Annotated in this window: 232 protein-coding genes and 6 pseudogenes (1 of these 238 cut by a window edge); 125 read left to right on the top strand and 113 right to left on the bottom strand. The window is 64.0% G+C overall.

Annotation, left to right across the window (positions count from 1 at the left end; all coding sequences use genetic code 11):
- Positions 1-99 precede the first annotated feature (99 nt).
- From ACNJX8_RS24240 to amrS, 4 genes are all read right to left on the bottom strand, one after another.
- A complete protein-coding gene (locus ACNJX8_RS24240; RefSeq protein WP_439357021.1) occupies positions 100-276 on the bottom strand; it encodes a hypothetical protein in 177 nt (58 codons plus the stop codon).
- 94 nt (positions 277-370) lie between these two features.
- Positions 371-1,228 carry an aldo/keto reductase gene (locus ACNJX8_RS24235; RefSeq protein ID WP_091898245.1) on the bottom strand — a complete coding sequence of 286 codons (858 nt, stop codon included), beginning with the start codon at positions 1,226-1,228 and terminating at the stop codon, positions 371-373.
- A 203-nt stretch (positions 1,229-1,431) separates the two neighbouring features.
- Positions 1,432-1,863 carry an Mth938-like domain-containing protein gene (locus tag ACNJX8_RS24230; protein ID WP_249761166.1) on the bottom strand — a complete coding sequence of 144 codons (432 nt, stop codon included), beginning with the start codon at positions 1,861-1,863 and terminating at the stop codon, positions 1,432-1,434.
- Positions 1,860-2,960 carry an AmmeMemoRadiSam system radical SAM enzyme gene (amrS, locus tag ACNJX8_RS24225; RefSeq protein ID WP_439357020.1) on the bottom strand — a complete coding sequence of 367 codons (1,101 nt, stop codon included), beginning with the start codon at positions 2,958-2,960 and terminating at the stop codon, positions 1,860-1,862. The genes ACNJX8_RS24230 and amrS overlap by 4 nt, the downstream gene beginning before the upstream one ends.
- Before the next feature lie 824 nt (positions 2,961-3,784).
- Here amrS and ACNJX8_RS24220 point away from each other — a divergent pair.
- The 4 genes and pseudogenes from ACNJX8_RS24220 to ACNJX8_RS24205 form a co-directional block, all read left to right on the top strand.
- Positions 3,785-3,928 (top strand): annotated as a pseudogene (locus ACNJX8_RS24220) (6-aminohexanoate hydrolase); the annotation flags it as partial.
- Positions 3,929-4,135: 207 nt separating this feature from the next.
- Positions 4,136-5,017 carry an AraC family transcriptional regulator gene (locus ACNJX8_RS24215; RefSeq protein WP_439357019.1) on the top strand — a complete coding sequence of 294 codons (882 nt, stop codon included), beginning with the start codon at positions 4,136-4,138 and terminating at the stop codon, positions 5,015-5,017.
- 131 nt (positions 5,018-5,148) lie between these two features.
- Positions 5,149-5,811, top strand: a complete 663-nt coding sequence (locus ACNJX8_RS24210; protein ID WP_128946760.1) for an SRPBCC family protein — start codon at positions 5,149-5,151, stop codon at positions 5,809-5,811.
- Positions 5,811-6,173 carry an ArsR/SmtB family transcription factor gene (locus ACNJX8_RS24205; RefSeq protein WP_091894923.1) on the top strand — a complete coding sequence of 121 codons (363 nt, stop codon included), beginning with the start codon at positions 5,811-5,813 and terminating at the stop codon, positions 6,171-6,173. The genes ACNJX8_RS24210 and ACNJX8_RS24205 overlap by 1 nt, the downstream gene beginning before the upstream one ends.
- A gap of 32 nt (positions 6,174-6,205) precedes the next feature.
- Here ACNJX8_RS24205 and ACNJX8_RS24200 read toward each other — a convergent pair whose 3' ends face one another.
- Positions 6,206-6,703 (bottom strand): peptide deformylase, encoded by a 498-nt coding sequence (locus ACNJX8_RS24200; RefSeq protein ID WP_439357018.1) that lies wholly within the window; start codon positions 6,701-6,703, stop codon positions 6,206-6,208.
- Between the two features lie 75 nt (positions 6,704-6,778).
- Between ACNJX8_RS24200 and ACNJX8_RS24195 the strand changes: the two genes are divergently transcribed.
- Together ACNJX8_RS24195 and ACNJX8_RS24190 are read left to right on the top strand one after the other, a co-directional pair.
- The gene (locus tag ACNJX8_RS24195) at positions 6,779-7,363 is read left to right on the top strand and encodes a TetR/AcrR family transcriptional regulator (protein WP_439357017.1); all 585 of its coding nucleotides are present in this window, start codon (positions 6,779-6,781) and stop codon (positions 7,361-7,363) included.
- Positions 7,364-7,455: 92 nt separating this feature from the next.
- Complete coding sequence (locus ACNJX8_RS24190) at positions 7,456-8,034, top strand: DUF308 domain-containing protein (RefSeq protein ID WP_439357016.1); 579 nt, start codon at positions 7,456-7,458, stop codon at positions 8,032-8,034.
- A gap of 16 nt (positions 8,035-8,050) precedes the next feature.
- Here the strand turns inward: ACNJX8_RS24190 and ACNJX8_RS24185 are convergent.
- Positions 8,051-8,170 (bottom strand): annotated as a pseudogene (locus tag ACNJX8_RS24185) (cupin domain-containing protein); the annotation flags it as partial.
- Positions 8,171-8,307: 137 nt separating this feature from the next.
- On the opposite strand from ACNJX8_RS24185, the gene ACNJX8_RS24180 reads away from it, so the two are divergent.
- The 3 genes from ACNJX8_RS24180 (at position 8,308) to ACNJX8_RS24170 (ending at position 11,586) form a co-directional block, all read left to right on the top strand.
- On the top strand, positions 8,308-9,324 hold the full coding sequence (locus tag ACNJX8_RS24180; protein WP_439357015.1) for an esterase: 1,017 nt from the start codon (positions 8,308-8,310) through the stop codon (positions 9,322-9,324).
- 202 nt (positions 9,325-9,526) lie between these two features.
- Complete coding sequence (locus ACNJX8_RS24175; protein WP_439361964.1) at positions 9,527-10,555, top strand: putative zinc-binding metallopeptidase; 1,029 nt, start codon at positions 9,527-9,529, stop codon at positions 10,553-10,555.
- Positions 10,552-11,586 (top strand): D-alanine--D-alanine ligase family protein, encoded by a 1,035-nt coding sequence (locus tag ACNJX8_RS24170; RefSeq protein ID WP_439357014.1) that lies wholly within the window; start codon positions 10,552-10,554, stop codon positions 11,584-11,586. The genes ACNJX8_RS24175 and ACNJX8_RS24170 overlap by 4 nt, the downstream gene beginning before the upstream one ends.
- A 76-nt stretch (positions 11,587-11,662) precedes the next feature.
- Here the strand turns inward: ACNJX8_RS24170 and ACNJX8_RS24165 are convergent.
- Positions 11,663-12,144 (bottom strand): annotated as a pseudogene (locus tag ACNJX8_RS24165) (cupin domain-containing protein).
- A 40-nt stretch (positions 12,145-12,184) separates the two neighbouring features.
- Here ACNJX8_RS24165 and ACNJX8_RS24160 point away from each other — a divergent pair.
- The 3 genes from ACNJX8_RS24160 to ACNJX8_RS24150 all read left to right on the top strand — a co-directional run bounded on the left by ACNJX8_RS24160 (position 12,185) and on the right by ACNJX8_RS24150 (position 14,408).
- Positions 12,185-12,472, top strand: a complete 288-nt coding sequence (locus ACNJX8_RS24160; protein ID WP_128934333.1) for a hypothetical protein — start codon at positions 12,185-12,187, stop codon at positions 12,470-12,472.
- On the top strand, positions 12,469-12,897 hold the full coding sequence (locus ACNJX8_RS24155) for a PIN domain-containing protein (RefSeq protein WP_439357013.1): 429 nt from the start codon (positions 12,469-12,471) through the stop codon (positions 12,895-12,897). Before ACNJX8_RS24160 ends, ACNJX8_RS24155 begins: the two co-directional genes overlap by 4 nt.
- A 290-nt stretch (positions 12,898-13,187) precedes the next feature.
- Positions 13,188-14,408 (top strand): MFS transporter, encoded by a 1,221-nt coding sequence (locus ACNJX8_RS24150; protein ID WP_439357012.1) that lies wholly within the window; start codon positions 13,188-13,190, stop codon positions 14,406-14,408.
- Between the two features lie 21 nt (positions 14,409-14,429).
- On the opposite strand, the gene ACNJX8_RS24145 is transcribed toward ACNJX8_RS24150, so the two are convergent.
- From ACNJX8_RS24145 to ACNJX8_RS24120, 6 genes are all read right to left on the bottom strand, one after another.
- On the bottom strand, positions 14,430-14,816 hold the full coding sequence (locus ACNJX8_RS24145; protein WP_439357011.1) for an ester cyclase: 387 nt from the start codon (positions 14,814-14,816) through the stop codon (positions 14,430-14,432).
- Between the two features lie 56 nt (positions 14,817-14,872).
- Positions 14,873-15,745, bottom strand: a complete 873-nt coding sequence (locus ACNJX8_RS24140; protein WP_091894945.1) for a bifunctional helix-turn-helix transcriptional regulator/GNAT family N-acetyltransferase — start codon at positions 15,743-15,745, stop codon at positions 14,873-14,875.
- Positions 15,746-15,814: 69 nt separating this feature from the next.
- Complete coding sequence (locus ACNJX8_RS24135) at positions 15,815-16,759, bottom strand: hypothetical protein (RefSeq protein ID WP_439357010.1); 945 nt, start codon at positions 16,757-16,759, stop codon at positions 15,815-15,817.
- 15 nt (positions 16,760-16,774) lie between these two features.
- Positions 16,775-18,100, bottom strand: coding sequence for an HlyD family type I secretion periplasmic adaptor subunit (locus ACNJX8_RS24130; RefSeq protein WP_439357009.1), 1,326 nt, complete (start codon positions 18,098-18,100; stop codon positions 16,775-16,777).
- Positions 18,097-19,839 (bottom strand): type I secretion system permease/ATPase, encoded by a 1,743-nt coding sequence (locus tag ACNJX8_RS24125; RefSeq protein ID WP_439357008.1) that lies wholly within the window; start codon positions 19,837-19,839, stop codon positions 18,097-18,099. The genes ACNJX8_RS24130 and ACNJX8_RS24125 overlap by 4 nt, the downstream gene beginning before the upstream one ends.
- A gap of 127 nt (positions 19,840-19,966) precedes the next feature.
- Complete coding sequence (locus ACNJX8_RS24120) at positions 19,967-20,269, bottom strand: hypothetical protein (protein WP_249761180.1); 303 nt, start codon at positions 20,267-20,269, stop codon at positions 19,967-19,969.
- A 591-nt stretch (positions 20,270-20,860) separates the two neighbouring features.
- Here ACNJX8_RS24120 and ACNJX8_RS24115 point away from each other — a divergent pair.
- The 6 genes from ACNJX8_RS24115 (at position 20,861) to ACNJX8_RS24090 (ending at position 25,850) form a co-directional block, all read left to right on the top strand.
- Complete coding sequence (locus tag ACNJX8_RS24115) at positions 20,861-22,525, top strand: acetolactate synthase large subunit (protein ID WP_249761181.1); 1,665 nt, start codon at positions 20,861-20,863, stop codon at positions 22,523-22,525.
- 202 nt (positions 22,526-22,727) lie between these two features.
- Positions 22,728-23,075: a Lin0512 family protein gene (locus ACNJX8_RS24110; RefSeq protein WP_128934323.1), complete on the top strand. Its 348-nt coding sequence runs from the start codon at positions 22,728-22,730 to the stop codon at positions 23,073-23,075.
- A gap of 4 nt (positions 23,076-23,079) precedes the next feature.
- The gene (locus ACNJX8_RS24105; RefSeq protein WP_439357007.1) at positions 23,080-23,772 is read left to right on the top strand and encodes a GNAT family N-acetyltransferase; all 693 of its coding nucleotides are present in this window, start codon (positions 23,080-23,082) and stop codon (positions 23,770-23,772) included.
- 71 nt (positions 23,773-23,843) lie between these two features.
- Positions 23,844-25,028, top strand: coding sequence for a serine hydrolase domain-containing protein (locus tag ACNJX8_RS24100; RefSeq protein ID WP_439357005.1), 1,185 nt, complete (start codon positions 23,844-23,846; stop codon positions 25,026-25,028).
- Positions 25,029-25,107: 79 nt separating this feature from the next.
- Complete coding sequence (locus tag ACNJX8_RS24095) at positions 25,108-25,332, top strand: YgaP family membrane protein (protein WP_439357003.1); 225 nt, start codon at positions 25,108-25,110, stop codon at positions 25,330-25,332.
- Positions 25,329-25,850 (top strand): RNA polymerase sigma factor, encoded by a 522-nt coding sequence (locus tag ACNJX8_RS24090; RefSeq protein ID WP_439357001.1) that lies wholly within the window; start codon positions 25,329-25,331, stop codon positions 25,848-25,850. Before ACNJX8_RS24095 ends, ACNJX8_RS24090 begins: the two co-directional genes overlap by 4 nt.
- An 87-nt stretch (positions 25,851-25,937) precedes the next feature.
- Here ACNJX8_RS24090 and ACNJX8_RS24085 read toward each other — a convergent pair whose 3' ends face one another.
- The gene (locus ACNJX8_RS24085; protein WP_439356999.1) at positions 25,938-27,278 is read right to left on the bottom strand and encodes an RtcB family protein; all 1,341 of its coding nucleotides are present in this window, start codon (positions 27,276-27,278) and stop codon (positions 25,938-25,940) included.
- Between the two features lie 506 nt (positions 27,279-27,784).
- Between ACNJX8_RS24085 and ACNJX8_RS24080 the strand changes: the two genes are divergently transcribed.
- The 3 genes from ACNJX8_RS24080 to ACNJX8_RS24070 all read left to right on the top strand — a co-directional run bounded on the left by ACNJX8_RS24080 (position 27,785) and on the right by ACNJX8_RS24070 (position 29,774).
- Complete coding sequence (locus tag ACNJX8_RS24080) at positions 27,785-28,450, top strand: DUF429 domain-containing protein (protein ID WP_439356998.1); 666 nt, start codon at positions 27,785-27,787, stop codon at positions 28,448-28,450.
- Between the two features lie 383 nt (positions 28,451-28,833).
- A complete protein-coding gene (locus ACNJX8_RS24075; RefSeq protein WP_164939681.1) occupies positions 28,834-28,980 on the top strand; it encodes a hypothetical protein in 147 nt (48 codons plus the stop codon).
- Between the two features lie 89 nt (positions 28,981-29,069).
- Positions 29,070-29,774, top strand: coding sequence for a glutathione S-transferase family protein (locus ACNJX8_RS24070; RefSeq protein WP_439356997.1), 705 nt, complete (start codon positions 29,070-29,072; stop codon positions 29,772-29,774).
- Between the two features lie 2 nt (positions 29,775-29,776).
- Here ACNJX8_RS24070 and ACNJX8_RS24065 read toward each other — a convergent pair whose 3' ends face one another.
- From ACNJX8_RS24065 to ACNJX8_RS24055, 3 genes are all read right to left on the bottom strand, one after another.
- Complete coding sequence (locus ACNJX8_RS24065; protein WP_439356995.1) at positions 29,777-30,559, bottom strand: sulfite exporter TauE/SafE family protein; 783 nt, start codon at positions 30,557-30,559, stop codon at positions 29,777-29,779.
- A 3-nt stretch (positions 30,560-30,562) separates the two neighbouring features.
- The gene (locus ACNJX8_RS24060) at positions 30,563-31,195 is read right to left on the bottom strand and encodes a TetR/AcrR family transcriptional regulator (protein ID WP_439356993.1); all 633 of its coding nucleotides are present in this window, start codon (positions 31,193-31,195) and stop codon (positions 30,563-30,565) included.
- A 213-nt stretch (positions 31,196-31,408) separates the two neighbouring features.
- Positions 31,409-31,780, bottom strand: coding sequence for a tRNA-binding protein (locus ACNJX8_RS24055; protein ID WP_091894975.1), 372 nt, complete (start codon positions 31,778-31,780; stop codon positions 31,409-31,411).
- A 102-nt stretch (positions 31,781-31,882) separates the two neighbouring features.
- Here ACNJX8_RS24055 and ACNJX8_RS24050 point away from each other — a divergent pair, with 102 nt between their 5' ends.
- On the top strand, positions 31,883-32,257 hold the full coding sequence (locus ACNJX8_RS24050; protein ID WP_249761190.1) for an ArsC family reductase: 375 nt from the start codon (positions 31,883-31,885) through the stop codon (positions 32,255-32,257).
- Here the strand turns inward: ACNJX8_RS24050 and ACNJX8_RS24045 are convergent.
- Positions 32,254-32,901 carry a hypothetical protein gene (locus tag ACNJX8_RS24045; RefSeq protein ID WP_439356992.1) on the bottom strand — a complete coding sequence of 216 codons (648 nt, stop codon included), beginning with the start codon at positions 32,899-32,901 and terminating at the stop codon, positions 32,254-32,256. The two genes, ACNJX8_RS24050 and ACNJX8_RS24045, sit on opposite strands and share 4 nt — an antisense overlap.
- Before the next feature lie 352 nt (positions 32,902-33,253).
- Between ACNJX8_RS24045 and ACNJX8_RS24040 the strand changes: the two genes are divergently transcribed.
- From ACNJX8_RS24040 to ACNJX8_RS24010, 7 genes are all read left to right on the top strand, one after another.
- A complete protein-coding gene (locus tag ACNJX8_RS24040; protein WP_008551999.1) occupies positions 33,254-34,009 on the top strand; it encodes an ABC transporter ATP-binding protein in 756 nt (251 codons plus the stop codon).
- Entirely contained in the window at positions 34,002-34,748 is a 747-nt protein-coding gene (locus ACNJX8_RS24035; RefSeq protein ID WP_091894981.1) for an ABC transporter ATP-binding protein, read from the top strand. The genes ACNJX8_RS24040 and ACNJX8_RS24035 overlap by 8 nt, the downstream gene beginning before the upstream one ends.
- A 50-nt stretch (positions 34,749-34,798) precedes the next feature.
- The gene (locus ACNJX8_RS24030; protein WP_091894983.1) at positions 34,799-36,022 is read left to right on the top strand and encodes an ABC transporter substrate-binding protein; all 1,224 of its coding nucleotides are present in this window, start codon (positions 34,799-34,801) and stop codon (positions 36,020-36,022) included.
- Positions 36,023-36,086: 64 nt separating this feature from the next.
- Positions 36,087-36,950 (top strand): branched-chain amino acid ABC transporter permease, encoded by an 864-nt coding sequence (locus ACNJX8_RS24025; RefSeq protein WP_025035788.1) that lies wholly within the window; start codon positions 36,087-36,089, stop codon positions 36,948-36,950.
- A 1-nt stretch (position 36,951) separates the two neighbouring features.
- Positions 36,952-37,920: a branched-chain amino acid ABC transporter permease gene (locus ACNJX8_RS24020; RefSeq protein WP_128934310.1), complete on the top strand. Its 969-nt coding sequence runs from the start codon at positions 36,952-36,954 to the stop codon at positions 37,918-37,920.
- 156 nt (positions 37,921-38,076) lie between these two features.
- Positions 38,077-38,721 carry a DUF47 domain-containing protein gene (locus ACNJX8_RS24015; RefSeq protein ID WP_091894987.1) on the top strand — a complete coding sequence of 215 codons (645 nt, stop codon included), beginning with the start codon at positions 38,077-38,079 and terminating at the stop codon, positions 38,719-38,721.
- 72 nt (positions 38,722-38,793) lie between these two features.
- The gene (locus tag ACNJX8_RS24010) at positions 38,794-39,798 is read left to right on the top strand and encodes an inorganic phosphate transporter (RefSeq protein WP_128942515.1); all 1,005 of its coding nucleotides are present in this window, start codon (positions 38,794-38,796) and stop codon (positions 39,796-39,798) included.
- On the opposite strand, the gene sugE is transcribed toward ACNJX8_RS24010, so the two are convergent.
- Positions 39,791-40,105, bottom strand: a complete 315-nt coding sequence (gene sugE, locus ACNJX8_RS24005) for a quaternary ammonium compound efflux SMR transporter SugE (RefSeq protein WP_439356988.1) — start codon at positions 40,103-40,105, stop codon at positions 39,791-39,793. The genes ACNJX8_RS24010 and sugE overlap by 8 nt on opposite strands.
- Positions 40,106-40,263: 158 nt before the next feature.
- Here sugE and ACNJX8_RS24000 point away from each other — a divergent pair, with 158 nt between their 5' ends.
- The 8 genes from ACNJX8_RS24000 (at position 40,264) to ACNJX8_RS23965 (ending at position 49,143) form a co-directional block, all read left to right on the top strand.
- The gene (locus ACNJX8_RS24000; protein WP_128934307.1) at positions 40,264-41,886 is read left to right on the top strand and encodes a peptide chain release factor 3; all 1,623 of its coding nucleotides are present in this window, start codon (positions 40,264-40,266) and stop codon (positions 41,884-41,886) included.
- Between the two features lie 274 nt (positions 41,887-42,160).
- Entirely contained in the window at positions 42,161-42,739 is a 579-nt protein-coding gene (locus tag ACNJX8_RS23995) for a hypothetical protein (RefSeq protein WP_439356986.1), read from the top strand.
- A gap of 69 nt (positions 42,740-42,808) precedes the next feature.
- Positions 42,809-43,393 (top strand): NnrU family protein, encoded by a 585-nt coding sequence (locus ACNJX8_RS23990; RefSeq protein WP_091894996.1) that lies wholly within the window; start codon positions 42,809-42,811, stop codon positions 43,391-43,393.
- A gap of 72 nt (positions 43,394-43,465) precedes the next feature.
- Positions 43,466-45,058 (top strand): class I adenylate-forming enzyme family protein, encoded by a 1,593-nt coding sequence (locus ACNJX8_RS23985; RefSeq protein ID WP_439356984.1) that lies wholly within the window; start codon positions 43,466-43,468, stop codon positions 45,056-45,058.
- Between the two features lie 165 nt (positions 45,059-45,223).
- Complete coding sequence (locus ACNJX8_RS23980) at positions 45,224-45,877, top strand: tetratricopeptide repeat protein (RefSeq protein WP_128946734.1); 654 nt, start codon at positions 45,224-45,226, stop codon at positions 45,875-45,877.
- A gap of 31 nt (positions 45,878-45,908) precedes the next feature.
- Positions 45,909-46,457 (top strand): hypothetical protein, encoded by a 549-nt coding sequence (locus tag ACNJX8_RS23975; protein ID WP_128934302.1) that lies wholly within the window; start codon positions 45,909-45,911, stop codon positions 46,455-46,457.
- Positions 46,458-46,507: 50 nt separating this feature from the next.
- Positions 46,508-47,890, top strand: coding sequence for a ribosome biogenesis GTPase Der (gene der / locus ACNJX8_RS23970; RefSeq protein ID WP_439356982.1), 1,383 nt, complete (start codon positions 46,508-46,510; stop codon positions 47,888-47,890).
- On the top strand, positions 47,887-49,143 hold the full coding sequence (locus ACNJX8_RS23965) for a TCR/Tet family MFS transporter (protein ID WP_439356980.1): 1,257 nt from the start codon (positions 47,887-47,889) through the stop codon (positions 49,141-49,143). Before der ends, ACNJX8_RS23965 begins: the two co-directional genes overlap by 4 nt.
- A 96-nt stretch (positions 49,144-49,239) precedes the next feature.
- Here ACNJX8_RS23965 and ACNJX8_RS23960 read toward each other — a convergent pair whose 3' ends face one another.
- The 14 genes from ACNJX8_RS23960 to ACNJX8_RS23895 form a co-directional block, all read right to left on the bottom strand.
- On the bottom strand, positions 49,240-50,466 hold the full coding sequence (locus tag ACNJX8_RS23960; RefSeq protein ID WP_128934300.1) for an ABC transporter substrate-binding protein: 1,227 nt from the start codon (positions 50,464-50,466) through the stop codon (positions 49,240-49,242).
- Positions 50,467-50,753: 287 nt separating this feature from the next.
- Complete coding sequence (locus ACNJX8_RS23955; RefSeq protein WP_439356978.1) at positions 50,754-51,494, bottom strand: SDR family NAD(P)-dependent oxidoreductase; 741 nt, start codon at positions 51,492-51,494, stop codon at positions 50,754-50,756.
- Between the two features lie 142 nt (positions 51,495-51,636).
- Complete coding sequence (gene purF, locus ACNJX8_RS23950; RefSeq protein WP_091895062.1) at positions 51,637-53,160, bottom strand: amidophosphoribosyltransferase; 1,524 nt, start codon at positions 53,158-53,160, stop codon at positions 51,637-51,639.
- Between the two features lie 27 nt (positions 53,161-53,187).
- Positions 53,188-53,817, bottom strand: coding sequence for a CvpA family protein (locus tag ACNJX8_RS23945; protein WP_091895012.1), 630 nt, complete (start codon positions 53,815-53,817; stop codon positions 53,188-53,190).
- Positions 53,818-53,984: 167 nt separating this feature from the next.
- Positions 53,985-55,430 (bottom strand): DNA repair protein RadA, encoded by a 1,446-nt coding sequence (radA, locus tag ACNJX8_RS23940; protein WP_439356976.1) that lies wholly within the window; start codon positions 55,428-55,430, stop codon positions 53,985-53,987.
- A 19-nt stretch (positions 55,431-55,449) separates the two neighbouring features.
- Positions 55,450-56,178 carry a sulfite exporter TauE/SafE family protein gene (locus ACNJX8_RS23935; RefSeq protein ID WP_439356974.1) on the bottom strand — a complete coding sequence of 243 codons (729 nt, stop codon included), beginning with the start codon at positions 56,176-56,178 and terminating at the stop codon, positions 55,450-55,452.
- Between the two features lie 57 nt (positions 56,179-56,235).
- Positions 56,236-57,153 (bottom strand): ribokinase, encoded by a 918-nt coding sequence (locus ACNJX8_RS23930; protein WP_439356973.1) that lies wholly within the window; start codon positions 57,151-57,153, stop codon positions 56,236-56,238.
- 10 nt (positions 57,154-57,163) lie between these two features.
- Complete coding sequence (gene rpiB, locus ACNJX8_RS23925) at positions 57,164-57,610, bottom strand: ribose 5-phosphate isomerase B (RefSeq protein ID WP_439356971.1); 447 nt, start codon at positions 57,608-57,610, stop codon at positions 57,164-57,166.
- A 66-nt stretch (positions 57,611-57,676) separates the two neighbouring features.
- Positions 57,677-58,471, bottom strand: coding sequence for a transporter substrate-binding domain-containing protein (locus tag ACNJX8_RS23920; protein WP_439356969.1), 795 nt, complete (start codon positions 58,469-58,471; stop codon positions 57,677-57,679).
- A gap of 19 nt (positions 58,472-58,490) precedes the next feature.
- Positions 58,491-59,249, bottom strand: coding sequence for an amino acid ABC transporter ATP-binding protein (locus ACNJX8_RS23915; RefSeq protein WP_439356967.1), 759 nt, complete (start codon positions 59,247-59,249; stop codon positions 58,491-58,493).
- 1 nt (position 59,250) lies between these two features.
- A complete protein-coding gene (locus tag ACNJX8_RS23910) occupies positions 59,251-59,919 on the bottom strand; it encodes an amino acid ABC transporter permease (RefSeq protein ID WP_249761204.1) in 669 nt (222 codons plus the stop codon).
- Between the two features lie 7 nt (positions 59,920-59,926).
- On the bottom strand, positions 59,927-60,610 hold the full coding sequence (locus ACNJX8_RS23905; protein WP_439356966.1) for an amino acid ABC transporter permease: 684 nt from the start codon (positions 60,608-60,610) through the stop codon (positions 59,927-59,929).
- A gap of 10 nt (positions 60,611-60,620) precedes the next feature.
- Complete coding sequence (locus tag ACNJX8_RS23900) at positions 60,621-61,541, bottom strand: NAD(P)-dependent oxidoreductase (protein ID WP_439361962.1); 921 nt, start codon at positions 61,539-61,541, stop codon at positions 60,621-60,623.
- 32 nt (positions 61,542-61,573) lie between these two features.
- Positions 61,574-62,314 (bottom strand): FadR/GntR family transcriptional regulator, encoded by a 741-nt coding sequence (locus ACNJX8_RS23895; RefSeq protein ID WP_439356964.1) that lies wholly within the window; start codon positions 62,312-62,314, stop codon positions 61,574-61,576.
- 526 nt (positions 62,315-62,840) lie between these two features.
- Here ACNJX8_RS23895 and ACNJX8_RS23890 point away from each other — a divergent pair.
- A complete protein-coding gene (locus ACNJX8_RS23890) occupies positions 62,841-63,209 on the top strand; it encodes a GFA family protein (RefSeq protein WP_439356963.1) in 369 nt (122 codons plus the stop codon).
- Between the two features lie 124 nt (positions 63,210-63,333).
- Here ACNJX8_RS23890 and ACNJX8_RS23885 read toward each other — a convergent pair whose 3' ends face one another.
- Positions 63,334-64,104, bottom strand: a complete 771-nt coding sequence (locus ACNJX8_RS23885; protein WP_439356961.1) for an exodeoxyribonuclease III — start codon at positions 64,102-64,104, stop codon at positions 63,334-63,336.
- A gap of 39 nt (positions 64,105-64,143) precedes the next feature.
- On the opposite strand from ACNJX8_RS23885, the gene ACNJX8_RS23880 reads away from it, so the two are divergent.
- The gene (locus tag ACNJX8_RS23880) at positions 64,144-64,362 is read left to right on the top strand and encodes a cysteine rich repeat-containing protein (protein WP_128934286.1); all 219 of its coding nucleotides are present in this window, start codon (positions 64,144-64,146) and stop codon (positions 64,360-64,362) included.
- A gap of 159 nt (positions 64,363-64,521) precedes the next feature.
- Here ACNJX8_RS23880 and alr read toward each other — a convergent pair whose 3' ends face one another.
- Complete coding sequence (alr, locus tag ACNJX8_RS23875) at positions 64,522-65,784, bottom strand: alanine racemase (protein ID WP_439361961.1); 1,263 nt, start codon at positions 65,782-65,784, stop codon at positions 64,522-64,524.
- A gap of 72 nt (positions 65,785-65,856) precedes the next feature.
- Positions 65,857-67,362 carry a replicative DNA helicase gene (locus ACNJX8_RS23870; protein ID WP_091895028.1) on the bottom strand — a complete coding sequence of 502 codons (1,506 nt, stop codon included), beginning with the start codon at positions 67,360-67,362 and terminating at the stop codon, positions 65,857-65,859.
- 550 nt (positions 67,363-67,912) lie between these two features.
- Between ACNJX8_RS23870 and ACNJX8_RS23865 the strand changes: the two genes are divergently transcribed.
- Positions 67,913-68,119 (top strand): transcriptional regulator, encoded by a 207-nt coding sequence (locus ACNJX8_RS23865; protein ID WP_128934284.1) that lies wholly within the window; start codon positions 67,913-67,915, stop codon positions 68,117-68,119.
- Positions 68,120-68,224: 105 nt separating this feature from the next.
- Here ACNJX8_RS23865 and ACNJX8_RS23860 read toward each other — a convergent pair whose 3' ends face one another.
- Positions 68,225-69,475 carry an SAM-dependent methyltransferase gene (locus ACNJX8_RS23860; protein WP_164940273.1) on the bottom strand — a complete coding sequence of 417 codons (1,251 nt, stop codon included), beginning with the start codon at positions 69,473-69,475 and terminating at the stop codon, positions 68,225-68,227.
- A 280-nt stretch (positions 69,476-69,755) separates the two neighbouring features.
- On the opposite strand from ACNJX8_RS23860, the gene ACNJX8_RS23855 reads away from it, so the two are divergent.
- From ACNJX8_RS23855 to ACNJX8_RS23845, 3 genes are all read left to right on the top strand, one after another.
- Entirely contained in the window at positions 69,756-70,757 is a 1,002-nt protein-coding gene (locus ACNJX8_RS23855) for a hypothetical protein (RefSeq protein WP_439356958.1), read from the top strand.
- 109 nt (positions 70,758-70,866) lie between these two features.
- Complete coding sequence (locus ACNJX8_RS23850; protein ID WP_439356956.1) at positions 70,867-71,463, top strand: TetR/AcrR family transcriptional regulator; 597 nt, start codon at positions 70,867-70,869, stop codon at positions 71,461-71,463.
- Positions 71,464-71,474: 11 nt separating this feature from the next.
- A complete protein-coding gene (locus ACNJX8_RS23845) occupies positions 71,475-71,942 on the top strand; it encodes a PaaI family thioesterase (protein ID WP_438108868.1) in 468 nt (155 codons plus the stop codon).
- Positions 71,943-72,067: 125 nt separating this feature from the next.
- Here ACNJX8_RS23845 and rplI read toward each other — a convergent pair whose 3' ends face one another.
- From rplI to rpsF, 4 genes are all read right to left on the bottom strand, one after another.
- The gene (rplI, locus tag ACNJX8_RS23840) at positions 72,068-72,667 is read right to left on the bottom strand and encodes a 50S ribosomal protein L9 (RefSeq protein WP_128934279.1); all 600 of its coding nucleotides are present in this window, start codon (positions 72,665-72,667) and stop codon (positions 72,068-72,070) included.
- Positions 72,668-72,715: 48 nt separating this feature from the next.
- Positions 72,716-73,696: a DUF2232 domain-containing protein gene (locus ACNJX8_RS23835; RefSeq protein WP_128942990.1), complete on the bottom strand. Its 981-nt coding sequence runs from the start codon at positions 73,694-73,696 to the stop codon at positions 72,716-72,718.
- A gap of 135 nt (positions 73,697-73,831) precedes the next feature.
- Complete coding sequence (rpsR, locus tag ACNJX8_RS23830) at positions 73,832-74,071, bottom strand: 30S ribosomal protein S18 (RefSeq protein ID WP_007592020.1); 240 nt, start codon at positions 74,069-74,071, stop codon at positions 73,832-73,834.
- 5 nt (positions 74,072-74,076) lie between these two features.
- The gene (gene rpsF, locus ACNJX8_RS23825) at positions 74,077-74,547 is read right to left on the bottom strand and encodes a 30S ribosomal protein S6 (protein ID WP_438108860.1); all 471 of its coding nucleotides are present in this window, start codon (positions 74,545-74,547) and stop codon (positions 74,077-74,079) included.
- Between the two features lie 332 nt (positions 74,548-74,879).
- On the opposite strand from rpsF, the gene ACNJX8_RS23820 reads away from it, so the two are divergent.
- The 9 genes from ACNJX8_RS23820 to gmk all read left to right on the top strand — a co-directional run bounded on the left by ACNJX8_RS23820 (position 74,880) and on the right by gmk (position 83,487).
- The gene (locus ACNJX8_RS23820; protein WP_439356952.1) at positions 74,880-75,587 is read left to right on the top strand and encodes a TetR/AcrR family transcriptional regulator C-terminal domain-containing protein; all 708 of its coding nucleotides are present in this window, start codon (positions 74,880-74,882) and stop codon (positions 75,585-75,587) included.
- A gap of 3 nt (positions 75,588-75,590) precedes the next feature.
- Positions 75,591-76,616, top strand: coding sequence for a fatty acid desaturase family protein (locus ACNJX8_RS23815; RefSeq protein ID WP_439356950.1), 1,026 nt, complete (start codon positions 75,591-75,593; stop codon positions 76,614-76,616).
- 172 nt (positions 76,617-76,788) lie between these two features.
- Positions 76,789-77,748, top strand: a complete 960-nt coding sequence (gene fabD, locus ACNJX8_RS23810; RefSeq protein WP_128934274.1) for an ACP S-malonyltransferase — start codon at positions 76,789-76,791, stop codon at positions 77,746-77,748.
- 11 nt (positions 77,749-77,759) lie between these two features.
- Complete coding sequence (gene fabG, locus ACNJX8_RS23805; RefSeq protein ID WP_091895051.1) at positions 77,760-78,497, top strand: 3-oxoacyl-[acyl-carrier-protein] reductase; 738 nt, start codon at positions 77,760-77,762, stop codon at positions 78,495-78,497.
- 313 nt (positions 78,498-78,810) lie between these two features.
- Positions 78,811-79,050 carry an acyl carrier protein gene (locus ACNJX8_RS23800; protein WP_008551805.1) on the top strand — a complete coding sequence of 80 codons (240 nt, stop codon included), beginning with the start codon at positions 78,811-78,813 and terminating at the stop codon, positions 79,048-79,050.
- A gap of 108 nt (positions 79,051-79,158) precedes the next feature.
- Positions 79,159-80,424, top strand: coding sequence for a beta-ketoacyl-ACP synthase II (fabF, locus tag ACNJX8_RS23795; RefSeq protein ID WP_439356948.1), 1,266 nt, complete (start codon positions 79,159-79,161; stop codon positions 80,422-80,424).
- Between the two features lie 125 nt (positions 80,425-80,549).
- Positions 80,550-81,821 (top strand): endolytic transglycosylase MltG, encoded by a 1,272-nt coding sequence (gene mltG / locus ACNJX8_RS23790; protein WP_439356947.1) that lies wholly within the window; start codon positions 80,550-80,552, stop codon positions 81,819-81,821.
- Between the two features lie 115 nt (positions 81,822-81,936).
- Positions 81,937-82,824 carry a YicC/YloC family endoribonuclease gene (locus ACNJX8_RS23785; RefSeq protein ID WP_128941851.1) on the top strand — a complete coding sequence of 296 codons (888 nt, stop codon included), beginning with the start codon at positions 81,937-81,939 and terminating at the stop codon, positions 82,822-82,824.
- Positions 82,825-82,827: 3 nt separating this feature from the next.
- Entirely contained in the window at positions 82,828-83,487 is a 660-nt protein-coding gene (gene gmk / locus ACNJX8_RS23780; protein WP_091895057.1) for a guanylate kinase, read from the top strand.
- Here the strand turns inward: gmk and ACNJX8_RS23775 are convergent.
- The 4 genes from ACNJX8_RS23775 to ACNJX8_RS23760 all read right to left on the bottom strand — a co-directional run bounded on the left by ACNJX8_RS23775 (position 83,420) and on the right by ACNJX8_RS23760 (position 88,962).
- Positions 83,420-84,643 carry a hypothetical protein gene (locus ACNJX8_RS23775; protein ID WP_439356945.1) on the bottom strand — a complete coding sequence of 408 codons (1,224 nt, stop codon included), beginning with the start codon at positions 84,641-84,643 and terminating at the stop codon, positions 83,420-83,422. The genes gmk and ACNJX8_RS23775 overlap by 68 nt on opposite strands.
- Positions 84,644-84,795: 152 nt before the next feature.
- Complete coding sequence (locus tag ACNJX8_RS23770) at positions 84,796-85,299, bottom strand: hypothetical protein (protein ID WP_439356943.1); 504 nt, start codon at positions 85,297-85,299, stop codon at positions 84,796-84,798.
- 27 nt (positions 85,300-85,326) lie between these two features.
- The gene (locus tag ACNJX8_RS23765) at positions 85,327-86,676 is read right to left on the bottom strand and encodes a caspase family protein (RefSeq protein WP_439356941.1); all 1,350 of its coding nucleotides are present in this window, start codon (positions 86,674-86,676) and stop codon (positions 85,327-85,329) included.
- Positions 86,677-87,576: 900 nt separating this feature from the next.
- Entirely contained in the window at positions 87,577-88,962 is a 1,386-nt protein-coding gene (locus tag ACNJX8_RS23760) for an FAD-binding oxidoreductase (RefSeq protein ID WP_439356940.1), read from the bottom strand.
- Between the two features lie 264 nt (positions 88,963-89,226).
- Between ACNJX8_RS23760 and ACNJX8_RS23755 the strand changes: the two genes are divergently transcribed.
- Positions 89,227-89,631 carry an MAPEG family protein gene (locus tag ACNJX8_RS23755; protein ID WP_128934268.1) on the top strand — a complete coding sequence of 135 codons (405 nt, stop codon included), beginning with the start codon at positions 89,227-89,229 and terminating at the stop codon, positions 89,629-89,631.
- 157 nt (positions 89,632-89,788) lie between these two features.
- A complete protein-coding gene (locus tag ACNJX8_RS23750; protein ID WP_439356937.1) occupies positions 89,789-90,763 on the top strand; it encodes an ABC transporter substrate-binding protein in 975 nt (324 codons plus the stop codon).
- A gap of 424 nt (positions 90,764-91,187) precedes the next feature.
- On the opposite strand, the gene ACNJX8_RS23745 is transcribed toward ACNJX8_RS23750, so the two are convergent.
- Entirely contained in the window at positions 91,188-91,793 is a 606-nt protein-coding gene (locus tag ACNJX8_RS23745) for a YdeI/OmpD-associated family protein (RefSeq protein ID WP_439356935.1), read from the bottom strand.
- Positions 91,794-92,172: 379 nt separating this feature from the next.
- Here ACNJX8_RS23745 and ACNJX8_RS23740 point away from each other — a divergent pair.
- Positions 92,173-93,161, top strand: a pseudogene (locus tag ACNJX8_RS23740) (ABC transporter substrate-binding protein).
- 358 nt (positions 93,162-93,519) lie between these two features.
- On the opposite strand, the gene ACNJX8_RS23735 reads toward ACNJX8_RS23740, so the two are convergent.
- Positions 93,520-93,753, bottom strand: coding sequence for a hypothetical protein (locus ACNJX8_RS23735; protein ID WP_439356934.1), 234 nt, complete (start codon positions 93,751-93,753; stop codon positions 93,520-93,522).
- A 158-nt stretch (positions 93,754-93,911) separates the two neighbouring features.
- Here ACNJX8_RS23735 and ACNJX8_RS23730 point away from each other — a divergent pair, with 158 nt between their 5' ends.
- Together ACNJX8_RS23730 and ACNJX8_RS23725 are read left to right on the top strand one after the other, a co-directional pair.
- On the top strand, positions 93,912-94,643 hold the full coding sequence (locus ACNJX8_RS23730; RefSeq protein WP_439356932.1) for a Crp/Fnr family transcriptional regulator: 732 nt from the start codon (positions 93,912-93,914) through the stop codon (positions 94,641-94,643).
- A gap of 85 nt (positions 94,644-94,728) precedes the next feature.
- Positions 94,729-94,956: a hypothetical protein gene (locus tag ACNJX8_RS23725; protein ID WP_439356931.1), complete on the top strand. Its 228-nt coding sequence runs from the start codon at positions 94,729-94,731 to the stop codon at positions 94,954-94,956.
- Positions 94,957-95,011: 55 nt separating this feature from the next.
- Here the strand turns inward: ACNJX8_RS23725 and ACNJX8_RS23720 are convergent, their stop codons facing one another.
- The 10 genes from ACNJX8_RS23720 to lptF all read right to left on the bottom strand — a co-directional run bounded on the left by ACNJX8_RS23720 (position 95,012) and on the right by lptF (position 104,801).
- Positions 95,012-95,200 carry a hypothetical protein gene (locus tag ACNJX8_RS23720; RefSeq protein WP_091892838.1) on the bottom strand — a complete coding sequence of 63 codons (189 nt, stop codon included), beginning with the start codon at positions 95,198-95,200 and terminating at the stop codon, positions 95,012-95,014.
- Between the two features lie 3 nt (positions 95,201-95,203).
- Positions 95,204-95,395, bottom strand: a complete 192-nt coding sequence (locus tag ACNJX8_RS23715) for a hypothetical protein (RefSeq protein ID WP_439356930.1) — start codon at positions 95,393-95,395, stop codon at positions 95,204-95,206.
- 235 nt (positions 95,396-95,630) lie between these two features.
- Entirely contained in the window at positions 95,631-95,867 is a 237-nt protein-coding gene (locus ACNJX8_RS23710; protein WP_439356928.1) for a hypothetical protein, read from the bottom strand.
- A 155-nt stretch (positions 95,868-96,022) separates the two neighbouring features.
- Positions 96,023-97,081 (bottom strand): alcohol dehydrogenase, encoded by a 1,059-nt coding sequence (locus tag ACNJX8_RS23705; protein WP_439356927.1) that lies wholly within the window; start codon positions 97,079-97,081, stop codon positions 96,023-96,025.
- A 93-nt stretch (positions 97,082-97,174) separates the two neighbouring features.
- Positions 97,175-98,032, bottom strand: a complete 858-nt coding sequence (rsmA, locus tag ACNJX8_RS23700) for a 16S rRNA (adenine(1518)-N(6)/adenine(1519)-N(6))-dimethyltransferase RsmA (RefSeq protein WP_439356925.1) — start codon at positions 98,030-98,032, stop codon at positions 97,175-97,177.
- Positions 98,032-99,057 (bottom strand): 4-hydroxythreonine-4-phosphate dehydrogenase PdxA, encoded by a 1,026-nt coding sequence (gene pdxA / locus ACNJX8_RS23695; protein ID WP_439356924.1) that lies wholly within the window; start codon positions 99,055-99,057, stop codon positions 98,032-98,034. The genes rsmA and pdxA overlap by 1 nt, the downstream gene beginning before the upstream one ends.
- On the bottom strand, positions 99,057-99,983 hold the full coding sequence (locus ACNJX8_RS23690) for a SurA N-terminal domain-containing protein (protein ID WP_164935059.1): 927 nt from the start codon (positions 99,981-99,983) through the stop codon (positions 99,057-99,059). Before ACNJX8_RS23690 ends, pdxA begins: the two co-directional genes overlap by 1 nt.
- Positions 99,984-100,051: 68 nt before the next feature.
- Positions 100,052-102,538, bottom strand: coding sequence for an LPS-assembly protein LptD (locus ACNJX8_RS23685; RefSeq protein WP_439356922.1), 2,487 nt, complete (start codon positions 102,536-102,538; stop codon positions 100,052-100,054).
- Positions 102,538-103,635 carry an LPS export ABC transporter permease LptG gene (gene lptG / locus ACNJX8_RS23680; RefSeq protein WP_439356920.1) on the bottom strand — a complete coding sequence of 366 codons (1,098 nt, stop codon included), beginning with the start codon at positions 103,633-103,635 and terminating at the stop codon, positions 102,538-102,540. The genes ACNJX8_RS23685 and lptG overlap by 1 nt, the downstream gene beginning before the upstream one ends.
- The gene (gene lptF, locus ACNJX8_RS23675; RefSeq protein WP_128934253.1) at positions 103,632-104,801 is read right to left on the bottom strand and encodes an LPS export ABC transporter permease LptF; all 1,170 of its coding nucleotides are present in this window, start codon (positions 104,799-104,801) and stop codon (positions 103,632-103,634) included. Before lptF ends, lptG begins: the two co-directional genes overlap by 4 nt.
- Before the next feature lie 337 nt (positions 104,802-105,138).
- Between lptF and ACNJX8_RS23670 the strand changes: the two genes are divergently transcribed.
- The 3 genes from ACNJX8_RS23670 (at position 105,139) to ACNJX8_RS23660 (ending at position 107,743) form a co-directional block, all read left to right on the top strand.
- Positions 105,139-106,638: a leucyl aminopeptidase gene (locus ACNJX8_RS23670; RefSeq protein ID WP_439356919.1), complete on the top strand. Its 1,500-nt coding sequence runs from the start codon at positions 105,139-105,141 to the stop codon at positions 106,636-106,638.
- Positions 106,635-107,087 carry a DNA polymerase III subunit chi gene (locus ACNJX8_RS23665; protein ID WP_128934251.1) on the top strand — a complete coding sequence of 151 codons (453 nt, stop codon included), beginning with the start codon at positions 106,635-106,637 and terminating at the stop codon, positions 107,085-107,087. Before ACNJX8_RS23670 ends, ACNJX8_RS23665 begins: the two co-directional genes overlap by 4 nt.
- 164 nt (positions 107,088-107,251) lie before the next feature.
- Positions 107,252-107,743: a hypothetical protein gene (locus ACNJX8_RS23660; protein WP_164935075.1), complete on the top strand. Its 492-nt coding sequence runs from the start codon at positions 107,252-107,254 to the stop codon at positions 107,741-107,743.
- Positions 107,744-107,954: 211 nt separating this feature from the next.
- Here ACNJX8_RS23660 and ACNJX8_RS23655 read toward each other — a convergent pair whose 3' ends face one another.
- The gene (locus ACNJX8_RS23655) at positions 107,955-108,875 is read right to left on the bottom strand and encodes a LysR family transcriptional regulator (protein ID WP_128934249.1); all 921 of its coding nucleotides are present in this window, start codon (positions 108,873-108,875) and stop codon (positions 107,955-107,957) included.
- Positions 108,876-109,001: 126 nt separating this feature from the next.
- On the opposite strand from ACNJX8_RS23655, the gene leuC reads away from it, so the two are divergent.
- The 4 genes from leuC to ACNJX8_RS23635 all read left to right on the top strand — a co-directional run bounded on the left by leuC (position 109,002) and on the right by ACNJX8_RS23635 (position 113,506).
- Positions 109,002-110,426 (top strand): 3-isopropylmalate dehydratase large subunit, encoded by a 1,425-nt coding sequence (leuC, locus tag ACNJX8_RS23650; RefSeq protein ID WP_439356917.1) that lies wholly within the window; start codon positions 109,002-109,004, stop codon positions 110,424-110,426.
- Positions 110,423-111,031: a 3-isopropylmalate dehydratase small subunit gene (gene leuD, locus ACNJX8_RS23645; RefSeq protein ID WP_091892866.1), complete on the top strand. Its 609-nt coding sequence runs from the start codon at positions 110,423-110,425 to the stop codon at positions 111,029-111,031. Before leuC ends, leuD begins: the two co-directional genes overlap by 4 nt.
- Positions 111,032-111,097: 66 nt before the next feature.
- A complete protein-coding gene (locus tag ACNJX8_RS23640; RefSeq protein ID WP_439356916.1) occupies positions 111,098-112,420 on the top strand; it encodes a 2-hydroxycarboxylate transporter family protein in 1,323 nt (440 codons plus the stop codon).
- 48 nt (positions 112,421-112,468) lie between these two features.
- Positions 112,469-113,506 carry an alpha/beta fold hydrolase gene (locus ACNJX8_RS23635; protein ID WP_439356915.1) on the top strand — a complete coding sequence of 346 codons (1,038 nt, stop codon included), beginning with the start codon at positions 112,469-112,471 and terminating at the stop codon, positions 113,504-113,506.
- 309 nt (positions 113,507-113,815) lie between these two features.
- On the opposite strand, the gene ACNJX8_RS23630 is transcribed toward ACNJX8_RS23635, so the two are convergent.
- The 3 genes from ACNJX8_RS23630 to ACNJX8_RS23620 form a co-directional block, all read right to left on the bottom strand.
- The gene (locus ACNJX8_RS23630; RefSeq protein ID WP_439356914.1) at positions 113,816-115,675 is read right to left on the bottom strand and encodes an ABC-F family ATP-binding cassette domain-containing protein; all 1,860 of its coding nucleotides are present in this window, start codon (positions 115,673-115,675) and stop codon (positions 113,816-113,818) included.
- Between the two features lie 110 nt (positions 115,676-115,785).
- Positions 115,786-115,959, bottom strand: coding sequence for a hypothetical protein (locus ACNJX8_RS23625; protein WP_164939730.1), 174 nt, complete (start codon positions 115,957-115,959; stop codon positions 115,786-115,788).
- 229 nt (positions 115,960-116,188) lie between these two features.
- Positions 116,189-116,446, bottom strand: a complete 258-nt coding sequence (locus ACNJX8_RS23620) for a sulfur globule protein precursor (RefSeq protein WP_091893003.1) — start codon at positions 116,444-116,446, stop codon at positions 116,189-116,191.
- A 311-nt stretch (positions 116,447-116,757) separates the two neighbouring features.
- Here ACNJX8_RS23620 and ndk point away from each other — a divergent pair, with 311 nt between their 5' ends.
- The 4 genes and pseudogenes from ndk (at position 116,758) to ACNJX8_RS23600 (ending at position 120,719) form a co-directional block, all read left to right on the top strand.
- Positions 116,758-117,180 (top strand): nucleoside-diphosphate kinase, encoded by a 423-nt coding sequence (gene ndk, locus ACNJX8_RS23615; RefSeq protein WP_128934245.1) that lies wholly within the window; start codon positions 116,758-116,760, stop codon positions 117,178-117,180.
- Between the two features lie 44 nt (positions 117,181-117,224).
- The gene (locus ACNJX8_RS23610; RefSeq protein ID WP_091892872.1) at positions 117,225-118,085 is read left to right on the top strand and encodes a TerC family protein; all 861 of its coding nucleotides are present in this window, start codon (positions 117,225-117,227) and stop codon (positions 118,083-118,085) included.
- A 292-nt stretch (positions 118,086-118,377) separates the two neighbouring features.
- Positions 118,378-120,075, top strand: a pseudogene (locus ACNJX8_RS23605) (TonB-dependent receptor); the annotation flags it as partial.
- A gap of 107 nt (positions 120,076-120,182) precedes the next feature.
- Entirely contained in the window at positions 120,183-120,719 is a 537-nt protein-coding gene (locus tag ACNJX8_RS23600) for a TonB-dependent receptor domain-containing protein (RefSeq protein WP_439356913.1), read from the top strand.
- Positions 120,720-120,726: 7 nt separating this feature from the next.
- Here ACNJX8_RS23600 and ACNJX8_RS23595 read toward each other — a convergent pair whose 3' ends face one another.
- Genes ACNJX8_RS23595 through ACNJX8_RS23585 form a run of 3 tightly spaced genes read right to left on the bottom strand, consistent with a single transcriptional unit; the run spans position 120,727 to position 125,240 of the window.
- Entirely contained in the window at positions 120,727-121,038 is a 312-nt protein-coding gene (locus tag ACNJX8_RS23595; RefSeq protein ID WP_439356912.1) for a DUF3240 family protein, read from the bottom strand.
- Positions 121,035-124,106 (bottom strand): efflux RND transporter permease subunit, encoded by a 3,072-nt coding sequence (locus ACNJX8_RS23590; RefSeq protein ID WP_439356911.1) that lies wholly within the window; start codon positions 124,104-124,106, stop codon positions 121,035-121,037. Before ACNJX8_RS23590 ends, ACNJX8_RS23595 begins: the two co-directional genes overlap by 4 nt.
- A complete protein-coding gene (locus ACNJX8_RS23585) occupies positions 124,107-125,240 on the bottom strand; it encodes an efflux RND transporter periplasmic adaptor subunit (protein WP_439356910.1) in 1,134 nt (377 codons plus the stop codon).
- A 65-nt stretch (positions 125,241-125,305) separates the two neighbouring features.
- On the opposite strand from ACNJX8_RS23585, the gene ACNJX8_RS23580 reads away from it, so the two are divergent.
- Complete coding sequence (locus ACNJX8_RS23580; protein ID WP_439356909.1) at positions 125,306-125,863, top strand: hypothetical protein; 558 nt, start codon at positions 125,306-125,308, stop codon at positions 125,861-125,863.
- A gap of 45 nt (positions 125,864-125,908) precedes the next feature.
- Here ACNJX8_RS23580 and ppx read toward each other — a convergent pair whose 3' ends face one another.
- The 4 genes from ppx to ACNJX8_RS23560 form a co-directional block, all read right to left on the bottom strand.
- Positions 125,909-127,411 (bottom strand): exopolyphosphatase, encoded by a 1,503-nt coding sequence (gene ppx / locus ACNJX8_RS23575; RefSeq protein ID WP_128934243.1) that lies wholly within the window; start codon positions 127,409-127,411, stop codon positions 125,909-125,911.
- A 15-nt stretch (positions 127,412-127,426) separates the two neighbouring features.
- Entirely contained in the window at positions 127,427-129,619 is a 2,193-nt protein-coding gene (locus tag ACNJX8_RS23570) for an RNA degradosome polyphosphate kinase (RefSeq protein ID WP_164935063.1), read from the bottom strand.
- A 145-nt stretch (positions 129,620-129,764) separates the two neighbouring features.
- Positions 129,765-130,442 (bottom strand): DnaA ATPase domain-containing protein, encoded by a 678-nt coding sequence (locus ACNJX8_RS23565; protein ID WP_128941876.1) that lies wholly within the window; start codon positions 130,440-130,442, stop codon positions 129,765-129,767.
- Positions 130,443-130,535: 93 nt separating this feature from the next.
- Positions 130,536-131,078, bottom strand: coding sequence for a CDP-alcohol phosphatidyltransferase family protein (locus ACNJX8_RS23560; RefSeq protein ID WP_128934241.1), 543 nt, complete (start codon positions 131,076-131,078; stop codon positions 130,536-130,538).
- Positions 131,079-131,232: 154 nt separating this feature from the next.
- Between ACNJX8_RS23560 and purM the strand changes: the two genes are divergently transcribed.
- Together purM and purN are read left to right on the top strand one after the other, a co-directional pair.
- The gene (gene purM, locus ACNJX8_RS23555) at positions 131,233-132,306 is read left to right on the top strand and encodes a phosphoribosylformylglycinamidine cyclo-ligase (RefSeq protein WP_249761244.1); all 1,074 of its coding nucleotides are present in this window, start codon (positions 131,233-131,235) and stop codon (positions 132,304-132,306) included.
- Positions 132,306-132,959, top strand: a complete 654-nt coding sequence (gene purN / locus ACNJX8_RS23550) for a phosphoribosylglycinamide formyltransferase (protein WP_164939733.1) — start codon at positions 132,306-132,308, stop codon at positions 132,957-132,959. The genes purM and purN overlap by 1 nt, the downstream gene beginning before the upstream one ends.
- 88 nt (positions 132,960-133,047) lie before the next feature.
- Here the strand turns inward: purN and ACNJX8_RS23545 are convergent, their stop codons facing one another.
- Positions 133,048-133,254 carry a cold-shock protein gene (locus tag ACNJX8_RS23545; protein WP_008551638.1) on the bottom strand — a complete coding sequence of 69 codons (207 nt, stop codon included), beginning with the start codon at positions 133,252-133,254 and terminating at the stop codon, positions 133,048-133,050.
- A gap of 380 nt (positions 133,255-133,634) precedes the next feature.
- On the opposite strand from ACNJX8_RS23545, the gene ACNJX8_RS23540 reads away from it, so the two are divergent.
- On the top strand, positions 133,635-134,813 hold the full coding sequence (locus ACNJX8_RS23540) for an autotransporter outer membrane beta-barrel domain-containing protein (RefSeq protein WP_439356908.1): 1,179 nt from the start codon (positions 133,635-133,637) through the stop codon (positions 134,811-134,813).
- 8 nt (positions 134,814-134,821) lie between these two features.
- Here the strand turns inward: ACNJX8_RS23540 and ACNJX8_RS23535 are convergent, their stop codons facing one another.
- Complete coding sequence (locus tag ACNJX8_RS23535; RefSeq protein ID WP_128941880.1) at positions 134,822-135,862, bottom strand: LysR family transcriptional regulator; 1,041 nt, start codon at positions 135,860-135,862, stop codon at positions 134,822-134,824.
- Between the two features lie 77 nt (positions 135,863-135,939).
- Between ACNJX8_RS23535 and ACNJX8_RS23530 the strand changes: the two genes are divergently transcribed.
- From ACNJX8_RS23530 to ACNJX8_RS23510, 5 genes are all read left to right on the top strand, one after another.
- Positions 135,940-136,551, top strand: coding sequence for a hypothetical protein (locus tag ACNJX8_RS23530; protein WP_091892888.1), 612 nt, complete (start codon positions 135,940-135,942; stop codon positions 136,549-136,551).
- Complete coding sequence (locus tag ACNJX8_RS23525; protein ID WP_091892890.1) at positions 136,538-137,158, top strand: GNAT family N-acetyltransferase; 621 nt, start codon at positions 136,538-136,540, stop codon at positions 137,156-137,158. Before ACNJX8_RS23530 ends, ACNJX8_RS23525 begins: the two co-directional genes overlap by 14 nt.
- Positions 137,159-137,183: 25 nt before the next feature.
- Entirely contained in the window at positions 137,184-137,747 is a 564-nt protein-coding gene (locus tag ACNJX8_RS23520; RefSeq protein WP_128934234.1) for an isochorismatase family protein, read from the top strand.
- Positions 137,748-137,779: 32 nt separating this feature from the next.
- A complete protein-coding gene (locus ACNJX8_RS23515; RefSeq protein WP_164940438.1) occupies positions 137,780-137,947 on the top strand; it encodes a hypothetical protein in 168 nt (55 codons plus the stop codon).
- 165 nt (positions 137,948-138,112) lie between these two features.
- On the top strand, positions 138,113-139,495 hold the full coding sequence (locus ACNJX8_RS23510) for an aspartate aminotransferase family protein (RefSeq protein WP_439356907.1): 1,383 nt from the start codon (positions 138,113-138,115) through the stop codon (positions 139,493-139,495).
- A 213-nt stretch (positions 139,496-139,708) separates the two neighbouring features.
- On the opposite strand, the gene rnd is transcribed toward ACNJX8_RS23510, so the two are convergent.
- The 6 genes from rnd to ACNJX8_RS23480 form a co-directional block, all read right to left on the bottom strand.
- A complete protein-coding gene (gene rnd / locus ACNJX8_RS23505; protein WP_439356906.1) occupies positions 139,709-140,857 on the bottom strand; it encodes a ribonuclease D in 1,149 nt (382 codons plus the stop codon).
- A gap of 415 nt (positions 140,858-141,272) precedes the next feature.
- Positions 141,273-142,607 carry an ABC transporter substrate-binding protein gene (locus ACNJX8_RS23500; RefSeq protein WP_439356905.1) on the bottom strand — a complete coding sequence of 445 codons (1,335 nt, stop codon included), beginning with the start codon at positions 142,605-142,607 and terminating at the stop codon, positions 141,273-141,275.
- 11 nt (positions 142,608-142,618) lie between these two features.
- A complete protein-coding gene (locus ACNJX8_RS23495; RefSeq protein WP_128934231.1) occupies positions 142,619-143,488 on the bottom strand; it encodes a carbohydrate ABC transporter permease in 870 nt (289 codons plus the stop codon).
- On the bottom strand, positions 143,485-144,435 hold the full coding sequence (locus ACNJX8_RS23490; protein ID WP_164935066.1) for a carbohydrate ABC transporter permease: 951 nt from the start codon (positions 144,433-144,435) through the stop codon (positions 143,485-143,487). The genes ACNJX8_RS23495 and ACNJX8_RS23490 overlap by 4 nt, the downstream gene beginning before the upstream one ends.
- A 1-nt stretch (position 144,436) precedes the next feature.
- Positions 144,437-145,285 (bottom strand): phosphodiesterase, encoded by an 849-nt coding sequence (locus tag ACNJX8_RS23485; RefSeq protein ID WP_439356904.1) that lies wholly within the window; start codon positions 145,283-145,285, stop codon positions 144,437-144,439.
- Positions 145,286-145,572: 287 nt separating this feature from the next.
- Complete coding sequence (locus ACNJX8_RS23480; protein WP_439356903.1) at positions 145,573-147,051, bottom strand: protein adenylyltransferase SelO; 1,479 nt, start codon at positions 147,049-147,051, stop codon at positions 145,573-145,575.
- Between the two features lie 188 nt (positions 147,052-147,239).
- Between ACNJX8_RS23480 and aspS the strand changes: the two genes are divergently transcribed.
- Positions 147,240-149,012: an aspartate--tRNA ligase gene (gene aspS / locus ACNJX8_RS23475; RefSeq protein WP_439356902.1), complete on the top strand. Its 1,773-nt coding sequence runs from the start codon at positions 147,240-147,242 to the stop codon at positions 149,010-149,012.
- 247 nt (positions 149,013-149,259) lie between these two features.
- Here aspS and ACNJX8_RS23470 read toward each other — a convergent pair.
- A pseudogene (locus ACNJX8_RS23470) lies at positions 149,260-149,655 on the bottom strand (hypothetical protein); the annotation flags it as partial.
- Positions 149,656-150,106: 451 nt separating this feature from the next.
- Between ACNJX8_RS23470 and ACNJX8_RS23465 the strand changes: the two are divergent.
- Positions 150,107-152,419, top strand: coding sequence for an NADP-dependent malic enzyme (locus ACNJX8_RS23465; RefSeq protein ID WP_128941889.1), 2,313 nt, complete (start codon positions 150,107-150,109; stop codon positions 152,417-152,419).
- A gap of 301 nt (positions 152,420-152,720) precedes the next feature.
- Complete coding sequence (locus tag ACNJX8_RS23460; RefSeq protein WP_128934225.1) at positions 152,721-153,173, top strand: DoxX family protein; 453 nt, start codon at positions 152,721-152,723, stop codon at positions 153,171-153,173.
- 2 nt (positions 153,174-153,175) lie between these two features.
- Here the strand turns inward: ACNJX8_RS23460 and ACNJX8_RS23455 are convergent, their stop codons facing one another.
- The 4 genes from ACNJX8_RS23455 to ACNJX8_RS23440 all read right to left on the bottom strand — a co-directional run bounded on the left by ACNJX8_RS23455 (position 153,176) and on the right by ACNJX8_RS23440 (position 157,185).
- Positions 153,176-153,727, bottom strand: a complete 552-nt coding sequence (locus ACNJX8_RS23455; protein ID WP_164935067.1) for a dihydrofolate reductase — start codon at positions 153,725-153,727, stop codon at positions 153,176-153,178.
- 7 nt (positions 153,728-153,734) lie between these two features.
- Positions 153,735-154,745, bottom strand: coding sequence for a polysaccharide deacetylase family protein (locus ACNJX8_RS23450; RefSeq protein ID WP_439356901.1), 1,011 nt, complete (start codon positions 154,743-154,745; stop codon positions 153,735-153,737).
- A 165-nt stretch (positions 154,746-154,910) separates the two neighbouring features.
- Positions 154,911-155,480, bottom strand: coding sequence for a glutathione peroxidase (locus ACNJX8_RS23445; RefSeq protein ID WP_439356900.1), 570 nt, complete (start codon positions 155,478-155,480; stop codon positions 154,911-154,913).
- A 91-nt stretch (positions 155,481-155,571) separates the two neighbouring features.
- Positions 155,572-157,185 (bottom strand): L,D-transpeptidase, encoded by a 1,614-nt coding sequence (locus ACNJX8_RS23440; protein WP_439356899.1) that lies wholly within the window; start codon positions 157,183-157,185, stop codon positions 155,572-155,574.
- 208 nt (positions 157,186-157,393) lie between these two features.
- Between ACNJX8_RS23440 and ACNJX8_RS23435 the strand changes: the two genes are divergently transcribed.
- From ACNJX8_RS23435 to ACNJX8_RS23425, 3 genes are all read left to right on the top strand, one after another.
- A complete protein-coding gene (locus tag ACNJX8_RS23435) occupies positions 157,394-157,942 on the top strand; it encodes a CreA family protein (RefSeq protein ID WP_439356898.1) in 549 nt (182 codons plus the stop codon).
- Positions 157,943-158,223: 281 nt separating this feature from the next.
- Positions 158,224-158,670: a hypothetical protein gene (locus tag ACNJX8_RS23430; RefSeq protein ID WP_439356896.1), complete on the top strand. Its 447-nt coding sequence runs from the start codon at positions 158,224-158,226 to the stop codon at positions 158,668-158,670.
- Positions 158,671-158,704: 34 nt separating this feature from the next.
- Entirely contained in the window at positions 158,705-159,076 is a 372-nt protein-coding gene (locus ACNJX8_RS23425) for a hypothetical protein (RefSeq protein ID WP_439356895.1), read from the top strand.
- Positions 159,077-159,080: 4 nt separating this feature from the next.
- On the opposite strand, the gene ACNJX8_RS23420 is transcribed toward ACNJX8_RS23425, so the two are convergent.
- Together ACNJX8_RS23420 and ACNJX8_RS23415 are read right to left on the bottom strand one after the other, a co-directional pair.
- The gene (locus ACNJX8_RS23420) at positions 159,081-159,326 is read right to left on the bottom strand and encodes a DUF6719 family protein (protein ID WP_128934218.1); all 246 of its coding nucleotides are present in this window, start codon (positions 159,324-159,326) and stop codon (positions 159,081-159,083) included.
- A 67-nt stretch (positions 159,327-159,393) separates the two neighbouring features.
- Entirely contained in the window at positions 159,394-160,860 is a 1,467-nt protein-coding gene (locus ACNJX8_RS23415; RefSeq protein WP_439356894.1) for a PLP-dependent aminotransferase family protein, read from the bottom strand.
- 73 nt (positions 160,861-160,933) lie between these two features.
- On the opposite strand from ACNJX8_RS23415, the gene ACNJX8_RS23410 reads away from it, so the two are divergent.
- The 5 genes from ACNJX8_RS23410 (at position 160,934) to kynU (ending at position 166,241) form a co-directional block, all read left to right on the top strand.
- Positions 160,934-161,659 carry a pyridoxamine 5'-phosphate oxidase family protein gene (locus ACNJX8_RS23410; protein ID WP_439356893.1) on the top strand — a complete coding sequence of 242 codons (726 nt, stop codon included), beginning with the start codon at positions 160,934-160,936 and terminating at the stop codon, positions 161,657-161,659.
- A 54-nt stretch (positions 161,660-161,713) separates the two neighbouring features.
- Positions 161,714-162,991: an ArgE/DapE family deacylase gene (locus ACNJX8_RS23405; protein WP_439356892.1), complete on the top strand. Its 1,278-nt coding sequence runs from the start codon at positions 161,714-161,716 to the stop codon at positions 162,989-162,991.
- 355 nt (positions 162,992-163,346) lie between these two features.
- The gene (locus ACNJX8_RS23400; protein ID WP_439356891.1) at positions 163,347-164,156 is read left to right on the top strand and encodes an alpha/beta hydrolase; all 810 of its coding nucleotides are present in this window, start codon (positions 163,347-163,349) and stop codon (positions 164,154-164,156) included.
- 34 nt (positions 164,157-164,190) lie between these two features.
- Positions 164,191-165,030 (top strand): tryptophan 2,3-dioxygenase, encoded by an 840-nt coding sequence (gene kynA / locus ACNJX8_RS23395; RefSeq protein WP_439356890.1) that lies wholly within the window; start codon positions 164,191-164,193, stop codon positions 165,028-165,030.
- 8 nt (positions 165,031-165,038) lie between these two features.
- The gene (kynU, locus tag ACNJX8_RS23390) at positions 165,039-166,241 is read left to right on the top strand and encodes a kynureninase (protein WP_439356889.1); all 1,203 of its coding nucleotides are present in this window, start codon (positions 165,039-165,041) and stop codon (positions 166,239-166,241) included.
- 159 nt (positions 166,242-166,400) lie between these two features.
- Here the strand turns inward: kynU and ACNJX8_RS23385 are convergent, their stop codons facing one another.
- On the bottom strand, positions 166,401-167,189 hold the full coding sequence (locus ACNJX8_RS23385) for a cobalamin-binding protein (RefSeq protein WP_439356888.1): 789 nt from the start codon (positions 167,187-167,189) through the stop codon (positions 166,401-166,403).
- 118 nt (positions 167,190-167,307) lie between these two features.
- On the opposite strand from ACNJX8_RS23385, the gene ACNJX8_RS23380 reads away from it, so the two are divergent.
- Complete coding sequence (locus tag ACNJX8_RS23380) at positions 167,308-167,709, top strand: PaaI family thioesterase (RefSeq protein WP_439410284.1); 402 nt, start codon at positions 167,308-167,310, stop codon at positions 167,707-167,709.
- Between the two features lie 151 nt (positions 167,710-167,860).
- Positions 167,861-168,466, top strand: a complete 606-nt coding sequence (locus tag ACNJX8_RS23375) for a GNAT family N-acetyltransferase (RefSeq protein WP_128941904.1) — start codon at positions 167,861-167,863, stop codon at positions 168,464-168,466.
- 61 nt (positions 168,467-168,527) lie between these two features.
- Here ACNJX8_RS23375 and ACNJX8_RS23370 read toward each other — a convergent pair whose 3' ends face one another.
- From ACNJX8_RS23370 to ACNJX8_RS23360, 3 genes are all read right to left on the bottom strand, one after another.
- On the bottom strand, positions 168,528-168,833 hold the full coding sequence (locus ACNJX8_RS23370; protein WP_015686575.1) for a hypothetical protein: 306 nt from the start codon (positions 168,831-168,833) through the stop codon (positions 168,528-168,530).
- Between the two features lie 95 nt (positions 168,834-168,928).
- Positions 168,929-169,615 (bottom strand): DUF2161 domain-containing phosphodiesterase, encoded by a 687-nt coding sequence (locus ACNJX8_RS23365; RefSeq protein WP_439356886.1) that lies wholly within the window; start codon positions 169,613-169,615, stop codon positions 168,929-168,931.
- Positions 169,616-169,725: 110 nt separating this feature from the next.
- Positions 169,726-170,406, bottom strand: coding sequence for an SDR family oxidoreductase (locus ACNJX8_RS23360; RefSeq protein ID WP_439356885.1), 681 nt, complete (start codon positions 170,404-170,406; stop codon positions 169,726-169,728).
- Between the two features lie 119 nt (positions 170,407-170,525).
- Between ACNJX8_RS23360 and ACNJX8_RS23355 the strand changes: the two genes are divergently transcribed.
- Entirely contained in the window at positions 170,526-171,245 is a 720-nt protein-coding gene (locus tag ACNJX8_RS23355; RefSeq protein ID WP_128934206.1) for an SGNH/GDSL hydrolase family protein, read from the top strand.
- Positions 171,246-171,260: 15 nt separating this feature from the next.
- Here the strand turns inward: ACNJX8_RS23355 and ACNJX8_RS23350 are convergent, their stop codons facing one another.
- Positions 171,261-172,004 (bottom strand): tyrosine-protein phosphatase, encoded by a 744-nt coding sequence (locus tag ACNJX8_RS23350; protein ID WP_128934205.1) that lies wholly within the window; start codon positions 172,002-172,004, stop codon positions 171,261-171,263.
- Positions 172,005-172,075: 71 nt separating this feature from the next.
- Between ACNJX8_RS23350 and ACNJX8_RS23345 the strand changes: the two genes are divergently transcribed.
- Positions 172,076-172,387, top strand: coding sequence for an MliC family protein (locus tag ACNJX8_RS23345; protein ID WP_370985360.1), 312 nt, complete (start codon positions 172,076-172,078; stop codon positions 172,385-172,387).
- A gap of 109 nt (positions 172,388-172,496) precedes the next feature.
- Here ACNJX8_RS23345 and ACNJX8_RS23340 read toward each other — a convergent pair whose 3' ends face one another.
- Positions 172,497-172,700, bottom strand: a complete 204-nt coding sequence (locus tag ACNJX8_RS23340) for a DUF2735 domain-containing protein (protein WP_439356884.1) — start codon at positions 172,698-172,700, stop codon at positions 172,497-172,499.
- 26 nt (positions 172,701-172,726) lie between these two features.
- Between ACNJX8_RS23340 and ACNJX8_RS23335 the strand changes: the two genes are divergently transcribed.
- From ACNJX8_RS23335 to ACNJX8_RS23300, 8 genes are all read left to right on the top strand, one after another.
- The gene (locus ACNJX8_RS23335) at positions 172,727-173,059 is read left to right on the top strand and encodes a hypothetical protein (RefSeq protein WP_439410283.1); all 333 of its coding nucleotides are present in this window, start codon (positions 172,727-172,729) and stop codon (positions 173,057-173,059) included.
- A 180-nt stretch (positions 173,060-173,239) separates the two neighbouring features.
- Positions 173,240-174,274 carry a glutamine synthetase beta-grasp domain-containing protein gene (locus ACNJX8_RS23330; RefSeq protein ID WP_091892958.1) on the top strand — a complete coding sequence of 345 codons (1,035 nt, stop codon included), beginning with the start codon at positions 173,240-173,242 and terminating at the stop codon, positions 174,272-174,274.
- A 196-nt stretch (positions 174,275-174,470) separates the two neighbouring features.
- The gene (locus tag ACNJX8_RS23325) at positions 174,471-175,172 is read left to right on the top strand and encodes a GrlR family regulatory protein (protein ID WP_439361960.1); all 702 of its coding nucleotides are present in this window, start codon (positions 174,471-174,473) and stop codon (positions 175,170-175,172) included.
- 18 nt (positions 175,173-175,190) lie between these two features.
- Complete coding sequence (locus ACNJX8_RS23320) at positions 175,191-175,874, top strand: substrate-binding domain-containing protein (RefSeq protein ID WP_439356882.1); 684 nt, start codon at positions 175,191-175,193, stop codon at positions 175,872-175,874.
- A gap of 32 nt (positions 175,875-175,906) precedes the next feature.
- The gene (locus tag ACNJX8_RS23315) at positions 175,907-176,728 is read left to right on the top strand and encodes a tetratricopeptide repeat protein (protein WP_439356881.1); all 822 of its coding nucleotides are present in this window, start codon (positions 175,907-175,909) and stop codon (positions 176,726-176,728) included.
- A gap of 65 nt (positions 176,729-176,793) precedes the next feature.
- Complete coding sequence (locus tag ACNJX8_RS23310; protein WP_007609497.1) at positions 176,794-176,943, top strand: hypothetical protein; 150 nt, start codon at positions 176,794-176,796, stop codon at positions 176,941-176,943.
- 257 nt (positions 176,944-177,200) lie between these two features.
- Positions 177,201-177,905, top strand: a complete 705-nt coding sequence (locus ACNJX8_RS23305; RefSeq protein ID WP_439356880.1) for a GrlR family regulatory protein — start codon at positions 177,201-177,203, stop codon at positions 177,903-177,905.
- A 316-nt stretch (positions 177,906-178,221) separates the two neighbouring features.
- Positions 178,222-178,512, top strand: coding sequence for a YciI family protein (locus ACNJX8_RS23300; protein ID WP_439356879.1), 291 nt, complete (start codon positions 178,222-178,224; stop codon positions 178,510-178,512).
- Between the two features lie 27 nt (positions 178,513-178,539).
- On the opposite strand, the gene ACNJX8_RS23295 is transcribed toward ACNJX8_RS23300, so the two are convergent.
- Positions 178,540-179,319 carry an AraC family transcriptional regulator gene (locus ACNJX8_RS23295; RefSeq protein WP_439356878.1) on the bottom strand — a complete coding sequence of 260 codons (780 nt, stop codon included), beginning with the start codon at positions 179,317-179,319 and terminating at the stop codon, positions 178,540-178,542.
- Between the two features lie 109 nt (positions 179,320-179,428).
- On the opposite strand from ACNJX8_RS23295, the gene ACNJX8_RS23290 reads away from it, so the two are divergent.
- The 3 genes from ACNJX8_RS23290 (at position 179,429) to ACNJX8_RS23280 (ending at position 182,024) form a co-directional block, all read left to right on the top strand.
- Positions 179,429-179,965 (top strand): peroxiredoxin-like family protein, encoded by a 537-nt coding sequence (locus ACNJX8_RS23290; protein ID WP_439356877.1) that lies wholly within the window; start codon positions 179,429-179,431, stop codon positions 179,963-179,965.
- Positions 179,966-180,650: 685 nt separating this feature from the next.
- Positions 180,651-180,956: a hypothetical protein gene (locus ACNJX8_RS23285; protein WP_439356876.1), complete on the top strand. Its 306-nt coding sequence runs from the start codon at positions 180,651-180,653 to the stop codon at positions 180,954-180,956.
- A gap of 168 nt (positions 180,957-181,124) precedes the next feature.
- On the top strand, positions 181,125-182,024 hold the full coding sequence (locus ACNJX8_RS23280) for a vanadium-dependent haloperoxidase (RefSeq protein ID WP_439356875.1): 900 nt from the start codon (positions 181,125-181,127) through the stop codon (positions 182,022-182,024).
- Between the two features lie 385 nt (positions 182,025-182,409).
- Here ACNJX8_RS23280 and ACNJX8_RS23275 read toward each other — a convergent pair whose 3' ends face one another.
- From ACNJX8_RS23275 to ACNJX8_RS23265, 3 genes are read right to left on the bottom strand one after another with little or no spacing between them, the layout of a single operon-like run.
- A complete protein-coding gene (locus ACNJX8_RS23275; protein WP_439356874.1) occupies positions 182,410-182,790 on the bottom strand; it encodes a GFA family protein in 381 nt (126 codons plus the stop codon).
- A complete protein-coding gene (locus tag ACNJX8_RS23270) occupies positions 182,787-184,046 on the bottom strand; it encodes an MFS transporter (RefSeq protein ID WP_439356873.1) in 1,260 nt (419 codons plus the stop codon). Before ACNJX8_RS23270 ends, ACNJX8_RS23275 begins: the two co-directional genes overlap by 4 nt.
- A 4-nt stretch (positions 184,047-184,050) precedes the next feature.
- Positions 184,051-184,791, bottom strand: a complete 741-nt coding sequence (locus ACNJX8_RS23265; RefSeq protein ID WP_439356872.1) for an MBL fold metallo-hydrolase — start codon at positions 184,789-184,791, stop codon at positions 184,051-184,053.
- Positions 184,792-184,863: 72 nt separating this feature from the next.
- Between ACNJX8_RS23265 and ACNJX8_RS23260 the strand changes: the two genes are divergently transcribed.
- From ACNJX8_RS23260 to ACNJX8_RS23245, 4 genes are all read left to right on the top strand, one after another.
- Positions 184,864-185,532, top strand: coding sequence for an ArsR/SmtB family transcription factor (locus ACNJX8_RS23260; protein WP_128934193.1), 669 nt, complete (start codon positions 184,864-184,866; stop codon positions 185,530-185,532).
- A gap of 141 nt (positions 185,533-185,673) precedes the next feature.
- Entirely contained in the window at positions 185,674-186,393 is a 720-nt protein-coding gene (locus ACNJX8_RS23255) for a nucleoside phosphorylase (protein ID WP_439356871.1), read from the top strand.
- Positions 186,394-186,407: 14 nt separating this feature from the next.
- On the top strand, positions 186,408-186,611 hold the full coding sequence (locus ACNJX8_RS23250) for a GDCCVxC domain-containing (seleno)protein (protein ID WP_439356870.1): 204 nt from the start codon (positions 186,408-186,410) through the stop codon (positions 186,609-186,611).
- 674 nt (positions 186,612-187,285) lie between these two features.
- A complete protein-coding gene (locus ACNJX8_RS23245; protein ID WP_439356869.1) occupies positions 187,286-188,071 on the top strand; it encodes a hypothetical protein in 786 nt (261 codons plus the stop codon).
- 117 nt (positions 188,072-188,188) lie between these two features.
- On the opposite strand, the gene ACNJX8_RS23240 is transcribed toward ACNJX8_RS23245, so the two are convergent.
- A complete protein-coding gene (locus ACNJX8_RS23240; RefSeq protein WP_439356868.1) occupies positions 188,189-190,087 on the bottom strand; it encodes an adenylate/guanylate cyclase domain-containing protein in 1,899 nt (632 codons plus the stop codon).
- 213 nt (positions 190,088-190,300) lie between these two features.
- On the opposite strand from ACNJX8_RS23240, the gene ACNJX8_RS23235 reads away from it, so the two are divergent.
- Positions 190,301-190,705, top strand: a complete 405-nt coding sequence (locus ACNJX8_RS23235; RefSeq protein WP_091892982.1) for a VOC family protein — start codon at positions 190,301-190,303, stop codon at positions 190,703-190,705.
- Positions 190,706-190,987: 282 nt separating this feature from the next.
- Entirely contained in the window at positions 190,988-191,218 is a 231-nt protein-coding gene (locus ACNJX8_RS23230; RefSeq protein ID WP_128934188.1) for a hypothetical protein, read from the top strand.
- Between the two features lie 160 nt (positions 191,219-191,378).
- On the opposite strand, the gene ACNJX8_RS23225 is transcribed toward ACNJX8_RS23230, so the two are convergent.
- The 3 genes from ACNJX8_RS23225 to ACNJX8_RS23215 form a co-directional block, all read right to left on the bottom strand.
- Positions 191,379-191,975 (bottom strand): phasin family protein, encoded by a 597-nt coding sequence (locus tag ACNJX8_RS23225; RefSeq protein ID WP_128934187.1) that lies wholly within the window; start codon positions 191,973-191,975, stop codon positions 191,379-191,381.
- Positions 191,976-192,213: 238 nt separating this feature from the next.
- On the bottom strand, positions 192,214-192,738 hold the full coding sequence (locus ACNJX8_RS23220; protein ID WP_128941920.1) for a DUF992 domain-containing protein: 525 nt from the start codon (positions 192,736-192,738) through the stop codon (positions 192,214-192,216).
- A gap of 385 nt (positions 192,739-193,123) precedes the next feature.
- Positions 193,124-193,444, bottom strand: a complete 321-nt coding sequence (locus ACNJX8_RS23215; protein WP_439356867.1) for a hypothetical protein — start codon at positions 193,442-193,444, stop codon at positions 193,124-193,126.
- A gap of 225 nt (positions 193,445-193,669) precedes the next feature.
- Between ACNJX8_RS23215 and ACNJX8_RS23210 the strand changes: the two genes are divergently transcribed.
- Positions 193,670-195,292 carry an ABC-F family ATP-binding cassette domain-containing protein gene (locus tag ACNJX8_RS23210; protein ID WP_128947741.1) on the top strand — a complete coding sequence of 541 codons (1,623 nt, stop codon included), beginning with the start codon at positions 193,670-193,672 and terminating at the stop codon, positions 195,290-195,292.
- Between the two features lie 151 nt (positions 195,293-195,443).
- Here ACNJX8_RS23210 and ACNJX8_RS23205 read toward each other — a convergent pair whose 3' ends face one another.
- On the bottom strand, positions 195,444-195,965 hold the full coding sequence (locus ACNJX8_RS23205; RefSeq protein WP_439356866.1) for an REP-associated tyrosine transposase: 522 nt from the start codon (positions 195,963-195,965) through the stop codon (positions 195,444-195,446).
- Positions 195,966-196,097: 132 nt separating this feature from the next.
- Here ACNJX8_RS23205 and ACNJX8_RS23200 point away from each other — a divergent pair, with 132 nt between their 5' ends.
- Positions 196,098-196,973: an MBL fold metallo-hydrolase gene (locus ACNJX8_RS23200; RefSeq protein ID WP_249761285.1), complete on the top strand. Its 876-nt coding sequence runs from the start codon at positions 196,098-196,100 to the stop codon at positions 196,971-196,973.
- A 176-nt stretch (positions 196,974-197,149) separates the two neighbouring features.
- On the opposite strand, the gene ACNJX8_RS23195 is transcribed toward ACNJX8_RS23200, so the two are convergent.
- On the bottom strand, positions 197,150-197,398 hold the full coding sequence (locus ACNJX8_RS23195; protein WP_091892990.1) for a hypothetical protein: 249 nt from the start codon (positions 197,396-197,398) through the stop codon (positions 197,150-197,152).
- Between the two features lie 203 nt (positions 197,399-197,601).
- Between ACNJX8_RS23195 and ACNJX8_RS23190 the strand changes: the two genes are divergently transcribed.
- Positions 197,602-198,066 carry a cupin domain-containing protein gene (locus ACNJX8_RS23190; RefSeq protein WP_128941924.1) on the top strand — a complete coding sequence of 155 codons (465 nt, stop codon included), beginning with the start codon at positions 197,602-197,604 and terminating at the stop codon, positions 198,064-198,066.
- 5 nt (positions 198,067-198,071) lie between these two features.
- On the opposite strand, the gene ACNJX8_RS23185 is transcribed toward ACNJX8_RS23190, so the two are convergent.
- Positions 198,072-199,034 (bottom strand): alpha/beta hydrolase, encoded by a 963-nt coding sequence (locus tag ACNJX8_RS23185; RefSeq protein WP_439356865.1) that lies wholly within the window; start codon positions 199,032-199,034, stop codon positions 198,072-198,074.
- Between the two features lie 115 nt (positions 199,035-199,149).
- Here ACNJX8_RS23185 and ACNJX8_RS23180 point away from each other — a divergent pair, with 115 nt between their 5' ends.
- On the top strand, positions 199,150-199,827 hold the full coding sequence (locus tag ACNJX8_RS23180; protein WP_439356864.1) for a nitroreductase: 678 nt from the start codon (positions 199,150-199,152) through the stop codon (positions 199,825-199,827).
- 134 nt (positions 199,828-199,961) lie between these two features.
- On the top strand, positions 199,962-200,165 hold the full coding sequence (locus ACNJX8_RS23175) for a hypothetical protein (protein ID WP_128934178.1): 204 nt from the start codon (positions 199,962-199,964) through the stop codon (positions 200,163-200,165).
- A gap of 25 nt (positions 200,166-200,190) precedes the next feature.
- Here the strand turns inward: ACNJX8_RS23175 and ACNJX8_RS23170 are convergent, their stop codons facing one another.
- From ACNJX8_RS23170 to ACNJX8_RS23160, 3 genes are read right to left on the bottom strand one after another with little or no spacing between them, the layout of a single operon-like run.
- Positions 200,191-201,306, bottom strand: coding sequence for an HD-GYP domain-containing protein (locus ACNJX8_RS23170; RefSeq protein WP_128941927.1), 1,116 nt, complete (start codon positions 201,304-201,306; stop codon positions 200,191-200,193).
- A 59-nt stretch (positions 201,307-201,365) separates the two neighbouring features.
- Positions 201,366-201,689, bottom strand: coding sequence for a PilZ domain-containing protein (locus tag ACNJX8_RS23165; RefSeq protein WP_439356863.1), 324 nt, complete (start codon positions 201,687-201,689; stop codon positions 201,366-201,368).
- A complete protein-coding gene (locus ACNJX8_RS23160; protein ID WP_439356862.1) occupies positions 201,686-202,810 on the bottom strand; it encodes a DUF2336 domain-containing protein in 1,125 nt (374 codons plus the stop codon). The genes ACNJX8_RS23165 and ACNJX8_RS23160 overlap by 4 nt, the downstream gene beginning before the upstream one ends.
- Before the next feature lie 292 nt (positions 202,811-203,102).
- Here ACNJX8_RS23160 and ACNJX8_RS23155 point away from each other — a divergent pair, with 292 nt between their 5' ends.
- Positions 203,103-204,050 carry a helix-turn-helix domain-containing protein gene (locus ACNJX8_RS23155; protein WP_439356861.1) on the top strand — a complete coding sequence of 316 codons (948 nt, stop codon included), beginning with the start codon at positions 203,103-203,105 and terminating at the stop codon, positions 204,048-204,050.
- Between the two features lie 50 nt (positions 204,051-204,100).
- Complete coding sequence (locus ACNJX8_RS23150; RefSeq protein WP_439356860.1) at positions 204,101-204,691, top strand: NADPH-dependent FMN reductase; 591 nt, start codon at positions 204,101-204,103, stop codon at positions 204,689-204,691.
- Between the two features lie 6 nt (positions 204,692-204,697).
- Here ACNJX8_RS23150 and ACNJX8_RS23145 read toward each other — a convergent pair whose 3' ends face one another.
- Complete coding sequence (locus ACNJX8_RS23145; protein WP_439356859.1) at positions 204,698-206,779, bottom strand: methyl-accepting chemotaxis protein; 2,082 nt, start codon at positions 206,777-206,779, stop codon at positions 204,698-204,700.
- An 81-nt stretch (positions 206,780-206,860) separates the two neighbouring features.
- Positions 206,861-207,301 (bottom strand): DUF1810 domain-containing protein, encoded by a 441-nt coding sequence (locus ACNJX8_RS23140; RefSeq protein WP_439356858.1) that lies wholly within the window; start codon positions 207,299-207,301, stop codon positions 206,861-206,863.
- Positions 207,302-207,502: 201 nt separating this feature from the next.
- On the opposite strand from ACNJX8_RS23140, the gene ACNJX8_RS23135 reads away from it, so the two are divergent.
- The 3 genes from ACNJX8_RS23135 (at position 207,503) to ACNJX8_RS23125 (ending at position 210,065) form a co-directional block, all read left to right on the top strand.
- Positions 207,503-208,453, top strand: a complete 951-nt coding sequence (locus ACNJX8_RS23135; protein WP_128937430.1) for a DUF2778 domain-containing protein — start codon at positions 207,503-207,505, stop codon at positions 208,451-208,453.
- A gap of 66 nt (positions 208,454-208,519) precedes the next feature.
- The gene (locus ACNJX8_RS23130; protein ID WP_018322933.1) at positions 208,520-208,777 is read left to right on the top strand and encodes a hypothetical protein; all 258 of its coding nucleotides are present in this window, start codon (positions 208,520-208,522) and stop codon (positions 208,775-208,777) included.
- A 199-nt stretch (positions 208,778-208,976) separates the two neighbouring features.
- Positions 208,977-210,065, top strand: a complete 1,089-nt coding sequence (locus tag ACNJX8_RS23125) for a TRAP transporter substrate-binding protein (protein WP_128941934.1) — start codon at positions 208,977-208,979, stop codon at positions 210,063-210,065.
- Between the two features lie 144 nt (positions 210,066-210,209).
- Here ACNJX8_RS23125 and ACNJX8_RS23120 read toward each other — a convergent pair whose 3' ends face one another.
- The 6 genes from ACNJX8_RS23120 to ACNJX8_RS23095 all read right to left on the bottom strand — a co-directional run bounded on the left by ACNJX8_RS23120 (position 210,210) and on the right by ACNJX8_RS23095 (position 215,401).
- Positions 210,210-210,992 (bottom strand): ABC transporter ATP-binding protein, encoded by a 783-nt coding sequence (locus tag ACNJX8_RS23120; RefSeq protein ID WP_128934169.1) that lies wholly within the window; start codon positions 210,990-210,992, stop codon positions 210,210-210,212.
- Positions 210,980-212,035, bottom strand: a complete 1,056-nt coding sequence (locus tag ACNJX8_RS23115; protein WP_128941936.1) for a dihydrodipicolinate synthase family protein — start codon at positions 212,033-212,035, stop codon at positions 210,980-210,982. Before ACNJX8_RS23115 ends, ACNJX8_RS23120 begins: the two co-directional genes overlap by 13 nt.
- A gap of 6 nt (positions 212,036-212,041) precedes the next feature.
- On the bottom strand, positions 212,042-212,863 hold the full coding sequence (locus ACNJX8_RS23110; protein ID WP_439356857.1) for a GNAT family N-acetyltransferase: 822 nt from the start codon (positions 212,861-212,863) through the stop codon (positions 212,042-212,044).
- A complete protein-coding gene (locus ACNJX8_RS23105; RefSeq protein ID WP_439356856.1) occupies positions 212,850-213,887 on the bottom strand; it encodes an NAD-dependent epimerase/dehydratase family protein in 1,038 nt (345 codons plus the stop codon). Before ACNJX8_RS23105 ends, ACNJX8_RS23110 begins: the two co-directional genes overlap by 14 nt.
- Before the next feature lie 17 nt (positions 213,888-213,904).
- Positions 213,905-214,672: an ABC transporter permease gene (locus tag ACNJX8_RS23100; RefSeq protein WP_439356855.1), complete on the bottom strand. Its 768-nt coding sequence runs from the start codon at positions 214,670-214,672 to the stop codon at positions 213,905-213,907.
- Between the two features lie 81 nt (positions 214,673-214,753).
- Positions 214,754-215,401, bottom strand: a complete 648-nt coding sequence (locus ACNJX8_RS23095) for a TetR/AcrR family transcriptional regulator (RefSeq protein WP_128934164.1) — start codon at positions 215,399-215,401, stop codon at positions 214,754-214,756.
- Between the two features lie 101 nt (positions 215,402-215,502).
- On the opposite strand from ACNJX8_RS23095, the gene ACNJX8_RS23090 reads away from it, so the two are divergent.
- From ACNJX8_RS23090 to ACNJX8_RS23070, 5 genes are all read left to right on the top strand, one after another.
- Positions 215,503-216,519, top strand: coding sequence for an ABC transporter substrate-binding protein (locus ACNJX8_RS23090; RefSeq protein ID WP_128934163.1), 1,017 nt, complete (start codon positions 215,503-215,505; stop codon positions 216,517-216,519).
- A 322-nt stretch (positions 216,520-216,841) separates the two neighbouring features.
- Positions 216,842-217,537 (top strand): septum site-determining protein MinC, encoded by a 696-nt coding sequence (gene minC, locus ACNJX8_RS23085; protein ID WP_130220786.1) that lies wholly within the window; start codon positions 216,842-216,844, stop codon positions 217,535-217,537.
- Positions 217,538-217,558: 21 nt separating this feature from the next.
- Positions 217,559-218,374 (top strand): septum site-determining protein MinD, encoded by an 816-nt coding sequence (gene minD / locus ACNJX8_RS23080; RefSeq protein WP_439356854.1) that lies wholly within the window; start codon positions 217,559-217,561, stop codon positions 218,372-218,374.
- Positions 218,371-218,652, top strand: coding sequence for a cell division topological specificity factor MinE (gene minE, locus ACNJX8_RS23075; RefSeq protein ID WP_091888131.1), 282 nt, complete (start codon positions 218,371-218,373; stop codon positions 218,650-218,652). Before minD ends, minE begins: the two co-directional genes overlap by 4 nt.
- A 174-nt stretch (positions 218,653-218,826) precedes the next feature.
- A complete protein-coding gene (locus ACNJX8_RS23070; protein ID WP_027572193.1) occupies positions 218,827-219,012 on the top strand; it encodes a hypothetical protein in 186 nt (61 codons plus the stop codon).
- A 21-nt stretch (positions 219,013-219,033) separates the two neighbouring features.
- On the opposite strand, the gene ACNJX8_RS23065 is transcribed toward ACNJX8_RS23070, so the two are convergent.
- Both ACNJX8_RS23065 and ACNJX8_RS23060 read right to left on the bottom strand, forming a co-directional pair.
- Entirely contained in the window at positions 219,034-219,282 is a 249-nt protein-coding gene (locus tag ACNJX8_RS23065) for a hypothetical protein (RefSeq protein ID WP_128934161.1), read from the bottom strand.
- Positions 219,283-219,392: 110 nt separating this feature from the next.
- Entirely contained in the window at positions 219,393-219,785 is a 393-nt protein-coding gene (locus ACNJX8_RS23060) for a hypothetical protein (protein ID WP_439356853.1), read from the bottom strand.
- Between the two features lie 127 nt (positions 219,786-219,912).
- Between ACNJX8_RS23060 and ACNJX8_RS23055 the strand changes: the two genes are divergently transcribed.
- Positions 219,913-220,487: the 5' portion of an SDR family NAD(P)-dependent oxidoreductase gene (locus ACNJX8_RS23055; protein ID WP_439356852.1), read on the top strand. The gene runs 208 nt beyond the window's last position; 575 of the gene's 783 nt are visible here — the first part of the coding sequence; the start codon lies at positions 219,913-219,915; its stop codon lies beyond the right edge, outside the window.

The following is a 220,487-nucleotide window of genomic DNA, read 5'->3' as shown; positions in this document are numbered from 1 at the left end:
CAACGAGTATAGCGGCCCGGATGCTGTTCTCCCATCAGCGGCAGTTGTTGATAGGGTCGGCCGTATATGCGCGGCGACACATGAGGCAGCGCAAGCTTGTCAATTCGTCGGCCCGTCGCCGCGAATGTCGAACGTGGTGGCCTTCAGCTTGGTCATGCCGAACTTGTCGAACAGCTTGTCATAGGTGCCGTCGGCGCGGATCGCGGTGAGGGCATCGGCGACGGCCTGTGCTAAAGCCGTCCACCGCCAGCGTGATCTTGTGCGCGGTATGGCCACTTCCGGACATCCAAGAGCCAGGCGAGCGGGGCACCGATCGCGCCGCTTCAAGCGGCGGGTCATCGCTAAGGTGGAGGGACGAAAGGCGCCGGATTCATGTTCCACGCTTTGCTGCGGCTCGGTCGATTGCATCGAACTCGGCCTCACTCAAGCGCCAACCGAGTGCATCGAGATTGGCCCTGGCGTGATGAGGCTTGGTCGCGCCGGGGATGGGAATCACGTGACTGTCGCGCGCCAACAGCCAGTTCAGGGCGACCTGGCTGATGCTGGCGTCGTGCGCGCCGGCAATATCGGCGAGACACGTCAGCAGCGCTTTCGTGTCCATGCTGTCCGACGGCTGCGTGAGGCGGCCAGACGCAAGCGGAAAATACGCGACGAGTGCCACATCGAGCTCACGGCAGGCTTCGAGCACGCCATTTGTTTCCGCTGCGCGTCGGAGCAGGCTGTAGTTGACCTGATTGGCGGCGAGCGGAACGCCTGCCCTTGCGAGGTGATCGGCGATGCGTCGCATCTGGTCCGCATTGAAATTTGCCACGCCGACCGCGCGTGCCTTGCCGGACTTCACCGCTTCGACCAAACCTTCGGCGAACACTCCCACGTCGATCAAGGGCAGCGGATAGTGAACATAGTAGAGATCGATTGTCTCGAGGCCCAGGCGCGCGAGTGAACCGTCAAGCGCGCTCATCAGGCGGCGCGGAGAGGTTCGGCCCGGAAAGGGAAGGAATTTCGATGCTATCACCGCGCGGGTGGGACCAGCGCGCAAGCAGTCCCCCACAACGCGCTCCGAGAAATAGATCTCAGCCGTGTCGATCATGCACGGGCCGGCATCATGAATGGTCCTGTATGTTTCCAATACGGCCCCACGATCGGCACGCCGCCATTTGTTCGTGCCGATGCCCAAGGGCAGCACATCGATGCCGGTTCGACCCAAAGGGCGCGTGCCATGGCGCATATCATGATCTGCCGGCATCGCTGGACCTCTCACAGAGCGACAGCGCCGTTGGCTGGCTCTAGTGTGATGACGCGGGCGTTTCAAGGCACGCCGTAGCGACTACGGCCGCATCGTCTTCCGCGGCTACGTCCGTATCAGGACGACGCAAGCCGGATCAGGCTGGTCTGCCACTATCAACGGAACAGCTTGACCGAGCATTTCTTTCAACAGGTTACATGAAAGAGTCCGATTCTCTTTGCGCGTGAGCGGTTGAACATCCGGATTGCCTCGGGTGTCGGCTTCAACACGACCTCGCAGCCCTTTCTTTCGAAATAGGCTTCAGCTTCCGGTGATAGGTGTACGTTGCCCATCTGACCCGAGCCGATGACGACCTGGTCGCAGCCCTTCTCGAAGAGAAATTTTGCCTCATCTTTTGAAAGCACGTGCGATGTACCATACAGCTTCTTTGATAGCTTCTTTTTCCGCTTCACAATTTCGCCGGAAAGGCGAACGACGACGTCGTGCTCATAAGTCTTTCCATCAATCGTGATCGCGCCAAATACGGTGTTGTCAATCTTCATCGTGGCCTCCTGATCAGAATCCTGCTCCAACACGCAGTACTGAGGCGCCTCGACGCCGGCATCATCCTCACTCAAGAACGTTCCAGTCTGCCGATCCGGATCGGGACGCGCCGCTGCCCCCAGCTGCCGGGGCGTGCCTCGAACAAGCCGGGGATTGCGGTGGAACAAACACCGCAGCGGCCGTCGCCTGTGAGCCGCCAAGTCGTGATGTCATACCAATCTCGGCCGATGACCCGCTCACCACAGCTCGGACAGTACGTGCTTTGGCCCCTCTCGTCATGGACATTCCCGGTGTAGACGAAATGCAGTCCCACCTTGCGCGCGACATCGCGAGCGGTCGTCAGCGTGAAGGCCGGCGTACAGGGCAGATCCAGCATCGTGTGGTCAGGGTGGAAGGCGGTGAAATGTAAAGGCACGTCAGGTCCCAGCCTTGTCATCACCCATTCGCTCAGCTTCTTCACCTCCTCCGGGCTGTCATTGTGACCCGGGATCAGCAGCGTTGTGATTTCGAACCAGACATTCGTCCCGTACTTCAGATACTCGAGCGTCTCGAGGACGGCGCCGAGATGGCCGGTGCACAGCCGCTTGTAGAACGCCTCAGTGAACGCCTTGAGGTCGACATTGGCGGCGTCCATGAAAGTGTAAAGCTCCTCCCGCGCCGCCGCGTCAATGTAGCCCGCTGTGACCGCCACGTTCTTGATCCCGCGCCGGCGCGCCTCCCTTGCAACGTCCACGGCATATTCGAGGAAGACGACGGGGTCGTTATAGGTGTAGGCGATGGAGCGTGAGCCCGTGGCAATCGCGGCCTCGACAATATCTTCCGGCGAGGCTGCGTCCTGGAGCCGGTCGAGCTCTCGCGCTTTGGAGATGTCCCAGTTCTGGCAGAATTTGCACGTCAGGTTGCACCCGGCAGTACCAAACGACAACACGGGAGTTCCGGGCAGATAGTGGTTCAGTGGCTTCTTCTCTATTGGATCGACACAGAAACCCGAGGAGCGGCCGTAGGTCGTGAGCACGATCCGGTCATCCTGCCGGCCACGCACGAAGCACAGGCCGCGCTGGCCTTCGTTGAGCCTGCAATAGCGCGGGCAGATGTCGCACTGGATGCGCCCGTCTTCGAGCCGGTGCCAGTAGCGGCCAGGAACGCCATCCAAACGCTCGGGTTCGGTCACAGCATTCGTCCTGTGGATCGCTGAGCAAACCTCAGATCTTTGCCAACGGGCGTCCGAGCTGCCACGATGTCTGGCCAGGCACGAACGCTCGCGGACGTCGGCTCATTTTATGCCTGATGGGCGGAGATGGTAAGCCGAACCGTTGCGGCGCGCCAAAAATACGGCGCCGATGTCGCAGTTGGGTCACTAGCGCCGTTTGAGCGGCCGCCGATCACTTCTGGTCTTCCGCGGTAAGCGGACAGATCAAACGGCCGCCTGGTGCGAAAAGCCCACTCCCGCCGGTATCGATCGGGGATTCCCAAATCGTGGCTTCTGGGACTGGCTGCCGGCGTTCATAAGGTAGTCAGCGCGTGCCGGCACGATCCCTACAAGCAATGATATCCCGGGGAGATTTTCGACCGGCTCCCTCCGGCGCTGAGAACACCGCCAGGTATTCGTCCGCCCCCTGCGAGCTTATATGCGGCGACCGGGCGATAGCCCACGGCGGTCAATTCGCAGCGCAAGAACTCAATTGGCGTGCCATGCTTCGACGTCGGAAGCTCAAGGTCGACAATTCCGACCCGCGCGCCCGGCTTCAAGGCGGGCGCGAGATTGTAGAGGAAGGCATAGGGTTGGGCTATCTCGTGATACAGGTGCACGAGGATCGCGGCATCCAGCGAGGAAGCGGGCAGGCGCGGGTCGTGTGGTTCGCCGAGCGCGAATTTGACGTTCGTCAACTTCAGAAGTTCTGTTCGCCTGGCGAGCTCGATGAGGTAATCCCGCGTGACGTCCTGGGCAACGACAGAGCCGGCGGGTCCGACGAGGTGAACGCGTTTCCGTATCGTGGCCAGGGCATCTATATCGATCCCAGGGCCGAGATGGTGATCGCGCGCTACGCCTCGCATCCCATGGCGGGCAACGCCGCCAACGAACCCGTGACGCTGCCGGCCTACATGGCGCTGGCGAAGGCGCTGATGGCGGGCGGGTAGGTACGTCGGGGCGCCGGTCCTCGTAGCCCGGATGGAGCGGAAAGCGTAATCCGGGACTGGCCAGCCGCATCGCGCAGCTGCCTCTGTGGCAAGAATCCCGGATTGCGCTGCGCTCCATCCGGGCTACGGATCTTTGCCAAACCGCAAGATCGGTCGAGCACGCCACGGCCGTCAGCGACTAGATGAAGCCGCCACGGAGGAGGGACGATGAAGGCGGCGCTGCAAAACTATCGGGACCGGATGCGACGGGTGTTGGACCATATCGACCGGCATCTCGACGATGATCTGGACCTGGAAACCCTGAGCGGTGTTGCGGCCTTCTCGAAATTTCATTTCCACCGGCAGTTCACGGCGACCTTCGGTCTATCCGTGCATCGCTACGTCCAGCTGGCCCGCATGAAGCGCGCTTCGCATCAGCTCGCCTACATGGATGCCCTTGATGTCACTGACATCGCGATGGATGCCGGCTACGACGCACCGGATGCCTTCGCCCGCGCCTTTCGGCAACGGTTCGGGCAATCGCCGTCGTCGTTCCGGAAATCTCCCGACTGGGAGCCGTGGCTTGCGGCCTTCGGGCCTCTCGACAACGCCAGGAGCAAGCTCATGCAGACGACTTTTACCAATGACGACGTGACGATCCGCGATGTGCCCACCACCAAGGTGGCGATCATGGAGCACCGGGGCGACCCGGCGATGCTTCCTGCCACCATCCAGCGCTTCATCGCTTGGCGCAAGGCAGCGGGCCTGCATCCCAGGACGAATCCGACCTTCAATATCTGGCGCTCCGAGCGGCGGCCTGCCTCGCCTTCCGATTACAGCATCGACCTTTGCGTCGGCACCGACCGGCCGGTCGACGCCAATGGCGACGACATCAAAGCCGGCGAAATCCCCGGCGGACGCTGCGCCGTGCTGCGCGTCGTCGGCTACACCGACAATCTGGAGCCCGCCGCGCTCTATCTCTATCGCGACTGGCTCCCGGTCAGCGGCGAGGAAGCGCGCGACTTCCCGATCTATTGCCAGCGGCTGAGCTTCTTCCCGGAGGTGCCGGAGCATGAGACGGTCGCGGAACTATTCCTGCCGCTGAAATAGGATCTGTTGGCGGCGGCCTGTCCTGTCGCAAGAAGCGGGGCAGGCCGCAATCTATGAGTGCAATATAAGCCTTGACTTATATTAGTGCGGATTGATATTCCTCTTTGCGCAAAGCGATAAGGAGGAACGCAATGGAGATCGACGTCGCCAGGGTCTTGGGGCTTGTCACGCGTTCAGTGCGCAATTTTGAGAAAGACGGAAAACCGGCGAGCGCGGTGACTCTCACGCGGCTTTACGACACGAGCGTCGACGATCTCTGGGACGCCGTGACCAGCAGCGAGCGCATTCCGCGCTGGTTCCTGCCGGTCGAGGGAGACCTCGAGCTCGGCGGACGGTACCAACTTAGGGGCAATGCGGGCGGTACCATCACGGCGTGCACGCCGCCGACACATTTCGCCGCGACGTGGGAATTTGCAGGCGCGGTAAGCTGGATCGATGTCAAGCTGGCAGCAGAACGAAGTCAGGCGCGTTTGACGCTCGAGCACACTGCGATCATCGAGGATCATTGGAATCAGTTCGGCCCAGGTGCGGTGGGCATCGGTTGGGATCTCGCTCTTGCGGGACTTGAGCGCTATCTTGCGACCGGGGCATCGGTCGATCACGAGACGGCCGAGGCATGGATGGGCTCGCCTGAGGGCAAGGACTTCATGACGACAAGCGGCGAGTTTTGGCGCGCAGCGCATGTCGCAAGCGGGGTCGATCCTGCCTCCGCAAAGGAGCGCTCGGACCGCACCATTGCGTTCTATCGCGGCGAGATGCCGCCCGACATCGCGCATCCCGGCACGGGAAGCTGATGCACGTCTTCGAGGTCCTCGCCGATCCCGTGCGCCGTCGCATTCTCGAACTGCTGGCGCTTCAGGAAATGGCGTCCGGCGAGGTCGTCGACGTGATCGGGGCCGAATTCGGAATCACGCAGGCGGCGGTCTCGCAGCACCTCAAGGTGCTGCGAGAGAGCGGCTTTGCAAGCGTTCGGGCGGAGGCGCAAAGGCGGCTCTATTCAGTCGACGTTGCCGGGCTTCGCGCGGTCGATGCGTGGATCGGCCAGTTCAGGAATTTCTGGGAGCCGAAGCTGGACGCGCTGGCAACCGAGATCGCGCGCGGCAAACGCGAGCGGCGCAACGCGCCAATGACCAAGCGGAGCGGGAAGAGGGCTTGAGGACGTGGCGATGGGCGGAAGCCGCCATCACGTCACTCTCGCGATATCTTCTCGAACCGCTTCACCAGCCGCTCCCGCTTCAGCCGCGACAGCCGCTGGATCCAGAACATCCCGTCGAGTTGGTCGATCTCGTGCTGGTGGCACACGGCGCGCAAGCCGTCGGACTCCTCGCTTTGCATGTTGCCCTCGACATCCTGATAGCTGATCCGCACGCGGGCGTGGCGCTGCACCTCATCGTTGACTCCAGGCATCGAGACGCTGCCCTCCCGGTGCAGGATCATCTCGGGCGAGGCCCATGTGATCTCCGGATTGACATAGGTCTGCGGGCCGTCTTTCGAGTCGAGCTCGAGCACCACGACCCGCAGGGGCACGCCGATATGCGGCGCGGTGATGCCGATGCCGGGCGCGGCGCGCATCGTGTCGAGCAGGTCCTGCGCGAGTTCGCGCAAGCCGTCGTCGAAGACGGTCACGGGGCGGGCAGGGCTCGCGAGCCGGCGGTCGGGATAGCGGATGATCGGGCGGATGGTCATGCAGGCTCCTACCACTCACGGATCATTGAAGCACCCCTTCTTGATTGTCTACCAACTGGAAGGTAGATAGCCGACATGAGCAATACTTCATCCACGGCCGACGACATTCTCGCCTGCGCGCGCACGCTGATCATCGCAGGCGGCTATAACGGCTTCAGCTACGCCGACGTCGCCGAAATCGTCGGCATCCGCAAGCCCAGCATCCACCACCATTTCGCCAGCAAGGTCGATCTGGTCCGCACCCTCGTGTCGCGCTATCGCGAGGAGGCCCAGGCGGGACTGTCGGCGCTCGAACGCAACATCCCGGACCCCGGCGAGCAGCTCAAAAGCTACGTTGCGTACTGGGAAACGTGCATCAAGGACGCGACGGCTCCGTTCTGCGTGTGTGCGCTCCTTGCCAGCGAGCTTCCGATCCTGCCCGAGGACGTGGCAGTCGAGGTCCGGGCTCATTTCCGCGCACTGGCCTCGTGGCTGACTTTGGTGATGGAGCGCGGCAAACGGCAGGGGCGGCTCCAGCTCTCCAGCACCGCGCGGGTCGAGGCGGAAGGATTCATGGCGACCGTTCACGGCGCGATGCTGTCGGCGCGCGCCTATGGCGATCCCAAGATGTTTGGGACCATTACCCGGCCACTGCTGGACCGGCTTTCCCTCAGGCACTGACGACGAGGTCGATACAGGCTGCAAAGCATCGCAGCGGCGCGGCGATTCGGCTTCACTAGCTAATCTACCAACTAGTAGGTAAGGAGCAGGCAATGAGTGATCGCGAGATGGTTTTGGATACGGCCGACCATGTGCAATGGCTGAAGCACTATTATTTCCTGCGTGCGGCGTTTTCCGTCGCCTGGGTCATCGCGGCCTTTGCGATCGCGCCGTCGTCTGCGGTGAGCGCAGCGACGTTGCTCGTCGTCTATCCGGCATGGGATGCCGCGGCCAATTATCTCGACGCGCTCTGCAGCGGCGGGTTGGCCCAAAACCGCACGCAGGTCCTGAACGTGCTGGTCAGCCTGGCCACCACCATCGCGGTCATCCTGGCCTTGCAGGTGAGCATGAATTGGGTGCTCGGAATCTTCGGGGCCTGGGCGATACTGTCCGGATTGCTTCTGCTCGGCACGGCCGTGCGGCGCTGGAAGCGTTTCGGCGCGCAGTGGGCCATGGTGCTCAGCGGTGGCCAGTCGGCTCTGGCGGGCGGCTTCTTCATCTTGCAAGCCTCGATGCCTGCAATCCCGTCGATCGCGAACGTCGCGGGCTATGCTGCGATCGGCGCGCTCTACTTCCTGGTCTCGGCGGTCTGGCTCACCGTCAGCACGTGGCGCGGCAGCGCAGCCATGTGAAGCTGCGCTGCTGACGTCACACCGGATACGGCGTGCCGTCCTTGTGCAGGAAGCGGCCGTCGGATGCCGGGCTCATCATGTCGATATCGGAGCAGGTGATGAGGTCGTCTTGCGAACGCGAGCCGACTTCGAGATAAATCACTGAGAACGCAGGGGCGGCTACTGCACATGGGGATTCTCGAATTTTTGTTGGCGCGGCCGAATTTGCCCTGCATCGGCGCTTCGCATAACAATGCTGCCAACAAGAAACATCGAGAACGGAGGAAGCACCTCATGCGCAGGACCCTGATCGCCCTGGCAACAGCCATCGCATCAGCAACGCCGGCCGCGGCCGACTATCTCGTCAAGGAGGTCGGCAGCTTCCACATCGGTGGGCGCACCGAGACGCTGAGCGGGCTTGCCTCGAAGGAGATCGTGTTCTCGCCCGGCGCGCCGCCGATCAAGGTCGATCCGAACGGCGAGTTCGAGGTCGAGCAGATGTATGTCCAGTTCGTCAAGCTCGCGCAGCCGAAGTCGAAACTGCCGCTGCTGCTCTGGCATGGCGGCGGCCTCTCCGGCGCGACCTGGGAGACCAAGCCCGACGGTAAGCCGGGCTGGCAGCAGTTCTTCCTCAATGCTGGTTATGACGTCTACGTCTCGGATGCGGTCGAGCGCGGCCGCGCTTCCTGGGCGCGCTACCCTGAAATCTTCAAGAGCGAGCCGTTCTTCCGGCCGAAGAAGGAGGCATGGGAGCTGTTCCGGATCGGGCCGAGCTACGAAGTCGGCGGCAAGCGCGAGGCGTTCGAGGGCGAGCAGTTCCCGATCGAGGCGTTCGACCAGTTCGCCAAGCAGGGTATTCCGCGCTGGGCCACGAACGACGCTGCCACGCAAAAAGCCTATGACGCGCTGGTGCAGAAGGTGTGCCCCTGCATCATCGTAGTGCACAGCCAGGGCGGCAATTTCGGCTTTGCTGCCGCGCTCAATGCGCCCCACAAAGTCAAGGCGCTGATCGCCGTCGAACCGTCAGGCGCGCCTGATCCCGCCAAGGCCGATGCCGCAAAACTCAAGGGCGTGCCGCATCTCATCGTGTGGGGCGATTTCCTGGACAAGGTCCCGGTGTGGTCGAAGCTCGTGGTCAATCCGACGAGATGGGGACAGGCGATCGCGGCGACCGGCGGCAAGGTCGATACGTTCGAGCTGCCCAAGATCGGGATCAAGGGCAATACCCACATGATGATGATGGACCGCAACTCCGACGACATCGCCAGGCTGGTCAACGATTGGATCGGAAAGCAGGGCCTCGCCAACTAGGGCATGTGCTCACAAGCGTTGGGCTTCCGAGCCCAACCCGGAACTCGTCCCGCCTGGACGTTAACGGCGGCCGATGACCCCAAGCCCATGCGGGCCGCTGAACAACGGCACGTTGCCGGCGCGTTGCGAAGGGTCGAGTTGTTGTCAGCAGCATCCTATGACATCATCTAGCTACCGGGTTGTTAGGACTTCCAGATCCGCTATGCCACGCCGGAAATATCGTTGGGAACGGCTGTCGGATGATCAGTTGCTCAAGCAACGGCTCAGCAGCCTGGGGGTTGCGGTCGAAGGCACTTGGCTCGAGGATTGTGTCAGCACTCTCCACGAAGAGCTCGAAGAGCGGGGCATCCGGCTGCGGCCACATACATGGATCTCGAGCGAATGGTTTAGTCCGGCGGGTGTTCCCGGCATTGCCATCCCATTTTATCTCGCCCATCCCCGCTTGATGAAGCTCGAGAAGAAGATGATGTTCGATGTCGAGGGTGGAACTTGGCACGAGTGCATGGCCATCCTTCGTCACGAGGCGGGCCATGCCATGCAGCACGGCTACCAATTGCAGCGCCGCCGGCGCTGGCAGCAGCTGTTCGGCCCGTCATCGAAACACTACCCGCGCTACTACCGGCCCAATCCGGCCAGCCGGCGCTATGTCCAACATCTGCGCCTCTGGTACGCGCAGAGCCATCCCGACGAAGACTTCGCCGAAACTTTTGCAGTGTGGCTGCGGCCGCGTTCGAACTGGCGGACGCGATATGCCGGTTGGCCAGCGCTGAAGAAACTCGAATATGTCGACGAGCTGATGGGCGAGATTGCGGGAAAGCGACCGCTGATCACCACGCGAGAGCGTGTCGACCCGCTGCGCCAGCTCAGCGAAACACTCGAAGACCATTACAAGAAGAAGCAGGCGTTCTACGCCTTCACGCCGCCGAAGACCTACGACCGCGACCTCTCCAGGCTCTTTTCCGCCGACCCACGGCATAAACGTGGAAAACCGGCTTCGGTCTTGATCAGGCGACACCGCGCCCAAATCAGGCAATTGGTCGCGCGGTGGACGGGCGAGAACCAGCTCACGCTTGATGCCGTGCTTGACGACATGATCTCCCGCTGCCGCGAGCTCGATCTGCGTGCCGTCGGACCGGAGCAGAAGCTCGTCCTCGACTTCACCGTCCTCGTGACCGCCAAGACCATGCACGCGCTATTCGGCCCATCGCGCCGCAAATGGATCGCACTATGAGACGGCTTCGCATTCTGGTGCTCATGCATCCGGACTTCATGCCACCGGACTCGACCGACGGATACACCGCGCAACAGATCAACGAATGGAAAACAGAATATGACGTGGTGAGCACCTTGCGCGCGGCCGGCCATGAGGTTCGCCCCCTCGGCGCGCAGGAGGAAATCAGGCCGGTGCGCGACGAGATCGAGAGCTTCAAGCCGCACGTGGCCTTCACGTTGCTGGAAGAGTTCCACTATAACGTTGCCTATGACCAGCACATCGCGAGCTATCTCGAGCTGATGAAGGTCCCGTATACGGGCTGCAACCCGCGTGGTCTGATGCTGGCGCGCGGCAAGGACCTGTCTAAGACGCTGGTGCATCATCGCCGGATCGCGGTTCCGGCCTTCGCCGTCTTCCCGATGCGCCGCAAGGTCAAGCGACCTGCACATCTCGCGCTGCCGCTGATCGTCAAGAGCCTGAACCTGGATGGATCCTTCGGCATCTCGCAGGCATCCATCGTCGATACGGACGAGAAGCTCGCAGAGCGGGTCGCGTTCATCCACGACCGGAGCGAAACCGCCGCCATCGCCGAGCAGTTTATCGAGGGGCGCGAGCTTTATGTCGGCGTGCTCGGCAATAATCGGCTGCGAGTTCTGCCCATTTGGGAGCTAAAGTTCGGCAGCATGGGCGGGCGCAGGTCACGGCAGATCGCCACCGAAAAAGCCAAGCACGATACCGATTATCAGGAGCGTGTCGGGATAGTCGACGGACCGGCGACGGACCTCGCACCCGAAGTCACCGCTCGCATTCAGCGCACCGCAAAGCGCATCTACCGGGCGCTTGGGCTCGATGGATACGCGCGCATCGATTTTCGCCTCACAGCCGATGGCACGCCGTATTTCATTGAGGCGAACCCCAATCCCGAGATCGCAAAGAGCCAAGAGTTCGCTACGGCGGCTCGGCATGACGGACTTAACTACCCGGACCTGCTGCATCGCATTCTGGCTCTCGGAATTAGCCGGGCAAAGGCGGGCGTATCCGTAGGCTGAGAGGCAACGCGAGACGGGCAGCATGTCGTTGCATCTCCCGACCCAGATGGCCCGCTGCGCGGGCTCATGAGTCCACCTAGTCCGGATACGGCGTGCCGTCCTTGTGCAGGAACCGGCCGTCGGATGCCGGGCTCATCATGTCGATGTCGGAGCAGGTGATGAGGTCGTCTTGCGAGCGCGAGCCGACTTCGAGATAGACGTCCGTCGTGTTCGACCTGTTGATCATGTGATGGCCGTTGCCGCTTGTCTTTGGGAAAGCCGCGCAGTCGCCCGCGCGCAACACGGTTTCGCCGTCGTCCTCGATCAGCGTCACTTCGCCTTCGAGGATGTAGACGAATTCGTCCTCGCGCGAATGCCAGTGCGCTGGCTCGACCAATTGCCCGGCGGCAGGCGCATCAGGTTGATGCCGAAGTCCTCGAGGCCTCCGGCATTGCCGAGCCGCTGCCGGATGCGGTCGGCGCATGGGGCGCTGAAGGGCGCGGGATAGCCGGAGCCCTTGCGAGCATGCCGAGATTCCGATCGTTGGTTGCCGGGACGGGCGCGTTCGGCGCAAAGCATCTTGCCGTTTGTTACATATGGGCGTATGTAAGTCAGCATCATGGCTCATATCAGCATCCGCGATCTACAGAAGATTTCCGGTGAAGCCATCGGTGCGTTGCCCGGCCCGACGGCCGTGAAATCGGGTGAGCGGACGGTCGGGCTTCTGATCCCGCTCAAGGCGACCGATCCGGAGCGCTTGGCGGCCGTTCTGGCGCGTGCGGAACGACTGGCCAAAGGCCGCGACGCGGCTGCGGACGATGCGGCGCTCGCCGGCTTCGGCGAGGTCGATCCCGTCGACTGGTCGGTTGCGGCCGTGAAGGCCCTGACGCGCAAGCGGAAAGCGTGAGACGGCCGACGACTGTCGTCATCGATGCGGCCATTCTGGTCGCCGCGGTTCGCGGCCGAAGTTCGGGCGCGCTTTTGGCCGCCGCCGGAAAGGTGATCCTCGTGACGACGGATCGTGTCGTTCAGGAGGCGCGTCGGCGCATCGCGCTCGGCTTGCAGCGCCCCGAACTGCTCGATGTGCTGGATGATCTATCGGAGTTGTTGACGATCGTTCCCGTTGCATCGTTGGAGCCGGTCATCGCCCGGTGCGAGGGGACTCTTCGCGATGCCGTGCCGAGCCGCAATGGATCGGTGCGCGATGCCTATGTGCTCGCGTTGGCGTGGAGCGTCGAGGCCGATGTCTGGACCACCGACCGCGACTTCGCCGGAACCGGCGTCGCAACATGGTCGACGCCCAATTTCATGCGAGCGCTAAGCGAGATCTGAGCATCGAACCGGGCAGGATACGTGGCGCACCGAGGATGGCGAAGTTCGATCGCAATGAGATCAAGTTCAGCGGGATGATGCCATTGTGCCGGTGTTTTGCCCGACGCGTCAAATCGCGGTCGCAACGCCGTAAGTCATTGATCCGGCAGGGGCCGGCTACTGTGCATGGGGTTGTTTTTCGCAAATTTTATTGGCAGGTCACAAAAGCGTGCGGCAAAAACGACGTTGCGCTGTCGGCCGGCGCTGTTCCCGTTCGTCTTCCACCCAGACAGATCTGACGGGAGACCAAAATGACTCAATCCCCCTACCGCTGGGTGATCGTCGCCGCCGGCGGCCTGCTTGGCTGCGTCGCGATCGGCGGCATGTTTTCGCTGCCGGTGTTCTTGCAGCCGATCACGAAGGACACCGGCTGGTCGGTGACCGGCATCTCCAGCGCGATGACCATCGGCTTTCTGGCCATGGCCTTCACCAGCATGGTCTGGGGCACGCTGACGGATAGATTCGGGCCGCGGCCGGTGGTGCTGACGGGATCGACGGTGCTGGCGCTGAGCCTGTTCGCCGCGAGCCATGCGGCCTCGCTGATCGTATTCCAGTTCGTGTTCGGCCTCCTGGTCGGAGCGGCCTGCGCGGCGATCTTCGCGCCGATGATGGCGACCGTGACCGGCTGGTTCGAGACCCAACGCAGCCTCGCTGTGTCGCTGGTCTCGGCCGGCATGGGCATGGCGCCGATGACGATGGCACCGTTTGCGGCCTGGCTCGTCTCCGGCCACGATTGGCGCACCTCGATGCAGATCGTCGCGCTGGTGGTCGGCGCCATCATGATCCCGGTCTCGTTCCTGGTGCGCCGTCCGCCGGCGCTCGCGCATGCTGCCGCTGCACCAAAGGGCGAGGGCGCGGAGCAGGGCGAGTTGTCAATGGGCGAGGCGCTGCGCTCGCCGCAATTCTTGATCCTGCTCGCCACCAACTTCTTCTGCTGCGCCACCCATTCCGGCCCGATCATCCACACCGTCAGCTATGCGGTGAGCTGCGGCATTCCGCTGGTCGCGGCGGTGACGATCTACAGCATCGAGGGTTTTGCCGGCCTGGGCGGCCGCATCGCCTTCGGCGTGCTCGGCGACCGCTTCGGTGCCAAGCGGGTGCTGGTCACGGGTCTCCTGCTCCAGGCATTCGGCGCGCTCGCCTATGTCTTCGCGCATCAGCTCGCCACGTTCTACGCGGTCGGCGCCGTCTTCGGCTTCATCTATGCCGGCACCATGCCGCTCTACGCCGTCCTCATTCGCGAGAACTTTCCGCTCAAGATGATGGGCACGGTGATCGGCGGCTCCGCGATGGCCGGCAGCCTCGGCATGGCAACCGGCCCGCTCGCAGGCGGCCTGATCTACGACGCGTTCTCGAGTTATGCTTGGCTCTATATCGCCTCCTGGGCGATGGGCCTCGGCGCCTTCCTGATGGCGATGACGTTCCGCCCATTCGCAAAGCCGCAAGGCGAGGCCGCACCAGCGCCGGCGTAAGTTCGAGATCGAGGCGCAGCGTCAGAGCTGCGCCTCGATCGCCGCCTTGTCGATCACCGACCAGACCTGCCGGATCTTTCCATCGTGAAACGCGTAGAAGACGTGCTCGCAAAAGGACACGCGCTTGCCGTTCACGTCGAGGCCCAGGAATTTTCCGGCCGGCGTGCAGTCGAATGTCAGCCTGCAGGCTATGGTGGGCGGATCCGAGGTCAACAGCGCGATGTTGAAGCGTAGGTCCGGAATCTCGCGGAAATCCTGCTCCAGCATCGCGCGATAGCCGGACAGGCCGAGCGGCCGGCCGTTGTGAACGACATCGTCATGCACGAACCGGCCGAGGGCCGGCCAGTCCTGCCGGTTCAGGCAGGCGATGTAGCTGCGATAGGTCTCGGCGAGATCGGCGCTGTTCATCGTGAAGCTCCCATGCTGCAAGCACGACGCAGCAGAGGCGAATTCGCCTCGCGGCGTCACAGTTGCTTTTCGAAGAACAGATCGGGGTAGGGATCGTCATTGAAGCGCGGAATCTCGCGCCAGCCGGTGCTGCGGTAGAGCTGGCCGGCCTCGGGCAGCGCGCTGTTGGTGTCGAGCCGCAGCAGCGTGATGCCGAGCTCGCGCGCAGCATCCTCGGTCGCGTCCATCAGGCGGCGGCCGAGCCGCAACCCGCGCGCGGCGGGCGCCACCCACAGCCGCTTGATCTCGGCATAGCCGTGATCGGTGCCCTTCAATCCGACGCAGCCGATCGGCAGCGTGTCCGAGATCGCAACGATGAACGTGCCGCGCGGCCGGCGCATGTCCTTGGCATCGGGATCGCGCGAGCGCGAGACGTCAAAGCCCTGCTTGAAGCGGCGTCCGAGCTCGGCATAGTACTCGCCGAGGCAATGGCGGGCCTCCGCGCTTTGCGGGTCCATCTCGTCCAGCGTGACACGCTCGCGCGTCAGCGCGGAGGCGATCAGGTCCATCGCCGCCAGCAGCGCCTCGGCTTGCGAGTGTTGCGCCAGAATGCCATCGGCCTGCGCGTTCGACAGCGCCTCATAGGCCGCGAACTCGCGCCGGCCCGCGCGCGTGAGCTTTGCCATCCGCCGGCGCGCATCGTCCTCGCGCGCGTTGGTCTCGATCAGCCCTTCGTCCTCGAGGCTGCGGAGCAGCCGGCTCATCAGCCCGGAATCGAGGCCGAGATAGTCGCGGATCTCCGCCACGTCCGAGCGTCCGTGCCCGATCGCGTTGAGCACCCGCGCCGCGCCGAGCGGCCGGCCACGCCCCAGGAACGAGGTGTCGAGCGCACCGACGGCAGAGGTGACGGCGCGGTTGAAGCGGCGGACGCGGGAGACAGGGTCGAGCATAATGTCTGACTTTAGTCAGATATGTCCGGCTGTCAACGCGAACTGCCCCCGGCGTCGATTTGGAATGCCCTAGAAATGATGCACGCCGAGCGCCGAGAACGCGCCGTCGTGGATATCGTGGCTGTCGCTCGGCTGGCCAAGAAAGCCGAGATGCATCGTCAGCGGTGGCAGCGTCGCCATCGGCACCGCGCCGGCTGTGTCGAGACCGCTGATATCGGCATGGTGCGTCGTGGCGCCGTCATGGTGCGAGGCCGGCGGCGTGCTCACGATATCCGTGACCAGCGCGTTGAACAGGTCGGGGGCGGACGCGTCATGTATGTCGCCACCGACCGAATGCAGCAAGCCGCCGACGAGGCCAGTGACGCTGTCGGTGAGCTGGCTAATCGTTCCAGTTACGGCCGACGTCAACTGGGTCACTGTCGTGCTCAGACTGTCCAGCGTGTGCGACACCGCCGCCAGCGAGGTGTCGACAAGGTTCGTGATCGTGCTGCCGAGCTCGTGCAGTGACGACGCCGGATCGATGGAGACGGAGGTCGCGACATCGGCGTGCGTGGAGCTGGTGCTGATTCCTCCAGAATGATCGGATGCGACGGGAGCGATGGGAGCCGCGGCGTGACTGTCAGCGGGAGCCGTCGCGCTGACCGGGATGTCCCGGGTGGCAGCGACTTCGACGCCCCCATCGGCATGCGACACAGCGACATCCGCGACGTCCATATGAAGCGCTGTTGACGTTGCGTCCGCCGGCGGTGCGCTCGCATCGGCATGTTGATCGCCAGAGATCGGTTGGTGGTCGCCCGGCATCGTCTCCGCCGGCGTCGGATCGCCAAGGTGCGCGGGGGTGGACGGCAGATCCAGCGTCCGTTGAGCATCGCTGCTGCCATGATGTCCGGCGGCCTCGGCCTCCTTCAGGAAGGCGACCAGAGCGGTCATGAATGCGACCGTCTCTTCCGTCGTGATGTTGCGGGCAATCTCGGCCTTTTCGGCGCGGCGGTTGTTCTGCTCGGATGCAGCCATCGGCCTTGCTCCTGGTCAGCGTTCGCGGAAGGCGCGGGTCAGCTCGTCACGCAGCGGCCCGAACAGATATTCGAACAGCGTGCGCGGCCGCGTCGGCACGATCACCTCGGCCGGCATGCCCGATTGCAATTCGATGCGCGACTTCTTGACGTCCTCCGGCTCCAGCGAGACCTCGACGGCGTAATAGCCAGGGCCGCCGGACTTGTCGTTGGTAACGCGGTCGGCCGAGACCGTTCGCACGGTGCCGTAAAGGCGGGGCCGCTCGACATAGTTGACGCCGGTCAGCCGGATTTCGGCGCGGCGGCCGACCGTGACGTCGTTGATGTCGGACAGCTTGAGTTGCGCATCCGCGATCAGCGGATTGTCCGATGGCACGATGTCCATGAGCTTTGCGCCGGGCTGGATCACGCCGCCTTCGGTGAACACGTCGAGCCCGACCACGGATCCGGTCGCAGGCGCGCGGATTTGCGTACGGGTGACGACGTCGGTCGCGGCGTCGATCTTCGGGGCGAGCTCGGCGAGCTTGTTTTCGGTCGAGCGGAGCTGATCGGTGATCTCGCTCATCCGGGCACGCTCGGCCTTGGCGATCTCGGCCTCGTTCTGCGCGATCTGCTGCTGCATGCCGGCAATGCTGGCGCGCTGCGCGCCTATGTCGGCCTGGAGCTTGGCGTTCTCGCGCTGCAAGGCCAGGATTCGCGTCTTCGGCGTGTAGCCCTGTTCATACAGGTGCTGCGCACCGGTCATCTCGTCAGAGAGCAATTCGCGTTGCTTCTCGGTGCCGGTGAGCTGCGCCTGAGTGCCGTCGATCTGCGCGTTCAGCTCGGCGATCTTGCGCCGGAGCACGGCGGTCTCCGCTTCGAACTGGTGCTTTCGCGCGGCCATCATCGCAATCTCGTTCGCCATCGCTTGCCGCAGCGCGGGCCTTGCATCCTTCGGATCGACGCCGAACTCCGGCGCGGCCTGGCCGTCGCGCTCGGCCATCAGACGCGCTTGCGCCGCGCGCGAGGCGTCGCGGTCGGCGACCAGCACGTCCAGCTTGGCGCGGGGATCACTGTCGTCGAGCACGAGCAGCAGCTGCCCCTTTTCGACGTGAGCGCCGTCGCGGACCAGAAGCTGGCGGATCACGCCGCCATAGGGATGCTGCACGCTCTGGCGTCGTCCCTCGACCTGGAGATTGCCGCTGGCGATCGCCGCGCCCGAGATCGGGGCGAGTGTGCCCCACAACATCATGGCCGAAGCGAATGCGCCGACCACGATCGCGCCGACCAGGGCCGGCCGTCCCGGCCGCGCGTAATAGGCGCGCTCGCGGTCGGCGATATAGGTTGCACCGAGCGTGCTCATGATGCGGCCGCCCGTGCGGCAGCCTGCTGCTGCAAGGCCTGATAGACCTCGCCGGGCGGGCCGAGCATGTCGAGCATGCCGCTTCGCAGCACCATCATGACGTCGACGATGTCGAGGATCGTGGTGCGGTGAGTGATGACGAAGACGGCTGCGCCGTCGGCCTTGGCGCTGAGCAGCGCGGCCTTCAGCGCCTCTTCGCCGGGCCCATCGAGATTGGCGTTGGGCTCGTCCAGCACCAGCAGTGGCGGGCGGCCGAGCAGGGCGCGCGCGAGGCCGAGCCGCTGCCGCTGGCCGCCGGAGAGACCGACGCCGCCGACGCCGAGCCGAGTGTCGTACTGCCGGGGCAGGTCAAGCACCATGTCGTGAATGCCGGCGCGAACGGCAGCGTCGATGATCTCGTCGGTCGAAGCATCGCCGAAGCGCGCGATGTTCTCGCGTACGGTGCCGGCGAACAGGCCGACATCCTGCGGCAAATAGCCGACATGACGGCCGAATTCGACGGGATCCCAGTGATTGTAGTCGAGCCCGCCGAAGCGCAGCCGCCCGGCAGCGGGTGCCATCGCGCCGACCAGGAGGCGCGCCAGCGTGCTCTTTCCCGAGCCGCTCGGGCCGACGATGCCGAGCGCTTTCCCGCCGCCGAGCTCGAAGGACAGGCCTTTCAGCACCGGTTCAGGCCGTGACGGCAATTCGCAGACGAGCTCGCGCACCTCGACCGTGTTGCGCTGCTTCGGCACGATGGTCTGCGGGGTGGAGAGGTCGATGGTGGCGAGCAGGTCGCGCACCTGCGTGTAGGCGTCGCGCGCGCCGATGAACTGCTTCCAGGTGCCGACCGCCTGCTCGACTGGGACCAGCGCACGGCCCATGACGATGCTGGCCGCAAAAATGGTCGCGGGGGTGATGGCATGGTCGATGGCGAGCCAGGCGCCGGCACCGAGCATGAGGGATTGCAGCAACAGGCGGAAGAACCGGATCGACGAGGTCATCACCGCATTCTTGTCGCTGGCGACCGCCTGCTGCACCAGCATCGCGGAGCGCTGGCTCTGCCAGTTGCGTTCGACCGCCGGCTGCATGCCCATGGCGCGGATCACGTCGGCGTGGCGCAGAACGTTCTCGGTGAAGACGTAGGACTGGTTGCCGGATGCCTCGGCCTGCTTCATCGGATTGCGGGTCAGGACCTCGTTCACGCCTGCGAGCCCCAGCAGCAACAGCGCGCCGATGGTGGCGACGAGGCCGAGCAGGGGATGGATGAAGAACAGCAGCAGCAGATAGATCGGAATCCAGGGCAGGTCGAACGCGAAATAAATGCCGGAGCCCGTGACGAAGGTGCGGAACTGGTCGAGATCGCGCAGCTGCTGGGCGCCACGCGAGGCGCCGCGCTCGGCCGATCGTACCACCAGCGCTTCGAACACGCGCGTCGACAGCTCCATGTCGAGCCGTATGCCGCAGCGGATCAGGATCCAGGCGCGCACCGCGTCGAGGCCTGCCATGGTCAGAAGCGCGATGGCGAGGATGAGGGTGAGCAGAACGAGCGTGGAGATGTTCTCGTTGAGCAGGACGCGGTTATAGACCTGCATCAGATAGAGCGGTGAAGAGAGATAGAGCAGATTGATCGCGCTCGAGAACAATCCGGCCCAAAGAAAGTGCGGCCAGAGTTTCTTGAGCGCCTCGCGCACGTCGTCGCCGCGACGATAAGGCTGCTCCGCCGCCTCGTCCGCGACCGTCAAGAGCGCTGCCGCCATCTGAATGTCCTTAAGGTGTCAAAAGAGTCTGCAGGGTCTGTGTCTGCGCCGGGGGCGCTGGCGGCTACGCATGGCGTGACGTGGGGCCGAGGCCCCACGTCACTATCGGTCATTGGGGAATTGCTATTCAGACCAGACCGTGGAGGAGGCCACCGACATCGAGATGGCCGACGTCCGCACTAAGGCCGACCGCGGTCGGCGCGGAGATCGATGCGTCGATGCCGCCGGTTCCCGCAAGCCCCGACGCGGAGACATCGATGCTGGGGTTGGTCTCGATCAGCGCTCCTACATCGAGCGTGTGGGACAGATCGACCGAGCCGCTGGCACCGGCCGTTGCACTTCCACCTGCATCGGCGACGCCTGACAGCGTACCCGTTGCTGTTCCAAGCAGGCCATCGACCGTGCCGAGCAGGTTTCCGAGAAGAGCCATGTGAACTCCTTTGAGGTTGGCAGTTGAGATCGCGACAGAAGAGTCGCTGACCATGAATCCTTCGCGCTGCCAAAGGTTGCGGACTCATATGCGGCCATTTGGTGCTGATTTGTTGGGTGAGGAACTTCGGCCCGGGAAGGGCAGCGCGCCTGACTCGTTGAGCTCGTAGAAGAGATTCGCAGCGCGGATCAGCGAAGCGAAATCGGAAAACCTCGGACTGCACTCCGCGCCGCAACGGTCTCGTGCCCCGGACGCTGCGCAGCACGAAGTGATGCGCTGCAGAGCCGGGGGCCATGCATCAGCGAGTGCGCGCCCTGCTGGGTCCCGGCTCTGAGCTGCAACGCCAAGAGCGTTGCAGCGCGTCCGGGACACAAGAGGGAGGTATGCCGCCACTCGACCCTCCGTCATTGCGAGCGCAGCGAAGCAATCTAGAAATGTATCCGCCGAAAAAGTCTGGAATGCTTCGCTGCGCTCGCAATGACGATGTTGAAGTGGTCGCGCGCCGCTTTGTGAGTTGTGTCCGCGCCGCGAGCCGCTACCATAGGCCCTTCCTGTGACACGCAGGAGTCAGCACAGCAAGCGGGGACAAACATGAGCGGACAGGACCACAAAGTCAAAGGATCGGACCTGTTTGTCGCGGCGCTGGAGAACGAGGGCGTCGACCGCATCTTCGGTGTACCCGGCGAGGAGAATCTCGATCTCGTCGAATCGCTCCGCACCTCCAGGATCGAGCTGGTCCTGACCCGCCACGAGCAGGCCGCCGCCTTCATGGCCGCCACGCATGGGCGGTTGACCGGCAAGCCCGGCGTATGTCTGTCGACACTTGGACCTGGCGCACTCAATCTGTCCACCGGCGCGGCCTATGCGCATCTCGGCGCGATGCCGATGATCCTGATCACCGGCCAGAAGCCGATCATGAGCAGCCGGCAGGCGCGCTTCCAGATCGTCGACGTGGTCGCGACCATGAAGCCGTTGACGAAGCTGTCGCGGCAGATCGTCAGCGCCTCCAGCATCCCGACCGTGGTGCGCGACGCCTTTCGCGTCGCGATGGAAGAGCGGCCGGGGCCGGTGCATCTCGAGTTGCCCGAGGATATCGCCGGCGATGAAGTGCCCGCCGCCCCGGTCATTCCGGTTCACCCGATCGAAATTCCGGTCGCCCATCGCGCCGCACTCGACCGTGCCGCCGAGATGATCCTGGCTGCAAAGCGCCCATTGGTGATGATGGGCGCTGCGACCAGCCGGCCGCGGTCGACGCATGGCATCGCAAGCTTCGTGCGGCGGACCGGCATTCCCTTCTTCACCACGCAGATGGGCAAGGGCACCGTGCCCGGCGGCACCAATCTCTATATGGGGACCGCCGCGCTATCCGAACGCGACTACGTCCATGACGCGATCGATGCCGCCGACCTGATTGTTGCGATCGGCCACGACCCCGTCGAGAAGCCGCCTTTCATCATGGGGCCGGCGGGGCCGAAGGTGATTCACGTGAGCTACACGCCGGCGAGCGTCGAGCTGGTCTATTTTCCCGACGCCGAGGTCGTCGGCGACGTCGGCCCGAGCCTGGAGCTGCTCGCCGACCGACTCGAAGGCAAGCTGCCGCAGGCAGCGGCGCTCTTGCCGTTGCGCGAAGAGATCCTCAGTCACATCGCCGATCGCGCCACCGAGGCGCGCTGGCCGCCGACGCCGCAGCGGATCGTGCATGACATCCGCCAAGTGATCCCGGAGAACGGCATCGTCGCGCTCGACAACGGCATGTACAAGATCTGGTTCGCGCGGAATTACCGCACCCGTGTCGCCAACACGTTGCTGCTAGACAACGCGCTGGCGACGATGGGTGCCGGCCTGCCGTCGGCGATGATGGCCGCGATGCTCCATCCGGACCGCCGCGTGCTCGCGGTCGCCGGCGACGGCGGCTTCATGATGAATAGCCAGGAGATGGAGACTGCCGTCCGCCTCAAGCTCAATCTCGTCGTGCTGGTGCTCGAGGACAACGCCTATGGCATGATCCGCTGGAAGCAGGCGGTCGATCATTTTGCCGATTACGGCATGACCTTTGGAAATCCGGACTTTGTCGTCTATGCGAAGGCCTACGGCGCCAAGGGGCATCGCATCGCGAGCATCGACAGCTTCGGCCCGACGCTGGAGGCGGCCTTCCAGGAGGGCGGCGTGCACCTGGTCTCGATCCCGATCGATTATTCGGAGAACGTGCGGGTGCTGGTCGACGAGCTGCGGGCGCATGAGAAATCGAAGGCGTGAGTCGATGCTCTCACCACCCTCGTCATTGCGAGCGCAGTGAAGCAATCCAGAATCTTTCCACGGTGACAGTCTGGATTGCTTCGCTGCGCTCGCAATGACGAGTTCGTGGCAGCAGCTCGTCCCAATAAATCAACTGCACTTGTGTCACGCTCCTTAATCGCCGACACTCGCAAATCACCAAACCAATGACAGGAATCAGGAAATGACTCGCGTTCGTTGTGTCACCGAGATGGGCATGGGCGTCGATGTCCACGGCAGGGACGCCACCAAGGCGGCGAAGCGGGCGGTGTCGGACGCGATCAGGCATTCGAGCCTCGGCTTTTTCCGGATGATCGGGAAGACCGCGAATGACATGTTCGTCGACGTCACGATCGGCGTGCCGAATCCGGAGGCCGTCGACAAGGAGGCGGTCGCCAAGGAGCTGCCTTACGGGACGGTGACCGTCACCGCGGTCAAGGGCGGGCTGGAGGTTCCCTCGGCCACAGAAGTGGCCAACGACCCCATCCTCATCGCCAATGCGGCGGTGATCGTCAGCTTCGAAAAGGACTAGGTCGGTGTCCGACAGCGATGTGGCGCTGCTGGATCGTCCGATCTGGAGCGCGCTGACAACCAGCCAGAAGCATCTGGCCGAAGGCGGCCCGCGCGCGCTGCGCTATCCCGTGGACATGACGCCGTTTGCCGACATGGTCGACATGTCCGAGGCAAGCTTTGCCGCGCTTGGCGATCTCATGTCGGGCTCGCAGGTCGCGGCGTTGTTCACGCCGGAGCCCGTCGACGTGCCCGCCGGCTTCAAAATCGTGCTCGCCGAAAGCGGCGAGCAGATGATCGGATCGCCGGCCGACAGCCCCCTCCGTGATGCCGAGATCGTCACGCTGGGGCCCGCCGACGTGCCTGCCATGATGGCGCTGACCGAGCTGACCAAGCCCGGTCCATTCGCGCTGCGCACGCACGAACTCGGCACGTTCTTCGGCATCCGTGCCGGCGGCGAACTGATCGCGATGGCCGGCGAGCGGATGAAGCCGGGAAAATTCGTCGAGATGACGGCCGTCTGCGTGCACCCTGATCATCGCGGCCACGGCTACGCGCAGGCGCTGCTCGCGGCGGTCGCGCGGCAGATCGAGGCGCGCGGCGAATTTCCGTTCCTGCACGTGTTTTCCAAGAATACGTCCGCCATTGCGCTGTACGAGCGGCAGGGCATGCGGATTCGGCGTCGCCTGCACGTCACTGCGTTCATGAAGGAAGGATAGCGCTCGCGGGGGAGGTCTTTATTTCCTGCGAATTCCCGCTATATCCGACCCAACGATAGTTGGGGAAACACATGGACGCCAGGACACCTGATTTTTCCGCCGCGCGGACGGCAATGCAGCGTTATGTCGATCAGGAGATCATCCCGGGTGCATCCTGGGCCGTGCTGCGGGGCCGCGATGTCGTCGACCAGCAATGCGTCGGCTTTGCCGATCGCGAGGGTAGCACTGCGCTGCGGCCCGACCACATCTTCCGCGCCTTCTCCAACACCAAGATCTTCATCACCTGCGCCATCATGCTGCTGGTCGAGGAAGGCCGCGTCGGGCTCGATGATGCCGTCGAGAAATTCCTGCCGCAGCTCGGCCATCGCAAGGTGTTGAAGCCGGGCGCTGCGAGCCTTGCCGATGTCGAGCCGGCGAGGAGCGCGATCACGATCCGCCAGCTGCTGACCCACACGTCCGGGCTCAGCTACGGCATCTTCGATCCCGGCACGGTGCTGTTCAAAGGCTACAACGAGGCGCGCGTGCTCAATCCGCTGACGCCGCTCGCCGACATGATCGACCGGCTTGCCGATCTGCCGTTGTCCTATCATCCCGGCACCGGCTGGGAATATTCGGTGGCAACCGACGTGCTCGGCCGTGTCGTCGAGGTCGTCTCCGGCCAGCCGCTCGACGCCTTGCTCAAGGCCCGCATCTTCGATCCGCTCGGCATGATCGATACCGGCTTCCACGTGCCGGAAGCGCAGCAGGGCAGGCTGGTCGCACTCTATAACGGCGCTGACGTGCTTGATCCGATGAAGCCCGGCCTCACGCGGGCCGATCATCTGCCTTATCCTCAGGCCTATCGGCGGCCGTTGCCGCGGTTGTCCGGCGGCGGCGGTCTGGTCTCGACCCTGGCCGACATGCTGGCGCTGGTGCGCGCGCTGCTGCCCGGTTCGGATGCGCTGCTGAAGCCGGAGTCGCTGCGGCAGATGATGACGAACCAACTGCCCGCCGGCCAGACCATCCGCTTCGCCAATCTCGGGCCGATCCCCGGCAAGGGCTTTGGCCTCGGCGGTGCCGTCACCTTCGCGCCCACGCCTTTCGATCCCCCGAATTCGATTGGTGAATTCCAGTGGGGCGGGCTTGCCGGCACCCATTGGTGGATCTGCCCTGAGGCCAACACCGCCGGCGTGCTGATGACCCAGCGCTACATGGGCTTCTGGAATCCGTTCTTCTTCGAGTTCAAGCGCCTGGCTTATCAGGCGGCCGGAGGCTGACCGCGAAAAAATCTCCCGACACTGCGAATCCTTTTTGGGGATCGCGCCCTCTTGATGGTCGAGACGATCAGTCTCGGCCATGTCGGAGGATGTGATCGGATTCTACAGGAAGAACATCGGCGGCCCGCATCAGGCGGTGCGGATCGTCTTGGGTGTCGCGGTCGCGGTCGCAGCGTTCGTCTATCTCGCCGGCACCGCGGCGTGGCTGGTCGCGCTCGGCGGAGCGGGCTTAGCAGTGACCGGCCTCGTCGGCTATTGCCCGATGTGCGCGGTGGCCGGCATCGGCAAGGGAGGGGCATCGTGAGCGCGGCTGCGATCTCGCCAAATTTGTTCGAGGCCGCGCGGCTCGGCGACCCCCAGGCGATCGCGTCTCTGCTGGAGACGGCACAGCCCGACATCCGCCGCGATGCGCGGGCGACCTGCCGCAGCTCGGCGGATGCCGAGGATGCGACGCAGGAAGCGCTGTGGATCCTGTTCCGGCACGTCGGGACGATCCGCTCGCTGCTGGCGTTTTCGGCTTGGCTGTTCAGCGTGGTCCGCCGCGAATGCCTGCGGCTCGCGCGCAAGGCAGGCCTTGCGCCGGCGATCGACGACGGCGAGGCGGAGGCGGCACTGCTGGCTCGCCCGGAAGCCGATCTGCGGCTCGATGTGGCCGCCGCCTTCGAGGCGCTGCCACCGCACTATCGCGACGTCGCCCTGATGCGCGACGTCAAGGTGATGACCATCGACGAGATCGCCGTCGCGCTCGGGGCCTCCAGGCAGACCGTGAAGGCCCGTCTGCATCGCGCCCGCGCCCTGATGCGCGAATATCTGACGAGATGAGACACGGCGCAAAGCCCGTTCGCGCGTCACCGGACAACACACAAAAATGCTGCGAGTGGGGGGCCTACCTCCCACTCGCTGTTTGCGTCAGTCCTTCCACGGATCGAACTCGCCTTCGCCGGCCATGGCGACGGCGAACGGCCGCAGCGTGTGCAGCACCCGCACGGTGCCGGCGTGCTGCGCCAGCACGTCCGGCAGGCGGCGATAGGCCATCGGGCTCTCATCGAGGTCGGCACCAACAAGGGTGATGCCGCGTTCGCTCAGCCAGCGGTCCATTTCCGCGCGCGAGAAGCGCCGCTTCGCCTCCCGTCGTCCGAACAGGCGGCCGGCGCCGTGCACGGTCGAGTACAGCGAAGCCTTGGCCTGCGGACTGTCGACGCCTTCGAGGATGACGGCATCGTCGCCCATCGAGCCGCCGACGAATCCCCTCTGGCCGGGAAACGCCGGCGTCGCGCCCTTGCGCACCACCCACAGATCCTTGCCCTCGTGGGTTTCACGCCAGGCGTAATTGTGGTGGTTGTGCACGCTCTCGATCACGCTGCCGCCGATGATCTGGCGGACCCGCTCGACGACCCACTCGCGACCCGCATAGGCGTAACGCCCGGCGAGATGCATCGCCGCGATGTAGCGGCGGCCGAGCTCGGACTCCTCGTCGACCACGGCGGGCGGGACGTTCATGCCATCCTTGCCGCCGGCAGCCTTGAGGTAGCGCGTCGCGGAGGTGTGTCCGAGGCCGCGGCTTCCGAAATGGACGCCGATCCAGACAAAGCCTTCCTCGTCACGCATGAGGTCGACATAGTGGTTGCCCGATCCGACCGTGCCGAGCTGGCTCATCGCCTTCTGACGGTAGGCCTCCATGTCGCTCTCGCGCCAGGCATCGCCGTCGTCGAACAGCTCATGCTCGGCCCGCTCGGCATTGGCGCGGCCGACACCGAACGAGATCGTCTTGGCGACGTCGCGGATGATCGTGGGCACGATGTTGGCGATGTCGTCGAAGCGTGTGTCGAGCTTTGCGGCCATGTTGCCGCAGCCGATGTCGAAGCCGACGCCGGAGATGCTGATCTGCTTCTCGTAGGCGATGACCCCGCCGACCGGCTGGGCATAGCCGAGATGGCCATCGGCGCAGATCACGCCGGATACGACATTGCCGACCGTCATGCAGTTGCGCATCTGCGCCACGGTCGCCTCCTCATGCGGGCCGAAGATCTTCAGCGGCGCGTTCTGGAAGCGCGCCTCCTGCGGACGCAGGTTCGCGATCTCGCTCGCGGCGGTGTTGGCTTCGCGGGCGAGATGCTCCTTGCGCGCGGCGTCCCGGTACGAGCACCAGGCCGGCTGGCCGCGTCCTTCGCCGACGCGCGAGTCGGGATCGATGCCGGCGGCGAGGCAGAGCTCGCGGGCGCGTTCCATGTAGGGATCGGATCGTCGCATGGTCTTGAGTCCTGCTTGGCCCCGGGGCGCAGTCCCGCGTCCGGGGTCGTTGTCGTTGCGCATCAATTAAACGCCGTCTCCGACGCAGCGATCCACGCAACCGTGGCGCCTCAGAGAAGCCGTTGAGGCGAGTCCAGGCGGTTTGGCACGCGCATCGTTTGCGCGAGCCCCGGGATCTGGGGTCTCCGGTTCCGGCCATTGCCGGGATGTCTGAATGGGCCGCGCGGCGGGCAACAAAAAACCCTCCGGAGCGGTAGGCTCGGGAGGGTCCGTGAGAAGCGGACTGTCGATCTTGCGGTCAGGCAAGATCGCTCCCATGAGCCAGGCATGCGCAATCGATTGGCCGCAGGCCATTCGACAGTCGCGCAAATCTTTCGTAGCTGTGCTTCATCACTGGGTTCATTGTTTTCGCGAACGGAAGTGATCGCGAGGGCGCGGGACATACGCCCGCAACTTGCGGGCGTCAAGCGGCGCGCGTGAGAAATTGGAAATGACGGACACACGACGTGCCAACCTATCTCGGCCTTGATGGATTTCGCTTCGGCTGGGTCGCGGCCTGGATCGATGAGCGCGGCGATCACGGCTTCGATTATTCACCGGGCCTGACGCGCCTGCTCGTGATGCCGCATGCGCGCGCAATGATCGACATGCCGATCGGTTTGAATCCGAGCGGCTATCGCGCTTGCGATCTGCGTGCACGCGAATTGATCGGGCCTGCCGTATTTCTCGGCGCGCGCCGCGACCTCTGGACATTTCCGGATATGGCTGCGGCCAATCGCTATTATTGGGCGCGCGAGGGCGAGGGCAGGGGCGTATCCGCGCAGCTCTGGAACATCAGGGACAAGATTAGGGACGTCGACGCGATCATGACGCCGGCGCGTCAAGCCAGCATCGGCGAAGCCCATCCGGAGTTGATTTTCTGGAATCTGGCAGGACGAGTCCTTCTTGCGAAGAAGACATCGGCGCAAGGCCGCGAACAGCGCATCGCGCTCCTGGAGCAGCGCGGATTCACGCGCCTGCCCAAATGGCTGACGCTTCGCTACCGCACCGGTATCGGCCGCGATGATCTCATCGATGCCTGCGCCTGCGCGGTCGCGGCGCGCGATAGCACGCAACGTGTCGGCGACGACGAGATCGATCCGCGGGGGCTGAGAATGGAGATCAACTATTGAGGCTTCCGTGGCCCTCGCGATCGCTTCCGTCTCCCGCGTGGCAGCGACGGGCATGGCTCCGCTTCACATCAACGCCATCGTCGTCCAGTCTTGCTGCTCTCTCCTCGTACTCCTCGGCCATTGACTGCAACCGCCGCGCGGCTGCGTTATGCGCGAGTTCGCCGGCGACACGGCGACATCGCTCAGCATGGTCGAGCAGGGCGCGCTTCTCGATGCTCATCCGGCGATAACGCTTGGAAGGCTCAATGGTCCCTGCGCGGGCGGCTGGAACAGTGCGATGGCCTTGTCTCGGAGAGTGGGAAAATGCGGCAATATTTTCAAGCGGGCGAGGAACATGGTCCTTGAACGGTCGTTGGCCAATGACTGTTGAGGGACAAAATACCATGTACGACGTCTGCCAATTGGCGACCGCGATGCTGGCGATTGCCTTTACGGCCCTGCTGTTGATCACGGGTCAACGGTTCATCGAGTACCGACTGCAACATGACGCAAGGACTCCGATCGTGGCGATGGCAACGCTGCCGCCATAAGCGAGGGCTCGCAGGGACGGATAGTGACTTGCGCCGCACGGCGTCCTGCCTAGATTGAGCACGCCTCAGTCCATGCATCAAAGGTCCCGATGTCCGCTCTATCTGCTTTTCCCATCACCAAACGTTGGCCGGCGAAACATCCCGAACTGCTTCAGCTCTATTCGCTGCCGACGCCGAACGGCGTCAAGGTCTCGATCACGCTGGAGGAGATCGGATTGCCTTACGAAGTCCATCTCGTCGATTTCGGCAAGGACGACCAGAAGACGACCGAATTCCTCTCGCTCAATCCGAACGGCAAGATCCCGGCGATCCTCGATCCCAACGGCCCCGGCGGCAGGCCGCTGCCGCTGTTCGAATCCGGGGCGATCCTGCAATACCTCGCCGAGAAGACCGGCAAGCTTCTGCCGGAGGACGCCGCACGCCGCTACCAGGCCATCCAGTGGGTGCATTTCCAGATGGGCGGCATCGGGCCGATGTTCGGCCAGGTCGGCTTCTTCTACAAATTCGCCGGCAAGGAGTTCGAGGACAAGCGGCCGCTCGAACGCTACGTGGACGAGTCCAAGCGCCTGCTCGGCGTGATGGAGGCGCATCTCGCCGGTCGGCAATGGTTCATGGATGACGACTACACCATTGCCGACATCTCCATGCTCGGCTGGGTGCGCAATCTCATCGGCTTCTACGGCGCCGGCGATCTCGTCGCATTCAGCCAGTTCAAGTCGGTCGGTGCTTGGCTCGAACGGGGCCTTGCGCGTCCGGCGGTGCAGCGGGGGCTGAACATTCCGAAGCGGCCGTGAGGCTAGAACAGAGCCTTGTAGCTCATGTAGAGCGCCATCAATGCGACGAAGCCGATCATCATCCGGCGCAGCATCGATTTGCTGACGCCATTGGCCGCGCGTGCGCCGAGATCGGTGCCGATCCAAAGTCCGGCCAAAATACCGATGATGGCGGGCCAGCCGACCATCAAGCCCTTGCTCCAGTAGATCCAGGCCGGAGGGACGGTGGTCGGGATGACCGAGAAGATGAGGCTGATGAGTTGCGCCTGATGCTGCGGGAGGCGAAGACTCGCAGCGAGGCCGACGGTGATCGCGAGGCCACCGCCGATTCCCATGAAGCCGGACGAAAATCCGGCAAGCATGCCGATCAGGAGCAGGGGTAGCCAGGGCAGATCATTGCGGTCGCCGGCCTCATTGCTCCCGTCCTTACGCTCGCGGCGCAGGATCAGCAGAGCGATCAGCGCGACGAGGTAGACGACGTAAGTCCATTGTAGGACCGAGTCGGAGACCGCGGCCGCGGCGTAACCGCCGCCGGCGCCACCGATGAGGAATCCGAGGCCGATCCAGCCGATCCATGGCAACCGGCTGCGCTTGCCGCTCTGCCAGTAGCGGCGCACGCCCGCAAGGCCCGTCGGAGGCACCTGCGCGATCAGCGATGTGCCCTGCGCGACGTGCTGCTCGGCGCCGAGCAGCAGGACGGAGAAGATCACGAGGCCGCCACCCGGGCTCACGCCCATGAAGCCCGATGTCAGCCCGCCCACGAGGCCGACACCGGCGCCAGCGAGGAGGTCGTGAATCCAGGACATCGCTCACGCCCTGGTTCGTCGCTTCATGTCAGACTTGGTGGCGCGAAAGCCCTCGATCACACCGGCCACGGCTGCCATGCAGGCCTCGACGTCAACATCCTCGCCCCAGCACTTTTGCAGCACAAATCCCTGGAAGATCGCGATCAGCACGCGCGCGATCGCGTCCGCACTGAGGTCGCGCTTGATGAGGCCGGCATGCTGGCCACGCTCGATGAGCGCGACGATCAGCGCGCGAGGCATGTCGATGCCCTCGACGACGCTGGTACGGACGCGGCGGTTACGCAGGGCCTCGGCCCAGCCATGGATGCCGACGCGACGCCGCGCTTCGCCGGCGGGATCGGTGAGCCATTGCGCATAGACGCGGACCAGCGCGTGAAGTCCTTCGATCGGATCGCCCGATCCTTGCGCGACCGAGTTGAGCACGTTTTCGCGGCGGTGCCGGTCATCGGCGAGCGCTTCGATCAGATCGTCCTTACTCTGGAAGTAGAGATAGACCGCGCCATGGCTCAGTCCGGATCGCTCGACGATGTCGGCCATGCCGGTCTGGTGAAAACCGTCTTCAGCGAAGCAAGCGAGGGCAGCTTCGAGGATCTGCTGGCGCCGGCCTTCGCGTTGCTTGTCGCTGATCTTGGGCATTTGGTGGTCTCAAATAACTGACCGATCGATCCTTTTAGCCATCGGTAGGGCAGAGCCTGTCCTAAGCCGATAAATATAAAAAATGACTAGTCAGTCATTTTTAATGCTAGAAGGAATTTCGGTCAAGTCCGGACCTCCCGATGCCGTAAAAAAGCGGATTGAGCGTTGCGGGACGCCGATGGAGGCGGCGGCCCGGCTCTCGATCGTGTGCCGCTAGAACAGCCGTCCGCCGTTCGGCACGGGCTTGCTTGGCTGCACCAGCACAACCTTGCCGGCAGCATCGGGGAAACCGAGCGTCAGCACCTCGGATACGACCGGGCCGATCTGGCGCGGCGGGAAATTGACGACGGCCGCGACCTGCAGCCCGACCAACGACTCGAGCGGATGATTTTCGGTGATCTGTGCCGAGCTCTTGCGGACGCCGATCGCAGGACCGAAGTCGATCCATAGCCGCCAGGCTGGCTTGCGCGCCTCCGGGAACGGCTTGGCATCGACGATGGTGCCGACGCGGATATCGACCGCGAGGAAGCTGTTGAAGTCGATGGTCGGCGAGGCGGCGGCCGCGGGATCGTGGGTGACGTGCATGGTGTATCCGTTCGGGGAGTGGCGTCGTTCGGAATATTGTCGCGCGAACCGGAGTTTCGTACAACGCGGCGGTCACGATACGACGCATGCGCGAGGAACGACTTGCCCAACATCATCTACGGTATCAAGAACTGCGACACCATGAAAAAGGCGCGCACTTGGCTCGACAGCCATGGCGTGCCTTACGCGTTTCACGACTACAAGACGGCGGGAGTCGAGAAGGACAAGCTCAAGCAGTGGAGCGACAAGGTCGGCTGGGAGACGTTGCTCAATCGCGCCGGCACGACCTTCAAGAAGCTCTCCGATTCCGACAAGGAAGGCCTTGGTGAGAAGAAGGCGCTGGCGTTGATGCTAGCGCAACCATCGATGATCAAGCGGCCGGTGCTGGAAATCGGCGGCAAGCTGCTGGTCGGCTTCAAGCCGGAGATCTATGCAAAGGAAGTCGGGGCCAAGAACGTTGGAGCCAAGGCGCGTTAGTTCAGCTCGATGATCTCGGCGGTGACGCTTGGGCTGGATTGGTCGGCGAGCTCGACCACATCGGCCGCCGCGATGCGGCCGGGGGCGCGATGAAAGAGGTCGCGGTCGATCACGGCGCGCAGCCTCGGACGTGGCGGCGCGTCATTTCCGCGCATCAGATTCTTGATCTCGAAGCCGCCGTCCTCGCAGAAGGTCTTCACCGACGCGATGACGTGGCTGACCTTGTCCTCGGTCAGGAACGGCAGCAGCAGCCGTTCATAGGCGACGATGCGACCGTAGATGTCATCGATGTCGGCAACGCTATAGATCGGAAGCGCGCGCGCAACGCATTCGTGATAGATCGGCATCACGAAGGGCGCGAGCCGCGGTCCGACATAGTCGTGCAGCAGGGTGCCCTTGCCGGCATTTCCATAAGCGCGCGAGATGCGCGTGCCTTCGCTCTGGATGGTCAGGTGCGGCGTCGGCGTCGAATTGTCCACCGTGTAATAGATGAGATCGGACAGCTCTTCCTCGAGTCGCGCAGGCTGGTACTCCCAGATCGCCGGTGCGACCTGCTGGCGCGCATAAAGTCGCAGCCACGTGTTCAGGAGATCACGCTGCCTGATCGACTTGACGACGGAGGGCGCGGCGCTTGCGAAATCCAAAACAATATTCCCGGCATGTCAAAACCCGCACATGATCCTCGCCGCGGGAAAATTTTCTATGAAGGCTGGCGCGGGAGACGAAAGACCGTTAACGACGGCTTGATGACCGGTGCTTCGCGAACCGGGAGGCCGGGCAGGCACGACATCAAAACATCTCCGACTAAGGGAGCATTTGTATCCCAGCCGGAGGCCTGATCTGCTCAGCTTTCCGCCTTGCCTAACCCCCGTCACCTCCGGCATATTCCGCGCCCGGAGGCGGCGTTCCGGATGGGCTGCAAGGCCTCCGGAAAGCCGAAGTCAACAAGGACAGCCACGCGCGGCCAGCGCGTCGCGCGGGGAGGGGGAAATCTGTTTGGCCGATGAGTTCATTCTCGAAACGGAAGGCTTGACCAAGGAGTTCGCGGGCTTCTTCGCCGTCCGCGACGTTGCGCTCAAGGTTCGCCGTGGGAGCATTCATGCGTTGATCGGGCCGAACGGCGCCGGCAAGACGACGTGCTTCAATCTATTGACCAAGTTCCTTAAACCGTCTGCCGGAAAGATCCTGTACAAGGGGCAGGACATCACTGCGATGGCCCCGGCGGACGTGGCCCGTATGGGCCTGGTTCGCTCCTTCCAGATTTCGGCCGTGTTTCCGCATCTCACGGCGCTGGAGAACGTCCGCGTCGCACTTCAGCGCCAGCACGGCTCTTCGTTCGACTTCTGGCGTTCCAAGTCCGTGCTCAACCGCTTCAACGATCGCGCGCGCGAACTGTTGAACGATGTCGGCCTCAGCGAGTTTGCCAATACGCCTGCGGTCGAGATGCCCTACGGGCGCAAGCGCGCACTGGAGATCGCAACCACGCTCGCGCTCGACCCCGAGATGATGCTGCTGGACGAGCCGATGGCCGGCATGGGTCACGAGGACATCGACAAGATCGCGGCGCTGATCAAGCGCATTTCCGCGAAATATACCATTCTGATGGTCGAGCATAATTTGAGCGTCGTGGCCAATCTCTCCGACATCATCACCGTGCTGACGCGCGGGCAGGTGCTCGCGCAAGGCCATTACTCCGAGCTCACCAAGGACGAACGCGTCAAGGAAGCCTATCTGGGAGCCGGTCATGCCTGACACTGCGATCGCCCAGGCCCCCGCAAAGGCTGCGACCGGCGGAAACATCCTTCAAGTCCGCAACCTCGAAGCCTGGTACGGCGAGTCTCACATCCTGCACGGGATCAACTTCGACGTGAACGCGGGTGAGGTCGTCACCTTGCTCGGGCGCAACGGCGCCGGCAAGACGACCACGTTGAAGTCGATCATGGGCATCATCGGCAAGCGCTCGGGCTCGGTGAAGTTCAACAATCAGGACATCATCCGCGCGACCTCCGACAAGATCGCGCGCATGGGCATCGCGTTCTGCCCCGAGGAGCGGGGCATATTCTCCAGCCTCGACGTGCGGGAGAATCTGATGTTGCCGCCGGTCGTCCGCGAAGGCGGGCTGCCGCTCGATCAGATCTTCGACCTGTTCCCGAACCTGAAGGAGCGGCTCAACAGCCAGGGCACCAAGCTGTCGGGCGGCGAGCAGCAGATGCTCGCGATCGCGCGCATCCTGCGCACCGGCGCGAGCTTCCTGATGCTGGACGAGCCGACCGAGGGCCTCGCGCCCGTCATCATCCAGCAGATCGGCCACACCATTGCGCGGCTCAAGAAGGAGGGCTTCACGATCCTCCTGGTCGAGCAGAACTTCCGCTTCGCATCCACCGTCGCCGACCGCTACTACGTGGTCGAGCACGGCAAGATCATTGACGGTTTTTCCAACGCCGAGCTTGCCGCCAACATGGACAAGCTCCACACCTATCTCGGCGTCTAGAACTGCCAAACAAGTTAGAACCAACGAGAATATTTAGAGAGGGAAGCCGCATGAACACCCGGTCAATCGCTTCATTTCTACTCGGCACCGCGCTGGCGCTTGCAGCGACAAGCGGCGCGATGGCGCAGGACAAGACCATCAAGATCGGCGTGCTCACCGACAACTCCGGGCTCTACGCCGACCTTGGAGGTCCCGGCTCGACGCTGGCCGCGCAGATGGCGATCGAGGATTCCGGGCTTGCAGCCAAGGGTTGGAAGGTCGATCTCATCTCCGCCGACCATCAGAACAAGCCCGACATCGGCACCGCGATCGCGCGGCAGTGGATCGATGTCGAGAAGGTCGACGTCTTCATGGACGTGCTGAACTCCGGCGTGGCGCTGGCGGTGAACAATGTCGTCAGGGAAAAGAATTCGATTCTGATCGACACGGGTGCGGCGACGTCCGATCTGACAAACGCGCAATGTTCGCCGAACACGATCCACTGGGTCTACGACACCTACATGCTGGCCAACAGCACGGGACAGGCGCTGGTGAAGGCTGGCGGCGACACATGGTACTTTCTGACCGCCGACTACGCCTTTGGTCACGCGCTCGAGCGCGACACCGCCGCAGTCGTGGTCAAATCAGGCGGCAAGGTGATCGGGAGCGTCAAGCATCCGCTCAATACCGCGGACTTCTCCTCGTTCCTCCTGCAGGCGCAGGCGTCGAAAGCCAAGATCATCGGCATGGCGAACGCCGGTGGTGACACCACCAACACGATCAAGCAGGCGGCGGAATTCGGCATCGTCGCAGGTGGCCAGAAGCTCGCCGGGCTTCTGCTGTTCATCACCGACGTCCATGCGCTCGGATTGAAAGTGGCGCAGGGGCTGAACTTCACCGAAACCTTCTATTGGGATTTGAACGACGGCACCCGGGCCTTCTCCAAGCGTTTCTCCGAAAAGATGAAGAACAAGGCGATGCCTTCGATGGTGCAGGCCGGCGTCTACTCGGGCCTGATCCATTATTTCAAGACGCTGGAAGCGTTGGGTGGCAATCCGCACGATGGCGCCAAGGTGGTCGCCAAGATGAAGGAAATGCCGACGGACGATCCACTGTTCGGCAAGGGCACGATCCGCGCGGACGGCCGCAAGCTCCATCCCGCCTATCTGTTCGAGGTCAAGAAGCCCGAGGAATCCAAGGGGCCGTGGGACTACTACAAGCTGATCGGCACGACGGCGGCAGACCAGGCTTTCAGGCCGCTCTCGGAAAGCGCCTGTCCGCTGGTGAAGAAGTAGTACCGACAGCGTCCGCTGGCGGGCACCGTCGTCAACAAAACGGGACTGGGTACGAGATCGATCGATGCAGGCTCTATACGCTCAGCTACTGGTGGGACTGATCAACGGCTCGTTCTACGCGCTGCTCAGTCTCGGGCTTGCCGTGATCTTCGGCATGCTCAACATCATCAATTTCGCCCATGGCGCGCTCTACATGATGGGCGCGTTCGTCGCCTATTTCCTGTTGAACCTCGGCGGCATCAACTATTGGTGGGCGTTGCTGCTGGCGCCCATCATCGTCGGCATCTTCGGCATGATCCTGGAGCGGACCATGCTGCAATGGCTGACCGGGCTCGATCATCTCTACGGCCTGCTCCTGACCTTCGGCATCGCGCTGATCGTGCAGGGCGTGTTCCAGAACTACTTTGGCTCCTCCGGTCTGCCTTATGCCATTCCGGACCAGCTCAGGGGCGGCATGAATCTCGGCTTCATGTTCTTACCGGTCTATCGCGGCTGGGTCGTCGTGTTCTCGCTGGCGGTGTGCCTTGCGACCTGGTTCCTGATCGAGAAGACCCAGCTCGGCGCTTACCTGCGCGCCGCCACTGAAAACCCGACGCTGGTGCGCGCCTTCGGCATCAACGTGCCGCGCATGATCACGTTGACTTACGGTCTCGGTGTCGGCCTTGCCGCGCTCGCCGGCGTGCTCTCGGCGCCGATCAATCAGGTGCGGCCGCTGATGGGCGCCGACCTCATCATCGTCGTGTTCGCGGTGGTCGTGATCGGCGGCATGGGATCGATCATGGGCTCCATCATCACCGGCTTTGCGCTCGGCGTGATCGAGGGCCTGACCAAGTATTTCTACCCCGAGGCCTCCAACACCGTCGTGTTCGTGCTGATGGTGCTGGTGCTCTTGGTGAAGCCAACGGGATTGACGGGAAGGGCAGCCTGACATGACGACCCTGACGGACGACACGCTGCCGACAACCCCTCGCGCCATGCGCGACGAGATGCTCGTCTTCGTGGTGATGGCCCTGCTGTTGGCGGCGGTGCCGTTCACGGGAGTCTATCCGTTCTTCGTGATGCAGGCGCTGTGCTTTGCGCTGCTCGCCTGCGCCTTCAATCTGCTGGTCGGCTATGGCGGGCTGCTGTCGTTCGGCCACGCCATGTTCCTGGGAACCGCGGGCTATTGCAGTGCGCATGCGCTGAAGGTCTGGGCGCTCCCGCCCGAGCTCGGCATCCTCGTCGGCGTCGCCGCGGCGTTCGTGCTGTCGATCGTGACGGGCTACATCTCGATCCGCCGCCAGGGCATCTATTTCTCGATGATCACCCTGGCGCTGTCGCAGCTCCTGTACTTCATCTACCTCCAGGCGCCGTTCACGCACGGCGAGGACGGCATCCAGGGCATTCCGCAAGGGCACATGTTCGGCGTGTTCGATCTGTCCAAGCCGACGGTGCTTTATTACGTCGTGCTGGTCGGCTTCCTCGCAGGCTTCCTCTTGATCTTCCGCATCATCAACTCGCCGTTCGGCGAGGTGTTGAAGTCGATCCGCGAGAACGAGCAGCGGGCGATCTCGCTCGGCTACCGAACCGACCAATACAAGTTCCTGGCCTTCATCCTGTCGGGCACGCTGGCCGGCTTTGCCGGGGCGCTGAAAGTGTTCGTGGCGCAGAACGCCTCGCTCACCGACGTGCACTGGTCGATGTCGGGCGAAGTCGTGCTGATGACGCTGGTCGGCGGTCTCGGAACCATTTTCGGTCCCGTGATCGGCGCCTTCGTGATCATCGCCATGCAGCAATATCTGGCGGGCTTCGGCCAGTGGGTGACGGTGATCCAGGGTGGAATCTTCGTGATCTGCGTGCTCACCTTCCGCCGCGGCGTCATCGGTGAAATCGCGCATTACTTCCGGCGATCGCTCTAAGTAGCTGATTTTAAATAGGTTTGTCGGTCGCTTGAAAGCGGTGGATGACCCGGCTCCGCGGGCGCGAGATGACACGCGCGTGGATCGAAAATGGTCTATGACAGTTTCATGACGGCCCTTCCGGGCCGGGCCATTTCCAACCGGTAGCCTGTCCCCATGATGCGATGGTTTCGTGCTTTCCTGCCCAAGGAAGAACGGTTCTTCGACCTGTTCGACCGTCATGCCCAGACCGTGATCCAGGGCTCGATCGCGCTCCAGGGCATGCTCAACGGGGGCGAGGAGACGCCGGTCTATTGCCAGCGCGTCAATCAGTTCGAGAACGACGCCGACAACATCACCCGCGAGGTGCTGACGGCAGTGCGCCGCACCTTCATTACCCCGTTCGACCGCGGCGACATCAAGAACCTGATCACCTCGATGGACGACGCCATCGACCAGATGCAGCAAACGGCGAAGGCCGTCATGCTGTTCGAGGTCCGCGCCTTCGAGCCGCCGATGCGCGAGATCGGCGGGCTTCTGATCGAATGCGCCAATCTGGTGGGACGCGCGCTGCCGCTGATGCAGTCGATCGGCCCGAACGTCGCCATGCTGAGCGCGATCACGGAGGAACTGGGCAAGCTGGAGGGCCGCGTCGACGACCTCCACGACATCGGCCTGAAGGAGCTGTTCCTCAAGCATCGCAACGGCAACGCGATGGACTTCATCGTCGGTGTCGAGATCTACGACCATCTCGAAAAGGTTGCCGACCGCTTTGATGACGTCGCCAACGAGATCAACAGCATCGTCATCGAGCAAGTGTAGCGCATGATGCGGAAAAGTGTGCAGCGGTTTTCCGCTCAAATCATGCGTAAGCTTTAAGGCAGGGGCCGCGCCGTGGATGCTGCGTTGGGTTTTCCCGTTCTGGTCGGCTTGATTGCCGTCGCGCTGCTGTTCGATTTCCTGAACGGCCTGCATGACGCCGCCAATTCGATTGCGACCATCGTCTCGACCCGCGTGCTGCGGCCCCAATTCGCGGTGTTCTGGGCCGCATTCTTCAATTTCGTCGCCTTCATGGTGTTCGGGCTGCACGTCGCCCAGACCATCGGCACCGGCATCATCGATCCCTCGATCGTCGACGCCCAGGTGATCTTCGCGGCCTTGGTCGGGGCCATCGTCTGGAACATCGTGACCTGGGCGCTCGGCATCCCGTCCTCGTCGTCGCATGCGCTGATCGGCGGCCTCGTCGGTGGCGGCATGGCCAAGGCGGGCATTTCGGCGGCGGTGTGGAGCGGGTTGTCCAAGACGGTGCTGGCGATCGTGCTGTCGCCGCTGGTCGGCTTCCTGCTCGCGATGATGCTGGTGGCGATCGTGTCCTGGGCCTCGGTGCGCTCGACACCGTTCGCGGTCGACCGCGCCTTCCGCATCCTGCAATTCGCCTCTGCCTCGCTCTATTCGCTCGGCCATGGCGGCAATGATGCGCAGAAGACCATGGGTATCATCGCGGTGCTGCTCTATTCGCAGGGCCATCTCGGCAGCGAATTCTCCGTACCGTTCTGGGTGGTGCTGTCCTGCCAGGCCGCGATGGCACTGGGCACGCTGATGGGTGGCTGGCGCATCGTCCGCACCATGGGCCTGCGCATCACCAAATTGACTCCGATGCAGGGCTTTTGCGCCGAGACCGGCGGCGCTGCGACCCTGTTCATGGCGACCTTCCTCGGCGTTCCCGTCTCGACCACCCACACCATCACCGGCGCCATCGTCGGCGTCGGCGCAGCCCGCCGTGTCTCGGCGGTGCGCTGGAATGTCGCGAGCTCGATCGTCTATGCCTGGGTGATCACGATCCCGGCCGCGGCCCTCGTGGCCGCGCTGAGCTGGTGGGCGGTCCAGATAGTCAAGTAACGAGCTTCAATCCGATAATTCCGGCGATGATCAAGGCGATGCTGGCGAGCCGGAAAGCGGTCGCGGGCTCACCGAACAGGATGATGCCCAGCGTCGCGGTGCCGATCGCGCCGATTCCGGTCCAGACTGCGTAGGCGGTTCCGACGGGCAGTGATTTGAGAGCAACTCCGAGCAGGATGATGCTGCCGGCCATGGCCGCGAGTGTGACGACCGACGGAACAAGCTTGCTGAAGCCCTCGGTATATTTCAGGCCGATCGCCCAGGTGATCTCGAGAAGACCGGCGACGAACAAGATGCTCCAGGCCATGACGACCCTCCGGGCAAGGCAGGGTCGTCCCCGCAAGGCAATGACCTATGAAAGGGAGGGCCGTCCCTCCCAAACGGCGATATGGGGCTGGCCGAGGGGCTCCGCAATCACCAAATCAGGCTTGATAAGGCCCATTTTCCCTGCCAAACGCTCCCGCCATGTCCGACATCGCCACCACCGCAGCCGAATCGCCGGCCCGTTCCCCGCTTGCCGCTGAAGTGTCGCGGCGGCGGACCTTTGCGATCATCTCCCACCCCGACGCCGGCAAGACCACGCTGACCGAGAAGCTGCTGCTGTTCGGCGGCGCCATTAACCTCGCCGGCCAGGTCAAGGCCAAGGGCGAGCGGCGCAACACACGATCGGACTGGATGAAGATCGAGCGCGAGCGCGGCATCTCGGTCGTGACCTCGGTGATGACTTTCGAGTTCGAAGGCCTCGTCTTCAACCTGCTGGACACGCCGGGCCACGAGGACTTTTCGGAAGACACCTATCGCACGCTGACGGCGGTCGATTCCGCCGTGATGGTGATCGACGCCGCCAAGGGCATCGAGGCGCGGACCCGGAAGCTGTTCGAGGTGTGTCGTCTTCGGGATATCCCGATCATCACCTTCATCAACAAGATGGACCGCGAGAGCCGGGACGTCTTCGAGCTGCTCGACGAGATCGAGAAGACGCTGGCGCTCGACACCACGCCGATGACCTGGCCGGTCGGCCGCGGCCGCGACTTCCTCGGCACCTATGACGTCGTCAATGGCGGCGTGCGCCTGCTCGAAGGTGGCGGCGCCAAGACCGGCGCGGCGCAGCAGATCGAGATCGCCGAGCTCGCCAAGCTCAATGCGAATCTCGACGTATCAGTGGTGAAGGACGAGCTCGAGCTCGTCACCGAAGCGTCAAAACCGTTCGAGCTCGAAGCATTCCGCGAGGGTCATCTGACCCCGGTCTATTTCGGCAGCGCGCTGCGCAATTTCGGCGTCGGCGACCTGCTGGAAGGCCTCGGCAAGTTCGCGCCCGAGCCGCGCGCGCAGGACAGCGACCAGCGCAAGGTCGAGGCCACCGATCCGCGCATGAGCGCCTTCGTGTTCAAGATCCAGGCCAACATGGATCCGAACCATCGCGACCGCATCGCGTTTGCGCGGCTCTGCTCGGGCAAGCTCAGCCGCGGCATGAAGGCGAAGCTCGTGCGCACCGGCAAGAGCATGCCGCTGTCGAGCCCGCAATTCTTCTTCGCGCAGGATCGTTCGGTCGCAGATGAGGCCTTTGCCGGCGACGTGGTCGGCATTCCCAATCACGGCACGCTGCGCATCGGCGACACGCTGACCGAGGGCGAGGATTTCAACTTCGTCGGCGTGCCAAGCTTTGCGCCGGAAATCGTCCGCCGCGTTCGTCTCACCGACGCGATGAAGGCGAAGAAGCTGAAGGAAGCGCTTCAGCAGATGTCGGAGGAGGGTGTGGTCCAGGTGTTCCGTCCGCGCGACGGTGCGCCCGCGCTGGTCGGCGTCGTCGGCGCGCTCCAGCTCGACGTGCTGAAGGCCCGGCTTGAGGCGGAATATTCGCTGCCGGTCGAGTTCGAGGTCAGCGAGTTCCAGCTCGCGCGCTGGGTCTCCTCGGAGGATCGCAAGAAGCTCGACACCTTCATCGCCGCCAACACCTCGAGCATCGCCGACGATGTCGACGGCGATCCCGTGTATCTGGCGCGAAACGAGTTCTATCTCGGCTACACCAGGGAACGCGCCGAGGGCATCGAGTTCACCAACGTCAAGGACGTCAAGAAGAAGGGGTAGGGCGGCCGCGCGTAGCTCCCCCTCCGCTGCGCAGCCACCCAAGCCACACCCTCCGCTGTGCAGCCACACTCTCCGCTGTCATGCCCCGGCTTGACCGGGGCATCCAGTACGCCGCGGCCTCTCGATTCAGTCACATCTGTCTCGGAGTACTGGGTCGCCCGGTCAAGTCGGGCGACGACACCGCGCTTGAACGCGCGCATGTGAACACAAGGTAGGCTTGAAGCCGCTCCAAAATCTCCAACATGATTGCGGTCGCTCATCGCGGTGCTTATCAATGCTGCGCGCAATCTTGGTTCTGTTGCTGACCTTCTTGGCCGTGGGCGCCGCCGACGCGCGGCCCCGCCAGATCAACCCGATCCCGTTTTCGCACGAGCCGTGCAGCGTGCTCGACGGCCCGCCCTGTACGCCGTCCTATTGCAGCCCGCTCGAGCCCGGCCCCTGCATTCCCGAAATCGATTACCCCTACGGCCAGAACCTCCAGCTCACGATCGAGAGCGTGCCGTCCGAGCCGGACCGCGCCAAATACCGGAAACCCGATCACGATCTCGATACGATCGGCGATCTCTTTGCCGAGCTGCGCAGCTGTTGGTCGCCCCCCTCGGACAACGCGCGCGCCGGCATGCAGATGTCGGTGCGCTTCAGCTTCAACAAGGCGGGTGGCCTGATCGGCCCGCCGCGCCTCACATACGCGACCGCGGGCGTGCCGGCCGATACCCGCACGACCTATCTGAACGCCATCAATGCATCGCTGCAGGCATGCCTGCCGCTGAAATTCACTGGCGGACTCGGCGGCGCGCTGGCCGGACGGCCAATCGCGATCCGGTACGTCGACAATCGGCAGATCGGTAAGTAGGGCATAAGTTGCGAGCAGCGGCCAATCGATGATACCTCAGAGGCGGGGGCTGCTTTAGGGGAGGATGTCGTGGGTCTTGTGGTCATGATCCTGGGGCTGGTGCTGTTTTTTGCCGCCCATATTTTCACGACGAAACGAAAGGCACGCGCAGAGGCGATCGCACGACTAGGTGAGGGGACCTACAAGATCCTCTATTCGCTGGTTTCGCTCGCGGGGCTCGTGCTGATCATCTGGGGCTTTGCCCATTACCGCAGTTCCGGCTGGATCGACGTCTGGTATCCGCCGAAGGCGCTGAAGCACATCACGCTCGCCTTGATGCTGCCCGCCGTCATCCTGGTGGTCGCCTCGTACCTGCGCGGCCGCATCTATGCGACACTGAAGCATCCGATGCTGGCCGGCATCAAGCTGTGGGCAGCGGCGCATCTGCTCGCCAATGGCGACCTCGGCTCCATCATCCTGTTCGGCTCGTTCCTGGGTTGGGCGGTGTATGATCGCATCACGCTGAAGCATCGCACCGATGCCGGCGGCCCGCCGATCCCGGTCGGCGGCGTCACCAACGATTTGATCGCGATCGCAGTCGGTGTTGTCGCTTATCTTGCGCTGGCGTTTGCGTTCCACCCTGTCGTGATCGGTGTTCCCGTGATCGGCGTCTAGCCGGTCAGCACAAGACGACACCCGGTGTCCATGCGCGGAAGATAACAAGAGCAACAAGCCGAGGACTCTTCGATGGACTGGTCGCAATCTCAGATCCCGCCGATGCGGTTCGAGGCGCGCTTTGGCGATCGGGTGGTGCCGGCATTTTGCGATCGGCCATCGAGCCTGTGGGCGATGATTGCGGAAGCCTGCGCGCGCAATGGCGATGGTGAGGCGCTGATTTGCGGCGACGTCCGCCTGAGCTGGCGACAAGCCGTCGAGCAGGCCGCGCGGATTGCGTCAGGTCTTCGCAAGCTCGGCCTGCAACGCGGCGACCGCGTCGCGATTTTGCTTGGCAATCGCATCGAGTTTCCGCTGCTGCTGTTCGCCGCCGCACATGAGGGGCTAGTCACGGTGCTGCTCAGCACGCGCCAGCAGAAGCCGGAGATCGCCTATGTGCTCACGGATTGCGGCGCCAAGATCCTGATCCATGAGGCGGCGCTCGCCGAACGACTGCCCGATCCGGGCGATGTGCCCGATGTGATCCATCGCATCGCCATCGACGACGATCCGGCCCGGTCGCGCTTCTCCGCGCTCGCCGACAACGCGCCGGCGCCTGCGCCGGTCGAGGTCAATGAGGAGGACACCGCGATGATCCTCTACACCTCGGGCACGACGGGCAAGCCGAAGGGCGCGATGCTGGCCCATTGCAACATCGTCCATTCCTCGATGGTGTTCGTGTCCTGCCTGCAATTGACGGCGGCGGATCGCTCGATCGCCGCGGTGCCGCTCGGGCATGTCACCGGAATCGTCGCAAACATCACGACCATGATCCGCTGCGCCGGCGCGCTGATCATCATGCCGGAGTTCAAGGCCGCCGATTATCTCAAGCTCGCCGCGCGCGAGCGCGTCACCTACACTGTGATGGTGCCGGCGATGTACAATCTCTGCCTGCTGCAGCCGGATTTCGATGGCTATGACCTGTCGAGCTGGCGCATCGGCGGCTTTGGCGGCGCGCCGATGCCGGTCGCGACCATCGAGAAGCTCAAGGCGAAGATCCCCGGCCTGAAGCTGATGAACTGCTATGGCGCGACCGAGACGACATCGCCCTCGACCATCATGCCGGGCAAGCTGACGGAGAGCCATATCGACAGCGTCGGCCTGCCGTGCCCGGGCGCGCGCATCGTCGCGATGGGAGGGGATGGGCGCGAGCTGCCGCATGGCGAAATCGGCGAGCTCTGGATCCAGGGCGCCTCCGTGATCAAGGGCTATTGGAATAACCCGAAGGCTACGGCCGAGAGCTTCACTGGCGGCTTCTGGCACTCCGGCGACCTCGGCTCGGTCGACGCCGAGGGATTTGTCCGGGTGTTCGACCGGCAGAAGGACATGATCAATCGCGGCGGGCTGAAGATCTATTCGGCCGAGGTCGAATCTGTGCTGGCCGGCCATCCCGCCGTGATCGAGAGCGCGATCATCGCCAAGGCCTGCCCGGTCCTGGGCGAGCGCGTCCACGCCGTGGTGGTGACGCGCAGCCCGGTCGCCAGCGAGGCTCTGCGGGCCTGGTGCGCAGAGCGGCTGTCCGACTATAAGGTCCCCGAAACCATGGCGATCACCGCCGAGCCATTGCCGCGGAACGCCAATGGCAAGGTGCTGAAGCGGCAGTTGCGGGAGCTGCTCGGAAGCTGAGCCGGGCAGGCGGCTCCGGGCTGTCCCGGGTGGTTAACGCCTTGATCGGGCTCGCTTTGCCTTGCCACCGCCATATCGTTAGGGTACCTCGCGGCCACGAGGGGACGGGATTCCTGACGCGAACGCTTTGGCGCGCGTACCCGGATGGGCATGGGATTAGCATAAGTGTCTGAATTATTTGACGAAGTCGACGAGGAAGTACGTCGCGAACAGCTCAAGAAGCTGTGGGACAAGTATTCGATTTACTTGATCGCCCTGATGGTGCTGATCGTGGCCGCCGTCGGCGGCTGGCGCGGCTACCAATATCTCGAGTCCAAGAAGGCCGCCGAGGCCGGCGCGGCGTTCGAGAAGGCCGTCGAGCTGTCCGAGCAGGACAAGCACGCGGACGCCGAGAAGGCCTTCACCGAGCTCGCCGTCAAGGCTCCGTCCGGCTATCGGACCCTGGCCCGGCTGCGCGCTGCGGGCGAGGCCGCCAGCCGCGATCCCAAGGCCGCCGCGAAGATGTATGACGACATTGCCGCCGATCGCAGCGTCGGTGGCGAGTGGCAGGATCTGGCCAAGATCCGGGCCGCCGGCTTGCTGCTCGACAGCGCCAGCTACGCCGACATGCAGCAGCGGCTGGAAGCCTCCGCCGCGCCGAAATCGACCTTCCGCCACAGCGCCCGCGAGATGCTGGCGCTGTCGGCATGGCGCAACAACGACATGACCGCGGCTCGCAAATGGCTCGACGCGATTACCGAAGACGGCGAAACACCGCCCAGCCTGCGCTCGCGCGCCGAGGCGCTCCAGGCTCTGCTGCCGCCCGTCGCCAAAAGCTGACGACGGCCCTCTGACGCAAACGAGACACAAGATGCGCCGCACGCCACGTTTGATCGCAGCCACCGTCCTGATCGCCTTCACGGGCCTGTTGGGCGGCTGCTCCAGCGGCGGATTCGATCCGAGCGACATGCTCGACTTCCTCGACACCAAGAAGAAGCTGCCGGGTGATCGCAAGCCGGTGTTCCCCGAGGGCGTGCCGGGCCTTGAGCAGGGCGTGCCGAAGGAGATGTACAAGGGCGCGCAGCAGCAGCCGGACCCGAACGCACCTGCCGTCGCGGCTCTGCCTGCCGAGCCACCGCCCGAGCCGGCCAAGCCTGCGAAGGGGACCAAGGCGACGAAGTCCCGACAGCCAGCCGCCACGGCGGCCGCGCCCGCTACCGGCGAGGTCGATGGCGAGGCCCAGCCGGAGGCTGCACCGCCCACGGACGCTCCGCCGCCCAAGCACAAGATAGTCCGCAAGCGCACCACCGCGCCACCGCCGGATCAGCCTGTCCAGCAGGCGCAACCGACCCAGACCACGCAGCAGCAATCGCAAGGCGCTTTCCCTGCGCCACTGCCAAGCGGCAGCTTCTCGCGCTGATATTCTCCATTGCATTGACAGGCGCAGCCCCGGCAGCGCACGAATGACCGATGTCCTTCACGATCGCCATCATCGGCCGGCCCAATGTCGGCAAATCGACGCTGTTCAACCGCCTGGTCGGACAGAAGCTCGCGCTCGTCGATGACCTGCCGGGCGTCACCCGCGACCGCCGCGAGGGTGAGGCCAGGCTCGGCGACCTCCAGTTCATCATCATCGACACCGCCGGCCTCGACGAGGGCGCCAAGGGCTCGCTGACCGCGCGCATGCAGGAGCAGACCGAGACCGCGATCGCGCAGGCCGACGCGCTGTTCTTCGTCATCGATGCCCGCATCGGCCTCACGCCCACCGATCGCGCCTTCGCCGATTTCGCCCGCAAGGCCAACAAGCCGGTGCTGCTGGTCGCCAACAAGAGCGAAGGCAAGCACGGCGATGCCGGTGCGATGGAGGCCTTTGCGCTCGGCCTTGGCGATCCCATCCAGATCTCGGCCGAGCATGGCGAGGGCATGGGCGAGCTTTACGATGCGCTCAGCCAACTGATGCCGGAGCCCGTCGACGAGGACGAGGCCGAGGACGACGCGCCGCTCTCGGAGGAGGAGGCGGCGACGCGCCCGATCCGGGTTGCCATCGTCGGCCGGCCCAATGCCGGCAAGTCGACGCTGATCAACCATCTGCTCGGCGAGGAGCGCCTGCTGACGAGCCCGGAAGCCGGCACCACGCGCGATTCCATTGCAGTGGAGATCAACTGGAAGGGCCGCGATTTCCGGGTGTTCGACACCGCAGGTCTGCGCCGGCGCTCCCGCATCGAGGAGAAGCTGGAAAAGCTCTCGGTCGCCGACGCGCTGCGTGCGGTGCGCTTTGCCGAAGTCGTCGTGCTGATGATGGACACGCAGAACCGCTTCGAGGAGCAGGATCTGCGCATCGCCGATCTGATCGAGCGTGAGGGCCGCGCTGTCGTGCTCGCCGTCAATAAATGGGACCTGATGGAGACCAAGGGCGGCGGCGCGATCTCGAGCCTGCGCCGCGACGCCGACCATTGGCTGCCGCAGCTCAAGGGCGTGCCAATCGTCGCGGTATCGGGCCTGATGGGCGGGGGCATCGACCGCTTGATGCAGGCGATCCAGGATGCCTACGCGATCTGGAACCGGCGCGTGCCGACGTCGGCACTCAATCGCTGGTTCGAGCAGGCGATCCAGGCCAATCCGCCGCCCGCGGTGTCCGGCCGCAGGCTGAAGCTGAACTACATCACCCAGAACAAGGCGCGCCCGCCGAGCTTCGTGCTGTTCTGCTCGCGTGCCGATGCGGTGCCGCAGTCCTACTTGCGCTACCTCACCAATTCCATGCGCGAGACCTTCGATCTGCCGGGCACGCCGGTGCGCATCACTTTGCGCGAGAAGGCTAATCCCTTCGCGCACAAGCGCAAGCGGCCGTCGTGAGCGACGGGGCCGGCGAGGCGATGGCGCAAGGCGCGGCGCCGGTCCGGCGCGGCGCGGTCGCGTTCATCTTCGTCACCATCCTGCTCGACATGCTCGCGCTCGGCGTGATCATGCCGATCCTGCCGAAGCTGATCGAGAGCTTTGTCGATAACGACACCGCGCACGCGGCCCGCATCTTCGGCCTGTTCGGCACCGCCTGGGCGCTGATGCAGTTCGTGTTCTCGCCGCTGCTCGGCGCGCTGTCGGATCGGTTCGGGCGCAGGCCGGTGGTGCTGCTGTCGAATTTCGGGCTGGCGGCCGACTACGTGCTGATGGCGCTGGCGCCGTCGCTGGTCTGGCTGTTCATCGGCCGCGTGATCTCCGGCATCACCTCGGCGAGTATCTCGACCGCCTTCGCCTATATCTCGGATGTCACGCCGCCGGAACGGCGTGCGGCAATCTTCGGCAGGATTGGTGCGGCCTTCGGTGCCGGCTTCATCCTGGGCCCGGCGCTCGGCGGCCTGCTCGGCGACATCGATCCGCGCCTGCCGTTCTGGGCCTCGGCCGCCCTAAGCTTGGCCAATGCGCTCTATGGGCTCTTCGTCCTGCCGGAATCGCTTTCGCCCGACAAGCGCGCGCCGTTCCACTGGAGAAGTGCCAATCCGATCGGCGCGCTGCGCCTGCTGCGGTCCAATGCGGTGCTGGCCGCCTTGTCGGTCGTCAATTTCATCGCACAGGTCGCGCATGTCGTGCTGCCCTCGACCTTCGTGCTCTATGCGACCTATCGCTACGGCTGGGATTCCAAGACCGTTGGACTGACGCTCGCCATGGTCGGCATCTGCGCCATGGTGGTGCAAGGGCTCGCCATCGGCCCGATCGTGCGCGCGCTCGGCGAGCGGAACGCGCTGCTGCTGGGCTTGTGCTGTGGCGCGATCGGCTTCGTGGTCTTGGGCGCTGCGCCGACCGGTCCGCTATCCTGGCTCGGCATTCCCATTTTGTCGCTATGGGGCATCTCCGGTGCCGCCTCGCAATCGCTGATGACGCGGCTGGTCGCACCCGATCAGCAGGGCCAGTTGCAGGGCGCGACCGCAAGCGTGCAGAGCGTGTCGCAGCTCGTCGGCCCGTTCCTGTTCACGCTGACGTTTTCCTATTTCATCGGCGCCAGCGCGCCGCTGCATCTGCCGGGCGCGCCGTTCCTGCTTGCGGCGGTGCTGATGGTGGTGTGCGTGGCGATCGCAATGCGGTCGCTGGCAGCGACGAAGACAATCTCGTAGGGTGGGCAAAGCGGAGCGTGCCCACCGCATCTCGATGTCGCGGAGAGATGGTGGGCACGGCGCTTAGGCGCCTTTGCCCACCCTACGGGATCTCGCTTACTTCTTCACCAGCGGGCAATCGCTATCCTTGAGCGGCTTGGCCGCGTCTTCCGGTGCGATGGTGGCGACCAGCTTGTAATAGTCCCACGGTCCCTTCGACTCTTCCGGCTTCTTCACCTCGAACAGATAGGCCGGGATGAGGCGGCGGCCATCGGCGCGCAGCGGGCCCTTGCCGAACAGCGGGTCGTCGGTCGGAAGCTCCTTCATCTTGGCGACGACCTTGGCGCCGTCATGCGGATTGCCGCCAAGCGCGTCCATCGCCTTCAGGTAATGCAAGATCTCGGCATAGAGGCCCGCGACCGTCATCGAGGGCATCGATCCCTTCGGCGAGACCTTCTGGAAGCGCTTCGACCATTCGCGCGTCTGGTCGTTGAGATCCCAGTAGAAGGACTCGGTGAAGGTCAAGCCCTGCGCGGTCTTCAGGCCGAGCGAGTGCACGTCGTTGATGAACAGCAGGAGCGCCGCGAGCTTCTGACCGCCGGAGACGATGCCGAACTCGGCGGCCTGCTTGATCGCGTTCGTGGTGTCGCCGCCGGCGTTGGCAAGGCCGATGATCTTGGCCTTCGAGGACTGCGCCTGCAGCAGGAACGAGGAGAAGTCGGCCGTGTTGAGCGGGTGCTTGACGCCGCCGAGCACCTTGCCGCCGGTTGCCGTGACAACGGCGCTGGTGTCGCGCTCCAGCGCATGGCCGAAGGCGTAGTCCGCGGTCAGGAAGAACCAGCTGTCCCCGCCCGCCTTGGTCAGCGCCTTGCCGGTGCCGTTGGCGAGCATGTAGGTGTCGTAGGTGAAGGAGATGGTGTTGGGCGTGCAGGCCTTGCCGGTGAGATCTGCAGTGGCAGCACCCGAATTGAGCAGCACCGAGTTCTTTTCCTTGACGAGGTTGCTCACCGCAAGCGCCACGCCCGAGCTCGGAGTATCTGCGATGGCGTCGACCTTGTCGGCGTCGATCCATTGCCGGGCGATGTTGACGCCGATGTCGGGCTTGTTCTGGTGGTCACCGGAGAGGACCTCGATGGTCCAGCCCTTGGCCTTCAAGCCGGAATCCTCGACCGCCATCTTCACCGCGGCGACCGAGTTCGGGCCGCCGATGTCGGCATAGAGGCTCGACATGTCGTTGAGCACGCCGATCTTGACGGTCTTGTCCTGCGCGTAGACGGATGTGGCAAAACCGAAAGCGGCACAGGCCAGAAGGGCCGCGGAGCGGCGTGCGAATGTCGTGGTCATGAAAGGTTTCCTCCATTGTCAAATATGCGGACGGCTCTCTTGCGAAGCCTTGTTTCCGGCTGATGGCTCTAGCCTGTCCCACGGCCGGCGGCAATGCGCCTAAAGCCGGATGACGCTGTGTCGTAGCGTCATCCATCGGTTAACTTTTGGGGAAAATGCGTTGAGACGCTATTTGAGAGCGTCCGATGTCAGCTTGAATTTCTGGATGCGCTTTCGATCTTGCCGATCCGGGTCACGAACTTGCCGTTTTGCGTGAACGTCAAGATTGCGTTGTCGGTCCGCGTCAATCAAGCCGGCGCGCGGAAGCTCATCAGGCTGCGCGTCTTGTAATCGTAGAACTTGCCGGTCTCGGTCCAGTCAGGCGCGCACATCGGCACGATGAATTCGGCGACCTGCTCAGGCGTGTCGAGCGTCGCCGGATCCTCGCCCGGCATCAGGGTGGCGCGCATGCGGGTGCGGATCGGGCCGGGGTTGAACAGGTTGACGCGCAGCTTCGTGTTCGCGGTTTCCTGCGCCCAGGCGCGGGCCAGCGTTTCCAGCGCGGCCTTGGACGCCGCGTAGGGGCTGACATAGGCGGTGGCCTTGTTGGCGGCACCCGAGGTGATGAACACGGCGCGGCCGGCATCGGACTGCTTCAACAGCGGCTCCATGCAGCGGATCAGCTGGAAATTTGCGGAGACATTCACGGCCATCACGTCGTTGAAGGCCTTCAGCTCGATATGACCGATCGGCGAGGAGGGTCCGAGCACGCCGGCATTGCCGACCAGGATGTCGAGCTTGGCGTAGCGCTCGTGCAGGCCGGCGCCCAGCCGCGCGATGCCGTCGGAATCGGTGAGGTTGAGCGGCACCAAGGTGGCGCTGCCGCCGTCCTTCCGGATCTCGTCATCGAGCTCTTCCAACCCTCCTTGCGTGCGTGCGACCGCAACGATATGCGCGCCGGCCTTGGCCAGCGCGCATGCCGTGGCATAGCCGATGCCGCGCGAGGCGCCGGTGACGAGAGCGATGCGGTTGGCGAGGGGTTTTGTCATGGCAAAGTTCTATTCATCGTCGTCCTGGCGAAAGCCAGGACCCATACGCCGGGTTTGTTTGGCTTGGAAGGCGGTTGTCACACCTTCTTCGAGCCATTGAAGCCTGTGGTAGTGGGTCCTGGCTTTCGCCAGGACGACAGGATCAACTCGCCTCCGCCAGCAGCGACAATTGCCGCGGCTGCGGCTCGGTCTGGGTCTGGTCGGTGAGGTGGGTCGGATAGGCCCCGGTGAAGCAGTGATCCGAGAATTTCGGATTGGCGGGGTCGCGGCCGGGCTCGCCCATGGCGCGGTACATGCCGTCGATGGACAGGAACGCGAGCGAGTCGGCGCCGATGATCTCGCGCATCTCCTCCAGCGAATGCGTCGCGGCGAGCAGGCCACCGCGGTCGGGCAGGTCGATGCCGTAATAGTCGGGATAGAGGATCGGGGGCGAGGCGAGGCGGAAGTGCACTTCGGTTGCACCCGCATCGCGCATCATGCGCACGATCTTCTTCGAGGTGGTGCCGCGCACCAGCGAGTCGTCGATCAGGATGATGCGCTTGCCTTCGATCGCGGCGCGATTGGCCGAGTGCTTCATGCGCACGCCGGATTCGCGGATCGCCTGTGTCGGCTGGATGAAGGTGCGGCCGACATAGTGGTTGCGGATGATGCCGAGCTCGAACGGCACGCCGGAGAACTGGCTGTAGCCGACCGCTGCGGGCACGCCGGAATCCGGCACCGGCACCACGACGTCGACCGGGACGTGGCTCTCGCGCGCGAGCTGCGCGCCGAAATTCTTGCGCACCTCGTAGACCGAGCGGCCGTGGACGATGGAATCCGGACGGGAGAAGTAGATGTATTCGAAGATGCAGGGACGCGGCGCCATCGGCGGGAACGGCTTGTGGATGTCCTGGCCGTTCTCGTCGAACACGATGACTTCGCCCGGCTCGATGTCGCGCACGAAGCGCGCGCCGATGATGTCGAGGGCGCAGGTCTCAGAGGTCAGGATCGGGCAGCCGTCGAGCTCGCCGAGCACGAGCGGACGGATGCCGCGCGGATCGCGCGCGCCGACCAGCTTCTTGTTGGTCAGCGAGACCAGCGCATAGGCGCCTTCGATCTCGCGCAGCGCGTCGACATAGCGCTCGATGAAGCGGCTGCGCTTGGAGCGCGCGACCAGGTGCAGGATCACCTCGGTGTCGGTGGTCGACTGCATCATCGCACCGCTCTTCACCAGCTCGCGGCGCAGCGTCAGGCCGTTGGTGAGGTTGCCGTTATGGGCGACCGCGAGGCCACCGGCATTCAGCTCGGCGAACAGTGGCTGTACGTTGCGCAGGATGGTGGCGCCGGTGGTGGAGTAGCGGACATGGCCGACCGCCATGTTGCCGGGCAGGCGGTCGATCACCTCGTGACGGGAGAACGTGTCGCCGACGAGGCCGAGGCGGCGTTCGCTGTGAAAGCGGTTGCCGTCGTAGGAGACGATGCCGGCGGCTTCCTGGCCGCGGTGCTGAAGGGCGTGGAGACCGAGCGCGGTGATGGCGGCGGCGTCCGGGTGGCCGTAGATGCCGAAGACGCCGCATTCCTCGCGGAGCGTATCCCCCTCCAGGTCGTCCTGGACCTCCAGAGCGGCCGGGCCCAAACCGGCCGTTGGATCGAGATCAAGCTGGGCGTCCTGGTCAGGGTGTCGCATCTCGTCCGCGCCTTTCTCTAGGGCCAATCAACGCGCTGCAGGTTTCTCGATCAGCTTTTTCAGGCTGTCACGAGCGGGTTTACTGTATCCGTCGCCACTGCCCGAAGGCTGCTGCTCGGATTCAGCTTGATCATCATCTGGTTTGTTTTTCTTGAATCTCTTCAAGATGGTGTTCTCGGGGTCGTCGGGCAAGAGGGCCATCAGCCAATCCCCGGTTCCCTGGAGCACCACGCGGGACTTGGCTCCGGTGACCCAGTCCGGACGCTGCTTGTCCGGAACCAGCCAGGTGAAGAACAGGAAGGCGACCACGACGATCAAAAGCCCGCGAGCAAGGCCAAACAGGAAGCCGAGGGTGCGGTCCAGCGCGCCGATGCGCGAATCCAGGATCATGTCGGAGATCCGCACGGTGATCACGGAGACCACGATCAGGGTGCCCACGAACACGCCGGCGACCACGACCACGCTCGCGACCGTGTCGTTGTTGAAATAGGCCTTGGCGGTCGGCAGCAGCTTCGAGAAGGAATACAGCGTCACGATCGCGGCAGCACCCCAGGCAGCGATCGACAGGATTTCGCGCATGAAGCCGCGGACCATCGCGAGCAGGCCCGAGATCAGCATCACACCGAGCAGGATCAGGTCGAGGAGTGTAACTGGCATCGGCTGGTCTGGTCCGCTCGTACTCTCAAAGGTGCTCAGCGAATCGGTGCTTGGCCGCTGCCCTAAAAGAGGGGCAGACGGCGTTCCCGGCAAGGCCGCAACCACGCAATCCCGTGCTGCTTTTGTGACGGCTGTATAGCGGCGGGGGCCTCCGACGTCACCTCCGGCTAACCATCTCCGCGGCGGAATCTTGCTGGTGTGGCATTTTTCTCTGCCGGCCCGTTCGATTCGCCCCGGCGCGAGCCGCGGGCGGCGATTTCGGCGACCAGTGTCGTCAGGCTGTTGACCGCGTTCAGCGACAATCCGGCGTCTCCTCCGGTCTCGCCGCGGGCCGATTCGGGCAGCACGGCGCGCTGGAAGCCGAGTTTTGCCGCTTCCTTCAGCCGGGCCGGGGTCTGCGCCACCGGGCGGACCACGCCGGAGAGCGAGATCTCGCCGAAATAGACGGCATCGGTCGGTAACTGCGCATTAACCAGGGATGACACCAGCGCCGCCGCCGCGGCGAGATCCGCCGCCGGCTCGTTGATGCGCAGGCCACCCGCGACGTTCAGATAGACGTCGTGCCCGGACAGCTTGACCCCGCAATGGGCTTCCAGCACCGCCAGCACCATCGAGAGCCGGCTCGGGTCCCAGCCGACCACGGCGCGGCGCGGGGTGCCGAGCGAGGTCGGGGCCACCAGCGCCTGCAATTCGACCAGGACGGGCCTTGTGCCCTCGATCCCTGCGAACACGGCGGTGCCGGGCGTGCCGAGATCGCGCTCGGACAGGAACAGCTCGGAGGGGTTGGTGACCTCGCGCAGGCCGAGGCCCGTCATCTCGAACACGCCGATCTCGTCGGTCGGGCCGAACCGGTTCTTCACGGCGCGCAGGATGCGGAATTGCTGCGAGCCTTCGCCCTCGAACGACATCACGGCGTCGACCATGTGCTCGACCACGCGGGGGCCGGCGATCTGGCCGTCCTTGGTGACGTGGCCGACCAGGATGATGGCCGCGCCGGTTTTCTTGGCAAAACGGATCAGCGCCTGCGCCGAGGCGCGGACCTGGGTCACGGTGCCGGGCGCGGATTCCACCGTATCTGTCCACATGGTCTGGATCGAGTCGATCACGATCAGCCGAGGGACCGCGCCCTCCGACAGCGTCGAGACGATGTCCTCGACCGAGGTCTCGGCGGCGAGCTGCACCGGCGCATCCGACAGGCCGAGCCGCTCGGCGCGCAGGCGCACCTGCGCGACCGCCTCTTCGCCGGAGATGTAGACGACGCGGTGACCGCCGCGCGCCAGCAGGCTGGTGGCCTGCGTCAGCAGTGTCGATTTGCCGATGCCGGGATCGCCGCCGACCAGAAGCACCGAGCCGCGGACGAAACCGCCGCCGGTGACGCGGTCGAGCTCGGTCATCCCTGACGAGAGGCGCGGCGCATCCGGGCTTTTCCCGGCGAGGCTCTCCAGCGAAAAGGTCCGGCCCTTGCGCTTGGAGCGGATCGACACCGGCACACTGCCACTGGTGTCCTCCTCAGCGAGCGTGTTCCACTCGCCGCACGATTCGCACTTGCCCTGCCAGCGGTTATAGGCCGCGCCGCAGTTCTGGCAGACGAAGGAAAGACTGGATTTGGCCATGGGGAATAGCGAGTCGTGCTCAAGGAGATTGCGTCGCGTTCCATAGCATGGAGACCCCAGCCGCGACCATGATCGCGTCCATCAGCAGGCGAAACATCTCCGGCTTCAGGTGCAGCACGAAGCGCTTTGCGATGAAGGCGCCCGACATCAGCGAGCCGCCCGCGATCAGGCCCTTGACGAAGACCTCGCCGGTCAGCGCGCCGAAGCGCTCGAACGTCACGGATTTCGCGAAATAGAGCCCGAGCGAGGAGGCAGCTTCAGTGGCGAGGAAGGCGCCCTTGCTGAGCCCGTAGAACAGGAACAGCGGCACGCTGAGCGGGCCAGTCGAAACCACGATGCCGGTGAGATAGCCGATGATTCCGCCGCCGATGGCGAGGTGCCAGAGATTGGCCTTGAGGTCGTGCCGCGCCAGCCAATGCCGCACCGGCACCATCGCGATCAGGAAGATGCCGATGGTGAGATCGACGGCATGCGAGGGCAGTGCCAGCAGCGTTCGCGCGCCGAGCGCTGCGGCCGGAATGCCCGTCACCGAATAGGCTGCGCAAGCCCGCCAGTCGACCTCGCGCCACCACGCCAGGATCCGTGAAAAATTCGCCATCACGGAGGCCACCGCCATGATCGGCACGGCTTCCTTCGGCCCATAGGCATAGACCAGCACCGGCATCAGCATGATCGACGAGCCCGTGCCGACGATGCCGGAAATGGTGCCGGCGATGAGGCCGACGCTGAGGACGAAGAGAAAGGCCAAGACGATCTCCGCGAATCGGGAGAGTTTAGCCGTGGTCAGCGATGCGGGCGATCCGTTCTAGGCGAGGGAACCCAATGCGCTGCGCATCGGCATGCCGGTCTGTGCGCCGGCCTTGAGGCACTTCAATGCGGCCGCTTCGCAGCTCACCTCGAGCGCGCGTTGCAGCGGCACGCCCTCGCTGACCATCGCTGCGAACGTGCCGACGAAGGTGTCGCCGGCGCCGGTCGTGTCGACCGGGGTGATGCCCGGCGTGGAGGCGTGCAGCGGGGCGCCGTCGGTGGTCATTGCCAGCGCGCCCTGCGCACCTGCGGTCACGATGCAGGTGAGGTTTCCGGCCTTGGCGAGGTGCATAGCAGCCGTTTCGTAGCTGGCCGCCACAAGGCCGATGGCCGCTGCGGCATCCATTGCCTCGTGTTCGTTGACGAGCAGATAGTCGGTCACAGCGAGAAGCTCTGTCACCATCTCACCGGTCATCTTCTCCGGGACCGGTGCGAGATTCCAGATCACGGTGCCGGAAACCGATTTGGTTTTGCGCGCAGCCTCCAGCGCTTGTGCAAAGGGTACCTCCATTTGAAGCACGAGCACAGTGTCGGAATTGAAGAGGTCGGTCGGGAGGTCATTGGCACTCGCGGTGATGTTGGCGCCGCTGGCCACCGTAATCGCGTTCTCGCCGGCCTGATCGACCGTGATGAACGCACAGCCGGTCGGTTCATGGGCCCTGACGATGAGATCGGCGTCGACACCATTGGCCCTGAGATTCTCGATCGCGCTGTCGCCAAACCCATCCCGGCCGACGCGGCCCGCCATGCGCACGCGTCCCGGTCCGGCGATCCGCGCGGCGGCGACCGCCTGATTGGCGCCCTTGCCGCCGAAATGGGTCCGGTAGCATGGCGCGAGCACAGTCCGGCCGGGACCCGGAATGACCGGGACCTCCGCGACGAGATCGATGTTGAGCGATCCGAACAGCAGGATCATGGAGGGGCCGTCAGCCTTGCTCGTCCATGATGCGCAGCTTCTCGACGCGGCGGCGGAAATCCTCGTCGGTGGAGAATTCGGCGGAGAGATAGGACGAGACCAGATCCACGGCGAGCCAGGCGCCGACGATCTGCGCGCCGATGCACATGACGTTGACGTCGTCATGCTCGACGCTCTGATGGGCGGAATGGACGTCGTGGCAGACCGCGGCGCGGATGCCCTTCATCTTGTTGGCCGCGATCGAGGCGCCGACGCCGGTACCGCACACCATGATGCCGCGCGCGGCTTCGCCCGACGTCACCTTCTGCGCCACCGCGCGCGCGATGTCGGGGAAGTCCACCGGCTTGTCGTCATGAGAGCCGACGTCGATGATTTCGTGGCCGAGCTTGCGGATGTGATCGATGACCGTCTGCTTGAGCGGCCAGCCGGCGTGGTCGGATCCGATGACGAGACGCATGTAAGGTCCTTCTTGATGTTGCATTGACCGTGACAGCCGCGTGCGGCCGTCACGGCTTCCTCTGGTTCAGCTGCGCATTTCGGGCGGCAGCTCGACACCATGGAATTTCGTGTAGATCGCATTCAGCTTGCCGTTCTTGACGTTCTCGGTGATCCAGGCGTTGAGCTTGTCCATCAGGCGCTGCTCGCCCTTCTTCAGGCCGATGGCGAGATCGAAGGTCGCCAGCGGAATCCTGGATTCGAACACGCGCGAGGGGTTCTTCACCCCGATCTGGTTGATGATCGTCGCCGACGAGGCGACGCAGTCGACCTGACCGGAAACGGCCGCCGTCACCATGGTGGCATCGTCGTCGTAACGGGCGATCTTGAGCTCCTTGTCCTTCATGTTGGACAGGGTGGTGTCCTGGGTGGTGCCACGCGAGACGCCGATCGACTTGTCCTTCACGTCGGGCCAGTCCTTGACGGTCGACGATTTCAGGCAGCCGACATCGGATTGCAGCGTCGCATAGCGCTTGGTGAAGTCGATCACCTTGGCGCGGTCCGGCGTCACCGACAGGGTCGAGATGATGATGTCGGCCTTGCCGGTCAGGACGTTGGGGATACGGGTCGCGCCGGTGGTCTGGATGAACTCCAGCTCGAGCCCCCAATCCTTGGCGAGCAGCTGCGCCACTTCGACGTCGGAGCCGGTCGGCTTCATGCTGGAATCCATCATGCCCGAGGGCGGGATGGCGAGGTCCGTCGAGATGCGGATCTTCTTCGCTTTCGTGATGTCGTCCAGCAAATCGGCCGATGCCGGCGTCGCGGATATCATGACGAGGCAGCACAGCGCGGTGGCCGTGCCCAGCAAGGTCTTGTTGGTCATCCCTAGTTCTCCTCTCCTGTTATGATTTCAGGTTTCCAGTGCCCACGAATTGCGTGAGTTCGGGCGTCGTCGGCGACGTCAGGATCGAGGCGGGGCCGGTCTCGTGGACCTTGCCGCGATGCATGAACACGATCCGGTCAGCGATGCCTTTGGCAAAGCCCATCTCGTGGGTGACCATCACCATGGTCATGCCATCAGCCGCCAGTTGCTCGATCACCTTCAACACCTCGGCGGTGAGTTCGGGATCGAGCGCGGAGGTGACCTCGTCGAACAGCATCACCTTCGGCTGCATCGCCAGCGAGCGGGCAATCGCGGCGCGCTGCTGCTGTCCGCCCGAGAGCTGCTCGGGATAGGCGTGCAGCTTCTCCTCGAGCCCGACCTGCGCCAGCACTTTTCGCGCGAGGTCCTTGGCGTGCGAACTTGCCATGCGCTTCACCGCGCATGGCGCGAGCGTGATGTTCTGCTCGATCGTGAGGTGCGGAAACAGATTGTAGCTCTGGAACACGATGCCGACGTCCTGGCGCAGTGCGCGCAGATCAACATCGGGGCGGTCGACGCGGTGCCCGCAGACGACGATCTCGCCGCCGTCGACCTTCTCGAAGCGGTCGATGCAGCGCAGCGCCGTGCTCTTGCCGGAGCCGGAGCGGCCGATCAGCGCCAACACCTCGCCGCGCGCGACGGCAAAGGAGACGCCGTCGAGCACCCGGAGCGGACCAAAGCTCTTCTGCACGTCGCGGAGCGACACGATCGGTTCGGGGGAGAGGGCGTTCTGCTGCATGTCAGGCTGTCGCGAGGTTGGACCTGCCGCGCCCCATCCGCCGTTCCAGCCTCTGGCTGAACAGCGACAGCGGATAGCACATGGCGAAATAGGTGACGGCGATGATGGCGTAGATGGCGAACGGCTCGAACAGCGAGTTGTTGACGATCTGGCCCGAGCGCATCAGCTCGACGAAACCGACGACGGAGGCGAGCGAGGTGTTCTTGATGATCTGCACCATGAAGCCGACGGTCGGCGGCGTCGCGATGCGGATCGCCTGTGGCAGGATCACCTTCATCATGCGCTGGGTCCGGCTCAGCGCCAGGCCTTCGGCGGCTTCCCATTGCGGCTTCGGCACGGACTGGATGCAGCCGCGCCAGATCTCGCCGAGATAGGCGGCGACGTAGAGCGTCAGCGAAGCGCCGGCGGCAGCGAGCGGCGAGACCTTGAGGCCGATGGCGGCGAGGCCGAAATAGCCGAGGAACAGGATGACGAGCAACGGCGTGCCCTGGACGAGCTGAACGTAGATGGCGCTGGCGATCCGCATCGATTTGAGCGGCGATATGCGCGCCAGCGCAATCACGAAGCCGACGATGCCGCCGCCGATCAGCGCGATCATGGACAGCCCGATTGTCCACAGCGCGCCCTGGCCGAGGAACATCAGATGATTGATGTTGAGATGTCCGCCCATGGTCATCTCACAACGGCGTGCCGAGCCGGCGGCGGCGCGGAAACAGCACGAGGCCAAGGCTCCAGAAGCCGGCACGCATCACCAGCGACAGGATGACATAGAGCACGGCGACGATGATGTAGGTCTCGAAGGCCCGATAAGTGTCCGACTGGATGTAATTCGCGACCGCGGTGAGCTCTTCGGCCGAAATCTGCGAACAGACCGAGGAGGCCAGCATCAGCAGCACGAACTGGCTGGTCAGCGCTGGATAGACCTTCTCGATCGCCGGCAGGAGGATAATGTGCCAGTAGATCTGCAGGCGCGACAGTGCGAGCCCCTCGGCGGCCTCGATCTGTCCGCGCGGAATCGCCTCGAAGCCGGCGCGCATGATCTCGGCGGTATAGGCGCCGACATTGATCGTCAGTGCGGCCACGGCCACGCTGAAGGCGGAGTACTTCAAGCCAAGGCTGGCGAGGCCGAAATAGACCAGGAAGATCTGCACCAGCAGCGGTGTGTTGCGGATGGTCTCGACATAGACCTTGCAGGTGCCGGCGATCAGCGCGTTGTGCGTGCCGCGTCCGACCGCCGCGAGGGTGCCGAGCAGGGCGCCGAGCACGGTCGCGAAGAACGCCAACTCCAACGTGAGCGCGGCGCCGGCCAGGAAACTTGGCCAACGCTCCAGCACTGCGGGAAAGTCGAGTTGGAGGCTCATCGTCGTCGGTTCAGCCGATGACCTGGTTGGTCATGCGGTCATAGACGCGGAACAGCGCCTGGTTGCCGTTGCTGCCTTCGCCATGGGCGCGCGCATCGACGTACTGGCTGGTGACGAGCGCGGTGCCGGGCAGCGGCACGTTCAGCGCCTGCGCATGCTCCTGCACTAGGCGGAGGTCCTTCAGCATCAGATCGATGCGAAAGCCGGCGCCGTCGTCGCCTGCGATCATGGAGGGGCCGAGCTTGTCGAGCATCCAGGACGCCGCAGAGCCTCCGAGCAGCACCCGGCGTAGCAGGTTGAGGTCGACCCCTGAGGCCCGCCCGAGCGCGAGCGCCTCGCAGATCGCCTGGATGTTGATGCCGCAGATCAGCTGATTGCAGAGCTTGACGGTCTGGCCCGCGCCGGACGCGCCGACATGCGTGATGGTCGTGCCCATCGCGCGGAAGAACGGCTCGGCCTGAGCGAACGCGGCCGCATCGCCGCCGGCCATGATCGAGAGCGCAGCGTTCTTGGCACCCACGGGCCCACCCGAGACCGGCGCGTCGATGAAGCTGACGCCGGCCTTTTGCAGGTCGGCATGGATGCGACGGACGGCAACCGGCGAGATCGTGCTCATGTCGACGATCAGCTTGCCGGGAGGAGGGGATTTCAGCAGGCCGTGTTCGCCGTAAATGGTCGCCTCGACGTGCGGGGTGTCGGGCAGCATGCTGATGACGATGTCGGCGCCTTGCGCGGCATCGGCGGGGCTCTTGGCGCGGGTTGCGCCTTCCTTGACGCTGTCCGCCAGCGCGGCTTCGTTCAAATCGAAGACGCGGACCGCGTGGCCGGCCACCAGGAGGTTGCGCACCATCTCCCGTCCCATCGTGCCGATGCCGATGAAGCCGACATTGCCCTTGTCGTTCCGTCCCATGTTGTCAGTCCGTTTCTTGATTGATTGCTTCTTGGTTGGCTGGCCGTCCGCGATCAGCCCGAGGCGCTGGTCGTGTCGATGTCGCCGACGACGGCGCGCCGCCGGTATTCGTCGCCGATGGCAAAATGCTTGCGCAGCGTCGCGTCCGCGCGCTCCGGATCACGTGCAATGACCGCTTCGAAGATGCGGCGGTGATCATCGATCAGATAGGTCTTCATCGACGGGAAGGCCTGCACCAGCTCGCGGCGGCTGCGATGCGAATGCGTCAACAGGCCCGCCATCGAACTGTGCAAAACCGTCAGCGTCTCCGAATGCGAGGCGACGACGATGGCGCGATGGAATTCGAAGTCGGCCATGCCGCCGGCATCGGCTTCGTCGATCGTTTCTCCGATCTTTGCCAGCGCGCGCTGCAGGCGTTCGAAATCGGCGATGTTGGCATGTTCGCAGGCGAGCCTGATCGCCTGGCATTCGATCGCGACGCGGGCCTGCATGACATCGTCGAGCATGTCCGCTTGTTGGGCGAGCGCGAAGGTGAAGAAGTCATTCAGCACGGAGACGTCTGGCCGCGTCACCACGGTGCCGATGCGGTCGCGGATCTCGACGATGCCGAGCACGGTGAGGGCGCGCAGCGCCTCGCGGACGATCGGCCGGCTGACACCGAGCAAGGTCGCCAGCTCGCGCTCGGAGATCAGGCGGTCGCCAGGCTTGAGCGAGCCCGCAAGCAGGCGTTCGCGCAAGAAGGCGAACACCTTCTCGAACCCCTTTTCGCCCTCGGTGGCCCGCTTGAGTTCCATCCCAGTCCTTTTGGTCTGATCTTGGTCAGACCAGTATGATAACCAAGACCCGGAGGTCAAGAGGCCTTAACTAAACGAGGGTGGAAATGGGCGACCGGCGTTGAGACGGCGGGCTTCGGAGCCAACATTCATGCCCCCGCTGGTGGGCCGCGAGGGCTCTGTTCCGCGAGCCCGCAATTACACAATCCGATTTGGTGTACCGCGCCGATGCCGTGTTGAACCGATCCGTTGATCTGGCGGTGACGAGGAGGTTCGCTGGCGAAATATGGCGGCTGAAGCGCGATAGCGACCGCGCGAGCGCATGTTGGCAGCGTCGGGAGAATTCCTCGATGATGACATTCTGCCGGTGTTTTGCCCGACGAGTCAAATGAGATTTCGGATTTCGCGTAAGTCATTGAGCGCACAGGGGTCGGCTACTGTGCATGGGGTTGTTTTTCAGGTTTTTGTTTTAGGCGTCCCGCTGCTGACAGCATGTTGGCAGCAGGGGCCGGCTACGACCATCTCCTGACAAAACGGAGAGCGGGTCATGCCGATCGAGGCAAGCTGTCATTGTGGTGAGACGGTGTTCGAGGTGACGGAGGCGCCTTCGAGCGTGACGCGCTGCACCTGCACGCTATGTGCCAAGCGCGGCGCGCTGTGGGCCTATTACACGCCGGCACAGTTCCGCCTGCTGTCGCCGGCGGAAAACGTCGCGACCTATCTCTGGGGCAGCCGCACCGTCAAACATCATTTCTGCGCGAGCTGCGGCTGCGGCACCTATTCGGAGTCGCCGGACTGGTCGACCGGCAAACCCGATTTCGACAATCCCAAGGTCGCCGTGAATGCGCGCCTGTTCGACGATTTCGATCTGGAGGCCGTGCCGGTGACCGTGATCGACGGCAGGAATTTGTGGTGAGCCCACAGTTTCGTAGGGTGGGCAAAGCGTTAGCGTGCCCACCATTTCGACCTCGGCGAGGATAGAGATGGTGGGCACGGCGCTATGCGCCTTTGCCTACCCTACGGGCCACGGCATCGTCGACCTATTTCAACTCCACCCACGCCGGCGCGTGATCGCTGGCGTCATCCTCGCCGCGGATCGCCTTGTCGACGCCAGCTTTGACCAGCCGCGGGGCGAGGGCAGGGCTGAGCAGGAGATGATCGAGCCGCAGGCCCGCATCGCGCGGCCAGCGGTTTCGCTTGTAGTCCCAGAACGTGTAGATGCGCTGTTCGGGATGCAATTCGCGGATCGCGTCGCACCAGCCTTGTTCGACCAGCGAGGCAAATGCCGCGCGGCTCTTCGGCTGGATCAGTGCATCCTTGTCCCATGAGCGGGTCGGATAGATGTCGATCTCCGTGGGGGCGACGTTGTAGTCGCCGGCGAGCACCACCGGCAGATCCTGCTTGATGAAGCTCTTGGCGTGGCGCTTGAGCCGCGCGAACCAGTCGAGCTTGTAGTCGAATTTCGGCCCGGGCTGCGGATTGCCGTTCGGCAGGTAAATGCTGGTGACGATGATGCCGCGCACGGCGGCCTCGATGTAGCGCGCCTCGTGATCATCGGCCTTCCCCGGCAAGCGATCGCGGGTGAGCACCGGCTCGGCGTTGCGAGCGAGGAGGGCGACGCCGCTCCAGGTCTTTTGTCCACGCCAGACTGCGCCATAGCCGGCCTTTTCGATGGCCGCCGCCGGAAATTCGCCATCACTTGCCTTCAACTCCTGAAGCGCGACGACATCGGGCTTCGCCACGCGCAGCCATGCCAAGAGATTGGGCAGGCGGCGATTGATGTTGTTGATGTTGAATGTCGCGATCTTCATGTAGGGCTAACGCTTCTGCCTTCCGATACCGGAGACACAATGTCCAAGTTGAGCTTTGTTGCCGTCGCACTCGTCATCGCGTTCTCCGGAGCCGCATCGGCACAATCGTCCGATCCGCGCGGCGCGTGCAAGGCGGACTATGACAAATTCTGCGCCGGCATCGCGCCGGGCGGCGGCATCGTTGCATGCCTCAACGGCAAGCGCGACCAGCTCACTGCGACCTGCAAGGCGGCGCTGGACAGCAGGAAGAAGAAGTGAGCGGCCGCTCTCGTGTCCCGGACGCGGCGCAGCACGCAGTGATGCGACGCTGAGCCGTGACCCAGAGAGCGACACCGTACGATGTGGAGAGATGGGCCCCGGCTCTGCAACGCACCGCTGAAGTAGCGCTGCGCTGCGTCCGGGGCACGCGCGTATCGCTCAGCTCGGCAACGGCGGCGGGCTCGCCGGCTGCTCGACCGGCGGCGGCGACGACAGCTGCTCGGAAGCCTGTGCTGGGGGCGCCGGCTTTGCCAGCAGCTCCACGACGTTGCCGCCCTTGTAGATGCGGGCGTAGCGGTGGCCGAGGCTGGTCAGCACCTCATAGCCGATCGTGCCGAAATGATGCGCGAGCTCGTCGACGGTGATGCCCTCTCCGAGCAGCGTCACCATGTGGCCGCGCCGCGCCGCGTTCGGCGGCAGGTCGGTGATATCGATTGCGATCAGGTCCATCGAGATGCGGCCCGCGACCGGGCAGCGCTTTCCGGCCACGATGACTTCGGCGCCGCGGGTGCCGTCATTGGAGCTGGCGGCGCGGAAATAGCCGTCGGCATAGCCGACCGCGATGATCGCGAGCTTGGTCGGCCGCCGTGCGGTCCAGGTGCCGCCATAGCCGACGCTCTCGCCGCGATCGATGGTGCGGATCTGCACGATGCGCGCCTTGAGGTCGACCACCTGCTGCATCGGATTGTCGGCCTCCGGCGTCGGGTTGACGCCGTAGAGCGCGGCCCCCGGTCGTACCATGTCGAACTGGAAGGGGGCGCCGAGGAAGATGCCGGAGGAGTTGGCGAGCGCGGCCGGCACGCCTGAGAACTCGCTGGCGATGCCGCGGAAGGCGGCGAGTTGTCTTGCATTGACCGGGCTGTTGAGCTGCTCGGCCGAGACCAGATGGCTCATCACCAGCGTGATGCCGTGATCGCCGGCGTTGATGCGGGGGATGATGGCCTGCGCATCCGCAAGCGTCAGGCCGAGCCGGTTCATGCCGGTGTCGATGTGAACAGCGGCACCTCCGTTCCAGCCGCTGCGGCGGCAGAACACGTCCCATTCGGCGAGCTCGTTGAGATCGCCGATCACCGGCCGGCAATTGATCTTCGCGTAGTGCTCGCCGGTGTTCTGGAAATAGCCGCCGAGCACGTAGATCGTGGGCTCCGGCACAGCCTCACGCACCTTGCGCGCTTCCTCGATGGTGGCAACGAAGAAGGTCTTGCAGCCGGCCCTGCTCAGCGCACGCGCGACTTCGGGGGCGCCGCACCCATAGGCATCGGCCTTGATCACCGCCGCGCATTCGGCCGGCACCGCCGTCTTCTCGAGCTTGCGCCAATTGGCGATGATGGCGTCGAGATCGACGGTGAGCACGCCGCCATAGGCAGCGAGCGCGGCAGCCTGATTGGCCCCCGCGGAGAGAGGACCGGATTGCGAGATCATTTTCGGGTCGGACGCCATTGTCATGACGCCGTTTTACGCAAGAGGCCCGAGTGGTTCAACCCGGGGATCACTCTAGTAGTCGCTGCGATCCGGCAACTGGCCGTCATGGGCGAGGTCGCCGAAGCGGGTGACCGAGGCATCGAAGTGCAGCTCGACCGTGCCGGTCGGGCCATGGCGCTGCTTGCCGATGATGACTTCGGCCCGGCCGACCGTGCGTTCCATGTCGGCCTGCCATTTGGCGTGCTCCTCGGTGCCGGGGCGCGGCTCCTTCATCGCGAGGTAATATTCCTCGCGGAACACGAACAGCACGACGTCGGCGTCCTGCTCGATCGAGCCGGATTCGCGCAGGTCCGAGAGCTGCGGCCGTTTGTCGTCACGCGATTCCACCTGACGCGACAGCTGCGATAGCGCGATCACGGGAACGTTGAGCTCCTTGGCCAGCGCCTTCAGGCTGGTCGTGATCTCCGTGATTTCCTGCACGCGGCTGTCGCTGGCGCGCTTGCCCGAGCCGGACAAGAGCTGGATGTAGTCGATCACCAGGAGGTCTAGGCCCTTCTGGCGCTTGAGCCGGCGGGCGCGCGCCATCAGCTGCGCGATCGACAGGCCGCCGGTGGCGTCGACATAGAACGGCAGCGATTGCAGCTCGATCGAGACCTGGCGGATCTTCTCGAAATCGGCTTCCGAGATGCCGCCGCGGCGGATGTGGGAGGAGGGGATGCCGGTGCGCTCGGCCACGATACGCGTGGCGAGCTGGTCGGCCGACATTTCGCAGGAGAAGAAGCCGATCACGCCGCCATTGGCGGCCTTCATGGTGCCGTCGGCCTGGAGTTCCGGAACATAGGCTTGTGCGACGTTGTAGGCGATGTTGGTCGCAAGCGAGGTCTTGCCCATGCCGGGACGTCCCGCCACGATGATGAGGTCGGAGTGCTGCAAGCCGCCCATCTTGGTGTCGAGGTCGCGCAGGCCCGTCGAGATGCCCGACAGCTTTCCGTCGCGCTGGAATGCTTTCGCCGCAAGATCGACGGCGACCGTCAGCGCCTGCGAGAATTTCTGGAAGCCGCCGTCATAGCGGCCGGACTCGGCGAGTTCGTAGAGGCGGCGCTCGGCGTCCTCGATCTGCGCCCGCGGCTGGAAATCGACCGGCGCGTCATAGGCGACATTGACCATGTCCTCGCCGATGCCGATCAGGTCGCGCCGCAACGACAGGTCATAGATGGTGCGGCCATAGTCCTGGGCATTGATGATGGTGGTCGCTTCGGCCGCGAGCCGCGCCAGATATTGCCCGATGGTCATGCCGCCGACGTCGGTGTCGGCGGGAAGGAACGTCTTCAGCGTGACGGGCGTCGCGATCTTGCCCATCCGGATCAGGCTGCCGGCGGTCTCGAAAATGGTCTGGTGCAGCGGCTCGAAGAAATGCTTCGCCTCCAGGAAGTCGGAGACGCGGTAGAAGGCGTCGTTGTTGACCAGGATCGCGCCCAGGAGGCTCTGTTCCGCCTCGATATTATGCGGCGCGCTCCGATAGGCGGGAGTCCCGGCGTCGGGCGCGAGTTTGAGAACGTTCGAATCAGTCAGGGCCATGGTCGGACGTGCTTAGCAATTTTCTTGGGCGGATGCGGGGCGCGATAAAGCGCCGCCTCGGCCCAAAGCGGAAGCAAAAGCTGACCGCTATCAACCGCTCAGTGAAAATGGTGGATGATTGGTAGCCGCAGCACGCCCCGCGCTTGACGGATTTTCGCGGAACCAGATGCCGCTTGGAAGCGGCCGCACCCCGCGCCACGGAAAAATCCTGCAGCCGTGAACCTTATGGATTGGCGCGCAGACCTATCGAAGAACGCGCGAATTGACGCACGCTGGGAGCTTTCGGCTCGGCTTCAGACCAGCAGGAGGTAGACCAGCGCAACCAAGGCCGCCCCGACGCCGGTGACGATCAGGGCGTAATCGGTGCGGACGTCGTCCTGCACGTCGAATGAGGTTTGGGTCTCTTTGCTCATGGCGACGATCTAAGTCAGGTCCGACCAGACTTATGTGAAACAGATCACATCTTCCCGGATTCTTTCGGGGTAGAGCCGGAACAGGCCGGCGGGCAGGGGGTTGTCCCCGACGCGCCAGCGGGAAGACGAGGCAAGCAATGCGGCCAGAACGGCAGCAGCAGATATGGCGGAGCGAAGCAGGCAGCCGGCTCTGGCTCGCGGGACTGATCGCGGCCATGGAGCACGCCGAGCGGCCTGAAGTGCGGCGTCAGCCGGTCGCACCCGAACTTCTCGTCGAATTGCGGGCGCAACTGGCGTTAAACGCCTCTTTCCGGCTCTCCCAGATTTCGACCCTGCGTCACTAGAGCATGATGCGGAAAAGTGTGCAGCGGTTTTCCGAAAAGATCATGCTCAAACAATAACCTAAAGCGCGATGACGATTCATCCTAATCTCATCGCGCTTTTAGAGCTTATTCACCTGCCAGCTTCAGCCTGGGCTTGGCGCCGCCCTCGATGGCCCGCAGCCGGGCTTCTTCGCGCGTGACGTAGTCGCGCGTGATCGGCACCACGCCCTGGCGACGGGTGAGCTGGATCTGGAAGTTCATCATGGCCTGCTTGCGGAAGGTCATTTCGCAGGCCGCCAGATAGAACTCCCACATCAGCGCGAAGCGCTCGTCGTAGAGCTGCACGGCCTCCTCTCGCCGCGCCATGAAGCGCTCCCGCCAGGCTTTCAGCGTCTCGGCGTAATGCAGGCGCAGGATCTCGATGTCGCAGACCAGCAGGCCCGCCCGCTCGATCGCCGGCAGCACCTCGGACAGAGCGGGGATGTAGCCGCCGGGGAAGATGTATTTGGCGATCCAGGGATTGGTCGAGTCCGGCCCCTGCGAGCGGCCGATCGAGTGCAGCAGCATGACGCCGTCCTCGCTCAAGAGCTCGGCGCAGCGCTGGAAGTAGGTGTCGTAGAAGCGGGCGCCGACATGCTCGAACATGCCGACCGAGACGATGCGGTCGAATGGTCCGTCGATGTCGCGGTAGTCCTGCAGCAGGAATTTGGCCGAGCCCGTCAGGCCCTTTTCGGCGGCGCGCGCATTGGCGACCTGCAATTGCTCGGTCGACAGGGTGATGCCGGTGACGTCGGCGCCCGCGATCTCGGCGAGATAGAGCCCGAGCCCGCCCCAGCCCGAGCCGATGTCGAGCACGCGCTGGCCACTCCTGACGAGCAGCTTTGCGGCGATGTGCCGCTTTTTGGCGAGCTGCGCATCGTCGAGCGTCGTCTCCGGCGTCTCGAAATAGGCGCAGCTATATTGCTTGTCGGCATCGAGGAAGAGCGAATAGAGCCGGGCGTCGAGATCGTAGTGGTGCGCCACGTTGCTGCGGGCGCGCGAGCGCGGATTGAACTGCTTCAGGTGGCGCGTCAGATAGCGCAGGTGCCACCACGGTTTTGCCCACTGCGGCAATAGGTCGGGTTGATCGAGCAGGATCGCGAGGGCATCAGCTATGGTGCCGCGTTCGACCACGAATTCGCCGTCCATATAGGCCTCGCCAAGCCCGAGCTCGGGATTGATGAGGATTTTCCGCTCCGCATCCGCCGTAATGAAGCGTACCGCGACCGGTTCGCCAGAGCCGTCGCCGACAGTAAACGTCGCCCCGCTTGCGCTGGTCAGCATCATCGACCCGCGGCGGATGAATTGAGACAGGAATCTACGCAACAAACGGTCCATCGACACCTTCCTCTCGAGCGGACCCGAAGAGATGCGACTAACCCGGCCTTTACATTTGACGCTCAGGGTCCCGCTCGGGTTCCTATGCGTTTGCATCTAAATCTAGGGGAGCAGGTCCGGCTGCGCTATTGCGCTGTGCTCAAAGCCGATATTCGAAAAGCGCTTAATCACATCCTTGCGCGCGGACCTGCTTCCATTCGCGGCTCAATCGGCTAAAAGGTGACCGCCGCCGCGCGGGATGCCGGCTGCACCTCTCGGATTTCAATGGAGATGATGGGAAATGTCGAGCCGAGCGCTCAGTCTCGCGACGGTACTGCTTCTGATCGGCTTCGGCGCGACCGATACCGTTCTTGCGCAGGCAACGAACCTCGAGGCCGGCAAGACTCCGTCCCAGCTCTTCGCGCAGACCTGCAATGCCTGCCACAAGAGCCCGCGCGGGCTTCTAAAGTCCGTGGCGCCGGGTTCGCTGCCGGGCTTCCTGCGCCAGCACTACACCACGAGCTCGGACATGGCGGGCATCCTCGCCTCCTACCTCGTCTCCAACGGTGCCTCCGACACCCGCTACCAGGCCAAGGACGGCAAGGACAAGAAGGACGGCGCCAAGGATAAGGAAGCCAATACGGCTCCGGGCCAGTCCGAACATCAGGGCCGCCGTCAGCGGTCGCAGGAGGCCGCCAAGCCGGAGGGCGAGGGGGCCGCTCCGGCGGCCGAGGGCGCGCGCCAGAAGCGTGCTGCGCGTCCGGCCGAGGACGGCACGAAGTCCGAGGGCCAGGCAGCACCGGAGGGACGCAAGGCCAAGCGCCGCGGCAAGCCCGGGACTGAGGAGGCACCGAAGGTCGACGCCGCCGCGCCGGCCACTGAAGACAAGAAGAGCGAGCCGAAGGTCGAGTTAAAGCCTGAGACGGCCAAGCCCGACAGCGCCAAGGTCGAGCCGGTCGAGCCGGGTCGTGACGAAGCCAAGCCCGACACCGGCAAGGCATCCGAGAAGCCCGCCGAGGCCACGCCCGATAGCGCGAAGGTCGAGCCCCGCGGCAGCGAAGCTCCGGCGCTGCGCCCCGATCCGGTCCCGCAGGTGACGCCGTCTGCTGCACCAACGGCCGTGAAGCCGGCCGAGCCGAAGCCGGCGGAAGAGGCCGCTCCCAAGCCAGCCGCGCCTGCCGCCAATTCCGAACCGGCACCCGCGGCCAAACCGCAGGAATCGGCGCCGCCCGCGACCGCTGCGGCCCCGTCGGCAGTGCCAGCCGAGTCCTCCGGCCCGCCGGCGCCGCCGATCTCGCGCTAAGCCAATCCACATTTTCCAATCGACACTGCGGAGGCCCAGCATCGCGGCCTCCGCACTGTCTTGACCGATGCTAGAGCGTGGCTCTAGAGCAATACTCTAGGGGGTCTCGATGACGGCGAGCATGCGTGATGACCTGTTGGAGGCCGGACTAATCGTATTCGACCGCGTCGGCTTCGAGGCTGCGACGGTGGCCGCGATCCGCACCCGGGCGCGCGCCTCCAATGGCAGCTTCTTTCATGCCTTCGGATCGAAGAAGGAGCTCGCCGGCGCGCTGTTCCTGGAGGTGCTGCGGCACTATCACGCCGCGGTGCTGGCTGCGCTCGATCCCGTGCCCGATGCGGAGGAGGGTATCGATCGCCTGATCCGGGCGCATCTCGACTGGGTCGTCACCAGCCGGCGCGAGGCGCGCTATCTCTTTGAGATCTCGCGCAGCGAATGGGGCGAGGACGTGCGCGACGGCCAGCGCGCGCAGAACGCGCGCCTTGTCGAAGGCATCGAGCGCTGGCGTGCGCCGCTGGTCGCGCGCGGCGAGCTGCGGCCGATGACGCCGGTGATGTTCGTCAGCCAGATGATCGGCCCGGCCCAGATCTTCTGCCGCGCCTTTCTGTCGGGACGCGAACGCGCTGATCCGCGCATCGAGGCCGACACGCTGATCGCCTGCGCCATCCGTGCGCTACGGCCACTCGATCGCATCGACAAACAATAGGGAGAGACAGCATGCGAGCCGAAGCGGACCCCGAATTCGCAGCCGTTGCCGAGCGCATCCACGCCAATGTCGGCCGGCAGGGCTTTATGAATCTGGTCGGCGCCGAGCTGTCCGAATTGTCGCGCGGCACCTGTACCATCGCCGTAGAGCGGCGACCGGAACTGCTTCAGCAGCACGGCTTTTTTCATGGCGGCGTGACTGCCTTCTTGGTCGACAACGCCACGACGATCGCTGCCGCCACCTCGCGCGGCCAGCCGGCGCTGACGGCGGAATACAAGCTCAATTTGTTGTCGCCCGCGGTCGGCGAGAAGCTGATCTGCCGGGCAAGAGTGATCAAGCCGGGCCGTCAGGTTGCCGTGGTCGCGGCCGACGTGTTCTGCGTCAGCGATGGCATCGAGAAGCATACGGCAACCGCGCTCGCTTCGATCGCGATGCTCAGCGAGGACGTCGCCGCCAAAACGAAAAGCCCGGCCGCCTGAAGCGACCGGGCTGATCCATTCTCTGTTGTCATTGCCGGGCCTAGGCCCGGCAATCCATCTTCTTGAGCAAACTCTCCTGATGGATGCGCGGGCCAAGCCCGCGCATGACGAGCTGTACGTGCTGCTTACTTCTCTTCCGCAGCCGGCGCCGGCTCGACCTCCTCGTGCTGGGCTTCCGGATCGAAGAACTCGCCGGCCGCGGCGATCGCCTCGGCGGCGGCGTCGCGGTCCTCGTTGCGGGTCGAGATGTCCTCGCCGCGGTTGATGCGCTCGGCTTCGTCCTGGCTGCGCGCGACCGTCACGGTGATCTCGACCTCGACCTCGGGATGAACGGCGACGGTGACCGTGTGCTTGCCGATGGTCTTGATTGGCGCGTCGAGCTGCACCTGCGGACGGTCGAGGTGGACGCCGTCGGTCTCGAACGCGGCGACGAGGTCGCGCACCGTGACCGAACCGAACAGCTGGCCGGCTTCGGAGGCCTGACGGATCACGATGATGTTCTTGCCCTCGATCTTCTCGGCGACCTTGGACGCCTCGCCCTTGGCCTGGAGGTTGCGGGCCTCGAGCTCGGCCTTCATGCCGTCATACTTGGCGCGGTTGTCGGTGGTGGCGCGCAGCGCCTTGCCGCGCTTGAGCAGGAAATTGCGGGCATAGCCGTCGCGAACCTTCACGACTTCGCCCATCTGGCCGAGCTTGTTGACGCGTTCCAGCAAAATGACTTCCATATTCGTTCTCCTTTGAAGTGGTCTGAGTTTCAGTTTTCGGGGGTGGACTTAAGGTGTTGGCAGCGGCGGGGGCTGCCGGCTGCGCAGGAAGCGCTCGCGGAAGCCGAACACGGCATCCGCAAGGCCGAGGATCACCATCGCGATCACGGGCCATCCGAACACGACGACGACGGCGTAGGTGGAGCCGAGCCAGAAGGTGCGGCTCTTCAGCGTCAGCGTCAGCGTATGCAGCACGGCGAAACCGGTCAGCGCATAGCCCATCATCAGCGCGGCCGTGGTGATCTGCGCGACGATCGCGAGCAGCCCGCCGGTGAAGCAGAAGGCGAGCGCGATGCAGAGCGCCACGAGCGTCATCGGCGGCAGCTCGGCCGTCTTCATGTCCGGCCAGGGACGACGCAGCCGGCCCGACGTCGCCGTCACCTTGGCGCTGAGCCAGAGGTTGAGGGTCAGCGTCATCATCGCGACGATGGTGGCGGCGGCCGGTGCGATGCGCACCAGCGCATCGACGAACTGGCTGGCTTCGCCCGAGGTTTGCGGGTCGGTGGTTCGCAGAAGGCGCATCAGGCCGCGCCGCAGCGTGCCGGTGATGGTCTCCGCGTCGGTGCCGAGCGTGAGTAGGGCGGCGATCGTGGTCAGCGCGGCAAAACCTGCGATCCAGAGCAGGATGCGGCCGACCGGATACCACTCGATCTCGGGTTCGGCCGGCGGCTCGGCGACGGAGGCGTCTGGCCCGACGCTTCCGACCTGCCGACCGAGCAGGACGAGGTGGCCGAGCCACCAGGCCGGCAATGCGACGGTCACGGCGAAGGCGATGCAATAGGGCAGGCCGAACAGGGCGCCGAGGCCGATTGCGGCGGCAATGCCGCCGAGGCTCGCGCACAGCGGCCCCCAGCCGATCGCGGCGACCATCAGCGGCAGCGGTGCGAGATAGAACAGGACAAGCGAGATCAGCGCGCCCGAAATGATCGAGGCGAACATCAGGGCCGACGCGGCGCCGGCGATCAGGGCTATCAGTCCAAAGGCCATCATCAGCTGTCCCGCTCCCTTCGAGCGGTTAGAGGCATCGTTTGCCCCAACCATCGGCGACCGGACGACCCGGAAGCCTTATGCGTTCAGATCAGTTTACGACCGGCGGCTCAACGGCCGCCGGTCGAATTGGTCGTATCAGCGAATGACGTAGGGCAACAGGCCCAGGAACCGCGCGCGCTTGATGGCGCGGGCGAGCTCACGCTGCTTCTTCGCGGACACCGCGGTGATGCGGCTCGGCACGATCTTGCCGCGCTCGGAGACGTAACGCATCAGGAGCTTGGAGTCCTTGTAGTCGATCTTGGGAGCATTGGCGCCCGTGAACGGGCAGCTCTTGCGACGACGGAAAAACGGACGGCGTGCACCAGCTTCAGCCATTGATCTTACTCCCCATCCGTCGTGGTTTCAGCTTCTTCGCGCGGGCGGCGCGGGCCGCGGTCACCGCGGAAGCCGCCCTCGCGGTCACCACGGAAGCCGCCCTCACGCTCGCCGCGGAAGCCGCCGCCGCGGTCGTCACGCTCGCGATCACGATCGGCCTTGCGCATCATCGCGGACGGGCCTTCCTCGAGTTCTTCGACGCGGACGCTGAGATAGCGGATCACGTCTTCGCTGATGCGCTCCTGGCGCTCGATCTCGGCAATCGCCGCGGACGGCGCGTCGATGTTGAGCAGCACGAAGTGCGCCTTGCGGTTCTTGTTCATGCGGTAGGTGAGGGAGCGAACGCCCCAATTCTCGGTCTTGGTGATCTTGCCGCCGAGACCCTCGACGATACCGGTCATCTGCGCAGTCAGCTCTTCGACCTGCTGCGGGCTCGCGTCCTGACGCGCGAGAAAAACATGCTCGTAAAGAGGCATGGAAGTCCTTTCCTCATGTTGGCGCATCGCCCGGCGTCAAGCCCTTAAGAGACCTTCGGAAAGGACTCTGGGATCAAGCTCAGAAGGCGGAAACACGGGACGACGGGCCGACTGGCCCTGCCACACCAAAATCACGAATGATTTGCTGAGACCGTCCGTTCAGCTCCCGGCCGGGGTCTGCGGATGCGCGCCTTATACGGATTTTGGCCGGCTTTGCAAGGTTGGGGACCGAGTCTAGGCCTGGACCGTCCGTAGGCGGTCGTTACCCACCCTCAAATCTGGCTTGATTTATTTGTTTGTATAGCATACAAAGAAAGCAGCGGGAGGATCCAATGGCAGATAATTCTGCCCATGCTCCGTTCGAACCGGGCGCCGGCGACCCCAAGCATGCCGCGCGCGCCACGCGCTCGGCCGGCCGCAAGATGCGGTCGCTGCTGCTGGATGCAGCGAGCCCGCTGTTCCGGGAGCGGGGACTTTCAGGCACGGCGATCACCGACATCGCGGCCGCGGCGGATGCGTTCCCGAGCCAGATCACCTATTATTTCCGCACCAAGGAGGCGCTGTTCGTCGAATGCGCCTGCCGCGAGCTGCTGTACCTGGCGCGCGCGACGGAGCAGGCGGCGCTGAAGACGCGCACGCCGCGGGAATATACGCACGCGCTGGCCGAGACGGTCACGGCGAGCGATTCGGTCGCCTTCTTCGCCGAAGCCCTGACACTGACGCGGCGGCGCCAGGATCTCGCGCCACTGGTCGAGCGCACCATCGAACGGCTGCACAGTGAAGGCGCGCGGGCCTATGCGAGCCAGGTCGCGCGGCATGGCTGGCGCTCCCTGCGCGCGCCCGACGAAAGCTCGCGGCGGTTCTGGGCCGTCGCCATCGGCGTCATCCTCGAAGGCTACGCCATGGGCCGTTCGTCCGACCAGCTCTGCGCCGAGATGCTGCGCGTGCTCGGTGAGCAGGCGAAATCCACGGGCGACGCGGCGCGCCTGCGTCTCGTCGAGCAGCACGACACATCGACCACTTCGGATGGGGAGAGTTAGGCCATGACCGCGCTTCGCATGCGTGCCCGCGATTTCCTGACCGACGAACAATTGGCCGACGTGCGCCAGCGCGTGACGTGGAAAGGCGTCGCACTGATCGTGCATGCCTGGGCGCTGATCGTAGGCGCGATCGCTCTGGTCGCGTGGTGGCCCAATCCGCTGACATACATTCTCGCCGTCGCCATCATCGGCTCGCGCCAGCTTGGGCTCGCCATTCTCATGCATGACGGCGCGCATGGTTGCCTATCTGCCGACGAGAAAACCAATCTGGCGCTGAGCCAATGGTTCTGTGCCTATCCGCTGTTTGCAGAGACGCGCAGCTACCGGCGCTATCACTTGCAGCATCACGCGCGCACCCAGCAGGAGGACGATCCCGATCTGGTGCTGTCGGCGCCGTTTCCGATCACCAAGCTGAGCTATCGCCGCAAGTTCATTCGCGACATCACCGGACAGACCGGTTATCAGCAACGCAAGGCGCAATTGCTCAACGCGCTCGGGCCGAAGGACTGGCCATGGCGGCAGCGTGCGGCGCATTTCTGGGACAAGCTCGGTCCGCAATGCATCGTCAATGCCGCGATGCTCGCCGCGTGTGCGGCGGCCGGCGTGTGGTGGGCCTATCCGCTGCTATGGCTGGTGCCGCTCCTGACCTGGATGATGGTCATCACCCGTATCCGCAATATCGCCGAGCACGCCGTCGTCCCTGACAGCAATGACCCCTTGCGCAACACCCGCACCACGCATGCCAATTTTCTCGAGCGCCTGTTCATCGCGCCGTACTACGTGAACTATCACCTCGAGCATCACCTGTTGTTCTACGTGCCCTGCTACAATTTGCCGAAGGTGCATCGCCTGCTGAGCGCCAGCCGGCATGCCGGCCGCATGGAGGTGCAGCCGGGCTACGCCGCGGTGCTGCGGCTCGCCACCGCGAAGCCGAACCGGGAGGATCGGCCGGGGCAACTGGTCAACAGCGCGCGCCGCGCGCGGGCGGGGGCAGAGGTTGACGCCAACCAGACGGCCGGCGGATTCTAGGAAGCCACATCCCCGGTTGAATGCCGGCCGGGTTCCCATCTTGGCTTGACAGTCCGACCCCGGACAGTGTCTACGGCCCCCTTTGGAGCGTGATCCGGAACCTTGGCCCAAGGCCGCGCGTAATCGGCTGCCGGTTCTCGTGAGGATCAAGCCCGACAAGCAGGGAGCGCCGATGACGGCAGCATTCACATTTCCGGGGCAGGGGTCCCAGGCGGTTGGCATGGGCAAGGCCCTGGCCGACGCCTTTCCGGTGGCGCGCGCCGTGTTCGACGAGGTCGATGCCGCGCTCGGGGAGAAATTGACGGCGACCATATGGGATGGTCCGGCCGAGACCCTCCAGCTCACCGAAAACGCCCAGCCGGCGCTGATGGCGGTCTCGGTCGCCACCCTGCGCGTGCTGGAGAGCGAAGCCGGTTTTTCGGTCGGGCGGGACGCGGCCTTCGTCGCCGGCCACTCGCTTGGTGAATATTCGGCGCTGGCTGCGGCCGGCAGCCTGACCATCTCCGATACCGCACGGCTGCTTCGCACCCGCGGTCTCGCAATGCAAAAAGCCGTCCCGGTCGGCGCCGGTGCGATGGCCGCGCTGCTGGGCCTCGATTACGAGGCCGCCATGGAGGTCGCCCAAGAGGCGGCGCAGGGGCAGGTCTGCCAGGCCGCTAACGACAATGGCGGCGGGCAGGTGGTGGTCTCCGGCGACAAGGCAGCGGTCGATCGCGCCGTCGAGATCGCCAAATCCAAGGGCGCCAAGCGCGCGATGCTGCTGCCTGTATCCGCGCCGTTCCATTGCAAGCTGATGCAGCCGGCCGCCGACGCCATGGCGGAGGCGCTCTCGAAGGTCACGATCAAGGCGCCGGCCGCGCCTCTAGTGTCGAACGTGCTGGCGAGCGCCATTAGCGACCCCGATGAGATCCGCCGCCGCCTGGTTGAGCAGGTCACCGGCACGGTGCGCTGGCGCGAGTCGGTTGCCTATATGGCAGGGCAGGGCGTCACCCGCTTCTTCGAGATCGGCGCCGGCAAGGTGCTGACCGGTCTCGTCAAGCGCATTGCGGACGGTGCCGTCGGCGTTGCTGTCGGCGGTCCCAACGACATTGCCGCCGCTAAGGACGCCTTGGCCGCCGCGAAGCAGGGTTGAGGGAGTTATCGATGTTTGATCTGACTGGCAGGAAGGCGCTCGTCACCGGCGCGACTGGCGGCATCGGCGGCGCGATCGCGCTGGCGCTGCACGCGCAGGGCGCTACCGTTGCGATTTCCGGAACGCGCAAGGAAGTGCTGGATGAGCTTGCCGGCAAGCTCGGCGAGCGCGCCTTTGTGTTGCCCTGCAATCTCTCCAAGGCCGATGAGGTCGAAGCGCTGGTGCCCGCTGCGGAAGCCGCGATGGGACAGGTCGACATCCTCATCGCCAATGCCGGCATCACCCGCGACAATCTCTTCGTGCAACTCCGTGACGAGGATTGGGAGGAAGTCATCAACGTCAATCTGACCGCGACCTTCCGCCTGGCACGCGCCGCCACCAAGCTGATGATGCGCAAGCGCTTCGGCCGCATCATCGCCATCACCTCGGTGGTCGGCGTCACCGGCAATCCCGGACAGGGCAATTACACCGCCTCGAAGGCGGGCCTGATCGGCATGATCAAGACGCTCGGTGCCGAATACGCCAAGCGCGGCGTGACCGCCAATTGCATCGCGCCAGGCTTCATCAAGACGCCGATGACGGATGCGCTCAACGACAAGCAGCGCGAAACGATTCTGACCAAGGTTCCGGCTGCCCGTCTGGGCACGCCCGAGGACATCGCGGCGGCCGCCGTGTACCTGAGTTCGAACGAAGCAGCCTACGTCACCGGCCAGACCATCCACGTCAACGGCGGCATGGCTATGATCTAAGCCCTCATTCCGCACTGCCCACATGGGCGGCGCGGGATGCGGCAAACGGCCGTTTCCGGAGCGAAATGAGGCTTGTAGTCAAGGCAATTGAAGTATGATAACCGGACCTTCAACGGATGGGCAAAGAACGCCATTGCAGGTTTTTGAAACCCTGTATATTGGCGATGCGGAGCCTTGGCCGTCGTTCGCCGGGCCCTGTATCGGTTAGGATGGGGCCAAATCAAAGTTCGTAAGCGAAGGCAAGTAACACGACCACGACGGCTCGTATCGTCCCGGGGGGTCGGGTCTACAGGGAACAACACGAGGTTAAGCAATGAGTGACATTGGCGAGCGGGTTAAGAAGATCGTGGTCGAACACCTTGGTGTTGAACCCGAGAAGGTTGTCGACAACGCGAGCTTCATCGATGACCTCGGCGCCGACAGTCTGGACACCGTCGAGCTGGTGATGGCGTTCGAAGAGGAATTCGGTTGCGAGATTCCGGACGACGCTGCGGAAACGATTCTCACCGTCGGCGATGCCACGAAGTTTCTCGAGAAGAACGCGAAGAGCTAAGGCTCTTCATTTTCGCGGGGACAACATTGAAACCGGACGGGCCGCTTCGCAGCGGCCAGCCGGTTTCTTGTTATTGGCCGTGAATCTTTCGATGCGGAGTTTTCGGATATGAGGCGGGTTGTCGTCACGGGTCTTGGCATGGTCTCGCCACTCGGCTGTGGCGTCGAACCGACCTGGAAACGCATCCTCAACGGCGAGAGCGGTGCGCGCAGGATCGCGAGCTTCGACGTCTCCGATCTCCAGACCAAGATCGCCTGCACGGTCGTGCGCGGCGACGGTTCGAACGACACGTTCAATCCCGACAAGTGGATGGAGCCGAAAGACCAGCGCAAGGTCGACGACTTCATCATCTTCGGCATGGCCGCAGCCGGCCAGGCGCTCGACGATGCCAACTGGCATCCCGAGACTGAAGAGGACAAGTGTGCGACCGGCACCATGATCGGGTCCGGTATCGGCGGCCTCAACGGCATTGCCGATACGGCGATCCTGCTCAAGGAGCGCGGACCGCGCCGAGTGTCGCCGTTCTTCATTCCGGGACGCCTGATCAATCTCGCCTCCGGCTATGTCTCGATCGCGCACGGGCTGAAGGGACCGAACCATTCGGTGGTCACGGCCTGCTCGACCGGCGCGCATGCGGTCGGCGATGCCGCCCGCCTGATCGCGCTCGGCGACGCCGACGTCATGGTGGCCGGCGGCGCGGAATCGCCGATCTGCCGCATCGGCATTGCCGGCTTCAATGCCGCGCGCGCGCTATCGACTGGTTTCAACGAGACGCCCGAGAAGGCTTCGCGTCCCTATGACAAGGACCGCGACGGCTTCGTGATGGGCGAGGGCGCCGGCGTCCTGGTGCTCGAGGAGTTCGAGCACGCCAGGCGCCGTGGCGCGAAGATCTACGCCGAGGTGATCGGCTACGGCCTCTCCGGCGATGCTTATCACATCACCTCACCGTCGCCCGATGGCGATGGCGGCTTCCGTAGCATGTCGGCAGCCCTCAAGCGTGCCGGTCTCGCGGCATCCGATCTCGACTACATCAATGCGCACGGCACCTCGACACCGCTCGGCGACGAGATCGAGCTTGGTGCGGTGGAGCGCCTGTTGGGCAATGCCGCCTCCAAGGTCGCGATGTCCTCGACCAAGTCGTCGACCGGTCATCTCCTCGGCGCGGCCGGTGCGATCGAGGCGATCTTCGCCATTCTCGCGATTCGCGATAATGTCGTGCCGCCCACCATTAACCTCGACAATCCGTCGGTCGAGACCGCGATTGATCTCGTGCCGCACAAGGCGAAGAAGCGTGAGGTCAACGTCGCATTGTCGAACTCTTTTGGTTTTGGCGGCACCAATGCGTCGGTGATCGTCCGGCGCTTGGCCAGTTAGTTTGCGTTGAGACGAATCCACCGTTTTGCCGTATTCGGCGATAGTCATAGAAGTGGGCGCGTGCATTTGGCTCGGCAAGGTGATTGTCAGGCCGCGATTGAACCGGCAGGATTCAGGTTGCTTCGATGAGTGAAAGGCCGCCCATTTCGCCGCGGAGTCCGCGGGCAGCGCTCGAGCCCGAGCAGGTCCCGCCGCCGCCGAAGCGATCGGAACGCGCGCGCAATCCCTTCGTGGTGGTCGGCAACGCCATCATCACCCTGGTGTTGATTGCCATGCTCGGCGCCGGCGGGGTCTATTATTGCGGGCGGCAGGTGTTGGAAGCACCCGGGCCGCTTAGGGAAGATAAGATCGTCAACATCCCGCAGCGCGCGGGCAAGCGCGACATCGCCGAGACGTTGAACCGGGAAGGCGTCACCGACATCAATCCGTGGGTGTTCATCGCCAGCGTCGCCGCGCTGAAGGCGAGTTCGGACCTCAAGCCCGGTGAGTATTCGTTCCAGAAGAACGCCTCCTTGCGCGACGTCATCGCCACCATCGTCGAGGGCAAGGTGGTGCAGCATGCCGTGACGATCCCGGAAGGCCTGACCTCCGAGCAGATCGTGGCGCGGCTGTCCGACAACGACATCTTCACCGGCAGCGTGCGCGAGCTGCCGCGCGAGGGCACGTTGTTGCCGGAGACCTACAAGTTCCCGCGCGGCACCACACGCGAGCAGGTGATCCAGCGCATGCAGCAGGCGCACAAGCGCGTGCTGGCCGAGATCTGGGAGCGCCGTAGCCAGGACATTCCGGTGAAGACGCCGGAGCAGCTGGTGACGCTGGCGTCCATCGTCGAAAAGGAGACCGGCAAGCCGGACGAGCGCAGCCGCGTCGCTGCCGTGTTCGTCAACCGCCTGAAGCAGAGGATCAAGCTGCAGTCCGATCCCACGATCATCTATGGCCTCGTCGGCGGCAAGGGCACGCTGGGCCGCCCGATCAAGCGCAGTGAGATCACGCAGCCATCGCCTTACAACACCTATGTGATCGAAGGCCTGCCGCCGGGGCCGATCTCGAATCCGGGCCGCGCCTCGCTCGAGGCCGCCGCCAACCCGGCCCGCACCCGCGATCTCTATTTCGTCGCGGACGGCACCGGCGGGCACGCCTTCACCGAGACCTACGACGCGCATCAGAAGAACGTCGCCAAACTCCGCGCGATGGAGAAGCAGATCCAGAACGACACGGTCGAGCCGGCCGAGGACGCGCAGCCGCCGGCTGCTGCTGCGCCGGCCGCCACCGATCCGCCGACCGCGACCACGCCGGCGCGGCCCAACCAGCAGAAAAAGCAACCATCACGGCCGGCTGGTCCCGCACCGGCCCGGCAGGGCGCGGTGCAGTCCTCGCCGCCGGTGGTCCAGCGCTAGGCTGGCGGCAGAGCTGCCCGCGGACATTGCGGATTCCACTTTCCGGCAAAATAGTCTTAAGATTCGCGTGGCTTGATGGCCTCGCGAATCCCGTGTTTCTGGAGAATTTCAACCGATGGCGCTGTCGTCCATGACCGGCTTTGCCCGAAGCCACGGCGCGAGCGGGCCGTACACGTTCGAATGGGAATTGAAGTCGGTCAATGCCAAGGGCTTTGACCTCAGGGTGCGGCTGCCGCAGGGGTTCGACGAGCTCGAGGCCCACGCCAAGAAGCGCGCCGGCGAGCTGCTCGCGCGCGGCACCGTCTACGCCAATCTCAACGTCAAGCGCACCAACGCCGCCGCCACGGTCCGCGTCAACGAGGACGTGCTCAACGCCGTGCTGAAGGCGGCCGCACTGATCTCCGGCAAGGTCGACGCGGTCGCGCCGAGCATCGATGGCCTGCTCGCCATCAAGGGCGTCGTCGAGGTCGCCGAGCCCGAGGGCGACGAGGAAGAGGACAAGGCCGCGCGCGCCGCCGCAGTGGAGGCGTTCGACAAGGCGCTCGCCGATCTCGTCGAGATGCGCAAGCGCGAGGGCACCTCGCTGGGGCAGATCCTGACCCAACGGGTCGACGAGATCGAGCAATTGGCAAAGAAAGCCGAGGCTGCGCCTGGCCGCAAACCGGAGGCGATCAAGGCGAAGCTCACTGAGCAGATCGCTAGCCTGCTCGACACCTCCGATCGTTTCGATGCCGATCGCCTGATGCAGGAGGCAATCCTGATCGCAACCAAGGCCGACATCCGCGAGGAGCTCGACCGCATCGCCTCGCATATCACGCAGGCGCGCGAGCTGATCGGCAAGGGCGGTCCGATCGGCCGCAAGCTCGATTTCCTGGCGCAGGAGTTTCACCGCGAGGTCAATACCTGCTGCTCGAAGTCGAACGACATCGAGCTCACCAATACGGGACTCGCCATGAAGAATGTGGTCGAGCAGTTCCGCGAGCAGGTCCAAAATCTGGAGTGATCGATGACGACGGGCGGTCACGGAACTGACGGTGTCGAGCGCCGCGGATTGATGTTCGTTTTGTCTTCGCCCTCGGGCGCGGGCAAGACGACGCTGTCGCGTCTCCTGATCGAGCGAATGCCCGGCTTGAAAATGTCGGTCTCGGCGACCACGCGCGAGATGCGGCCGGGCGAGGTCAACGGCAAGGATTATTCGTTCGTCGACAAGCCGACGTTCGAAGCGATGGTGAAGGCCGGCGAGCTTCTGGAATGGGCGACGGTGTTCGACAATAGTTACGGCACGCCGCGCGGCCCGGTCGAGGCGGCGCTCTCGGCGGGGCAGGACGTGCTGTTCGACATCGACTGGCAGGGCACGCAGCAGCTACGCGAAAAGGCGCGCGCCGACGTCGTCAGCGTCTTCATCCTGCCGCCCTCGGCGGCCGATCTCGAAAAGCGCCTGCACTCGCGCGCGCAGGATTCCGACGCGGTGATCCGCAAGCGGATGAGCCGCGCCAGCCACGAGATGAGCCACTGGGCCGAGTACGACTACATCGTTATCAACCACGACGTCGACCAGGCCTTCGCCGAGGTACAGTCGATCCTGAAGGCCGAACGCCTCAAGCGCGAGCGGCGGATTGGCCTCGTAGGCTTCGTGCGAACTTTGCAAGGTCAGCTTCAAGGTTAGGCCGCGACAGGCGCGGCCCTTCCTTCGCCAGCTGTTCCAGCATGGTCGTGATGACATCCACGTCGACCGCATCCTGGTCGCGGCCTGCCGGCGCCTCATCGCGATCCTCGCCAATCTCGTTGGTGACTAGCTTGGGCGCAGCAGCTCGATCGAACAACTTGATCTCGACCTCGGCCGGCTTGATCTCGTCGGGTTCTGCGGCAGGGACCGCAGCGCGCCGCTTGCGCGCGTCGATCAGATCGATCTCGCGGCCAATCGCGGCAAGTTTTGTCACTTGTTTTGCCGCTTGCGGACGTGTGGCATCGAAGTCGATCGGATGCGCAGGCTGCGCGCGCGGCGCAACGGCCGGTGTTGCATCGCGCCAGGGCGCGCGGCTTGCGTGCTGGTTCTGCGTCTCCCAATCGTTCCAATAGCCGTGACGCTCGGCGGACTGGACGCGGACGCGCGCGCGCGCGCCGGCGAAGCGGTAGATGAGGCTGGCGAGGATACCGGCGAGCGCCAGCGCACCGCCGATCACGAGCATCAGCATCTGAACCGAGCCGGCCGGTTTGTCGGCGCTGCTGTCTGCCGCGGCGAGCGCCGGCGGGGCAGGGGATTTTGACGGCTTCGCGCTCGGCTGCGCTGCTGCCGCGACAGGCGTCGGCTGCGGCGCAGGCGGCGCGGACGCCGTGGAGACATCGGGCCAGGGTGCGGCGGGTTGTTGCGCGTTGCTGTCAGCGGTCTGGTCCGCAGATGGTTGCGCCGGTGTCGCGGCTGCGGCCTGCGCAACTGCGTTTGGTGTTTGGGGGGCGACACCGCTCCGCGCTGTCAGATATTCGGCGCGCGCATCCTGCACCGGGTGCTGTTGCTGCGGCTGCTGCGCCGGCGCCTGTGCCGTCGGCGTATCGCTCGTGGCCTGCGCGCTCTGCACGGACTTCGCGCTGTCCTTGTCGCCGGCGGCGCGCAGATACCAGCATTGCCGCTTGGTCCCGCGTTCGACGCGATAGTACCAGTGCTGCCCCTGCGGCGCGGCGCCCTTCGGCGAGGCGAGGCAGTCGGTGGCCGCGTTGGCCGTGCTCGGTGCGGTCTGCGCGTTCTGCGATACGGCGGCCAATGGCGCGCCGGCAATGATGCTGCCGACGAGCGCGGATATGAACTTTGCGGTGCGGTTGCCCATCCTGGTCTCCCGGTTACGCATGACGCAACTCTTAACCACCCCTTTGTCATCAAAGACTTGGGTGGCAATGAGCCGCAAATCCGGAGAGGATGTGGCTTGAATCGGGCCCGCGGCGCGTTGGTTCCGCGGCGAAATCGGGCCTTTTCACGTCGTTACTGTTTCGCCGAACTCCAGGTTCCGCCGCAGCCATCGGAGCGGCGCCAGGTTCCGGAACCGCTGCGGCCCCCGAGACGGCCGGCGCCTGTGAAGGTCACGCCCTCGCCTTGACCGACCGTTCTGACTGCGCCGTTCGGGCTGACGGTACCGGTGACGCCTTGGCCGATGACCTTGCCCGAGGAGACGACGACCGCGCCGGACGTGGTGCCGCCGCAGCCGATGCTGGTGACCATCCAGGCGCCGTCAAAGCCGCCGCCACCTCCACCGCCGCCACTGCTTCGCCGCGACGCGCGCGGCTCCTCGGCCGCCGGCTTGCTCCGGCGCGCGGACGGAGCGGGCTCGGCCGAGCGCTCTGAAGAACGATCCTGGCGCGAGCCGGACAGCGACTTCTCGTCATTGCCGATCGAGCCGCCGGCGCTGCCGGACTGCGCGAAGGCGGACGATGAGGCGACGGTGAGGAGAAATGCGAGGGCAATCGTAGCGGTGACGGTATTGGGCATGACCAAACAATCCAAACGAAAATGCATTCAGCGGCCGGAGCCGTCGGCGCAGACGGACCCGATAATGCGGCAAGCTTTGCCAGCCTTGCCGCATTCGTCAAGCGCGGCGTCTTTCGCGCGCTGCACGCTGTCGCGCTGGACCAGCGACCAGGATTTGTCGGAAATGGCGAACGCGCCGCAGCTTCTGCCATAGAACGAGAGCTCGATCGGGCATTTGGTGCCGGCACAATTGCCGCGCGCATCCGCCACCGTCGCGCGCCGCGAGGCGTGATTCCAGGACATCCCCCATTTGTTGTCGTCGGGTCCGTAGACGATCGAGCCCCAGGGCTTCAGATCCTCCATCTTGCGCATCCGCAGCAGCAGGCCTTCGGTCGCTTCACCCGTCGGCGCCATGGAGATCCGCTGCTGGAGCTTTGTGATCGCGCGCGCCAGGCCGTCGGGCGTATCAGGATCGAAATTGAGCTCGTAGAGCCGCTCGCTCAATTCGCTGAGCAGCGCGGCATCGCGTAAGGGAACGCGGTCGGGATCGGCGCGCAGGCGCTCCGCCGGCAGCGGATCGGGCTGCATCGCGGCGACCTGGGCCGGCGGGGCGGCTTGCGTCGGCGGCACGAAATAGAAGGTGCCGTCGATCGGCGAGGACGACACCCAGGGCTGCTGCGCGCCCGATGTGGCACGCTTCACCGCGAGGCCGACCTGGTTGAAGGTCTGGAACACGTCGAGGCCCGCGACCCGGATGGTCGTGGCGAGGGCCTTCGTATAGGGGCTGTGTCCGTCGCTGCCGTCCTGGGCGACGTTGCCGGGCTGCGTCGCGTAGGAGATCAGCGTGCCCTCGGGGGCGCGCATCTGCGCCAGGCCGCCATCGGATGATCGCAGGCCGCGTGAGCCAAACGGGTTGTTGCGGCAGGCGTCCAAGATCACGAGGTTGAGGCGCGTGCCCGACCCCTGCATCTGCCGCAGCACGAGATTGACGTCGGTCATCTGGAAATCGACGTCGGCCTCGCGGGTCGGATTGGCGCCGACAGGCACGAGATAGTTGGAGCCCGAGACCTGCACGCCATGGCCGGCATAATAGAACAGCGCGACATCGGCGCCCTGCACCTGGCGGCCAAAACTCTGCACCGCGATGTCCATCGCGCCCTTGTCGAGATCGAGCTGGGCGCGACCGCCGACCAGCGCGAAGCCAAGTGCGCCGAGCGTCTCGGCCATCAGGCTCGCGTCCTTGGACGGATTGTCGAGCGGCGTGATGTTCTTGTAGGCGGAGTTGCCGATGACGAGCGCGATGCGCTTCTCGGCAGATGCCGGATGCGTTGCGGCGGCGAGCGTAGCCGCAACCAGCGCTGCCAGCCCCAAAACGCGATTGAAAATCCTCGCGCGCATCAAAAATTCCTCAAAGCAATGGCGCCAATCTAACATTCCGGGGCGCGCGCGAAAAGCAGTGCGACAGTCGGTAAGATCACGGGCCTGCGCACCGAGACCGAAGGGGCATAGCTCTGCGCTCCCGCGGCGCGCTTCGCCCGAGTCTTGCTTTGATCTCATCGCCCTTTGGAAGCCAAAGGGCGCAGGGAAGGCCGGGCGCCGGCGGCACCCGCATGTCCGTGCGCCACGAAGAGTGCACACGGGGTGGACCACGGGTTGGCCGAACGCCCGGCCTTCCCTGCGCGGATGGTTTTAACGGTGTCCTTCGTGCTCTCCCCGGGGAGCGATGCACTATTGCCCCCGTCGTCTTGCAGATGACTGATGCGCGCGCCCGGTCGGGCCGCCACATCACCGCAGGACTTGACGCACAGACCCCGGGCGTCAGGACCACACGACTTCTCCGTCCGCGGACGGTCCCGCCTGAATGCCTGGAGGCTTGCGTGTGCTCGCCCCCGGCATCAACGAGACCGCTGTTACGGCGCCGTGTCGTACCGCGCCAGCGTGACGACTCACGGTTGCCCGCCCCGTCATCCCGCTGATCCGCGCCGGCGCTGCCGCGTCCACCGCCACCCAGCCCGCGTCTCGTGACGGTCGCGAACGCCCCTTTGGCAGGGCCGGGATGCGTGCTGTATGCCATAAATCCGAAATTCGGAAAAGTGAAATATTTTCGTGACGAGGGCTTGACCCGGGTGTGTTGCCCGACGCCTCCCGGGGGCCACCGTCAACTCCCTTCGTCGTTCCAAATTCCGCGACCTTGTCCGCCGAAGACCGACACCGAGGCGTTCCCGTCGTTCCCTGGACGGAAGAGCGCTCCGACATGAGGTTCTGGGCGCGACCGAACCGTGCGGCAGACGTGTTGGCTTACGAGTGCAGCGGTCTGATGTTCTGGTTCATGTGGAAGAAGTTCGTCGGGTCGTACTTCGCTTTCAGGGCCGCGAGCCGGTCGTAGTTGTCGCCGTAAGTGGCTCTGAGTCTGCTCTCGTCCCCATCCTCCATCATGAAATTCACATAGCCGCCTTCGGCCGAGTAAGGATGCACGGCCTCCCAATAGCCCTTGGTCCAGCGCGTGATCTCGCCCGCTTTTTGCGGGTTGGGATCGATGCCGGCGATGACCATTGACCAGTTCGCTTCGCGCGTATTCCAGGCGGTGTCGTTCTTGCCAACGCGATGGACGGCGCCATCGATCGGATAAAGATGCATGAGCGAAAGCGCGCTCGGTGCATTCCGGGCCTGCTCGATATGCGCGTCAATTGCTTCGTCGGTCAGCTCTTTCACGAAATCGCCGCGCCAGTACCATTGCAAGCCTTTCGGGAAGAACGGGTCGAACATGGATTGGAGCGCCGGATAGGGCATTTCGCCCATCCAGTTGAAGAGCGGCGGGGGCAGCTCACCGAGCAACCTGGCCATGACTGCCTGGCCATCTTCTGTCGGACCATTGTAGCAGCCAATGATGGCACAGGCGCGCTTGCCCTGATGCTCCGCCGGGAATGGGTCCACCGGTGGAACGGTCTTCAAGCCGACGAAGGCCCCAAGTTCCTCGGGAGCGCTAGGCAGGAAATCCCTGTATTTCCGCAGAACGCTCCGGGCATTTTCGAGATCCCAGAAGATCGGACCGGCATAGACCCTGTGCACCGGATGAGCCTGGAACAGGAAGCTCGTCACAATGCCGAAATTTCCGCCGCCGCCCCGCAGGCCCCAGTAAAGGTCAGCGTTCTCCGACCCGTTGGCCGTGACGATGCGACCGTCGGCGAGTACGACATCCGCCTCGAGGAGATTGTCGATGGTGAGGCCATGCTTGCGGGTGAGATATCCGGTGCCGCCGCCGAGCGTCAGCCCGGCGATCCCGGTGGTCGACACAATTCCGGCCGGCACGGCGAGCCCGTAGATATGCGTGGCGTGGTCAACATCGCCTTGCGTGCAGCCGGGACCGACGCGGACAGTGCGCGCGGTGGGATCGACCCGCACGCCTTTCATCATTGACATGTCGATCATCAGCCCGTCCTCGATACTGCTGAGGCCTGGCCCATTGTGCCCGCCTCCGCGGATCGCTACCTGGAGTTCGTTCTCCATTGCGAAATTGACTGCTGCCACGACGTCGGCGACGTCGGCGCAGCGCGCAATCATCACGGGACACTTATCGATCATCCCGTTGTAGAGGCTCCGCACAGCGTCATAATCGGCATCCATTCGCCTGATAACCGGGCCGCGCATGTTGCCGATGAAGGTTTCGGTGGCCATGTCCTGCATGATGTCCTCCTATTCCACCCATGATCGGTCCTTGGGTCGGAGATTACTCATGAGGTCCCCGAGCGTTCTCCGCCCGTTGAACGATGGTAAATCAAGCGCGGCGCCATAGCATCACAAATCTATAACAATAGACCTCGGGGCGGCCGCACGACACTTTGTCAGCAGGTGGACCCGAAGCGGACAGGAGGGGAGGAGCCCTGTTTGTCCTGTTCGGAGAGGATCGGCTACAAATGAACAAAGGGCAGGAATGACTTGGGAGGGGACATGTCCAACACGGGCTACGCACTGGCAGGCTTCGTCTCGTGGGCGCTGCTTCTGCTGGTCGTGATGGAAACCATCCGAACGTATCTCGTCGTGACTGGAAAGGTCGCGGCCAACGCCTTCACGCCGGATAACTCCGGACTATCGCCCTTCATGCAGCGCCTCGCACGGGCTCACGCGAATTGCATCGAAGGTCTACCGATTTTCGGCGGCTTGTTGGCGATTGCGATCATGGTATCAAGAACGGATGTTACAGACCCTCTAGCGTTTTGGTTTCTCGGCGCAAGGATTGTACAGTCGATTATCCATCTCGCGTCGAACAGTCCGATAGCAGTAAGTCTCCGCTTCACCGCGTTCGCCGTGCAGATGGCGATAGGTATCTACTGGTCATGGAAGCTGATGGTCTAAGGACTGGATCGCGCTCGGCATGTCAGCCGTTGAGGCCAGACCGGACGTGCCGAGAACGCGCCCCAATCGAGGCAGCATCGAAATCCCGCAGCACAGCAGTCTCCTGCTGTAGCCGAGGTGTGTTATGCTTCCAGTCGGAAGCACGGAGGGACCGGGAGTGAACCGGCGCTCATGCATCATGCTGCTCGGCGGCGCTGCGGCTTGGCCGCTCGCAGCGCGTGCGCAGCGAGGCGGGAAGGTCTATCGCGTCGGGATTCTGGAGCCAATACCGGCGGCACGGAACGCCGCCAACCTGGAGGCTCTGCGCAAAGGTCTGCGCGATTTCGGTTACTTCGAAGGAAGCAACTTGATCATCGAGTATCGGTCGGCCGACGGTCGGGCCGAGCGGTTTCCGGATCTCGCATCCGAATTGGTTGGCCTCAAAGTCGACCTGATCCTGGCGAGAGGCACTCCTGCCACCACGGCGGTTCAGAACGCGACCGGAACGATTCCAGTAGTCATGATGACAATGGGCGGCCCCGGTGCGATCGTACCGAGCTTCGCGCGGCCGACCGGCAACATCACGGGGGTGATTACTTTCAGCACCGAACTGACAGCGAAACGGGTTCAGGTTCTCAAAGAACTGGTTCCTGGCCTCACGCGAGTTGCGTTGCTTCACAACATGGGCAATCCAGCTGTCCCAGCCGAATGGGAAGAGACAAAGATAGCGGCACGCTTGCTGGGTCTCGAGGCTGAGCTTCTTGACGTGCGGAGCGAGGGTGACCTGAGCCACGCATTCGAACTGGTGGTGCGACGGCATATCGACGGCCTCGTCGTTGGGGCAGACGGTCTCACCCAAATGCATCAACAAATGATCGTTGAATGGGTAGCCCGCAACCGTGTGCCCACCGTCTTCCCAGCCCGCGAGTTCGTTGAAGCCGGGGGACTGATCGCCTACGCCGTAAACTATCCTGACCTCTACTTCCAGCTCGCAGCCTTCATCGACAAGATCTTCAACGGCGCAAAGCCAGGCGATTTGCCGGTGCAACAGCCTACCAAGTTCGAGTTGGCGATCAATCTTAGGACCGCAAGCGCGCTCGGTCTCGAAGTCCCGCCGACGCTGCTCGCCGGGGCCGACAAGGTGATCGAATAGAGGACCTGCTTGCTGTGTGCATTAGTCGGGTATTGGCCCCTCAGCTGAACAACGAAAGGGCCGCCGCAATGTCGGCTGCCTGCGGGAGACCGGACGTTGCACGATGGTTGCGCTGACGGGCGCTCCTGACCCTTGGCGGGCCAGAGAGATATTGTGGTAAAACTCTCTCAGTTCAATTTTGTCAGACGGTCAGCCCGAACTCGAGCTTCATTCTGAGTGCGCGGCCAAGGTAGCCTTCCAAGGATGTCCGAAGCCAGACTTCGACTTCCTCAATTGGCCCGTTTGAGACTTTCGGATTTGCGCTGATAACGTCCGCTAAGCAGCGCCGACCGGAAACCCCAGCGGCGCGGGGCAACCGACGCGATTGACCCCGAGCGGATCTGCGCCAACCTCCAATGCGTTCATTCTCTGCTCCGCTGCTCGGTCAGGCCCCTGGAGCCCGCTTGCTTTTGGTTGGGTGAATGGTTTCGCCCCGAGCGAGCATTTCTACAAACTCGCGAATTCGCTTATTCCGCGTTTCGGGGCGCTTGGCATCGTTCACGCGATAGACGAAGGCGAACCTGTTGGCACGGTCGAGCGTCGCAAACGCCCGTTCTGCTTCCGAATTTTCAGCCAGCGCAGCCAGGAAATCGGACGGAGGTTCGGCTTTGCCCTGGGATTGATACGCCGCGCTCCAGCGACCATCGGCCTTGGCTCTCTGGATCTCGCTCAACCCGGCAGGTTGCATGCGCCCTTCGCGAACAAGACGCTCCGCCGTATCCCGATTGATTGCGGACCATCGGCTCGCACTTCGCCGCGGCGTCATTCTCACTAAATAGTAATGCTCATCAAACTTCCCAAGCTGACCATCGATCCATCCGTGACATAAAGCGGCTTCGATGGCCTGCGCCTTGGTGATGGTTGCTTCTGGTGCGCCGGCTTTAGCGAGCTTAAGCCAAAAGTCGCTCTCGCTTCCCTCGTGTGCAGACAGATAGGCTTCGATGGATGGCAGGTCCGCAAATGATATGATCGGACCCTTTACATTGGTCATGCATCCTCCTCGCACAGGCGGTTAAACGATTCCCTATGAGATACGGGCCGTTCCGCGCTTGTATAGCCAGCATGCGGACTAGTCACTAACACCAGATTGAAGTTGCGAAGCCGCCTCCGGATGGCCTTTGATTTTGCAATAAGTGCTGACGGTTGATGTTCGATTCTGGCCCGATGCTGCCTGGCTCGAAGCCCGTGCAAACCTCGGCTGACGAACGTAGACCGGATGCGGCTTTCAGAAAGGCAGACCGCCGACTTTGACCCATCTCGGACATTGGGACGCAGCTTCGGAGATCCGATTATTTGCTCATTCTCACTCGCTGTCTCGCCGCAAAGTGCTAGGCTTTGGACATGGACGGGCGTTTCCTCCGTGGTGATCAATGAGACGGCGCGAGTTCATGGGGCTGATCGGCGGTGCGGCAGCGACGTGGCCGCTCGGCGCGCGTGCGCAGCAACCGGCAAGGTCGGTCTACCGGGTAGGGTATCTCGGGATCGCGTCGCGGGAGCAAACATTTCGTAATGTTGGAGCCTTCGAAGCGGGCCTGCGGAGCCTTGGCTACCGCGTCGGCGAGAATGTCGTCATCGAGTACCGTTTTGCCGACGGAGAGATGGGGCGGCTGACGGCGCTTGCCACAGAGGTGGCCGGGCTCGGCGTGGACGTCATCGTTTCCGGAAACAATGTGACCACGGTTGCCGCCATGAAGGCGACCAGGACGATCCCGATCGTGATGGCCAACAGTGCCGAGCCGGTCAGTGCCGGACTTGTTGCCAGTCTGGCGCGCCGGGGGGCAACGTCACCGGGTTCAGCTCGGAGCCCGGCGATGAGATCAACGGCAAGCGGCTCGAATTTCTGAAGGACATTCTGCCGAACCTCTCGCGTGTGGGCATTCTCTGGAATCCGGACTTTGCGCCTAATCAGGACCGGCTGACGTCGCTGCGGGAAGCTGCCCAAGCGCTGGCGTTGACTCTTGTCCCGGCCGAGGCGCGCGGGCCGGACATACTTGAACAAGCGTTCGCGACAATGGTGAGAGAACGCGCGCAGGTGCTTCTCGTGCTGAGCGATGGGGTGCTGTTCAACCATCGCGGCCTGATTGGGGGCATGGCCGTCAGAAATCGGCTGCCTGCAATCTCCGCCGTGAGAGAATACGCCGAAGCGGGCTTCCTCTTGAGCTACGGGATTGACTTACCAGATCAGTTTCGCCGGTCTGCGACCTTTGTCGACAAGATTTTTAGGGGTGCGAAACCTGGCGACCTGCCAGTCGAACGGCCGACCAAGTACGAACTTGTCATAAACCTCCAGACCGCCAAAGCACTCGGCATCAACATGCCACCGACCGTGCTGACGTGGGCCGATGTCGTGATCGAATAGGCACCATGACGTCGCTTATTGGCCCCTCGGCCGAACTGTCTATAAGCCGTCGCAAAAGGCCGGTCTCGGAGGAGAGCCGGACCTGACGACTGAGCCCTATCCGCGTCTCGCCCCGCTGTAGGCGGGGCGAGATCGTTGCTCCCAGAGCAACTCAGATGAGGAGGAAGTCGGTCGGGTTCAGGCTCGCCGTGTGGACGCCGTCGAGCGTGATGGCGTTCGCTCGCCGACAGATGAATCACGGCATCGCCAGCGGCATTGTCGCTGATCAGGCTCGATCGCGTCCAGAACATATCACGTTCGAGGCTCCGGCCACCAAGCCGGGGCCATTTCCGATGCGGCATGAGACTCGGTGCGCGCCTCAGCCGTCGCGGGGCACTTCGACGAAGCGCCGGGAGAGCTTTGCGAGGGTCCGGTCGGAGACGGGCGCGGCGCGGAACTCGCGGATGGCGCGGGCGAGCTCCTGATCCGACATCGGCCGCACCGGCTCGTTCAACGTTCCCTTGAGGAAGGCGTCGTTGATGCTGTCCAGATGCTCGCTTCGCTCCGACGCGAACAGGCGGCGGATGCGCTTAAGGATCGCAGTAGGGCTCATGAGATGGGCGGCTCGGTTCGCTGGGTGATGGAGGGGAGGAAGCGATCCGGTGCCGTCGCAAACCGGTTAGCAACCTGTGCTTCCGACTTGCGTTCTAGTCCGCTGAATACCGGCCAGATGTATCATTTGATCGAACCGGTGCGATTTTTGGCGGCCGCATGGATAAAGCCTACGACGTGCTGATCCGGAACCTGTGGGAGCACACCGCGCTGGCGGAGGAGGATGTCGCCGAAATCCGGGCGCTCACCTTCACGGTTCGCGACTTTGCGCCGAACGAGGATTTCATCCGTCAGGGCGATGAACCTGAACATTCGGCGCTGGTCGTCTCCGGCATGGTCGCGCGCTACCATCTGCTCGGCAGCGGGCGGCGGCAATATCTCGCGTTCCATCTCACCGGCGATCTTCCGGACGCGCAGGGCCTGTTCATCGATGAGATGGATCATGGGCTGAGTGCGCTGGGGCCGGCTTCGATCGCCTTCATCCCGCATCGCGAATTGTTCGCCGCCTTCCGACGGCGGCCCACTTTCGGGTTTGCCGTCTGGCGCGAGACGCTGCTCGATGCCGCGATCTTTCGCGAGGCCATCACCAACAACAGCGCCCGTCCCATGCAGGCGCGCATGGCGCACCTGTTCTGCGAGCTGTTCTATCGCGCCCGCGCCGCGCAGCTGGTCCGCGGCAATCGCTGCCGGATGCCGATCAGCCTGGCCCAGCTCGCCGAGACGCTGGGCATGGCGATTGCGACCGTGAACCGGACGCTTGCCGATCTCAGGCGGAGCGAAGCCATGGATCTGCGCGACGGTGAGCTGATCATGCTGAAATGGCGCGAATTGCAGCGGCTCGGCGATTTCAGCCCGGCCTATCTGCATCTGAAGCGTCAATCGGCACTGTGACGGCGTGTGCGCCAGTGCGCGGTCCAGCTCGGGCTGGGAACAACTCTCTCCCGGGCACGTCATTCATGAAACGAGGGAGATGCCCATGAAAGCGCTCATCGCAGCGATCGCGTTTGCCGCCATGACCGGGTCCGCGATTGCCCAGAATACTGGGCCCGCTCCGCAGAGCGGCATGGAAAGGCCGGAGAACACCAACGGCGCCACTGAGAAAGGGGCGATGGATACCACCGGCATGAATGCAAATCAGGCAAAGCGGCCCGGCACGAAGGATATGTCCAAGGGAGAGAGCAGGACCGACGGCAAGAAAAAATAAGGGTGCAGGCGTGGCCAACGCCATCCAAGCCGGTCTTGCAATTGTATCACCTGTCTCATTCGCGCGCGCAGCAATCGACCAGCGCGCGCCAGATGCGTTCGATCTGCAAGGTCCTTTGACGTTCGAAGACGGCATCGTCCTCCGCACGAGGCGGCGTTGCGGTCCGCGTGTCGCGCGGCTCAATCCAGCGCTCCGAGATGGGATCGTACCATCGGCCGGGAGTCGTCACGTCCAACACCTTCATCGTCTACCCCATGCGCCTGTTGCTGGTGTTCTGGGTGAGGTTGCCATGCGCAGCCTGCTCACGAATGTTCTGCTTCTCGTCGTCGCGGCGACCCTTGGTGGTGTCGACGGGAACTGACGGCGCGCTGCCGGCGCCCTTGGGACTCCGGTTCTGCTTGGGAACGGGGCGCACCGTTTTCGTCAACGGCTTCGTCATGCGCATCGACTCCATCGTTGCCTGATGTGAGATCAACGCAATGAACGTTCGCGACGTTCCAAATGGTGCTGTTACGTTCTAAAGCGTTCTAAACACGATTGAACTCTGTTCTTGGCCGGAGAACTACGGGCATCGGGCGCCGGCTGCACGTGGCGGCCTGTTCAGGAGCGAACACATCTGCGACGGCGATCGGCGCCGCAGCTGCCGAGCGAATACCATTGTCCAAGCCGTGCGTCTATCCAAGCCGTGCTTCGCGTTCGTCCGGCGAGCAGCTACGCGCGACGTACTCGCGGTAGCGGGCGATCGCCCTGTTGGCGAGCATCAACGGCCGGCGCTCGCCGGTCTTGAGCTGCGCCTCGATGGCATCGAGGATGACGTTTGCGGACTCATCCGGCGGACCGAGCTCGCCGCTCTTCTCCAGGAAGCTCCAGGCAATGAAGAATGCGTTCTCGACGGTGCAGCGAATGGTCATGCGCTGCCAACGCCGTGCAGCCGCGCCCGTTCCGCACGCGGGGTCGTGTCCCGGACCAATATGTGTCAGCGGAACCCCGGCCGTTGATCGCGCCACGGACGCGGCGGCGACGGCGTCGGTTACGCCGGCGCTTGATTCGCGGGTTTCAGCGCATCTCAGTTCTTGAGCACGATGCGACCGACCACCTTGCCGGCGCGAAGCTCGTCGATCCATTTCTGGACGTCGCCCATCGGCTCCTCGCGCATCGGCGTCGGCTTGATCTTGCCGGCGCGTGCCAGCGCCATCAGCTCCTGGGCTTCCGCGAGCGTGCCGACCATGAAGCCCTCGATGGTCATGCGCTTGTAGACCCATTGCACCATCGGCAGCGTGAACTGGCCGCCCATCAGACCGGAGACCACGATCTTGCCGCCGCGTGCGGCGACCGCGACGGCAAACGCCATCGACTTCTCGTTGCCGGCGAAATCGACGATCTCGTCGAAGCCGCCCTCGGTCTCCTTGAGGATGCGCTTGATCACGTCAGGCTCGGCCGGATCGTAGGCGGTCGCGGCGCCGTTCTTGAGCGCGGTCTCGCGCGCGGCCGGTGAGAGGTCGGCGACCGTAATCGGCTGCTTGAACATCGCCTGGGCGAACGACAGGCCCATCATGCCGACGCCGCCGAGCCCGATCAGGAGGAGGTTGCGCTGGCGCGGACGGTCGACCAGACGCTTGAGCGCGCCGTAGGCTGTCACGCCGGAGCACATCAAGGTCGCGGCCTGATTGACGGGCAGGGGATCGTAATCGAGCAGATATTTGGCGTCGGGCACCAGCACATGGGTGGCAAAGCCGCCGTCGATGGAGACGCCGAGGAAGCGCTGCTTGACGCAGAGATTCTCGTCGCCGTTCCGGCAGTCGCGGCACTGGCCGCAGCCGATCCACGGAAACACCGCCTTCTTCGCGCCGACGAGTCCGGCGGGAACGTCGGGGCCGACTTCATCGACGACGCCGGCGATCTCATGGCCGAGCGTGAAGGGCAGCGTCATGCCGCGCGTGGTGTCGAGCTTCTTGCCGCCGCCGAGATCGGCGTAGCCGTCCTGGATGTGCAGGTCGGAGTGGCAGAGGCCGCAGCGCTCGATGCGCACCAGCACCTCGCGACCTTGCGGCTTGGGCGTGTCGACGATGGTCTCGCACAAGGGCGCGTCGAACTTGACCAGGGACTGCCTGCGCATCAGCGCCATATTCTTTCCTCCGAAATTATCTCATTGTTTGAGCATGATCTGTTTCGGAAAACCGCTTCACACTTTGCACTAGCGCGGCCCTCCGGGTCCGGATCATGCTTCTTCGCTTCGTATATTGGCCAATTCACAGGCCATGGCAACAAAGCCCGCAATCGGAATGGTCTCCGCGCGACGGGTCGCATCGACGCCGGCAGCTTGCGCGAGCCGCGCGGGATCGACGCCCAGCGATTTCAGGCTTTGCCGCAGCATCTTGCGGCGCTGGCCGAAAGCTGCGGCTGCGACCTGCTCGAGCAGCCTGCGATCGCAGGCCAGAGGTTCTGCGCGCGGCTTCAGCCGCACCACGGAGGAGGTGACCTTCGGCGGCGGCACGAAGGCGGAGGGCGAAATGTCGAACAGGATCTTGGTCTCGCAGCGCCAGTTGGCGAGCACGCCGAGCCGGCCATAGGCCTCCTCGTCCTCATGCGCGACGATGCGCTCGCCGACCTCGCGCTGGAACATCAGCACCATCATCTCGTACCAGGGCGGCCAGGGCTCGATCGTGAGCCAATTGATCAGGAGCTGGGTCGCGATGTTGTAGGGCAGGTTGGCGACGATCTTTGCTCTTTCGCCGTCGAGCAGCGGACGCGGGTCGAAGGTCATGGCATCGCCATGCACGATCTCCAGCCGGCCGGGATAACGCGCGGCGATATCCCGTAGCGCCGGGATCGCGCGATCGTCATGCTCGATGGCGATGACGCGCCTCGCGCCGAGCGCGAGCAAAGCGCGCGTCAGCCCGCCCGGGCCGGGGCCGATCTCGACGATGGTGGCATCCTCGAGCGGCGCGGCGGCGCGCGCGATGCGCGCGGTGAGATTGAGGTCGAGCACAAAGTTTTGGCCAAGTGATTTGCGGGCCGACAGCGCATGCTGGCGGATGACCTCGCGCAGCGGCGGGAGGTCGTCGATCGCGCTCATCAGAGGTCTTCAGCCGCCATGCGGCTGGCGAGCCGAAGCGCCGCGATCAGGCTCGCCGGATTGGCCTTGCCGGTGCCGGCGATGTCGAAGGCGGTGCCATGATCGGGTGAGGTGCGGATGAAGGGCAGGCCGAGCGTGACGTTGACGGCGTCGTCGAAAGCGACCGTCTTGATCGGGATCAGCGCCTGGTCGTGATACATGCAGACCGCGCAGTCATAGGTCTGTCGCGCAGCCTCGTGGAACATGGTGTCGGCAGGCAGCGGGCCCCTGGCCTCGATGCCGTCGTTGCGCAGCGCTTTCAGCGCCGGCGCGATGATGGTCTGCTCCTCGTGGCCGAGCGAGCCGTCCTCGCCGGCGTGCGGATTGAGGCCGGAGACCGCGATGCGCGGCGCCGTGATGCCGAAGCGGGATTTGAGCTCGGTTGCGACGATGCGAACGGTCGAGACGATCAGCTCGCTCGTGAGCTGGGCCAGCGCCTCGCGCAGCGAGACGTGAATGGTCACCGGCACCACGGCGAGCTGCGGCGACCACAGCATCATCACCGGCTGCGGGACGTGGCCGTCCGTCGCGGCGAGCTCGGCGAGATATTCGGTGTGGCCGGGATGACGGAAGCCTGCGCGGTAGAGCACGCTCTTGGCGATCGGATTGGTGACGACGGCGCCGGCGCGGCCCTCGCGCACGTCAGCGACCGCCTGGCGGATCGAGGCGAGCGCGGCCGGCGCGCTCGATGCGTCGGGCTTGCCGGGCTCGGCCGTGGCATGCTCGCCGGTGGCAACCACGGGCAGAGCCTCGGTGAAGGCGGCCTCGACCTCGCCGGGATTCACCGCGGCGATCCTGATGTCGGCGCCGAGCGCCCTGGCGCGCCGGGCGATCAGCGCCTCGTCGCCGAGCAGGTAAAAGGCGCGCAGGTTCAGCTCACGGCGCCTGAGCCAGGCAGCGATGGTGATGTCGGGGCCGATGCCAGCGGGCTCTCCCAGGGTCAGGGCGAGGGGTTTTGCCGGGCGCGCTGCGGAAGGCTCGGCCATCAGCGGTTGCGATATTCGATCATCGCCGCCTTGCGGAGCTCTTCGAGATAGGCCTTCTGGGTCTTCTCGTACTTCTCTTGATACATCTTCTCGCGGACCTCGCGTTTCTTCGGCGTGTCGATCATGGTCGGCTTGCGCGAGCACAGCACCACCATCTCGATGCCGGCCTTGGTCACCTCGGGCGCGGTCAGATGGCCGATCGGCGTGTCGTCGAGCACCTTGCGCAGCGCCTCGGGTAGTTCCGCGGTGGTCTTGGTGATGCTGTCGCGGATGGTGGCGTTCGGCGTCGAGCGGAACAGCGAGTTGGCTTCCTCGCAGCTTCCGACGCGCGCGCGATAGCTGTCGGCTTCCTTCTTGCGTGTTTCCAGGAACGCCGCGGACGAGCCGCGCGGCACGATCAGCACGATCGGCTGCATCTTGTATTCGGTGCCCTCGATCTGGAGCTTCTCGCCGCTCTGCGCTTGCACGGCCTGCGCGACGTCACGCTCGCCGACGAGCAGCTTCTCCTTGTAGCGGCCGCGTACGAGGCTGGTCCAGACCATCTCGGACTTCATGCGGCTCTTCAGCGTCTCGGGGCGCACGCCCTTGGATTCGAGCGACTTGGTGAGCTGCTCCGGCGTGATGCGCATGCGCTGCGCCATGCCCTCATAGGATTGGTTGATGTCGGAGACGCCGGGATCGACCCCGTACTTCTTGCCTTCCTTCATCTTCACCTTGTCGTCGATCAGCTCGTTGATGACCTGCTCGCGGCTCGGCGCCTTCTGCGTCGTGAGCTGGTCGAGCTTCGAGCGCTGCTCGATGTCGAAATCGGTGATCGGATCGCCGTTGACCATGACCACGATGTTCTGCGCCCGCGCCGGCACACCGACCAGGAACAGGGCGGCGAGGACGAGAAGGAGGCGGAAGATCGGCAACGGAATCGTCATGGTTATCGCTCGCATGTCAGCTGCGTCGAGCCTGTGGTGAGGCAAGCGCGGCCAGCACTTCAAACCGCTCACTGGAGGCCCGAGGAACCGCTGGTCGTCGACGAGGTCGCCAGCGTGCGCAGGCCGATCTGGAACATGAACGCGTGGCTCAGCACGGGCGGTGCACTGCCCGCGGAATAGCTATAGGAAGTTACATAGTTCGCCGCCAGCACGAAGCAATCGTCGACATAACCGGCGCCGAGCACATACTGGTTGATCTTGTTGGCCTCCAAATCCCAGCGGGCCGAGCCCGACACCACCCAGTTGGAGGCGACCTTCAGCGAGCCTGTCGTCAGGATGCCCTCGCGGCGGGTCAGATAGCCGAGTTCCGGCTGCGCTGCGTAATTGCCGTAGAGCACGGCGACCGACCAGCGATTGAAATTGGCGCGGCCTTCCGCCTCGAAACGCTGGACGTTCCAGGTCTGCTCGTCCATGCGGGAGCGGACGCTGAATGTATAAGTGCTGTTGGGTGAGTAGCTCGCGCTCGTGACGTAATCGGAACGCGGCTTGTCGAGACCGGAATTGAGGCCGGTATTGATGGTGTCCTGGACCGCGAAGGAGTTCAGGCCGAACAGGTGGTAGGACTGGCCGAACAGCACCTTGACGGCGCCGCCCTTGTCGAACTGCGTGGTGGACTGCACGCCGACATTGGCGCGGCCGCCGCCCTCGACGCGGTCGTAGCCGGAGAACTTGTCGACGCTGAAAAGGTTCGAAGCGTCGAACACCATGCTCTGGGCGTCCTCGTTCGGGAGCTTGCCGGCATAGGTCTCGTTCGGCCGGATGATGATCTGCGCGATCGGCTCGACGGTGGTCGAGCCCCAGGGCTGAATGTTGATGAAGGGATAGCGGTATTCCAGGCCAACGGTCGGCATCAGGCGGAACGCCTGGGTGTCGCCGACGGGCAGGAAGTTCGACACGCCCGGCTGGTTGGAGACCGAGGAATTGATCGCGTCGGCGCGCAGACTGGCGAACGGCGTCCAGATCTGGCCGAACGGATCGGTGAAGGACTTGCGCCACTGCGCTTCCGCGGTGAGGCGGGTGTAGGTGCCGGGGAAGCCGCGCAACAGGCACTGCGAAGGCAGACGGGCCAGCGGATCGGCCGACGCCGTCGTGCACAGGCTGTTGGTGTTGGCGGTCGTCGTGATCGGATCGAACACCGAGCCGTCACGCGACAGGTTCACGAAATTGGTCTTGTAGCTGAACTCGCCGCCGAAGACCGGATAGTTGAGCACGTTCGAGTAGTCGATCACCGGATAGACGATCGGCACCTGGCTCTGGTTGCCCGAATAGCTCAGCCAGTACATCGTGCGCGCATCGAAGAAGCTGCGATTGCCGACGCCGGTCAGATAGAGCTGCGACAGCGCTTCCGTCGGCAGCAGCAGGAACGAGCCGAGCGGATCGCGGTACTGATAGAGCCGATAGTCCGAGAAGAAATAGTAGTCGGACATCAGGACGCCGTCCCAACCCCAGACCCATTTGTCGTTCAGCGCGAACTGACCCTTGGTGTCGACGGCGCCGCGGAATTGGCGGTCACCGGGCTGCCCGGCGAACGCTCCCGGATCGAGCTGGTCGATGCCATAAGCGCGGATCTGGTAGGCGCCGTCGATCAGGCGCTGCCGGAATTCGCCCTGCAGCATCACGCCTTGCCGCGACATGAAGCGGGGCGTGATGGTTGCGTCCATGTCGGGCGCGATCGCCCAATAGTAGGGAATTTCGGCGCCAAATCCGGTGTTCGTCGTGCCCGGGAAATAGCCCGGCATCAGGAAGCCGGACTTGCGCTTCACGGTCGGGTCGGGCGTCGAGAAATAGGGCATGTAGGCGAGCGGCACGCCGAAGAATTCGAGCTGTGCCGTCTCGAAATACAGCATCTTCTCCTGCTGGTCGTGGATGATGCGCGCACCCTTGACCTGCCACAGCGGCGGCTTCTTCGGATCGTCCTTACACGGCGCGCAGGCGGTGTAGACGCCGTTCTCGAACACCGTGTAATTGCCGCTGGAGCGGTCGGCGCGGCTCGCGGCCATGCGGGTCTGGTCGGCGGTATCCACGCGCAGCGAATCGACGAAACCGTCGCGGTAATCGTCGGAGAGATCCATGATCTCGGCATAGGTGATCTTGCCGTCGGCATCCGTCATGCGGATGTTGCCTTCGGCATGAAGCCGCTTGGTCTTCTGGTCGTAGATGACCCTGTCGGCCTCGACGCTGGTGCCGTTGTAGAACAGCTGGACGTTACCGACCGCGGAGACGCGCGAGTTGTTGTAGTCGTAGTCGACCTCGGTCGCCTGCACCAGCATCTGGTTGTCGTTGGGAGCCCTCTGCGGCTTCGGACGCGGCGGCAGCGGATTATAGGTGTACTGGGCGGAGGCGGGCACCACTGCGGCAACGTCGATCAGCCCGCCGAGCGAGGCGGCAGCGGCGACAGCGAGCAGAAGCCTGCGGACGGACCAGCCGCACCCGTTCGCGCGCACCAATGTGCTGCGCGTCGAACGAGACACGAGCCCTCGGTGGACGGCAGTCACTATCCGTCCTCCTGATAGAGCAAGGCCAAAAAGCCGGTGAGGCCGCCCACCACAACGGGCAACCACGCCGCAGCGATCGGATGCATCAACTCAGCCTTGCTCAAGTCCTCAGTTACTTTCGACAGGACGTAGAGCAGAAAGCCCGCGCCCACGCCACTCAAAACCATCTTCTGCACGCCGCCCATCCGGAAGAAGCGCAACGACACGGAGGCTGCCAGCATCACCATGGCCGCCAGCAAAAACGGCTGTGCCAGAAGCTTGTGATACTGGAGTCGGTATCCTGCTGTCGCGAAGCCCGAGCTTTCGGACGAGCGGATGTAGCTCGGTAGTTGCCAAAAGGACACAGTCTCGGGTGTGGAAAAGCTGTTGCGGACCTGAGCTTCGGTCAGCGTCGTCGGAATCTCGAGGTGGGCCTGATCGACCGGCGGGGAGTCCAGCGAGAAGCGTCGGACGTCCTTGAACAGCCAATGGCCGGCCTCCAGCGTCGCCTCGCGCGCCTCGATGCGTTCCTTGAAGTGCTGCTCTGTGTCAAATCGGAACAGCGTGAGGCCGGTGAGCCGGATGCCCTGCTGCTCGCTGCGCGCGGCATTGATGATGGTCTGGCCGTCGTTGGTCACCTGATTGAGCCAGAAGCCGGACGCATCCTGGATGCCGCCGCCGGGCGCCGAGCCGAACAGCTCCGCCTCCATGCGCTTGGAGAGCTCGCGCAAGTTGGCCGACATCGGATTGTAGGCGACGGTGGCGATCACTCCGATCAGCAGGGCGCTGCCGAGCGCCGGCGAGATGAACTGCCAGGCCGAGATGCCGGCGGCGCGCGCGACCACGAGCTCGAGCCGGCGGGAGAGCGCGAGATAGCAGGTCATGGCGCCGATCAGCATGCAGAACGGCGTCAGCTTCTCCAGCAACTGCGGCACCCGGAATAGCGAGGTCTCGGCCACCATGATCGCCGAGGCGGATGCGAGGCCGGAGGTCTTGCGCACCATCTCGATGTAGTCGACCAGCACCAGCAGCAGGAAGATGCTGGCGAACACGCCGAGCGCGGCGACCACGAAGCGGCCGGCGAAATAGCGCCCGAGTGTGTTGGTGAGCATGCTCATGCGGTGGCCGGCCGTCCGAACAGCCGCGCGATCCGCGCGTTCGATCTGTTGATGGCCTCCATCAGGCCGGGGGGCGGCTCGACCACGACGCCGCCGATGATCATCCAGAGCCCGACGCCGATGGCGCCCATGACCATCGCGTATTGCACCAGCACCGCGCCCGGCGATTTCACCGCCATCACCGAGCAGGCGAAGCCGGCCATGCGCAGGCCGAACACCGCGAGGATCGAGGAGCCGATCGAGAAATTGCGGCTCTGGCGGGTGGTGCGGGGCGCACCCAGGAACGCGAAGGTCAGCACGGCAAAAGCGAACGGATAGATCGGCGCCAAGATGCTGTCGTGCAGGGCCGAGCGGAACTGACCGGGGATCTGCTTGTAGACGGGATCGTCCTCGGACGGCGAGAACAGCTCCCAGAGATAGCGTTCGCGGATACCGAGGGTGACGTCGCGGCCCTGGCCGGAGAATTTCGACATGTCGAAGCCGTAACGGCCGAACGCCACCAGCGCCGGATCGCGCTTGCCGGCCTCGAAGCGCTGGAGATTGCCCGTCTCCAGCACCAGGAACGATCCGGTGTCGTTCTTCACGACCTCGCCGTGCTCGGCGACGATCGAGACGCGCTCGTTCGGATCGCGGCGGTCGTCGATGAAGATGCCGGCGAGGATGCCGCCGGGCTGGCGCTCGCGGATCCGGATCGTCAGATTCTTGTCGAGCTGGGCGAAGCGGCCGGGCTGCAGGATGTTGGTGAGCACGTCGGCGGTGATCTCGGCGTCCCACTGCTTGATCCGCCGCATGCCGTCGGGGGCAAGATAGGCCGCGATGAAGGCGACCAGCAGCGCCACCACGCAGGTCGCATAGAAGAACGGATAGAACAGACGGAATGGCGAGAAGCCCGCCGCATTCATCACGATGATCTCGGAATCGGTCGCCAGCTTGTTCAGCGTGTGCGAGATCGCGATCATCAACGCGATCGGCGAGATGATCAGGACCAGGGCCGGGATGACGAGGCTGGTGATGCCGAGGAAGGTGAGGATGGTCTGACCCTGGCTCGTCATCAGGTCGATGCCGCGCAACGCCTGCGTAATCCAGATCACGCCGGTGAGGCTGACCAGGACCAGCGCAAACGACGCCAGCGTCGTGCGGAAGATATACCTATCGATCGACCCCATGCGCTACTGCACGAATCCCACCAAGACCCCAATGCCGGCGGGAATCCGGCTGCCCGCCCCAATCCCGCAACGGGATCCCCAAGGGACGGCCAGCCATCGGTTCCGCCAGCTTACTCTCTCTACCATCCCTTTGATCCGTCAACAAAATGGCTGCCCCATGGCACCCTCAATATATGGTTAATATTTCGCGCGTTGTGGCCCGCCGGCCACGGCGGTGCTTGGCATCTTGCGGGCCGCTGGCCCATAGTACGGAAACCTAAGTGAATCGCAGTTCAGCTCCGGCCCGCGGCCGGGATCGCCGGACGGCGAAAAGTCCCATGTTTTGGAGAAGTTACCCATGTCCGATGCCATCAAGGTCGGCTTTGTCCCGTTGTCTGCCGCGCCCCGTGGCATCCTGGTCGTGTTCTGCGACGACGGTCTGAAGCTCGGCCCGGCGACGGCCAAGGCGCTCGGCGGCGCCGCTAACCTGGTGAAGCGGGCGGCCTCCGCCGCCGCCTTCAAGGGCAAGAGCGGGGCCGCACTGGACATCCTGGCGCCGGAGGGAGTGAAGGCCACTCGCCTGATCGTGATTGGCGCCGGCAAGGCGGCCAGCCTGAAGGCGAATGATTTCCTCAAATTCGGCGGCGTGGCAGCGAGCAAGCTTCCGGCCGGGACCGCCGCCATGACCATGATGGCGGAGCTGCCCGATGGCGCCATGACGAGCGAGCAGGCGGTCGCGGTCGCCGCGGGCCTGCGGCTGCGCGCCTACAAGTTCGACCGCTACAAGACCAAGAAGAAGGACGGCGAGGAGGGCGGCTCGCGTGCCGATGTCTCGCTTGCGGTCGGCGATGTCACCGCTGCGAAAAAGGCGTTCGTCGCGGCCGGCCACGTCGTCGACGGCGTTGTCATCGCGCGCGACCTCGTCAACGAGCCGCCGAACGTGCTTTTCCCCGAGGAATTCGCGCGCCGCGCCGGCCAACTCCGCAAGCTCGGCGTCAAGGTCGAGGTGCTCGACGTCAAGGCGATGCAGAAACTCGGCATGGGCGCGCTGCTCGGCGTCGGCCAGGGCTCGATGCGGCCGAGCCGCACCGTGATCATGCGCTGGGACGGGGCCAAGAAAGGCGAGGCGCCCGTCGCCTTCGTCGGCAAGGGCGTCTGCTTCGACACCGGCGGCATTTCGATCAAGCCGGCCGGCAGCATGGAGGACATGAAGGGCGATATGGGGGGAGCCGCCTGCGTCGTCGGCCTGATGCACGCGCTGGCAGCGCGTAAAGCCAAAGTCAATGTGGTCGGCGCCATCGGCCTCGTCGAGAATATGCCCGACGGCAATGCGCAGCGGCCGGGCGACATCGTCACCTCGATGTCGGGCCAGACCATCGAGATCATCAACACCGACGCCGAAGGCCGCCTCGTGCTCGCCGACGTGCTCTGGTACGTGGCGAAGAAGGTGAAGCCGAAATTCATGGTGGACCTGGCGACGCTGACCGGCGCCATCATGGTCGCGCTCGGCACCGAGCATGCCGGAATGTTCTCCAATAATGACGAGCTTGCCGACCGGCTGATCGCGGCCGGCATCGAGAGCGGGGAAAAGGTCTGGCGCATGCCGCTCGGCCCCGAATACGACAAGCTGATCGATTCCCAGTTCGCCGATATGAAGAACACCGGCGGCCGTCACGGCGGCTCGATCACCGCGGCGCAGTTCCTCCAGCGCTTCGTCGACGGCACGCCCTGGGCGCATCTCGACATCGCCGGCACCGCCATGGGCGCGCCAAAGTCCGACATCAACCAGAGCTGGGGAAGCGGCTATGGCGTCCGTCTCCTGGATCGCCTGGTAGCAGATCATTACGAGCGCAAATGACCGAAGTGCTGTTCTACCATCTGCAAAACATGACGGTGGAGAACGTGTTGCCGCCGCTTCTCGAGAAATCGCTCGAGCGCGGCTGGCGCGTCGTGGTGCAGTCGACGTCGGAAGAGCGCGCCGATGCGCTGGACGCGCATTTGTGGACCTATCGCGACGATTCGTTCCTGCCGCACGCGACATGGCGCGTGAACGATGCCGCGGACCAGCCGATCGTGCTGGCGATCGAGGCGGACAACCCGAACGGCGCCAATGTGCGATTCCTGGTCGACAGCGCCGCGCTGCCGCAGGACGCGGAGGGCTACGAGCGCATGGTGCTATTGTTCAACGGCGACGACCCGGACGCGCTTGCGCTCGCGCGCAGCGCCTGGACGGATTGCAAGGCGCGGGGATTTGATGTCACCTATTGGCAGGCCGACGAGCGGGGCCGGTGGCAGAAGCGGAATTAGCGCCGTTCGCAATTAATGATAATTTGCACTTTTCGAACGATGCTGGCTTCGGCCACCTTCGTGCCGCAAAGGGATGTTGGGACAATCGTTTAGGGCTGGTCCTTCACGCGGGGAATGAGTTTATCGTGCGACATCAAAAGCTTCCCGGCTCGCTCATGATTGCGTTGGCTGCCGTAGCGCCGCTGGTCGCGGGCTGCTCGGGCGCGAGCGATCTGCTGTCGAAGGACGCAGAATGGTTCCAGAAGCCCGGCCGTCTCTTCATCAAGAATATCTCGATCGAGTCGCCGCCACTCACGCCTGACAAACCGGTGGGAGCCGAGGATCTCGTCAGCGCCGACGGCGCCTGTCCCGGCATGGCACCGCCGCCCGGGCCGGCCGATGCCAATGCATCGACCACGGCACCGGCGCCGATGGGCGGCACGGTCGCGCTCGGCCACACCGAATGCGACGTGGTGCGCGGCATCGGCGCGCCTTCGTCCGTCAACCTCTCCAACGACGCCATCGGCCGCCGCGTCGCCGTCGTGACCTGGACGACCGGTCCGCGCGCCGGCATCTACACATTCACGGCCGGACGCTTGTCCTCGATCGAGGGCAACCCCGAGCCGCAGCCGGTGCCGAAGGCCACCAAGCCGAAGCCGAAGAAGAAGTCGGCGTAAGCGTAACGCTTGCCGTTGAGGTCGCGTGCCCCGGACGCCGCGCAGCACCACAGTGATGCGCCGCTGAGCCGGGGCCCAGACTCGTGGCACGCTGGGTCCCGGCTCTGCGCAGCAGTGCAAAGAGTGCAGCAGCGCGTCCGAGACACGAGAGTGCATTGGAGCATGATCCGGAAGAGTTTGAAGCGGTTTTCCGTCTCTTGACGCAGCTCCTTTAGATCTGACGGCCGCTCCTCGCGATATGCTGCCAAAACGCCTCCGCGGCCTGCGCCAGACGAAGCTTCGGCCGGAACACGTGGATCTCGATCGGCACGAACCATTCCGCCCCGCCTGCTGCGACGATCTCGCCCGAGGCGAGCTGATCGCTGATCAGGCTCTCCGGCAGCCAGGCCATGCCGCGGCCGGCCTGGACCATCGTCACCAGCAGCTTTGCGAGATGAGAGGTAAAGGTTGTGCGCAGATGCGCGTCCAACGGCGACGTCGCGCGCACGGCTTCGAGAATTCGTCCCATGCCAGATTCAGGACGGAAGCTCAGGAACGGGACCGGCGCGGCTTGCGTTCCCGGGAGCTTGAAGCGGGGCTTGCGGCTTCGACTTGAAACCGGCACCGATGCCGGAATCAGCCTGTCGTCCCCGACATGCAGCGAGCGGAAATGCGACGGCGCCAGCGCCGTGGTCGCTGCCGGGTGGTAATGACAGAGCAGGAAGTGCGCATCGCCCGCGAGCAATATCCGCTCACAGGCCTCCATGTGGTTGGCGACCAGCTGCACGTTCGGAACGAACGCCAGCTTGGTCTCGATCCCGCGCAGCCAATCGGGAAAGAAGGTCAGCGACAGCGCGTTGGTCGAGGCGAACTTCAGCACGTCGGAGGCGCCGCGAGCCCGTTCCTGGGCGTCGAGCCGGCCGGCCGCAAGCCGGCGCAGAACGTCCTCGGCCGTCTCGCGAAAGCCTTCGCCGGCCGGTGTGAGATTGACGCTGTGCGTCGTGCGGTCCAGCAGCGGCGCCCCGGTCCACACTTCCAGCGCCTGGATCCTGCGGCTCAGCGCAGGCTGCGAGCAATTCCGCTGCTCCGCGGCGCGCGAGAAGCTGCGCGTGGTCGCCACCGCGATGAAATCGTGCAGCCAGTTGATCTCCATCGCAGGTCTCCTGAATGTATTAGGTGTGCTTATGCATGCTTTGCATAACGATATCAGAACACGACATTGGATTTCCAGTGTCATGGGCGGCACGGTGCAGCAAGACTTCTCTGGGAGGAAAGCGCGATGGCCGCGCGCACGCTGTACGACAAGCTGGTCGACACCCATGTCGTCCGCAATCTCGATGATAGCGGTCTCGTGTTGCTCTATGTCGACCGCACCGTGCTCAACGAATACACCAGTCCTCAAGCCTTCGCCGGGCTGCGCGCGGCTGGGCGCAAGGTCTGGAATCCGAAGGCAGCGCTGATGGTCGTCGACCACGTCAACCCGACCGCGGCTCAGCGCACCCGAGCGATGCCGGACCGAGGCGCGGCGCGGCAGGTCGATTACTTCGCCGAGAACGCCAGGGATTTCGGCATCGAATATTTTGATATCCTCGACCCCCGGCAGGGCATCGAGCATGTTGTTGCTCCGGAGCAGGGGCTCGTCATGCCAGGCATGGTGATCGCGGCCGGCGACAGTCACAGCACCGCCTATGGCGCGTTCGGTGCTCTCGGCTACGGTATCGGGACATCCGACATCGAGCACTATCTCGCGACGTCGACCGTACGCTATCGCCGGCTCAAGACGATGCGCATCCACCTGACGGGGGAGGCGCCGCTCGGCGTGACGCCCAAGGACATTGTAATGGAGGTGATCCGGCGGATCGGTGCCGATGGTGCGACCGGATATGCCGTGGAGTTCAGCGGTCCCGTCGTCTCCAACATGAGCGTCGAGGGCAGGATCGTGATCTCGATCATGATCGTCGAGGCGGGTGCGCGCGGCGTCGTGATCGCGCCGGATCAAAAGGTGCTGGATTATCTGAAGGGACGTCCGCGCGCGCCGAAGGGCGAGATGTGGGAGCAGGCGGCCAGGAGCTGGCTGATCCTGGCTTCGGATCCCGACGCTCGGTTCGATCGCGAGATCGCGCTCGAGGTTTCCGAAGTCTCGCCGGTCGTGACCTGGGGCACCAGTCCCGACCAGGCGATCGCCGTCACTGAGACCATTCCCGATCCTGGACAGCAGGCTGCGCCCGAGCGCGAGGCGGCCGCGAGGCGCGCCCTGGACTATATGGGCCTCACGCCCGGTCTGCCCATTCAATCCGTTCCGATCGACTTCGCGTTCATCGGGTCCTGCACTAACGCGCGGATCGAGGATCTGCGCGATGCGGCCGAGATCTTTCGCGGCCGCCGGGTCGCCGATGGCGTGCGTGCGATCGTGGTGCCGGGCTCGACCCAGGTCAGGGCCCAGGCCGAGGCGGAGGGCCTCGCAAAGATGTTCACCGAGGCCGGCGTCGAATGGCGGCAGTCCGGCTGCTCGATGTGCCTTGCGATGAACGACGATGTGCTCAAGCCCGGACAGCGTTGCGCGTCCTCGACCAACCGCAACTTCGAAGGCCGCCAGGGACCTGGCGTGCGCACGCACCTGATGAGCCCGGCCATGGTGGCCGCGGCAGCCGTCACCGGACGCATCACGGATGTGCGTTCTCTCTTGGCAGGAGCACGCCAATGATTCCGTTCGGTCAGGTCACGGGCGTGGCTGCGCCCATGATGGCGCCCAATGTCGACACCGACGTCATCATGCCAAAAATGTTCCTCAAGGGCGTGGACCGCAGCGGCTTGGGCGAGGGCGCCTTCAACCTGCTGCGCTTCAGCGGCGGTAAGCCCAACGCCGACTTCATCCTCAATCGGGAAGGCTATCGCGACGCCAACTTTCTCGTCGTCGGCCCGAATTTCGGCTGCGGGTCGAGCCGCGAGCACGCGGTCTGGGGACTCCAGCAGCTCGGCATTCGCGCGCTGATCGGCACCAGCTTCGCCGGCATCTTCAACGACAATTGCGCCAACAACGGTCTGCTGACGATCTCGCTCGATGCCGATGTGGTGGCGGAGCTCGCCCGCGTCGTGGCCGACAGCTCGCGCAATGACGTCACGATCGACCTTGCTGCGCAATCGATCCGGTTCGATCGCGGTCGCCGCTCGATCGGGTTCGACATCGAGCCGGACAGGAAAGAGGCCTTCCTGACCGGCCGCGATTTCATCGCCTCCACGCTCGTCTTCGCCGACGACATACGCGCCTTCGAGGCGCGGCATCGGGCGGAGAACCCCTGGATCGTCTGACCTGCACGACCTTGCGCGGCTCGAATCCGCGCGCCAACGACAAAACGACAAACAGCGGAGGAAGCTTTGGTAGACACAACATATCGCCCGGCCGAAGCGTCTGGCGCCGTTGCTGCAACACATCTGGCCCGTCTCAAGGTCGGCCCGTTGCCGATCGGCATCTACGTCGCGGCCGCGCTCGTCTGCGCCGCCGCTGTCTATTCCGGCAAGCTGCCGAACGACGTGATCGGCGGCCTTTCGGTCCTGATGCTGCTCGGCTTCCTGCTGGGCAAGCTCGGCCAGACCATTCCGGTGCTGAAGCAGATCGGCGGCACCGCGATCCTGTGTCTATTCGTGCCGTCGGCCCTGGTGAGCTACGGCCTGATGCCAGAAGCCGCCTTGAAGGCGATCACGACCACGTTCCGAACCGCCAACTTTCAGTATTTCTTCATCGCCTGCCTTGTCGCAGGCTCGATCCTCGGCATGCCCTATCGGGTCCTGGTTCAGGGCTTCATTCGCATGTTCGTTCCGCTCCTGATCGGCACGATCGCGGCCGTCACCGCCGGCCTCGCCGTCGGGCTTCTGTTCGGCCACAGCCCGAAGGACACGTTCTTCTTTGTCATCATCCCCATCGTCGGCGGCGGTCTTGCGGAAGGTGTCCTGCCACTGTCCATCGCCTATTCCGAGATGTTGCATCGGTCGCAAGCTGAGCTTGTGGCGCAGATGGTCCCAGCGGCGCTGCTCGGCAACGTCGTCGCGATCGTTAGCGCGGGCCTGCTGGCGCGCCTTGGCGAGATGCGGGCCGACCTCAATGGCAGAGGGATGCTGGTCAAAACCGGAGACGACGACATTCTCGGCGAAGCGCGGCCGGACCAGCCGATCGATCTCGGACTGCTCGGTGCCGGCATAGTGCTGTCGTGCGGCTTATTCGTGCTCGGCATGATTTTGGCGCCGCTCACCGGCATCCCCGGGCCGATCATGATGATCATCGCCGCAGTGGCATTGAAGCTGACCAGGTTGCTACCGGCCGAGATGGAGCTCGGCGCCTATCAGATCAACAAGTTCATGTCGACCAACCTTACTTTCGCGATCCTGGTGGCGATGGGGACATTGCTGGTCTCATGGCAGCAGCTCGTTGCCTCCTTCAACCCAGGCTACATCATGATCTGCACGACCACGGTGCTGGCGATGATCGTGTCAGGTTTCTTCGTCGGCAAGTGGCTGAACATGTATCCGGTGGAGGCGGCGATCGTGACCGCCTGCCACTCGGGCCTCGGGGGCACCGGCGACGTCGCCATTCTTGGCGCCGCGGATCGCATGGGCCTGATGGCGTTCGCCCAGATCGCCACCCGCGTCGGCGGCGCGATCATGATCGTGATCGCGACACTCTTGATGAAGTCGCTGTCCTGATACGGGCCGCGGCCTTCGTGCAGGACGAATGTTCCAGGGGAGATCTCAATGCTCGAATTCGAACAGATTGAATCGTGCTCCGATCGATCAGAGACCGGGCTGACGCGCCGCCATCTGATGTCGATCGCGTTGACAACCGGTGCCCTCGGTTCGGCCATATTGGCGCCGGGTGCTTTCGCTCAGGAGAATAATGCCGTGACGACCAGCGCGCTGCAAAAGTTGCTACCGGGGTTTCGACAGAAGCGCCTGAAGACCAGCGGGGCCGAGATCAACGCGCTCGTGAAGGGCGAGGGGCCGCCGCTGCTGTTGCTGCACGGACACCCGCAGACATTGGCGTGCTGGCACAAGATCGCCCCCAAGCTCGCGGAGCGCTTTACCGTGGTGCTGACCGATCTGCGCGGCTACGGCGACTCGAGCAAGCCCGACGGCGGCAAGGACAGTATCGCATATTCCAAGCGGGAGATGGCGCGGGATCAGGTCGAAGTGATGCGCGCGCTCGGTTTTGACCGCTTCCAGGCTGTCGGCCACGATCGCGGCGGGCGCGTTCTGCATCGTTTGATGCTCGATCATCCGGACACCGTCTCCAGGGCGGTCCTGCTCGACATCGCGCCAACCGCGACGATGTACGCCAAGGTGAACAAGGAGTTCGCTACGCGATATATGTGGTGGTTCTTTCTGATTCAGCCGGCGCCGCTTCCGGAAACCTTGATCGGCAACAATCTCGAATTCTATCTGCAGACCCATATCAACAAGCAGAACAAGACGCCGGGCGCCATCGACCCGGTTGCACTCGAAGAGTATCGCCGGTGCTACACCCGCGAGACGCTGCATGCCGTCTGCGAGGATTATCGCGCCGCTGCCGGCATCGACCTGATCCACGATGAGGCGGATTCCGACAAGAGAGTCGGTTGCCCGCTGCTCGTGCTGTGGGGCGGCAAGGGAGTTGTCGGGTCGAGCTACGACGTACTCGACACATGGCGCGCTAAGGCCAAGGACGTGCGAGGCGGAAGCCTGCCTTGCGGCCATTATCTGCCGGAAGAAGCACCTGAGTTGCTCCTCGAGCAGCTCAATGCCTTCTTGGCGTAACGACGGCGACGCGTCTTGACAGCGGTCTCCAGGATCGCTCGTCGGTCTATCTCACGCTCATGATGCTGGGTGGCTCGCTGCCCGGCGAGTCCTCTGAGTGCCGCTTTCCCGGAGGCGCTGGTCCTCTTCAGGGAGGTGCTTGCGGGTCGAAGCCCTGCCGGCATTTGCGCCGGCAATGCCGCAACGGGCCTGCCAATCGACCTCACAAAAGGAAATTTGATTCAATCGCTAAGGGCAAGGTGCTTTAATGCCGGTACTGTGCATGGGGTTGTTTTGCCGGTTTTGATGCAGCCAATCGCGTCGGGAGGGTCAACCCGCCGCCTCGTCGAACTGCGTGCTCGCCTCCAGCCATTGCTCTTCCGCACGCGCCAGCGCATCGGCGGCATTGGCGCGCGCCTTTGACAGTTGCGCGGCCTGCTTGGGATCGCGGGTGAAGATGTCGGGCAGGGCGAGGGCCGTGTCGATCTTGGTGATGATCTCGCTGACGCGGGCGATCTCAGCTTCGGCTTCCGCGATGCGCTTCTTCAGCGAGCCGCGATTGTCCGACTTCGGGCGCTGCGGCTTTTCGTTTGCGGGACTGCGCTCGCGTGGGGCTTCGGCGTTGCGCGCGGACAGCACCAGGCGGCGGTACTCGTCGAGGTCGCCGTCGTAATTGGTCACGGTGCGGTCGGCGACGATCCAGAGCCGTTCGGCGCAGGCCTCGATCAGGTAGCGGTCATGCGAGACCATGATCACCGCGCCGGGAAATTCGTTGATCGCCTCGGCAAGCGCGGCACGGCTGTCGATGTCGAGATGGTTGGTCGGCTCGTCCAAAATGATCATGTTGGGGCCGAAGAAGGTCGCAAGGCCCAACAGCAGCCTAGCCTTCTCGCCGCCCGACAGTTTTCCGGCTTTGGTGTCGGCGGCCTTGCCGGAAAAGCCGATCGCGCCGGCGCGGGCCCGCACCTTGGCTTCGGGCGCATCGCCCATCAGCTTGCGCACGTGATCGTAGGCGGACGCGTCCTCGTTCAGCTCGTCGAGCTGGTGCTGGGCGAAATAGGCGATCGACAGCTTGTCCGCGCGGGTCACCTTGCCGGAGAACGATGCGAGGCGTCCGGCCAGCAGCTTGACCAGCGTCGACTTGCCGTTGCCGTTGGCGCCGAGTAGCGCGATGCGGTCGTCATTGTCGATGCGCAGGGTGACGCGGTTCAGCACAGGCGTTGCCGGATCGTAGCCGACCGAAGCTTTGTCGACGGCGATGATCGGCGGCGACAGGATTTTTTCCGGTGTCGGAAAGCTGATCTCGCGCACGTCCTCGGTGACCAGCGCGGTGATCGGCTTCAGCCGCTCCAGCATCTTGACGCGGGATTGCGCCTGGCGCGCCTTGGAGGCCTTGGCCTTGAAGCGGTCGACGAAGGCTTGCAGCCGCGCGCGTTCGGCCTCCTGGCGCTTGACCTGCTTGGCATCGAGCAATTCGCGCGCGGCGCGCTGCTCCTCGAAGGAGGAATAGGTGCCCTTGTAGAGCGTGAGCTTGCCGCGCTCCAGATGCAGGATCTGGTCGACCGAGCTTTCCAGGAGGTCGCGGTCGTGGCTGATCACGATCACCGTGCGCGGATAATGCGCGAGGTGATCCTCCAGCCACAGCGTGCCTTCGAGATCGAGATAGTTGGTGGGCTCGTCGAGCAGCAACAGGTCGGGAGCTGCGAACAGCGTCGCGGCGAGCGCGACGCGCATGCGCCAGCCGCCGGAGAATTCGGCACAGGGGCGGAGCTGATCGGCGGCGGAGAAGCCGAGGCCGGAGAGGATCGCGGCCGCACGGCTCGGCGCCGAATGCGCGTCGATGTCGACGAGCCGGGTCTGGATCTCGGCGATCCGGTGCGGATCGGTCGCGTGCTCGGCCTCGGCGAGCAGCGCCTCGCGTTCGAGGTTGGCCTTAAGCACGACGGAGATCAGGCTTTCGGGGCCGTTCGGGGCCTCTTGCGCGAGACTGCCGACGCGCCAGCGCGGCGGCAGCGTCACCGAGCCGTGCTCGGCCGCGAGCTCGCCGCGGATCACCTTGAACAGGGTCGACTTGCCGGTGCCGTTGCGTCCGACCAGACCAACGCGCGAGCCGGGCGTGATCTGCACGGAACTCTGGTCAATCAGAAGGCGTCCGGCGAGGCGGATGGAGAGATCGGTGATGGACAGCATGCGGCCTTGTCACCGCAAGGCGCGTCGAACGCAACCCGTTTTTCCGTGGTTATCGCTTGAGCATGATCCTGTCGGAAAACCGCTTCACACTTTTCCGGATCATGCGCCGGTCAGTGCGATTCGCGCTCGCGCTGCTTCAATTCGTTGAGCAGCTGCTCGAGGTGCGTCGGGAGGTGAGGATCGGGGCGCAGATTCTGCTGAAGCCGTTCGCCCACGGCATCGCAAATCGAGCGGCTGGTGCGCCGGTCGATCTGTACGCTGTCATTGGCAAAAGGCCCAGCCATCGCGAGGTTCCATGCTCTTAAAGTAAAGACACGGTACCAAGTCATTGCCCCCAAAATGGTTTCGCTGCTCGCGGGGAATGTCTGAAATTCTCGTCAAAGTTGTATGAATCGCCCCATGTCCGCCCAAACAAGAGGCCCCGGCGGGGGAACGCCGGGGCCTCTCCTGAGGGGGCCTTGGGGGCATAGGACCCCTTTTGTCAGGAAGGTGCTTTGGAAGGTGCTGTCGGGCTCAGTAGCAGCGGTTGATCAGCCGCCAGCGGGGTCCCCAGGGGGTCGGGACCAGCCGGCGCACGTAGCAGCCGCCATAACCGTAGGAGACGGGGCCGCCGACATAGAAGCGCGGTCCGCCCCAGCCGTGGTGCCAGCCGCCTCCGTGCCAGCCTCCGCCGTGCCAGCCGCCATGCCAGTGAGCGGAGGCGGAGGTCGGCGCCAGCGCGGCACCGAGCGCGACCGCGGCAACGGCGGCAAGCGAAAGTTTCCTCAACATGGTGATCTCCTCAAAACTGCCGGCGCGGGCCTGTCGCGTCGATGGAAAGGCCGCCGAAACGGTCTGCCTCACAATCAGGCTTGGGTTTCGATGGGCCTGACCTTACGCCCGCGAAGCTGAACCGAACCCTGACGGGGGTTTCAGGATCGGTTCATCTGGGTGAAATCGTTGTAATCAGCTGAAATCGCGGGTTACGACGCCTGCGGCGAAGCGCCCATGCGGCCGCCTCGGCGGTCGCTTGCCGTCCGGCAAAGGCGCCGATATAAGCCCCGCAACTCCGAACCACCGCATTCCTTCCAAGGACAAGACTTATGGCCATCGAACGCACTTTCTCGATCATCAAGCCCGACGCGACCGAGCGTAACCTGACCGGCGCGGTCAACGCCGTGATCGAGAAGGCGGGCCTGCGCATCGTCGCGCAGAAGCGCATCCGCATGACCAAGGACCAGGCCGAGACCTTCTATGCCGTCCACAAGGCGCGGCCGTTCTTCGGCGAGCTCGTCGACTTCATGACCTCGGGTCCGGTCGTGGTGCAGGTGCTGGAAGGCGAGGGCGCGATCGCCAAGTACCGCGAGGTGATGGGTGCGACCGATCCGGCCAAGGCTGCCGAGGGCACCGTCCGCAAGCTCTACGCCAAATCGATCGGCGAGAATTCGGTGCACGGCTCGGATGCGCCGGAGACGGCTGTAATCGAGATCGCGCAGTTCTTCTCGGGCAACGAGATCGTCGGCTGATCCATCAGCCGATAAGTTAGGACGACGGGGCGAAAGGACGTATTGTGAACTGGCTCTGGCAGATCTTCGATCCCGCGACGATCGGGGCGTTCTTCACCCAGTTTCGCAACGAGATGGCTGAACCGACCTTCTGGATCGCGGTCGGCAAGATCATCTGGATCAACATCCTGCTCTCCGGCGACAACGCGCTGGTGATTGCGCTCGCCTGCCGCGGCCTCAAGCCGCGGCACCGGCTGTGGGGCATGATCTTCGGCGCGGGCGCCGCGGTGATACTGCGGATCATCTTCACCGGCATCGTCGCGAGCCTGATGGGGCTGCCATACCTCAAGCTCGTCGGCGGTCTCGCGCTGATCGTGATCGCGGCAAAACTGCTGGTGCCCGAAAACGAGGACGAGGACGACGTCGAGTCCGCCTCGCATCTGTTGCAGGCTGTCCAGATCGTCGTGGTCGCCGACATCGTCATGAGCCTGGACAACGTCATTGCGGTGGCTGCTGCCGCCAATGGCAGCGTACCGCTGTTGATCCTTGGCCTCGCCATCAGCGTGCCGCTGATCGTCGCTGGTGCCGCGCTGATCATGGCGCTGCTCGCAAAGCTGCCGGTCCTGGTCTGGGCTGGCGCGGCGCTGCTCGGCTGGATCGCGGGCGAGGTGATTGCGACCGATCCCGGCGTCGCACCGAAGCTGCACATGCTGTTCGACGGCCCGCTCGGCGCCTCGCTGGACAGCGTGCTCGGCGCACTTCGCATCCCGCCGCAGTTCGCCCATGGCGGCGGAGGCGGCGAATATTTCTGCGCCGCGCTCGGCGTCGTTGTCGTACTGGTCGTCGGCACCATCTGGCGCCGGCGCAGCCTGAGCGCGGCCGCGCTCGAATCCTCCGAGGGGCACGCCAAGGCCTCGGCGAAGTAACTTCGACGCTCTGATCGGTCTTGCTTTTCCCTCCAGCGATGAGAGGTGAGCACCGATCGGCTCAGCGCATGAGCCGAGTTTCCATCATCGCGTTCGTACAACCGGCGCGCATTGTGTTCGCCGCAGACCTTGCGCTGCGCGGTCGCACGCAGCGCGCTTGGGCGTTGCGTGCGATGACTCTTCCTTCGCAGCCGACGCGCGATTTAGAGGTTGTCTTATTATAAACTATTGAAAATAAAGGGTGCTTTCGTTGACTCAACGAAGGTTCCCACGGCACGTCCCTCCGACGTTCATGTTCATGAAATCGGAAGCTGGTGCGATGCCGTCGAGAGTGATTTGCCGTCCTGTTGCTGCTCTTGCCGCTCGCATCAAAACGTTTCTGATGTGCTCCATCCCGAGAGCCTTCGCGGTCTCCGTGGTCTCCATTGCCTTGTTCAGCGATGGTCTTCTGCACGGCACTGTTGCGCAAAGCGCTGTGCCGGAGACGGAGCGGGGCAGCACGTTGCCGGCGGTGACCGTCACCGCAGATGCGCCGAAGCCGCGCGCACGTCCACGCTCCAATCCAGGCCGAAGGGCTGGCCGTAGCGCGCCTGCGAACGAGCGGGCCAAGTTGCAAGCGGAAGCAACCCCCACGGCTGCGAGGCCGGGCGCACTTCCGCCGTCCTACGCGGGCGGGCAAGTCGCCCGCGGCGGCCAGGTCGGCTTGCTGGGCAACAAGGATTTCATGGATACGCCGTTCAACATCACGAGCTACACGGCGAAGAAGATTGAAGATCAACAGGCCACCACGGTCGCCGACGTCGTCAGCAACGACCCTTCGGTCCGTTTTACCGGTCAGACCGGTGGCATTCTCGACTCCTTCTTCATCCGCGGCTTTCCGATCGGGGAGGGGAATGTCGGAGAAATTGCCTTCAATGGCGTCTATGGCGTTGCACCGAACTACCGGGTGTTCACCGATTACGTCGAGCGCATCGAAATCATCAAAGGCCCGACAGCGCTGCTTTACGGCATGGCGCCAAACAGCAGCGTCGGGGGCACCATCAACATCGTTCCAAAGCGTGCTGGGGATATCGATCTCGCGCGGGTCACGAGCGACTACGCGACAAACACCCAGCTCGGCACGCATCTCGACGTAAGCCGCCGGTTCGGCGAGAACCGCGAATTCGGCATTCGCGTCAACGGCGGCTATCACAATGGCGATACACCGCTGGACAACCAGACCCGGGAGGCGCATGTCGGCGCCGCGGCGTTCGACTATCGCGGCGAGAAGTTCAGAGCTTCGCTCGACTTCATCGATCAGGAGGAAAAGTTCGACGCGCCCACGAGGCCGTTTCTGGTCGCAACAGGCGTCGCGGTTCCGACAGCGCCGGTCGGGCAGCGCAATGTCACGCAGGCCTGGGAATGGGCCAAGGTTCACGACAACTCGCTGCTGGGGCGAGCCGAATACGATGTGACGGACACCGTGACGGTGTTCGCCGACGGCGGTGGCGGCAGGACCCAGGTCGACCGTCTGTTTGGGACGCCGACGATCCTGAACGCGGCAGGCAACACGACTTCGACGCCGGGGCATTTCAAATTTGATATCGACAGGAACGTGGCCGACGCCGGTGTGCGTGCCCGGCTCGAAACAGCTGCGATCAGTCACGCCGTGACCTTCCAGGGCAGCTACTACACGGATCAGATCTCGCGGGGCTCTGTATCCGGGACGCCGGTGTTGTCCAACATCTATGCGCCGATCGCTCGTCCCGAGCAGCTCGTTCCGGCTCCCGCGACTGTACCGAAGCTGTCGGATACCGAGCTGACCGGCCTTGCGCTGGCCGACACCATGTCGGTTTTCCAGGAGCGCCTTCAGCTGACCGTGGGCGTCAGGCAACAGGGCGTCAAGTCGAACAACTACAACACCACCACGGGCGCCGTTACGTCCGCCTACGACCAGACGGCGCTCACGCCGATGGTCGGCGTGGTCGTCAAGCCCTGGAGCAACGTTTCGCTGTACGCCAACTACATCGAAGGGCTCAGCAAGGGCGACATCGCACCGACGACGGCGAGCAATCAAGGAGAGGTCTTGGCGCCGCAGGCGTCAAGGTCGATTTCGGCATGCTCGCGACCACGATCAGCCTGTTCGAGATCACCAAGCCGTCGGCACAGCTGGGTGCCGACAAGGTCTTCCGAGCCGACGCGGAACAGCGCAATCGCGGCGTGGAATTCACCGTGTTTGGAGAAGTGCAGCCGGGCATTCGCGTGCTTGGCGGCGTGACGTTGATCGACGCGGAGCTGACGAAGACGAGCACGCTAGCCAATCTCGGCAAGACACCGATCGGTGTGCCTCAGGTGCAAGCCAATCTGTCCGCCGAATGGGACACGCCGTTCGCACCCGGACTGACGCTGGTCGCAAACACCATCTATACCGGGCACCAATATCTGGATGGGGCCAACACGCAAGTTATTCCGGCCTGGACCAGGCTCGATCTAGGTGCGCGCTATACCACGCGCATCAACAACCGGCCCGTCACGCTCCGGGCCCTGGTCCAGAACGTGTTCGATACCAATTACTGGGCTGGCGTGGCGAGCTTCTCCGCATTGGCGCAAGGCACGCCGCGAACCCTGCTATTGTCGATGTCGACGGATTTTTGAGGTGGTTTCAATCGATCGTGCCGAATTCCGTCACGGGCATCGTCCAATAGACGAGTTTGGTTCCGGCAAATGAAACTTGCAGCCGGTCAAGCAAGCTGCTGGCGTTTCTCTCTGCCAGGATCATCTGCACGGCGGTCTGATCCGCATGGCCCTTTACGCGTTCGGCGGCCGTCTGCAATCGAACGTCTGCGCCGTGACCGGCTCCGTCCGATGCCGTGAAGCCCGAAACGAGGTCGCTCTGTTCGGTGAGATAGTCGAGCACCTCGTCGCGGAGCTGACGCGGCACAATCAGTATGAGACAGACCGGCTGATCGGTCATTTCGCCCCCTTCGACGTTGCGTAGCGGCGATACAGGATCGGCAGGAGAATCAGAGTGAGCAGGGTGGAGGACAACAGCCCTCCGATCACGACGACCGCAAGCGGTCGCTGCACTTCGGATCCTGGCCCGGACGCGAACAGAAGCGGGATCAAGCCAAGCGCCGTGATGCTCGCAGTCATCAGCACCGGTCGAAGCCTGCGCATGGCACCCTCGACGACGATACGATCCTCGCTGAGGCCATGGGAGCGGAGTTGATTGAAGTAAGACACCAGGACGATGCCATTGAGGACCGCGATGCCGAGCAGCGCGATGAATCCGACCGAGGCCGGCACCGAGAGGTACTCACCCGTCAGGACCAGGGCGAAGACGCCCCCGATCAGGGAGAAGGGAATGTTGACCAGCACCAGCAAGGCCTGCCCAATGGCGCCGAATGTGGTGAAGAGCAGCAGGAAGATGAGACCGATCGCGACCGGGACCACGATGGACAGGCGTGCGGCGGCGCGTTGCTGGTTCTCGAACTGGCCGCCCCACGTCAGCCGGTAGCCGTTCGGGAGCGGAAGTTCGTTCGCAACCTTCTGGCGGGCCGCTTCGACGAAACCGACCATGTCGCGGCCCCGGATGTTGGCACGAACGACACTCATGCGCGCGCCATCTTCGCGGTCGATCTTCACCGGCCCATCCACGCGCTGGATTCGCGCGACCTGCGACAGCGCGACATGCTGTCCGGAAGCGAGCGTCAGCGGCAGGCTTGCCAGCAGCGTCGGCGCCTCCCGGGTCGTCTCGCTGCCGCGGACGAGAATCGGCGTGCGCCGTCCCTCCTCGAGCGCCGTCCCGATCGTTCGGCCCTCGATCTGGGTACGGAGCGAGTTGACGATGGAATCCACGGTCAGGCCGAGGCGGCCGGCCTCCATGCGATTGACCGCAACCGTGTAATATTGAGCGCCTTCGTTCAGCGTGGTGTAGACGTCCTCGGCACCGTCGATGCTGGACAGGATGGCAGACAGCTTGGCCGCGGCTTCGTTCAGCCTGGCGATGTCGGGGCCGAAGATCTTGACTGCGACGTCGCCACGCACGCCGCTGATCATCTCCTGCACGCGCATGTCGATGGGTTGGGTAAAGCTGAGCGAGATGCCGGGAAAGCCGGTCAGAACCTCGCGGAGCTTCTGCAGCAGGGCTTCCCGATTGCCGGTCTGCCTCTCGGCGGCCGGCTTGAGCACGAGGAACGTGTCGGTCTGGTTAGGTCCCATGGGATCGAGGCCAAGCTCGTCCGACCCGGTCCGCGCGACGATGCCGGCAATGTCCGGCACGGCCAGAAGTGCTTTCTGGAGCCGCGCATTCATCGCAAGCGACTCGTCGAGGTTGACGGAAGGCAACGTCTCTATGCTCACAATGACGTCGCCTTCGTCCATCGTTGGCATGAAGGTCTTGCCGAGCTTGGCATAGGCGAATCCCGCAGCGAGCAGGCCGATCAGTGCCGCAGCCATCACCTTGCGCTCATTCTTCAGGGCCCAGTTCAATGCAGGCGCGTAGACCCGTTGAGCCGCACGGACCAGAATGGGGTCGCGATGTGAGGCGGACGTCAGCACATAGGAAGCCATGACCGGGACCACGGTGAGCGCCAGCAGCAGTGAACCGGCGAGTGCGAAGATGATGGCCAGCGCGACCGGGATGAATAGCTTCCCCTCCAATCCCTGCAGCGTCAGCAGGGGTATGAACACGATGATGATGATGAGGACGCCTGAGGCGACCGGTTCCAGGACTTCGCCAACTGAACGGTACACCAGGTGGATCAGCGGAGCAGCTTTGCTCGGTTCGTCCTTGCCGAGGTTGCCGACGATGTTCTCGACCACGACGACCAGCGCGTCGATCAGCATGCCGATCGCGATCGCAAGTCCGCCGAGGCTCATCAGGTTGGCCGACATCCCCGCCACGCGCATGACGATCAATGCGATGACGATGGCCAGTGGCAGGGTGAGCGCGATCACCAGCGAGGCCCGCCAGTTGCCGAGGAAAAGCAACAGGAGAACGATGACGAGGGCGGTGGCCTCGCCGAGCGCTCGCACCACGGTGCCGACCGCGCGGTTGACCAGGCGGCTGCGGTCATAAAACACGTTGATGGAGACGCTCTTCGGCAGCGAGGGCTGCAACTCGGCGAGCCGGGTGCGCACGTCGCGGACGAGCTGACCGGCGTTGGCGCCGCGCAAGCCGAGGACGAGCCCCTCGACGGTCTCGCCGCTGCCGTCCGACGTGACTGCGCCATAGCGGGTCAGCGTCCCGACTTTGACGCTCGCCACGTCGTTGACCAGGATCGGCACGCCCTCGCGGGTGTCGACGACGATGGCCTTGATGTCCCCGATCGATCGGATGCTGCCCTCGATCCGAACCAAGGAGCTGTCCTCGCCCTGGTTCACCCGTCCGGCGCCGTCATTGCGACTGTTGGCTTCGATGGCGCGGCGAAACAGGTCGTAGGAAATGCCGCGCGCGGCGAGCGCATCATTCCGCGGCACGATCTCGAAGGCGCGGACGTAGCCGCCGAGCGCATTGACGTCCGCAACGCCGGTGACCGTCCGCAGCGCGGGACGGATCACCCAATCAAGCAAAGTCCGGCGCTCGGCGAGCGAAAGCTCGGGACTGTCGATCGTGAACATAAACATCTCGCCGAGGGGGCTCGTGATCGGCGCAAGACCTCCGCTCACCCCGTCTGGGAAAACACGCGCGATGTTCAATAGCCGCTCCGATACCTGGTTGCGCGCCCAGTAGATGTCAGTACCGTCCTCGAAATCGACGGTAATGTCGGCCAGTGCATATTTCGTGGTCGAACGAAGGACCTTCTTGTTCGGCAATCCAAGCAGTTCGAGCTCGACGGGGACCGTGATGTGTTGCTCGACCTCTTCGGGCGTCAGGCCCGGCGCCTTCATGATGATCTTGACCTGAACCGGTGAGACGTCGGGAAACGCGTCGATCGGCAGGCCGTGCAGGAGGACGGCGCCGGCACCGACCAGCAGCAACACACTCAGCAGGACGAACAGTCGCTGCGAAAGGGCGAACGCGACCAGGCGCCGGAGCATCTATTGCCCCAGTCCCGAGAGAATGCCGCGAAGCGCCGAGATACCGCCGATCGCGATCTGGTCCTGGTTCGTGATGGGACCGGACACCACCACATGGTCCTGATCTTCCGCAACCAGCTTGACCGGGACCAGCCGGAAGCCGCCGGCTATGGCAGCGAACACCGAGGTCTGTTCGCCCCGCCGCACCAGCCCAGAGTAGGGAATCTCCCACGCGCTTTCGTCGGCGGAGAGAAAGCCGATGCGGGCAGCGGCGGTCTGACCGGGATGCAGCTCTCCGTCGTTAGGGATTTCCGCGCGAACCAAAATGGTCTGAGTGGCAGGGTCGATGGTTTCGGAGACCAGCACGACCTTGCCGGGGGTAGGATAGCCCTCGATCTCGACTTTCGCGCCGGTGCGGATTGCTCGAATATTGGCTGCAGGAACCGCGATCTCCGCCCAGAGCGGTGAGAGTCGCGCCAGCTTGACGAGCGGCGCAGATTGTTCCAGCCGCTGCCCTGGCGATACCGTGATCTCGACCACGGATGCGGTTTGCGGTGCGTTGACCGTGAGCGTCGCGCTGATTGCCGCTTCCTGGGCTAGCCGAGAAATGGCATCGTCGGACATCCCGCTCAGATGCAGCATCTGTCGCCGCTCGGCGACCACGAGAGCGGCTTGGCGCGCTTCGGTCTGGCTGGCTTCCAGCACACGCTGCGGCACGGCCTTGCCCTCGAACAGATCGATGTTCCGCTTGAGCTGCTGGCTGGCGAGAAGCTCCTGTGCGATCGCGTGCAAATAGTCGCGTTGCTGAGAGACGAAACTTGGACTTTCCAGGGTGACCAGCGGCTGACCGGCAGAGGCGCGGTCACCGCGCCCGACGAGGAGATTGGCGACCATGCCGGCCACGGGCGCGCTGACGACCCACATTTGCTGCGTGGGGATGACGATCTGGACGGGGTAGGGCAGCGTCAGATCGGTTCGGATCGCGACCGGGTGGGTCACGCGCACGCCGAGATTCCGCGCCTGCGCATCGCTCAGCTTCAGCTCGTCCTGGGCGTTCGGCGCCGAAGGCCACAAGCTCAGTGCAAGCGCCAGGAGAGCGCGGGCACGCGCGCTCCGAGCAAGGCTCGGAAGGAATATCCAATGGTGGAATTGCATGATGGATATGGCCCGAAACGCCGCGTGTTGTAGCTTGCTACCGCCAGCGCGAACCCGGTGAGTTGATGTGCATCAAGCGCGGCTCGACTGCCGAGCATATTTTGAAGGGCCGGAATCGATCGCTGGTGCTGATCGCCAGGAGCATAGTCGTGAACTTGAGCAAACTCACTTGCACGCTGCTAAGCGCTGTCATTGCCTCGGTTGCTCTTGCGCAGCCAGCGCTTGCCCATAGCGGGACCGCGCAAGATCCCTGGAGCCCCGCGCACCTCGACATGCTCCCAGCCGAAATCCGCGCAGACGTGCGGAAATGGGATGCTGCCTGCGGGGGCTCAATAGCTGCCGCTCAACATTTTGCTCTCTATTTGACCGTGCCAGGCGCCGAGTTCGTCGCTCTGCATTTCGACGATTTTCGCTGCCGCAGCGGCGTCGTTCTCTGCAATTCCGCGGGCTGCCTGCACCAGGTGTATGTCGCGACAGCCGGTCGATACCGTCGGGTGCTCGCCGTGCACGCTTACGACGTCCGCCTGTCGTCTGCCAACAATCAGGCTTTCGTCGAACTCATGGATGTGAAAGGACGCAGCCGGACATTGCGCTGGAACGGAAGCCGCTTCGTCGCGAAGTAGAGGTCGGTGCGGACCGGCAACTATCCGCGTTTGATCTCGCGTGCCTCACCGCCGCACGATCGAACCGGCGCGGTTGATCAGGCGGGCGAGTTGGCGGAAGCGGCTGCCGACGCGGTCGGCGACGAGATCGACGAGGCGGTGCTCGAACACCAGCATCAGCTTGCGGCCTTGATTGCGGAAATGCGTGGCGGGCAGCACACCCGGCCGCGCCGCCGAGATCAGGTGCGCGACGCGGAACGCTGCTCCCAAGAGGCGTGCACGTTCGAGCTGCGCCGGCGTCAGCAGGCTCTGCATGGTGGCCGGCGGCTGGTTTTCCTCGCTCAGGCCCGCGTAGCGATAGAACACCGACAGGCCGACGAAGGCGCGCTCGGTATGGGTGATCGCGCCGAAATTGCCGTTGACGACGAGGCTCAGCGTCTGCTCGCCACGATGATCAGGATGCACGCGCCAGCCGATGTCGGAGAGCAAGCACGCGGTGTGGCGCAGGCGGCGGTCCGCTTCTGTCTCGCGCAGCTTCACGACGCGCGCGAGGCGGTCGGTCCAGGCGATCAGCTCGCGGGCGTGCTTCGCCGAACGCGACAGCAGCTGGTTTAGCTCCTCTGCGGCGCAGATCAGCCCGTCCTCGTTGCGTTCGGAATCCGGCAGCTTCTCGTGCAGCAGGCCCTCGCGCACGCCGAAGGTCGAGAACACGATGGTTTTCGGCTTCGCCACCCGAATGATGTGCTCGAGCACCAGTGCCGCATAGGTGAGGAGCGGGCGGCGCGCATCAGCGACGATCTCGATGTCGGCAAGCATGTCGGCGGCCGCAAGCCGGCGCAGGCGCCGCGAGAAGTCGAGCGCCTCGGCCGCCGGAATCGAATAGCCGTGCATCACCTGGAGCGGATAGCCGCTCTGGATGATGTGGATGCGCGCGAGCGCGCGCCAGGTGCCGCCGACCGCGTAGAAGGTGCGGCCGCTGCCCGCGGAAAGCTGCGGCACCTCGTCGAGCGCATCGCGCACGATGCGGTCGGCGCGCTTGAGCGATTTGTGCGCGAGGTCCTGGAGCGCGAGGCCACCGAGCGGCAGCGTCACGCCGCTGCGCACGCTGTTTCCGCGCACGTCGATCAGCTCGAGCGAGCCGCCGCCGAGATCGCCGACGATGCCGTCGGGATGATGGATGCCGGAGATCACGCCGAGCGCCGACAGCCGCGCTTCGCGCTGGCCCGACAGGATCTCGATCTTCACGGCGCAGATGCGCTCGGCCTTCGCGATGAAGTCGGGGCCGTTGGAGGCGTCGCGGCAGGCGGCGGTCGCAATCGCGAACACGCGCCCGACCTGCATCACGCGGCACAGCGCGCGAAAACGCTTGAGGGAGGTCAGCGCCTTGTCGACGGCGTCGGGCGCGAGCAGGCCCGTGCTCTGCACCTCGCGTCCGAGGCCGCACAGCGTCTTCTCGTTGAAGATTGGAATGAGGCTGCGCGCCAGCGCCTCGTAGACGACGAGGCGGACCGAGTTGGAACCGATGTCGATGACCGCGACGCTCGCGCCGCGCTTGCGCGGCTGCTTCACGTCGAGAATCCGGGATCAGGATTGGTGACGTTCGTTCCGGCGCGTGAGACGGCGCGGCGAGGATTCTTTGAGCGACTTTCCACGGCCAGACAGACTCGGATTTGTCATGAAGTAGTTGTGGACGTTGAAAGGCTCCTCGCCCTTCGCGGCCTTCATACGCGTTGAGGACCCGTCCGGCAACAATTGCCAACTCTGCTCATTGTCCTTCAGATTCGCGACCATGATCTGTTCGAGAACCTGCTGATGCACCGTGGGATTTTGCAGCGGACACAGCACCTCGACGCGGCGGTCGAGGTTGCGCGGCATCATATCGGCCGAGGAGATATACACAGCCGCTTTCGCACTCGGCAGGCCTTGGCCCATGCCGAAGCAGTAGATTCGGCCGTGTTCCAGGAAGCGTCCGATGATCGACTTGACGCGGATGTTCTCCGACAGGCCGGGAATTCCGGGCCTGAGGCAGCAGATGCCGCGCACCACCAACTCGACCTGGACGCCGGCCTGCGAGGCCTCGTAGAGCGCGTCGATGATGTCGGGGTCGACAAGCGCATTCATCTTCATCCAGACCGCGCCGTGCCGGCCGTGCCGTGCATGCGCGGTCTCGCCCTGGATGTGCTCGATGATGCGCTTGCGCAAGGTCAATGGCGACACCGCCATCTTCTCCAGATCGCTCGGCGCGGCATAGCCAGTGATGAAATTGAACACGCGCGCCGCGTCTCGGCCGATGGTCGGATCCGAGGTGAAGTAGGAGAGGTCGGTGTAGATGCGCGCGGTCACCGAGTGATAGTTGCCGGTGCCGGTATGGACGTAGGTCGTGAGGCTGCCGCCCTCGCGGCGCACCACCATCGAGAGCTTTGCATGCGTCTTCAGTTCGAGGAAGCCGTAGACGACTTGCACGCCGGCGCGTTCGAGGTCGCGTGCCCAGCGGATGTTGGCCTCTTCGTCGAATCGCGCCTTCAGCTCGATCAGCGCGGTGACCGACTTGCCGGCCTCGGCGGCCTCGGCCAGTGCACGCACGATCGGTGAGTTCTGCGAGGTGCGGTAGAGCGTCTGCTTGATCGCGACAACATCTGGGTCGCGCGCGGCCTGCTGCAGGAACTGCACCACCACGTCGAAGGATTCGTAGGGGTGATGGACGATGAGGTCCTTCTGCCGGATCGCAGCGAAGATGTCGCCGGCATGCTCGCGCACCCGCTCGGGATGGCGCGGCACGTAAGGGGTGAATTCGAGGTCGGGACGGTCGATGCGGGTGAGCTGCGAAAGCTCGTTCATGGCGAGCACGCCGTCGACCAGGAACACCTCGTCATCGGCGGCCGACAATGCGTGCTGCACGAAGCTCCGCAATTCCTCGGGCATTTTGGCGTCGATCTCGAGCCGGATCACCGAGCCGCGGCGGCGACGCTTCAGCGCGGTCTCGAACAGGCGGACCAGGTCTTCCGCTTCTTCCTCGATTTCGAGCTCGGAGTCGCGGATGATTCGGAAGGCGCCCTGGCCGTGCAAATTGTATCCGGGGAAGAGGCGGTTGATGAACAGGGCGGTCGCCTGTTCCAGCGAAATCAGCCGGACGGCCTTGCCCTCGGCTGGTAGGCGGATGAAGCGATCGATCTTGCCGGGCATGCGGATCAGCGCGTTCATCTGCTTGCCGTCGGCGGCGCGCGTGAGCTGGAGCGCAATGGTGAAGCCGAGGCTTGGAATGAACGGGAAGGGGTGGGCCGGATCGATTGCGAGCGGCGTCAGCAGCGGGAACACGTTGTTGAGGAAGTAGTCCTCGATCCAGCTCCGCTCCGCCTTGGTGACGTCCTTGCCCTCAACCAGCACGATGCCGACATCGGCGAGCGTGCCGCGCAGGTCGCGCCAGATCGCCTGCTGGTCGGAGGCAAGCTCGGAGACGGTGCGGTTGATCAGCGCAAGTTGTTCGGACGGCGTCAGGCCATCGGGGGCGCGCTCGGCGATGCCCTCGCGCACCTGGGCCTTGATGCCGGCCACGCGGACCATGAAGAACTCGTCGAGGTTATTCGCTGAAATCGACAGGAATCGCACCCGCTCCAGCATGGGGTGGCTGGGATTGACCGATTCCTCCAGGACGCGGCGATTGAAATGCAGCCAGGACAGCTCCCGGTTGATGAATCGCTCGGGGCTGGAAGCGATCGCCGGCAGGCCCTCGGTTTCCGGAGCTTTTTCTTTGATTTCAAGGGCTTGCGCAGAGTCCATGAGAAGTCGATCCATCCAGTTCACCCCAATTTGCGACTTACGCGCAAAACCGGCGGGAGCATGTGTTAGAGCGATGACGTTTCGATGACATTGATGTTCCGCCGCTCCGCCGCGTCAAGCGGCCTCGGAGGCGAGCGGGGTTCGGTCAGGCATCCCGAAGCAGCTCGGCGGCCAGCGCCCGGGTGACGGGGCGCCCAAGCCGCAGGGCCTCGCTGTCGAGCAATTCCACAGCCCGCCGGGCGGCGGCCGAGGACCGCTCCAGGCGGGTGGCGAGGTAGCTGACCACGCTCTCATCCACCGTGAGCTGGCGGTCGGCGCAGAATTTGACGATCAGGCCACGGAAAAGCTGGTCGTCGGGCGGCAGCAGCGCGACCGCCGGCACGGCACGCAGGCGCGAGCGCAGGTCGCGAAGCTCGATCTCGAGCGATGCCGGGACCTCGCGCCCGGTGAAGAGGACGTAGGCGCCATCCTCACGGGCGAGGTTCATCAGGTGGAAGAGCGCGCGCTCGTCAAATTCTTTCGCCTTGAGATCCTCGACCACCAGCGCCCCGGTGGCGAGCGCGCCCGGGACCGCTGCGGCGGTCAGGGCATTGGCCGTGGTCGAGCGGGCGCCAGCCTCCTCGGCCCAGATCGCGGCGAGGTGGCTCTTGCCGCTGCCTTCGGGGCCGGCCAGCCACATGATCCGGTTCGGCCATTCCGGCCAGGCGTCGATCAGGCCGAGGCCGGCCACGTTGGCGGGGCCCTCGAGGAAATTGTCCCGACTGAGGCTTTCCGCATGCGGAAGCGAAAACGCCAATTGTCGGGGATGAACGCGGCCTGCCACGCTTGCCTTGCTCCATGCCGGCGCGCCGGCCTCGTTGGAAAAGATTCGACTTGATCGAGCGGGAGTTGGCCTTTTGCGGGGCCGCATCCCAACTCATTTGGCCTCGATCGTGCTCATGTGCCGCAGCCACTCGACGAGATAGAGCGACACGGACGAGAGCGTGAAGACCGTGACGAGGCCCATCAGGATCATATCATAGGGGGCCGGCTTGAAGCCGAAGGCAAGCGCGGCCAGCACCAATGCCGCGAACGCCACTTGGGCCACAGTGTTGAGCTTGGACACCTTCGAGGGCTTCATCTCGACCGGCCGGTCGAACAGCCAGGATACGATCACGGCGGCGACGATCATGATGTCGCGCGAGACCACGAGGATGACGATCCAGCGCGGAATCGCCCCCCAGATGCCGAGCGCCATGTAGATCGAGACCAGCAGCGCCTTGTCGGCGAGCGGATCGAGCAGGGCGCCGAGCTCGCTCGTCATGTTGAAGCGCTTGGCCAGGAAGCCGTCGACGGCGTCGCTGATACCGGCGATCAGGAAGACCGCGAACGCCACCTCCATTTGGCTCGACACGATGGCCCAGACGATGATCGGGACCAGCATGATGCGGCCCAGGGTAATGATGTTCGGAATACTCACGCGGCGCTTCCCGGCACCCGGATTGACCTCAGATCCGGCCCCCTCGGAGGCTGAACCGGTTGATATCTACATAGTATAGGGCGGGGCGCCATGCGAGCCATTGCGCGTCCCCGGAATTCGACGTAACCAGCCGCAAACCCACTGGAAATCGGGCATGACCGACCGCAAAAACGGCCTCACTTACGCCGATTCAGGCGTCGATATCGACGCCGGCAACCGCCTCGTCGACCTGATCAAGCCGATGGTGCGCGCCACCGCACGGCCCGGCGCCGACGCCGAGATCGGCGGTTTCGGCGGCCTGTTCGACCTCAAGGCGGCCGGTTTCAAGGACCCCGTGCTGGTTGCCGCGACCGACGGCGTCGGCACCAAGGTCAAGATCGCGATCGAGACCGGCCTGCATGGCGGCATCGGCATCGACCTCGTCGCCATGAGCGTCAACGACCTCGTGGTCCAGGGCGCCGAGCCACTGTTCTTCCTGGACTATTTCGCCTGCGGCAAGCTCGATCCCGAGGCCACCGCCGCGATCGTTGCCGGCGTTGCGGAGGGCTGCCGCGAATCCGGCTGCGCCCTGATCGGCGGTGAAACGGCCGAGATGCCCGGCCTCTACAAGGACGGCGACTACGATCTCGGCGGCTTTGCCGTCGGCGCCGCCGAGCGCGGCACGCTGCTGCCGCGCAAGGACATCGCGGCGGGCGACGCCGTGATCGGGCTCGCCTCGTCGGGCGTGCACTCCAACGGCTTCTCGCTGGTGCGCAAGATCGTGGAACAATCCGGCCTCGGCTTCGAGGCGCAAGCGCCTTTCGCGCCGGTGATGACGCTGGGCGGCGCGCTGCTGACGCCGACGCGGCTCTACGTCAAATCCTGCCTGCGTGCGATCCGCGAGACTGGCGCGGTGAAGGGGCTCGCCCACATCACCGGCGGCGGTTTCACCGACAACATTCCGCGGGTGCTGCCGAAGCACCTCGGCGTCGGCATCGACCTTGCACAGCTGCCGGTGCTGCCGGTGTTCAAATGGCTGGCCGCGCAGGCCGGCATCGCCGAGCTGGAAATGCTGCGCACCTTCAATTGCGGCATCGGCATGATCGCGATCGTCGAACCTGACCAGGTCGACAAGGTGGTCAAGGTCTTGACCGATGCCGGCGAGACCGTGGCGCAGCTCGGCACCGTGATCCCGGCCGAAGGCGAGCACCGCGTCGTCTATAACGGCCACCTCGACCTGGCGCTGTGATGAAGCGCCGCGTCGCCATCCTGATCTCTGGCCGCGGCTCCAACATGGCTGCGCTGATCAAGGCAGCGGCTGCCGCGGATTTTCCGGCAGAGATTTCGCTGGTCATCTCGAACAAGGCCGATGCACTGGGGCTCGAACGGGCCAGGGCGAGCGGCGTGACAACTGAGGTGATCGAGAGCAAGCCGTTCGGCAAGGACCGCGCAGGTTTCGAAAAGGTGCTGCAGGCTGCGCTCGACCGGCACGGCATCGAGCTGATTTGTCTGGGCGGCTTCATGCGCCTGTTCACGGCGGAGTTCACCAAGGCCTGGTACGGGCGGATGCTCAACATCCATCCCTCGCTGCTGCCGTCCTTTCCGGGCCTCGACCCGCATGGCCAAGCTCTGCGTGCCGGCGTCAAGCTGTCCGGTGCGACGGTGCACTTCGTGATCCCTGAGACCGATGCCGGCCCGATCGTGATGCAAGGCGCCGTGCCCGTCAGCGACAACGATACGTCGGACACGCTCTCGGAGCGCATCCTCGAAGTCGAGCACCGCATCTATCCCGAGGCGCTGCGGCTGCTCGCGGCCGGCAAGGTCCGGATCGAGGGCGAGGTGTGCAGGACGGCGGGCAGCGGGCCGTCGGAGAATTTTTTGGTTTCGCCGGTGGTGAGCTGAAGCGACGTTGCTTTTGACTTCCCAAACAAAATCCCCCGGCAGAGCCGGGGGCAACGTCATGATCTCTCGCGCGTAGCTTTGAGAGAAATCAGGAGACCTTGAGGTTCTCCGCGGATGATTTGCCGCGGTTCTCCACGAGGTCGTATTCAACCACCTGGTTCTCGTTGAGGGTCGAGAGTCCGGCGCGCTCGACGGCGGAGATGTGGACGAACACGTCCTTGTCGCCGCCGTTCGGCTTGATGAACCCATAGCCCTTGGTCGGGTTGAACCATTTGACGGTGCCCTTTTGCGGCATCGCTAGTCTCCTCCACTAGATAGAAAAAAGACGCGGCCGCTTTTTCGCGTGCCACGCCACAAACGGGCTTCCGGAAGTCTGTTCGAGTCTTGAGTCTTAATGTCGCGAAACGCACAGCCGAGCGGCCAATTCCGATTGTGGCCAATATTGCAACATGAAAAGCGCGCGTTAGCAAGCAGGGCGCGAATTTCAAGATCGCACCGGACACGCTCGAGTGCAATTTTCGACCTGTGGCCGGGGAACCACAATCAGGAGCAATCCCCCTCGTCGGGAGGCGTCAGCTGGTTGACCCTCCGTAACAGTTCGGCGCAAATCACCTCATGCGTGCGCCGCTCCTGTTGCATTTTTGCGCGCCGCCATTTGCTTTGGGATTTGTCGTCATGCGCTGCACAGTGCAGCCACCAGGGACACGGCAGACGATCGGGCTGAACCGCGTCCGCCGCGTCGCGGCAGCGGTCGCGACGACCTTTGCCCTTATGACGTTTGCGTTCATCGTGACGGTGTCGGCGGCGACGCCCGTCCTCGCGCAAAGTCCGACGCCGACGCCCACGCCGACCCCGACACCCACGCCGTCTCCGACCCCGGTCCCGATGCCGACCTCGACCAACTACGACCAGTCGGCCGGCAACAGCACGCTCAATCTCGGCTCAGGTTTCCTGGAGCGCCTCGGCAACCAGGCATCGAGCGGCATCAACCGGGCATCCCGGACCAATCCCGGCGGCGGCGGCGCATCGGCGAGCACCGAAGATTCGCGCTACCGCACCTGGTTCGAGGGCTATGGCATCTCGGTCCGCACCGATGCGCAGGGAGACTTCCTCGGCGACAGGCGCAAGACCTTTGGCGGTGTCGCCGGCATCGGCGCGCGGCTCGCACCCGGCGTCACTATCGGCTTTTCGGTCGACCAGAGCCACACCGACATCGACGTGCCGCTGGCGCTCCAGTCGGCGACACTCGACCTGACCCAAATCGGCCTCAACGGCTCCATCGACAAGGGGCCCTGGACTTGGGCCTTTGCGGTGGTGCACGGATTCGGCAAGGTCCGTTCCAGCCGCGACACTGGCTTCGGCGTTGCGAACGCGGGCTATCGCGCCGCGGTCGACGGTGCGCTGACCGAGATCAGCTATTACTGGACCAAGGACCAGATGCGCATCGTGCCCAAGGGCGCGCTGGAATATGTGCGCGCCACCAGCGCGGCGTTCCAGGAGGCCGGCGGCCTTGATCCGCTCAACGTCGGCGCGACGGCGCTGTCGCGCGCACGCGTCATGATCGGGGCCGAGATCGGCCGCTACTTCATCATCGACCAGAAAATCCTCGACCTGTCCGCCTACGGCAAGTTCGTCGACAATTTCCACCAGGACCTCGGATCGGTCCAGGTCAGCCTGGGGACCCAGAGCATCGTCGTCCCCGGCATCGGCGAGAGCCGCTACGGCATGGATGCCGGCGCCTCGGCCTCGCTCAGCCTGACCAGCGTCGCGCGGCTCTACGTCAATTACGACGGCAAGTTCCGCAACGAGCTCACCTCGCACCAGGGCACGGTCGGCTTCGAATACAAATGGTGAGCTGAAACTTACGCCGGCGTTGCCGCGGCATAGCCCGTCAGCCCAAAACCCTCGCGCGCGGCCGTCATCATCGGCACCAGCGCGTTCGGATGGATGAACTCGTCGCGGAAGCAGGGATAGGTCTTGGGATCGAAGATCTTCTTCAGCCAGTCGACCACGATCTTGTGCCGCTCGGAGGTGCGGAACTCCTTGTGATAGGTGAGCCAGAGATCGGCGTGGTGGCTGACGCCAAGATCGACGGCAACGAGCGGCGCACCGAGCGCGATCGACACCGTCGGCAGGAAGCCGATGCCGGCGCCGCGCTCGACGGCATAGAGCACGCCGACCGAGGAGTTGGTCTTGATCCCGACGACGCCTTCCAGCGACTTCAGCCCGAGCACGCGGGCGTAGGCGCCGTCATCGACTTGCGGCGCGCTCTGCTTGATGATGCGGTGGTTCTTGAGTTCGGCGAGCGTTGCCGGCACGCCGTAGAGGTCCTCGTACTCCTTGGAGACGAACGGATAGATGTGCAGCCGGCCCAGCTTGGCGACGATCAGATCCGGATTGGTCGGTGGCTCGAGCTGGATCGCGATGTCGGATTCAAGCCGCGCGACGTCGGCCTGCTCCATCGCGCAGCGCAGATCGACCGTGATCCTGCGATAGGTCTTCTGGAAATCGATCAACCGCGGCAGGATCCAGAAATTGCCGGGTCCTTCCGTCACCGCGACGCGCACGGTGCCAGCGGTGTCATTCGACGAACGCGCGGCGCGACGGAAGACGTTGAAGGCGTGACGCTCCATATGCGCGACGTCGGCGATCATCGCGGTGCCTTCGTCGCTGAGCGTGAGTCCGCTCTGGTCGCGCAGGAACAGCTTGCAGCCGATGCTCTCTTCGAGCCGGTCGATCCGGCGCATCAAGGTGGTGGACGTGAGGCCGAGCTCTTCGGCCGCGTTGCGAAAACTTTTATATTTTGCGCACGCTAAAAACAGCTTCAAATCGTCCCAGGACGCACCCAGGACTTCTTCACGGTGCTGCATCATCGCAGCACCCCGGTGCAATAACTGCTGCATACTCTTGGTCCCCAACCGCTAAGCTCGTCCTCATAGCGGGGTACGAAAGTCGCAAACGATAGAGGGGCGATCTCGGTATGGAAAGAGGCTCGTTTGCCGCAAGGCATGATTTCGACGCGCTGCCGCTGAGCCCGGACGTGGACGTCCGTTGCGCGCAATTTTCCGAAATCGCCGCGCTTTCGGAAATGGCGCATCGCCTGGTGCCGGGCGTGCAGATCGGTTCAGCAGAGCTTGCAAGATATTTCACCTTCGATCCTCAGAGCATCCTGACTTTCAGCCGGAAGGGCCGTCTGCTCGGCGGCATGGCCTTCCTGTTCCTCAATGATCGCGGACACGATGCGCTGCTGCTCGACGAGATCTGCCTCACCGCGCCCGAGACGCGCTATCTCGCGTCCGCGAAAGACGACGTCGCGGCCATCTACATCTGGGCGATCGCGACGACAGGGCGCGGTATCGCCGGTCTCGGCAAGGCCGCGGCTCATCTGCGACAGCTAAGGTTTCGCGGTGCCGATTGCTATGCGCAGCCGTCAACCGTGGCCGGACGCGACATCATGAAGGCGACCGGCTTTGTGCCTGTCCCAAGCTTCCAACCCGACCTCTGGTGCTACGAGCGCCCCTGGCATCGCCAGCCGATGCGCATGCCGGGTGCGATCATCCAAGCAAGGAGTTTTGCAGATGCACGGTACTAGAATTCCTCTCGCCAAGCCCGACTCCCGCGCCATCACCATCCGCCTTGCGCGCGATCCCAGCGATCTGATGTTGGTCACCGCGATCCGCTCTGCGGTCTATCTCGCCGAGCAGGATTGTCCGTTCGAGGAGGAGTTCGACGGCAACGACATGGTGGCCGCGCATTTCATCGGCTTCGTCGGCAACGAGCCCGCGGGCTGCCTGCGGGTGCGCTTCTTCGGCGATTTCGCCAAGGTGGAGCGGCTTGCGGTGCGTCACCAGTACCGGCGCTCGCGCGTCTCGTTCAAGCTGGTGCAGGCAAGCGTCGACTATGTGAAGCGCAAGGGCTTCCGCAAGATCTACGGCCAGGCGCAGGACCGGCTGGTCGATTTCTGGGCGCATTTCGGCGCCAAGCCGCTCGGCCACAACCGCAAGATCACCTTCTCGGATTTCTCCTACACGGAGATGCTGCTGGAGATCGAGCCGGGGCCGGACGCCATCACGCTGGACAGCGATCCCTATGTGATCATCCGGCCCGAAGGCGATTGGGACCGGCCGGGCGTGCTGGATGCCTCGGCGGGGCGGGCGGTGACTTCGCCGCTGCGGGATCTCGCGCTCGCCGACCGTTGAAACAGGTGCAGCTGCGCGCAAGACAATGCCGGTTTCCATCCACGATGATCCGCCGATCCTGATCTGCGCGGACCTCCAGGTCGAATATCTGACCCCTGGGCGCCGCCACGTCATCCTCGACGGCGATGCCGCCACCGAGCGCTGCCTGGAACTGCTGACGCTGTGGCGCAGCAATCTCTGGCCGGTGATGCATTTGAAGCGCATCGCGCAGGCGGCCTGGTTCAATCCGGCATCCAGGCTGACCGATTGGATCGGGGAGGCGAAGCCGCGTCCGGGAGAAATGACGTTCGAGCATCCGCTGCCGTCGGCCTACAGCTCGTCGCGGTTTGTGGACTACATGTCCAATATCCACAATGTGCGCTGCGTGCTGGCCGGGTTTTCCCTGGACGAGACCATCCTGGCCACCGCCGTGGACGGGTTTCACCGCAGCCATCGCTACGAGGTGGTCGCCGACGCCGTGGCCTGCCGGCAGCCGGGCACCGGCGATGCCGCCGCCTACAAGCGTGCAGTAGTGAATGTCATCGGGAATTTTGCTACGATCCATTCCAGCGCCGAACTGATCAGAACCAGCGGCGCCGTTGCGGTGTAGGCGGCCGCGATCGGCGGGTGGGGGTCGAAACATTGTCACGGGGAGAACAGCTCAAGGAGCTGGCAAGCGATTTGTCGCGTGCCGTCGAGACGGCGCGCCGCGTCGGCTTGCCCACGACGGTCTATCTGCTCTCGATGGCGCTCGTTGAGGTGAGGGAGGCCGCCGCCGCTGACGATGGGGATGACGACGACGCGGCTTGAGAGCTGCCCGATCCCCGATATGCGGCTTTGTGCAACGCTGCTGAGCGCTTGCTGCCGACGAATTGGCGTTGCAAGCTTTGTCTCATCGCAATAGCCAAGTGGCTTGATCATCAAGTGATGACGCTGGCTGTGCCGGCGACGTCACGACTTTAGGGATCCCTGCAAATGTCCATGCTGCCGAATTCGCCAGAGGCCCGGGATGTGGCCTACCAGCTCCATCCCTACACCAACGCGCGCACCCATCAGCAGGCCGGTCCTCTCGTGATTGAGCGCGGCGAGGGTCCCTACGTGTTCGATGCCGCGGGCAAGCGCTATTTCGAGGCGATGGCAGGCTTGTGGAGCGTAGGGCTCGGCTTCAACGAGAAGCGTCTCGTCGATGCCGCACACAAGCAGATGCAGGCGCTGCCGTTCTATCATACATTCTCGGCCAAATCGCACGGGCCCTCGATCGACCTCGCCGAGAAGCTGGTCGCACTCGCGCCGGTGCCGATGAGCAAGGTGTTCTTCACCAATTCCGGTTCGGAAGCGAACGATACCGTCCTGAAGCTGATCGCCTATCGCTCCAACGCGCTCGGCCAGCCCCAGCGCAAGAAGGTGATCAGCCGCCTGCGCGCCTATCACGGCGTCACCATCGCCTCGGCCAGCCTCACGGGCCTGCCGAACAATCACCGCTCGTTCGACCTGCCGTTGCCGAACATCCTGCACACGGGCTCGCCGCATTTCTACAAGGACGGCGCGCCGGGCGAGAGCGAGGAGGCGTTCGCGACGCGCCGGGCCGAGGAGCTCGACGCGCTGATCCAGAAGGAGGGCCCGGATACGATCGCGGCCTTCTTCGGCGAGCCGGTGATGGGGGCGGGCGGCGTCATCGTTCCGCCGGCGACCTATTGGGACAAGATCCAGAAGGTCTTGAAGAAGTACGACATTCTGCTGGTCGCCGACGAGGTGATCTGCGGCTTCGGCCGTACCGGCAAGATGTTCGGCTGCGAGACCTATGGCATTAAGCCGGACGCGATGGTGGTCTCCAAGCAGATCACCTCGAGCTATTTCCCGCTGTCGGCGATCATGCTGAACGACCGCATGTTCGAGCCGATCGCTGACGAGAGCAACAAGATCGGTGTGCTCGGCCACGGCTTCACCGCGGGCGGCCATCCCGTCGGCTCGGCGATTGCGCTGGAGAATTTGAAGATCATCGAGGAGCGCGGTCTGATCGCGCATGCCGCCGAACTGGGGAGCTACATGCAGGGCAAGCTGCGCGAGCTCGCCAGCCATCCGCTGGTCGGCGAGGTCCGCGGCGTCGGCATGATCGCCGCCCTCGAGCTCGTGCTCGACAAGGGGCGCAAGACGGCAGCCGCTACGCCCGGCGCTGTCGGCGGCATCGCAAGCCGCATGCTTCAGGAGCGCGGCGTGATCTCCCGCAACATGCTCGATGCCATCGCCATCTGCCCGCCGCTGATCGCCACCAAGGCCCAGATCGACGAGCTGGTCGCGGCGATCTCGGGTGTGCTGGAGGACATGAAGGGGGAGGTGGCGAAGCTGACGCCGGGGTAGGATCGAGTCTGTCAGTGTGGCCGAAGCAGCCAGCCACATCCACCGGTGTCGTCCTGGCGAAAGCCAGGACCCATACCGCGTGATCTATCGATCGGGGTTCGTAGAAGTACCGAATGGCGAATCTTCGCCAAACTCCTCCCAGGGGTAATGGGTCCCGGCCCCCTGTGCGCAATTGCGCACTAGGCCGGGACGACACTGAGGGGAGGTGCGGGCCTACGCCCGCTGCACCCCGACCACGCGGCCCTTTTCGATCGCGAGCGCCAGCTCGCCGCGCTTGAGCTTCAGCGCGGCATCGCCGAACAGCTCGCGGCGCCAGCCGCGCAGGGCCGGCACGTCGGCCTCGTCACTGGCTGCAATCTCCTCGAGATGGTCGACGGTGGCGATCACCTTGCTGGCGACTGCATGGCGCTCCGCGGTCATGCGCAGCAGCACCTTCAACAGCTCGACGATGGCGGCGCCATTAGAGTTGTTGCGCGGCTTCTCCAGCTTCGGCAGCGTCGAGAAATCCCGCGCCAGCCCGCGCTCGACCGCGGCGACGATGTCCGCGCCCCATTTGGATTTCTCAAACCCCTTCGGCACCGAGCGCAGATGGGCGAGCTTGTCCAGCGTGGTCGGCGCATGCGTTGCGATGTCGCTGATCGCTTCATCGCGCAGCACGCGACCGCGCGGCACGTCGCGGCTCTGCGCCTCCTGCTCGCGCCAGGCCGCGACCTCCATCAGTACCGCGAGGTCCTTCGGCTTGCGCACCCGGGTCTTCAGCCGCTCCCAGGCGCGCTCGGGGTGGAAGTCGTAGGTCCTGGGCGAGGTCAAAACCTCCATCTCGATGGAGACCCATTCGCTGCGGCGGCGCTTCTTCAGGTCGGCGTCAAGCGCTGCGAACACGTCGCGCAGGTGGGTGACGTCTGATACCGCGTAGTGCATCTGCTCCTTGGTGAGAGGCCGGCGCGACCAGTCGGTGAAGCGGTGAGTCTTGTCCGGGCGGTGACCGGTGACCTTCTCGACCAACTGGTCATAGGCGATGCTGTCGCCATAGCCGAGCACCATGGCGGCGACCTGGGTGTCGAACACCGGATGCGGGATGATGCCGGCCTGGTGCCAGATGATCTCGATGTCCTGGCGGGCGGCGTGGAAGACCTTCAGCACGCCTTCGTTGCCCATCAGCTCGAAGAACGGTTTGAGGTCGATGCCCTCGGCCAGGGCGTCGATGACGACGGCTTCCTCGGCGCTGGCCATCTGCACCACGCACAACAGCGGGTAATAGGTGGTTTCGCGCAGAAACTCGGTATCGACGGTTATGACGGGGTGCTTGGCCAGCCGGCTGCAGGCAGCCGCGAGGTCAGCAGTGGTGGTAATCAAATCCATGAACGGCCCATGACGAGATCATCAGCCGTTCTGCCGAAAGTGCAGTGATGTCAAGGGGCTCGATGCGAATTCAAGTCTTGCATTTGGGCCGAAATCGCATTTTTCCGACAAAAATCCTATTCGTAGCGGACCCGCTGCGAGGATTTCCGGGCGCACGGCAGCGCCACCACGAGCACGCACATGGCGACCAGAGCCAGTCCAAGGAACTCGAAAACCAACAGATCCACGGCGAAACCCCTCAGAAACATTGCTAAATTTGTCTGGGGTGCGTTGAGGGTCTGTTAATTCCAATGGTTACCGGCGGCGGGGCCGGGCGAATGGTGGACGGCAGGTTAACGGGCAGCGGCCGTCCAAACGAATTCGGCGCCCCGCATGATGGAGCGCCGAAGTTTGTTTGCGCAATGAGTTGCCGGCGTTACGGCAGTTTCAGCGACGTCTCCGCGTTGTAGGGCTTGAGCGTCTCGTCGGCGGCCTTCTGGGCGGCGGTGAGGGCATCCTTCGGCTGCTTCTTGCCGTTGAGGACCAGCATCACCTCGTCCTCGAGGTTCTTGCGCACCGGCACGGTCTTGTAGGTCGCGAACCAGGGCTTTGCGACGTCGAGCTGCTCGACGGCGGTCTTGGCGTCCGGGTTCTTGTTCAGGAAGTCGACCATGTCGGGTGTCTTGTAGGCGGCCATGTTGGGCGCGAAATAGCCGGTGGCGCGGCTCCACCAGGCGCTCTTCTCGGGCGAGGTCATCCACTTGATCAGGGTCCAGGCGGCCTTCTGCTTGTCGGCTTCGAGGCCGGCCGGAATGATCAGCGAGGCGCCGCCGATCGGCACGGCGTTGCGGACGTTGCGCGGGATGAAGGCGACCTTGTAGTTGAATTTGGCGTTGTCGCGCACATAGGTGAGCGAGCCCGCGGAAAGCATCATCATCGCGGCGTTGCCGGAGATGAAGGAGGTGCTGACGGCAGGTCCAGGCGTAGCGCCGGGCGGATGCACCTTGTGCTTGGAGATGAGGTCGTTCCACCAAGTGAGCGCACCGAGCATCGAGGGCGTGTCGTAATAGACCTCGCCGCCGAACTCCTCGTTGTAGTAGCGCCCGCCATTGGACATGGTGAGCGTTTCCATCATCCAGCCGCAATAGTCATAGGCGCAGGGGATCGCAATTCCCCATTGGGTGACCTTGTCGCCCTCGCGCTTGGTGAGCTTCTTGGCCCAGTCGGTGAGCTCGGCCCAGGTCTGCGGCGGCTTGCTCGGATCAAGGCCCGCTTCCTTGGCCTTGTCGGCGTTGATGTAGAGCAGCGGCGTCGAATTGTGGAAGGGCACACCATAGACCGAGCGGTTGATCACCGCGTTGCCCTGTAGCGCCGGGAAGAACTGGCCCAAGAACTTTTCCTTGGTGGTGCCGTCGGCGGCGATCAGAGAATCCAGATTGGTGAGCTCGTTCTCGATCTGCATGTCGAGCAGGAAGTTGGCCGACATGATCACGGCTGACGGCGGCTTGCCGGCCTTGATCGCGGCGCGCGTCTTGATCAGCGTGTCGTCGTAGGAGCCGGTGTAGACGGCGGTTGCCTTGACCTCGGGATGGGTCTCGTTGAACTCCTTGATCAAGGTCCCCATGTCGCGGGCAAGCTTGCCGTCGACGGGGACGGGGAAGAACAAATCGATCTCGGTCGGGCCTTCGCCGGCGAGAGCCGGAAAGGCGAGGGCGCCGGCCATCGTGCCTGCAATGGCAAGGCCGAGCATGAGCCTGCGGGATAACAGCATCGGAAAATCTCCTATTTGATGCCTGAGGTGACGAAAGAGCTGATGAAGCGCTTCTGGAAGATCAGGAAGGTGACGAGCAGCGGTGCGATCACCATCAGCGTGCCCGCGGCGATGGTGCCCCAGGCCTGGGTGCCCTCGGCCGTCTTGGTGAAGACGGAGAGCCCGACCGTGAGCGGCCGCTTGTCCGGCGAGTTGATCACCATCAGCGGCCACAGGAAGTCATTCCAATGGCTGGTCACGGAGATGATGGCGAAGGCCGAAAAGCTCGGCAGCGACAGCGGCACGTAGATGTGGCGGATGCGCTGAAACAGACCCGCGCCGTCGATCAGCGCGGCGTCCTCCAGCTCGGTCGGAATGGCCTCGAACGCTTGCCGCATCAGGAAGGTGCCGAAGGCCGAGGCAAAGAACGGCATCATCACGCCGGTGAGCGTGTCGTAGAGGCCGAGCTGCGCGATCAGGCTCAAATTGGGCACGATCAGCAGCACCGGCACCAGCATCAGCTGCATCAGAAACAGGTAGAAGATCAGCGTCTTGCCGGCGAAGGCGAGCCGCGCGAAGGCAAAGCCCGCCAGCGTGATCGTGACGAACTGCACCAGCAGGATGCCGGTGCAGATGATGGTGGTGTTGAGGGTGTAGCGCGGGAAGTCGCCGATCTCCCAGGCATCCCTGATGTTGTCGAGCGTCGGCTTCAGGCTCGGCATCAGCTCGGCCATCAGGTTGATGCCGTCGGAAGCCGGGCGCAGGGTCGCCACGCCCATCCAGAGGAACGGGATCAGCCAGACCAGCGCGAGCAGCACGGTCAGCACGAAGCCGAGCTTTGGCGTGATCTCGCGGCGCGTGGCGAGCGGAGCATCCCTAAACAGACGGTCGATCAGATTCATGGCCCGCCCTCGCGGTTCGCCAGCGTGCGGAACGAAAGCGCGGTGAGGCCCATCAGCGCGGCCAGCGTCAGCAGCGTCGCCGCCGAGGCCTTGCCGACGTCGTAATGCTCGACCGCCTGCTGGTAGATGTAGAACAGCACGAGATTGGTCGAGTTGGACGGGCCACCCTGGGTCAGGACGAAGACGTGGTCGACTTGCGTCACCGCATTGAGCGTCGCGATCACGGTGACGAACAGGAAGGTGGGCTTGAGCTCCGGCAGGATGATGTAGCGCAGGCGCTGGAACGGACCGGCGCCATCGAGATGGGCGGCCTCCGTGACGTCCTCCGGCACCGCCTGCAGGCCGGCGAGGAAGAACAGCATGTAATAGCCGGCGTTCTTCCAGATCGTGATCACCATGATCGCTGACAGCGCGATGTCGGGGTCACCCAGCCAGTTCGGCAGCACCGGAAGCAACCGGCCGATGTAGTAGTCGAGCAACCCGACATTGGGCAGGAAGATGAACAGGAACAGCGCGGATGCTGCCACCATCGGGATCAGCACCGGCAGGAACAGCGCGGCGCGAAGTGCGCTGGTCACCGCGTTGGTGCGCGCGAGCGCCAGCGCGAACAAGAGCGCGAGGCCGATGCTCGGGATCGCCGTGCCGACGGCATAGATGAGATTGTTGACGACCGCGCCGGTGAAGGCGGGGTCGGCAAGCACCGCGCTGACATTGTCGAGGCCGACGAAGCGGACGGGCGCTTTCGGCGTCGTGCGCTGATAGAGCGCATCGATGAACACGCGCCCCATCGCGCCATAGGTGAACAGCGCGAGGAAGATCAGCGAGGGCAGCAGCAGCAGATAGGCCGGTAGCGATGCCTTAAAGCCGGCGGCGAAGCGCTTCAGGACGTGCAGGCGCGGTGCCGCCGAGGTCGCGACCGGGAGAGCCGCGGGTTCGGCGAGGCTCATCTCACCGCGCCGCAAACTTGAGCGCATAGTCGCGGCCGTCCATTCCCGCAGGCGGGTCGAAGGGGAAGCGCAGACTGGTGTCGAGGAAGTCGTGGCTGTGCACGACCAGGTTCTCATCGTCGATCAGCACCACGCCATAGGCCGGCGGTTCGTGGCTCGCCAGATGCGGCGCGTTGGCATTGAGCTCGAACCAGACCTGATGGTTGGTGCCGCGTAGCGTCGAGAACGGGATCTTGCCGTAGCTGCCGAAGATCGGCCGGTGCACATGGCCGAAGAAGAGGTGGCGGATGCGGCTGCGATAGGGCGCGATCACCTCGGCGAATTCGCCGCGCTGCTTCAGCGCGATCTCGTCCATCGCGAGCACGCCGACCGGGAAGGGCGGATGATGCATGAAGACGACGAACGGCATGTCAGCGGGCGCTGCGGCCAGCGTGCTTTCGAGCCAGCCGGAGCGCTTGTCGCACATCTCGCCGGCGTGGCTGGTCTCGTCCAGCGTGTCGAGGAAGACGAACAGGCCGTGCTCGGTGGTGCGCGTCCCCTGAACGAAGCCATTCTGATCGCGCGGCGCGGACCGAAGACCGTCGAGGCAGGCCACTCGCTTGTCGTGATTGCCGACCATGGCGATGTAAGGCATCTTCAGCGCGGCCATCGCGTCTGCGAAATTGGCGTATGATTCAGGCTCGCCCCAATGGGTGAGGTCGCCGGTCACGACCGCGAAGGCCGCATCGGACTGATGCTTGTTGATGTCGGCGATGGCGGCATCCAGCCGAGCGCGCGGGTCGAGGCCGTAGAGCTTCAGCCCGGGATTCGCGAGATGCGTGTCGGTGAGGTGGATGAATTTGAAGGGCATGGCGCGCGTGTCAGGTCTCTGGGAGGATGGTCGCCTCCGGCAAGACGGCCCGCCAGCCGGTTAGAGTGAGAGTGTTTCAGTTTGATGACAGTGGTTGCCGACGCGGCAAATTGTTGGTCAGAACGGCGAGTGCGGTCAACGGGGTCGTCTCGCGTTGCGGCATCGAGCCTATCGCAGTGCGCAGAGTCGGACGAGCGCAGGCAAATCCATCAGCATCGCGAGTGCAGGGATGGTTGAGGCGCCGAGGAAGATGGGTGCGCTGCGCTCTACCCATCCAACGGCATTTTTCACGTCCCGCAGAACGTCTGCAGCACCCGTTGATCCGGCAGCGGGGGATCGGCGTAGGCGGCGTAGTCCGGCTGGTCGTCGAACGGCTTGGCCAATACCTTCAGCAGCTCCTCGAACGGCGCGTAATTGTCATCGTTGACTGCGGCCTGGATCACGGCTTCGACGCGATGGTTGCGCGGGATGAAGACCGGGTTGACGGCGTGCATGGCGGCTTTCCGTTCGGCCGCGGTCTGCGGCTCCAGGGCAATGCGCTCGCGCCAGCGCTTGGCCCACTCGTCGAAAACCGAGGGATCCATGAATTGCGCGCGGACGTCGGCGTTGCCGGACTCATCGCCTGTGGCGTCGCCGAGCTTGCGGAAGGTGAGGGTGAAGTCGGCCTGGTTCTTGGCCATGGCATCGAGCAGGTCCTGGATCAGGGCGTCGTCGCTGTCGCGCTCCGTGAACAGGCCGACCTTCTTGCGCAGGCCGGCCTGATAGGCCGCACTGAAGGTCTCGGCGAAGGCGCCGAGAATGTCCTGGGCTTCGGCGACTGCTTTCTCCTGATCGTCGGAGAACAGCGGCAGCAGGCATTCGGCGAGCCGGGTCAGATTCCACAGGCCGATGCGCGGCTGGTTGGCATAGGCGTAGCGGCCCATCTCATCGATCGAGGAGAACACCTGCGCTGGGTTATAGGCATCCATGAAGGCGCAGGGGCCGTAATCGATGGTCTCGCCGGAGATGGACGTGTTGTCGGTGTTCATCACGCCGTGGATGAAGCCGACCAAAAGCCAGCGCGCGACCAGATCGGCCTGGCGCGCGACAACGTTTGCGAGCAGGGCGTGATAGGGCCGCTCGACATGCAGCAGCTCGGGATAATGGCGGGTGATCACGTGGTCGGCGAGCCGGCGGATCGCCTCGGTGTCGCGGCGGACGGCAAAGAACTGGAAAGTGCCGACGCGGATATGGCTGGAGGCGATGCGCGTCAGCACCGCGCCGGGCAGCGCGGTCTCGCGGATGACGTGCTCGCCGGTGACGACGGCGGCGAGCGAGCGCGTGGTCGGGATGCCCAACGCGAACATCGCTTCACTGACGATGTATTCCCGCAGGACCGGCCCGAGCGCGGCGCGGCCATCGCCGCGGCGGGAGAACGGGGTGGGGCCGCTTCCCTTGAGCTGGATGTCGCGGCGGACGCCATCCCTGTCGATGACCTCGCCGAGCAGGATGGCGCGGCCGTCGCCAAGCTGGGGCACGAAATGCCCGAACTGGTGGCCGGCATAGGCCATGGCGATGGGGTCGGCGCCGGCGGGAACCGCCTTGCCGGCCAGAATTTCGGCGCCTTCCGGGGTCTCCAGCGCATCCGGATCGAGCCCGAGCTGGACCGCCAGCGGCCGGTTCAGCTTGATCAGCCGGGGCGCCGCCACAGGGGTCGGCGCGACGCGGGCGAAGAAGCTGTCCGGCAGCGCCGAATAGGAGTTCTGGAAGGGGAAATGGACCGTCATGGCCTCAAGATAGGGCTGGAACGCCTGATGGCAAAGGCTCGGCCCTTGAAAATGGACCCATCTGGCCCAAAACAGCGCGTTCCCTTGGTTGCCGCCTTGGGCCTCGTCGGGTAAACCCTGCCGCAACTTCGGACCGGCCGTTACAGGCCGTCCGATTCGCTTCCTCCGACATTGATTTTGGGACGACCATGCATCGCTACCGGTCACATACATGCGGCGCGCTCCGCGAGAGCAACATCGGCGAGACGGTTCGCCTCTCGGGCTGGGTCCATCGCGTTCGCGACCATGGCGGCGTGCTGTTCATCGATCTGCGCGACCATTACGGCCTGACCCAGTGCGTGGTCGACCCGGACTCGCCGGCTTTCTCGCTGGCCGAGAAGCTGCGCTCGGAATTCGTGGTGCGGATGGACGGCAAGGCCCGGCGTCGCCCCGAAGGCACCGACAATGACGATCTGCCGACCGGCAAGGTCGAGATCTACATCAGCGAGATCGAGGTGCTGGGCCCGGCCGGCGACCTGCCGCTGCCGGTGTTCGGCGACCAGGAATATCCCGAGGACATCCGCCTGAAGTACCGCTTCCTCGATCTGCGCCGCGAGAAGCTGCATCAGAACATCATGACCCGCATCGAAATTATCAAGTCGATGCGCAGGCGCATGGAGGGGCAGGGCTTCTTCGAGTTCAACACCCCGATCCTGACCGCGTCCTCGCCGGAAGGCGCGCGCGATTTCCTGGTGCCCTCGCGCATCCATCCCGGTAAATTCTACGCGCTGCCTCAGGCACCGCAGCAGTACAAGCAGCTGCTGATGATGTCGGGCTTCGATCGCTATTTCCAGATCGCGCCGTGCTTCCGCGACGAGGATCCGCGCGCTGACCGTCTGCCCGGCGAGTTCTATCAGCTCGACGTCGAGATGAGCTTTGTCACGCAGGAAGACGTCTTCGCGGCGATGGAGCCTGTCATCACCGGCGTGTTCGAGGAGTTCGCGAGAGGAAAGCCGGTGACGAAGGGCTGGCGCCGGATTCCCTTCGCCGAGGCACTGCGCAAATACGGCAGCGACAAGCCGGACCTGCGCAATCCCATCGAGATGCAGGACGTCTCCGAGCATTTCCGCGGCTCCGGCTTCAAGGTCTTTGCGCGCATGCTCGAAGACCCCAAGAACCAGGTCTGGGCGATCCCGGCGCCGGGCGGCGGCAGCCGCGCGTTCTGCGACCGCATGAACTCGTGGGCGCAAGGAGAGGGCCAGCCCGGCCTCGGCTACATCATGTGGCGTGAGGGCGGCGAGGGTGCCGGTCCGCTCGCGAACAACATTGGTCCTGAGCGCACTGCTGCGATCCGCGCGCAGCTCGGCGTGAAGGAGGGCGATGCCGCCTTCTTCGTCGCCGGCGATCCCGACAAGTTCTGGAAGTTCTCCGGTTTGGCCCGCAACAAGGTCGGCGAGGAGTTGAACCTCACCGACAAGGAGCGGTTCGAGCTCGCCTGGGTCGTCGACTTCCCGATGTACGAGTACAACGAGGACGATAAGAAGGTCGACTTCTCGCACAACCCGTTCTCGATGCCGCAGGGCGGCCTCGAGGCGCTAAAGGGACAGGATCCGCTGACCATCAAGGCGTTCCAGTACGACATCACCTGCAACGGCTACGAGATCGCCTCGGGCGGCATCCGCAACCACGTGCCGGAAGCGATGGTGAAGGCGTTCGAGATCGCCGGCTATGGTGAGCAGGAAGTGGTCGATCGCTTCGGCGGCATGTACCGCGCCTTCCAGTACGGCGCCCCGCCGCATGGCGGCATGGCCGCGGGTGTCGACCGCATCGTGATGCTGCTGTGCGGCACCACGAATTTGCGCGAGATCTCGCTGTTCCCGATGAACCAGCAGGCCATGGACCTCCTGATGGGCGCGCCGTCGGAAGCCACCACCAAGCAGCTCCGCGAGCTGCACGTGCGGGTGAACCTGCCGCAGAAGTGAGGCTCTTCGCCTCTCCCCGCACGCGGGGGAGGGGCCGCGTCACATCGAAGATGCGAGGCGGGTGAGAGGGTACTCTCCGCGATTCGATCTGCTGATTTTGGGTCCGCTCTCTCCACCCGTCATTGCGAGCGAAGCGAAGCAATCCAGAATCTTTCCGCGGAGGCAGCCTGGATTGCTTCGCTTCGCTCGCAATGACGGGAAGGGATTTTCGCCAGGTCAGCTGTCATCTCATTCGCAGCGATAAGCCCTACAACCCTGTCGACGCCTCGATCCTGAACTGTGCCAGCGCGCTCTCCGGATCGCTTTGCGAGAGCTGCATCAATTGCATCAGCGGCACCTTGGCGCGGGGCGTCAGCTTGACGGTCAGCGTCTGCCCGGATGTCTCGACGAAGCCGGCGAGCGCATCGACCGCCATTCTAACGTCGGCATTGGACGCCGCGATCTTCTCGCCTTGCGCCCTGATCATCTCGACGATGGCGCGGCGCGCGGCGTCGCGGCTGACATTCTGCATGCGTGAGCACTGCGCGACGACGAGATCGACGCCGCCGCTGTCGCGCAGCGAGAGTTCGAACGCACCGGCCTCCACCTGCGCCGCCTGACCCATCGCCTGCGCCGGATCAGTCGTGAAGAGGCCGCGAGCGATCGCGATGTCCTCGATCGTCACCGTGCGAGTGGGCAGATCGAAATCAATCTTGCCATGGCTCGCCTTGCCGCCGCTCGAACGGATCCTTTCGAACGCGGCCTCGACCTCGGCGGTGGCGCGATGCTTGGCGTAAAGGTTGAAGCCGAACCATCCGCCCGCTCCGAGCACGGCTGCCACGATCAGGCCGATCAGGATTCGCTTCATTCCCTTGCTCCAGTTGCTCGTTTTGCACCGTGCAACCTGGCATATTCGCGAAACGCCGGGCGGTCCAGGGAAAGCTATGGTTTTCAAGTATTTGACCACGCGTCCTGTTGATGGGGTCGCAATCGGATGTTGCCACCGGGGCGGCTGCCGTGCTTCATCCCGTTTCCACGGCCCGGAAATACCGTCCGCTCGGGCGGCCGCTCCGGTTCAGACATTTTGAGGCCGGTAACGCGAGGCGAGACACCGCATGTCGTCCTACTCTGATGATCTCCACCAGGCGGCGCTCGCCTATCACCGTCTGCCGCGGCCCGGAAAGCTGGAGATCCAGGCAAGCAAGCCGCTTGCCAACCAGCGCGACCTCGCGCTGGCCTATTCGCCGGGCGTCGCGGCCGCCTGCACCGAGATCGCCAAGAATCCCGCCGAGGCCGCCTCGCTCACCACCCGCGCCAATCTGGTCGCCGTGGTTTCGAACGGCACCGCCGTGCTCGGCCTCGGCAATATCGGCCCGCTGGCCTCCAAGCCGGTGATGGAGGGTAAGGCGGTCCTGTTCAAGAAATTCGCCGGCATCGACGTGTTCGACATCGAGATCGCCGCCGACACCATCGACCGCGTGGTCGAAACCGTGGCGGCGCTCGAGCCGACCTTTGGCGGCATCAATCTGGAAGACATCCGTGGACCGGAGTGCTTCGAGATCGAGGCGCGCTTGAAGGAGCGCATGAAGATCCCGGTCTTCCACGACGACCAGCACGGCACCGCCATCATCGTCGCCGCCGCCATCACCAACGGCCTCAGGCTCAACGGCAAGAAACTGTCCGACGTCAAGATCGTGGCGTCGGGGGCAGGGGCCGCGGCACTTGCGACGCTGAACCTGCTGGTGTCGATGGGCGCGCAGCGCAAGAACATCTGGGTTTGCGACATCGACGGCCTCGTGCACGAGGGCCGCAACACCTCCATGGACCGCTGGAAGGCGGTCTATGCGCAGAAGACCGACAAGCGCACGCTCGCCGACGTCATCGGCGACGCCGACATCTTCATCGGCCTGTCCGCGCCCGGCGTGCTCAAGCCTGAGATGGCCAAGGCGATGGCCGACAAGCCGCTGATCATGGCGCTCGCCAATCCCATACCGGAGATCATGCCGGAGGATGCGCGCAAGGTGCGCCCCGACGCAATGATCTGCACCGGCCGCTCCGACTATCCGAACCAGGTCAACAACGTCCTGTGCTTCCCCTTCATCTTCCGTGGCGCGCTCGACGTCGGCGCCAGCGCCATCAACGAGGAGATGAAGCATGCCGCCGTCGAGGCGATCGCGCAGCTCGCGCGCGAGGCGCCGTCGGATGCGGTCTCCCAAGGCAGCCTCGACACCGGTGAGGCGGGTGGCTTCGGGCCCGGCTCGTTGATCCCGAGTCCGTTCGATCCTCGCCTGATCCTGCGCATCGCGCCGGCCGTTGCCAAGGCGGCGATGGAGTCCGGCGTCGCGACGCGCCCCATTGCCAATTTCGACGAGTATCGCGCGCTGCTCGAGCGCTTCGCCTTCCGCTCCGGCCTCGTCATGAAGCCGATGTTCGCCAAGGCCAAGACCCAGCCGGTGCGCGTGATCTACGCCGAAGGCGAGGACGAGCGCGTGCTGCGCGCGACGCAGGTGGTGCTGGAGGAGAAGCTGGCGACGCCGATCCTGGTCGGCCGTCCCTCGGTGGTGGAGGCGCGCATCAAGCGCTTCGGCCTCTCGATCAAGGCCGGCAAGGACTTCGACCTCGTCAATCCCGAGGACGATCCACGCTACCGTTCCTATGTGCAGACCTATGTTGAGGTCGCCGGCCGCCGCGGCGCGACGCCCGACGCGGCGCGCACGGTGGTGCGCACCAACAACACGGTCATCGCGGCGCTTGCCGTGGTGCGCGGGGAGGCCGATGCCATGCTGTGCGGCGTCGAGGGCCGCTATATGAGCCATCTGCGCCATGTCCGCGAGATCATCGGCTTCTCAGCCGGCATCAGCGATTACGCTGCGTTGGCCCTGCTGATCACGAGCAAGGGCGCCTTCTTCATCGCGGACACGCAGGTGCGGCCCAATCCGAGCGCGGAGGAGCTCGCCGAGATCGCGTCGCTCGCGGCAGTCCATGTGCAGCGCTTCAACATCAAGCCGAAGATCGCCTTCGTCTCGCATTCGGATTTCGGCAGCTACGACACGGACTCCTCGCGCAAGATGCGCCGGGCGACCCAGCTCCTGAAGGAAAGGCATCCGGAGATCGAGGCCGACGGCGAGATGCAGGGCGACACCGCACTTTCAGCTGCTGCGCGGAAAATGGTGCTGCCGCACTCCAAGCTGGAGGGCGAGGCCAACATCCTGATCATGCCGACCCTCGACACCGCCAACGTCGCCTACCAGATGATCAAGTCGCTGGCGGACGCGCTCCCCGTCGGCCCCATCCTGGTCGGCCCGGCGCGCCCGGCGCACATCCTGACGCCCTCGGTGACCGCGCGCGGCATCCTCAACATGACGGCTGTTGCAGTCGTGGAGGCGCAGGAACGGGCAGCGCGGCAGCAGCCGACGTTGTTTACCTGAGGCGCGATCTCTTCGCCTCTCCCCGCTTGCGGGGAGAGGCCGGATCGCATCGACAGATGCGATCCGGGTGAGGGGGACTCTCCGCGAGTCCAACTCTCACCGTCCCCGCAGAGGCTCACCCTCACCCCAACCCTCTCCCCGCAAGCGGGGCGAGGGAGCAGACCTCCGGCGCACCCGCGCTTCAATCTTTTCAAAACGGTTTGCGATTTCCCCGTTTGTAAACTGTCGCACGACTCTTCATAATCGCCCGGCACTCGCGTCAAGACGCCGATTTCAAAAAGCCTGAGCCAAGAGGCCGATCATGCCAGCGTTCGTGACTTTCGGGCGAATCCTGTTCGCCGTGCTGTTCATCTACACGGGCGCGACCAAGCTCTTTGCCATCCAGGCGACCGCCGACTTCATCGCCACCAAACTCGTGGTGCCCGACGTCGTCGCGCCTTACGCCAAGCAGCTCGAGACGGCGACTGCCATGACCACGCCGCAACTCCTGGCGATCGCCGTCGGCGGGCTCGAGATCATCGCCGGACTGATGATCGCGCTGAATTTCGGCGCGCGATTGTTCGCGATGCTGCTGATCATCTACGTCGCGGTCGCGACCGTGCTGTTCGATGACTTCTGGAACCAGGCGCCGCCCGACAACGCCAAGATGGTGGTCGACGCGCTGAAGAATCTGTCGATCATCGGCGCGCTGTGCATGATCATCGGCTACGGCCGCACCACGCGCCCGGCGGAGGCGGCCTACGGCGACGTGTAGCGCTACGTCCTGCGCCACGGGGTCACAGTCACCTCATGCGCCGCGTCGAGCAGGTACGGCGCCCCTGGCTTCATCCCGTGCGAGGCGAGCACCTCGTGCGGGGTCCGCTGGGGCACGCCGACAAAACAGCCCTCGCCGCCGGGCAGTCGAACGTGCGGCGCCTCCGACAGCCAGAACGTGTCGTAGCGGTCCATGAACATGTCGAAGACCACGGGGCCGCCGATGACGGCGACCATGCCGGAGGCGACGTCGGCAAAGGCGCAGGCCTCTTCGAAGCGCGCGTGATCCGGATTCCACAATGTCGCGTTCGGCATTTCAGGATCGACGGTCAACGCCTTGATCTTGCGGGTCAGGATCAGCCGCTTGCGCTTCGGCGAATTCGGCTGGTGCTCGTGCGAATTGCGGCCGTGCACGATCAGCGCGGCGCGATCGAGCGCCTGCTCAAAGAACAGCTTGTCGCCGTCGAACTTCAGACTGTCCGGCATGACGTGCGCCGCGTCGGCGAGCATGCCGTCCGCCGAGACGATGACGTAGCCTTCGAACCGGAAAGACAATTGCCTTCTATTCGGAAACGGTCGTCACAACGGAATTGACCGGGCGCTGGCTTACCGTCGGCAGCTTGATGTCCTTGAGCAGCTCCTGGTCGTATTCGGGCAGCGTCGACGCCGGGAATTTTGCGCGCATCGCCACCACCTTGTAGCCGCCGGCCTTCAGACGCTTGAGCAATTCGGGTAGGGCTTCGGCGGTGTGCTTCTGAAAGTCGTGCATCAGGATGATGCCCTTGCCCTTGTTCTCGAGCTTCTTCATCACAGTCTCGATCACCTTCTCCGGCTTGGAGGCCTTGAAGTCGAAGGAGTCGATGTCGCAGGAGAAGATCCCGACGTTGCGGTTGCCGAGATAGGTGACCATCTCCGGCGGATGCTGAAGCGCCGGGAAGCGGAAGAACGGCGACGGCGAGATGCCGCCGAGCGCCCATTTCACGGCGCTGAAGCCCTTCTCGATCTCATCCTTGCGCTGCGCTTCCGTGAGCTTCTTGTTGTTGAGGTTGGCGTGCGACCAGGTGTGCGCGCCGATCGTATGACCGGCCGCATAGACCTGCTTCAGGATCTCCGGCTCGTAGGTCGCGTGCTTGCCGATGGAGAAGAAGATGCCGGTGGTGCACTCGTCGGCGAGCGCTTTCAGCACCGCAGGTGTGTTCTTGGGCCAGGGGCCATCGTCGAAGGTCAGCACCACCTCGTGATCGCGCAGGAAGTCGAGCTCCTTGAAATGCTCGAAGCCGAAGCCGGGGCCGCCGGTGGTGTCGATCTCGACGGTGCGGGCGACGCCGAGCGCGCCCGGCGTGTTGCAGGCTGCGCGCGCCGGCTGCGGCGCCTGTTTCGGTGGCGGCGGGTTGACGAAGCCCGCTGGTGCGGCCGCCACTGCGGGAGCGGCCGCCGGCGCTGAAGCGGCCGGTGTCGCCGCTGGTGCGGCTTGTGTGCTTGCTGCGGGTTTTGCCGCGGTCTGCGACCATGCTGCACCCGTCATGGCCAAAGACATCGCGCTTGCTAAAATCAGTCCTGCCGCCACGCGCATGGTGTTGTCCTCGAGATTGATCCCGTTGTTCCGCCGCGGCTTTTCGCCTGCGACAAAAGCCGTCCTGTCCCCAAACGATCCTAGCCTAGATGGTGGGCCCTCGCCATTGCAACGGCTGTTTGGTGCCACGCCACAATTGTGCCCAACCGGATCGGCCGCGCCGCATCAACTATCGGCCAGCGCCTTGGCAATGGCCGTTTTGACCCGCGTATCGGTCGGCGCCACCGCGGACGGAAAGACCTCGGCGATGTAGCCGTTACGGCCGATCAGATATTTGTGGAAGTTCCACTTCGGAACCTCCCTCGGCCGCGCGTCGGCAGCCCATTTGTAGAATGGATGAGCCTTCGCGCCGACCACCACGGCCTTGGCCGTCACCGGGAAGGTAACGCCGTATTGGTGGTGCGCCGTGTCGGAGATTTCGCTGGCGCCGCCGGGCTCCTGGCCACCGAAATCGTTGGAGGGCACGCCGATCACGGTGAGCCCGCGCTCGCGAAACTCGCCCCATAGTTCTTGCAGGCCGGCATATTGCGGGGTGTAGCCACAGAGCGAGGCGGTGTTCACCACCAGCAGCGGTTTGCCCGTGAACGCGGCAAGGCGGATGTCGTCGCCGGACAATGCGGGGAAGGAGAAGGCATAGGCCGAGATCCGGCTCATGCCGCCGTCGGCAAACGCGCGCGTCGCTGGCGCGATGGCGCCCGCAAGGGCCGCGGCGAGCATGGTCCTGCGGTTCATCATGCGGCGTCCCCCGAAATGATCCGGGGCTCATGTTACTCCGCCGGCACGACCGGGCCGCTCAACACCGCGTTATCGGACACGGTGCGGAGCGCTAGTACAAGCGGACGATGAAATCGGTGCCTTCGCCGGTCTCGCCCTGGTTGATGCCCTGGTCGGAGACGATGATCGAGCCACCCGATGTCAGCATCTCGTTGATCTTCGCCATCGTGTCGGCAGGGATCGCGATGCGGTCGAGGGCCTCAGCCGGGCTGTTCGGCGTGACCACCGGCTTTGCAGCAACGGGGATCACGGCAGCGCCGCCCTGGCGACGTGTTACGCGACTGTCGTCCTCGCGCGCAGCTGCGCGGACGGAGACCGGCAGCGACACCACCGACCAATGCAGCGCATTGGAGTCGGTCTTGTCGACTTCGGCTGTGAAGACATGCGTACCGAGCGGCCGGTCGCTCGCGGCGATCGTGACGGGCACCTCGAACAGCGGCGCAAAGTTCTGCCGCACGTAGAGCTTGGAATCTTTGCGGCTGATGAAGACGGCGATCTGGCCGGCCCGCTTCGGCGCGTCCGGCTTCGCCGCCGGCGCGGGATCGGCAACGCTGGTGTCGTCTTTCTTCGCGTCGGGCGAGGCGGCGAGTGCCGACGCCGTGGCGTCAGGCTTCTTCGCGGTTTCGGCAGTTTCAGTCTTGGCGGCGTCGAGCTTGTTGTCGGTCGCCGTCGAGGCCTTGAGCGCTTCCGCGGCTTCAATGGGCTTCGCGTCCGTGCTCGCGCGCTTGGCGGTTTCTTCGGGCTGCGGCTTGGGCGCGTCAGATGCCGCGGCGGTCTTGGTCTCGATCTTGTCGGTCGGCGCAGCCGCTTCCTCGCGGGCGGGCGCATTACCGGTGGTCACATCCGACATCACGGTGTGGCCGACCGAGGCGCGCAGCTCGAACAGGCTGTCTGCACTGGCGGTCTTCGTCTCGACCGGCGGCTTGGCTTCAGTGACGTTGGTTTGTGCTGCGCCCTTATCGGCCTTGTCGCCGACATTGATCTGCGGTGCGAGGTTGGCGGCGGGCTGCGGCGGCACGCGCACCGCAGCAAGCAGGGGATGCGAGAAGCTTTGCGGCGACATCTGGCCGGGCGCGACGATGACGCGCGCGCCCATCCTGGTCCAGTTCCACATCTTCACCGCGAACGCCATCGGCATCCGGATGCAGCCATGCGAGGCCGGATAGCCCGGCAGCACGCCGGCATGCATGGCAACGCCGGACCAGGTGATCCGCTGCATGTACGGCATCGGGGCGCCGCTATAGATGTTGGAATGGTGGAATTTGTGCTTCTGGATGACGCTGAACACACCCATCGGCGTCGAATGGCCCTTCATGCCTGTCGACACCGGGGATTCCGCGAACACGCCCTTGCTGTCGTAGACCGTCACCTTCTGCCGGTCGATCGAGACGACGATGACGAGCGGTCCTTGCGGCTTGGTGCCGGCTTCCTTCTCGGCGACGATCTCCTTCTTGCCCGCCGCGCCGCGCTTCTGCGGCTTCTGGCGCGGTATTTCGGGATACCGATCCTGCCGGGCGTAATAGGAGCCGTCGGAATAATCCGTCCAATAATAAAACGCTGCGTCAGCCTGGCTTGCCGTCCCGATCGCACCCGCAGCCGTCAAAATGGCGACCTGCCAAAAACGCGTTGGCTTGGCAGCAAAACCGGACTCATTCACGCTGTTCATCCTCGAATCCATAATCCAAATCAGACGTTAGTCTCGCAAAGAGGATACGCGTTCACCACCAAGGCGGTTCTGCCGTCAGCTACTTTTGTTCAACGCGTAGCAAAAAAGCCTCACAGAGCGGTAAACGGCGGCCGTGGCGACTGGTCGCTCGTCTTCCTGATCGGCCGCCTGATGCCTACATTGCGGGGACTTGTTACCGGAGAACTTCATGTCATCTCGTTTCCCCGGTCTTTTCGGCATCCGCTTGAAAGGCCTCGCTTTATTCCTCTTGGCTCTGGCTATGCCGGTGGCGTCAGCCCCCGCTGCCGACGAGCCGGATCTGATCTTTCGCCGCTCGACCGTATTCAAGTGGATGAGCCCGAACGACAAGCTCGCGACCTACGGTCTCGATGATCCCGAGGTGGAGGGCGTCGCCTGTCACTTCACCGTGCCGGAGAAGGGCGGCTTCAAGGGCTGGCTCGGCCTTGCCGAGGAGGTCTCGGACATCTCGCTGGCCTGTCGCCAGGTTGGCCCGATCAAGTTCAAGAACAAGATGGAGCAGGGCGACGACATGTTCCGCAAGCGTCGCTCACTGTTCTTCAAGAAGATGCAGATCGTGCGCGGCTGTGACGCCAAGCGCAACGTGCTGGTCTACATGGTCTATTCGGACAAGCTGATCGAGGGTTCACCGAAGAACTCGACCTCGACCGTGCCGATCATGCCATGGGGACCGGCGGACTCAAATGTCCAGAAGTGCGGCGAGTTCTTCACTCACTGACGACAGCGCGGCTTTGCAAGATGCGAACCGGTCAGCCGCACGAATGTCTGCGGCGCGGCTTCAAGGCCGCGGTTCGCTTGCAGCGCCATTTCACCAGGTGACTTATTGCCAAGTGATGTGGCGCTGTCGCGAACGGATCGTTGATCTCCGCGGCCCGTCCGCTGCGCCGCCTCGCGCGTCGCTGCGCAATCCCTCGCCATCATGATGGCCATCCCTCACGTGAACGCGCCCGGTGATCCCAGCGTCCCGATTTCGGCTTCTCTTCAGCAGAAAAACGTAAAATGCGTGTGAAGCGCGTAACGCGGGAGCATGACGGCGACCGCGTCCGCGGCCGTCCAAGCTCGAGCGGGAACCTGGCAGGCCACTTTGGGCCGTGGCGCGGCCCATCTGAAATGATTGGGATTTTCCGCCGAATGTTTCGTCGTCTCGGGCAGGACGAAACAATTCTCACGAAAGATGAAACCATTTTCCGCTTTTGGCGCATCACGCGCGAAACCGCCCATGGTTATCAGCTTCACGATGACGACGGCACACCGCCGGCCACGAAATCGGGACACAAGATCATGCGCGCGCTCAGCTTCATCCTTGCCTTCGGCTTCGTGCTCGCCGGCTCCTCGTTCGCGGGCTCGCCGGACGGCAGTCTGCCCGGTGTCGGCACCTTCCAGTACAGCGGTTCACCGCTGACGATCACGGCACCTCAGCCGATCGTGGTCGCCACGCGCTTCTGATCGCCAACAAGAAAAGCAGCCGGCAAAGCCCATCATGATTGTTCGAGTCCGCGCCGCAGCGTTCATATTCGTTTTGACGCTCAGTGCCGCCCAGGCGCAGGTGCGCGCTCCCTCCAGGTTGCCGGATCCCCGTAGCGAATTCGTGCGTCAGTGTGCGCCGCGCATGCTCGGGCGCTGGGAGCATCCGGAGGAGGTCTGCGGCTGCCTGCACGACCATGCCGCAGCCGTCGTCGAGGACCGCGATTTGCGCGAGGCGCTGCTGCGCGGCATCAGCGAGACCGGCGTGCCGACGATCGAGACCGACTGGGTGCCGACGTCCAAGCAGGGCGAGATCGGCTCGACCTTCACCAAGATCGCCAAGCCGACCTTGCAGTGCATGTTCGACCCTGCGAAGCAGGGCTCTTAGCCCGCTACTTCGATTTCGGACCGTATCGCGGCACGCAGGCGCTCGTGCGCGCCACGCCCTTGTCGGTCATCTTGGCGCCGCGCACTTCCTTGACCTGTCCGGCAGGGCAGGTTCCGTCATCCACTTGCACACGTTGGCCTAGCTTGAGGTCCACGATGTCCTGTTCGCGACCGACTGTTGCTGCACGCGCGGTCGAGGCAAGCGCGAGGGAAATCAGGAGCGAAAGGCAGGTCGCGCGGCGCAGCAGCATAGTGTGAGGTCCCGGCATCGATGCCGCAATCTAGGGAGCGTCAGGCGATTCTGATAGTGAAGCTTGGTTACGCCCGTCGGGCTGAACTCCTCGCGCGCAGGACTGAGCGCGATTCCCGTGCCAGCCGTTCGGCCGAGGCCACCAGTTGCGGAACCGTATGCCCCGAAAATCCCAGCACGAAACCGGGCAGGGGACGCGCGCGAGAATAGGTGTCGGCCAGGAGCCAGCCTTCCGCGCCAGCCGCCCGCTTGGCCTCGGCCGCCCGCGACGGATCGACCGAGGGATCGAACCGGGCGACAAGATGCAGTCCTTGCGACGGCACCGGCACGGAGAGCGCGCCGTCTGATTTGGCTTCCAGCGTCGCGGCCAGCGCATCACGCGCCTCGCGATAGAGCTTGCGCACCCGCTTCAGGTTCGCGGCGAAGGCGCCGGAATTGAGCATGTCGGCCACCGCGCCTTCCATCAGCGTGCCGGGAAAGCGATCGAGCGCAGCCCGTGCAGCCGTCACGTCCGCGATCAGGCGCTCGGGCAGGGCGCAATACCCGATGCGCAGGCCCGGAAACAAGGTCTTGGCGAAGGTGCCGAGGTAGATCACGCGCTGGAGGTGATCGATGCCGGCGAGCGACATCAGCGGCGCGCCGTCGTAGCGGAACTCGCTGTCGTAATCGTCCTCGAGCACGAAGGCGCCGGCCTGCTTCGCCCAGTCCAGCAATTCGAGCCGCCGCGGCATCGACATCTGGACGCCTAGCGGAAACTGATGCGACGGGGTGACATAGGCCGCGCGCGCAGACGGTGCCGCCGCACGACCCCTAGCCACGTGCAGGCCGTGCGCGTCGACCGGAATGGGCACGGTGCGATATCCGCATTGTCCGATCGTCTGGCGCGCGATCGGATAGCCGGGGTCCTCGCACCAGACCTGGTCGCCCGCCTTCAGGATCGCGCTCAGCACGATGCGCAGCGCATGCAGCGTGCCTGATGTGAGCATGATCTGGTCGGGGTCGCAGCGCAGGCCTCGCGCCGACAACAGGTGATCAGCGATTGCCGCGCGCAACTCGCGGCTGCCGCGGGGATCGCCATAGTGCAGATGCTCGGATCCGAATGCGCGCATGCGACGCCCGACGAAGGCGCGGAAGCGCTGCACGGCGCGCTCGTCGATATGGGTACAGCCGAGCGCGAATGCGCCTTGCCGCGGCGCTTCGACAACCGCCTTGGGTTTGTTCGCCTCAGCCGCTCGCGCTGGGATGCGCGCTGCGACGAAGGTGCCGGAGCCGACGGTTGCCTCGGCAAAGCCGTCGGCGATCAGCCGTTCATAGGCAGTGACGACGGCGTTGCGGCGAAAGCCGGTCTGCTGCGCCAGCGCCCGTGAGGGCGGCAACGGCTCGCCGGGCCTGACGAGGCCGGAGACGATCATCTCGCACAGTGCCTGGTAGAGCCGGTGCGCGGCAGAAGCGCTCACCGTGATGTGCGGACCGGTGAGGTCGAGCGGCAGCTCGGCCTTGGCCGGCGAGGGAGAATTGGTCGGAATTTTTCGCATGGAATTGGCACTATCGCAGACCAAATCGGCAGCTACAACTGTTCTGAATTGCTCCAATCCCCGAGGTGCGGCCGTGAGCCAGGTTGAAAATTCAAATTCCTATCCGACGTCAGCGCGCAACCAGGTGAAGCGCCGTCACGATCGCGGCTTCTACGATCACGCGACCGTTCACCGCATCCTGGATTCCTCGATGCTTTGCCACGTGTCCTACGTGATCGACGGCCAGCCCTATTGCACGCCAACCTTCTTCTGGCGCGAAGGCACGAAGCTGTACTGGCATGGGAGCAGCGCCAGCCGCATGCTGCGCAACCAGACCAGGGGCGAGCGCGTCTGCCTGACGGTCGCCCATCTCGACAGTCTCGTGCTGGCGCGCTGCGGCTTCAACCACTCCGCCGATTACCGCGCGGTGATGGCGTTCGGCACCGCCTATCTCGTCACCGACGCCGAGGAGAAGGAGCGCGCGGTGATCGCGATGGTCGACCGCTTCTTCCCGGGCCGCACCGCGAGCCTGCGTCAGAGCACCGCGCAGGAGACCAAGGCGACCTCCTTCATCGCGATGGAGATCGAGGAGGCCTCGGCCAAGATCCGGGCCAAGGGCGTGGCCGATGACGATGAGGATTACGAACTGCCGATCTATGCCGAGTGCATCCCGGTCCGCACGGTGCTCGGCGCGCCCGAGCCGTGTCCGCGCCTGCTCGACGGCGTCAGCCGGCCCGCGGGTTTGAATGGCTACTTCGAAGGCCGGCTGCTCGACGATGCATTGCGGGATGCTTATTTTGTAGAGTACCCGAACGGCTGAAATCGGCTAGCTTGCGCTCCATCGATGATATGAATGCCCGATTGGAGTTGCCTGATGAATGCCGAAACGCAGCAGAGGATTCTTGACGCCGTCGACGCCAGCTTCGAAGCCCAGCTTGCGACCACACGTGATTTCATCGCGATCCCCTCGACCCGCGGAGCGGAGGGACCATGCCAGGACATGATCGGCGACCTCCTGCGCGAACGCGGCTATGAGGTCGACGACTGGCACATCAATATCGACGACCTCAAGGATCTGCGCGGCTTCGGCCCGATCGAGCATGATTTTTCGAAAGCGCGTTCAGTGGTGGGCACCTACCGTCCGCAAACCAACGTTGGAAAATCGCTGATCCTCCAGGGCCACTGTGATGTGGTGCCCGCAGGGCCGCTGGATTTGTGGGACACGCCGCCCTTCTCACCCGTCATCAAGGACGGCAAGATGTTCGGCCGTGGCGCCTGCGACATGAAGTCGGGCACGATCGGTGCGCTCTATGCGCTGGATGCGATCAGGGCCGCGGGTTTCAAGCCGACGGCGCGGATCCACTTCCAATCGGTGATCGAGGAGGAGAGCACCGGCGTCGGCGCGCTGTCGACGCTTCAGCGCGGCTACCGCGCCGATGCCTGCTTCATCCCGGAGCCGACCGGCGGCAAGATGGTGCGCTCGCAGGTCGGCGTGATCTGGTTTCGGCTGCGCGTAAAAGGCCACCCGACCCATGTCGCCTTTGCTGGCTCCGGGGCGAATGCGATCATGGCGGCCTATCATTTGATCCAGGCCCTGCAAAAGCTCGAGAACGAGTGGAACGAGCGCGCGAAAGCCGATCGCCATTTCAAGACGCTCAACCATCCCATCAATTTCAACCCTGGCATCATCATGGGCGGCGACTGGGCTTCCAGCGTGCCGGCCTGGTGCGACGTCGACTGCCGGATTGCTGTATTGCCGGGCTGGTCGATCGCCGATCACCAGAAGGAGATTGTGGCTTGCGTCGCGGCCGCTGCGCGCAACCACCGCTTCCTCGCCAACAATCCACCGGAGGTCGAATGGTCGGGCTTCCTGTCGGAGGGGTATGAACTGACCGACGCCGCCGCGCCCGAGGCCGCGTTCGGCAAGGCTTTCGGCGCCGTCTATGGCGGCTCGGTCGAGGACCTCGTGTTCACCGCGCTCACCGATACCCGCTTCTACGGCCTCAATCAATGCATCCCGAGCCTGTGCTTCGGCGCGAGCGGCGGCGAGATGCACGGCTTCAATGAGTTCGTCGACCTGGAGTCGCTGAAGAAGACGACCAAGGCGATGGCGCTGTTCATCGCGGAGTGGTGCGGAGTGGAGAAGGCGTAAGCAACCGGGCTTTGCTCTCTCCGCCGTCATTGCGAGGAGCGAAGCGACGAAGCAATCCAGAATCCCTCCGCGGAAAGACTCTGGATTGCTTCGCTGCGCTCGCAATGACGGGCGGAGGGCCTGTAGGGTGGGCAAAGGCGCCCCTTGCGCCGGGCCCACCATCCATCCTCAATTCCGAACGAATGGTGGGCACGCTTCGCTTTGCCCACCCTACGCGCTCCGGTTGGGGCAGGATCTGTTGTCCGAAATACGCGCAGACACATCCTTTAAGCTTAAAATAAAGACTAGGATGGCGGCCTTGCCGGTGGCAGACTGGCGCCGGCTCGCAGGGCCTGAGTCCGCCGAGGAAATCACGATGCGCGATTGGGATGATGCTTATGCCAATTCGGCCCATATCCCGGGCTCGGACAAAATGCCGGTGCTGTGGGCCGAGCGGGCGGCGGCTTACCGTGCGGGGTTGAAGGATTTTCGTCCCGACGTCGCCTATGGCGCCGGTGAGCGGCAGCGCCTCGACCTGATCCTGCCCGACGGCGACAGCAAGGGCCTCATCGTGTTCGTCCATGGCGGCTACTGGATGCGCTTCGACAAATCGGCCTGGACCGATTTGGCCGAGGGCGCAAGGCATCATGGCTGGACCGTGGCGCTGCCGAGCTACACGCTGACGCCGGCTGCGCGCATCTCCGACATCACCGCGGAAATCACTGCCGCGATCGCCAAGGCGGCCTCGCTGGTGGCGGGGCCGATCCGGCTCGCCGGCCATTCCGCCGGCGGTCATCTCGTCACGCGCATGCTGTGCGACGACAGCCGGCTCGAGCCCGCCGTCTACGATCGCATTGCCGGTACGCTCTCGATCAGCGGCCTGCACGATCTGCGGCCGCTCTTGAAGACAAAGATGAACGAGACGCTGCGCATGACCATGGAGGAGGCGGCGCTCGAGAGCGCGGCGCTGCATCTGCCGCGGGGGCATTCGCCTGTGACGGCCTGGGTCGGCGGCAATGAGCGCCCTGAATTCATTCGCCAATCCGACCTGATGGCCAATGTCTGGACCGGTTTCGACGTGCCGACACACCTCGTGATCGATCCCGGCCTCAACCATTTTACCGTGATCGACGGGCTGAAGGATCCGTCGTCGCAGATCACCGCGCGCCTGATCGGCCTCGACTGATGAGGCGAGGCACGATCGATCGAGAGGGCCTGTCATGACGTCCAGCGATTACGATCCTGCAAGCGAAGGCGCCGAGACGGATTTCGTCCGGCGCATGTCCTATGGCAACTACCTGGCGCTGGATGCGATCCTCGGGGCGCAGCATCCGCTCTCGGAAGCGCATGACGAGATGCTGTTCATCATCCAGCATCAGACCACGGAGCTGTGGATGCGCCTTGCCATCCACGAGCTCAGCGCCGCGCGCCGCGCGATCGCCAGGGACGAGGTGCAGCCGGCGATGAAGATGCTGGCGCGGGTGTCGCGCATCTTCGAGCAGCTCAACGGCGCCTGGGACGTGCTGCGGACGATGACGCCGAGCGAGTATACGCGCTTCCGCTCGCAACTCGGGCAGTCCTCGGGCTTCCAGTCGCGTCAATACAGGCTGATCGAATTCCTGCTCGGCAACCGCAACCACGCCATGCTCAAGCCGCACGCGCACGATGCGGAGACGACGAAGCTGCTCGAAGCCGAGCTCGCGACGCCAAGCCTCTATGACGAGGTGCTGCGGCTCGCCGACCGCAACGGGCTCAAGATGCCTGCGCCTGTGCTGGCCCGCGACGTCCGCGAAACCCACAGCTTCAACGAGGGCGTGCTCCAGGCCTGGCGTATCGTCTACGAGGCGCCGGAGACGCACTGGATGCTCTACGAGCTCGCCGAGAAGCTGGTCGATTTCGAAGACTATTTCCGCCGCTGGCGCTTCAACCATGTGACGACGGTCGAGCGCGTCATCGGCTTCAAGCGCGGCACCGGTGGTACTGGCGGCGTCAGCTATCTCAAACGGATGCTGGAGATCGAGCTGTTCCCCGAGCTCTGGCGCGTGCGTACGATTCTGTAGAGATGTCGATGACCAAGCTTCGCGTCTATGACGACACCAAGGCTTTGTTCCATCTGCCCGAGGGCGTGATTTATCTCGACGGCAATTCGCTCGGCGCGCTGCCGCTTGGCGTTGCCGAGCGCGTCAATCGCGTCATCACGGCCGAGTGGGGCAACGAGCTGATCCGTGCCTGGAACACCGCAGGTTGGTATGCCCAACCGCGTCATGTCGGCGATCGCATTGCGCGACTGATCGGCGCGGAAGCCGGCTCGGTGATGGTCGGAGACACGTTATCGCTCAAGGTTTACCAGGCACTCGCGGCCGCGATCGATATGAATGCCTCGCGCAAGGTGGTCCTATCGGACACCGGCAATTTCCCGACCGACCTCTACATGGCCGAAGGCCTGATCGAAACGCTCGGGCGCGGCCATCGATTGCGTCTGGTGGCGCCGGAGGAGATCGAGCCCGCGCTGTCGGAGGAGATCGCGGTGCTCTACATCACCGAGGTCGACTACCGCACCGGCCGTCGCCACGACATGGCGAAGCTGACCGCGAAAGCGCATGCGCTCGGCATCGTCACCGTCTGGGATCTCGCCCATTCCGCCGGTGCGCTGCCGGTCGATCTGTCCGGTTGCGGCACAGATTTTGCCGCGGGTTGCACCTACAAATATCTCAACGCCGGCCCTGGTGCGCCGGCCTTCCTCTACGTCGCGCCGCGCCACGCCGATAATGCTCGCGCCGCTCTGTCGGGATGGATGGGCCATGCCAAGCCGTTTGCGTTCGAGCTTGCCTATGCGGCGGCCGGCGGCGTCGAGCGCATGCGAGTCGGCACCCCGCCGGTGCTGGCGATGGCGGCGCTGGAGGCCTCGCTCGACATCTGGGACAGGATCGATATCGCCGAGGTCCGTGCACGTTCGCTGGCGCTCGGCGATCTCCTCATCGCCGAAGTCGAGCGTCGCTGCCCATCTCTGAAGCTGGTGACCACGCGCGCGCATGAGCGCCGCGGCTCACAAATCTCCTTTGCTTTCGACGGCGGCTACGCCGCCATGCAGGCGCTGATTGCCCGCGGCGTCATCGGTGATTTCCGCGCACCAGATATCATGCGGTTCGGGATCACGCCGCTTTATGTCGGGGAGGATGAGATCGTCCGCGCCGCCGAGATCATCGAGGAGGTGATCGCAGGCGACGTGTGGCGCCGGCCGGAGTACCAGATCGTGAACGCGGTGACGTGAGGAAGGTCTCGTGCCCCGGACGCAGCGCAGCGCTTCTTAGCGGTGCGCTGCAGAGCCGGGGCCCATGCTGCACCGAAATCCATCGCGAGATGGGTCCCGGCTCTGCGCAGCAACGCTGAGGCGTTGCAGCGCGTCCGCGACACGATAGCCGCAGTCAGGCTATTTTCGTTCGCCCCATAGCGCCTGCACGATCGCATCGAGCCCATCCGTCAGCGCCGCCGGTCCTGGCTGCAAGATGATCGTCGACTTGATCTCGACGATACGATCATCGCGCACCGCCGGAATCGCACTCCAGCCGTCGCGCGCGCGGATACGGGCAGGGACGACCTTCTTGCCGCACCACGACGCGAGGATCATATCCGGCGCTGCCTCGCGCACCATTTCCGCCGAGACGATGCGGTCCTTTGCGGCTTGCCGCGACCGCAGCTCCGGGAACACATCCGCGCCACCGGCGATTTCGATCAGTTCGGAGACCCAGCCGATGCCCGAGATCAGCGGATCGTCCCACTCCTCGAAATAGATTCTTGGTCGCGGCGAGGGGCGGGGCGTTGCCGCGATCGCGGCGAGGCGCCGCTCGAAACCTTGGGCGAGGTCTTCCGCGCGCCCGGCCGCACCGACCAGCGCACCGAGCGTGCGGATCATCGCTAAGATTCCGGTGACGTCGCGCTGGTTGAAGACATGGACGTCGACACCGGCGCGGACGAGATCTGCGACGATGCCGGCCTGCAGATCGGAAAAGGCCAGTACCAGCTCCGGTTCCAGCGCCAGGATCTTCGGGATGTCGGCCGAGACGAACGCCGATACCCGCGGCTTCTCCCGTCGCACCTGGGGCGGGCGCACGGCGTAGCCGGAGACGCCGACGATGCGGTCCTGCTCGCCGAGCAGATAGAGCGTTTCGACCGTCTCCTCGGTCAGGCAGACGATGCGGTGGGGCGGGAAGTGGCGCATGCGATAAGCCTATGCACAATGTCTGCGCCGATGTCAGCCCGCCCATTACCTCGGACGTCATTGCTTTGCCGCGCGAAGCAATTCACGCTGAGACAACAATGAATTGGGAGCAGATCCGATGACGCCGCTCGAGAAACTTAAAGTGATGAAGATGCCGTTCGCCGAGCTCAAAGGCGTCGAGTTCGTCGAGGCCGAGAAAGATCGCGTGGTGGCGCGGATGACGGTCCGGCCCGACCTCTGCACGCTTCATCACACCATCCATGGCGGCGCGTTGATGGCGCTGGCCGATTCCGTCGGCGCGGCGGCGACCGTGATCAACCTGCCGGACGATGCCAAAGGCACCACGACGCTGGAGAGCAAGACCAACTTCATCGGTGGGGCCAAGGAAGGAACCACGGTCATCGCCACCGCCACCCCAGTCCACCGGGGCCGGCGGACCCAGGTCTGGACCACCCGGCTGGAAGCGGAGGACGGCAAGCTGGTGGCCATCGTGACCCAGACGCAGCTCATCCTCGTATGAAACGGGGGGCCTTGATTTTGTTAACGAAATAGTCGCGTCTGGTGCCGCTTACTTGGGCAGGCTCCCGTCTTGAAAAGCTTGCTGCGATGCACAATATAGGCGGCCTAGGGATTCGAACGCCTCCTCGAGGGACACCAAGAGGAGTTTTGACGTGGTACTTGACGAGACCGTCCGCACCGCTCCGGGCTACGTGCGGACCCTGATCCAGCAGGAAGAATTGCCGCTTCTGCGCGATCACCTGCTGAGGCTTGATGCCGGAAGCCGGCACGACCGTTTCAACGGTTTTCTCGACGACAGCTTCATCGAGCGTTACGCCGCCCGCTGCGCCGAAGACGGCACCGTGATCGTCGCCTACATCGTCGATGGCGTGGTCCGCGGTGCGGCCGAGTTGCATCCGCCGGAGGATGATTCGCTGCCCGAGGTCGCCTTCAGTGTGGAGGCCTCCGCGCGCCGTCAGGGCGTCGGAACGGTGCTGTTCCGCCGTCTGATCGCGGAAGCGCGCTGGAAGGGCTATAAGCGCCTTCGCGTCACCACCGGCGCCGAGAACCACGCCATGCGGGCGCTCGCCAGAAAGTTCGGCGCGCATCTGGCTTTCCGCCACGGCGAATCGACCGGGACGATCGATCTCGGCAAGACGCCCGAGGCGGAGCTTGCCGACCTCGCGGCCTCGCCGTTCACGGCCGGCCGGGCCCTGCTCAGCTTCAACTCGACCTGCTGGAAGATCATCTCCAGCATGTACGGCAATCGTGCCGCCTGAAACAAAAAAGCGGACCGGCAAGGCCGGTCCGCTTTCGTATTCTGGTTAGTGAAATGAGCGCTCAGGTGCCGGTGCGCTTGTCGTTGCCGAAGCGGCGGACGACGCGGCGCTCGACCACCACGGAGCGCTGCGCGCCCTGTTCGCCGGCAATCACGCGGGTTGCGGTGATGCGGCTGTTGGTGCGGGCCTGCTTCTTGACCTCGGCCTGCACGACATCGAGCGGCATGCCCATCAGCGCTGCCGCGATCTCGGCCTGCTGCTCCTGGTCGTCGGTGATGCCGACGGCGGCGAAGATCGCCTCGTCCAGGGTGGGCGGATCGTGACGCACGCGCCGCGTGCCATATTTGGTATTCCAGTCTGCGCTCATAACGGCCTCGTTTTGATGCCGGGATACCTAGTGCCGCCAATGTTGCATTGCAATATGGAATCGGTGTGACATCTCAGCTATGCACCGGTCGGGTGTCAGGGCGGTGCCGCGACACCTGCACCGACTTCAATCCCTTGCTGTGGCCAGCGTTTCAGTGCCGCGTGCCCGGCTTCGGTGAGCCCGTAAATTCCCCGCTCAGCACGCTCGAACCAGCCATACACATTGTTAAGCAAGATCTTACCGGCATCGGGACAGCGTTCGCGCAACTCGCTCACCCGCCGCGGACCATCGGCGAGCGCCGAGGCGCAGGCCAGCGCCTGCTGCCGATAGGCCGTCATGATCGGCGAACGGGTGCTGCCGCCGAGCACGGGATCGCCTTGGCGGCGCTGATGTTCGGCGACCAGCCGCGAGCGAATCTTCGGCTCGCGGCGCGGCGCCGCCGTCGGCGGCTTCACCAGCACCTCCACCTGGCCGCGATCGGTCACCCCGAGCATGCCGAAGCCGAGCCGGCGGCAGAGATTGCGGTAGCGCGCATCGCTCTCACGCCCTTTGCCGCGGGCCGACATTCTGGCGGCGATCCAGATCTCGTCGCCGGCCGGCGCGCGGTCCACCGCCTGGAGGATCAGCTCGAGATTGAAGGCGAGCTTGAGTTCGCCGATCACCACGATAGGCGGATCGCCGGCGCTGAGGCCCACGAGATCGCAGCCGCCGATCTCGCCCTTCACGGTAAAGCCGAGCTCTTCGAGGAAGCGTTTGACGGGCAGATAGAGCGCGGTTTCCAAAGACAGGTTCCGAGTGTGATGTCCGATCGGAGAATCAGTTGCAGGCAGTTTAGAGCCTTCTCGGCTCCGATTGAATCAGGGCTGTCTGGCAGAGATTCGGAGCGATACGCCTATACCCGCCCACCCACCGGGATCAGCGCACCGGTGACGCCGCTCGCGGCATCGCTGGCGAGAAACAGGATGACTTCGGCGAGCTCCTGTGGCGTCACCCATTTGGAGAAGTCTGCTTTCGGCATGTCGGCGCGGTTGGCGCTGGTGTCGATGATGGACGGCAGCACGGCGTTGATGGTCAGCTTGCCCTTCCACTCATTGGCAAGCGCCTCGGTGAGGCGATGCACGCCTGCCTTCGACGCCGCATAGGGGCCCATGCCGGAGCCGGCCTGGAGCGCACCCATGGCGCCGATGTTGACGATGCGGCCGGCCTTGGAGGCGGCGAGATACGGCAGTGCCGCCCGCGAGGTGTTGAGTGCGGTTAGGACATTCAGCGCATGCATACGCTGCCACGTCGCGGTGTCGCCGTCGCCGACGGTCTCGAAGGCGAAGCCGCCCGCGATGTTGATCAGTGCATCGAGCTTGCCGAAGTGCTTTGCCGCGGCCTCGATCGCCGTCTTCGCCTGCGCCGCATCGGACAGGTCGACGCCGCCAATCTCGATGTTTTCAGGCTTTGCGAGGGCTTGCGATGGCGCGTAATCGATGCCGGCCACGCGCGCGCCGCGTATCCGCGCCGTCTCGGCGACCACCTTGCCCAGCGCTCCAAGCGCACCGGTCACGACAATGACTTTTCCCTGCACGGTGCTCTCCGTGGTTTCGCTTTGCCGGCGACTATTGCGTCCAGCGAATTGGACTTGCAATGGCGGCAGCTTCAAGGCTGGGCTATAGTTACAACTTTAGATCGGTGAGGAGGTTGTTCATGTCTGACAATTTGCCAACCATCGAATTTCCTGCTGCGATCGTCGACTTAAAATATCCGCTGATGCGGCTCCGGCAGGCTCTGGACGGGAAGGGTCCCGTTCGCATCGTAGCCATGGGGTCGTCATCAACGGCCGGACGAGCCGATGTTGTGCCGTATCCCTATCGGTTGGAGATGTATCTACGGCAATACTTCAAGGACGTCGTCCACCGGCCGGACATTCGGATTGACGTGCTGAACCGCGGCAAGGGCGGAGAAGAGGCAAACGAAGAACTCGTACGCTTTGAGGCCGATATCTTTCATGATGATCCGGCACTGGTCATCTGGCAGGTTGGAACGAACGCGGTCTTTCACAACGACCAGTACGACGTGGACGCTGTTGCCGGGAATATCAGGAAGGGCCTGGCGCAATTGCGCGCTCGCGGTTTCGAGGTTCTGCTGATTGATCCGCAATATGTGACGAAGATGCTCTGGGACGACCGTGCTGAGCTTTCGGACAAGATGGTCCGGCTGATCCGCGATGCTGCCAATGAGGCCGAGGTGAATCTGTTTCAGCGTTGGGCACTGATGCGGCATTGGCACGTGCAAAACAACGTTTCGTTCGAGCAATTGCTGGACCCAGGTGATCCTGACAAGCTGCACCAAAGCGATTGGAGCACCCAGCAGATCTCCTTGGCCCTCAAGAGCGCGATGATCAAGGCCATAGGGCTGACGGCCTGAGGCGTCCGCCGCGGATCACGCTTGCAGATAACGCGCCTTCAGCGCAGTCCGTTCGGCTGCGCCGAGCTTGAGCCCGTCGCGCAAATAGGTTTCGATATCGCCGTATTCCTTGCCGACGGCTTCGAACGCAGCAGCAAGGTAAGAGGCTTCGACGCTGCCGATGGCATTGCGTACGTCCTCCGGCAGGTCGGTGGCAGCCGTCGCATCGCGCTTGTAATGCTGATTGGTGAGCAGGTAGTCCTCGGCAATGACGTCATCGGGGACGCCGAGTGCATGCAGGATCAGCGCGCAGGCAAAGCCGGTGCGGTCCTTGCCTGCAGTGCAGTGGATCACGAGCGGCGCGCGGTCTTCCAGGAGATGGCCGAACAGGTCGCGAAAGCTGTGCGTGTTGTGGCGAACGTAGTTGCGATAGGATTCGCGCATGAGCTCCAGCGCGACCGGTGCCGTCAGCGTGCCCCTCGCGAGCTCGGCGCGCAGCGCAGCGACGACCGTCGGCTCGATCGGCAGCGAGTGCACGGTGATCTCGTTCATGACGCAGACGCCGGCCGCGCGCTCCTCCAGCCCACGGAAATCGAATGCGCTTCGCACCCCCAGCGCGCGGACGATCTCGATGTCGGCTGCGGTGAGTTGGCCGAGATGGTTGGAGCGGAAGATGTGCCGCCAGCGCGTGATGCGGCCGTCGGTGGTTGGATAGCCGCCGAGATCGCGAAAATTGCTGGCGCCTTGCAAGGCGAGGTGGCGGGCAGGGGAGTCGGACATGAGATCAGCTTGGGTTATGGTTCCACCGGATGCGCTGCGGCATCCTTAAAGTCCATTACAGGGGGGCGATCATGGGCCGACACAAGGCCATTGTTTTGGCTATCACCATGCTGTCGGCCGGAATTCTCCATAGTCGACCGGCCGATGCGCAGACATTCCAGACCTATCGCTGTGCCGATGGTACGCAGTTCATCATCGGGTTTTATGACGGCGACAAGCGCGCCTTCCTCCAGATCGACGGCGAGCCGGTGACGCTTGCCAAGCGGCTGACGGTCTCTGGCGCGCGCTATTCGAGGGCCGGGATCACGCTGACGATCGGCAGGACCGGGACCACCACGATCAGACATCTGAAGCGGCCGGTGACGGCCTGCGCGGTGATCTGAACGTTTTCTGTACTGAATCAAAAAGGGCCGAAACACCGTGGTTTCGACCCTTTTTCAAACTGCCGCCTGCGTTCGCGAGCGGGCGGCGGTATCAAACCAGCCACCGGCATCAGCGATCCCATTTCGGCTTGGCTTCGTCCACAGCGTCTTGGTGGTACCAGCTGTCGCTGCAGATCGAGACGTTCGTGGGAAGCGAAGCATGATCGGCGGGAGGGCTGGTCTCGCCATAGCGGCGTCCCCCAAGAGCTGCGCGGCCCCCGGCAGGGAATTGGTAGATCTTCGCAGATCCGTGACTCAGACCATTGTTCATCATTACGATTTCTCCTTGGTCGAAGCGCCTTGGCCTCCATGCTGCGCCCGACTCGTTCGATTGTGGTTACTGAAATCCCCATATCGGCCGCGCGCCCCGAATTGGAAAGTGCTGAAAAGGAAATCAGTTGCCGCCCAATTTATAGGCAGGTCGCCTGCTGCATCTCCCAAGGCAGCGTGTCGGTGATCAACGCCTGGGCTATTCCAAAGGTTGCTGGTCAGTGCTGTGGGGCTTTACGAAAGTTGCTGGACGCTGATGCGTGTTTCATCGGCAACATCCCGCACTGCGCCGCCTGCTTCAGAATCGGGCGGTTTCCGCGGAGTTTTTGCGGTGCAGCTTCACGCGAAGGTGCGCGGCTATGACGCATGACGCCGGGGGCGGTTTGTCAGCGCCGAGGAGCCGCCTGCCGCGGTGGAAAACCTCCCGCAGTGCGGCCTTTTGGCACGTTAAATGCTTGTAAAGGGCCGGCCGATGGTGGCCGGGTACAAACGTGCGGGGACCCCAGGGCCCCCAACCTTTCGCATCATCTACAGAGAGGCTCAATGACCAAGTATAAGCTCGAGTACATTTGGCTCGACGGATATACGCCGACTCCGAATTTGCGCGGCAAAACTCAGATCAAGGAATTCGCGTCGTTCCCGACGCTCGAGCAGCTTCCGCTCTGGGGCTTCGATGGCTCCTCCACCCAGCAGGCCGAAGGTCATAGCTCCGATTGCGTGCTGAAGCCGGTCGCCGTTTTCCCGGACGCCGCGCGCACCAATGGCGTGCTTGTGATGTGCGAAGTCATGATGCCCGATGGCAAGACCCCGCATCCGTCAAACAAGCGCGCCACCATCCTCGACGACGCCGGCGCCTGGTTCGGCTTCGAGCAGGAATACTTCTTCTACAAGGACGGCCGCCCGCTCGGCTTCCCGACCGCCGGCTATCCGGCCCCGCAGGGTCCGTACTACACCGGCGTCGGCTACTCGAACGTTGGCGACGTCGCCCGCAAGATCGTCGAAGAGCATCTCGACCTCTGCCTCGCTGCCGGCATCAACCATGAAGGCATCAACGCGGAAGTCGCCAAGGGTCAGTGGGAATTCCAGATCTTCGGCAAGGGCTCCAAGACCGCTGCCGACCAGATGTGGATGGCTCGCTACCTGATGCTGCGCCTCACCGAGAAGTACGGCATCGACATCGAGTTCCACTGCAAGCCGCTCGGCGACACCGACTGGAACGGCTCGGGCATGCACGCCAACTTCTCGACCGCCTATATGCGCGAAGTCGGCGGCAAGGAGTATTTCGAGGCGCTGATGGCGGCCTTCGAGAAGAACCTGATGGACCACATTGCCGTCTACGGCCCGGACAACGACAAGCGTCTGACCGGCAAGCACGAGACCGCGCCCTGGAACAAGTTCAGCTACGGCGTGGCCGACCGCGGCGCTTCGATCCGCGTTCCGCACTCCTTCGTCAACAACGGCTACAAAGGCTATCTGGAAGACCGCCGTCCGAACTCGCAAGGCGACCCCTACCAGATCGCTTCGCAGATCCTGAAGACGATCGCGTCCGTGCCGACCGACAAGAAGGCCGCGGCCTAAGATCCTCCCGGCCCGGGCCTGGGGGCTGACCCGGGTTGGTCTCAAATCCGCCGGAGCTGCAAGGCTCCGGCGGATTTTTGCATTCTGATGGCAGCTGTTCCTGTGACCCGCCGGCCTCTTCCCGCGCGAAGCTTGTCGATTGCGTTCGAATGCGGGAGAGTGCCCCCGGATGCGCGCAGGGCCGGGGACACGGCGGGTGTTTGAAGGCTTCTACAAGGTGAGATTTCAGCTCGGCGACGCGGTCGGCCGGAGCGTGATGCATGCCGGCAATGGCAAGATGCTCGGCGGCAATTCGGCCTTCGCCCATATCGGCACCTACGACAAGACCGACAGCGGCGTCGACGTCGTGATCAAGACCGTCCGCCATAACCCCGATCCCAACTACCGCGCCATGGCCGGCACCGACGATGCGACCTTGATCGCGAAGGGCTGGGCCGATGGCGATCTCTATCGCTTCAAGGGCGAGCTGAAAGAGCTGCCGGGCGTACCCTTCCAGTCGCTGATGACGCCGATCACCGAAGACGAGGTGCCGATCGTCGGCGGCGTTGGTGAGGCCGGGATCGCCGATGGCCTCTATTCGATTCATCTGCGCATGCTCGACGGCCTCGATGGCGGCCTCACCGGCGTGATGCTGCTCAACCAGGGCCGCATCCTCGGCGGCGATGCGGCGTTCTACTATCTCGGCAGCTACACCGCCGCGAAGGGCCGCTGGAAGGGCCAGATCCTCAATCAGGAGCACACGCCGGCCAAGGACGATCCGATCTTCGGCGGCCACGAGGTCGGCATCGGTTTCTCCGGCCGCTATGACGCGGAAGAGGCGGTGCTGGAGGCAACGGCGCTCGCCGGCAAGCGCAGCCTGCGCCTGACCGCCGCGCTCAAGCTGATGCAGCGCGCCTGATCGCGACAGGAATTGCATATGGAAAACATTCGCATGCTCTCGACGCTCGGCCTGATGGGTGCGATGCGCAGCCTGTCGTCTGCGTGTGAAGTTGCGACGGGCGTGCGCATCGACGCCGATTTCGCGCCGACCCAGGCGCTGCTGAAACGGCTCCGCGATGGCGAGGCGGCCGATCTCGTCATCCTCACCCGCGAGGGGCTCGACGCGGTGATCGGTGAGGGCCGCGTGGTCGCCGACAGCGCGGCTGACCTCGCACGTTCCTACGTCGGCATTGCCGTGCGGGCAGGGCAGGCGCATCCCGACATCACCAGCGAAGCCGCGTTGCGCGCAACGCTGCTTGCGGCGCGATCCGTCGCCTATTCGCGGCTCGGCGCCAGCGGAATCTACTTTGCCCAGTTGATCCAGCGATTGGGCATCGCGGTCGAGATCAACGCCAAGGCCACCATCGTGCAGCAGGGCTTTACGGCGGAGCGGCTCGTCAACGGCGAGGCTGATCTCGCCGTACAGCAGATCAGCGAGCTGAAGCAGGTTGGCGGCATCGAGGTCGTCGGCCCGATCCCGCATGATTTGCAGACGCCGGCCGTGTTCTCCGTCGGCCGCATGGCGAATGCGACACATGCCGAGGCCGCCGACAGGCTGCTGCGCTATCTGGCCTCGCCGGAGGTCGTGCCCGTGCTGCGCCAATCGGGACTCGAGCCTTGAATTTGCCGGGGCGGGGACGCAACGTAGTGGCCATGCGCGCTTATGTCCTCGCAACTCTCTTGGCGCTCGCCACGCCCCTGGCGGCGCGGGCGCAATCGGCCGATCTCGTCCTGTGCGACCGGGTGGCGGCCGATCCCAGTGATCCCGACAAGCCGGCCGACGTGAAGGGCGTGACGGAGATAGCTTCCTCCGACGTCGCGACCGCCATCAAGTTCTGCAAGCAGGCCGCCTCCTCCTCGCGCAGGGCGATGTTCGCGCTCGGCCGCGCCTATGCCGCCAACCGGCAGACGAGCGAGGCGATCGCCGCCTGGCGCAAGGCTGCCGACAAGGGATCGAGCTCTGCGATGGTCGAGCTCGGCGTCGCCTATGGCACCGGCTCCGGCGTTGCGAAGGACGAAGCACAAGCGCGCAAGCTGTTCGAGAAGGCGGCGCAATCAGGCAATCCCCGCGGCGTCAGCAATCTCGCCGCGCTCGGAGGCGCAGGTGGCGCTGCGCCGGCCGATCCCGCGCAGGCGCGCGCGCTGCTCGGCAAGGCCGCCGAGACCAACGCGGAAGCGCAGTACCAGCTCGGCCTGATGCTTGCGAGCGGCAATGGCGGGGAGAGGGACGACGCCGCGGCGCGCGCGCTGTTCGAGAAGGCGGCCGCGCAGAACCATCCCGGCGCGCTGGAGCGGATGGGCGCCTTCGCGGAAGGCGGCCGCGGCGGGCCGAAGGACAAGGATGCCGCCAAAGCCTATTACGAGCGCGCCGCAGCGCTCGGCGACGATGACGCCAAGAAGGCGCTGGAGCGCATTCGCTGCCCCTATGCGATCAAGGACAAGCAGGGCAAGCTCGTCACAACGCTGTGCTTCTGAGCCCGCACTGCCGGAACCTGGCTCGCGCCTACGCCGTTGATATCAAGACACAACGGAGCGCGATCATGATCCGCAAACTGGCATCGGGCGAATACCGCCTCTATTCACGCAAGGTGAATCCGAAGACCGGCAAGCGCCGCAATCTCGGCACCTTCAAGAGCCGCGCGGCGGCCGAGAAGCACGAGCGCGAGGTGCAGTACTTCAAGCGGCACTGATGGACGGCGAATGCCGTCCAGGAGCCCGGCAAAACAAAACATGCGAAAACAACCCCATGCACAGTAGCCAAGGGGTTGAAAACGCACGCATTGCGGATTAATCGAAATTCAAATTGACCCGTCGGGCAAAACAGGGGCATAATGGCATCATGACAGCGAACGCCCCGTGAGCGGCCCTGCGCGAAAGCCGGGTGGCTTCAATGCGGCGACGGTGCTAGGTAGCCCCCAGTTTTTTCCGATTTTGCAGGTTCAAGACGTTGCTGGACGGACTGTACAAGGTTGAATACGGCGTCAACGATGCGTTCGGCCGCAGCATCATGTGCCTGCACGACGGCAAGATGCTGGGCGGCAATTCGGGCTTTGCGCATCTTGGCACCTATGTCGAGCGCGACGGCGAGATCATCGCCGAGGTCATCACCGAGCGGCATAACCAGGATCCCAACTACAAGCCGCTGATGGGCGCCGACGTCGCCTCGATCGGAGCACGCGGCCGGCTGTACGGCAACCAGATCCGCCTTCAGGGCAGCGCGGACACGATGCCGGGCGCCAATTTCTGGGCCAATCTCACCCCGCTCGACGACGAGGCGCTGCCGCCGAGCGGAGCCGTCGGTCCGGGCGGGATCGCCAACGGCCTCTATGGGATGAGCCTGCGCGCGCTCGATGGCGTGGATGCCGGACTCTCCGGCGTGATGCTGCTGATCGACGGCCGCATCCTCGGCGGCGATGCGTTCTTCTACTATCTCGGCTCCTATTCCTCCGCGGACGGCCGCTGGAAGGGCGAGATGCTGAACCAGGAGCACACGCCGGCGAAAGGCGAAAATCCCGTGTTTGGCGGCCTCGAGGTCGGGATCGGCTTCTCCGGCACCTGCATGGCCGATAGCGGTGAGCTCGAAGGCATCGCACTCGCCGGCAAGCGCAGCCTGCGCCTTGCGGCCTCGCTCAAGCTGATGCGGCGGGCGTAGGGCGTCTACTCACAAATGTCCGATGTCCTCTGCTGGGGTGAAGCAGGCTTTACGCGTCGCTCCGGGCAATGTCAGCGAGCGCCCCATCTCCGACCGCCCGAGTCGACGCACGCTCCGCTGCGCTCCCGTGACACTGCGGCTTTTGTCTTTTTCAGAACGTCCTAGCCAACGCCCTTCACGACGAACGATTTGTCCGAAATGAAATCCAGGCCATGTCCGCGTGGCTCACCGACCTAGAAACCGCTGCAACGCAGCCGGGTCGTCAGCGTATGCTCGGGCGCCGGCGTGCCATACATCACTCATAAAAGGGACCGCGATGTTTATTGCTCTTCTGAAATTTGGATCTAAAAAGGCACAAGCCGGCCAGTTCATGCAAGGCCACAACGATTGGCTCAAGCGCGGCTTCGACGACGGCGCATTCCTGATGGCAGGGAGTCTTCAGCCGAACCTTGGCGGAGCCATACTCCTGAGCGGTCGCCTCTCTCGTTCGCAGGTCGAGGAGTGCGTCGCTCTCGATCCATTTGTCGCGGCGGAAGTTGTTACTGCCGAGATCCTCGAGATTACGCCTTCACGCATAGACGACCGCTTGACGGACCTTTTCGCCTGACGCTTGACGATCTGTCGGCGGTAGCAGCTAATTGGCAGCAGCGACATCCTGCGACGCAGGACCTGGCTTACGCAAAGAGATCGGTGAATGGCCGAATGCCAATGCGTATGCGCGCGAGAACGCCGCTGCGCTGCCAAAACCCACGCGCCTCGCGACCGACTTGACGCGCTCGCCGCGCTGGAGCTCACGCTGGCCAAGTGTCAGCCGCCACGCCTTAAGATAGGCAGCCGGTGTAGTGCCGGTCACTTTGGGAAACAGAGTCATGAAGCGGCTCCGCGAGAGTCCGCTGATACTCGCAAGCTCCTCGGTGTGCCACGGGCGAGAGGGTTGATCGTGCATCGCGACCAGAGCCTTATGGATCGCTGGGTGGGATAGGCCGGCAAGAAGTCCTGGTCGCGTTGAGCCGATATCGATTGCTCTCCGAAGCACAAGCAAGATGATCACCTCGCACAAGCGGTCGAGAGCGACTTGCCTGCCGCATCGCATGTCCGAGGCCTCGGTTACAAAGGCTACAGTCAGAGCTTGTAGGGTAGGGGACTCGCCGAGGGGGATCACGATCCGCTCGGGCATTGCATTCATGAGCGGGTTTGTGATGCCCCCGAACTCGATGGTCGCCGCAGCCAGGATATCGCCGCCGCGATCGGGCATCGCATCACGGTGGGGGCAGAAGACGACGCTCCTTGCGCAGCCACCCTCTCCAACAACAACAAGGTTTGCGACCGCGTCTCGGGCATCTTTCGCAGCGACCGTAACCGACATTTGGAAGGCATCGAAGAAGGCGGAAAGCCTGTCGCGCTTGGCCGTCACAGGACTCTCAATCATGTTTCGGGGACCATTCATGCTCTCCAGTGTGGCATGAGCTGGATCTGGGAGCAACCGGTCCTGTGCTGCCCCTTGGTCCGTGAAAGGAATCCAAATGCTTATACCTCGCCAGAAAGCGCCGCCCCTTGTCATAAACACGCTCGACCATGGTCCCTTCGACCTGGCAACCGAGAGCCCAGAGCGCATGTCGCTCGTCTGCTTCTATCGCGGCTTGCATTGCCCGATCTGTGCCAACTACCTGAAGGAATTAGAACGCCTGACGCCGGAATTTGCCATCCGCGGCGTCACCACCGTCGCTATTAGTTCAGATGGGGAGGAGCGAGCTCGCCAGATGGCGGACAAGATCCAAGCCAAGAATTTGCGTGTCGGATATGGTCTAGGACTGAGCGATGCTCGCAATTGGGGTCTGTATATATCGACATCTCGGGGAAAGACCTCGATCGGAATCGAAGAACCTTCTTTGTTCTCTGAACCCGGCGTGTTTCTGATCAGACCGGATCAAACGATCTACTATCTCTCCGTCCAATCCATGCCGTTCGTCAGGCCCAACTTCTCTGAAATGGTCCAGGCGTTGGATTTCGTCATCAAGAACGACTATCCAGCCAGAGGAGAATATAACGGCGCGATTTAAGACGTTGAGCCCGTCTTGATCCCGCAGGCTCAAACGTTAGCGCTACCGCTTTCCGAAAGATTCCAGGCTCGCTGCCGGTGATCGCTGAACTGAGGCGGCGCGCGACAATCTAAGGCCGCAGAACAATCTGCGGCCATTTTGCCTAGCCGTTACTCTTTTCTGAGTGCTCAGCACAACTTGGTGAGTCCGGCTGCCGTATTCGATCCAATTGAAAAAGCGCTCGTGTGAGGCATCCCACAAAGGTTGTGTAGTATTCACGATACGACTCCGCAAGGGCACCGATGCCCGGTCTCGTCAATTGTGGCGGGATGGCTATAGGAGAAATTCAAATGGCAATTTCTTATCCAAAGCCACATCCACCATCACCTGCTCCAGCTAATACTGCTGTACATAAGCTGGTCCACACTCCACCCAATGATCTTGTCCAGGCAGCGGAGTTGCACTTTCACAAGTCGCTAAAGCACGACGACGACGGGCGAGTGATCCCGAGCTCATTCAAATCATTTTTAGCAGCTCTGAATGAGCATCGCCCGGCGGATTTTCAGAACATCGAGTCAGCCGCCTCCGTCCGCTCGTAAATCCGCAAGCAGGTCTGGCCGCCGATCGACTCACCTCGGCTGGTTGGCATTTCCGCATTCCGAAGCCACCGGAGCAGGACGGGAAGCATGAGACTGCAGCCGCGGAGATGATTGAGCTTTACTGGATGGCATTGCTCCGTGACGTCAATTTTCTGGATTATCCGAGCAACGCCCTGGCACAAGCCGCAGCCAGCGAACTGAGCGCTCTCAAGCTATATGCCCATCCCGACTCGAGTAATCATCCCAACTACACTGCCCGGCCCGTCACGCCGGCAACGCTTTTCGAGGCGGCGAATGGACGCCAGCGGGACAAACGAACCAGGAGCACCTTGGGCCGCTCGTTTCACAATTTCTCTGGCTTGACGTGCCGTACGGGTCTTTGCGGATCAAGCAAACTGAAGGGCGGGTTGTAAGCACCGACTATCAGTCTGGAGGCGTCCCTCACATGATCGCATTGGCTCGACGTGCAGAGAGGAAAAGCCTTTCCGTCATCGATCGAACTCCCGGCCACCCCGCGGTACATTCAGAACGCGGGCGACATCGCGCGATACGTCCATCTTGACGCACTGTATGAAGCCTACTTGAACGCTGCCCTGATCTTGCTCGGTAGCCCTGGCGTTAAGCTGGATGCGGGAAATCCCTACAACCGGGATGCGCCGGTCTTCCCGCATGAAGAGGGCTTCGGCACCTTTGGCTCGCCGTTCATACTTTCGCTGGTCTGCGAGGTGGCGACATGTGCGTTGAAGGCGGTGTGGTACCAGAAATTTATCGGAAACCTGCGCCTGCGCCCGGAAGCCTATGGCGGCTTGGTCCATCGTGCGCTGCACCCCACGGGTTTGAAGGCCGCCGAGGCGCAATTGGCGCTCTCAAGCGGGCTTGCGGTGTTGCAGGCGTCCAACGCCTCGGGCGGCGCGGTTGCAAGAATCAGGCAAGCGAACGCCGCTCACGGCGCCAACAGCGACAGCTACCTGCTGCCGATGTGTTTCGCCGACGGCTCACCGGCGCACGGTTCCTACGGTGCGGGCCATGCCACTGTCGCCGGCGCATGCGTCACCGCGCTGAAGGCTTATTTTGCAGGAACACAGAAGCTCAAGGATGTTGGGATTACGCCGGTTATCCCGACGTCCCAAGGAACAGACCTGACAACTGTCGGAGTGCCGGATGCTGACCAGCTAACGATTGCAGGCGAACTCGACAAGGTCGCGTCCAACATTGCAATCGGACGCAACATGGCGGGCGTTCACTGGCGTACCGACTACAGCGCGTCCACGCTTCTAGGGCAGCGGATTGCGACGAGCGTCCTGTATCACCTCCGGCGGGACTACCATGAGCGTCCCTGGAAGTTCAGCTACCTGAGCTTCGGCAAAAAGGTCGTTGAGATAGAGCAGGACAGGGTCACCTACGACGGAGCCCTTGTCCTCGATGGTGACGACGACCTTGATCCTGCTCTCGAGGCGGCAAAGCTTTCGGCAATAGTTTAGTCGCGAAAGTCCGGCGTAATTGAATGTTGCTCTCGATCGCTGCGGCAGTCGCCATCTGCCGCAGCGGGCTGGCTCTATCCATTGCTCCCTAAGTTGCTGCAGAAACACCCTGGCTGCTGCCGATCGATGGACCGCTTCTACGCGGTTCTTGGACGGTGATGGCAGGGTCGGACCGGGCTCAATCGAGTGCAGGGCACAATCGGCGCTGATGACCCAAAGCAGGTAAATTGACGACGACGTTCGCGCTCGCCGGCAAGCGCAGCCTGCGCCTTGCAGCTTCGCTCAAGCTGATGCGGCGGGCGTAGGGCGTCTACTCACAGCGCCGCGGTTGGATCAACCGGTGTGCTCGCGTTGAAATCCGGATAGATCGGCCACATCGTCGCAGTCATTTACCTTGCTCGTTGTGGCTAAGCTTCAGCCAGGGCAATTGCTCGTTGGCGAAAAAATGCTTGCTCGGCTGGAGCTCCGCCGCCCGGTCGAAGGCACCGACGTGATAGTACGTCTCCGTCGGAAAGTGCACGGTAGCGCAGGTCAGCGTCGAGCCGCAGCGGGCACAGAAACCGCGCGTCGTTCCCGGCGATGATTCAAACGTCGTGATGGCGCCTTCGGTCACCGTGACAGAGTCGTTCTCGAACCCGACGAACACGCTAACGGGCGCGCCGGAATGGCGGCGGCAGCTATCGCAGTGACACCAGAAGATCGGCCGGCCTCGCGCCTCGAAACGCACCGCCCCACAAAGGCAACGTCCTGAAAAGGTTTCGCTCACGTTCGTGCTCCGGGCCTGACCTCCATAGCGACGAATACTATCGCCCCCGAGACGAAAGTGAGCGCGCCGATCGCTCCGATCGCCCAGGCCATGCCGAACAGGTCGGCGATGATGCCGGCCGATAGCGCCCCGATCGCGTAACCGAGATCGCGCCAGAAGCGATAGACGCTGAGTGAGCGTGCGCGCCAGCTTGGATGCGAAGCGTCGGACACGGCAGCGATCAGGCTCGGGTACACCATGGCCGTACCAAGTCCGAGAAGCAGGCTGCCGACCAGCCACCATTCGAAATGGCTTGTTGCAGCGCTCAAGAATAGACCCGCGGCCTGGACCCACATGCCGGCCACGATCAAGCCCTTGCGGCCCCACCGATCAGAAAGAGGGCCCGTGGCGATCTGCAGGATGCCCCAGGTGGCCGGATAGACGGCCTTCAGTATGCCGATCCGGTCGACGGGGAGGCCGAACGAGGCGAAGAACAGCGGAAAGATCCCCCAGCTCATTCCATCATTCAGATTGTTGACGAGCCCAGCCTGCGACGCGGCGAATAGATTGCGATCTCCGAACGACGTGAGGACGAATATCTCCCTGAAGCTGATCGGGGACGCTTGACGCGCATGCGCTGCGGTCTCCAGCCGAACGTGCTCGCGAGTGTCGCGCACCAGCAGGATCGAGAGCACTGTGCCTAGAATCGCATAGGCAACGCCGAGGTAGATCGGTGCCGGCCGCAGTCCGTATTTCGAGGCAAGATATCCAGTGAGGAAAGCGGTCACGCCTACCGCGAGATAACCGGCGAACTCGTTCAGGCCCACGGCAAGTCCCCGCGACTTCGGTCCGACGAGATCGATTTTCATGATTACCGTCATCGACCAGGCAAGACCCTGGTTGATGCCGAGAAGGGCGTTTGCTGCGATGACCCATCCCCAGCTCGGCGCCCACATGATCATGAGCGGCACCGGCAGGCCGACGAGCCAGCCGAGGATCAGAACACGTTTGCGTCCCCAGGCGTCGGCGAGCTGGCCGGAGATCAGATTGGCGCAAGCCTTCACGACGCCGAAGCTGACGATGAAGGAAACCACGAGCGTCGTCGAACTGATCCTGAATTCCTCGGAGCCGATCAACGGCACGACCGTGCGCTCGATCCCGACCATCCCGCCGACGAAGGCGTTGATCAGGACGAGCAATGCGAACTGCGGCCAGTTCTCTTTCAGCCCCAGTTGGACAGACGAGGCAATCTGTGGACCAGTTACAGCTTCGGTCATTAGTTCAGGCCGCGGCCGCCGCCATGCCTGAGTTTGCCGCCCTGATCCGCGCGGCCTCTGGCGGCGCCGGCGGAATCTCGGCGACCATGAACCGAACAAACTCGGCTTCATCCTCGATTTTGAACGCCTGATTGTGCCGCTTCTCGAAGCCGATCGCGGAGGATGGTTTGCCGCTCAGGCGCCGACCGCAAGCCGAGCTCGCATAGGCGCCCGGCAGCACCTCGACGTAGTCAGGAAGCTCCTTAAGCCTGCTCACGCTTCGGAACAGTTGCCTGGCGCCTTCCTCCGCGCTCACGGCAAGTTCGGTGCGGCCGAGATCGCCGACCATGAGCGTGTGACCGGTGAAGACGAGCCAGGGTTCGTTGGCGCGTGTTTGGTCTGTAACAAGGATGCAGATGTGCTCGGGCGTGTGACCCGGTGTGTGCATCACCGTCGCCGACACGTTGCCGAGGGGAAGAACGTCGCCGTCGTGCACACCCTTGTAGGGAAACGATACACCAGCCTCCGTCGAGAGCACGTACTCAGCTCCCGCTGCGGCGGCGAGCGCCCGGCCCGCTGACAGGTGATCGGCATGGACATGAGTGTCTATGACGAAATGGATCCGCATGCCGGTATTGTCGGCCGCCTGCAGGTAGGGCTGAATATCGCCGACCGGATCAACGACCGCGCCGGCAGCTTTGCCGCCGCAGCCGAAAAGGTAGGAGATACCGACTGGATCGCTATGCAAGAACTGGCGGAGAATCATGGACTTGCACTCCCTCGAGAGAAACGCTAGTACATTCAATCAGTCTGCTGAATGATATATTGAGGGGCCGCCGTGTCAAGCTCAGGACCGAAACAGGAGATCTATGAAAACCTTGCCGAGGTGGCGCAGGCGCTCGGCCATGCTCACCGGCTTGAGCTGCTGGAGCACCTTGCGCAGGGGATACGCACCGTCGAGGAGCTGTCGGCTCGGGCACATCTGACATTCGCCAACACGTCGCGGCATCTGCAGATACTGAGGCGCGCGCGCCTCGTCGAAACGGAGCGTCGTGGCAAGCACATTCTCTATCGCCTCGCTGGCGATGCCGAAGTAGTGACGCTGATCAAGGCGCTGGGTCGGGTCGGTGAACGGAATGTCGCCGAGATCGGTCGTGTTGTGACCGATTACTTCCAAGCCCGTGATGCGCTTGAGCCCGTCTCGCGCGACGACCTGGTCGCGCGATTGCGGGACGATCTGGTCACGTTGCTCGATGTGCGGCCCGAGGATGAGTTCGCGCTGGGCCATCTGCCGGGGGCGCTCAACATTCCTCTGGCTGAACTGGAAAGACGTTTGGGCGAGTTACCGCAAGGCCGTGAAGTGATTGCGTATTGTCGCGGGCCCTATTGCGTTCTTTCGTTCGAAGCCGTGGCGGCACTGCGGGCGCGCGGCTATCGCATTCGCCGCCTTGAGGACGGTTACCCGGAGTGGAAGGCCGCCGGCCTGCCGGTCGAATCCGTTGCTTGAAACAGGTCGATCAGGTGCATCATGGATGATAAGCCTCATCGCGCGGAACCCGCGTGGCCGATCGTTGGCGTAAAGGATCACAAGGCGCCCTCGGTGTTCCGGCCTGAATCCCTGTTGAGGGAGGCGCGCCGGCAGAGGCAGTTGCCGCTCGTAGCTGTGCCCGAAATCTGCGTGCTCGATCCGGATGGTGACGTCGTCCGTCACCTCAAGCGGACCGGCGTCGGCCGCATCCATGAAGGTTGGGCCTGCTACCACACCGAGCTTCTTGCCTTCGATCTCGACGACATCGGCGAGGTCGGGATCGTCGGCTGCGCGGTCGGGGCACCCTTCGCCGTCCTGGTCGCCGAGCAGCGCTTCGCGTCGAACTGCCGACTGCTCGTCAGCGTCACCTCGGCGGGCCAGATCAATCCCATCGGACCTACTCCCTATTTCGTCCTGATCGACCGCGCGCTGCGCGACGAGGGGACGAGTTATCACTACCTGGCTGGCTCGACTTTCGCGGCAGCACCCGACATGTCGCTTCTGGATCGCGTCGAGCGGGCGGGCCGATCGCTGCCGGAGAAACTGCATCGCGGTTCGACCTGGACGACGGATGCTCCCTATCGCGAGACCGAAGCGGCGATCTCGCGAGCGCGCGAGCTGGGGACGCTCGCCGTGGAGATGGAAGCTGCGGCGCTCTACGCTTTCGGCACGACGAGCGGCAACTCGATCGTCTGCTTCGCCCACGTCACGAACTCGATGGCGCAGACCGAGGGCGACTTCGAGAAGGGCGAGGCCGACGGCGCCAAGGCCACGCTTGCCGTCGTTGCCGCTGCGGCGCGCGGCTGGCAGAATGACGCGACGATCTCGGACAACGCTTGAACCGCAGGCAACAAATGCAGCTAGAGTCGACCCTCACGTGTCCGGCGTGTGGCCATCAACAGATCGAGACCATGCCGACGGATGCCTGCCAGTTCTTTTACGACTGCAGGAGGTGCGGCCTACGGCTAAAGCCCAAGTCGGGCGACTGCTGCGTCTTCTGTTCCTACGGGACCGTTCCATGCCCCCCGATTCAAACAAGGGGGGTGTGCTGTTCGTAGACTATTTGGCCTGTCCGGATCGCGAGACGATCACCGATTGCGGCGCGGTCGCGAATGGCGTAGCTGGATTAATCCTGATCGGCCAAGCCGAAGGGACGAAGCAGAAAGTGCCGCCTATCCGTTGGTCATTGATCAAATCCTCTACGCACGGGCTGACGAAAAGGACGGCATAAGCTGACTTTGTGCCGATCAAAATCACCACGTTTGCCTCTGGCCTTAAGCCGTCACGATGCTCGACGGGCCGACGAAGTGATCGAATAGCATGAAGGGTCAGGTTGTGGCCCGAATACGAACTCCGGGCGCAGCGTCAAATTGTCGGCTCATCGGGATAGAGAGGCGGCCGGCCAATCGTCCGAGTGGCGCTTTGACCCAAAGGCGTCGAACAAGTCTGGATCGCCGCCTCGATGAGCGTGCGTTTGATTCAGAATTGAACCAAGGGAATGACGGTGCTATCGTTCAACGACATCATTCCTCGTTGGTATGATGGTGCGGGCGATCAGGCTTACGGACTGCCGCCTGCCATTTGTAATTGGAATACTTCAGCTGGTGCCCCGCCTCCGGACCCATTTCAAAGTCGGCCGGGCAATGTTTCTTGACGCGTTACCCTCCGACATTCCCCTTGACTCGGAGGCGGGCATTTTAGGTCAGGCGTAACCAACAAATCGATTTTCGACATGTCCATTCTGGAAAGTCGAGCCGATCGCGGCGCGGTCAATCAGCGTTCTGCAGGGCGCAACCGTCGTCACCTGATCGCTTCGATAGTGTGCGCCACTTGCATCGTTTCATTGGCAGAGGATGCGTGGGCTCAATGTGCAGCTCGCGATGTCCTGCAAAACGAGATGAAGGCGCACAAGCCGCGTCCATCCTATGCGCTCCAACAGCTCAGGTCCGCGCGCGATGTTCCGACGTGGAAGACAATTAGGGTCGGCACCTTTGCCAATTCTGTTGCGCTGCGTAACGTGCTGGACGCCATGCGGTGCGGTGTCGGCGGCACGGCTGCCGAAATCCTCGCTCGACCGACCTTCACCGTTGCTTCTAAGGCAGCCGAAGTGAAGCTTGTCGTTGTGCGAGTAGCCGAGCTTGGGTTCAAGACGGATACCGTGACTTTGGCTGCTATTTACGCGCGCGCCATGCAGATCGGCTTTAAGCTCGCCGACGCGGAGGTCGGTCCGCAATTGCGGATTCAGTATCTGGACCAGCCTATGGGCGAATTTCTCACCATCGCAATGAAGCCAATCAAGACGTGGGGCGGCGAACCGACTATTCTGAACGTCGCGAATGGCGGAGCTGGATTGATCCTGATCGGCCAAGACGGGAGGGACGAAGCGGAAAGTGCCGCCACGTCCCGTTTTGTTTTCGCGCGATCCAACGAACCTGCACCCAACAACGAACTTGAGAAGGCAGCCGCACTTTCGCCCCCGTGGACGGAACGGCATTCTGGACCTCAGGGTAATTGGTAGTCCGGTTGTGGACCCGGATCAGGCTTCCGGGCCACTTCTAATATGCCTGAGCGGAGATCCGGCGAGCTCTTATCCGGCACGCCGCGAGCATGGGGATCGGCTCGGTCCTTTGCTCGTTCACCGTTCAGGAAGGCCCGCCTTACGCAGACCCTCAGCGATGCGCTGAAATTCGGCAAGGAAAACGACGTTATCGGACCACTCAGACCCATCCTGCAACCAAAGGGCAACGGTGTAGTTGGGCATGAGCCGACGAAGCTCGCCGACGGCGGCAAGAGCTTCGGGCTCATGTCCCGTCAATGCGTTGGCCGCGGCGAGATCTGCGTAGGCAATCCAAAAGGGATTCACTGTGATGGAGCGGCTGCACCAGTCTATCGCTTCATCATATTGAGCGAGATGGCTGTGCGCATGACAGGCGTAGAAGTACCACGTGCTTAGGAGCGGATCGCGGGGGCTGAGCTGGATGGCCATTTGGAGAGGGGCAAATGCCTCCGCAGATCGGCCAACACGTATCTTGGCAGCGCCCAGCGCGCCATGAGCCGGGGCGAGACTAGGATTTATCCCGATTGCCGCCATATACTCGCTGACAGCAGCGTCGAGATTCCTGCCCTTGGCGCGTTGGATCTCGCCCTTTACAAAATGTGCCATTGCGTCGCTGGGAAACTGGGACAGAACCTGATCCACCGTTTTCTCAGCGCGCCGTAACTTATCGGCGGGTGCATCGGTCCAACGATAATTGACTTGTATTGCCAAAGTATCTGCCAACCCCACGAGGGCCTTAGGGTAGCCGGGGTCGATCTGCAGTGCGCGCTCGAAGAGGGCACCCGACTCGGCTACCTGTTCGCGCGAATAGGGACGATTGAGCACGGCCAGGCCCTGCATTGTAAGATCGACCGCGTCGGGATTATTGGGCCGCGCAACCTCCGCGTCGCGGCTTTCGTGGTCAGTCAGCTCGAGATCAAGCCGCCGCGCCAATCCACCCGTGATGACATCCTGAAGCTGCAACGATTTGGACCACTCACCGTCGACGCTCTCCGACCAGATCTGGGCGCCGGTTCGCGTATCGATCAGCCGGGCGTTGATCCGGACAATCGACTCCGTTCGGCGCAAACTACCGTCGAGGATATAACGGACGCCGAGTTCGCGGCGAACGCGCTTTGGGTCAACGTTCTTATAGGCACGGGCTGTACTCGGCGCGATCACGAAGCTGTCCTCGATCCGCGAGAGATCGGAGCTTAGATCGTCAGCAACACCTTCCGCAAAGTACTCCTGCTCGGGTTCGTTGCTCAAATTCGTGAATGGCAGCACGACAATCGATAGACGATGCTTCACCAATTGTGGCTCATTCCATCGCATGTACCAGTAACCAAGACCGCCGCCAGCCATGAGCAGGAGAAGCGCCATTGTAAGACCCATCCGAGCTCGCCGGCTATGCGCAGGCCACTGGACAAACGGAAAGCCCGAAATGACCGGCAGCGTATCGGAGAGCTGCGAAGCATAGACTCGGACTGGGAGAGCGATATTTTTGAGGTTCTGCTCGCCCAGATCGGCGAACTCGACCCCGACCTTGCCACGGACTTGATCGTAGGCGGCCGAAGATATGCAGATGCCGCCGGCCTTCGCGATGCCTTCAAGCCGCGCCGCGACATTCACGCCATCGCCAAAGATGTCATTCGGCTCGACAATCACATCGCCGATATTAATTCCCACGCGGAAGACTATGCGCTTGGCTTCTGGATCATCGATTGTCAGTTCCTTGACGCGGGTCTGAAATTGTACCGCAGCTCGAACCGCTTCGACCGCGCTTGGAAATTCCGCCAAGAAGCCATCGCCGGTGTTCTTGACGATGCGGCCACCGTGTTCGGCAACTGCCGGGCCGACTGCGTCCGTCAAAAGCGCAGTCAGTTTGGCATGCGTTGCCTCTTCGTCATTGTGCATGAGCCGCGAATAGCCGGCCACGTCAGCGGCCAATATCGCCGACAGCCTGCGCGCGATCCGGGCTGGCCGCTCCTGCACCATGGCCGGCTCTCCAACCCGCTCATTTTTACGACGGATGCGTGACAGTGCCAACCGTGCGATGTCCACCCCGAGCGGTCCCATCGTTAAAACGTTAGCTGCTCTGACCGATTGTTCAGTGGACGCCTCTATGTCGCCGATTGGACCCTGAGCGGACTTTGGCTTGACCGAGGATGCGACGCGCCCAACTCTTATTAAACTCAGAGGGAGAGAAGAATGCTAGCGAACGCGAAGGTGGCCACCCGTCTTCCAGCCAAGGACCTAGATCGGGCGCGGGCGTTCTATTCCGAAAAACTCGGGCTCGACCCTGTCGAACAACGCGAAGGTGGACTGCGCTACATCTGCGCAAGTGGCGAGTTTGCGATATTCATCTCGGCCGGAGTGCAATCCGGCACGCACACGCAGATGGGCTGGGAAGTTGAGGATATCGAGGCAACGGTGTGCGAGCTTCGCGCGCGGGGAGTCAAGTTCGAGGAATATGACCTGCCCGGTCTGAAGACCGTTGAGGGGATCGCCGAGATAGCCGGGAATTACGCCAGCAAGGGTATCGGTGAGCGAGGCGCGTGGTTCCGCGACAGCGAAGGCAATCTTCTTGGAATCGGGCAGCCGGTCCGGTCCTGATGGGGGAGGCGATCGCACATGTTGTCGGCGTGCATCGCCCCCAGCCGTGGCACAAAGGCCACGGGTTTGGTCCATCAGCGAAGCAACCCTCATCTAACGGAGGTCCGTTCGTTGAGACATGGCGGACCAGATTTGCTTCTGCGTTGATCCTGCGTTCCTTCGTGAACGCGCTGTTCATAGTGGAACGACGATTTTCTCGATTGGTCCCCGCTCATTGTCACGAAACCAATCTCCGGCCCGATCGTTGGCCCAATGCTCCGTCACTTGCGAGAGGAGTGCCAAATGAAGCGAACGATCCTCGCGCTCGCCGCAGTGGCTGCTCTAGCTGCGGGAGCGGTAACAACAGCAAACGCTGTTGAGTTTGGCATCGGTCCCGGCGGCGTTTATGTCGGCCCGGACCGATACTACCGTGACTACGGTAACGAATACTACGGCGGTTGCCGCACCATCGTCGAACACCGGATCAACCGGTTCGGTGAGGATATTGTGGTTCGCCGCCGCATCTGCGACTGACCGCAGTGAGTAACGGTTTGGGCCCCGACGCGTCCAATACGTCGGGGCCCTCATTGTTTCTGCCCTCAGCTCTGCGAGAGAACAAGGCCGTCAGGCTTAGCGGCGCGGTGAGCGGCTGAGGTTCAGCCGCGCACGTGCGCCATGATTATGCCGGCGCGCGCTAGGCTGCGTGCCGCATGCGTTCGATACTCTGGGTTATATGGTTTCCGGCATCGTCAGCCACCTTCAGAGACATGTCCGCCATCCGGCGGCTGGTGTCCAAGGCGCTACTGATCGTGTCGCGCATCAGATCAGTCTGCACGGCCGCCAAATCGTGAGGAGTTCGGCAGCGCCAGAGTTCGTTCATGCGATCCATGGTCCGATCGATCTGCTGTCGAACGAAATCAAAGTACTCGCGTGACACGCCATTCATTCCTTTGGCGACTGCGGTCGTAGAGTACATGATAGCTTCGGCGTTGCGGACTGAGCGTTCCGTTGCCCGCTGCGCTTCATTGCCCGTCAAACCGAACGTGCGACCAAGCTGATCAGTCGAGCGGCCCATCATCGCGGTGGCCATGTCGACGCCGAAGCGCCAAGTGTTTTGCAGCATCTCGGCATTTTGTTGCAGTAGATGGCTGCTAGCTTGGGCGACCTCTTCGCCGGCCTCAGCGGTAGCTAGGCCGATCCGTCTGGTCTGCTCCGCGGTCCTCTCGGCGGCGCGGCGGATTGTGTCCTCAGGGCTTTGGGTAGACTTTTCCTCCTGGCGTGGATTGGCCATTAGTTGCTCCATCGTTGTTGTTGGTGAGGTCGGATCCTATGCCCTCCGTCACAGGTGCGATCCTACGCGAGCAAACGTGGGCATTTCTGGACCGTTCCGGGGCGAGCGAATTTTAATCAATCCTCCGCCATTGCGCGCAGGAACGAGCGGTTCAACTTCCCTGAGGGCACCGGTGGCCACTGCGGACCCGGACTCACCGACAAGCGCCATTTCTACTTCAATTCGCCGGCGACGGCGGTCACCTGCGGCGCAAAGGCGCAGCGGCCGGCCGCAATTCCATGCTCGATATGCCTGCTGCGATGTTCATACCTGTTTGCGCCTGGACGGATACCGGCTGCAAGGCGATCGTGCGATCCGAGCCGCCCACCAGGAGGTTGGCGCCAACTCCGGCACCAACTGTGCCGCCGGCGGTCGCGCCGGCATAGGTTCCGGCCAACGCGGCGTGGCGAACCGCGGTCGGAGCATAAACGGCCCAAACGAGCTGACCGCCGGACGTGGCTCCTATATCGAGACCAAGCGTGCTGACGGTGCCTTCGTAAGCCTCGCGCGCCCTGCCTCTCGCCGATGCATAGATGCAGCTCAACTGCCGTTGTCCAGCAACGATCATGCCGACTCCGGGCGATATGTTGCACGTGAGCGTGCCGACTCTCGGTCGTCCGGTCTCCTGCGCCGTTGCCGGAACCGTGGCGAGCACGAGAGCCAGGGCCGCGCACGCTGTCGCCAAATTGGTCAGCCTTGTTTCGTTCCGCGTTGTCCCAATCATGAGGGCCTCCATCGAGCGTATTCTGATGGTCCTTCAATGCGCGCTGAGCTCGCGATGTTCCGTTGATGGCACACGTCGAAGACTGCGAGTGAGCCCAATGCGGGTGGATATTTAGGTGACCGGGCGCCCTCAAACGGCTCTTGCTCTGCGGCCCACTTTGGCACGCCTTCTTCGGCCGATTGTTCTCGCTTCTGCGTTTCGGAGCCTGCTTCGAAGCGTCTCCACTTCTCGAAGCCCCGCCACAATCGCTTGCACACGTTCGCGCAGGACAGCGCAAGTATAAACCTGACCAGTACTGGACATCGCTGCCTCAGAATATGATTTGAACCAAGAAGTCGACGAAAAGACCAAGGAAGTGAATATTCGCTAGGCCGAAGTCAGTGGGCTAAAGCTGCAGTCGCCAGATGCTCCCAGTACTCTGCCTCTGCGAGCAGTTTCCAGCTTCTGTCAGGATGAAGCGCGGCAGTCTGCCGGCAAAGTGACGCCATTGCGCGAAAGCGGCGGGCAGCTTCCATTCCAAACCTCCCATGTTTTCCCCAAACATATTTTTGTATTTTATGATGGAGTCATCATGATTATCGGAAATAACTAAATTTGTCGTTTGTTGGCAGTTAATTAGGTTCCGGCGGCGCGCCTGAGTGAAATGAATTTCGCTTTTGGCTTCGCATTGGTTTCGAATGCTTCGGTGCTCGGCCGTGTTGCGCACCGATTGCGCATCTCCGCACGATCGACGCGCTAGGCGAGCTGATCACCTCCGCTCCCAACCATGAGATCGCAATGATGCAGACCATCGAGGTCCACGAGCCCTAAGCTGCGGGGTGAAACGACCGAATTGGCATCCGGTAGGACTGAATCCGGGCCCCGCCGGGCTTCCCCTGACGGCTCGCATAGCCTATGACGCTGCAACGCAAAAATCCCCCCAAATGACCCCATGATCCGCCTCGACAACGTCAGCAAGCAAGCCGGCCACCAGATCCTGTTCATCGAAGCCTCCGCGGCCCTCAACAAGGGTGAGAAGATCGGCCTTGTCGGTCCGAACGGCGCCGGCAAGACCACATTGTTCCGGATGATTGCCGGCGAGGAACTGCCCGACGAGGGCCAGGTCTCGACCGATCGCGGCATCACGATCGGCTATTTCAACCAGGACGTCGGCGAGATGAGCGGCCGCAGCGCCGTGGCCGAGGTGATGAATGGCGCAGGTCCTGTCAGCGAGGTCGCGGCCGAGCTGCGCGAGCTCGAGGCCGCGATGGCCGATCCTGACAAGGCCGACGAGATGGACGAGATCATCGCCCGCTACGGCGAGGTGCAGCATCGCTTCGAGGAGCTCGACGGCTACGCGCTCGATGGCCGTGCGCGCGAAGCGCTGTCAGGCCTCGGCTTCAGCCAGGAGATGATGGACGGCGACGTCGGCAAGCTGTCCGGCGGCTGGAAGATGCGCGTGGCGCTGGCCCGCATCCTCCTGATGCGCCCCGACGTGATGCTGCTCGACGAGCCGAGCAACCATCTCGATCTCGAAAGCCTGATCTGGCTGGAAAAATTCCTGCACGATTACGAAGGCACGCTGCTGATGACCTCGCACGACCGCGAGTTCATCAACCGCGTGATCTCCAAAGTGATCGAGATCGATAGCGGCTCGCTCACCACCTACACCGGCGACTACGAATTCTACGAGCAGCAGCGGGCGCAGAACGAGAAGCAGCAGCAGGCCCAGTTCGAGCGCCAGCAGGCCATGCTCGCCAAGGAGATCAAGTTCATCGAGCGCTTCAAGGCGCGCGCCTCGCATGCGGCCCAGGTGCAGAGCCGGGTCAAGAAGCTCGACAAGATCGAGCGGGTCGAGCCGCCGCGCCGCCGCCAGAGCGTCGCGTTCGACTTCCCGCCGGCGCCGCGCTCGGGCGAGGATGTCGTCGCGCTGAAGAATGTCCACAAGGGCTACGGCAATAAGCGCATCTATGACGGCCTCGATTTCATGATCCGCCGCCGCGAGCGCTGGTGCGTGATGGGCATCAACGGCGCCGGCAAATCGACCTTGCTCAAGCTCATTGCCGGTGCGAGCGAGCCTGACGAGGGCACGGTGGCCCTCGGGGGCAGCGTCAAGATGGGCTATTTCGCCCAGCACGCGATGGATTTGCTCGACGGCGAGCGCACCGTGTTCCAGTCGCTGGAAGACGCGTTTCCGACCGCGGGGCAGGGCTCCTTGCGTGCGCTCGCCGGCTGCTTCGGCTTCTCCGGCGACGACGTCGAGAAGCGCTGCCGGGTGCTGTCGGGCGGCGAGAAGGCGCGCCTGGTGATGGCCAAGATGCTGTTCGATCCGCCGAACTTTTTGGTGCTGGACGAGCCGACCAACCATCTCGACCTCGCCACCAAGGAGATGCTGATCACGGCGCTGTCGGATTTCGAGGGCACCATGCTGTTCGTCTCGCACGACCGGCATTTCTTGGCGACGCTGTCGAACCGCGTGCTGGAGCTGACGCCGGAGGGCATCCACCAATATGGCGGCGGCTACACGGAGTATGTCGCGCGCACGGGGCAGGAGGCGCCGGGGTTGCGGTCGTAGGTGGCGGCGGTAGCCCGGATGGAGCGCAGCGCAATCCGGGGGGCGTGCCACGCGCGCGGTCGCACGGTGTGGTTATTGTGTCCCGGATTGCGCTGCGCTCCATCCAGGCTACAAGAGGCCGCTTGATATCGTTCGTAGTCCAGATGGAGCGTCAGCGTAATCCGGGATCACTCTCGCCGGTGCCGCCCCAGTCGGCGGGTAGCAAGCCAGCGCGGACGTAGCGATGGAGCGAAGAATAGGGCCAATCTGTCGGCGATGAGACAAGGCCGTGCTTGACTGGATTAAAGTGGATGTAGCCGGCGCAGCGCTCGAAATCGGCGTCGTTGCGAATTGTGTGCTCCCAAAATCGCCGCTGCCATAGGGCGAACTCGCCGCGATGATTGCGGGAGATTGGGGCGCCGGAAGCTGCGAGCCGGTGAGTGAACAGGCTTTTGATACGTCGCCATCTCCCGGAGAAATCAGCGTCATCGTTCGGGAGCGTCATGATGACGTGGAGGTGATCCGGGAGGATCGCGATCGCGTCGATCTCGAATGGTCGTTCGACGCGCGTCATGCGGAATGCGCCGCGAAGTTTGTCGACATGATCGATCAGCACGGATAATCGTCGATCATCCAGCGTTGCGGTGAAGAAGAAGGTCCCGGCCGGGACGAAATTGCGACGATAGCAGACCATCCGAGGAGCTTTCCCGGATTACGCTTCGCTCCATCCGGGCTACAACCAAATCGAGAGAGTTTCAATGAACTCGCTTACTTGAAGATCTCTGCCGCTCTCGCTACCCTTTCGCAAAAAGGGAGCGGAACAACCATGAAGCAACTGCGGATCGGCGATATCACCATCGATGCGGTGATCGAGCGGGAAGGGCCGTGGCGGCGGCCGCAGGATTTTTTCCCAGCCTATGACGAGGGCGTGTTCGCCCGTCATCTGCCGACGATGGAGCCGGAGGTGTTTGACGCCGCGCGCGGCATGATGGTGATCACCTACCAGACCTTCGTGGTCCGCACGCCGCGCTACACGATTTTGGTCGACACCTGTACCGGCGAGGACAAGGGCCATCCGCCGCCGTTCGATTTTCCCGGCAAGGAGCGCTGGCGCAACGAATTGTTCGCGCTCGGCATCGGCTTCGAGCAGATCAACTACGTGTTCTGCACGCATCTGCATATCGACCACACCGGCTGGAATACCACCTTGCGCGACGGGCGCTGGGTGCCGACGTTCCCGAACGCGAAGTACGTCTTCCACAAGCGCGAGTACGCGGCCTGGGAGGCCGAGCACGCCAAGGGAAACAACCCGCCCGGCACCGTGTTTCGCGACAATTGCCTGCCGATCGTCGAAGCGGGACAGGCGCTATTGGTCGATGACGACTACGCGCTCGACGACACCGTGACGCTGACGCCGACGCCGGGGCATTCGCCCTGTCATTGCTGCGTGAACATTGTCTCGAAGGGCCAGCGCGCGGTGGTCGCTGGCGATCTCATGCATCATCAGATCCAGTGCCGCGAACCGGACTGGTCGGCGAAGCCGGATTGGGATCCGAAGCAGTCGGCGGTGTCGCGACGAAAGTTCTTCGCTTCGGTTGCGGACACCGACACGTTGATCCTGCCGGTGCACTTTCCGGCGCCGACGGCCGGACTGATCAAGCCGCTGGATGGGGCGTTTGATTACAAGTTCAAGCGGGAGTGAGGCAGCGAACTAGTCGCGAGGCTCATGTCCCGGACGCGGTGCGGCACGCAGTGACGCGCCGCTCAGCCGGGACCCATCTCTCGGACTGCGTGTGGAAACATGGGCCCCGGCTCTGCAGCGCATCGCTGAGAGCGCTGCGCTGCGTCCGGGGCACGAGCTTCTTGCAGTACGCGCCACTACGCGCTGGTCTCGCACTTCTTCATAAAGCTGTTCTTGGCGGCGCCGGCGAGCGGCTTGCCGTCGGCGCCGACGGCCTTGGGCGCGCAGGCGTCGGCCTTGCACTTCTTCAGGAACGAGGTCTTGGCGGCACCGGCCAGGGGCTTGCCGTCCTTGCCGATCGCTTTGCTCTCGCACGTTTCTTGCGCGAAGGCCGAGCCCGCTGCAAAGGTGGCAACGATCGCCGCCAGGAAAATCCGCTTCATCATGGGTGTCTCCCTAAACCAGAAATGGCAGGAGGATTGGAGCCGGGAATCGTGGCGCAATCAAGCAGGATGAACGGGCGTAGTCGGTTCGGCCTGCCGATTTTTCGGGCGCGATCGGCAAACGCCCCCACTTATTGCACTGCTCGCTGACCAGGCCGGGCGATCCTGCTAGCTTCAGACGGTTGAGATAGAGAGGGAGCATCGTGATGGACGCCGTGATCCCGATAGACCGGGAAGCCGCCGACCGGCATTCTCACCTGGTTCAGCCGCAAGAGATGGACTGGCAAAAGACGCGGTTTCCAGGTTGCGAGGCCAAGACCCTGCTGTTCGATCGCAGCAGCGGTCTGATGACCGCGTTGATGCGCTTTGCGCCGGGATCGGTGCTGCCCGATCACGAGCATGTCGGCATCGAGCAGAGCTACGTCATTGAGGGCGCGCTCGTCGACAAGGAAGGGCCGGCCAAGGGGATCGCCTGCAAGGCCGGGGAATTCATCTGGCGCGAGGCGGGCAGCCGGCACGCCGCCTGGTGCCCGGACGGCGCCTTGATCCTGGCGATCTTCCAGGTGCCGAACAAGTTCTTCGAAGCCGACGGCCGTGTCGTCGATGCCGCCGGTCAGGATTGGGACGAGACGTGGGGGCACACCGACGCGCAGCGGGCGCGGAGCATTTAGCGATCTCATACGCCCCGCGCGAGCAGGGCCTTGAAGTCGGCGCGTGCACGCTGCGCCTCGGCGCGCGCGACGTCTGAGGCGTCGCCCATGCCGAAATAGCCGTGGATCAGGCCTAGGCCCTCATGGTGCTTCACGCGGACGCCGGCAGCCTCCAGTGCCCGCGCATAGGCCGCGCCTTCGTCGCGCAGCGGATCGAACCAGGCGGTGGTCACGACCGCCGGCGCGACGCCGGCGAGGGATGCCGCGCGCAGTGGTGAGACTCGCCAGTCCGACGCATGGCCGGCATCGGCGAGATAGTGGCCGCAAAACCATTCCATCACGGCGCGGGAGAGGAAGTAGCCGTCGGCATTCTCGGCGCGCGAGGGATAGCGCGCGTTCTCGCGCGCATCGGCGTAAGCGCCGAGGACGTCGGTCACGGGATAGACCAGCAATTGCGCGGCGAGCTTGATGCCGGCGTCGCGGCAGGCGATCGCGGTGGTCGCCGCGAGATTGCCGCCGGCGCTGTCGCCGGCAACGCCGAAGCGCTTCGCATCGCCGCCAAATCCCGCGACGCGGTTGAAGATGTCACTCACCGCGGCAAAGGCGTCCTCGAAGGCGCCGGGAAAGCGCGTCTCGGGCGGGCGGCGATAGTCGACGGAGACGACGACCGCCCCGGTCTCGATCGCGAGGTTGCGCGCCTGCCGGTCGTGAGTTTCGAGATCGCCCGCGACCCAGCCGCCGCCATGGAAGAACACCACGGTCGGAGCGGGCGTGGTGCCGACCCGATAGACGCGTGCATCGAGCGGGCCGGCGCCGCCTTTCACCTCGATATCCTGTACGCTGTCGACGGGCGGTGGCGGGATGGCCGCGCGCGAGGCAGCCAGTGCGCGCAAGGAATCACGGGCGCTCTGTGGCGTCATGACCGCGGGATCGCGCATCGGCATGAGCGGAATGATCTCGGCGATCACGGGATCGAGCGGCGCGGCCATGACAGGTCCTCCAGGGTTCTTGGTCTTGCTTGCGGGTTAGCATAGATTTTGCGCGCCGCATCGGCAACCGGCGGTTCTCGCGCAACGCCGGACGAACGGGCAGGGAGGTCTTGAGGTGGAATTCGAAACGCTGGTCCAGTCGCGCCGCAGCGTGCGCGGCTTCAGGAACGAGCCGGTGCCGCGCGCGGTGATCGAGGCGATCATCGAGAGCGCCAAGCGCGCGCCGTCGTCGATGAACACCCAGCCCTGGCATGTCCACGTGCTCACCGGCAGCCCGCTGGAAGAGGTGCGCTGCCGCAACATGGAGGAGATGATCGCCGGCGCCAAGGTCAAGCGCGACATCGTCAGCCATGGCGAGTACCAGGGCGTGCACCGCACGCGGCAGGTCGACATCGCCAAGAAGCTGTTCGGCGCGATGGGGATCGCGCGCGACGACAAGCCGATGCGCCAGGACTGGGTGCTGCGCGGCTTCCGCCAGTTCGACGCGCCGGTCTCGCTGGTCTTGACCTACGACCGCGTGCTCGATCCCGGCGCGGTCTGCCATTTCGATCTCGGCGCGCTCTGCTACGGCATCGTGCTCGCGGCGTGGGACCGCGGCCTCGGTTCGGTGATCAACGGACAAGGCATCATGCGCTCCGACATCGTGCGCGAGGTCGCGAAGATTCCGGAGGACGAGGTGATCATGACCTGCGTCGCGATGGGCTATCCCGACGACGGCTTTGCCGCGAATGCCGTTCGCTCGGACCGCGAACTTAACGAGGAGTTCGTGCGGTACGTGGGTTTTGCCGATTAGCACGATGAAGAGGAGATTGTTCTCTGGCGAAAATTTTTTTGGTGCGGAGTCGCTGGCAAGCTCTTGCAATCTCGAAGGTGCGGGAGGAACAATATGCAGACTGAGAGGTTTGTTGCTGGCGCGAGGGAATTGAGATGCGGCGGCTGGCTAGCCTGGTTCGATGGTTCTTCGGTCCGCGAGTGCGGCGCCCGATCGATGATGATCCAAGTCTTCCTTTCACACCCGAAGAGTTTGGCCGGCTGATCCGCAGCGGCAAGCACGAGGACATGAAGCTGCTGGCTGACGGGCTGGCCTGCCGCTCTATTCCGCACCGCGCCAAATATCGCGCGACGCACTAGCCGGTTCGCGGCGCCGTCGACGCGCTCACCTCGTGAGCGCGACCGGCTTGAACGCGGTCACCAGCGCCTTTTCCAGCTTTCCGGCCATCCCGCGCAGTATGTCGTAGGCTTCCACGCGCGGCATGGTCGGCTTGTAATGCCGGTGCTCGATGAGCGCTGCGAAGATGTCGGAAATCGTGAGAATTCGCACGATGTCGCCAATGGTTTCGGCGCAGAGGGCATCCGGATACCCGCTCCCGTCGAGATATTCGTGATGATGACGCACGGCATCGAGGATCTCCGGCGAAATCTCGGCGTGCCCCTTCAGAAACTCGTAGCCAGCGGCCGGGTGGGTCTCGATCAGGGCGCGCTCTTCGGAATCGAGACGACCCGGCTTGTCGAGGATGGCGAGCGGGATCTGTGCCTTGCCGATGTCGTGGAACATGGCCGCCGAGTAGAGGCGCTCCAGATCGGCTCTTCCGACGCCGAGGCTCAGGCCGAAGTCGATGGCGACTCCGGTCACGATCAGGCAGTGCTGGTAGGTTCCTTCGTGATGGCGCCGCACCGTCGTGAGCCATTCCGACAGACCATGCTCAGTGATGCGATCGGCAATCTGGCGGCCGGCTTCCTTGGTGCCGTCCACGTCGAGCGGTTGGTCGAGGGTGACCGCCGTGAACATCGAGGCGAACGCGGTTGCCCCGATCTCAACTGCGTCGTCAAACTGTGCAGTCTCGCCTGACGAGGCAGAGGACGGATCGGCCGGATCAGACAGCGCCAATAGCAATTTGGCCCGGCTGATCGTGCCGGGCAGGACGAGCGTCGCTCCAAGCGCATAGGCTTGCGAAACGCCGACGTGAGACGTGTCCTCGATGAGGAAGATCCGCTTCTTCGCTTTGGCCAATTTGCCGGCCCGTTTCTTGATGGCCGCGATGTTGTCGAGGTCGCGAAGCTCTGCGCGGATGACGATGGCGAACGGAACCTGCGACAGCTTGGCCTCGGCGTCGAGCCGTTCGCCCGCGATGGCGAAACGCTCCTCGAGAATCGAGCAGACACGCGCCAGCTTGTCGGACGTGTCGGCCAGCACATGCACGAAGGGGCGGGCCGCCTCGGTACCCCGGATGTCACGATCGAGCGGCCTGAGCGTGGTTCGCGGGTTCAGCACGGTTTGACCTTCGATGTCGTGGGGTCCAATGTGCGGGATGAATTCTCGGCTTATTTGCTTTAGGCGGAATTCCGCGTAGCGGTTGCCGGCGCGCTCGCCGGCTTCTTCTTGCCGCCTGCGGTGACGAAGTGGAGTCCCGCGGTGGTGCCATCGATCCAGACCAGTTCGCAGCGCCGAAAGGCGAGCCCCATCGATGACAGCACCATGAAGAATTCCTTGGCCTGGAGCACGTCCAGCGTACCCTCGACCTCGACCTTCGCACCTGTCTGCGATACGTCGAGCAGAACACAGCTGCGCCGCCAAGTGCCGTCTGAGCCCATCAGGTTGACGGGCTGCCGGTGATCCATCCGAACGCGCCCCGCCTTGCGGCCATCGAATCTCATTGCTTGTCCCCCAATCTTGCGCTGCGATGTGCCCTATCGTTTGTCTTGGCGTTTGCGGTGATTTCCCCCCAGCGCACCGTCCATTGGCTGGTCGACAGAAGCAGCGTGTCGAAGATCCGTTGCGCGCGTTCGCGCTCGGCAAAGGAAAGCCGTCGGCCGCTGCGGTTGCTCAGGATAGCCAGCGTGGTCTGCCAATTCAGTCGCGACGCACGGCAGGCCATGACCAGACCCTCGCAATCCTCATCGGCCATGATGTGCTCGATGATGTCGAGCGGCGCCCCTGAAAGCACCGATAGCGCCGTGAAGAGATTGGCGGTCTCGCCACGGATCGCGAAGCGGTTGACGGTGGAATCGTTGAGCTTGCCGACGCGGTTGAGGGCGACGATCTCCGGCCTCGCGCTCGCATAGGCCGCCTGGCAGGGCAGCTTGGGCGGTGCCAAGATGGTAGTTGCGCTCGATGTCGCGTTGTGCGGCCTCGTTGACGAGGCGTTGAGCTTCGGCGGCCTTTCCTGGCCGTTGGAGGCGGACAGCAGTTTTCGCACGATGAGCTCGGGCGTATCTGGCCTGAGCGCGAGCGCCTTCGTGATCTCGTCGTCCTGCCCGGCCCGGGCGATCAGCGTGGAATAGGCGGCCTCCGAGAGCTTGGCCCCGGGATTACCGATCAACGCAAGGTAGACGGCGCGGCTGCCGCTCTTGATCAGCGCCTCGGTCAGCGGCGGCTCGATGCGCTCGCGGGCGGCGATGGCGCATTGTTGCCGTTCGCCGCCCGAGGCGGCGATCGTCTCGAGATCGACCCTGGAGAGGGTCTGCGATTTGAGCAGGATAGGGCACGCGACGTCCGGATCGTGGTGTGCGGCAAGACGCAATGAGGTCTTCGGCGGGGCCACATTGAGTTCGGCAAGCGCGGTGCTGAGCTGAATTAGCGCGCTGGTATCGACGCGATCCGTCAAGCGCAGCAAAACGCCGTCGACCACATTGGCAAGCAGCTCCTGACGCCGGTGGCGACTGCCGGTGAGCAATTGCACAATGCCCGCAAGGATCCGAGCGCAGCGGTCCAGCGGACAGGAGGCGACCGCATCTTCCAACTCGACCAAAATATCAGCAGGCGAATTTGCCATCATGGCAGGAGCCTGAATCGAAATAAATTTGACGATTTAACGAGCGTTATTGCGCCTCAAAATTCTTAATTTTTGATTTTGGAAATTAAATGTCGGGGTATTAATGCACCGCCGCAATTCCGGGAAAATGCTATCGAAATTTGGCAAGACTTGACGCCTTCGACTTGTCCTTTCACTTGGACTCTTCTCAACTGAACAGGACCCGTTAGGCTTTACTCATCAGGTCCAACGGCGAATCAAAGGGAGAAGCGAACCGGCACAGTTGCCGGATGTGCGTCGGTTGCGCCATATTGCCATGAACAGCATTGATGACGTGCCAAGGTTGGCACCAAAGATATTTCGCTTTTCAGACGTCGACGAATTTCGGAACGCCATACGAGGCCTGGATTTCGAGTTCACGCCTTTCGTACGAAGGATTTCTGCTGAGCAGACCATTTTGTCGCTGCCCGGTTGCGACGTAAATTTGACGCGTGCATTTCCGCGCGTGGTTGACGGACAACTCGTCGAGAGTTGCACGGCGATCGGGTTCACGATGGACGACCTCGATGTCCCTATTCGATTCAATGGCGCGCAGCGCGCGCGCCCAGTCGTCGTCATTGGCAGCGGCGGAGCCGCCTACACGAGCATCGAGGAGGTGCAGCGGCAAATTGCCTCGGTGATGTTCAGGCCGGAGGTGACGGACCGCGGCTGGCCACGGGTAACCCTGAGCTTCCAGATTTTCGAAACGAGCGCCGCGAGCCTGGCCCGATTGCGCAGCGTGGTTCGCGAGGTGTTGGTCGCGGCGTCAGAGCCCATCGACGCATCAGACGTGCCGCTCAAGGCAGCCGCAATGAAAGAATCCCTGCTTGCCGCCGTTGACGGCGCATTCGAGAGCGTGGTCCGTGCGCGATGGACCGCGCTGCCGAATGACGAGCGGCACTTCAAGATGTTCCAGGATATCCGCGCGCTGCTGTCCGACGATCTCTCACAGCCGATCTACAGCGAGGAGATCGCGCGCAAGCTCGGCCTGTCCGTCCGCACCATGCATGACGTGGTCAGGCGCTATCGCGGCATGAGCCTGCACCGCTATTTGCGGCTGCGCCGGCTGTGGCTGGTGCGACGGCGGCTGCTCGCCGGGGCGGACAGCGTCAAGGCCGTGGCGCTCGCCTTCGGCTTCTGGCATCTCAGCGATTTTTCCCGAATCTACCGTGACCAGTTCGGCGAGACGCCATCGCAAACGCTGGAGCGCGGTCGCGGGCGATAATCTGACAAATCGAGTAGGGCCGAACGCAGGTTTCGTGCTACCGTTCGACCATGAGCAATCGCATTCTCGTCCTTTACGGTTCCTACCGTTCCGACCGCATGGGCATCCGCCTTGCGAATTTCGTCATCAATGGTCTGCGCAGCCGCGGCGAGGACGTCGAATTCATCGACGCCAAGGCAATCGGCCTGCCGATGCTCGACCGCATGTACAAGGAATATCCCGAGGGCTCGACGCCCGAGCCGCTCGAGAAGCTGGCCGGACAGATCCGCGGCGCCGACGGATTTGTCTTTGTTACCGGCGAGTACAATTGGGGCATCCAGCCCGGCCTGAAGAACCTGACCGACCATTTCCTCGAAGAGTGGTTCTGGCGCCCGGCCGCGATCGCGAGCTATTCCGCCGGCCGACTGTCCGGCGCACGCGCCGCGACCGCCTGGCACGGCACGCTGTCGGAGATGGGCATGGTCGTGGTGTCGAGCACCATCGGTGTCGGCCCGATCGCACAGACGCTGTCGGCCGATGGCGAGCCGATCGGCGAGGGCGGCAAGGCGCTGGAGCGCTCGTTCCCGCGCTTTGCCGACGATCTGGCGTGGTGGATCGAGGCGGCGAAAGCACAGCGCGCGCGCAAGGCGCCGCCTTATTGAGCCTCTTTACGCCGCCCTGACCTCGCCGAGGAAGCGGTCGAACTGGCCGGCGAGATCGCGCGACTGGGTCGAGAGCTGCTCGGCGGCGCCGAGCACCTCCCTGGCGGCGGCTCCCGTGTCGTCGGCGGCGCGCTGCACGCCGGAGATGTTGCTGTTGACCTCCTGGGTGCCGCGCGCGGCCTCCTGGACGCTGCGGGCAATCTCCTTGGTCGCCGAGCCCTGTTCCTCGATCGCAGCCGCGATCGCGGTGCCGATCTGGTCGATCTCGGCGATGACGTCGGCGACGTTGCGGATCGCGGCCACGGTCTGGTCGCTCGCGGACTGGATCGCCGTGATCTGCTCGGAAATTTCAGTCGTGGCCTTGGCGGTCTGGCCGGCCAGTGACTTCACTTCGGAAGCAACCACCGCAAAGCCGCGGCCGGCATCGCCCGCACGGGCTGCCTCGATGGTCGCGTTCAGTGCGAGCAGGTTGGTCTGCTCGGCGATGCTCTGGATCAGCGTGACGACGTCGCCGATCTTCTGCGCGCCCTCTGCGAGCGCGCGCGCGGTATCGCCGGTGCGGCGAGCATTGTCGACGGCGCGGGCGGCAATCTCGGTGGACTGCGCGACCTGACGGCCGATCTCCGAGATCGAAGAGGTCAGCTCCTCGGTGGCGCTGGCAACCGTCTGCACATTGGTCGAGGTCTGTTCGGAGGCAGCGGCGACGATGGCGGCCTGGCTGTTGGTCTGGGCCGCCGTCGACGTCATCGACTGCGCGGTGGTCTCCATCGTGGAGGAGGCCTGCGAGAGGCCGCCGACGAGCTCGGTAATCTTGGCCTCGAAGGCACGGGTGAGGTCGTCGAGCGCCTGAGCGCGGCGCATCTTGCCGTCGTTCTCGGCCTGCTTCTCGGCCGCAAGCCGGTCGGCCCGGATCATGTTGTCCTTGAACACCTGGACGGCGGCGGCCATCGCCCCGATCTCGTCGGAGCGCTCGGCGCCGGGGATGCTTTCCGCAACTTCGCCGTCGGCGAGCCGCGACATCCGCGTGGTCAGGCTGACAATCGGCGCGCAGACGCGGCGGCGCACGGTCACGATGAGGCCGGCGCTCGCGATCAGCACGGCGGCAAGGCCTGCAAGCGCGATGGTGAAGCTGGTGCGCGCGCCCGAAGACGCGCCGGCGAGGATCTCTTCGGCGTTGTCGTAGAAGGCGTCGCGGACGCCGATGATGGTGCCGAGGCCGCGCTGCGTGGCAGCGTAATAGGTGTCCATGTCGTGCTCGTACTTGCCGCTGACCGCGCCGTCCTTCACCAGCTTGAGCTCGCGGCCGAACTCCTCGACATAGACCGCGTTGAACTTCTCCAGCGCAGCGGCGACGTTGGCCGGAGTCGCCGGATTGCCGCGCAATTCCTGCAGCGCCATCACGATCTGATCGTTGCGGCCCTGCGAGCGGCTGATCTCGGCCTTCTCGGCGTCGGTCGCCGGCTTCTTGCCGCCAACGAGATTCTTGTGCAGGCTGGAATTGAAGCCGCCGACGTCGCGCAGCGTCATCGCGATGTTGGCGTAGCTGGCCTGCCGGTAGGCGTCGCCGTTGAGAATCGCCATGCGGCGGACCTGCTCGTTGAGCAGCGCGGTCACGCCGCTGTTGAGCACGGCATTGTCGGCGACGATCTTCTTAGCGGCGTCCTTGCGCGCCTCCGCAGGCCCCGCGAGCGCCTTGTCGATGGCCTCGCGTAGCGCGGTGAATTTCGCATTGATGCCGTCGATGTTGCTGCCGATGGTGCTGCCGTCGTCGAAGGAGCCGGGCAGCTCCTTGCGCAGCGCGTTCATCCTGTCGCGGGCTCCGTCGGTCTGCTTGCGCAGCTTCTCCTGCTCGGCGAGCAGCGCAGGATCGATCGTGGCGGGGCCGTACAGGATGTTGGTGGAAAAGCCGCGCTCGGGATTGAGATAGCGCGGGATGTCGCTGGCAGCGCGGACGATCGCCAGGCGGCCTTGCGCCTCGCTGATCCGCTCCATCGTCTGATATTTCGTCACGGCAACGTAGACGGCGAGGCCGCCGCCGACGGTCGAGAGCGAGACGATGGCGGTGGTCAGGAGCGTACCGATTTTCATGATCTGTCGGGCAATTGGCGCGGGAGAATTATTGTGCACGAAAGATAGGCAGGCGATGTTAATCCCGGGTTTACGCGCAACTCAGCCGGACGCCCGGTCGAGCTTGGCGAGGATCTCCAGCGTGGCGCCGTCGCGTTCGCCTGCGAAATATCGGGCGATCGCCTGATCGAAGACGGGCTCACGGGACACCGCACCGAACAGCGTCATCGACGAGCGGAATTTCGCATCATCCGGCGCGCCCAGGATTGCGTTGATGGTCCGCCCCTGAACGGCGAGCACGAGCCTCGTGCATTCGGTCAGGCGCACCCCGAGGACGGGATGGGCGAGGTAGGCCTCGGCCTCCGCGCGGGAGCCTATGGCGTAGCGCCGCGACATGGCGCTGAAGCCGAGGCCTGCGACCTGCGGGAAGATGAACCACATCCAGTGAGTCTGCTTCCGGCCCCGGGCCAGCTCGCCCTGGACGTCGCGATAGACCGGGTCCTGGGCCTGGACAAAGCGGTTGAGATCGAACGGATCGGTCATTGGATACCTCAGGAAGCCTCACCGGACCCCTTGCCGGCCGCGATTATGCCTAACTTTTGGCTCCCAATGTGGTAGCTGGTATAGAGTCTCCGGGTGGGGGTTGGGCGCCCCCGGGGTCGATTTGGGGATCTGATGGTTTCCGACGCAGCACATGCCGAGAGGCTGTTGTCGCGCCGCCGTGTCGGGCGAGCCGAAAAGACTTTGCTGTCGCTGGCAGCGATCGCGCTGGCGCTTGGCGCTGCCGCGTGGGTTGCGGATATGGGCGATTCGACCCCGCTGGTCTCCGCCGCGTTGCCGCCGGCCAATGCCCCTTCATTCGAGGATCGTTTCGCTTCGGCCTCCGGCAATCCGCCGGCCCGCGAACTCGGCCTGCGGACGCTGGAGCGCTCCGCCCTGAACGCGGTCCAGCTCAAGCTTCGCGATGCCAAGGCCATGCTTGCCGAGAAGCTGCAGGGCGATGACTGGCGCTCGACCTTGACCGAGGACGACCAGCCCCCGGCCGAGGAGGCGAGGCCCTCGCAGCGCGCCGACGCCGTCCCGATGCCGCGCTCGCGCCCGGTCCAGGCCGATCTCGCCTCCCAGATCGCATCCAGCCAAGCGTATGCCGATACCAGCCCTCGGGTCGATAACCGCAATTTCTTCGAAAAATTCACCGACAAGATCAAGCTGGCCTCGCTGACGCCCGACAGCGGATTGTTCAACAAGGCGCCCGATCTTGCGGCACTCGGCTACGATTCGCGGACGGCGGTCTATGACATCTCGGCCAAGGCGGTTTACCTGCCGGGCGGCGTGGCGCTCGAGGCCCATTCCGGCTTCGGCCCGATGATGGACAATCCCGACCATGTCGACCGGCGGATGGTCGGTGCGACGCCGCCGGCGACCTACGATCTGAAGCCGCGCGAAAAGCTGTTCCACGGCGTCCGGGCGCTGCGCATGACTCCGGTCGAAGGCACCAGCGCGCTCGGCCGCGTCGGCCTGCTCACCCACAATTACATGCTCGGACCGCGCGGCGATTCCAACGGTTGCGTCTCGATCAAGGACTATGACCGTTTCATCAAGGCCTACGACAATGGCGAGTTCAACCGTCTGGTCGTGGTGCCGAATCTGCGCGGGTCTGCGACCGCCTCGCAGCGCGCGAGCACCGATTCCTGATATTTGCCTGCCGCGGCGGGGCTGCCGTTTCCCCTTCGTTAAATCGTCCTCGTCCAGAAGCAGCCCATGAGTGATCCATCAAGTTCCGAGACCCCGCTGCGTACGACGTTCAAGATCAAGCTGAACGGTGACACGCTGGCGATTGCGACCGTCGGCCAAGCCTATCAGTTCCTGACCAACTTCAAGTCGGTGGAATGGATGGAATTCCGCTCCCTGCATGAGGACGCCGTTGAGGCGCTGGAGGGCGCTGCCGGTAACGCCATGCTGGCAGTGCAGGCGACCAACGCCGTGCGTGCGCTGTTCGTCAGCGCGAAGCTGCTCTAGCGACAGCTTCGCAGCCCGGATGGAGCGAAAGCGTAATCCGGGTCGTGCGCGTCAGTGGCACCTTCCCGGATTGCGCTGCGCTCCATCCGGGCTACAGACCTTTTCTGTCCCAGCTTGAACTCCGCCATCGGAACGGGCAAACGGTCCGCGAAGACCGCAGCCAATGTTTGAAAACTGACTTCAAGGGAGAGACCCCATCATGGAACGCCGTACATTCCTCAAGGGCGGCGCGGTCGCCGGCGCGACGACGCTGGTTGCGGCCCCTGCGATCGCGCAAGGCGCGCCCGAGATCAAATGGCGTCTGACCTCGAGCTTCCCCAAATCGCTCGACACCATCTACGGTACGGCGCAGACGTTTGCGAAATACGTTGCGGAAGCCACCGACAACAAATTCCAGATCCAGACCTTCGCCGCCGGCGAGCTCGTGCCCGGCCTGCAGGCGCTCGATGCCGTCAGTACTGCTTCCGTGGAGATGGCGCAGACGCCGCTCTATTTCTACATCGGCAAGGAGCCCGCGCTGGCCTATGCCACTGGCGCACCCTTCGGCATGAACCATCGCCATCAGGAGTCGTGGTGGCACTTCGGCGGCGGCGCCGGCCTCACCAACGAAGCGCTCAAGCCTTTCAAGGCGCACGCCATCCTCTGCGGCAATTCCGGCACCCAGATGGGCGGCTGGTTCCGCAAGGAGATCAAGACCGTCGACGACCTCAAAGGCCTCAAATTCCGCATCGCCGGCATGGGCGGCCATGTGCTGGCGCGGCTCGGCGTCGTGCCGCAGCAGATCGCCGGTGGCGATGTGTATCCCGCCCTCGAGAAGGGCACGATCGATGCCGCGGAATTCGTCGGTCCCTATGACGACGAGAAGCTCGGTTTTCAGAAGGTCGCCAAATACTATTATTTCCCGGGCTGGTGGGAAGGCGGTGCCATGCTGCACATGGTCGTCAACGACGAGAAATGGGCCTCGCTGCCCAAGCAATACCAGGCGATCGTCAACCAGGCCGCATCGGCGGCCGGCGCCTGGATGCTCGAGAAATATGACAGCGTGAATCCGGCGGCGCTCAAGCGCCTGATCGCCAATGGCGCGGAGCTGAAGGCGTTCCCGCAGCCGGTGCTGGAAGCCTGCTACAACGCGACCCAGGACCATTTGAACGAGCTCGCCGCCAAGAGCGACCTGTTCAAGCGGACCAAGGATAGCCACGACACCTATATGAAGGAGCTGCTGTTCTACACGCAGATCGCGGAGAACTTCTACGACAATTATCTGCTCAGCAAGACACGCAAGACCTGAGCTTGAGGGGCGCGGTGCCGCGATTGCGCCGCGCTCCCGTAGAGTGGGCAAAGGCGCACTTGCGCCGCGCCCACCACGACTTGCTCGGCTGGCCCTGGTGGGCACGCTTCGCTTTGCCCACCCTACGGGACCTGAGCAAGCGGTCTACACCGCCCCCAGACCCAGCTTCGCATAGATCCGCCGCGCATATGCACCGAACGCATCCGTGGTCTTCAGCGGAAGATCGCGCGGGAAGGGCAGGTCGATCGCAAAATAATCGGCCATCTTCGCAGGTCCCGCGGTCAGCACGGCGCAATGCGAGGACAGGAAGACGGCCTCCTGGATCGAATGGGTGACGAAGATGATGGTCTTGCCGCTCTCGCGCCAGATCCGCAGCATCTCCAGATTCATCTGCTCGCGTGTCAGCGCATCCAGCGCGCCGAACGGCTCGTCCATCAGGATCAGCTTCGGATCGTGGATGAAGGCGCGCGCGATCGCGGTGCGCTGCTGCATGCCGCCGGAGAGCTGCTGCGGATATTTCTGCTCGTAGCCGGCCAGCCCGACCAGATTGAGCAGGTCGCGCGCCCGCTCGCGCGCGGCTCTCATCGGCAGGCCGACGATCTCGGCCGGCAAGAGCACGTTGTCGAGGATAGTGCGCCACTTCAAGAGCAGCGCCTGCTGGAACACCATGCCGATGTCGCGGGTCGGATCGAACGGGCTCTTGGCATTGCCTATTCTCACGGTGCCGCCGTCGGCGCCGTGCAGGCCGGCCAAAATCTTCATCACCGTGGTCTTGCCGCAGCCGGACGGGCCGACCAGCGAGACGAGCTCACCTTCCTGCACGTCCATGGTGACGTCGGAAACCGCCAGGAATTCGGCACCGCCGCTGCGGTAGACTTTCCGGACGCCTTGCAGGCTGATGAAGGGTTCTTCGGTCATGCCAGCCATTTGCTCAAATTGGCGGCGACGAAGGCATCGTCGCTGAGATCGGCGTGCTCGCGAGTGACGCGATCGATCTCCTGCTTCTGGCCGGGGCTGAGGCCCTCGTTCGGATCGAGGCACCACAAACCTTTCATCAGGCCCTGGCGTCGCAGCACCTCGTGGCAGCCCGCGATGCAGCCGTGAAAATTATTGGCGACGTCGAAGAACGCGCTGTTGCAGTCGGTGACGCGAGCATCGAGCGCGAGCAGGTCGGCCGGCACGCTGTCCTTGTGCCGCGCGGCCTTGCAGCGCTCGAACTGTTTGATGGCGCTCGCCGTCCACACCGACCAATGGCCGAGCAGGCCGCCTTTGAAATAGGTGCGTGTGGTGACGCCGTTGTCGCGCAGGTCGAACGGCAGCATCAAGTCGAGCAGGATATGATCGTCATTGCCGGTGTAGAGCGCAACGCGGTCGAGCGCGCCGGCGGCCGCGACGCCGCGGAGCACGTCGAGCGTGCGATAGCGGTTGAACGGCGCGATCTTGATCGCGATGACGTTGTCGATCGAAGCGAAGCGCTGCCAGAACCGGCTCGACAGAATGACGCCGCCCACGGCCGGCTGGAGGTAGAAGCCGACCAGTGGAATCTCGGCGGCGATCGCGGTGCAATGCGCGATGATCTCGTCCTCGGAGGCGTTTCTCATCGCTGCGAGGCTGAGCAGGCCGGCGTGATAGCCGATGTCGCGTGCAGTGCGGGCCTCAGCGGTGGCCTGGCTGGTTGGGCCGGCAAGGCCAGCGACCAGCGCTAGCGGCCGCGTGGTCCAGCTCGCGGCGGTCTCGGCAGCGAGCTCGAGCACGGGACGGTAGAGGCCGACGTCGCGGATCGCGAACTGCGTCGTGTGCACACCGACGGCAAGGCCGCCTGAGCCGGCATCGATGTAATAGCGCGTCAGCGCGCGCTGATGCGTCTTGTCAAGCTGGCGCTCGGCAGTGAGGGCGAGGGGATGTGCCGGCAGCACTGTGCCCTCGGCGATCAGCTTGCGGATGTCGCTGTTGATCTGGCTGTGGTGCATGATGTCCTATCCGAATTCAGGGCCCGCAACGGCGAACGGCGTTTCTTCGGCAGCGATGGTGGCGGGGCCGAACCGCATGCGCTGGAACGGCCGCTCGATGGTCCAGCCCGAGGCGACCAATCCCTCCAGGAACTCGCCCTGCGAGGCGATTGCGTCGAGCAGGAGCGGCCGGTCCTCGGACCCCGCGATCGCGTGAATGAGAGCCAGCGCTTCGGCTGCATGATTTGCGAACAAGGGGCCGATATGGCGCGCGGTTCTGCCGTCGCGGACCAACGCGATGCATCCGTTTGCAGTGACGATGCGTGACCCCGAGCGCTGTGCAAAGGCGGTCAGCAGAGCGGTCCGGTCGAACCCTGTGGCGCGCCGGTCCCGGGCACAAAGCGCCTCGAGCGTTGCGGCGGATGGTACCGGCGCGGACGCCTGCGCAGATTTCTTCAGCTTCAGCCGGCGCAACTGCAGGGTCGGTGTGAACCCGAGCGGCCCGTAGACATTGGCGCCGTCGGGCGTCGCATCGAGCCAGCTCGTCAGGCCATTCCTGCGCGCTGTTTCCAGGCAGGCATCGACGAGGCGTGTTGCAAGGCCGCGGCGCCGATGCGTAGCCGACACCAGCACCATGCTGATCCAGGCGTTGTTGCCGGAATAGGGCAGCAGTGCCGCGGTCGCCACCAGTCGCGCGCCGTCGCGGATGCCGAACACGACGCCGTCGCGCAGGAAAACACGCCAGTCCTCTTCGGTCTGGTTCCAGTGCGCTTCCGTCGACAGCGCCAGCCCGGCGATCGCGTCCTCGACGCCGAGCTTGATGATGGGCGGGCCGTCAGTAGCGTCCATCGCGCACCTCGTATTTGGTGGGCTTCCCGAGACTCGGCATTGCGCGGGAGACCCAATCCGCGGTCCAGGCGATCAACTGCTCGGTGTCGACGACGGGCAAGCCGAACAGCTCGACTGCCTTCGACGTGTCGGTCAGCCATGCCGTCGGCTCTTCCTTGCCGGTCAGCACCGGCGCGCGGCCGAACCTTGCGCCGAATTTTTGCGCGAGATCGCGCACCGCCCGAATCTCGTGGCCGCTGACATTGATCGGAGAGGTCGGCGTCGTGCAATGGGCAAGGCAGCGCAGCGCCTGGGAGGACGCATCGCCCTGCCAGATGAAGTTGACATGGCCCAGGCTGACGTCGATCGGCGTGCCCGTGAGCACCTTCGTGGCGATATCGTGCAGCACACCATAGCGCATGTCGATCGCGTAATTGAGCCGGAACAGGCGGCCCGGTGTCGAAAACTTGCGCGAAAAATACTCGAACATGCGCTCACGGCCGACGCAGGATTGGGCGTACTCGCCGGGCGGGTTCGGTGCCATGTCCTCGGTCGAGCCTTTGCCGTCGATGGGTACGAAGGGATAGATGCAGCCGGTCGAGAACGCCACGATGCGGGATGAGGGGAAGGCCTGCGCGACCAGGGCCGGCACATGCGCGTTCATCGCCCAGGTCAGCGACAGATCACCCTCGGCGCCGAACTTGCGGCCGGCCATGAAGATGATGTTGGGCGCCTTGGGCAGCGCTTGAATCGCGCTCTCGTCCATCAGATCGCAATTGATGGTCTCGACGCCGCGCGCATGCAGCCAGTCTTTGACGCTGGCATCGCTGAAGCGCGCGACGCCAATGATGCGGCGATCCGGCACGGCGGCTTTCGCGAGCCCCGCCAGCGTTGGCCCCATTTTGCCGGCGACACCGAGGATCATGATGTCGCCCTCGACCTTGGCGAGGTCGTCGATCAGCGCCTGCGTCGGCCGGCACAGGAGCTCGTCGAGCGCAGCGACATCCGGAATGGTCTTCGGCAGCGTCTGGCGGGTGAGCAGCATGGATTTGGTCCTTGGTCTTAGTTCTGCCTGGCGTCGCCGACCACGAACATGCGTTCGAGGGCGAGCACCAGGCCATAGAGAGCGACCCCGAGCAGCGTCAGCAGCACGACCGCCATCACCATCGCCGGCGTATCGAGCGAGGACTGCACCTGGATCATGAGGTAGCCGAGCCCGCGCTCTGAGGCGATGAACTCGCCGACGATGGCACCGGCGACCGCAAGGATGGCGCCGACCTTCATGCCGGAAAAGATGTAAGGCAGCGATCCCGGCAGCTGGATCTTGCGGAACAGCGTCCAGCGCGAGCCGCGCAGCGATTTGACGAGATCGAGCAGGTCAGGCTCGACCTCGCGCAGGCCGCGCGCGGTGGTGAGCAGGATCGGAAAGAAGCAGATGCTGAAGGCGATCAGGATGTTCGGCACGATGCCGTAGGAGAACCAGACGATGACGAGCGGGCCGAGCGCGACCTTCGGGATCATGTTCAGTGTCACGAACAGCGGCAGCAGCACGAGGCTGAGCAACGGCGCCCAGCTGAAGATCACCGCGAGCGCGACGCCGACGAAAGCGCCGAGTGCGAAGCCGCCGAGGATCTCGATGGCGGTCACCAGCGTGTTGGCGCCCCAGGCATAGCCTGCGGTTCCCAGCGTCTGCACGGTGGCAAGCGGCGAGGGCAGGATGAATTTCGGCACGTGGAACGTATCGACCGTGACCTGCCAGAGCACGAGCACGGCGAGGTGCACGATCAGGATGATCGCAAAGCTGCGCGAGGTGCGGGCCGCGTCTCTCACCGGTTGCTCCCTGTTGCCGCGGTCACCTGCCGCTGCGACGAGCCTAACCGGCCTTCAGGGAAGTTTCAACCAGTTGGTTGATTATGGCCGGAGCGACTGCAGCACCAGATCGGCGACGTGCCTGCGGCGGGCGCGGCGCTGGGCGCGGCTCGACAGGTCCTTGCCGAAGATCGCCGACAGCGTCGGCGTGTTGGAGAAGAAGAAATAGCTGAGGCCCGCGATCGAGATGTAGAGCTGGACGGGATCGATCCCCTTGCGGAACACGCCCGCGCGCACCCCCTCGTTGAGGATGTGGGAGACGCTTCTCACCAGCGGGGAATGCATCGCTTCCAGCCGCCTCGAGCCGCGGACGTGGCGGGCGCCGCCGCGGTTCTCGTCGTTCAAGAGCACGATGAAATCAGGGTTTGCCGCCAGGTGGTCGAATGAGGCTTCGATCAGCCTGCGGATCGCCTTTTCCGGCGGCAGGCCTTCGAGATTGAGCCTGCGCTCCTGCTCGCGAATATCCTCATAAACCCATTCGAGCACGGCGAGGTAGAGCGCGTCCTTGTCGCCGAAGTAGTGATAGACGAGCTGCTTGTTGACGCCGGCACGCTCGGCGATCTCGTCGACGCGGGCCCCCGCAAAGCCGTGCCGGGCGAATTCCAGGCGCGCCGCCGTCAGCAGCTTGTTGCGGGTGGCGACGGGATCGCGGCGCTGCGGCACGGTGTCGCCAGATCGTTTTGCGGGCATTTCCAACCAAACAGTTGACAAGTTGAGGGCGGGCTTGTTGCATTGGTATCCTCACATGGGGAGAGCGACAAGCCGGGGTCGCGGCAATGAGGAGAGGTGCGATGAAGCATTTGCAGGCGGCGGGCTCTGCCCTGGTGTTGGCCCTGATGCTCGGTGTGTCGGCGGTGTCCGCGAGCGCGGGCGAGGCGGTCAATCTGATCCTGAACTGGACGCCGACGGCCGATCACTCGCCCTATTATTACGCCAAGGCGCAAGGCTGGTACGAGAAGGCCGGGATCGACCTGACGATCGAGACCGGCAAGGGCTCCGGTGTCTCCGCCGCCAAGGTCGGCTCCGGCGGCTCGCCGTTCGGCGTCGCCGATCTCGCCACCATGCTGGTGGCCAAGAGCAAGGGCGCCGACGCCGTTGCGGTGATGAGCGTCTACGCCAATACCGGCCAGACCTTCTACTGGCTGAAAAGTTACGGCGTGAACGGGGTGAAGGATTTCGCCGGGCACAAGATCGGCAATCCGCCAGGCGATGCCTCGCGCGTGATGTGGCCGGCCTTCGCCAAGGCCGCAGGCCTTGCGCCCGACTCCGTCGGCTTCGTCAATGTCGGGCCGACCGCGAAGATCGCGGCGCTGAAGAGCCACACCGTCGACATCATCAGCGACTTCTACAACGAGCATGATCTGAAGGTGATCGAGTTCGGGCCCGATCTCGGCTACGTCAACTGGAAGGACATCGGACTCAACCCCTACGGCAATTCGCTGATCGTCAACGGCGCCTATCTCCAGAAGAATCCGAAGGTGGTCGAAGCGTTCGTGCGCGTCACGCAGAAGGCCTTTGCGGCCTGCGTCGCCGACGTCACGCCGTGCCTGAAAGCGCTGCTCGATCAGGTCTCTGGTCTCGACAAGGAGAACCAGGAGCGCCAGTGGGAACGCATCAAGTTCCTGATGACCGACGAGTTCACGACGACGAAGGCGCTCGGCTGGATCGACGGCGAGCGGATGAAGAAGGACTACGAGCTGGTCCAGACCTATCTCGGCATGGAGAAGCCGTTCGACGTGACGACGGCGTTCACGACCAAGATGCTGGATCCGAGCATCAAGATGGATGCGAGCAAGGTGAAGAAGTAGGGGGGGCTTGCCCCATACTCTCTGTCATCGCCCGCGTAGGCGGGCGATCCAGTATTCCAGAGACGTCTGAATTAGAGCCGAGAAGCTGCGGCGTACTGGATGCCCCGGTCCCGGCTCCGCCAAGGCTACGCCGGGGCCACGGGGGTGCTCGGCCGCCGAAGCTTTAGCGAAGGCGGCAAGCCGGGGCATGACAGCGCTGTTGGGGCGAGCGCATCCGCCCAATGCCGCGCCCTTCCACATGACCCGACAGAGAAATTAACTCGCCGTTAACCATATCCGCCGCATCGTTAACCATTCAATAACGGGGAACGAGTCGGCCGCTATGGAGGCTGCAGCAAAAGTCCAACGCCAGATGGTGCGCCTGCGCGGGCGCTCCTATGTGGCCTTCGTGTTCGTGCCGACGGTCCCGATCCAGGACTGGCTCCAGGAGATCGATGCCACGATTGCGCGCTCGCCGGGCTTCTTTGCCGGTCGGCCGGTGGTGATCGACCTGTCCTCGGTCGACCTCAGCCAAGCCGGCATCACCCATCTGCTGACCAGCCTGCAGGACCGCAACATCCGCGTGCTCGGCATTGAGGGCGTGGAGGACGGCCGGCTGACGCCATCCATGCCGCCGCTGCTCTCGGGCGGGCGCAGCTGCGTGGTCGAGCCGAGCGCGCCCAAGAAGGCTGATAAAGTCCAAGCCAAGCCGACCTCGCTGCTGCTCGAAAACCCGGTGCGCTCGGGCCAGACCGTGATCTTCCCCGAAGGCGACGTCACCATTCTCGGCTCGGTCGGCTCCGGTGCCGAGGTGGTCGCCGGCGGCTCCATCCACGTCTACGGCGCGCTGCGCGGCCGCGCCATGGCGGGCGTGAACGGTCACACCAGCGCGCGCATCTATTGTCAGAAGATCGAGGCTGAACTGCTTGCAATCGATGGATTTTATCAGACTGCCGACGACATCGACGCCGCCTTGCGCGGCAAGCCGGCGCAGGCCTGGCTGCAGGGGAATACCATGCGAATTACAGCACTGAACTGACCAGCAAAGGAGACATTTCAGATGAGTAAGGTACTGGTCGTGACATCAGGCAAGGGCGGGGTCGGCAAGACCACGACGACCGCCGCGCTGGGGGCTGCGCTCGCGCAGCGCGGCGACAAGGTCGTCGTGGTCGATTTCGACGTCGGCCTGCGCAATCTCGACCTCGTCATGGGCGCCGAGCGCCGCGTCGTGTTCGACCTCATCAACGTGGTGCAGGGGGTGGCCAAGCTGCCGCAGGCGCTGATCAGGGATAAGCGGCTGGAGAATCTCTGGCTGCTGCCGGCTTCCCAAACCCGCGACAAGGACGCGCTGACGGAAGAGGGCGTGGGCAGGGTCATCGCCGACCTGCGCAGCCGGTTCGACTGGGTGATCTGCGACAGCCCGGCCGGCATCGAGCGCGGCGCCTCCATGGCGATGCGCTTCGCGGACGAGGCCGTGATCGTGACCAATCCGGAAGTCTCGTCGGTGCGCGATAGCGATCGCATCATCGGCATGCTCGATTCCAAGACGGTGCGGGCCGAGAAGGGCGAGCGGGTCGAGAAGCACATTCTCATCACCCGCTACGATCCCTCCCGCGCCGCGCGCGGCGAGATGCTGACCATCGACGATATCCTGGAAATCCTCGCAACGCCCTTGCTCGGCATCATCCCCGAGAGCCAGGACGTATTGAAGGCCTCCAACGTCGGCACGCCGGTGACGCTGTCGAACGCGGATGGAGCGCCGGCGCGAGCCTATATGGACGCGGCCAAGCGCCTCTGCGGCGAGAACGTGACGATGCACGTTCCCGCCGAGCGTAGAGGTCTGATGGACCGCCTGCTGCGACGGAGGGCTGCATGAGCATGGGTCTGCTTCGACTTCTCCGCGGCAAGAAAGCCACTGCACCCGTCGCTCGCGAACGGTTGCAGATCCTGCTTGCCCATGAACGCGGAATGCGTGGCCAGCCCGATCTGCTCGGTGTGCTGCGTGAGGAAATTCTCGCCGTCGTGTCCAAGCACGTCACGCTGGACCCGACCAAGGTCATCGTCCGGCTCGAGCGCGGCGACGAGGTATCGACCCTGGAAGTCGATATCGAGGTGCCCAACGATATCGAGCGCAAGCGCGTGGCGGTCGCGTAGGGGACACGGCCGACGCGTCCAAATTGGGGTGGGTGAGAAGGCGGTCCGCCGGGCATGGCGGGCCGCCTTTGTCGTGCGCTCAGGTGGCGGCACGGAACGAGGCCCTGGGCTCAATCGTTGTGAGAGACTCGCGGGAGCGATGCACCGCGGTTTCCGTCCACCGGGAGAGCGCCCATGATGTCCGAGGTCCAGGTCCACACCGTCGCGCGGCAGATGCTGGAACAGCACGGATTCGCTGCGATTGCGAAGGCCGCCGAGCAGGCGCAAGCCTGCGAGGGCCGCGGCGAGGCCGAGGAGGCCAAGGAATGGCGTCACATTGTCGACGCCATGAAGATCATGCGCGGTCCGCACCAGAGCTGACAGTCGTAGGCCTGGGCGCGCTCAACGCTCCTCGCGGTCAGCGCCTCGCTGCGGAGTGCGATGCTGTGTCTGGGGCTGCGCGCGCTCGCCCGTCTCCTTGCAGGGAAGGGGTTCCCACGATCCGTCTGGCGCCTGCTGATAGGCACTGCATGACGACGAGGTGGATTTTTCCTCGCCTTTCTGGGCGTCGGAATTCTTCGCCAGGGCGGGCGCGGTCAGCACCGCGGCGGCCGCAATTGCGCCGGCGAAAACGAAATGGATACTCCGCATGAGGGCTCTCCGGTTCGAATTCGAAGAGCGGCATGGTGTGGAGGATTGTGACGATTGTTAGCCGAAGCAGCGGTTCGTCGCAGCGTGCTTAACGCTGCAACGGCCGCCCGCTAGCCGCCCTTGCTGCGGATCAATCCGGCGAGGTTGGTCTTCTGGGCCTCGCACCAGCCTTGCATGCCGAGGCGACGCTGGTCCATGTCGGTCGCCTGGGTCGCGACTGCGACCTCGGCCATCAAATCGTCGTCCTGCTTCTCGCCCATCTTGCCGCCGGTGTGCATCCAGGCGATCGCCTTACGCACTTTCTCGGTGGTGCCGTCGGGCAGGTGCATCTGCTGCGCCTTCTGCACGAGATCCTGGTAGACGAGGTCCGTGCCCGGACATTCGACCTTGGCGGCGAAGGCCTGCAACACCATCGTCACATAGGTCGAGCGCGGTGGTGCGTCGGCCGCCTGGGCCGGTGCAGCCAGCAGCAACAGGCCCGTCATCAGAAAACCAGCGCGCATCCTTGGTATCTCCTCCGTTTTTTGAGAGGCTAGCGTCCGGCGCGCCGCTCTGCAATGGGACCGGAGCGCAATTGTCGTCCCTCCGTGCGGTGCGCTAACCTGGCGCTTTCCGGCCTCGGAGCGCGACATGAGCCTGTTCAGCACGCCATTTGATCCCGCACGCGACACCGCACTCGTCACCGGCGCAGGCAACGGCATCGGCCGCGCGATCGCGCAGGCCCTGGTTGGCGAGGGCGTGCGGACCGTCTTCGCCGATATCAGTGCCGAGCGGGTGGAGGTCGCAATCGGCGCGAGCAGGAGGCCCGAGCTGGCGGTGCCCTGGATCGGCGATCTCGCCAGGCTCGAAGCCTGCGATGAGCTGCTGGCCGCCGCACAGGGGGCGCTCGGGGACGTCACGCATTTCGTCCACAGCGCGTCTCCGCCGCGGCGAGAGGCGGATCATGCGCTCGCGGTCGATCGCAAGACCTGGCAGGATATGCATGCCGTCAATCTCGATGCCGGCTTTCACCTGGCGCGCGAGATCGCGAAGCGGCTGATTGCGGCGAAGCGGCCGGGTTCGTTCCTGTTTCTCACCTCGCTGCATGCCGGCACGCCGCGCAACCTGCCGCACTATTCGACGGCGAAGGCGGCAATGGCGATGCTGGTGAAGGAGCTCGCCAAGACGTTCGGCCAGCACGACATCCGGGTCAACGCGCTGGTGCC

It is taken from the genome of Bradyrhizobium sp. SPXBL-04 (genome assembly GCF_051853035.1).
GTDB lineage: Bacteria > Pseudomonadota > Alphaproteobacteria > Rhizobiales > Xanthobacteraceae > Bradyrhizobium > Bradyrhizobium zhanjiangense.
This window is presented reverse-complemented; position numbering and strand designations above follow the sequence as displayed.

What these genes read in the sequence shown, in the direction of transcription:
- ACNJX8_RS24235 (WP_091898245.1), bottom strand. Translation starts at nt 1,228, where the DNA reads ATGCGCCATGGCACGCGCCCTTTGGGTCGAACCGGCATCGATGTGCTG.
- ACNJX8_RS24215 (WP_439357019.1), top strand. Translation starts at nt 4,136, where the DNA reads ATGAAGGCGGCGCTGCAAAACTATCGGGACCGGATGCGACGGGTGTTG.
- ACNJX8_RS24210 (WP_128946760.1), top strand. Translation starts at nt 5,149, where the DNA reads ATGGAGATCGACGTCGCCAGGGTCTTGGGGCTTGTCACGCGTTCAGTG.
- ACNJX8_RS24205 (WP_091894923.1), top strand. Translation starts at nt 5,811, where the DNA reads ATGCACGTCTTCGAGGTCCTCGCCGATCCCGTGCGCCGTCGCATTCTC.
- ACNJX8_RS24200 (WP_439357018.1), bottom strand. Translation starts at nt 6,703, where the DNA reads ATGACCATCCGCCCGATCATCCGCTATCCCGACCGCCGGCTCGCGAGC.
- ACNJX8_RS24195 (WP_439357017.1), top strand. Translation starts at nt 6,779, where the DNA reads ATGAGCAATACTTCATCCACGGCCGACGACATTCTCGCCTGCGCGCGC.
- ACNJX8_RS24190 (WP_439357016.1), top strand. Translation starts at nt 7,456, where the DNA reads ATGAGTGATCGCGAGATGGTTTTGGATACGGCCGACCATGTGCAATGG.
- ACNJX8_RS24180 (WP_439357015.1), top strand. Translation starts at nt 8,308, where the DNA reads ATGCGCAGGACCCTGATCGCCCTGGCAACAGCCATCGCATCAGCAACG.
- ACNJX8_RS24175 (WP_439361964.1), top strand. Translation starts at nt 9,527, where the DNA reads ATGCCACGCCGGAAATATCGTTGGGAACGGCTGTCGGATGATCAGTTG.
- ACNJX8_RS24170 (WP_439357014.1), top strand. Translation starts at nt 10,552, where the DNA reads ATGAGACGGCTTCGCATTCTGGTGCTCATGCATCCGGACTTCATGCCA.
- ACNJX8_RS24160 (WP_128934333.1), top strand. Translation starts at nt 12,185, where the DNA reads ATGGCTCATATCAGCATCCGCGATCTACAGAAGATTTCCGGTGAAGCC.
- ACNJX8_RS24150 (WP_439357012.1), top strand. Translation starts at nt 13,188, where the DNA reads ATGACTCAATCCCCCTACCGCTGGGTGATCGTCGCCGCCGGCGGCCTG.
- ACNJX8_RS24145 (WP_439357011.1), bottom strand. Translation starts at nt 14,816, where the DNA reads ATGAACAGCGCCGATCTCGCCGAGACCTATCGCAGCTACATCGCCTGC.
- ACNJX8_RS24140 (WP_091894945.1), bottom strand. Translation starts at nt 15,745, where the DNA reads ATGCTCGACCCTGTCTCCCGCGTCCGCCGCTTCAACCGCGCCGTCACC.
- ACNJX8_RS24135 (WP_439357010.1), bottom strand. Translation starts at nt 16,759, where the DNA reads ATGGCTGCATCCGAGCAGAACAACCGCCGCGCCGAAAAGGCCGAGATT.
- ACNJX8_RS24130 (WP_439357009.1), bottom strand. Translation starts at nt 18,100, where the DNA reads ATGAGCACGCTCGGTGCAACCTATATCGCCGACCGCGAGCGCGCCTAT.
- ACNJX8_RS24125 (WP_439357008.1), bottom strand. Translation starts at nt 19,839, where the DNA reads ATGGCGGCAGCGCTCTTGACGGTCGCGGACGAGGCGGCGGAGCAGCCT.
- ACNJX8_RS24120 (WP_249761180.1), bottom strand. Translation starts at nt 20,269, where the DNA reads ATGGCTCTTCTCGGAAACCTGCTCGGCACGGTCGATGGCCTGCTTGGA.
- ACNJX8_RS24115 (WP_249761181.1), top strand. Translation starts at nt 20,861, where the DNA reads ATGAGCGGACAGGACCACAAAGTCAAAGGATCGGACCTGTTTGTCGCG.
- ACNJX8_RS24110 (WP_128934323.1), top strand. Translation starts at nt 22,728, where the DNA reads ATGACTCGCGTTCGTTGTGTCACCGAGATGGGCATGGGCGTCGATGTC.
- ACNJX8_RS24100 (WP_439357005.1), top strand. Translation starts at nt 23,844, where the DNA reads ATGGACGCCAGGACACCTGATTTTTCCGCCGCGCGGACGGCAATGCAG.
- ACNJX8_RS24095 (WP_439357003.1), top strand. Translation starts at nt 25,108, where the DNA reads ATGTCGGAGGATGTGATCGGATTCTACAGGAAGAACATCGGCGGCCCG.
- ACNJX8_RS24085 (WP_439356999.1), bottom strand. Translation starts at nt 27,278, where the DNA reads ATGCGACGATCCGATCCCTACATGGAACGCGCCCGCGAGCTCTGCCTC.
- ACNJX8_RS24075 (WP_164939681.1), top strand. Translation starts at nt 28,834, where the DNA reads ATGTACGACGTCTGCCAATTGGCGACCGCGATGCTGGCGATTGCCTTT.
- ACNJX8_RS24070 (WP_439356997.1), top strand. Translation starts at nt 29,070, where the DNA reads ATGTCCGCTCTATCTGCTTTTCCCATCACCAAACGTTGGCCGGCGAAA.
- ACNJX8_RS24065 (WP_439356995.1), bottom strand. Translation starts at nt 30,559, where the DNA reads ATGTCCTGGATTCACGACCTCCTCGCTGGCGCCGGTGTCGGCCTCGTG.
- ACNJX8_RS24060 (WP_439356993.1), bottom strand. Translation starts at nt 31,195, where the DNA reads ATGCCCAAGATCAGCGACAAGCAACGCGAAGGCCGGCGCCAGCAGATC.
- ACNJX8_RS24055 (WP_091894975.1), bottom strand. Translation starts at nt 31,780, where the DNA reads ATGCACGTCACCCACGATCCCGCGGCCGCCGCCTCGCCGACCATCGAC.
- ACNJX8_RS24035 (WP_091894981.1), top strand. Translation starts at nt 34,002, where the DNA reads ATGCCTGACACTGCGATCGCCCAGGCCCCCGCAAAGGCTGCGACCGGC.
- ACNJX8_RS24030 (WP_091894983.1), top strand. Translation starts at nt 34,799, where the DNA reads ATGAACACCCGGTCAATCGCTTCATTTCTACTCGGCACCGCGCTGGCG.
- ACNJX8_RS24025 (WP_025035788.1), top strand. Translation starts at nt 36,087, where the DNA reads ATGCAGGCTCTATACGCTCAGCTACTGGTGGGACTGATCAACGGCTCG.
- ACNJX8_RS24020 (WP_128934310.1), top strand. Translation starts at nt 36,952, where the DNA reads ATGACGACCCTGACGGACGACACGCTGCCGACAACCCCTCGCGCCATG.
- ACNJX8_RS24015 (WP_091894987.1), top strand. Translation starts at nt 38,077, where the DNA reads ATGATGCGATGGTTTCGTGCTTTCCTGCCCAAGGAAGAACGGTTCTTC.
- sugE (WP_439356988.1), bottom strand. Translation starts at nt 40,105, where the DNA reads ATGGCCTGGAGCATCTTGTTCGTCGCCGGTCTTCTCGAGATCACCTGG.
- ACNJX8_RS24000 (WP_128934307.1), top strand. Translation starts at nt 40,264, where the DNA reads ATGTCCGACATCGCCACCACCGCAGCCGAATCGCCGGCCCGTTCCCCG.
- ACNJX8_RS23995 (WP_439356986.1), top strand. Translation starts at nt 42,161, where the DNA reads ATGCTGCGCGCAATCTTGGTTCTGTTGCTGACCTTCTTGGCCGTGGGC.
- ACNJX8_RS23985 (WP_439356984.1), top strand. Translation starts at nt 43,466, where the DNA reads ATGGACTGGTCGCAATCTCAGATCCCGCCGATGCGGTTCGAGGCGCGC.
- ACNJX8_RS23975 (WP_128934302.1), top strand. Translation starts at nt 45,909, where the DNA reads ATGCGCCGCACGCCACGTTTGATCGCAGCCACCGTCCTGATCGCCTTC.
- der (WP_439356982.1), top strand. Translation starts at nt 46,508, where the DNA reads ATGTCCTTCACGATCGCCATCATCGGCCGGCCCAATGTCGGCAAATCG.
- ACNJX8_RS23960 (WP_128934300.1), bottom strand. Translation starts at nt 50,466, where the DNA reads ATGACCACGACATTCGCACGCCGCTCCGCGGCCCTTCTGGCCTGTGCC.
- ACNJX8_RS23955 (WP_439356978.1), bottom strand. Translation starts at nt 51,494, where the DNA reads ATGACAAAACCCCTCGCCAACCGCATCGCTCTCGTCACCGGCGCCTCG.
- purF (WP_091895062.1), bottom strand. Translation starts at nt 53,160, where the DNA reads ATGCGACACCCTGACCAGGACGCCCAGCTTGATCTCGATCCAACGGCC.
- ACNJX8_RS23945 (WP_091895012.1), bottom strand. Translation starts at nt 53,817, where the DNA reads ATGCCAGTTACACTCCTCGACCTGATCCTGCTCGGTGTGATGCTGATC.
- radA (WP_439356976.1), bottom strand. Translation starts at nt 55,430, where the DNA reads ATGGCCAAATCCAGTCTTTCCTTCGTCTGCCAGAACTGCGGCGCGGCC.
- ACNJX8_RS23930 (WP_439356973.1), bottom strand. Translation starts at nt 57,153, where the DNA reads ATGATCCTGCTGTTCGGATCGCTCAACATCGATCTCGTCGCGGAGGTC.
- rpiB (WP_439356971.1), bottom strand. Translation starts at nt 57,610, where the DNA reads ATGCGTCTCGTCATCGGATCCGACCACGCCGGCTGGCCGCTCAAGCAG.
- ACNJX8_RS23920 (WP_439356969.1), bottom strand. Translation starts at nt 58,471, where the DNA reads ATGACCAACAAGACCTTGCTGGGCACGGCCACCGCGCTGTGCTGCCTC.
- ACNJX8_RS23915 (WP_439356967.1), bottom strand. Translation starts at nt 59,249, where the DNA reads ATGCAGCAGAACGCCCTCTCCCCCGAACCGATCGTGTCGCTCCGCGAC.
- ACNJX8_RS23910 (WP_249761204.1), bottom strand. Translation starts at nt 59,919, where the DNA reads ATGGGCGGACATCTCAACATCAATCATCTGATGTTCCTCGGCCAGGGC.
- ACNJX8_RS23905 (WP_439356966.1), bottom strand. Translation starts at nt 60,610, where the DNA reads ATGAGCCTCCAACTCGACTTTCCCGCAGTGCTGGAGCGTTGGCCAAGT.
- ACNJX8_RS23895 (WP_439356964.1), bottom strand. Translation starts at nt 62,314, where the DNA reads ATGGAACTCAAGCGGGCCACCGAGGGCGAAAAGGGGTTCGAGAAGGTG.
- ACNJX8_RS23890 (WP_439356963.1), top strand. Translation starts at nt 62,841, where the DNA reads ATGCCGATCGAGGCAAGCTGTCATTGTGGTGAGACGGTGTTCGAGGTG.
- ACNJX8_RS23885 (WP_439356961.1), bottom strand. Translation starts at nt 64,104, where the DNA reads ATGAAGATCGCGACATTCAACATCAACAACATCAATCGCCGCCTGCCC.
- ACNJX8_RS23880 (WP_128934286.1), top strand. Translation starts at nt 64,144, where the DNA reads ATGTCCAAGTTGAGCTTTGTTGCCGTCGCACTCGTCATCGCGTTCTCC.
- alr (WP_439361961.1), bottom strand. Translation starts at nt 65,784, where the DNA reads ATGATCTCGCAATCCGGTCCTCTCTCCGCGGGGGCCAATCAGGCTGCC.
- ACNJX8_RS23870 (WP_091895028.1), bottom strand. Translation starts at nt 67,362, where the DNA reads ATGGCCCTGACTGATTCGAACGTTCTCAAACTCGCGCCCGACGCCGGG.
- ACNJX8_RS23865 (WP_128934284.1), top strand. Translation starts at nt 67,913, where the DNA reads ATGCGGCCAGAACGGCAGCAGCAGATATGGCGGAGCGAAGCAGGCAGC.
- ACNJX8_RS23860 (WP_164940273.1), bottom strand. Translation starts at nt 69,475, where the DNA reads ATGGACCGTTTGTTGCGTAGATTCCTGTCTCAATTCATCCGCCGCGGG.
- ACNJX8_RS23855 (WP_439356958.1), top strand. Translation starts at nt 69,756, where the DNA reads ATGTCGAGCCGAGCGCTCAGTCTCGCGACGGTACTGCTTCTGATCGGC.
- ACNJX8_RS23850 (WP_439356956.1), top strand. Translation starts at nt 70,867, where the DNA reads ATGACGGCGAGCATGCGTGATGACCTGTTGGAGGCCGGACTAATCGTA.
- ACNJX8_RS23845 (WP_438108868.1), top strand. Translation starts at nt 71,475, where the DNA reads ATGCGAGCCGAAGCGGACCCCGAATTCGCAGCCGTTGCCGAGCGCATC.
- rplI (WP_128934279.1), bottom strand. Translation starts at nt 72,667, where the DNA reads ATGGAAGTCATTTTGCTGGAACGCGTCAACAAGCTCGGCCAGATGGGC.
- ACNJX8_RS23835 (WP_128942990.1), bottom strand. Translation starts at nt 73,696, where the DNA reads ATGATGGCCTTTGGACTGATAGCCCTGATCGCCGGCGCCGCGTCGGCC.
- rpsR (WP_007592020.1), bottom strand. Translation starts at nt 74,071, where the DNA reads ATGGCTGAAGCTGGTGCACGCCGTCCGTTTTTCCGTCGTCGCAAGAGC.
- rpsF (WP_438108860.1), bottom strand. Translation starts at nt 74,547, where the DNA reads ATGCCTCTTTACGAGCATGTTTTTCTCGCGCGTCAGGACGCGAGCCCG.
- ACNJX8_RS23820 (WP_439356952.1), top strand. Translation starts at nt 74,880, where the DNA reads ATGGCAGATAATTCTGCCCATGCTCCGTTCGAACCGGGCGCCGGCGAC.
- ACNJX8_RS23815 (WP_439356950.1), top strand. Translation starts at nt 75,591, where the DNA reads ATGACCGCGCTTCGCATGCGTGCCCGCGATTTCCTGACCGACGAACAA.
- fabD (WP_128934274.1), top strand. Translation starts at nt 76,789, where the DNA reads ATGACGGCAGCATTCACATTTCCGGGGCAGGGGTCCCAGGCGGTTGGC.
- fabG (WP_091895051.1), top strand. Translation starts at nt 77,760, where the DNA reads ATGTTTGATCTGACTGGCAGGAAGGCGCTCGTCACCGGCGCGACTGGC.
- ACNJX8_RS23800 (WP_008551805.1), top strand. Translation starts at nt 78,811, where the DNA reads ATGAGTGACATTGGCGAGCGGGTTAAGAAGATCGTGGTCGAACACCTT.
- fabF (WP_439356948.1), top strand. Translation starts at nt 79,159, where the DNA reads ATGAGGCGGGTTGTCGTCACGGGTCTTGGCATGGTCTCGCCACTCGGC.
- mltG (WP_439356947.1), top strand. Translation starts at nt 80,550, where the DNA reads ATGAGTGAAAGGCCGCCCATTTCGCCGCGGAGTCCGCGGGCAGCGCTC.
- ACNJX8_RS23785 (WP_128941851.1), top strand. Translation starts at nt 81,937, where the DNA reads ATGGCGCTGTCGTCCATGACCGGCTTTGCCCGAAGCCACGGCGCGAGC.
- gmk (WP_091895057.1), top strand. Translation starts at nt 82,828, where the DNA reads ATGACGACGGGCGGTCACGGAACTGACGGTGTCGAGCGCCGCGGATTG.
- ACNJX8_RS23775 (WP_439356945.1), bottom strand. Translation starts at nt 84,643, where the DNA reads ATGGGCAACCGCACCGCAAAGTTCATATCCGCGCTCGTCGGCAGCATC.
- ACNJX8_RS23770 (WP_439356943.1), bottom strand. Translation starts at nt 85,299, where the DNA reads ATGCCCAATACCGTCACCGCTACGATTGCCCTCGCATTTCTCCTCACC.
- ACNJX8_RS23765 (WP_439356941.1), bottom strand. Translation starts at nt 86,676, where the DNA reads ATGCGCGCGAGGATTTTCAATCGCGTTTTGGGGCTGGCAGCGCTGGTT.
- ACNJX8_RS23760 (WP_439356940.1), bottom strand. Translation starts at nt 88,962, where the DNA reads ATGCAGGACATGGCCACCGAAACCTTCATCGGCAACATGCGCGGCCCG.
- ACNJX8_RS23755 (WP_128934268.1), top strand. Translation starts at nt 89,227, where the DNA reads ATGTCCAACACGGGCTACGCACTGGCAGGCTTCGTCTCGTGGGCGCTG.
- ACNJX8_RS23745 (WP_439356935.1), bottom strand. Translation starts at nt 91,793, where the DNA reads ATGACCAATGTAAAGGGTCCGATCATATCATTTGCGGACCTGCCATCC.
- ACNJX8_RS23735 (WP_439356934.1), bottom strand. Translation starts at nt 93,753, where the DNA reads ATGAGCCCTACTGCGATCCTTAAGCGCATCCGCCGCCTGTTCGCGTCG.
- ACNJX8_RS23730 (WP_439356932.1), top strand. Translation starts at nt 93,912, where the DNA reads ATGGATAAAGCCTACGACGTGCTGATCCGGAACCTGTGGGAGCACACC.
- ACNJX8_RS23725 (WP_439356931.1), top strand. Translation starts at nt 94,729, where the DNA reads ATGAAAGCGCTCATCGCAGCGATCGCGTTTGCCGCCATGACCGGGTCC.
- ACNJX8_RS23720 (WP_091892838.1), bottom strand. Translation starts at nt 95,200, where the DNA reads ATGAAGGTGTTGGACGTGACGACTCCCGGCCGATGGTACGATCCCATC.
- ACNJX8_RS23715 (WP_439356930.1), bottom strand. Translation starts at nt 95,395, where the DNA reads ATGACGAAGCCGTTGACGAAAACGGTGCGCCCCGTTCCCAAGCAGAAC.
- ACNJX8_RS23710 (WP_439356928.1), bottom strand. Translation starts at nt 95,867, where the DNA reads ATGACCATTCGCTGCACCGTCGAGAACGCATTCTTCATTGCCTGGAGC.
- ACNJX8_RS23705 (WP_439356927.1), bottom strand. Translation starts at nt 97,081, where the DNA reads ATGGCGCTGATGCGCAGGCAGTCCCTGGTCAAGTTCGACGCGCCCTTG.
- rsmA (WP_439356925.1), bottom strand. Translation starts at nt 98,032, where the DNA reads ATGAGCGCGATCGACGACCTCCCGCCGCTGCGCGAGGTCATCCGCCAG.
- pdxA (WP_439356924.1), bottom strand. Translation starts at nt 99,057, where the DNA reads ATGGCCGAGCCTTCCGCAGCGCGCCCGGCAAAACCCCTCGCCCTGACC.
- ACNJX8_RS23690 (WP_164935059.1), bottom strand. Translation starts at nt 99,983, where the DNA reads ATGACGATTCCGTTGCCGATCTTCCGCCTCCTTCTCGTCCTCGCCGCC.
- lptG (WP_439356920.1), bottom strand. Translation starts at nt 103,635, where the DNA reads ATGAGCATGCTCACCAACACACTCGGGCGCTATTTCGCCGGCCGCTTC.
- lptF (WP_128934253.1), bottom strand. Translation starts at nt 104,801, where the DNA reads ATGGGGTCGATCGATAGGTATATCTTCCGCACGACGCTGGCGTCGTTT.
- ACNJX8_RS23670 (WP_439356919.1), top strand. Translation starts at nt 105,139, where the DNA reads ATGTCCGATGCCATCAAGGTCGGCTTTGTCCCGTTGTCTGCCGCGCCC.
- ACNJX8_RS23665 (WP_128934251.1), top strand. Translation starts at nt 106,635, where the DNA reads ATGACCGAAGTGCTGTTCTACCATCTGCAAAACATGACGGTGGAGAAC.
- ACNJX8_RS23655 (WP_128934249.1), bottom strand. Translation starts at nt 108,875, where the DNA reads ATGGAGATCAACTGGCTGCACGATTTCATCGCGGTGGCGACCACGCGC.
- leuC (WP_439356917.1), top strand. Translation starts at nt 109,002, where the DNA reads ATGGCCGCGCGCACGCTGTACGACAAGCTGGTCGACACCCATGTCGTC.
- leuD (WP_091892866.1), top strand. Translation starts at nt 110,423, where the DNA reads ATGATTCCGTTCGGTCAGGTCACGGGCGTGGCTGCGCCCATGATGGCG.
- ACNJX8_RS23635 (WP_439356915.1), top strand. Translation starts at nt 112,469, where the DNA reads ATGCTCGAATTCGAACAGATTGAATCGTGCTCCGATCGATCAGAGACC.
- ACNJX8_RS23630 (WP_439356914.1), bottom strand. Translation starts at nt 115,675, where the DNA reads ATGCTGTCCATCACCGATCTCTCCATCCGCCTCGCCGGACGCCTTCTG.
- ACNJX8_RS23625 (WP_164939730.1), bottom strand. Translation starts at nt 115,959, where the DNA reads ATGGCTGGGCCTTTTGCCAATGACAGCGTACAGATCGACCGGCGCACC.
- ACNJX8_RS23620 (WP_091893003.1), bottom strand. Translation starts at nt 116,446, where the DNA reads ATGTTGAGGAAACTTTCGCTTGCCGCCGTTGCCGCGGTCGCGCTCGGT.
- ndk (WP_128934245.1), top strand. Translation starts at nt 116,758, where the DNA reads ATGGCCATCGAACGCACTTTCTCGATCATCAAGCCCGACGCGACCGAG.
- ACNJX8_RS23600 (WP_439356913.1), top strand. Translation starts at nt 120,183, where the DNA reads ATGCTCGCGACCACGATCAGCCTGTTCGAGATCACCAAGCCGTCGGCA.
- ACNJX8_RS23595 (WP_439356912.1), bottom strand. Translation starts at nt 121,038, where the DNA reads ATGACCGATCAGCCGGTCTGTCTCATACTGATTGTGCCGCGTCAGCTC.
- ACNJX8_RS23590 (WP_439356911.1), bottom strand. Translation starts at nt 124,106, where the DNA reads ATGCTCCGGCGCCTGGTCGCGTTCGCCCTTTCGCAGCGACTGTTCGTC.
- ACNJX8_RS23585 (WP_439356910.1), bottom strand. Translation starts at nt 125,240, where the DNA reads ATGCAATTCCACCATTGGATATTCCTTCCGAGCCTTGCTCGGAGCGCG.
- ACNJX8_RS23580 (WP_439356909.1), top strand. Translation starts at nt 125,306, where the DNA reads ATGTGCATCAAGCGCGGCTCGACTGCCGAGCATATTTTGAAGGGCCGG.
- ACNJX8_RS23570 (WP_164935063.1), bottom strand. Translation starts at nt 129,619, where the DNA reads ATGGACTCTGCGCAAGCCCTTGAAATCAAAGAAAAAGCTCCGGAAACC.
- purM (WP_249761244.1), top strand. Translation starts at nt 131,233, where the DNA reads ATGACCGACCGCAAAAACGGCCTCACTTACGCCGATTCAGGCGTCGAT.
- purN (WP_164939733.1), top strand. Translation starts at nt 132,306, where the DNA reads ATGAAGCGCCGCGTCGCCATCCTGATCTCTGGCCGCGGCTCCAACATG.
- ACNJX8_RS23545 (WP_008551638.1), bottom strand. Translation starts at nt 133,254, where the DNA reads ATGCCGCAAAAGGGCACCGTCAAATGGTTCAACCCGACCAAGGGCTAT.
- ACNJX8_RS23540 (WP_439356908.1), top strand. Translation starts at nt 133,635, where the DNA reads ATGCGCTGCACAGTGCAGCCACCAGGGACACGGCAGACGATCGGGCTG.
- ACNJX8_RS23535 (WP_128941880.1), bottom strand. Translation starts at nt 135,862, where the DNA reads ATGCAGCAGTTATTGCACCGGGGTGCTGCGATGATGCAGCACCGTGAA.
- ACNJX8_RS23530 (WP_091892888.1), top strand. Translation starts at nt 135,940, where the DNA reads ATGGAAAGAGGCTCGTTTGCCGCAAGGCATGATTTCGACGCGCTGCCG.
- ACNJX8_RS23525 (WP_091892890.1), top strand. Translation starts at nt 136,538, where the DNA reads ATGCACGGTACTAGAATTCCTCTCGCCAAGCCCGACTCCCGCGCCATC.
- ACNJX8_RS23520 (WP_128934234.1), top strand. Translation starts at nt 137,184, where the DNA reads ATGCCGGTTTCCATCCACGATGATCCGCCGATCCTGATCTGCGCGGAC.
- ACNJX8_RS23510 (WP_439356907.1), top strand. Translation starts at nt 138,113, where the DNA reads ATGTCCATGCTGCCGAATTCGCCAGAGGCCCGGGATGTGGCCTACCAG.
- rnd (WP_439356906.1), bottom strand. Translation starts at nt 140,857, where the DNA reads ATGGATTTGATTACCACCACTGCTGACCTCGCGGCTGCCTGCAGCCGG.
- ACNJX8_RS23500 (WP_439356905.1), bottom strand. Translation starts at nt 142,607, where the DNA reads ATGCTGTTATCCCGCAGGCTCATGCTCGGCCTTGCCATTGCAGGCACG.
- ACNJX8_RS23495 (WP_128934231.1), bottom strand. Translation starts at nt 143,488, where the DNA reads ATGAATCTGATCGACCGTCTGTTTAGGGATGCTCCGCTCGCCACGCGC.
- ACNJX8_RS23490 (WP_164935066.1), bottom strand. Translation starts at nt 144,435, where the DNA reads ATGAGCCTCGCCGAACCCGCGGCTCTCCCGGTCGCGACCTCGGCGGCA.
- ACNJX8_RS23485 (WP_439356904.1), bottom strand. Translation starts at nt 145,285, where the DNA reads ATGCCCTTCAAATTCATCCACCTCACCGACACGCATCTCGCGAATCCC.
- ACNJX8_RS23480 (WP_439356903.1), bottom strand. Translation starts at nt 147,051, where the DNA reads ATGACGGTCCATTTCCCCTTCCAGAACTCCTATTCGGCGCTGCCGGAC.
- aspS (WP_439356902.1), top strand. Translation starts at nt 147,240, where the DNA reads ATGCATCGCTACCGGTCACATACATGCGGCGCGCTCCGCGAGAGCAAC.
- ACNJX8_RS23465 (WP_128941889.1), top strand. Translation starts at nt 150,107, where the DNA reads ATGTCGTCCTACTCTGATGATCTCCACCAGGCGGCGCTCGCCTATCAC.
- ACNJX8_RS23460 (WP_128934225.1), top strand. Translation starts at nt 152,721, where the DNA reads ATGCCAGCGTTCGTGACTTTCGGGCGAATCCTGTTCGCCGTGCTGTTC.
- ACNJX8_RS23450 (WP_439356901.1), bottom strand. Translation starts at nt 154,745, where the DNA reads ATGCGCGTGGCGGCAGGACTGATTTTAGCAAGCGCGATGTCTTTGGCC.
- ACNJX8_RS23445 (WP_439356900.1), bottom strand. Translation starts at nt 155,480, where the DNA reads ATGATGAACCGCAGGACCATGCTCGCCGCGGCCCTTGCGGGCGCCATC.
- ACNJX8_RS23440 (WP_439356899.1), bottom strand. Translation starts at nt 157,185, where the DNA reads ATGAACAGCGTGAATGAGTCCGGTTTTGCTGCCAAGCCAACGCGTTTT.
- ACNJX8_RS23435 (WP_439356898.1), top strand. Translation starts at nt 157,394, where the DNA reads ATGTCATCTCGTTTCCCCGGTCTTTTCGGCATCCGCTTGAAAGGCCTC.
- ACNJX8_RS23430 (WP_439356896.1), top strand. Translation starts at nt 158,224, where the DNA reads ATGCGTGTGAAGCGCGTAACGCGGGAGCATGACGGCGACCGCGTCCGC.
- ACNJX8_RS23425 (WP_439356895.1), top strand. Translation starts at nt 158,705, where the DNA reads ATGATTGTTCGAGTCCGCGCCGCAGCGTTCATATTCGTTTTGACGCTC.
- ACNJX8_RS23420 (WP_128934218.1), bottom strand. Translation starts at nt 159,326, where the DNA reads ATGCTGCTGCGCCGCGCGACCTGCCTTTCGCTCCTGATTTCCCTCGCG.
- ACNJX8_RS23415 (WP_439356894.1), bottom strand. Translation starts at nt 160,860, where the DNA reads ATGCGAAAAATTCCGACCAATTCTCCCTCGCCGGCCAAGGCCGAGCTG.
- ACNJX8_RS23405 (WP_439356892.1), top strand. Translation starts at nt 161,714, where the DNA reads ATGAATGCCGAAACGCAGCAGAGGATTCTTGACGCCGTCGACGCCAGC.
- ACNJX8_RS23400 (WP_439356891.1), top strand. Translation starts at nt 163,347, where the DNA reads ATGCGCGATTGGGATGATGCTTATGCCAATTCGGCCCATATCCCGGGC.
- kynA (WP_439356890.1), top strand. Translation starts at nt 164,191, where the DNA reads ATGACGTCCAGCGATTACGATCCTGCAAGCGAAGGCGCCGAGACGGAT.
- kynU (WP_439356889.1), top strand. Translation starts at nt 165,039, where the DNA reads ATGACCAAGCTTCGCGTCTATGACGACACCAAGGCTTTGTTCCATCTG.
- ACNJX8_RS23385 (WP_439356888.1), bottom strand. Translation starts at nt 167,189, where the DNA reads ATGCGCCACTTCCCGCCCCACCGCATCGTCTGCCTGACCGAGGAGACG.
- ACNJX8_RS23380 (WP_439410284.1), top strand. Translation starts at nt 167,308, where the DNA reads ATGACGCCGCTCGAGAAACTTAAAGTGATGAAGATGCCGTTCGCCGAG.
- ACNJX8_RS23370 (WP_015686575.1), bottom strand. Translation starts at nt 168,833, where the DNA reads ATGAGCGCAGACTGGAATACCAAATATGGCACGCGGCGCGTGCGTCAC.
- ACNJX8_RS23355 (WP_128934206.1), top strand. Translation starts at nt 170,526, where the DNA reads ATGTCTGACAATTTGCCAACCATCGAATTTCCTGCTGCGATCGTCGAC.
- ACNJX8_RS23350 (WP_128934205.1), bottom strand. Translation starts at nt 172,004, where the DNA reads ATGTCCGACTCCCCTGCCCGCCACCTCGCCTTGCAAGGCGCCAGCAAT.
- ACNJX8_RS23345 (WP_370985360.1), top strand. Translation starts at nt 172,076, where the DNA reads ATGGGCCGACACAAGGCCATTGTTTTGGCTATCACCATGCTGTCGGCC.
- ACNJX8_RS23340 (WP_439356884.1), bottom strand. Translation starts at nt 172,700, where the DNA reads ATGATGAACAATGGTCTGAGTCACGGATCTGCGAAGATCTACCAATTC.
- ACNJX8_RS23330 (WP_091892958.1), top strand. Translation starts at nt 173,240, where the DNA reads ATGACCAAGTATAAGCTCGAGTACATTTGGCTCGACGGATATACGCCG.
- ACNJX8_RS23320 (WP_439356882.1), top strand. Translation starts at nt 175,191, where the DNA reads ATGGAAAACATTCGCATGCTCTCGACGCTCGGCCTGATGGGTGCGATG.
- ACNJX8_RS23315 (WP_439356881.1), top strand. Translation starts at nt 175,907, where the DNA reads ATGCGCGCTTATGTCCTCGCAACTCTCTTGGCGCTCGCCACGCCCCTG.
- ACNJX8_RS23310 (WP_007609497.1), top strand. Translation starts at nt 176,794, where the DNA reads ATGATCCGCAAACTGGCATCGGGCGAATACCGCCTCTATTCACGCAAG.
- ACNJX8_RS23300 (WP_439356879.1), top strand. Translation starts at nt 178,222, where the DNA reads ATGTTTATTGCTCTTCTGAAATTTGGATCTAAAAAGGCACAAGCCGGC.
- ACNJX8_RS23290 (WP_439356877.1), top strand. Translation starts at nt 179,429, where the DNA reads ATGCTTATACCTCGCCAGAAAGCGCCGCCCCTTGTCATAAACACGCTC.
- ACNJX8_RS23285 (WP_439356876.1), top strand. Translation starts at nt 180,651, where the DNA reads ATGATTGAGCTTTACTGGATGGCATTGCTCCGTGACGTCAATTTTCTG.
- ACNJX8_RS23270 (WP_439356873.1), bottom strand. Translation starts at nt 184,046, where the DNA reads ATGACCGAAGCTGTAACTGGTCCACAGATTGCCTCGTCTGTCCAACTG.
- ACNJX8_RS23265 (WP_439356872.1), bottom strand. Translation starts at nt 184,791, where the DNA reads ATGATTCTCCGCCAGTTCTTGCATAGCGATCCAGTCGGTATCTCCTAC.
- ACNJX8_RS23250 (WP_439356870.1), top strand. Translation starts at nt 186,408, where the DNA reads ATGCAGCTAGAGTCGACCCTCACGTGTCCGGCGTGTGGCCATCAACAG.
- ACNJX8_RS23245 (WP_439356869.1), top strand. Translation starts at nt 187,286, where the DNA reads ATGTCCATTCTGGAAAGTCGAGCCGATCGCGGCGCGGTCAATCAGCGT.
- ACNJX8_RS23240 (WP_439356868.1), bottom strand. Translation starts at nt 190,087, where the DNA reads ATGGTGCAGGAGCGGCCAGCCCGGATCGCGCGCAGGCTGTCGGCGATA.
- ACNJX8_RS23235 (WP_091892982.1), top strand. Translation starts at nt 190,301, where the DNA reads ATGCTAGCGAACGCGAAGGTGGCCACCCGTCTTCCAGCCAAGGACCTA.
- ACNJX8_RS23230 (WP_128934188.1), top strand. Translation starts at nt 190,988, where the DNA reads ATGAAGCGAACGATCCTCGCGCTCGCCGCAGTGGCTGCTCTAGCTGCG.
- ACNJX8_RS23225 (WP_128934187.1), bottom strand. Translation starts at nt 191,975, where the DNA reads ATGGCCAATCCACGCCAGGAGGAAAAGTCTACCCAAAGCCCTGAGGAC.
- ACNJX8_RS23220 (WP_128941920.1), bottom strand. Translation starts at nt 192,738, where the DNA reads ATGATTGGGACAACGCGGAACGAAACAAGGCTGACCAATTTGGCGACA.
- ACNJX8_RS23210 (WP_128947741.1), top strand. Translation starts at nt 193,670, where the DNA reads ATGATCCGCCTCGACAACGTCAGCAAGCAAGCCGGCCACCAGATCCTG.
- ACNJX8_RS23205 (WP_439356866.1), bottom strand. Translation starts at nt 195,965, where the DNA reads ATGGTCTGCTATCGTCGCAATTTCGTCCCGGCCGGGACCTTCTTCTTC.
- ACNJX8_RS23200 (WP_249761285.1), top strand. Translation starts at nt 196,098, where the DNA reads ATGAAGCAACTGCGGATCGGCGATATCACCATCGATGCGGTGATCGAG.
- ACNJX8_RS23195 (WP_091892990.1), bottom strand. Translation starts at nt 197,398, where the DNA reads ATGATGAAGCGGATTTTCCTGGCGGCGATCGTTGCCACCTTTGCAGCG.
- ACNJX8_RS23190 (WP_128941924.1), top strand. Translation starts at nt 197,602, where the DNA reads ATGGACGCCGTGATCCCGATAGACCGGGAAGCCGCCGACCGGCATTCT.
- ACNJX8_RS23185 (WP_439356865.1), bottom strand. Translation starts at nt 199,034, where the DNA reads ATGGCCGCGCCGCTCGATCCCGTGATCGCCGAGATCATTCCGCTCATG.
- ACNJX8_RS23175 (WP_128934178.1), top strand. Translation starts at nt 199,962, where the DNA reads ATGCGGCGGCTGGCTAGCCTGGTTCGATGGTTCTTCGGTCCGCGAGTG.
- ACNJX8_RS23165 (WP_439356863.1), bottom strand. Translation starts at nt 201,689, where the DNA reads ATGAGATTCGATGGCCGCAAGGCGGGGCGCGTTCGGATGGATCACCGG.
- ACNJX8_RS23160 (WP_439356862.1), bottom strand. Translation starts at nt 202,810, where the DNA reads ATGATGGCAAATTCGCCTGCTGATATTTTGGTCGAGTTGGAAGATGCG.
- ACNJX8_RS23155 (WP_439356861.1), top strand. Translation starts at nt 203,103, where the DNA reads ATGAACAGCATTGATGACGTGCCAAGGTTGGCACCAAAGATATTTCGC.
- ACNJX8_RS23150 (WP_439356860.1), top strand. Translation starts at nt 204,101, where the DNA reads ATGAGCAATCGCATTCTCGTCCTTTACGGTTCCTACCGTTCCGACCGC.
- ACNJX8_RS23145 (WP_439356859.1), bottom strand. Translation starts at nt 206,779, where the DNA reads ATGAAAATCGGTACGCTCCTGACCACCGCCATCGTCTCGCTCTCGACC.
- ACNJX8_RS23140 (WP_439356858.1), bottom strand. Translation starts at nt 207,301, where the DNA reads ATGACCGATCCGTTCGATCTCAACCGCTTTGTCCAGGCCCAGGACCCG.
- ACNJX8_RS23130 (WP_018322933.1), top strand. Translation starts at nt 208,520, where the DNA reads ATGAGTGATCCATCAAGTTCCGAGACCCCGCTGCGTACGACGTTCAAG.
- ACNJX8_RS23125 (WP_128941934.1), top strand. Translation starts at nt 208,977, where the DNA reads ATGGAACGCCGTACATTCCTCAAGGGCGGCGCGGTCGCCGGCGCGACG.
- ACNJX8_RS23120 (WP_128934169.1), bottom strand. Translation starts at nt 210,992, where the DNA reads ATGGCTGGCATGACCGAAGAACCCTTCATCAGCCTGCAAGGCGTCCGG.
- ACNJX8_RS23115 (WP_128941936.1), bottom strand. Translation starts at nt 212,035, where the DNA reads ATGCACCACAGCCAGATCAACAGCGACATCCGCAAGCTGATCGCCGAG.
- ACNJX8_RS23110 (WP_439356857.1), bottom strand. Translation starts at nt 212,863, where the DNA reads ATGGACGCTACTGACGGCCCGCCCATCATCAAGCTCGGCGTCGAGGAC.
- ACNJX8_RS23105 (WP_439356856.1), bottom strand. Translation starts at nt 213,887, where the DNA reads ATGCTGCTCACCCGCCAGACGCTGCCGAAGACCATTCCGGATGTCGCT.
- ACNJX8_RS23095 (WP_128934164.1), bottom strand. Translation starts at nt 215,401, where the DNA reads ATGCCCGCAAAACGATCTGGCGACACCGTGCCGCAGCGCCGCGATCCC.
- ACNJX8_RS23090 (WP_128934163.1), top strand. Translation starts at nt 215,503, where the DNA reads ATGAAGCATTTGCAGGCGGCGGGCTCTGCCCTGGTGTTGGCCCTGATG.
- minC (WP_130220786.1), top strand. Translation starts at nt 216,842, where the DNA reads ATGGAGGCTGCAGCAAAAGTCCAACGCCAGATGGTGCGCCTGCGCGGG.
- minD (WP_439356854.1), top strand. Translation starts at nt 217,559, where the DNA reads ATGAGTAAGGTACTGGTCGTGACATCAGGCAAGGGCGGGGTCGGCAAG.
- minE (WP_091888131.1), top strand. Translation starts at nt 218,371, where the DNA reads ATGAGCATGGGTCTGCTTCGACTTCTCCGCGGCAAGAAAGCCACTGCA.
- ACNJX8_RS23070 (WP_027572193.1), top strand. Translation starts at nt 218,827, where the DNA reads ATGATGTCCGAGGTCCAGGTCCACACCGTCGCGCGGCAGATGCTGGAA.
- ACNJX8_RS23065 (WP_128934161.1), bottom strand. Translation starts at nt 219,282, where the DNA reads ATGCGGAGTATCCATTTCGTTTTCGCCGGCGCAATTGCGGCCGCCGCG.
- ACNJX8_RS23060 (WP_439356853.1), bottom strand. Translation starts at nt 219,785, where the DNA reads ATGCGCGCTGGTTTTCTGATGACGGGCCTGTTGCTGCTGGCTGCACCG.